This is a genomic window from Alphaproteobacteria bacterium, from assembly GCA_039980135.1.
GTDB lineage: Bacteria > Pseudomonadota > Alphaproteobacteria > UBA6615 > UBA6615 > UBA8079.
Window position 1 is genome coordinate 1 of record JBDXCV010000007.1, and the last position, 188,661, is coordinate 188,661.

Here is a 188,661-nt window from a genome sequence, read left to right on the forward strand (position 1 = left end):
GGACCCGCCCCTAAGGGGGCGTCTCTTTCCGTTGGGGTGCGGTATCAGTCCGATACGCTGGCGGCAACTTCCTTCAGGATTCGCACCACATCGTCGACCGCGGTGATCATGGCGTCATGGCTGGTTTCGAGGATCTCTGCACGCCATGTCGGATGTTCGCCATACGCGGCGACATTCGCGTCGAAGGTGGAGTTGCGATAGCCGGTCGCGCGGACATAGGTGCGGTTGGTGATCGCATCCAGCGCGCCCGTGATTCTGGCCCTGTCATGGAATGTCTTGGCAGACTGGATCGTCATCTTGGCCTTGATCCAGGCGGCATCCTCGGGGTTTTCCACCCCGATCAGCTCCGGTTCGGGCGGCGGCATCCGCCAGGCGTCCGGGTCCGCGGCCACCTCTTTCTCGATCATCTCGCGGCGCCAGTCGGGCAGCATGTCGTTCTGGGAGACCCCGTCGGCGGCGATGAAGGCGTTGATATACACCAGCGCCGCGATCCGTTCGGGCATCCGGTCGGCGACGCTGGTCGTCACCATGCCGGCGTAACTCGCGCCTACCAGAATCACATCCTCAAGGGATTCCCATTTCAGGACGTTGCCGATGTCGGTGACGTTCGTCTCCAGCCCCACATCCGGCGTCAGCAGGTGCGACCGTTCGCCGAACCCGGTCATCGTCGGCGTGAAGACCTCATGTCCGGCCGCGCGCAGATGCGGCGTTACCCGTGACCAGCACCATCCGCCGTGCCAGGCGCCGTGAACCAAAACAAACGTGGCCATTCTCATTCTCCGTAAAAACGTAGGTAGATGATGTTTGTGCTGTGCCGATCAGTCGGCGTCGGCGGATTTCACGTCCTTGAAGTCGGCCGCATAGGGGTTCGCCGCCAATTTCTTCGCCGGTCCCGCACCGACAGGGGGCGTCGGCGTGTAGTGGGACGGGGCCGGGTTGCCGGCAGCCACGCGGGCCCTGGCTTCATCGGGTGTCTCCACCAATGCACCGGCTGCCACGGCCGCCTTGCGATCCACGGGGACGGGAACGGGCGTGTCGGGCGGCGGCATCATGTTGGCATGGTAATAGGCCATGCGTTGTTTCGCCGGATCGACCTTCCGCGAGGGGTCGATCTCGCGCCGGTTGACGCCCTTGGGCGTGACGGTCCGGTCGCCGACGACTTCATGGTCGAACCACCATTTCTTGTTCAGGTTTCGGCGACCGTTGCCGAGCGCATCGTCCAGCCATGTGGCGATGGGGACCATGATCGGCTTGAGGAACAGGGCATTGACGCCCATCCAGCTCGCCAGGCGGGTCAGCAAAGGTCCGTCCGTATCGACCACCTTGTTGATGGGACAGGTTTTCATGCAGCGTCCGCAAGCAGACCCGTGTGGATTGGTGACCCGGTAGCGCGCGCAACGCTCGGCGTCCGGCTTCCAGATTTCATAGCCGTTGAACATCACCTTGTCGCCGAAGGGGATCGCGTCGCAGGGACATTCGCGCGCGCATTTGAGACAGTTGTTGCAGAAGGTCTGGAGGCCGAAATCGATAGGCTTGTCGGTTTCGAGCGGCATGTCGGTGGTCAGGACAACGGATTTGAACCTCGGCCCGACAAACGGGTTCAGCACCAGTTCGCCGATACGGCTCATCTCGCCAAGCCCGGCGAGCAGAACCAGGGGTATTTGCAGGACGTCGCTGTCGGCATTGGTCTGGGCGCGGGCCGGGAAACCTAACTTGCCGAGCATATGGGCCATCACGCCTGCGATTTCCGCGCCGCGCTGATAGCCGCGCATCGACTGGGCACCAGATATCCAGTCGTCGCCGCTGGCCCCCTCCATGGTGTCGAAGCCCTGGTCGATCAGCATCACGACTGCATATTTGTGATACATCTCGATTTCGGTGCCGTCATCCTTGTGGGAGTACCATGCGTAGCGGGGTATCTCGCAGATCCCTGTCAGGTCGGCCCCAAGGAAATAGGATAATGCCTTCAGGGCCTTGGTGTTCTGTGCCGGGTCTGCGTATTTGGTCATATCCGGCGCGGCGGCGGGCTTGCCATCCTGATGCGGCACCATGGCCCGGATCAAGGAGACCATCGAGCGGGCGAGGGGATGCTTGGTGGCGAAACGGGCGCGTTCGCGCTGTGCCTTGTCACCGAGATCGCCCTGGAGTGCGCGTTCAAAGAAGGCCGCCCGCTTCGGGACCCGGGGTACTTCGTCGTCGAGGATCAGTGTGGTGGGCCGATCCACGCGCTTGACGGTTTCCATCGGGTAGCGGCTGGCATGTGACGGACGTTTTGCACGGCGGTTGCGTTCGCGGCCGGACCGAGCGTCGTTGATGCCCCACCAATAGCGCAGGCCCTTTGCGTTCATGGCGTTGACGGCCAGCGGCCGGTCGCATGCGAGTTGATACGAGGTGGAGACGACCGCGATGGTAAAACGCTCGATATAGGGGTTCGCGAGGCTGTCGTCTTGGTTTCGGATGGCGATGCCGGCCAGCACCGCGAGACGCGCCTCATCGAGCATCCGGTTGCCGGGAACGTCGGCGCGTGCGTCATAGCCCATCAACCGGATATGCCCCGCGATATTGACCGCGATTTCCGTAGCGCGCATTTCGGCTGCATCCACGACCGCCGGCCCGGTCCATTCCGCCGAAAGTGGTTCGTCTTCGGGTATCCGGCTGTGCTCGACCATGATGACGATCGCGTGGCTATGATCCGGCGGTGTCGTGCCTGTGCGCCATGCGCTCTCGGGGATCAGACAGATTCCGGCCTGGCTTGCGTCGAGAAAGTACGCCGCCCCCAGGATGTCCACCCGGCAGCGTTCTTCATCATCCGTCTCCGGCGCCGTCTCCGGGGCAACGTCGCCGCTGGCGAACTGCGCGAACATGTCGCGAAACCCGCGCGTGACTTCACCAAGCAATGGCGAGGCCGCGCGGTCACCGGCGGGCGGGGCGGCTGATCGGGATATCTCCATGGCGCCCAGCGCATCGTCGCGGGGCAGCGTTTCCAGCGGAAAGGCGCCCAGGTGAAACGGTCGGTTTCCGTTCTTCAGAAGATGCATCGAAGCTGTATCTCAGTGTCTGGCCTGATCGGCGCTCCGACATCCGAAGCCCGGCTATTTTCGCGGTGTATGGCGAATACCACAACCGGCTTCATGTGGTGGCAAGTTGGCATGGGGTTTGCTCCGTAGGGCATATGAACAATCTATCCCTCATCCGTGGCCGGAATCACGATGTCGCCAATGATATTGGCCACTCTGATGCGGACCGCGAGGCCATGCGTAGCTGGATTGCCATGCTGCGAAAGGAAGCCCTGAACCTTCGTTCGGAGGCGCAACACATGCTGAATGTCGCGGAAGAGGCAGATACGTTGGCCGGCCGGATCGATTTTCAGCTGAAAAGTCAGTAAATGAGGTCAACTGGCACGCCGGTTGCATCGTTAGGGGCAGGACACCTGAGTGTGTTGTGTCCTCCTCCCCCAATAAGGCGGCGTCCTAGTCAGGTCGCCGCCTTTATTGTTCCCGGGTCTGTAGAAGTACAAATTATATATAAATCAATTGGTTAGTATGGTTTTCGAAGCGACGCCAGAACAACGGAATGCCCCAGATGTCGATTATCTGGTCGCAGATTCGCGGTCGCAGTTTGAGACACGAAATCGCATTGTGAAACGTGATGCCACCGCCAAATTGCGAGCCGCCGGGTTATTCCGGGTCGGCCGACGGGTCTGTTTCGTCCCATTTGGCGCGTTTGCGGTACAGGGTCGCGGGGGACACCTCAAGATAGGTTGCCGCCATCCGCACATTGCCTTCGCACAACTCGATCGCCCGTTCGATCGCGTCGCGTTCCATATCCTCCAGGGGCCGGATGTCGTCCGGCGCGTTGGCGGCGGGCGTTGCGCCCGACGTATCGGTGTCGTGCTGCGGCGAGGCCATTTGCAGGGACCCGCCGTCCGAAACCCCGCCGCCCGGCGCCAGGCTCGCGATCTGCGGCGGCAGCATCGAGGCCGGCACTTCGCCGCCGGGGTTCATCACGACCATGTTGCGGATGACGTTCTGCAATTCACGCACATTGCCGGGCCACTCATAGCTGACAATCGCCGCCGCGGCCTCTCGGGAGAAGCCGTCGAATTCCTTCCGCTCTTCCTTGCCATAGACATGCAGGAAATGCTCGGCCAGAACCAACGGGTCGTTCTCGCGGTCACGCAGGGGCGGCACGGAAACCGGGACGACGTGGAGCCGGTAGAAGAGATCCTCGCGCAGACGGCCCTCGCGCACTTCGAGTTGCGGGTCGCGGTTGGTCGCGCAAACGATCCGGGTGCTGACACTGCGGGTCTTGCTTTCGCCGACACGCATGAACTCCTGGGACTGAAGGAAGCGCAGAAGCTTGACCTGGAGGTCGAGCTTCATTTCGCCGATTTCGTCGAGAAACAATGTTCCGCCGTCGGCGGCCTCGACCGCACCGATCCGGTCGCTCGTCGCACCGGTGAACGCGCCGCGTACGTGGCCGAAGAGCTCGCTTTCCATGAGCTCCGCGGGAATCGCTCCGCAATTGATGGGGACAAGCTGACCGCGCGAGCGGCGGCTGTATTGATGGATCGCCTGGGCACAGAGCTCCTTGCCGGTGCCGCTCTCGCCGGTAATGAAGACGGTGGCATCGCTGGGCGCGGCGGATTCGAGAATTCGATAAAGATTAAGCATCGCCAGGGATCGCCCGACGAAATCGCCGAAGGAGTCTCGGTCGATCTCCTCGCGGTATTCGGCTACGATTCCCGCGAGTTGGGCGGCCTCGATGGTGTTGGCCACGGTGACGCGAAGCCGGTCGGCGCTGAACGGCTTGACCAGAAAATCCTTCGCGCCGGCCTGCATCGCCGAGACGGCAATGCCGATCGAGCCATGCGCGGTGATCACGACCACCGGGATCGGAATTTCGTTGTCCGAAAGATGTTTCAGGATATCCATGCCGTTCATGTCGGGCAGTTCGAGATCCAGCAACAGCATGTCGGGGGCACCGTTGGCGATCTGGTCCAGCGCGTCGCCGCCGGTCTCGACATGGGTGATGTCGTAAGGCTGGGCGCGCAGATACTCCTGGTAGGTGTGGGCGAGGGGCAATGTATCCTCGACCAGGAGTATTTTCGGACGTGTGCTCATGATAATGGCTCCATACGGTCCAGCAGCGTCGTTCGGGGACATCGGGCGGCTGCGGTACCTGCAGCCAGACAGAATGAATACCCGATCAATCCGTGCTTAAATAGAGGGGGCGACCAACAACTTGGCAACCCCTTCGGATTGAACGGAATTTGCGGGACGGGTCGGGCGCTTGCGGCGCGTGAATGTCCTGCGGTGGTATAGGTTTTCCGATGAACAGGCGGACAGGCAATGGCTGATTCGAATGGCACGGTAAGCGGCGCGACCGCGGGCGCAGATTCTGGCGCCGGCACGCAGCTGGCGCAAGCCGGCCCGGTGTCACAGGGCGACGGCCGTGAGACAGTGACGGAACTCGCCCAAGGAACCGGATCGGGCGCAAATCCGGGCGTTGGCCAGATTACCAACGCGTCCGGCTCCGTATCGGTTGTTCGCGCTGATGGCACGCGCGAACAGGTCGGTCCGGGCGATTCGATCTTCCAGGGCGATCTGATTGTCACCAGCGCCGGCGCAGATGTCGAAGTCTCTTTTGCCGATGGCACCAACGCGTTCCTGGATCAGGAAGGGCGTCTGCTCGTCGAACGGGTGGAGCCCAATGCGCCGCCGGATCAGAGTTCCGCGTTCTTCGTTGTCCTTGAAGGTTCCTTCGTCTTTACCACGCCGGACAAGATCGACTCTGGCGGCGGCCAGATCGATGTGCGCACGCCGGTGGCGACGATCAATGTCGAACGCGGACGGGTGGCCGGCAGGGCCGCACCGGAGGCCGAACTCAATCTCTTCACGCTCGTTCGCAATTTTGACGGCTCGCTAGGCCGCGCGCTCGTGGCGACCACCGCCGGGACCATGCTGCTGACCGAGGAACTCCAGGCGGCCGAGGTATTCAGCCTGTTTCGCCCGCCATCCGCACAGGAAGCCGCGCCCGCCCAGTTGATCGAACTGATCGGCGACCGGGCATTTCAGTATATCGAGACGAGCGGCCCGCAGCAGACGGTGCAAGTCGACGCGACGAACCCCGGGCAGGCTCGTATCGTCCAGAATAATCTGCAGCAGAATGACGGCAACCCGCAGGCCCCCGGGCAGGATGGCGGGGTGACGACCGTCTCTGCGCAGGGCAACGGATTTGTTCGAGGTCCCAATCAGGGCGGAAACAATCCCCTCGATCAGGGACAGGAGCAGGCGCCGCAGACGCAGGCGCCGGTGACGACGAACCCGGCAATCACCATCAACGGACCGGGTACATTCACGGCCAGTAACGGGGGTGACTCCTTCATCTATCTGAGCGGTTCCGGCGCGGTCACGATCATCGGCGGTACCGGCAAGGATACGGTGGCCTTGACCGGGAACGCGGCCGCGGTGAACAGCTTCAACGTGACGGTCAACAACACGACCAAGGCGGTTACCACGGACCTCGGCGGCGGCAATACGGTCACAATGAGCAATGTGGAATCCCTGACACTCAATGCGGGGAATTCCGGCGACACTGCGACACTCCCCGACCTGAATGGTACTGCCATCACCAACAACACCGTCCGGTTCAACGGTGGCGCGGGCGCGGACATCCTGAACGGTGACGTGGCCGGAAGGCGGATCATTGCCTCGGGCGGCGACGGCGACGACACGCTGACAAGCAGCAGCACGGTTGACGGATCGGGTGGCACGCTGAGCGATACCCTGAACGGGGGGGCGGGCAACGACACCCTCAATGGCGGTGTCGATGGCGACATATTGAACGGTGGAAGCGGCACCGATACCGCGAGCTATGCGGGTGCGGCGGTTGGCGTGACGGCGGACCTGACGACACCGGCGAACAACACAGGTGAAGCCGCAGGCGATACCTATGACAGTATCGAGAATCTGACGGGTTCGTCGAATGCCGACACATTGCGCGGTGATTCCGGGGTGAACACGCTCACCGGCGGTGGGGGTGACGATATTCTCGAGGGACGCGGCGGTGCGGATGTGCTCGTCGGTAATGCGGGGTCAGATATCGCGAGCTATGCGAACGCGGGCGCCGGATTGACCGTGGACTTTGCGGCGACGGCGAACAATACCGGCGCGGCTGCGGGCGACACCTATAACAGCATCGAAAACCTGACGGGCTCCGGATTCGCCGACAATCTGACCGGCGACGTGAACGCCAACACCATCAACGGCGGCGGCGGCAACGACACGATTGACGGCCGGGCCGGCGACGACGCGCTCGACGGTGGCGCCGGCACCGACACTGTGACGTTTGCCAATGCGGGCTCGGGGGTCACGGCAAACCTGACGACGGGCGGCAGCACAGGCGGTGACGGAACGGACACGCTCGCCAATTTCGAGAATATGGTCGGTTCGGCGTTCGCGGACACGCTGACCGGCGACGGAAACGCCAACACGATTTCCGGCGGTGCAGGCGGTGACACACTGAATGGCGCAGCCGGGGTCGATACGCTCAATGGTGACGCTGGCGACGATACCCTGATCGGCGGTGCGGGTGGCGATGCCCTCAACGGTGGGACGGGGACGGACACGGCGAGCTATGCGGGTTCGGCGGGGCTTACGCTCGATCTCGCCGATACGAACAACAGTACCGGTGATGCCGCCGGCGACAGCTATGTCGGTATCGAGACATTCGTCGGAACGTCTTTTGATGACATCTTCGTGGGAAGCACGGGCGACGACAATCTGTCCGGAAGCGGCGGCAACGACACGATCGGCGGCGGCACGGGCAATGACACCCTGAACGGGGATGGCGGCAACGACACGTTGAATGGCGGCGCCGGTAACGACACGCTGAATGGCGGCACCGGCGACGACACGCTGGACGGCGGCGCCGGCAATGACACATTCGATGGCGGCTCGGGAACCGATACGGCCAGCTATGCCAACGCTGGCGGCGCCGTGACGGCCAGCCTGACGGGTTTGTCGGGGACTGGCGCGGGCACCGACACGTTCGTCGTGAACACGGTCGAGAACCTCACCGGGTCAAATTTCGACGACAGCCTGACCGGCGATGCCAACGCGAACGCGCTCGACGGTGGTGCAGGGAATGATACGCTCGAAGGCCGGGCCGGTGCGGACGCGATGACGGGCGGTGCGGGCACGGACACGGCGAGCTATGCGAACGCTGCCGCGGGTGTCACCGCAGACATGACAACGGTTGGCAACAACACCGGGGAGGCGTCGGGTGACACCTACGCCACCATCGAAAACCTGACCGGCTCGGCGTTCGCGGACAGCCTGACCGGGGATGGGAATGCGAATGTCATTTCCGGCGGGGCTGATGCCGACACGCTCAATGGCGCGGCGGGTGCGGACACGCTGAACGGCGAGGCCGGTGACGATGTTCTGATCGGTGGGGCCGGCGCGGACGCGCTTGTCGGCGGCACCGGGACCAACACCGCGAGCTATGCGGGCGCCGCAACCGGCGTGACGGCAGACCTCACCACGCCGGGAAACAATACCGGTGATGCGGCGGGCGACAGCTATACCGATATTGCCAACCTGACGGGCTCCTCGAACGGGGACACGCTGACGGGAGACGGCAATGCCAATCTGCTCTCGGGCGAAGCCGGGGACGACACGCTGAATGGCGGGGCGGGAAACGACACCCTCAACGGTGGCGCGGATGTGGACACGCTGAATGGCGGCACCGGGAACGATACGCTTGACGGTGGTGCCGGTAACGACACGCTGAGTGGCGATGCGGGTGCGGATAGTCTTACCGGCGGCGCGGGAACCGACACGGCGACATACGCAAGCGCCGCGGCGGGCCTGACGGCGGACCTCGATACGTCGGGCAACAACTCCGGCGATGCGTCGGGTGATACCTACAACGGCATCGAGAATCTCACGGGGTCCAATTTCGACGATACACTGACGGGCGATACTGGCGACAATCTGCTATCGGGCGGCCTGGGCAATGACACGCTGAACGGCGGCACGGGCGATGACAGGTTCGATGGCGGTGCAGGAACGGACACCGTGACCTACGCCAGCGCGAGCGCCGCGGTGACGGTCAGCCTGACCGCCTTGACCGGATCGGGGGCCGGAGCGGACACCTTCGTCGTCAATACGGTCGAAAACATTACGGGTTCGAACTTCGACGACAGTCTGACGGGCGACGGCAATGCCAACAACATCATCGGTGGCACCGGAAACGATACGATCGACGGGCGCGCGGGTGATGATGTGCTCGACGGCGAGGGCGGCACCGACACGGTCACCTATGCCAACGCGGGATCGGGTGTGACGGCCAGCCTGGCGGCCGGGACCAGCTCTGGCGGCGACGGTGCGGACACGCTGTCGAATTTCGAGAATCTGACCGGGTCGGCTTTCGTCGATGTTCTGACCGGCGACGGGACTGCGAATACAATCCGTGGTGGTGCATCCGCCGACACGATCGATGGCGGTGCCGGCAATGACACCATCCATGGCGACGCCGGGGATGATGTTATCCAGGGCGGGGCCGGCAACGACACCTTCATCGTGGCGGATGGCGATGGCGGCGACAATATCGACGATTCCGCCGGCACCGATACCGCACAGATATCGGGTAACCTGAGTGCCGCAAACACCTATGCCGTGACATTCGACGGGACCGACGTGGTCGTGACGCGCGGCGCGGTCGTGATTGATCTCGACGGGGTCGAGAATCTGCAGCTGACAACGGGCAGTGGTGTCGACAATTTCACCGTTGCGGACCTGAACGGCTCGGACCTGACGGGAACCTTCACGATCAATGCCGGAGCCAGCGGCGATACCGTCAATGCGTCCGCGGCGACAACCGCCGTCGTCATCAATGGCGAGAACGGGTCGGACAGCCTGACCGGCGGTTCGGCGGCAGACACGATCAACGGCGGCAGCGGCGACGACACGATCGAAGGCCGGGGCGGCGACGATATTCTCGATGGTGAAGGCGGCACCGATACGGTGAGCTATGCGAATGCCGGTTCCGCGGTGACCGCGAGCCTCGCCGCAGGAACGGCCACGGGCGGCGGCGGGTCGGACACATTGTCGAACTTCGAGAACATTACGGGTTCGGATTCGGGAGACATTCTGACCGGTGACGGCGGTGCCAACGTGCTGACCGGCGGTTCGGGCGGCGACACGCTGACCGGCAATGCCGGTGCCGATACGCTCCACGGCAATGCCGGTGTCGACGGACTGTTCGGCGGGGACGACAACGACATCCTTATCGGCGGCGCGGACGGGGACAATCTCAATGGCGGTAACGGGACGGACACGGCGAGTTATGCAGATGCCGGAATTGGGGTGACCGCCGACCTGGACGATAACAACAACAACACCAACGATGCCGCGAGTGACCTATACACGAGCATCGAAAATCTGACCGGTTCGTCCTTCGCCGATGTCCTGACCGGCGACGGCAACGCGAACACGCTGAACGGCAGTGCGGGTGCGGACACACTCAATGGCGGCGCGGACAACGATACCCTGAACGGCGGCAATGACGGCGACACGCTGAACGGTGGCGATAACAACGACACCCTCAACGGCGACGCGGGCGCGGATATCCTGAATGGTGATGCCGGTGACGACCTGATGAACGGTGGCGCCGGGGGCGATACCTTCACGGGCGGGGCCGGGACCGACACGGTGACGTATGCCGGTTCGGCGGGCCTGACCCTGGATCTCGCGAACACGGGAAATAGCACCGGCGATGCCGCGGGTGACAGTTACGCCGACACGATCGAGGCGTTTATCGGCACGTCCTTCGCGGACATCTTTACCGGCAGCAACAACGACGACAATCTGTCGGGTGGTGACGGCGGGGATACGATCGGCGGGGGCACGGGCAACGATACCCTGAATGGCGACGCGGGTAACGACACCCTGAATGGCGGGGCCGGTAACGACACATTGAATGGCGGCGCGGACAACGACACGCTCGACGGTGGTGCCGGCGACGATACCTTTACCGCCGGCGCGGGCACCGACACGCTCACCTACGCCAGCGCCGGGAGCGCGGTGACGGTCGATCTCGAGACACCCGGCAATAATACCGGTGACGCCCAGAACGATACCTACACGGACAAGACAAACATCGAGGGTGTTGTCGGGTCGGGTTTCGACGACCGGATTACCGGCATCGATGAGACCCAGACGATCGACGGCGGTGCGGGCAATGACACAATTCTCTCGGGCAACGGGGTCAACACCGTTGACGGCGGTACGGGCAACGACACGCTCTTCAGTGGCGAGGGGAATGACACTCTGACGGGCGGCGATGGCGCCGATACCTTCCATTTCGCGACCACCTCCGACGGCACGAACGCGATTACCGACTTCCTGAGCGGGACCGACAGGTTCCAGTTCCTCCAGAGCGGTTTCACCGGGATCGGCCTCACCGTGGATGCCACCAACTTCTCGACGGTGACCGGCGCCTACAACAATAACGGCGCCCACAGCGGCGCGTCCTTCATCTTTGCGGATACGGCGGGGGCCGGCGGCTCGTTGTTCTTCGACGCTGATGGCGATGGTGCGGGCGCCGGATACGAAGTCGCGACCATTACCGGCGATACATTGACCGCCGCCGACATAGACGTCACGACGACGGCTGTGTAGTCAGAGGGTTCATGCGCTTCCTGCTCGAAAAACTCGACGCCAAGTATGTCCTTCTGGCCATCGCGATTGCGATTCTCGGTACGACCAGTGCCGTATCGGTCATCAACCTGCGCGCCCAGTACCAGGTGTCTGCCGGCGATTACAAATCGGCGCTCTGGTATGTCTCGCAGATCGAGTTCGAGTTCTCGAAGCTCCTGAACGGGCTGGACCAGTTTGGCTCCGTACGCAGCAATGTCGATCGCGAGGGGGTACTCGCCCGTTACCGCGAGCTCGACCAGCGCCTGCCGAAGCTGCTCGAATCCATCGAGGCGGCGGATGACGCTCCGCAATATTCCTATCCGCGGGGCCAAAATCTGCGCGCGCTGCTGGCATCGCTCGAACCACGAATACTCGCCCTGCAACCCGGTGATATCCGCGGCCCGCTCGGCATGCGGCGGGACATCGAGGTGGAATTGTCATTCCTCCAGCGGTTTATCCGGACGGCCGAACGCGGGGAACGCGAAGCTTTTTCGGCCCGCGACCTCAACCTGCAGCCGGCGTTCGCGGAGATGCTGCTGACGGCGGCCGGCACTGTTCTGGGCATCGGCGCGCTGATTTTCCTGTTGATCCGGGAAATCCGGCGCACCCGCGAGGCCGAGGAAGAAATGCGGATCGCGCGTGACGAGGCGGACCGGGCCAATGAGGCCAAGTCGCGATTCCTGGCCCTGATGAGCCATGAGATCAGGACGCCGATGACGGGGGTGCTCGGGACGCTGGATCTTCTTGTCGATATGCCGCTCGAACGACAGCAACGTGGTATCGCCGAAATCGCGTTACGGTCGAGCAAGGCGTTGCTGAATGTTATCGACGATGTCCTCGACTACTCGAAACTGGAAGCCGGCAGATTGAAATTGTCGCCGGAAGTCTTCGACCCGGTCGAGGTGATGAACGATGTCGTCGATCTGATGGCGCCGAAGGCCCACAGCGAAGCCCTTGAGCTGTTCCCCTGGTTCTCGCTGAACGTGCCACAACGCGCCATCGGTGATCCGGCACGGCTGCGCCAGGTCTTGCTGAATCTCGTGAACAACGCGGTGAAATTCACCGAGCGTGGCGGGGTTTTCGTCCGGGCCGATGTAGAATCGGTTGTCGGCGAGAATATCGTGCTGCGGTTCGAGGTTGCGGATACCGGGATCGGTATCCCGGAAGATCAGCAGGACGAACTGTTCGGCGAATATGCCCAGGCCGACCCCGGAACCTATCGCCGCTATGGCGGGACCGGGTTGGGACTTTCGATTGCCAAGCGCCTCGTCGAAATGATGGGCGGCCAGATCGGTTTCGACAGTCGGCCGGGTGAGGGGAGCCGATTCTGGTTTACGGTCAGCCTGTCTTCGGCCGGGTCCGATATCGCGCCGCGCGCCGCCGTTGATTCGGAGTTCCCGGTCCAGCATGCGGTGATTATCAGCGAGAATATTGTTTCGCGGGAGATGTTCGAGCATGCGGCCCAACTGCGGGGTTGGACCGTTGACGAGGTCGTGTCTGTTCGTGAGTCGGGTTCGGTACTCGCGTCATGCGACATGGCCAGGACCATTGTGATTGTTGACGCCAATCTGCCGCGCGATGGCGCCGAACGGGTCATCCAGCACCTGCGCACGGAATCCGGCATGGAAGAACCACATGCGCTCGTCATTGCATTGTCGGCGACCCGGCGCGGTGAACTGGTGCGATGGCACGGGGTCGGTTATCGCGAGGTTGCGTTCACGCCGTTTGGCCCGAATGGCGAGTTTCTGCCGCTGGAAATCGACCCGTCGCAGGAAGTTGTCGAACGCGACCAGGCGGATCTTGCGGTCTTCAATCCGTCATTCGGCGGCAACGTATCGCGCAACGGACGGCGCGTTCTTCTGGTCGAGGATGTCGAGGTCAATCGCGTGGTTGTCGGTGCGATGCTCCGCAACGCCGGTTTCCGTGTCGACGCTGTCGATACGGGCAAGGCGGCGCTGATGGCCGTCGACAAGACTGCCTATGATGCCATTCTCGTCGATCTGCATCTCCCTGACATGCACGGAACGGATATCATGCGTGGAATCCGCGCCCGGCCAGACGAACGTTCGCAGATGCCGATACTGGCACTGTCTGCGGATGTCGTTTCCGACGATCGGACAATGTGCGAAGAAGCTGGCGCGAACGATCTGTTGTCGAAGCCGTTCGATCAGGCAACATTGGGAGCAACCGTCGAGAGCCTGATCGGAAGCGATAACGTTTCGCAGGAAGAGGTCGTCGGGGTTGCGGCCCCCGCCACGACCGAGGTCGAAGCGCCAATGGATCAGGTCGAGGATGTCGAGCTGATCGATGTATCCGTCATGTCTCAGCTCGAGGCCGATGTCGGGGCGGAAGCCGTCTCGAACCTTGTCGGCAAATTCCTTGATGATGCCCGCTCACGGCTTGGCCGCGTCTCCGCCGAAGCGGACATGCCACGCCATGATATCGAACGCGAGATCCACAGTGTGGGCAGCAGCGCGGCGACTTTCGGCGCACAGCGCCTGGAGCGGCGCGCGCGCGAGCTTGAGCATGATTGCCGTGCGGGACGAAGCTTCGAAGAGATCGATTTTCATCGGCGCCTGGTGGTGCTGAATGGCGTCCTGGCCGAGACCGAGCAGGCGTTCCGGCATTCCTACGCGGCCGCGGGCAGCGAAATCGATGCCGGGTCTGGGTTGAGCCGTCAGGCGGGAGAGTAGGGCCCGGCCCTTTGAACGCTTAAGGCAGAACCCGGACTACATAATGGTTTCGTTGGCCGCGTCAGCGACGAATTTGGCGGAAAACGTGCCGTAAATGCAGGCGGGTTCGTTATCCGCAGCGGGCTTCGTCGGTACGAAGATGCTGCGATAGGCGACTTCGTTTCCGAACTTGTCGGTGTAGATGCCGCTGTTCCGGCTCGGGGATTCGTTGTTCACGGCCCGTCCCGCGGCGGCGAGGAATTCTTCGCGGACATCGTTCGGCAAACGCTGGGCGGCAGGGAAGCGGCTCGATGGCAGTCCGAGAAATGCCTGTGCGCCCGTGCCCGAGATGACGATGGAGGAATGATCGGGACTCACGGTGTCATAGACCATCAGGAAATCATGACTGTCCTCATCCCAATGATCGTTGAGCATTGTATTGACGAATTCGCCGAGGCAGTCGCGCGCGAAACGGTCCCAGCTTTTGAATGTCCGCTCGGTGGCGCGCCGCTCGGACTGGATATTTTCAAACTTCGTATCGCCGGATTCGATCGATGCGTTCATGGGACAACTCGTTAGTTGCATGTGCAGAATGGTCATGCCCAAGGAATTGCAACTCCCGTGCCAACTCTTGTAACAATGCTGAGTGGCCATTAACTTACTGTTTTTGAATGATAAAAGAATTTCCCCATCCCGTTTACCGATAACCCGGACAGCCGGAGACAGGTTCTGGTCGCATTTCGGACTGCGCCCAGGGCGTTGTTACGCACAATTTGCAACGTTCGAACGGATCGCGTGCGGGGCCTGTTGTCCTTTATTGGACGATGGTAACTTGACGCCCCACGAGGCCCTGCTGTGAGAGCTGGGGAATAAAGAGGAGTGGACCCTGGTGCGCGTTGCACGAAGCCTTTTGATTGCGATGACGACCGCTCTTCCGCTTTTCGGCGGAAGTTCTGCCTCTGCACAATCCTTTGAGGATTTGTTGATGCGGATGCTGGCGGAACATCCGCGGATCATTGCGGCGGAAAAAGGCCTTGGGTCGACCCGTGAGGGCATCGGCCAGGCGCGCGCGGCTTTCCTGCCTCAGGTTTCATTGTCGGCAGATCATGGGTACGAGTATATCGACAGCCCGGACAGGCGCGAGGACCCCGGTGACCCGTCCAGCCTGGCGCGCAGCAAGGCGACGCTGACGGCGACCCAGAACCTGTTCTCCGGTTTCGGGAACACATCTGCTTTCGAGATATCCAAGCTCGATGCAGGTCGTGCGCGGCTCGTACTCGAACGCACCCGTCAGTCGCTGACGCTGGATGCCATTCGGGCTCACAACGCGGTGACCCGTGACTCGCTCCTCGTCCAGTTGGCGACATTGAGCGAGCGGACCATCGCCCGGCAACTCAATCTAGAGGATGAACGGGTCGAGCGCGGGTCGGGCATCGCGGTGGACGTCTTGCTCGCCAAGACCCGGCTTCAGTTGGCGAAGGAGCAGCGCGTCGCCTTCGAAGGTGGTTTGATCGAGGCGATCACGCGCTATGAGCAGGTGTTTGGTGGCTCTCCGGCGACAGGCGAGTTGTCCGCCATTGATGTCCCGCCTTCGACCTTGCCGCGGACCTTGCCGGAAACCCGCGATTCCGCGCTGGAGCAGAATATCGACCTCAAGGTTGCCGGAAACCGCGTATCGGCTGCCGCCGAGCGCGAGGATGTGGCGCAATCGAGCTTCTATCCGTCGGTTGATCTCGTTGGGTCCACGAACTTCGAAGACAATGTGAACACCAATCGCGGCATCCGTCGCGACTATTCCGTGTTGTTACGAGTTAACTGGGAGCTGTTCGCAGGGTTCCGCAACGAGTCGGCGGCGGCCGGTGCCGCGTTCGAGAAGGCGGCGGCGATCGCAACCGAGGCGGATATTCGCCGGACGGTTGAAGAAGATATCGGGGTCTCATGGCAGGCGTTGAAGACCGCCGAAGCGCGCTCGGAACTCCTGCGCAACGCTTCCTCGATCGCCCGCGAAGTGTTTGAGGCCCGGCAGAAGCTCAGGGCTGCCGGCAATGATACGGCGATCAACGTGCTGGATGCAGAGACCGAGGTCTTCAATGCGCGGATCAAGCAGATCCGGGCGGAATTCGATGCGCGCCTGGCGCGTGCGCAGTTGTTGTTCTCGATGGGGCAGCTGACCCCGGCCAACCTGTTTGATCTCCAGCCGCAAAGCGGCTCGCTGGTCGACGACACGGGGCAGTTCGATACCAGGGACACCGCGGCCCGCTAGCCGCTGACCCATCGATGCGCGGCTCGCAGACTGACTCCTATTTGCCAGAATTGCTCCGCAGTCTGTGGCCTCAGTATCGCGAACTCGCATTCCTGTCCCTGTTCATCAATATACTGGCGCTCGCGGTGCCCCTGTTCGTCCTGCAGGTGTACGACCGGGTTGTCTTCTTCGCGGGAATATCCACGCTTCAGGCCCTGGTCTTCGGTATCGCGATCGCCATCGGGTTCGATTTCGTTTTGCGACAGGCGCGAAGCCGGGTCCTGCAGCGTGCGTCGGTGCGCGTCGATGCGATGCTTTCGGGGCGGCTCTACGAAAAACTCGCCCAGCTCTCCCTGCGGCAACTGGAGAAGTCTGAAGGCGCGCGCTGGCTGGTTCTCCAGCGCGATGTGGAGCGGGTTCGCAATACCCTTGGCGGAGCCCCGGTGATTCTTGCCGTGGATGTGCCGTTTGCACTCCTGTTCCTGGCCCTGATCGCGGTGATCGCACTGCCTATTCTCTGGGTGGTCCTGCTCGCGGTCCCGGCGTTCGTGTTCATCGCCTTGTACTCCTCACGTGTGGCGGCGACGTCCGGCCAGCATGAGCAGGGCCGTCAGATTTCCCGGGACGCTATCGTGAACGAGTTTGTCGCGGGTCGTACGACCTTGAAATCACTCGATCTCGCGCCCCGGTTGCGCGACCGGCTGGAGCGGGAGCAGGTGGATACGATCTCGGCTTCGCTCGATCGCGGGCGACGCAACGATACGTTCGCCAATCTGGGACTCGCAATGTCGTTGCTGACGACAGTTGCGATTACCGCGGTGGGCGCCGTCGCAATTCTCGAACAGCAGATCACGATCGGCGCCCTCATCGCCACCAACATGTTGGCCAACAGGCTTATTTCGCCACTCAATCAACTCGTTGGAACATGGCGCAACTGGACATCGTTCGTCATGGCGCGGCAGCGCCTCGAGGAATTGTTCGCGCTGCCCGAGGAGCGGATGCAGACGGCGGTGGCGATGGTGCGCCCGGAAGGCGTGTTGTCCGCCGATCATCTCGCGTTTCGCTATGACGCGGATGGAGAACCCGTTATCGGGGATGTCAACTTCACGCTCAAGCCCGGGGGACTGCACGGGATAGTCGGACGCAGCGGAAGCGGCAAGTCGACCCTGATAAAACTGATGCAGGGTCTGTATCAGCCCGATACCGGCAGGGTCCTGATCGATGGCGGAGATATCGGGCAGTATTCGCGTACCGACCTCGCCGCCTGGATCGGCTACGTACCCCAGGAGACGTTTCTGCTGTCGGGCACGATACGCGACAATATCGCACGGCGCGATCATGCCGATCCCGACGCAGAGGTGGTACGGGTCGCGCGTCTCGCGGGCGCGCATGAATTCATTATCGATCTGCCCGATGGCTATGGAACCAATGTCGGCGAGGCCGGCAGCCGCCTGTCAGGCGGTCAGCGCCAGCGCTTGTCGATTGCCCGCGCGCTGTTTGGTGATCCCCCCGTGCTCCTGCTGGATGAACCGACGGCAAATCTCGACCGGCCTTCGGAGGAGCAGCTTCGCACTGCGTTGCACGAACTCGCGACGGACCACAATGTTGTAATCGTGACCCACAGCCCCGTCTTGTTGAGCGCGTGCGAGAATATTTTGGTGCTTGAGCGCGGGCAGATTGCGGCGGCAGGCCCGGGGCCGGATATTCTGCGGCAATTGTTTTCGGGCGAAAATGAACCCATCCCGCTGGAGCAGAAGACCTGATGACGGAGAACGGCAACCCGTTAAAGGATATGGCGGCCCGTCAGATCGGCCTGTCGTGGCGAAGAACCGGTTGGATCGTGGCGCTGCTGCTGTTGGGGGCTTTGGGCTGGGCGTCGATCGCGTCGCTCGACGAAGTTTCGATCGCGGATGGTGAGGTGGTGCCGCAGGGACAAGTGCGCCTGATCCAGCATCTGGAGGGAGGCATCATCAAGGCCTTGTTTGTCGAGGACAGCGCGTTGGTGAAAGCGGGGCAGCCGTTGGTCGAACTGGATCTGGCGAGCGGCGGCGTCAATCGCGAAGAACTCCAGGTACGGATCGACGGACTTGTCCTCAAGCGTGCGCGACTGGTCGCGTTGGCGACTGAAACCGAGCCTTCCTATCCCGCTGATGCCGCCGAACGCCATCCCCAGCTTGTGCTGGCGGAAAACGAAGCGCTGGCATTGACGCGCGCGCAACTGGAAAGCCGATTGGCCTCGGCGCGCGGACGCGTGGAACAGCGGGCCCTTGAGGTGGCAGAGTTCGAGGCGCGTCGCCGCGCCTTTGCCGCCAGCCTGCCGCTGGTGGAAGAACGCTTTCGTTTGTCCCGATCGCTTTTGGAAGAAGAACTGACACCGCGCATGGAACATCTCGAGCGGGAGCGGGAGTTGGAAGAACTGAAAGGTGAGATCGATCGCCTGCGTTCTAATCTGCCGCGTGCGAAGGCGGCGTTGGCCGAGGCCGAAGAGGGTGTTCGCGAGATCACCCTCGAGTTCCGCCGGGCGATCTCGGAGCAGATCACTCTTGTCGAGCTCGAAGTCGCGCGAGAACAGGAACGCCTCGTCAAGGCGACGGAACAGCGTTCCCGCGCCGTGATTTCAAGCCCGATCGAAGGCGTGGTCCAGAATCTTGCCTATCACACGATCGGCGGCGTTGTCGGTCCGGGTGACTCGATCATGCAGATCGTCCCATCGCGAGAGCGCCTGCTGATCGAAGCGCGCCTTGATCCGCGCGATATCGGCCATGTGGAGGTCGGCCAAAAGGCCGTTGTGAAAGTCAGCACCTATGACTTTGTTCGCTATGGTGGACTTGAGGGGCAGGTGGTGAGTATCGCGGCGGATGCCGATACGGACCGTTCCGGTCAACATTACTTCCGCGTCGTCGTCGAGACGGCGAACAGCGCTCTGGGGGCAGATGGCTCCTTGCCAATCATTCCGGGAATGCAGGCGACGATTGATATCCACACGGGTGAGAAACGCGTGCTGGACTACCTGATACAGCCGGTGCTGAAGACCCGGTCCGAGGCTTTCCGGGAACGCTAGGAAAAGACGACCGTCCGGTCGCCGCGCAGCAGGACCCGCTGCTCGATGTGATAGCGCACGGCGCGGGCCAGAACGACGCTTTCCAGATCACGGCCGATCCGTTCCATGTCCTCGGGCGTTTGGGCGTGGCTTACCCGGCTGGTTTCCTGCTCGATGATCGGGCCTTCATCCAGGTCGGGGGTCACATAGTGGGCGGTGGCGCCGATCAGCTTTACCCCGCGCGCATGGGCCTGGTGATAGGGCTTGGCCCCCTTGAATCCCGGCAGGAAGGAATGGTGAATGTTGATGCAGCGGCCGCTGAGGTAGGCGCACATCTCCGGTGTCAGGATTTGCATGTAGCGCGCAAGAACGATCAGGTCGGCGCCGGTCGCTTCGATCAGCGCACGGATCTGCGACTCCTGCTCGTCCTTGGTCTCGGGTGTGACCGGTAGATGGTGATAGTCGAGGTGGTAGAAATCAGCGAGGGGTTGCTGATCGGGGTGGTTGGACACGATCCCCGCGATCTCGAGGCCCAGCGAGCCTGAACTGGTTCGGTACAGGAGGTCATTCAGGCAGTGACCCGGTTTGGAGACCAGTATGAGCGCCTTGGGCTTCACCTGTTGATCGTGGATGGAGCACTCCATGGAAAACCGGGCTGCGATGGGACCGAAAGCCGCTGAGATGTTGTCGATATTCGGGGTCGCGGTACCGGCGCCGAATACCGTGCGCATGAAGAACTGACCGGACAGCTCGTCGTCGAACTGCGCCGATTCCAGGATGTTGCAATCCTGCTCGGCCAGAAAGCTTGCGACCGCGGCCACGATACCGCGCTGGTCGGGACAGGACAGCTTCAGGATGTAGCGCCGGTCGAAATGTTGGGACGCTTCGGATGCGCTGACATCATTCATGGGTAGGGGGCGCCGGCTCGTCGAAATTGGTGCGAGCCGGGTTTTAGAAGGTCACACGGCCAATTTGCAAGCGTTTCGCAGTTTAGCGATTACTCGGTGGCGCAAGATCGATCGATTTGATCCAGTATTGCCGGGATAGCCAGCGCACACCGGACGGTTGCACACGCGCGAGCTGGGTTGTTGGGCCGTCGGTGCCGCGTTGTACGCCAACCTCGTTGTAGACGTTTGAATGGAAACGTTCCGGCGGGAATTTGGCGGTCACCAGGAGATTGACGGTCTCCGGGCGTGCGTCCAGCGCAGTCTCCAACGCATCGGTGATGCGTGTGGGGCCGGTTACGCGGCCATAGCCTTCCCAGCCGATCCAGATCGCCGCCACGAAGGCAATGAACAGGATGTCCCGACGTTTGTACCAGGCCCGGCGCCGGCGAACCGGGCGGACTTCATCCATTTCTTGTGATGTCATATCAAGTAGGCTTCCAGACGAGACCCCACCGCTCGATGGTCCATTTTTCAAGCGGGACGAGAACCCAACGGTCGGTGGCAAGGAAAATGATGGAGATCAGGATCACGCCGAGGAACACTTCCTCGGTTTTGAATTCCTGCGCGGAAACGAAAATCATGAATCCGAGCCCGCTGTCGCCACCGATCATCTCGGCGGCGATCAATGCGCGCCAGCCAAATCCCATGGACATGCGCAGACCGGTGATAATCGAGGTCATCGCACCCGGCAGGTAGACCTGCAGGATGGCGTCGAGCCGCGAACCGCCAAGTGTTTGCACACCCTGAACCAGAACCTTGGGAACGGCGCGAACGCCCATCATCGTGTTGAAGAACAGCAACCAGAAGATTGTGTTCAACATGATGAAGAGGGTGGTTTCCCAGCCGACACCGAACCAGACAATCGCGAGCGGGATCCAGGCGATCCCGGATACGGAGTTCATGAACACGCCGATCGGCTCCAGATAGGCGGAAACGACACGGTTCATGCCGGCCATGATGCCGAATGCGATGCCCAGCGGAACGCCCACGACCATGGCGAGAATCACGCGGGCGATCGACGACGAGATGTGGTTGGTCAACTGACAGCCGTTGTGCCCCTCGATCGCGGCGAAGACGCCCGGGCAGTCGCTCTGCAGCCAGAAGATGGCCCCCCAGACATCCGCGATCGGCGGAATTTCAACCGGCTCGAACCACACGAATATCGTGTTCAGGTGCCAGAGGAAGATCAGAACGACAAAGGGAATGAGACCGAGGATGAACTTGCGCAGGCGCTGACGGCCAAACTTGCGCTGAACGGCGACGGAAAATTCGGTAATGGCGGTCATCGTTGTACGAGCCCCCAGCGTTCGATGGTGTCGGATTCAAGCGGGCGCAACAGGTAGTGATCCAGCATGATCCAGGTCAGTCCGATGAGCATCATGCCGAGAATGATCTGTGCGGTATTGTCGAGTTCCTGACCCGCAAAGATCATGTTGCCGAGGCCCGCCTGGCCCGCGAGCATTTCACCGGCAATCACGGCGCGCCATGCAAAGCCGATGGAAAGGCGCGACCCGATGGCGACCGAGGGCATCGCACCCGGCAGCAGCACGTCCTTGACGATCTGGAACCGCGAAGCGCCGAGGGTACGCGCCGCGCTGATGTAGCGCATCGGCACCGAGCGTACGCCCGACAGGACGTTGAATGCGATGGGAAAGAAACTTGTGTAAAGGATCACGATCAGGACGGTCGTGTTGCTGTTACCGAACCAGATGACGATCACCGGGAAAATGGCGATGCCGGACACGGACTGAAAGAAGTTCATCAGCGGATAGAACATGTCCGCGATGTTGCGATTCAGGCCGAGCAATAGTCCGAACGGTATGCCCAGCGCGATCCCGATGACGCTGCCAATGACAAGCCGGGTAAGGGTGTCGGCATAGAAACTGACCAGGACGCCTTTCTCGAGCAGATCGACCGACGAGACGAGTGTTGTCAGAGGCGAGGGAAGATAGCGATCGGGCCGTTCGATGACCGCCGAGATGATCGTCCAGAGGATCAGGACGCCAACCAGCAGAATGAGCAGCTGGATCGCGCGGCTGTCCGTGACCGTTTTCTTGAACGATTTACGCCGGGTCGGCGCGGTATCAACCGTCGTCATCGCTGGTAACCTCCGAGCGCACGAGGCTCAGGATTTCGTCGCGGGCTGCGAGGAAACGGGGATTGTTCCCCATGTCTTTCCACAGCCGTTCTTCGCGCGGAATGTCGATCTCGATTTCGGATTTGACCATGCCCGGTCGGCGCGAGAAGACGATGCATCGGTCACCCAGGAATGCGGCTTCCTCGACCGAATGGGTGATGAACAGGATAGTCTTCTTGGTCGCCATGACGACGCGGTTGAGCTCATCCTGAAGTGTGATCCGGGTCTGCGCATCGACGGCGGCAAAGGGCTCGTCCATCAACATGATCACGGGGTCGGCGCATAGTGTACGCGCCACGGCAACACGTTGCTTCATGCCACCGGACAATTCGTGGGGGTAGCGGTCCTCGAAGCCGGACAGGCCGACCAGGTCCACATACTCCTGAACGCGGCGCTCGCGCTCTTCCTTCGGCACACGGCGCAGCTCAAGGCCATGGCCAATATTTCGATTCACGGTCCGCCAAGGCAGGATGGCGTGTTCCTGGAACACCACGCCCCGATCCGGGCCCGGTCCGCGGATGTCGACACCATCCACCATGGCACGGCCTTCGCGATACGGAAGCAGGCCGGCAATGATGTTAAGGAAAGTCGTTTTACCGCAGCCACTGGGGCCAACGATCGCGACGAACTCGTTCTCGTAAATCTGCAGGTTGATGTCCTGCAACGCGTGAACGGATTCACCCGTATATTCGTCGGGATAGTGGTGCGCGAGGCCCTGGACAATAAGTTTTGCGTCGGTGGTCATGATATTCCTGAAGGTTCGACGGGCGCGAACGACGAATCCGCGCCCGTCATGTCATCAACTGAAATGAAGATCAAAACTGCGGCAGGCCTAGCTGGCTTTCCCCAGGTCGGCAAACCACTCCGGATGCCGCTTCATCGTCGATTCGATGAACTTGGAATCCAGATACTTGGATGCCGCGAACGGTGCCTTCATCTTCTTCTGCTCGAGGAGAAGCGCGTTGGCATTCTCGAATGCGATGGCCGTGTTCGGACCAATCCGGGGGTCATAGACCCAGAAGTCGAGACCCGCGAGGACCTCTTCCTTGGTCATGTTCACGAAGCGGGTGCCGATCTCGGCGACTTCCTGCTTGTTGGCGGGATTGCGGACATAAGCGGCAGCTTCAGAAATCGCATCGACGAACTTCTGAGTTTTAGCTTCGTCCTTGTAGACCCGGTCCGGGTTTCCGTGCAGATAGGCGCAGAAGCAGACGAGATCGCCGCCACGCTTCACGACCTTCGCACCGGCGACCTTCTGGCTGGCGCGGAACACGAACGGCTCCCATGCCGCGATGGCGTCAACGCCACCCGTGTCGAGAACGGAGACGAGGCCCGGCGGACGCGTGTTCACGCGCTCGACATCGTTGACGCCGAGGCCGGCTTCCTTCATCGCCTGGAGCAACCAGACGTCACCCGTTGAGCCGAACGTCACACCGACTTTCTTGCCCTTCAGGTCGGCGACCGAATTAATTCCCGAGCTGCCCGAAGCAACGAGCGCCACAACTGCATCGGCGGTCGGCTTCTCGAACGCTGCGCCGACATAGCCGACGACACCGCGGACGTCGAGCCCACGCTCGAGCGCGGCACCGACATTGGTGAACGCGGCCGGTGCGAAGTCAAACTCTCCCGCGCGCAGGCCCTTGGAAAGTTCGGAGCCCGTGTTGCGGATCTCGACCTTCACGTCGACGCCGTTCTTGGCGAAGAAGCCCTTTTCCTGCGCGACGAAAACAGCAAGGCCACCGGGATTACCCGCGGCACCGACGACGAGATCCTGTGCGCTCGCCGGATTGCCGAGCGCCACAAACGGCAATACCGCCGCCGCAATGGCAATATATTTCAATGATTTGAACAAGTTACCCTCCCAGGTACGCTTATTTATGTCTAAGACGTTTATTATTTTTTGTTAACTCACTATCCGGAGGTTGATGGCCAATATCAACCTTTTCATGGTCCGGTCAGGGCCGACGGTACCGATTCAGCCCGTCGTACCGTTCACTATGACGTGAGGCGCCAGCGCAAGCTGGACGTGGCTTTGCGGTGCGGGCGAATGATCCGATGCCGGTGGGGCGTCGCGCGAAGCACGTATCATGTGTCGGCCACGCATCAATGCTGTTGATCTGAACGAGCCACCGCGGCGGCGTAGTGCCGTCGCGTCTGTGCGTAATCGGGGAACGGGTTTCAGATGCAATGACGGGCACAGATGCATATCTGTGCCCGTCATGTCTTCAAGTCTCTAAGACTTTTTGCAAGCCTGGATGGCTCAGCGACCTGGCGCCAGGTCGGCGAACCATTCCGGATGCCGCTTCATCGTCGACTGGACGAATTTGGGATCCAGATATCTGTCTGCCGCATAGGGCTTCTTCATCTTCTTCTGTTCGAGCAGAAGCGCGTTGGCATCTTCGAAGGCTTTGGCGGTGTTCTCACCAATCCGCGGGTCGTAGACCCAGAACGGGAGGCCCCCAAGGACCTCTTCCTTCGTCATGTTCACGAAGCGTGTACCGATTTCGGCCACTTCCTCGCGGTTGGCCGGGTCGCGGACGTAGGCCGCAGATTCAGAAATCGCATCGACGAACTTCTGCGTCTTGGCTTCGTCCTTGTAGACCGTGTCCGGCTTCGCATGGAGGTAGGCGCAGAAGCAGACGAGATCGCCACCGCGCTTGACGACTTTGGCGCCAGGTACTTTCTGGAGCGTGCGGAAAATGAACGGTTCCCAAGCCGAAATGGCATCGACGCCACCCGTGTCGATCACCGATACGAGACCCGGCGGACGGGTGTTGACCCGATCGATGTCATTGACGGAAAGGCCGACCTGCTTAAGGGCCTGCTGGAGCCAGACATCGCCGGTCGTGCCGAAGGTGACACCGACTTTCTTGCCTTTGAGGTCCTCGATGGAATTAATTCCGGAATCGGCGGTCGCGACCAGGGCGACAACATCGTCCGCTGTCGTCTTTGCGTAGGCTGCGCCCACATAGCCGACGACGGCGCGGACATCGAGACCGCGCTCGAGGGCGGCACCGACATTGGTGAAAGAGGCCAACGCATAGTCAAACTCACCGGCGCGCAGGGCCTTGGACAGTTCCGAGCCGGTGTTGCGAACTTCGACCTTCACGTCGATGCCGTTCTTGTTGAAGAAGCCCTTCTCCTGTGCGACGAAGACCGTGAGGCCACCAGGGTTGCCGGCGGCGCCGACAACGAGGTCCTGGGCGTTTACCGCCTGGCTGAATGCGGCGACCGGCAGCGCGGCTGCGGCGAAAGCCAAATACTTCAATGATTTGATCAAAGGTGTTCTCCCTTTCGAGGTTTGGTCGTGTTGAATGATTGTTATTGTGGCGCGACTATTGAATGGAGCGGCCCGGATAGCAACTCAAAAACCGGAACAAGTGTGATCCGGTGTTGACCGCTGGATATTGAGCCCGGGGAATCAATTGCGGGGCTCCGTTACGCGGCAGACTTTCGTATCGCCTGCCAGACTTTCTGGGGGGTGACCGGGGTATCGATTTCCCGCACATCATATTCCGCCAGGGCATCGAGGACCGCGTTGACGATCGTCGGTGTGCCGGCAACCGTGCCGCCTTCGCCGACCCCCTTGGCGCCGATCGGGTTCGATTTGCTGAACACCGGACTGAAATCCACGTTGATCTCGGGCATCAAATCCGCGCGGGGGACGCCATAATCCATCAGCGATCCGGCGAGCAACTGGCCGCTTTCCGGGTCATAGGCGACATCCTCCAGGAGCGCCTGTCCGACGCCCTGCACGACACCGCCGTGGATCTGGGCCTGCGCGAGCAGCGGGTTGATGACCGTGCCGATGTCATCGACGACCGTATAGCGGTCGATGCGGACCGCACCCGTGTCCGGATCGATCTCGACTTCGGCGATATGGCAGCCGTTGGGGAAGCTGGGTACTTCGGCCGCGAACGCGCCGACGCCCTGCAGGCCGACCCCCAGTTCACTGGGCACATGCACCGGCATGAACGACATCTGCGCCACCTGCTTGAGGGGCATTTCCTTGTCCGTGCCGGCGATTGTGAACTTGCCGTCGCTAAATTCGATGTCGGCGGCGTCGGATTCCATGAAGTGCGCGGCGAACTTCTTGCCGCGTTCGATCACTTCATCCGCCGCTGCGCGGAGCGCACTGCCGCCGACCATCATGGAGCGTGACGCATAGGTGCCGCGGCCGATCGCCACCTCATCGGTGTCCGCCTGGGCCAGCCTGACATCCTCGATCGGGACGTCGAGCCATTCCGCCAGCATCTGGGAGAATGAGGTCTCATGGCCCTGACCGTGGGACAGTACGCCGGATACGATCGTGACCGTGCCACTGGGGTCGAAGCGGATCTCCATGCGCTCGTTGAAAATGCCGGTGTTGTCCACGTAATAGACGATCCCCCGGCCGCGTTTGAGTCCCTCGGCTTCCGTCGCCGCCTTGCGGGCGTCGTACCCATCCCAGTCGGCGATGCCGCGGGCCTTGTCCAGCGCGGTTGCATAGTCGCCCGTATCGTAGGTCCAGCCCGTGAGTGTGGAATGGGGCATTTCCTCGGGCGTGATGAAGTTGATGCGCCGCAGCTCGGCCCGGTCGATCCCGGTCTCGCGGGCAGCGGCATCGAGGACCCGCTCCATGATGTAGACCGCCTCGGGCCGCCCGGCACCGCGATAGGGCACGGTCGGAGAGGTGTTGGAGAAGACCGCCTTGTTGATCACGTCCACATTGGGGATGTTGTAGACGGTCGGCGCCAGCTTGACGGCGAACAGCACGGGGATGGCACCCGCGCCTTCGATATAGGCCCCGACATTGTGCAGCGCGTGCCAGCGCAGCGCGACGAACTTGCCGTTTTCATCGAGCGCCAGTTCCGCCTCGACGGTCTGGTCGCGCCCGTGATCGTCTCCCATCATCGCTTCGCTGCGTGTCGCGATCCATTTGACCGGGCGCTCGACGCGCTTGCAGGCCCAGGCGACGACGGCCTCTTCGGGATAGACGTGCCCCTTCATGCCGAACCCGCCGCCGACATCCTTCGCGACCACGCGGATCATACTCTCGGGTACGTTCAGGTTCTGGGACGCGAGGCCCTGTCGGATGCCATGCACGTTTTGCGTACTTGTATAAAAGGTGAGGCGCCCCGTGCTGCTGTCGAAATCACCCAGGCAGCCGCGCGGCTCCATCGTCATCGCGTCGAGGCGATTATTGTGGAGCTTGAGGCGGGTCACATGGTGCGCGCCCTTGATGGCCGCGTCGGTTGCGTCGCCGTTGCCGAGGCGCAGGGTAAAGCTGACGTTGTTCTCCGCTTCGTCATGGACGAGAGGGGCGCCGTCCTTGACGGCGTCGGTGGCCGTGATGACGGCCGGCAGTTCGGCGTACTCGATCGTCACGAGATCGGCAGCATCGCGCGCCTGGTCCTCGCTCTCGGCGATGACAACGGCCACGCGCTCACCCACGAACCGCACCCGGTCGCTGGCGAGAGGCATGTGCATCGTCCGGTGCCCGGGAGGGCCACCCATGTCTTCCGGCATGACGCCGCCGGTCGGTCCCATGCCGTCGCCCGCATAGTCGACACCCGTCAGGACGGCGACGACGCCGGGTGCGGATTCGGCAGCGGATGTGTCGATCGAATTGATGTCGGCATGGGCGTGCGGCGAGTAGATGAAGACGGCATAGGTCTGCCGGGCCAGGACCATGTCGGAGACGTAGCGTCCGCGGCCGGTCAGAAATTTTGGATCTTCTTTGCGACGGACCGATTGGCCAATACCGAACTGCATAGTCATGCTCCTCCCAGAAAACGCTTACAGACTAGTGGGTGTTGTTCAAAACGGCGAGTCCGCACCGTCGAGCCAGGCCTGACCGCGCGCATAAAGCGCCTCGATCTCGGGGCCGCGCACGCCGGGCAGGTCGCGCTTCACATCCATGCCGTTGCGGGACTGAAGATAGGCCAAGTGGCGGTAGCCCTCGGGATAGGAGTCGAGGACAGATTTCTCCAGTTCAAGATGGGCGGCGGGATCGACAGGATCCATCCGATCCTTTTCATATATCGGCTGGCGTAACGTCATGCCCCAACGCCCCGCGCGGCGTTCGAAGAAGTCATAGAAACGGCCCGTACAGACCACATCGACCAGCACGTCGTGGACGGCTGCACGTTGCGCGATGGTCATCTTGGTCATGGAGATGGCGCGGTCACCCGCCACGTCGATGGAATTGCCACCCAGGAAATGATGGACGTTCACGCCCTTCTCGAAACCCGTACGGCTCATGGCAATGAACTCGTCCGCCGTGCCCTGGGTCCAGGTCGCGATCATCACCCCGTCATCGTGCCAGACCGTGCGAAACCGGTCCCACAGGCCGGCATCGCGCCACACGACCCAATTTTCAACAAGAGCACGGATGGCAAGCCGGTCTTCGAGTTCGTCGGTCATGATGCGTCTTTCAATTCCTGTGCGAAGCCCCGGGCGGCGCTACGGCTTGGCGCCTGCCGCCTCGAGAATTTCGATGATCTCGGTATATTCGCGTTGCCGGGCGAGGCTGAGCGGGCGCACACCACGCCCGTCGGCGATGTCTACATCCGCACCGGCGTCGACGAGCGCCCTGACGGTTGCGACGTGGCGCTTGCCCCCGTCGCCCAGAACGATCGCCTCGATCAGGGCCGTCCAGTCGAGATTGTTGATATGGTCCAGCGGCGCATCAAACTGGATCAAGGTACGCACCACCTCGTCATGTCCCAGATGCGCCGCGGCGATCAGCGCGGTGCCGTCGTAGATACTGGTCACCAGGCTGGTGTTGGCACCGCCGGCGATGGCGACACGCAACATTTGGGGGTCATCGGCCACGGCGGCGATGGTGACGACATCGTACCGGTCGGCATCGAAAGCATCGACATTCGCGCCGGCCGCGATCAATGCCCGGGCGGCGTCGTACTGGCGCATATGGGCGGCAACCATCAGCGGCGTGCGTTTGCGCCCATCGCGTGCGTTAAGTTTTGCGCCGTTGGCGACGAGGCGTTCGATAGCGTCGATGTCTCCGTCGGCGGCGGCCCGGAACAACCCGTCATAGGCCTCGATCTCGGCCTGCCCGGGCGGGACCTGGGCGCTCGCGGGCGATGGTGCCGCAAACGCAATGGCAAGTCCGAAGACGGCGATAATGAATGGCTTCATGGGGTATTCCTCTGGCGGGTGAGAAACATGGTCCCATTATAGGCGAAGAATCCGCCCAGCCCGGCGATACCGATCAGGATCGCGATGGGTAGTGCGGAGTCATGGGACAGCATGCCTGCCGCCTGGCCGAATGCGGCGCCGATGGACATCTGGAGGAACATGGTGAGGCCGGATGCGGACCCCGCAACCTGAGGATTGACGCTGACCGCGCCGGCCTGGGCGTTCGGCATGGCAAGCCCGTGGAAGATGCCCACGATAATCCCCGGCAGGAAGATCGCCCAGGGTGATTGAATGCCGGAGAAAAACAAGATCGGGATAAGCAACGAGGCGACCATCGCGCCTGTGCTGCCGATACGGACCATGCGGTCGAGGCCGACACGCACGGTTATTCGCGAACTGATGACCGTCCCGACGAGGAAGCTGCCGCTCATCAGCATGAAGAACAGTCCGAACGCGGCCGGGGTGCGATCGAACACGCCCGCCATGAGGAAGGGAACGCCGCCGGCCACCACCATGAACATGCCCATGCCGCATCCGGCATATCCGGCAAAGGCGAGAAAGGACGGATCTCGCAACAAGCCGGGAAACGCGCGAAACGTGTTAGCAAGCGAGCTTGTTTGCGCGCTCACAACCCTGGTTTCGGGAATACTGGGCAGCGCAAACACGAGGGTCACCAAACCCATAATCGTGGTGAGGATGAAAACATACTGCCAACCGGCGAGTTGTACGATGAAGCCGCCGATCACGGGTGAAATGATGGGCGAGATCACCACGATCGACATGACCTGTCCGATCATGCGGGCGGAATCTTCGCGGCTGAACATGTCGCGGATGGTGGCGCGCGCGACCACCATACCGGCGGCACCGCCGACGGCCTGTACGATGCGTCCGAATATCAGCACCTCGATTGTCGGCGACCAGATGCAGATGCCGCTGCCGGCGATAAACAACACCAGGCCCAATATCAGTACCGGTTTGCGTCCGTAGGTGTCCGCCGCAGGTCCGTAGCCGATGGTCGACACCGCCATGGCGAGGACCCCGAGCGTCAGGCTGAGCTGCGTGATGGCGCTGCTGGCGACGAAGACGCGCTGGATTTCCGGCAACACCGGCAGGATGACGTGAATCGTGATCGGCCCGAGCCCCGAGACCAGGGCCAGAATAAGGACCAGTTTGACGTTGCGGGGGCTGGGCATTCAGTCGCGATACCGTTGGATGGCGGGCGTTGTTACCCGTGGAGGGTGTCTGTACGGACCCTCACCATATTTGTATGGCGGCTTGCAGGAAACCACCACACAAGAGATGTCGGCGAACTGGACCCGGCGGGGGTCATCGACGGGTCGTTTCGCGCTATGCTGTACTTCTGATTATTAAGAGGAACATCGCAAATGTCTGACGCGTTCCAAGTCATCCGTGGCGGTCGGTTGCTCGACATCGTCGCCCGCTCGGCTGAGTTTGCCGATATTCTGATTAAGGGCAACGTGATTGCCGAGATTGGTTCCGCGGGTATGGACGCACCGGACGGGGCGATCGAGGTCGACGCCGCCGACAGGTTGCTGATGCCCGGGTTGGTGAACGGCCACACGCATGGGAACTCGAGCCTTGCGAAGGGTATGGGGGACCGCTGGACTCTCGAACTTTTGCTCAATTCTCATCCCTGGACCGGTGCGGGGTTTACCCGGGACGACAAGTATCTCGCCGCAAAGCTGACAGCCTGTGAGCTTGTCCTCGGCGGCTGCACCGCATGCCTCGATATGTTCGCCGAAGGACCGGCGCCGTCACGCGAGGGGCTCGAAGCTGCGGGACAGGCCTATATGGATGTCGGCATGCGCGCCGTCGTCGCGCCGATGATGTCCACGCGCGGCCTCTGGCAGGCCATTCCAGGTCTTTACGATGCGTTGCCTGAAGCACTGCAGAAGGTCGCGGACGGGCTGCAGGCAGGCCCCGGCACGGCGTCGCTGGAGATTTGCCGCGACGCGCTGCATCACTGGCCCCACGATCCCACGCGCGTGAAGCTGGCGCTCGGGCCGACCATCCCCCACCATTGCGACGAGGCGTTCTGGCATGGCTGCCGCGATCTGGCCCGCGAGTATGGCGCCCTGATGCAGACCCATCTGGCGGAATCGAAGGCACAGGCGGTGGCGAGCCAGGAACTGTATGGGAAATCTCTCGCGGCGTTCCTCGACGATCAGGGTGTGCTCGGACCCAATCTCGTCGCGGCCCACGCCATCTGGCTGACCGGCGACGACATGCAGCTGCTGTCAGACCGGGGCGTTTCCGTTTCCCACAATCCGATGAGCAATCTCAGGCTGGGTTCGGGCGTGGCCGCGACTGTCGCCATGCGTGAGGCGGGCATCAACGTTGCCATCGGCACCGACACCTGCACCTGCGCCGACGCGCTCAATATGTTCGAGGCCACACGGCTCGCCTGCACCCTGTCGCGGGTGCAGGGACCGGACTATGAGCAATGGCTCGAAAGCGCCCAGGCGCTGGAAATGGCGACGGTGGCCGGCGCCAAGGCGCTGGGCTGGGAGGGCGAGATCGGGCGCATTGCGGCCGGCTACAAGGCCGACATCGTCATGCTCGATCTGGGCAAGGTGAGCTATGTGCCCCTGAACGAGCCGGTCAACCAGATCGTGTTCGCGGAGAACAGCGGCGGTGTGCGCGAGGTGATGATCGACGGGCGCATGGTGGTCGAAGACGGCCAGGTGACGACGGTGGACATGGACAAGCTGCGCCGAGACGTCGAGGCGGCGATGGCGCGCCAGGAACCGGCCCGCGCGGCGGCACGTGAACGGGTCGAGAGCCTCGCGGTGCATGTGGGGCCGTTCTGCGCGGGGTTTGCGGCGCAGGACTACCCGGTCAATCGTTTCGTGGGGTAACTACCCTAGGACGCAGTTTGTTTCGCCGCCGCCAGCCGTCGCCCGTAGTTGATCGCCGCCAGCATGTTCGTGTGGTCGGCCTTGCCGGTCCAGGCGATGTCGAACGCGGTGCCGTGATCCACGGAACAGCGATCGAACGGCAAACCCACCGTCACGTTGATCGCCGTGTCGAAGGCGATAAGCTTGACCGTCGCGTGGCCCTGATCGTGGTACTGGGCGACCACCAGATCGAACTGACCCTGGTTGGCGCGGGCGAACACCGTGTCGCCGGACAGCGGTCCGGTCGCGTCGATGCCTTCTGATCTCGCCGCCGCGACGGCCGGCGCGACCTCACGGTCGTCCTCCTCGCCGAACAGCCCGTTCTCTCCGCAATGGGGGTTGAGCCCGGCCACGGCGATGCGCGGTTTGGCAACGCCCAGGCGCTTGAAATGGCCGTCACCGGCGCGGATGACATCGAGGACGTTCGCTGTTGTGCAGCGTCGGATGGCATCGGCCATGGAGACATGAGCCGAGACATGGATTGTGGACAGTGTGGGTGACGACAGCAGCATGAACGGCTTGATGCCGCCGGCCAGGTGGCTGAGCAGCCCGGTGTGGCCGTCATAGTGATGCCCGGCCGCGTTCAGGGAGGCCTTGTTGATGGGGGCCGTCACGATGCAACCCGCGTCGCCCGCCATGGCCATTTCGGCGGCGCGGACGATGTAGGTGTAGGCGGCGTCGCCCCCGGCGGCCGAGACTTGCGCGGGCGGCGCTTCCACCACGCCTTCGGTCGGCATGTCGATGAGCCGGATCGCGTTTGTCCCGAAACGCAGACGCGTGTCGCACAGCGCGTCGGCGCGTTCCAGGACAGGCCGGGACCCGATCACCGCGATATCCGCGCGTTCGCCTGCCGGCAGTTCGGCGAGCGCCTTGCAGATGACCTCGGGTCCGACGCCTGCCGGGTCGCCCATGGTGATGAGGATGGAAGACACTGACATGGGGTTACTTCTCGGGCAGGGGAATGAACTCGTCATCGCCCGCGATCTTCCCGAAGCGACCTGCCTTCCAGTCCGCCTTGGCCTGCTCGATACGGGCCTGTGAACTGGAGACAAAGTTCCACCAGATGTGGCGCTCACCATCGATGGGCGCGCCGCCGAGCAGCATCACGCGCGCGCGCGCCTGTGCCTCAACGGTCACGTCGGCATCGGGCGCGAGGACCAGCATCTCGTTTGCGCCATGGGCCTCGCCGTTGACGGCGATGCTTCCCTCGACGATGTAGACCGCGCGCTCTTCATGCTCGTCGGAAACCGTGAAACCGGCCCCGGCATCCATGCGAACGTCGAGATAGAACATCGGTGACGCGGTGACGACAGGGGAAGTTTCGCCGTAGGCGGTGCCGGCGATCAGGCGCATCTCGATCCCTTCGCGGACGATCAGGGGAAGGCTCTCGACAGGATGGTGGAAGAAGGCAGGCTCGCTTTCCTCCTGGTCCTTCGGCAGCGCGACCCAGGACTGGATTCCGAACATCGTCGAACGGGCGTCGCGGACTTCATCGCGCGTGCGTTCCGAATGCACGATCCCGCGCCCGGCGGTCATCCAGTTGACATCGCCCGGTCGGATCGGTTGCTCGTAACCCAAATCGTCGCGATGCATGATTTCGCCGTCGAACAGGTAGGTAACGGTGGCCAGTCCAATGTGAGGATGGGGCCGGACGTCGATCCCTTCGCCCGGTGCGAATTCCGCAGGGCCCATGCGATCGAAGAAAATAAAGGGTCCCACGGTGCGCCGCTTGGCGTAGGGCAACACGCGCGCCACCGAGAAGCCGCCGAGATCACGCGTGCGCGGTTTGATCACATGTTCGATCACGTTGCTGGCGGCGTTCGTCATGTTCACTCTCGCAGGATTTCGGCGGTCGGTTCGTCCATTGAGGTATGACGAACCGGCGCCAAATCAACGCCGCTTTCCGGCTTTCGATTTGGCTTTTGCCGCCGCCGGTTTGCGCTTCTTGCTCTGGGCGACACGCCAGGCAGAAAGCAACGCGAAATCACGCCCCGCCCAGGCCCCGTTGGCCGCTTCCTTGTACGACTTGCGCGTGGCATCGATTACGGGCACGTCGAATCCATTCGCGCGCGCGAGCGCGACCATCTGCGCGGCATCCTTGGCCCCTCCGGTCATCTCGAACGGGGCGACCTTGGGGAACTTCCCGCCGATCGCATCCACGATCCAGGGCAGGCGCGCGGGGGCGACTTTCGCCGCACCGCTGGAATCCGCCAGAATATCGGCGGCCACATCGCGTTTTATGCCGGCGGTTTCGGTCAGGGCAAGCGCCTCTCCGAGCGCTTCCCAGTAGGCGAGAAGCGGCAGATTGATCGCGAGCTTCATCGTGGTGCCGGCGCCGACCGCGCCGACCCGGTCGAGCCGGCGGCAGAGCTGATCCAGGATCGGCTTGGCGCGCTTGAAGGCCGCGGGCGTACCGCCGGCCATGCCGATGAGATTGCCGGTCCGTGCCGGCGTGGTCGAGCCGCCGACCGGGCATTCGACGAATGCGCCGCCCGCTGCCTTGACCCGTTCGGCGAGCCGGCGCGTCGTCTCGGGCATCAGGGTGCTCATCTCGATCACCAGCTTGCCCTTGAGGTTGCCCGACAGCAGACCGCCGCGGCCCTCATAGATCGATTTCACCGCCTTGTCGTCGATGGTGATGCTGATCACCACATCATTGCCTTCGAACAGATTCGCAGGTGTTTCGACGCGAACCGCTCCGGCATCGACGAGAGGTTTGGTCCGGCGTGTGGTCCGGTTCCAGACTGTGAGCTTGTGTTTCTTTTCCATGAGCCGTTCGCCCATGGCGGCACCCATATTTCCGGTGCCGCAAAGACCGATTTTCATTGCAAATTCTCCAAACTAAAGGCGCGAGGCCCACGATGTGGTGAGAGGGTGACGTTACGCGCTCAGGGAATGAGAGGGAAGTCTCGGGCGCGAAAATGCCAATCGGATCCGTGGTAACGTCAGCACTGCTTTGATGGCCGCACGGGCCGACGACCCGCGATAGGAAATATGGAATGGGTAAAGTTCGCGCATCTTTTGTCTTCACACCCTGGGAGGGCCGCCGGATTATCGGCAAGGCCGTCGCCGCAATGCCGGTCGTGCAGCACGCCCACAAGAATGGCGAGATGATCATCGCCCACGGCTCGACCAACGTGTTCGTCGCCGAGGAGATCATGGGGGAAGTCCCCAACAAGCAATTCTACCTTTCCGGTCAGGTGATCAACAACGTGCTGTGCCAGACCCAGCCGGAGGAAAAGCCGCCGATCATTCATCTCGTGAAGGGCGAACTGACACCGCCGGCGCCGCGGATGGACGAAATGCTCAGGAATTTCGACGACACGAGTGTTTTCATCAAGGGCGGCAATGCGGTCGATCCCGATTTCAATGCGGGTGTGTTCTGTGCCCATCCGGGCTGCGGCACGATCGGCTTCGCGATGGGAATCATGATGGCCCGCGGCGGGCATCTGATCATCCCGCTGGGGCTTGAGAAACTGATCCCGTCGGTAACGGATGCCGCCCGCCATATGGGGCAGGACACATTCTATTATCATGCCGGCCAGCGGGTCGGGATGATGCCTGTCACAAACGGAACGGTGATCACGGAAGTCCAGGCATTTCAGATCCTGTTCGGGATCGAGGACATCACCCATGTCGGTGGCGGCGGAGCCATGGGCTCCGAAGGTTCGGTGGTCCTGGTGGCGGAGGCCGAGAAGGACAAGATCGATGCCGCTGTCGAGCTTTATGAATCGATCAAGGGCGAGCCGCCGCTGCGCACCATCAAGGCCTATTGTGCGGGCTGCATTCCCACCACGCCGGCCATGGATGCGTCACCCGACGAGCAGTATGAGGCGCATCCGAAGAAACACTGTCTGTATGAGGGGCTCGAGGAAAGCGAGTTGCCGGACTTTTTCACGCCACGGACCGAGCCGATCACCCAGAACCGATAGCCGCAACCAGGTTTCGCGAAGATCATTCTTCGCGCACGAAGGGGTTGGTCTCGCGTTCCTGGCCCAGGGTGGAGGCGCCACCATGACCCGGTACGAAGGTCACGTCGTCGCCCAAGGGCCAAAGCTGCTCACGAATCGAGTTGAGCAGCGTGTCATGGTCGCCGCCCGGGAGGTCCGTACGGCCGATCGAGCCCTGGAACAGCACATCGCCGACGAAGGCGACGCGTGAGACCGGTTCGAAGAAGATGATATGTCCCGGCGTGTGGCCCGGGCAGAAGCGTACTTCGAATGTGAGATTGCCGACGGTGACGCTGTCACCCTGATCGAGCCAGCGTGACGGCGTGAAGGGCCTTCCGGCCTCGACCCCGAACCGCGCCCCCTGTTCGGCCAACTGCTCGATCCAGAACCTGTCCTCGATATGCGGTCCCTCGATAGGAACCCCGAGCTGTTCCGACAGATCGGCGGCCGCGCCTGCGTGATCGATATGGCCGTGGGTCAGCAATATCTTCTCGACGGCGACCCCCTGTTCCTCGATCGCCGCATTGATTCGCTCGATCTCGCCGCCGGGATCGACGACCGCGGCCTTGTTGGTTTCGGTGCACCAGAGAACCGAGCAGTTCTGCTGGAACGCGGTGACGGGGATGATGACGGCTTTCATGGGGCATCCATGGCGTTCTGAGGGGGGTCGACTACCGGCGCAGATCCGGAATGTTGCGGTGACTTATAGCCGAAAACGCGTGTTGCCGGTCTCATCGGGAATTTTCGGGCCGGCGGCCTCGGCGCGGCAGTTATCAAAGCTTTCGGGATTAATTGACATACGTCAAAGCGACGCGACTTCGCACCTGCAACAAGCGGGATGAAGGCCGTGTCGGTTGGTGGCCTTGACGTTGAATGGATTTGGGGACGACACCATGAACGGACTAGCACTCTTTGGGCTTGGGATCGCGGCGGCACTTGGTTTGGGCGTTGCGGCGGGCGCGGCGGATGAGGGGATGCGCATCCATGCGATGCTCTTCGCCGGGGCGGCCATCATCGCCGTGTTCTTCCTGATTAACAGAATCTATGAATCGAAGGTCAGCCTGGCAACCGGGCCGGACAGTGTCGAATACAATGACGGTATCGTCCGTGCCGGCGCGATCGCGTCCGTTTTCTGGGGGCTGGTCGGATTCCTCGTTGGCCTGACGCTTGCCCTGCAATTGGCGTTTCCGGTCCTCAATTTCGATACCGCATGGCTGAATTTCGGCCGGCTGCGCCCGCTGCATACCTCGGCGGTGATTTTCGCCTTCGGTGGCAATGTCCTGATCATGTCGTCCTTCTATGTGGTTCAGCGAACCTGTCGCACACGACTTGCCGGTGACCTGGCCCCCTGGTTCGTATTCTGGGGGTACCAGTTGTTCATCGTCCTGGCCGCGACGGGCTACCTGCTGGGGGTCACCCAGTCCAAGGAGTATGCGGAGCCCGAATGGTATGTCGATTTGTGGCTGACGATTGTCTGGGTGACCTACTTGCTGGTCTTCCTGGCCACGCTGTGGAAGCGTCGCGAGCCGCATATCTATGTCGCGAACTGGTTCTTCCTCGCCTTCATCGTCACGGTGGCGATGCTGCATCTGGTGAACAATGCGACGGTGCCTGTGAGCCTCATGGGTTCCAAGAGTTATATCGCCTGGTCGGGTGTACAGGATGCGCTGACCCAGTGGTGGTACGCGCATAACGCCGTCGGCTTCTTCCTGACAGCCGGTTTCCTGGGCATCATGTATTATTTCCTGCCCAAGCAGGCGGATCGGCCGATCTTCTCGTACCGGCTTTCGATCATCCATTTCTGGTCGCTCATTTTCCTCTACATCTGGGCCGGCCCCCATCATCTGCACTTCACGGCTTTGCCGGACTGGGCCCAGACCCTCGGGATGGTCTTCTCGGTGATGCTCTGGATGCCCTCATGGGGCGGCATGGTGAACGGTCTGATGACCCTGTCGGGCGCATGGGACAAGATTCGCACCGACCCGCTGATCCGCTTCATGGTCGTATCCCTGGCGTTCTACGGCATGAGCACCTTCGAGGGTCCGCTGATGGCCATTCGAACCGTGAATGCCCTCAGCCATTATACCGACTGGACGATCGGCCACGTGCATTCGGGTGCCCTCGGCTGGGTCGCCTATATCAGCTTTGCCGCGATCTACTTCGTCGTCCCGCCGCTGTGGGGACAGGCGCGGCTGTATTCGCTGCGGCTGGTCAACGTCCATTTCTGGATCTCATCCATCGGTATCGTCCTCTACATCACGGCGATGTGGGTGTCGGGGATCCTGCAGGGCCTGATGTGGCGCGCCTATGACAATCTCGGTTTCCTCGAATTCTCGTTCATCGAAACGGTCGAGGCGATGCATCCCTTCTATGTCATCCGCGCGGTGGGCGGCCTGCTGTTCGTCATCGGGATGCTGGTGATGATCTACAACCTCTGGCGAACGATCCGGGGCGAAGTGCGGGCGGAAGCACCCATGGCCGGTACGGCCGCGGCGCGGGCCTAGGAGACGAACATGATCAAGCATTCCTTTTTCGAGAAAAACTCGATCGTCCTGGTCATCGGTATCCTGGTCGTCGTCGCAATCGGCGGCCTGGTGGAGATCGCACCGCTCTACTGGCTCGACAGCACGGTCGAGAAGGTGCGCGGTGTACGACCCTATTCACCGCTCGAACTCGCGGGGCGGAACATCTACATCCGCGAGGGTTGCTACGCCTGCCACAGTCAGCAGATCCGTTCCCTGCGCGACGAGGTGGAACGCTATGGCCATTACAGCCTGGCGGCGGAATCCATGTATGACCATCCGTTCCAGTGGGGGTCGAAACGCACGGGTCCGGACCTGGCCCGGGTCGGGGGGCGCTATTCGGATGAGTGGCACGCGACGCACATGATCGACCCGCGTTCGATCGTGCCGGAATCGGTCATGCCCGGCTATCCGTTCCTCGCCACCAACCGTCTCGACTATCAGGATATGGATCGGCATCTCGTTGCCAATCGTACGGTCGGCGTTCCCTACACCGACGAGATGATCGCGAACGCGGTTGCCGATGTCGAAGCACAGGCAAATCCGGACGAAGGCGATGTGGATGCGTTGCTGGCGCGTTATCCCGGGGCCCAGGCGCGGGTGTTCGACGGCGAGGCCGACAAGGTGACCGAGTTGGATGCGCTGATCGCCTACATGCAGATGCTCGGTACGCTGGTCGATTTCGACAGCTTCGATGCAACGGCCAACAGCCGGTAGGAGGGCGTGATGAACTACGAAACCATAGCCGGCCTCGCCCAAACCGGCGGACTGATCTACTTCGTCGTCTTGTTCGCGGTGGTGGTTACTTTTGTATTGTGGCCGCGGAACGCCGAGAAGTTCCGCGAGGCCGCAAAAATTCCGTTGAAGGAGGATTGATACCGTGGCCGAGCATGACATTGATGAAGTGACGGGCCAGCGGACAACGGGCCACGAGTGGGACGGCATTAGGGAGCTCAACTCGCCGATCCCGCGTTGGTGGATCTACACCTTCTACGTCACGATCGCGTGGGGCATTGCCTTCATGATCGCGATGCCGTCGATCCCGCTCGTGAATGACTACACGAAGGGTGTGCTGGGCTACTCCCAACGTGAGGCCGTGCGCCAGGAAATCGTCGATGCGCGGGCCGCCCAGAGCGTATTCCGGGACCGGATCGAGCAGGCGAGCCTCGAGGAAATTCGTGACATCCCGGACCTGTTCGACTTCGCGGTTGCGGGGGGTAAGTCCGCATTCTCCGTGAATTGCTCCCAGTGCCACGGCGCGGGTGGCGCCGGCGCGCCCGGGTTTCCCAACCTGAATGACGATGCCTGGATATGGGGCGGAAACCCGCGCGAGATTTTCGACACGATACGGGTCGGAATCCGGTCCGATCATGACGATACCCGGTTCAATCAGATGCCGGCATTCCTGGCGGACGAGTTGCTGACACGCGCAGAGGTGAACGACGTCGTGGAGTATGTACTGCAGATTTCGGATCAGGACCATGAACAGGAAGCGGCGGCGCGTGGCCAAACGGTGTTCCGCGAACAATGTTCGTCCTGTCACCAGGAGAGCGGCAAAGGTATCCGCGAGCTGGGCGGTCCGAACCTGACGGATGCGATCTGGCTCTATGGTGGTTCCAGGGACGAAATCAGAAAGACCGTCGCGAATGCACGGAATGGCGTGATGCCGGCCTGGGAAGGTCGGCTGGACGAGGTCACGCGAAAGCAACTCGCGGTCTATGTGCACGCGCTGGGAGGCGGAGAGTAGAACATGACCGACGCGGCCCTCATGCCTCCAGTCGAAACGGTTGATGTTGAGCCGGTCAACAAGAAGGGCCGCCGCGCGCTTCACAAGAAGCGTTCGAAAATCTATCCGAAGCGTGCGCGCGGGAACTTCCGGAAGTTCAAGTGGATACTCATGATCGTCACCCTGACGATCTACTATGTGACGCCGTGGCTGCGCTGGGACCGGGGCGTGAACGCGCCGGACCAGGCGGTCCTGCTCGATCTGCCGGCGCGCCGCTTCTATTTCTTCTTTATCGAGATCTGGCCGCAGGAGGTGTTCTTCATCACCGGTCTGCTGATTCTCTCTGCGATGGGCCTGTTTCTCACGGCTGCCACCGTCGGGCGGGCATGGTGTGGTTATGCGTGCCCGCAAACGGTCTGGACGGATTTGTTCATCGCGGTGGAACGCTTTTGGGAGGGGGATCGCAACTCGCGCATGCGGCTGGATGGTGCATCCTGGTCTTTCGGGAAAATCGCCCGCAAGGTCAGTAAGCATGTGTCCTGGCTGTTGATTGCCGTGGCGACGGGTGGCGCCTGGGTCTTCTATTTCGCAGATGCGCCGGGCCTGGCCGTTGACCTCGTGAATTTCGAAGCCGCGACGCCGACCTATGTCTGGATCGGATTGCTCGCCGCATTCACCTACACATTCGGAGGACACGCCCGCGAGGCGGTCTGCACATATATGTGCCCCTGGCCGCGCATTCAGGCTGCGCTCGCCGACGAAGACACGCTTATCGTGAATTTTGACGCCACCCGCGGTGAACCGCGAGGCTCCCACAAGGCCAACGAGAGTTGGGAGGGCCGGGGCGATTGCGTGGACTGCAACCAGTGTGTTGCAGTCTGCCCGATGGGCATCGACATTCGTGATGGCCTGCAACTCGAGTGCATTTCCTGCGCGTTGTGCATCGACGCGTGCAACGAAGTGATGGACAAGGTCGGGCGGCCACCCAACCTGATTTCCTATGGCACCCTCAACATGGCCGACCAGGCCGCGCGCGCCGAAACACCCCGATTCAAACTCTTCCGCGGCCGGACATATCTGTATTCCGGCATGATCGTCATTGTCGCCGCGATCATGGTCTATGCGCTGGCGTCACGCCCGATTGTCAGTACGAGCGTCCAGCATGAGCGCAGCCCGCTGTTCACGACCATGTCGGACGGCTCCGTGCGCAACGCCTACACCCTCAAGATTGCCAACAAACGGCATGAAAACCGGGAGTTCGAGCTTTCGGTCGTCGGCCTTGAAGGTGCGGATGTCAGCCGCGTCGGGGGCGAAGATGGTCTGCCGGTCTTCACGGTCGGGCCGGATACGATCGATGCCTTTCATGTGTTCGTGACGGTGCCGCGCGATCGGGTGGTATCCGCGCGTGATCTCGAATTTGTGGTGACCGACACGGGCTCTGGCGACGTGGCGCGCACCGACAGCAGCTTCCAGGGGCCGGTCCGGTGATTGGTCCGGGACGCGAGATTACCGGCCGCACGGTTTTGTTGAGCCTGATCACGTTCTTCGCCGTGGTCTTCCTGGTGAACGGCATCTTTTTTTGGTTTGCACGTGACAGCTGGACCGGCCTTTCGACTGAAGACGCCTACCGCAAGGGCATCGCGTTCAACGACGAACTTGCGCGCGGTGATGCCCAGCGACGGCTCGGCTGGACCGCCGAGGCGGCGTATGCATCGGGCGGGCCGGGCGCCGGACGCCTGACTTTCGCACTTTTGACGGCGGACGGCCGACCGGTGCGGGACCGCGTCGTGTCCGCCACCTTCCGGCGCCCGGTCGCCGAAGGTATCGATTTTTCCACGGCGCTCAATGGCGATGAGAATGGTCGCTATGTGGCGGACATCACACCGCCCGCGCCGGGGCAATGGGACGTCCGGATCGAAGTCAGCCGACCCGGCGCGTTGCCGTATCTGGTCGAGACGCGCATATGGTCGAAGTAGCGCTCAACTCACAAGCCCACGGACCCAACCGCGTCGGACCGGTTTTATCCAGTGATCTCGCGTTGCGGGCCATACCTGTTGGCGTCGACGAGCATGCGCTGAACCTTCTGGTCGAGGGTGTTCATTGTGCCAATTGTATCGCCCGTATCGAACGCACATTGCGTGCCCGCGATGACGTGACCGAGGCGCGGGTGAATTTTTCCACGCGTCGCCTTTATGTGCGCTGGCACGGCGTGGCTGATGTCGCGCGCGGCATCGTCGATAGCGTCGAGGCGTTGGGTTACGGTGCCATTCCGTTCGATCCCGATATCCTCGCGTCACAGGGCTCGGCGGAGAGTACGGCGTTGCTGCGGGCGATGGGCGTAGCCGGTTTCGCCGCCGCCAATGTCATGCTCCTGTCGATTTCCGTTTGGGCCGGCCTCTGGTCGGACATGGACGCCACCACGCGCGACTTCCTCCACTGGCTGTCGGGCCTGATCGCGCTGCCGGCCATCGCCTATTCGGGACGGCCATTCTTTCGTTCGGCGCTGGCGGCGTTGCGCGGTGGCCATACCAACATGGATGTGCCGATCTCCCTGGCGGTGATTCTTGCGGCGACCGTGAGCCTGGTGGAGACCATTGGGGGCGGGGTACATGCCTATTTCGATGCGTCGGTCACGCTCCTGTTTTTCCTTCTCGTGGGCCGCTATCTGGATTTGCGCGCCCGCGCGGAGGCGCGGCGTTCGGCGGAACGGCTATTATTGCTGCGCGCGACCTCCGCGCTGGTCGAGACCGGGGACGGGTCACTTGCATACGTGGCGGTTGACGATCTCGCACCGGGGATGACGGTGCGCGTGGCGCCGGGAGAACGTTTTCCCGTCGATGGCGAGATCCTGCGCGGTACGACCGATATCGATGCGAGCCTCGTCACCGGAGAGTCACAGCCCCAGGGGGCCGGGGGAGGCGATACGGTATTCGCCGGCACGATGAACCTGAATGCGCCCGTGGCCATTTGCGTCGGGCGAACTGGTGAAGACACGTTGCTCGCCGAGATCGTTCGCCTGATAGAGGATGCGGAGCAGGGACGCGCGCGTTTTGTGCGGATCGCCGACCGGGTCGCGCGCTGGTATGCCCCGGCCGTACACATTCTGGCGGCGGCGACGTTTGCGGGCTGGGTCGTGTTCAGCGTTGCGGGCTGGCAGGTTGCCCTCCTGCATGCGGTGGCGGTGCTCATCATCACCTGTCCCTGTGCGCTGGGGCTGGCCGTTCCGGTGGTGCAGGTGGTTGCGAGCGGACGTTTGCTCAAGCGCGGTATTCTGCTGCGATCGGGCGATGCGCTCGAGCGATTGGCCGGGATCGACACGATCGTGTTCGACAAGACCGGTACCCTGACCGCGGGGCGCGCGGTCCTGACCAACGGAGATGAAATCTCGCAGACTCATCGTCGGGTCGCGGCGCGTCTGGCGGCCGCCAGTCAGCATCCGCTGTCGCGTGCCGTTCAGGCGGCGTTCGGAACGGCTCAGCCACCCGAGGACGCGCGTGAAATTTCAGGATGTGGCGTGACGGGGACCATCGATGGGGTGTCCTGGCGCATGGGGCGGCGCGACTGGTGTGGCGCGGCCCAACTGCCCGCGAAGGGAACCGGGTCGGAGCTCTGGCTTTCACGCGACGGTAATCCCTTGGCCGGGATTGCCTTCGACGATGCCGTGCGACCCGATGCTGCACGGACCGTGGACGCGCTTCTGGCGCGTGGCTATCAGGTCGAACTTCTGTCAGGGGATCGCACGGAAGTCGTGAACCGCGTGGGCGAGGCCATCGGAATCAACCAGCGGCGTGGCGGGGTATCGCCGACCGGCAAAGTGGCGCGCCTGCGCGAGCTTGAAGCCGCTGGACGCCATGTGCTGATGGTGGGTGACGGGCTGAACGATGCGCCTGCGCTGGCCGCGGCACATGCCTCCATGTCGCCGGCGTCGGCTGCGGATGTGAGCCAGGTTCAGGCGGATCTCGTCTTTCAGGGTGATCGGCTCGAGCCGGTGGCCGTCGCGTTGGCGGTGGGCCGGCAGGCCAACCGGTTGACGAAGCAGAATGTCGCACTTGCGATTATCTACAACATTATTGCGGTGCCCTTTGCGATGGCCGGATTCGTTACGCCGCTGGTTGCGGCGGTGGCCATGTCCTCGTCGTCGCTGCTGGTGACGGCAAATGCGCTGCGATTGAAGCGCGGATCATCGGACGGGACGACATGAATATCCTCGCGATTCTCATTCCAGTCGCATTGCTGCTTGGCGCGGTCGGGCTCGCGGCATTCATCTGGTCGATACGCACCGGCCAGTATGACGATCTTGACGGGGCGGCACGTCGCATCCTGATCGACGACGACCCGGTCGACCGTTCATCGGACTGACCGGTCCGCAGATCATCCTCCCGGCCGCAACCCCATGATGTAGGCAATCACATCATCCACCTCTTTCTCGCTGAGAATCAGGCTGGGCATGTTGCGATGCGGCGAGTTGAGGAACACCCTCAGCCCAATGGGGGTGACCGATGGCTCGCGCGCGATATTCTCGAACGCCGGCGCAGGATTGCGCGGGTTTGCGGGCCAGTCGCCACCGACAACGTGACAGGCGGCACAAACGCGCTGCGCGAACTTCGCACCGGCGTCGGGGTCACCAACCATCTCCTGGGCCTGTGCGGAACCGAGCCCGAGGATGATGAACATCACCGCGGGCAGGATTTTCCGAGATGCGCCGTCGTTCATTTCATTCTGCGTCCTGAATTCCCAAGGCCAATGCTACTTTGCGATGAATTTCGATATCGCCATTGAGGCAGATCAAGACAGATCGGTTTTGACGCGAGTCGGGCCGGAAAACTAGATTTTGGCATTGCGCCGGAGGGGTGCACGGACAAGGAGAGTTCTCGATGGAAATGGACATTATTTCCTGGCTTGTATTGGGCCTGATTGCCGGTCTGATCGCCAAGTTTCTGATACCCGGAGATGATCCCGGCGGCATCATCGTTACGGTGCTTGTTGGGGCCGCGGGCGGGTTTCTTGGCGGGATCGTCGCACGAACACTCGGTCTTGGAGATGTGGATGGGGTCAATCTTGGCAGCCTTGTCGTCGCGGTCGTCGGCGCCTTCGTTTTACTGATCGCGTTGCGGATCATCATGCGAAAACGCGCCTGAACTTCAGAACATTGTGCGGGCCCCGCCGCCAATCCAACGGCGGGCTTTTCCGTGCGGCGATAGCGCGTCCGGATTGCTATAAATTCTCGGGGGGAGGATTTACGTCATGGCGCAGGATAGTGAGCCGAAGCGGCTTGTCGATGATCCGGTCGGTACCGATACGGCGGGCGCGCGTGAAATCGGATTCTCCGTTCCGGAGCGTTACAACGCGAGCGAAATTCTGTTCCGGAATCTCGATGCCGGCCGTGGCGTTCGGCCCGCCATTCTCACCGCCGAAGTCAAACTGACATATCAGGAATTGTGCGACGTTGCCGCACAGGCGGGGAACGCGCTCCGCGGTTGCGGGCTCCGGCGCGGTGATCGTGTGGCGATGGTGCTGGACGATACGCCGGTCTATCCGGCCGCGTTCTTCGGAGCGGTTCGGGCGGGGTTTGTCCCGGTGTTGATCAACATTCTCTCAACCCCGGATCTGCTCCGTTACTACATCGAAGACAGTGCCGCGCCGGTTGTGATCTGCGAAGCCGGCCTATTGGACACGCTCCGCGAAGCTTTGGAAGAGGGGCCTACGGTAGACCGGGTCATTGTTGCGAATGCGGGCACGAAAGACCGCGCCCACGACGAGACAGTGGCGTCCGTGGCGGCCCATGTGCAGGACTGGGACATGTTCGTCGAGGGTGAGGCGACGGTGCTGGACGCGGCCGACACCCATCGCGACGAGATGGCATTCTGGATGTACAGTTCCGGCAGCACGGGCCGTCCAAAGGGCATCGTGCATCTGCAGCACGATATGCTCTACACGGACCTGAGCTACGGCCGGTCTGTCCTCAGATTGTCGGAAGACGATGTCGTCTATTCGGTGCCCAAGATATTCTTCGCCTACGGGTTCGGAAATTCGATCACGTTTCCCTTTTCGGCGGGTGCCGCGGTGGTCCTCAACGCGGGTCGCCCCGAGCCGGCACCGATCTACGATGCGATCGAGCGGCACAGACCGACCGTGTTCTTCGGGTTGCCGACCCTCTACAACGCGCTGGTTGCGCATGAAGGCGGCGAGGATCGGGACCTGGGGTGCCTGCGCCTGTGCATTTCCGCCGCCGAACCGTTGCCCGAGGAGACCTTCAACGAGTGGCGACGACGCTACGACCTGGACATCGTTGAGGGCCTTGGCTCGACGGAGGTCTTGCACATCTATGTCAGCAATTATCCCGGTGACATCCGTCAGGGTGCGGCCGGGAAGCGCATTCCAGGTTACGAGATCAAACTTGTCGACATGGAGGACGCGCCGGTCGCACCGGGCGAGCCGGGGACCATGTGGGTGCGCGGTGATTCCCAGGCGCCGTTCTACTGGAATCAGCCCGACAAGACGGCCGACACGATGCGTGGCGATTGGATTTATACCGGCGATCGATTTCGGTGCGATGCGGACGGGTTCTACAAATTCGACGGTCGGGCCGATGATCTGATCAAGGTCAGTGGGCAATGGATTTACCCGCTTGAGATCGAGCGTTGCCTCAACGACCATCCCGACGTACAGGAAAGTTGCGTGCTCGGCGTGGCCGCCGACGATGGTCTGATGACCACCAAGGCCTGGGTTGTGATGAAGTCGGATGCCGCGCATGGCGACGGGACGACAAAGAGCTTGCAGGACTTTGTGAAGGCCAAGCTTGTCCCATATAAATATCCGCGCATTGTGGAGTTTCGCAGTGACCTGCCCAAGACGGGGACCGGTAAAATCGATCGGCAAGCCCTGCGCGCGGATGAACCAGGGAATTCTTAGGGGGAACATCAATTGGAACAGAATGTCTCATTCACGTCCGACGGACTGACGCTCGCGGGCGTGGTCCACACGCCCTCGGACCTCGCACCCGGGGAATCGCGCCCGGCATTTCTCGTCCTGCACGGGTTCGGAACCGGCAAGGACGGGTCCACGCCGGAAATCCTGTCGAACATGCTGTGCGAGTGGGGATATGCGGTCATGCGGTTTGATTTCCGCAGCTGCGGAGACAGCGAGGGCGAGACCGGATGGGTGATGTGCGAGGACCAGGTCGAGGATGTGAAGAACGCCGTGACCTGGTTCGCCGAGCAGCCTTATGTAGATGCGGACCGTATCGGCGTGATCGGCCACAGTTTCGGGGCGGCTGTCGCCGTCTATGCGGGCGGTGTGGACAAGCGTATTGCCGCGGTGATTTCGTCCTGTGGCTGGGGCGATGGTGAGAGCAAGTTCCGCCTCCAGCACAAATCCGACGAGGAATGGGCTCGTTTCCAGAATATTCTGACCGAAGGTAAGGCGCACCGTGAGAAGACCGGGGAATCGCTGATGGTCGGGCGATGGGACATCGTCCCGATCCCCGAGCATCTGCGTGGGCATATGGGCAAAAATGTGCTCATGGAGTTCCCGGCCGAGACGGCGCAGAGCATGTATGACTTCCGCGCGAATGATGTAATCGCGGACATCTCTCCGCGCCCGGTGCTTCTGTTTCATGCCGCGGATGATTCCGTCACGCCGACAGACCAGTCGTTGCAGCTCTTCGCGCATTCGAAACAGCCCTGCGACCTGGTCCTCGCGTCGGACGTGGATCATTTCCCGTTTTCGCTGGACAGCACACGCGCACGCGACACGGTCAAAGGCTGGCTGGACACATACTTCCCGGTCTAGTGAGGCTCCGGAATCTCCGCTAGGCTCCCTCTTTCTGAAACGGCAAGAGGGAGCGGAGATATGCCGACCGAGATATTCACGCCGACGGCCGAGGAGATGGACGCGCGCATTGCGCGTTTCGATAAGCTGGAGCCGATGTCGACGACCGATGACCTTGCCTGGGTGCCGCAGGACGCCTGGGAGATATTCTTCGCCCGCAAGATCATGGCGGTGATTCTCGAAGATACGAAGAGCCCGTTCGGCAACCGGGCGCCCATCATCGGTGCGAACGGAACCACCATGTTCATCTCCGTGATGCCGCCGGGGCAGGGACCATGTTTGCACGACCATAATGAAACCTTTGAAACCTTCATGGTGTTGCAGGGTTCGATCGAGTACCGGGTCGGCGATCCCATTGAGCATAAGCGCGTGCTGAACCAGTGGGATGTATTTTCCTGTCCGCCGGGCGTCTACCGGGAATTCAACAATGTGGGTGAGGGGGACGCCGTCCAGCTCACTATTCTCACCGGCCCCATTGAGCGCGATGATGTGACGATGCCCCATTCGGTCAAGGAGCGTGTGACCAAGGAATACGGTGCGAAAGTTGCCGACGCTTTCGGCGAGATCATGCCGTTCGATCCGCCGAAATCCTGATTGTCGCTACAAGCGGACCGATCATCGACGGGGAGGCGTGATGGCCCAGATCGAAGCCAACGGGATAACCCACTATTACGATATCCAGGGCGATGGCCCGCCGTTGTTGCTGGTCGCCGGTATGGGGGGAACCGCGAACTATTGGGCCGAGCAGGTCGCGTTCTTCTCACGCACTCACACCGTCATCTCCTATGATCAGCGCGGTACCGGCCGCACCAGCCATGAACCGGTAGCCAGTATTGAGCAGCTGCGCGACGATCTGCTGGCGCTGCTCGATGCGCTGGGCATTGGATCGCTCGATTATCTGGGTCATTCGACGGGCGGGAACATCGGTCAGATCATCGCGATCGAGAACCCCGAACGTCTTCGCAGGTTGGTGATCTATGCCAGTACCACCCATGGCGATGCCTACCGGTCGAAGGTGTGGCGTGTGCGGCGTTCGATTCTGGAAAACCAGGGCCCGGAGATCTATGGCGATATGACGAGCCTGATGCTCTATCCGCCGGACTGGATTGCAAACAACGCCGCTTTGCTGGAAAAGCAGCAGGCTGCGCAGGTTGCCATGCTGGCGCCGGTTTCGGTCATGACCAGCCGGATCGAGGCGGTCCAGGCGTTCGACCGACGCGATCAGTTGTCGGGTATCGATGTTCCGACCCTCATATTGTGCGCGCGCGACGATCACCAGACCCCAGCCTATTTTTCTACAGCGTTGGCGAAGGCCATCCCGGCGGCCGAATATGTCCTGCTCGAATATGGCGGGCATGCATGTTCCCGGACCGTCCCGGGGGAGTTCAACGAGATTGTCGCGGAATTTTTCGCGCGTTAGTTCATCATTCCAAAAAATGGAGGTCGACATGGCCCATGAAGCGATTATCCCGCTCGGCTCACCGCCACCGCTCGCGCCTTATTCGCCGGGCGTCAGGGTCGGGAACACCATTTATGTTTCGGGCATTCTTGCCATGGATGCTGACGGGAACAGCGTCGGCGTGGGTGACATCAAGGTCCAGACCCGACATGTGATCGAATCCATTCGCAGCGTGGTCGAGGCCGGCGGTGGCACGCTTGCCGATGTCGCATTCAACCAGATTTTTCTTGCGGATCTGGCCGACTATGCCGGGATGAACGAAGTGTATCGCGAATATTTCGGGGACAATCCGCCGGCGCGTTACTGCATCAAGGCGGAGTTGGTGAAACCGGAATTTCTGGTCGAGATTTCATCGACCGCGCACATCGGCTAGCGCGCAGAATTCTTCGGGACGTTCGGTTGGCGCCGTGTACTGGCGCGACCAGCGGCAATAAGGGCACCGACGACGATGAGGACGCCGGCGATCTGGATTATCTCCAGTCGCTGACTCAAGAGAATGTAGGCGGCACCGATGGTGGCGACTGGCTCGATATAGGAAAACAAGGTCGTCTTCACAGGCCCGATCATCTGGATGCCCAGGAAATAGCCGATCAACGCCGCGGCGAAAAACAGGTTGTTGGCGACGAAGCCCCACCAGGCCGTCGATGTGGTCGGCAGCAGAAACTCGCCGCGCACAAGCGTCAGGGCGAGGAACGACAGGGCTGCCGTGGCGGCGACGTAGAGCGTGACCTGGCGCGGGTCGCCGCTTCGGATTACGCGGCTGCTCACCACCGAAACAATGGCCAGTCCCAGGGCCCCGATCGCAGCAAACGTGATGCCGAGCGGATTTAGGGTGTCGCCGCTTACACCGAGTGCGAGTGCGAGACCGGAAAAGGCAACGATAGCGGAGATGATTGTCGTCAGGCGGAGCCGCTCCCAGCCCAGGATCACGATCAGGAACGATGTGATCAGGGGAAACAGGTAGAAAATCAGGATGGCGAGCGGGACCGGGAGGATCTCGATAGCCGCCAGTACCGACCAGGAATATACGACCGTGACGAGGCCCAGAGCGATGGCCGTTACGCCTTCACGCCGGGGCAACATTAGGGGTTTGCCGGTTATGACGAGCACGGCGATGAGGAGCAGGGCGGGCAGAAAATAGCGAACCGTCGAAACCGATAAGGGGTCCGCCCCGCCCGTGTAGGAAAGACCCGCAAGCGTGTTGGACAGCGCAAAGCACACACCAACGCCCAGTACGACGAATATCCCTAGAATTTCACGGCGCAAGTTCAGATCCTTCATTTGGTGCGGCGACACAGCATAGGTGCGCAGCCCATGGAGTCGCAGTACGAATTGTGCTTCCGTGGAAATACAGATTCTGGAGCGAAAGCGAGGAGAGCCTCTGATGAGCGATGACCCACTGATTTATCTCAACGGCGATATTGTCGAGACGGCCGACGCGCGCATTTCGCCGTTCGACAGGGGGTTCCTCTGGGGTGATGGCGTTTACGAGGTAACACCTTGTTTTGGTAACAAGTTATATCGCCTGGATGACCATATCGATCGCCTGTATCGCTCGCTTCGCTATGTGCGGATAGATCCCGGTATGACACCGGCGGAGATGACGGCGGCTACTGAAAAGCTGCTGGCCGCCAATGCGGACCGCCTTGGGGCGAATGCGATGTACCGGGTTGGCCACTGGATAACGCGCGGTGTGGATACGCCGTCGATGCGGGTGCACGCGGCGGGTCCGGGAACGGTCATGATCTTCTTCCGGCCGGTCGATACGGCCGCAATTGCGCGCAATTATGCGAACGGATTGAGGTTCACGGTATCGTCCGTTCGGCGCAACCCGCCAGAGTGTGTGGAGACCCGTGCCAAGGTGACGAGCAAGATGAATCAAATTCTTGCGGAACTGGACGCGGCCACCCGGGACTCCCTGCCGCTGATGCTCGATCTGAACGGGAACATCGCCGAGACGTCCGTGGCGAACTTTTTTCTCGTTCGTGATGGTGTGGTCTGGACCGCGCCGGAAAGGAACATCCTGGAAGGGGTCACACGGAAGGTTCTGTTCGAACTATGTGAGCGGCTGAACATTCCGCTCGTGGAGAAACTTTTCACCATGTACGACGTTGCCCAGGCAGAGGAATGTTTCATTACCTCGAGCGCGATCTGCGCGACGCCGGTTTCGTCTGTGGATGGTTTCACACCCAAGTTCGAAATTCCTGGCCCGATTACGACCCGCCTGATCGATGCATTCGCGGCGGACACCGGATATGATTTCCGGCAGTTCGATGCCGCAGCGGAGTGACGGGGAGATGTCGTCCCTGAAAGCCTTTAACTTCCAGTCATGGATCGAGGAGCATCGCGAGCTTCTGAAGCCGCCGGTCGGGAATGCGGTGGTCTGGCGGGATACCGACTTCATCGTGATGGTGGTCGGGGGGCCGAACCGGCGGACCGACTTTCACGATGATCCCTATGAAGAATTTTTCTATCAGCTCGAAGGCAACATGGTCCTCACGATCATGGAGGACGGACGGCCGCGCGATCTCCCGATCAACGAAGGCGATATATTCTTGCTGCCGCCGCATGTTCGTCACTCGCCGCAACGTCCCGAGCCGGGAAGTGTCGGTCTTGTGGTCGAGCGGCGACGCCCTGACGATCAACTCGATGGGTTCGAATGGTTCTGCGGCGCTTGCGACGAACTGCTGCACCGGGTGGAGTTGCATGTCGGCAACATTGTGAAGGACCTGCCGCCGTTATTTGAGGCGTTCTATAATTCCGAAGAACGGCGCACCTGCAAGGCTTGTGGCACCGTTCATCCGGGGCGCGATAATACCGCATAAGCCACTGTTATTGAACGCTATTATACCATTTTTGGGGGTTTTGCATCGACATTGACCTGAAACCGTAAATTTCTCTTTATCAGGTATGCAATGAGTCTGTAGTTCTATCTATGGGGGTTGTTCGCAAGTTCATCAACACCGTGGAAGGCGAATGCAATGGCTTTGTTGTACGAAAATACTCCACCCGAGGCATCGCGCCGGCGCGCGATTCTCATCGTCGATGACGAGGAACTCCAACGCAATCAACTGGTCGATTGTTTGTCCGACCTCGATGTCGTCATTTTTCAGGCTGGAAACGGCGCCGAGGCCTTGGAGATCATTGATGACCAGATCCCCAGCCTCGTCATCATGGATATCCGAATGCCCGTCATGGATGGCGTGACGACGGTCGACGAACTGTCGCACCGTGGCGGCGAGATGAAAATCATCCTGATGACAGGGGACCCGACGTCGCTCGAGGCGGCCTACAAGCGGCGACCCGATGTGTTCACGATCATAGAGAAGCCGTTGCCGCTTCGCGTCTTGCGGAGATTTGTTATCGAAGCTCTTGGGCTTGGAGAGTAGGTAGACCTTCGGAGGTGTCAACTTCGGCCTCCTGGGTGATTGGCAGTTCCACGGTGAACTCGCAACCGCCTTCGATGTTTTGCGCGACAATTGTGCCGCCCATCGCGTTGACAATTCCGTAGCTCACGGAAAGGCCCAAACCGGTCCCGACTCCCACTTCCTTTGTCGTAAAGAACGGGTCGAAGATGCGTTCGAGGCTCGCGTCGGAGATGCCGCCGCCCGTGTCGCGGACGCGAATGCAAACCACGGCGTCGTCCGTGTTTTCGATCAGACTCACACCGATAGCCCCAATACCGGCGCCGCCATTTTCATTCGGTGCCTGTTCGCGGATGGAATCACGCGCGTTGGTGATCATGTTGATGAGCACCTGTTCCAACTGAGATTCGCTGCCGAGAACGGCATGATTTTCCGAGGGGAACCCGACGTCCAGCTCGATGCCCTCAAGTTCGAGTTGCCCGCGCATCAGTTCCGTTGCATTGCGAACCGCCTGTGCGGGGTCGAATGCAACGAAATCTGACGTGTCCTGGCGGCTAAAGACCCGCATATGCAGGATTATCTTGCCCATCCGACCCGCTTGTTCGCTGATCAGGTTGAGATTTTCCGTCGCATGGTCAAGGTCGGCCGTTCCGGCGTCGGCCCGGATGAGGACGTTGTCGGCGGCCATGCGCATGATGTTCAGTGGCTGGTTCAATTCATGTGCGATCCCGGCTGCCATTTCTCCGACCGTAGCCAGTTTCGACGCCTGCGTGAGCTGTGATTGCAGGGATTTTTGTTCGGTAATGTCGCGGACCAGCGAAATATGCATCGTGCCGGCGGGGCCATCGAACTGCGTCATCGCCACTTCGATAGGAACTTTCGATTGATCCCGGCGGATCCCGATCATCTCTCGTGTCGAGAATTGGGGTCGGGGGCCGACATCCGAACTGCCCGACGGCGATGGATAGGTGATCGGCACCAGATCACGAAGGTTCATGCGGAGCATGGCTTCATGGTCGAAATCGAATATGTCTTCGCTCGCGCGGTTCGCCAAAATGATGTCGCCTTGCGAGTCAGCGACAATGATCCCGTCGGCGGCGTTTTCGAGAACCGTGTCGAGCATCTTCTCGCGTTCGGCGAGTTCCTTTGCGATCAATTCCCGCGAAATCGTGGCGGACAGGATGTTGGCGACGGTTTGCAGAAACGTGACATCATCGTCGGTAAAGTCGCGGTGGGTGCGGTTGTGAATAATCAGAATTCCGCGCGGGGTGTCGTCTTCGCCGGCGATGACCACGCTCGCAGCGGAGACCGTGCCGATATCTTCCATGATCGGGCTCGTCACATCGGGGCCATCCGGATCCCCGCGGTGGAATACGACCGGCATCAGGGCAGGGGCGTCGAACACCGTCTTCAAATGCCGAATGCGGGGTTCCACCGGCCAGCCGATATATTTCCGGCCCGCGTCATTGGCGCCGACGATACTGAACTCCCGGCCTTTGTGCGCGCGTTGGGAAATGAGACAGAAGTCAACGTCCAGAATTGTGCTGATCGTATTGGCGGTATCGTTCAACAGCGTCTTGAAATCCGGCTCGACCAGGGCATGCTGGCCGATATCCATGATCGCCATTTGCTGTTTGATCCGGGCTGCGAGCGCAAGCTCGGCATCCTTCCTGTCGGAAATGTCCTCAATGACCACGATCAGATATGGCTCCTGGGAGCCTGACTGATCGGTCTTCGAGGCGGTGACGGCGACCCAGACGGGTGTGCCGTCCTTTCGGATATATCGTTTTTCCCGGGTGTATGATTCGTCGTTCCCCGCGATCAGTGCCGCGCGCGCCTCGAGGTCGTCCGCCAGGTCCTCGCGGTGTGTGATGTCCCGGAAAGACAGCTGACGCAATTCCGCTTCGGTGTATCCCAATATCTCGCAATACCGTGCATTGATCCGCAGCCAGTGTCCGTCAAACGACAGATGCGCGATGCCGACGGCGGCCTGTTCGAAAGTGGCGCGAAACCGTTCCTCGCGTTCGCGAATTTCTTGAGCGGCGCGGACCTGGTTCGTGATGTCGTACGAGATGCCGCCGACACCGGCCACTTCATTGCTGGAATCGTAAACCGGAAACTTGGTGATACGGATGATAATTTCTTCGCCATTCTTGCCCGGAACGGTGATGTCCGCCGTTTGAGTCGTTTGGGTGCGCAGGACTTCCCGGTCGAAGTCGTCGATCTGGGGGGCCCATGCGGCATCGTGCACTTCCGAAAGCGTTTGCCCGACGACATCCGTAACGGGAATGCCATAGGTCTGTCGGTACGTCGCATTGACGTCCAGCAAATTCCCATTCGGGTCTTTGAGCGTCTGATTGAACGGACTGTTGTCCCAGAATGCGCGCGCGCGTGCCTCGCTTTCTTCGCGCGCCACGTCCGCGCGTTTGAGCTCATCGATGTCTTCAACAATGGCAATGTAGTAGTCCGGATGTCCGTCGGCAGTTCGGGCCAGGGTCGCGGTGACCTTCACCCAAACGATCTGGCCGTCTTTTCGGCTGTATCGTTTCTGTAGCTCGTAGGAATCGATCTCCCCGGCAACGAGTTGCTTATTGAGTTCCTCGTTCCGATCCATATCGTCGTTGAGCGTAAGATCGCGAATACTGCGAACCATCAGTTCTTCGTTCGAGTATCCCGTGATTTCCTGCATTTTTGTGTTCACACGAATCCACCGACCGTCGAGCGTCGAGTGGGTCATGCCGACGGATGCGGTCTCGAACGTGTGCAGGTAGGGCCCAAGCTGGCGCTTGAGACGAATGAACAGGTGCATCGCAACGGCACCCCCGACCAGTATCAGACCGGCCAGTATCAACATGACCAAGTTGGCCGTGCCGCCGTTATTCAGGAACCCGAACAAGTCGAGCGACATTCGCGCTCTCCCGATGGACGAAAGACCGAATCCTAGCCTTCATCCACTCTTGGTATCAACGTCACTATTGTGTGCAACCAAAAGCTGATGTTTTCATTAACCGCAACCCGATTCAGCGCGGTACGGTGCCGGGAGGCTTGTGGGCGGTGACCGGTGGCAACGCACCCTCGAATAGTTCGACGTCCACAAGTGCACTTTGAGCACTCGGGCCCTGACCGAGCTGTGACGTACCGACGTCACGGGTGAGCACATTCGGGTTGCCATGCTTGTCGAGGCTCTGCTCGGCGCCGGGCACCTCCGGATCGTACCAGGCGCCGGTTGCAAGCTGAATTACGCCGGGACGAACTTCCGTCGTAACGTGCACCCCGGCCAGAGTCGCACCGCGGGTATTGAACATCCTTACAATATCGCCGTCGCTGATATTGCGCGCTGCGGCGTCGTCGGGGTGAATCCACACAGGTTCGCGTTGTTGGATCTTGCTGTCCCGGCTGACCCGCCCGTTGTCCAGCTGGCCGTGCAGCCGGGTGCGCGGCTGGTTCGAAATCATGTGCAGCGGAAAAGTCTTCGCCGTATCGGCACCCAACCACTCGGTAGGTTCGCGCCAGACTGCATGGCCCGGGCAATCGTCGTATCCGAACCCGTCGACGACCTCGGAGAAAATCTCGATCTTCCCCGATGGAGAGCTCAGAGCGGCGCCGGCTGGGTCGGCGCGGAATGCTTCGAGCATGACGATCGGTTTTTCGGCCCGCGGGGTCTCGGCATGGCCGGTCTGCCAGAAGTCGTCAAAGGAGGGGAGGGTCAGATCCTGCTCTGCCGCCTGTTGTCGCGCTCGGTCGTAGAGATAGCGCAGCCATTCCGCCTCTTCGCGGCCTTCGGTAAAGATATCCTCGGTACCCGCGCGGCGGGCGAGGCCCCGGAAAATGTCGAAATCGTTGCGCGCGTCACCGACGGGATCGATGGTTTTATCCATTGCCATGATGAAGCGATCTTTCGACGTGGCGCCGATGTCGTTTCGTTCGAGCGTCGTCGTGGACGGCAGCACGATGTCGGAGAATTTGGCGGTGGCCGTCCACCATGGTTCGTTGACGATAATGGTTTCCGGACGCTGCCAGGCCCGCACCAGGCGATTCAGGTCCTGGTGATGGTGGAACGGGTTGCCGCCGCACCAGTAGACCAGCCGGATATCGGGATAGGTGCGTGTCTCCCCGTCAAACTCATACTCACTGCCGGGGTTCAGCAGCATGTCCGAAATGCGCGAGACCGGGATCCATTCCGGACAGGGATTATCACCCGTGGACAGAGACGGTGTGGGGGCCGGGCGCCGGGGGTTGCCCGTATTGCTCATGCTGCCATACCCGAATCCGAAACCGCGCCCGGGCAGACCGATCCCGCCGAGCATCGCGGCGAGTGTCACTGTCATCCAGAAGGGTTGTTCACCATGTTCACCGCGCTGCAGGGACCAATTGGTATTGATGAAGGTCCGTTTCGCGGCCATACGCCGGGCAAGCTCCCGGATCGTATCGGGATCGATCTCGCAGATCGTCGCCGCCCAGTCGGCGTCCTTGGCGACACCGTCGCTCTGCCCGAGAAGATAGGGACGAAATTTCTCGTAACCGTCGCAGTAGCGACCGAGGAACTGATGATCCGCCAGTCCTTCCGTTTCGAGGGTATGCGCCAATGCTAGCATCAGGGCGACGTCGGTATTGGGGCGCAGTGCCAACCAGTCGGCACCAAGATGCGCTGCGACATCGTCGCGGATCGGCGAAACATTGACGATTTCAACGCCGGCATTGACCGCCGCCTTGAGTGAAGGTCCGGATATATGTTCCGCCGGGCCGCCGGACAGCACTTGCATGTTTTTCAGCGGCAACCCGCCGAACGCGACCATGAGTTCGGTGTTCGCGGCGATCGAATCCCAACTCGTATAGTCGGACATCGCGGCACGGGCGGAGCCGAGAATATGCGGCAGGATCGCGTATCCCGCCGCGATCGAATAGGAGTGTTTCTGCGTGGTGAATCCGCCGACCGTATTCAAAAAACGTTGTAGCTGCGTCTTGGCGTGATGGAAGCGCCCAGCGCTCGACCAGCCGTAGGAGCCGCCAAATATGGCGCTGTTGCCGTGTTCGTGCCGGACGCGATCGATCTCCGCGGCGACGATATCGAGCGCTTCGTCCCATGGCACGGCGACGAAAGGCTCGGCACCGCGTTGTTGCCGATTGCCGCCCGGTCCGTTGTCGAGCCAGCCTTTTCGAATCATCGGGCGTGCCACACGGCTTTCGTCATAGACCGCGTCGGGCATGGATTCTATGAGCGGTGAAGGATCGGGGTCTTTGTCGAAGGGCCGTACGCCGACGAACCGGCCTTCGTCTATTTCGGCCGTGAAGGCCCCCCAATGGGAGGAATGTCTGCGCAGGCTACGGGTCATGGATTCATCCTCAAGGTCACGCGAGATTGCCCACGGAAGGGCGGGTCTGTCAAAGCGTGTGAGAGGGCGTACAATCACAAGAAATTTCACTTGGGGAGAGAGTCATGGATGTACGTCTCGACGGGCGCACCGCGTTGATCACCGGCGCGAGCGAAGGTCTCGGTCTGGCGATGGCAAAAAAGTTCGCGGAATCGGGGGCCAATGTGGCGATGGTTTCGCGTTCGGCCGACCGGTTGGAGGCGGGGCGTGAGGAGGTGATGGCCAGCGTCGGCGGGAACAAGGTGAAGGTCGAGGCCGTCCCCTGCGATGTGACCGATACCGATCAGATTGCGGCGATGTGGCAGACGGTCAGCGACAGCCTTGGTGACGTGGATATTCTGATCAACAATGCCGGCCAGCACGCCATCGGACCGTTTCTCGAATGCGATGACGAGCGCTGGCAGGCCGATCTCGATCTCAAGCTGTTCGCGGCTATTCGTCTCGGTCGCCTCGCGATGCCGGGCATGGCGGCACGTAAATGGGGCCGTATCATCAACGTGCTGGCGGTCAGCGCGAAGGCCCCGGGTGCGGGGAGCGCGCCGACCTCCGTATCGCGCGCAGCAGGCATGGCGTTGACCAAGGTCATGGCGGGCGAGGGCGCGCCCGATAATATCCTGGTGAATGCGCTCCTTGTCGGGCTCATCAAATCCGGCCAGCACGAGCGCCGTCATCAGGTACAGGCGCCGGAGAAATCCTACGAGGAGTATATGGCCGGGCGCGGCGCCGGAATTCCGATCGGGCGGGCGGGTGAAGCAGAGGAATTTGCCAACATGGCCTGTTTCCTGGTCTCCGATGCGGGGTCCTATGTGACCGGCTGTGCCATCAACGTGGATGGTGGTCGTTCGCCCGTCGTTTAGGGCACGGTGCCGGATTTCATCCAACATTTCAGCATGGGTGATGACCGACGACGCCTGATCGGTTAGCTTCCGCGCGAATTTCTTATCGAGGGGGCATCTGTGTCCGGTGATGTAACTGTGCGCGCTGCGGAATTAACGGCGCTGATTTCCGAAATGGTCCGCCTTGGCGGAAGTCACGAAGACGAGTGCCGGATCGTGTCCGAGCATCTCGTCGGCGCGAACCTGTCGGGCCATGACAGCCATGGTGTGGGCATATTTCAGGCCTATGTGAACAATCTGCAACGCGGGCTCCTGGTGCCAAATATTTCGGCGCGCCGTTATCTCGATGAGGGCGTGTTCCTCCAGTATGACGGGCAGAAGGGATACGGCCAGAGTGTTGCGGCTGAGGTCACGGAACACGCGATCACGCGTGCGCGGGCCATCGGCATCTGCGTCGCGACGCTCAAGAACTCCCATCATATCGGGCGTGTGGGCACTTACGCGGAGATGATAGCCGCAGCGGGATTCATCTCGATCCACTTCACAAATGTCACCGATCATCACACGATGGTGGCGCCGTTTCGTGGTGCCGAATCCCGGTTCGGAACCAACCCGATCACGATGGCGATGCCGACGACGAACCCGGAGGAGCCCATTATCCTCGATATGGCGACCAGCGTTGTCGCCATGGGCAAGATCCGGGTCGCGAATGATTCCGGCAAAACTGTGCCCGAGGAATGGCTCATCGACAGCGATGGCCAACCGACCAGCGATCCGGCGGTTATGTTCAATGATCCGCTTGGGGCGCTACAGCCGTTTGCGGAACATAAGGGCTACGCGCTTTGCCTCATGGCCGAGTTGATGTCCGGGGCGCTCTCGGGCGGCGGCACTATTCAGCCCGGCAACGAGCGCCTCGACGGGATCATCAACACGATGACCATGATTGTCATGGACCCGCACCGTCTCGGGGATGCGAATCTGATCGCCCGGGAAGTCGATGCGATGGTCGACTACACCAAGAGCGCCCGTCCGGCCGATCCGGAGAAACCTGTGCTGGTCCCCGGGGACCCGGAGCGTGCGGCCCGCAAGGAACGCGGTGCGAATGGCATCTTCATTCCCGAGGGGACATGGGTGTTGCTGCTGGAGGCAGGAGAGAAGCTCGGCCTCGACCGTTCGAAGGCGCTGGAGATCGCCGGCCTCGCCTAGCCGTCACCCAGAATTTCCGCCAGGGGTATCGAACGGCGTTCGTTCGATGATTTTGCGGCGGCTAAAACCACGGCGAGTGGCAGCAGGCCGTCACGGCCATCAATCTCGGGCTTGCGACCTTCGCTGACGGCGTCGGCGAAATCCTCCAGCTCGACGAGGAGATGATCGGCGGGCGTGTACGCGACGGGTGACGGCGCCGTTTCGCCGGTGCGCTGGATACGCAGACCGTCATTGTCGATATCGAAGAAGGCATTGGCCTTGGTGCCGTGGATCGTGAGCGTGAACCGGCGCGGCGAGATGTAATCCGCCGCGACATAGCCCACGGCACCCGATTTGAACTGCATGAGAAGCGCTGTGACATCCTCAATCTCGGGCTCGGTTTCGAGCCGGTTGAAATATGCCGTGACCTCTCCTGCGTCGCCCAGAAGATAGAGCAGGTTGTCGATCTGATGGATGCCGATCTGCATCAGGCAGCCGCCGGGAATCTCGGCGGGGTCCGTTCGCCAGACGCCGGGCTTGAGCTTCAGACCGTTGTCGTTCGAGAATACGCCCTCCGCTAGGCTGACGCGTCCGAGTTCGCCGCTGTCGATGAGGTGCTTGAGGTGCCGCAACGCCCCGTTGCGCCGGTAGGAATGCCCGACAGCGAGAACGACGCCGGCCGCTTCGCAGGCTTCGATCATGGCGCGGCCGTCGGCGATCGAGTTAGAGACCGGTTTCTCGACGAAGACATGCTTGCCGGCCGCCGCTGCCGCCTCGGTCCCAGGGAGATGCGCCGAATTTGGCGTGGTCAGGATGACCCCGTCAAGATCGTCGAGCGCGAGCATCGCTTCATAAGAGGGCATGGCCTCGCAGTCGAATTCGTCGGCGAACCTGGCCGCCTTGTCCTCGCTTCGTGTGTAGCAGGCGCGGAGTTCGAGCTTGTCCGTCTTCGCGATGATCCCGGCCAGTACATCCGACCACCAGCCGATGCCGACGATGCCGACCCGCATCAGATCTTGTCCTCCCACTTCGCGAGGAACGGACCGACGATCCCGGCCCATTGCTCGGGATGGCGGCGGTATGAATAGTGGCCACCTTCCTCTACGAGGACGAGCTCCGACCCTTCGATCGCTTCGTGAAGATCTTCGGAGAAGTAGAACGGCACGGTTGCGTCGTCGCGGGTACCGACGACAAGTGACGGGTTCTTGATCTGGGTGATCTCGCTGAGCCGGTCATGGTTCAGGGTCATATCGATGCGTGCGGCCAGGATCTCCGGCTCCGCGATGGTCTCGAGCGAGCGCTTCTCCAGCTCCATGACCTTGTCGAGGTTGTGACGGAACTGCATGCAGCCGTTGGTGAACAGGGAGCTGACCCGCACATAGGCTTCCTTGCCCTCGGCCAGGGCGATCTCCCGGCGTGCCGTCTGCACCCGCCGGATATATTCGTCGGCCTTGGTCCAGGTGTTCGAGAAGATGCAGCAGCGGAACCGTTCGGGATGGTCGATTGCGAGATTCTGCAGGATGGCGCCGCCGGTCGAGGTGCCCAGCACATGTGCTTTCTCAATTTCCAGCGTGTCCATCAGCGCGATGACGTCATCGGCGATGTGCTGGGTCGAATAGCCGTCGGGTCCGGGAAAATCGCTGTCGCCCGAGCCGCGGTGATCGAAGGAGATGCAGCGATAGCGATCCGAGAAAATCTTTCGCTGATAGTCCCAGGAATTCATCACACCCACGAGGCCGGGGATGAAAATGAATGGCGGGCCGTCACCCATCTGGTCCACGTTGAGTGTGATCCGTCCGACATCAATTCTTTCGGCCATTTTTTGAAATCCCTTCGTCTTTCCGCATGTCGCGGTTGATCCAAATTCGCGCGGAGTTTCCCACATCCGCCCATGGGGTACACCTGTTCAGGGTGAATGGCTCTTGCGACATAAGTTCACGGATCAATCGACGCTGCACGGGGTTGAGAAAAGCCGGTTTAACCGTTGCCTTCGATAATTTGACGGGTGGCCGCCGGGCCTGAAATACTCTCAAAGATTGAAGTGATCCTCGGTATCGACGGCGGATTGTAGAAACATGGAATTCACTGCGGTGCAGTTTGTCGAATTGGGAATTGCGATCGTTTTCCTTGCCTTGGGCTTTCTGCTGGCCGTGGTTGCGGTCAGAGCGCTCAAATTCGACAACAACACGGTGTTGGCGGCGCTCATCGTCGTGCCGGTAATCATTTATCTGCTGATCTCGGGCAGGTTGACCGATTTCAGCGCCTTCGGAATCGAAGCAAAGTTCAAATCCGAGGCGGGACGCGCCATCGGCAAGATTGCGATCGCGAGCGATTTGGCGGTCTCGAATGAAGAAGCGAATGAGGGCAATTTCAGCCGAGATGCATTGTGGCAGGAATGTCGTCCCTACATTCTGGTGACACCGGAGAATGTGCCGGACTCAAACTCACCAGCATTCGCGTCGCGCATGGAGGCTGTGGCGAATGTGTTGCGGAGTTCGATCCTCTGCAACCGTTTGCTTGCTGTCGTTGTTCTGGACGAACGTGACAAGGTGATCGGTTTTTTCGAGCCCGCATTGTTTCTGGAGACCCTTCGAATTCCGCTTGTTCGCTATGGCGCGACTTCTCTTCCCGATGTCGAGACCGAATTGCGCATGTCAGAACTTGGCGTGGTGCTGAGCAACCCGATAAGGCGCGCGGAAAGCCCGGATGCATTGCACCTTTTTCTTTCCGAGAATATGGATGCCGTCTCCGCGTTGAAACGCATGCAGGACGCAAGTCTGAACGTGGCCGTCGTTACGAACTCCGCAGGCGAGTTTCGCGGCGTTATGTCCCGTCAGGTGGCGGCGGAATCAATTCTTGGTGCCGTGACAAAGGCACTCTCGTCGTCGGGCACTTCGCACTAGATCGCTCCGGCGTCCCGCAGGGCGGCGATCTCGTCCTCGGATTTGCCCAGCGCGATCAACACTTCATGTGTATGTTCACCGAGGGTCGGAGGCGCGCGCCGAACAGCGGCCGCTGTGTCGGAAAAGCGGAACGGAATGCCGGGGAGCGTGATTTTACCCTCGGTCGAATGCTCGGCCTCGGTCACGAGTTCACGCGCGATCGTATGATCCGCCGTCAATGCCTGTTCGACCGTATTGATCGGCGCGCAGGAGACCTTGGCGGCCAGCAGTTTCTCGATCCACTTGTCTGTATCGTCCGTTCGGAACAGGTCCGAGATCATGCCGTCGCACGCGCCGCGATTTTCCACCCGGTCCCGGTTGCGGGCGAATTTTTCATCGTCCGCCCATTCGGCCTTGCCGACCGTCTCGCAGAAGGTCCTGAACTGGCCGTCATTGCCGATCGACAGCGCAATCATGCCGTCGCGGGTGGGGTAGGCGTTGTAGGGCACGATGTTGGGATGCCCGTTGCCGTACCGCCCGGCCGGATTTCCCGAGGCCAGGAAGTTCGCCGCCACATTGGCCAGCAGTGAAACACCGGTGTCATACAGCGAGACCTCGACATACTGGCCCTTGCCGGTCCGGTGGCGCGCCTGCAAAGCTGCCAGGATAGACGACAGGGCATACATGCCCGTGCCGATATCGACGATGGCCACGCCGAGTTTCATCGGGTCGCCGTCGGCCTCGCCGGTGATGCTCATGAGGCCGCTTTCGGCCTGAAGCAGGAAGTCATAGCCGGGCAGGCCCGCGCGTGGGCCCGTCGAGCCATAGCCGAGGATCGAGGCGCGCACGATCTGTGGCGCATTCTCCTCGAACCAGGCGTCGTCGAAGCCGAAACGAGCCAGGGTGCCAAGTTTGAAATTGTCGATGACGACATCGGCGTCCGACAGCAGTTCCGCCAGGACCGCGCGCGCGGCGGGTTCCTTCAGGTTGAGCGTGATGCCGCGCTTGTTGCGGTTCACACCCAGATAGTAGGCGGATTCCTCACCCACGAACGGCGGTCCCCAGGCGCGCGTATCGTCGCCGCGCCCGGGCTGTTCCACCTTGATCACATCGGCGCCCATATCGCCCAGCGACATGGCACAGAAGGGCCCCGCAAGAACCCGGGTCAGGTCGATGACCCGGATTCCCTCGAGCGCACCGGGAGCGGTCGGTTCGATCATGGTCTGCCTCAGCCGGACTTGAGCTGGTTGCGGTTGTTGTTCAGATCATCGAGATACTGATCGACGATCTCCTTGTTCTTCATGCGGAACTTCATGAAGTCCGGCTTGCGCTTGTCGAGGAAGGCCTGCATGCCCTCGATCGATTCCTCGCTGCCCCAGACATGGGCCAGCAATTCCATGCCGTGCTGCCACGAGGCGTAGAGCTCGTCGGACTCATGGTTGAGAGACTTCTTCGTCATGCGGATGGTTTGTCCGCTGTGACCCTTGATGGTCTCGCACCATTTTTCGGTCTCGGCGCGCAGATCGTCGTGCGGCACGACCTTGTTGATCAGACCGATGTCGACGGCTTCGGCGGCCGTGAACGTACGTGCCAGGAAGATCATCTCACGGGCCAGACGCTCGCCGATAATGCGCGGGATGTACTGGGTCGCACCGACGGTCGGACAGGCGCCGACTTTTGCGCCGGATTGTCCGAAATGGGCGCGGTCGGATGCGATGACCATGTCGCACCACAACGCGAGTTCATGGCCGCCCCCCATGCACCAGCCATTGACCATCGCGATAACCGGGATCGGCAGGCCGCGGATCGTCATCGCGGTGGCGAGCATGCGGTCGTTCCAGTGATAGGCATTGGTCCAGTTCAGCTTCATCATGGCGCCGAAATCACCGCCGGCCGAGAAGGATTGATCACCGGCGCCGGTGACGACAGCGCAGGCAATCGAGGCGTCGTTGCGGGTCGATTTCAGCGCGTGGACCAGCTCGTCCAGCGTGTGTTCACGAAAGGCATTGCGTGACTTGGGTCGGTTGATGGTGACCCAGGCGACATTGTCTTTGACCTCGAAGAGGATGTCTTCGAAGTCATCCGAAGTGGGCATATTGGACATGGTTGGCTCCCCTAAATATCCGTTCCTGGTTTGCGTAATCGGTATGGGCGTCACGTGCAATGCATGAAGCGCCCACATTCGCGATGCTGGCCGGTTTGTCCGGACATATATACAGTCGCGCAAGTATCGACAATCGCGTCGGGCGCGATGCGCCCCGGCCGGAAATGTCGGTTAGGGACTCTACTGCGAAACGGGAAATGATGAACGACAAGGCACCAATTCAATCGGTATTGATCGTCGGCTACGGCGTGATGGGAAAAGGGGTTTCGGCGACCTTCGCGGCCGCTGGTTTCGACACCATGATCAAGAGCAGCCGCGCCGCGGCGCTTGACGATCTGCCCCCCGGCGTGAACGCGACCGCTGATTTTCCCGCGGCGGCGCCGGATCTGGTGATCGAATTCGTGCCCGAGGATGTGGGTATCAAGCGGCAGGTTTTCGCCGGTATCGAGGCCGCGTGGCCCAACGATGATGTGATCATCGCCACCGGCACGTCCGGCATGTCGCTGGATGTGCTGGCCGAGACGCTCAACAAACCCGAACTGTTCACCGGTATTCACTATTTCATGCCCGCTGATACCACGGCCGTCGCCGAAGTGATGGCCGGGCCGGGCGCCCCCGCGGAGGTCGTGGACGCCGTCGCGGATGCCGTGCGCCGCACGGGTAAAGAGATCGTGACCCTGTACAAGCCGATTGTCGGATTTCTGATCAACCGCCTGCAGCACATCATTCTCCACGAGGCCTATTACCTGGTGGAGGAAGGGGTCGCGACACCTGCGGATATCGATATGGCGGCCCGCAAGATGCTGGCGCCGCGCATGTGCCTGAATGGCCTGATCGAACAGAAAGATACGTCGGGCCTTGAAATTCATGCGCTGGCACAAAGCTCCATCGTGCCGGAACTGCATCCGGTAGACACACCCAACCCGCTGATCCAGGACATGGTCGCGCGCGGCGAAGTCGGACTCTCTGCGGGCAAGGGTTTTTATGATTGGGAAGGCTGCGACGTGGATCTCGTTCGCCGGCAATCGTCAGAACGCTTGCGCAAACTCTCGAAATTCCTTGATGATGAGGTTTCGGAATATGCGCCGGGCACGAAGCCGAAGGCACGCGAGTTGAAACGCGGCCGCTGAACATGCCGACCCTGACCACGAAGCCCGACTGAAAACCGAACGGAGACAGTCAATGAAGATCACAAAAATCGAGCCGATGACCGCCTACCTGCCGTTGTTTCGGCCCTTCAAGATGTCCGGCGTTGAAATCGCGACCTCCGAGAATGTGTTTGCGCGGGTGGAAACCGACGATGGGCTGGTCGGCTGGGGAGAAGCTTCTTCGTCCCCTTCCATGACGGGCGAAACTGTCCAGAGCATGACGGCGGCGATCGAGTTTCTTGCGCCTTTCATGATCGGTCGCGACCCGGCAGCATTTGAGGAAAATCTCGCCGAGATGAACTGGCGCATGTACGGCAATGCGAGCGCCAAGACCGTGCTGGAGATGGCGTTTTACGATGCGGCCGGCAAGGCGCAGCAAAAATCCATGGCCGAACTCCTTGGCGGTGTCCGCCGTACCCAGGTTCCGGTGCTCTATATGCTCGCGACCGGTGATATCGATGTGGATGTCGCCGAGGCAAGTGAACGCGCCGCGGCCGGGGTCTCCCATATGAAAATCAAGGTCGGGGGCAAACCGGTCGAGAAGGATATCGAGCGGACCAACGCCATTCGCAAGGCCGTCAATGGAGGCGTGCAGCTCTCGGCCGACTGCAACCAGGGATGGACCCGCGAAGAGGCCTTGAAATTCGCGGCGGAGGCCAGTGAGTCTCTTGATTTCCTCGAACAGCCGGTCATGGGTCATGATGTCGAATGCATGGCGGAAATATCGGCGGCGGCGGCCTGTCCGGTCGGTGCGGACGAAGGTCTGCACAGTTTCGACGATGTGCGGAAGCACCATGCGCTGGGTGCGGCCCAGGGCGGCAGCGTCAAGATGATCAAGCTCGGCGGCGTGACTCGCGCATTCCAGGCGACCGAGTTGTTCGATGAACTCGGGATGCATGTGAATCTGGCCGGCAAGATTGCGGAAACCAGCGTGTCGAGCGCTGCCGTACTGCAGATTGCGGCAGCCGCACCGTCGATCGAGTGGGGGGTCAGCACCACGGCCCAGTATTTGAAAAAGGATATTGCGAAGAACCCGGTCGAAGTGATCAACGGGCGCGCCGATGTGCCGTCCGGGGCCGGTCTCGGAATCGAGGTTGACGAAGACGCGCTGGCCGAGTTCGTCCGCTAGACGACGGCCTGGCGGGTATTTCACGCCCGTGAAAATTCGAGCGCGCGGACGAACCTGACTTCCGGGTCAACGCTGTCTTCCATTGCATGGATGTTTGAGGTGAAGCGTCGTGTTTTGATGGCGGTTCCCACGCGAACCGGCGCAGACAGATCGCTGCCCGAGAGAAGCGTTCCGGTAAATTAAAATACACGTAAAAATAGAATCAGGAATATAATGTCACTCTAATAGATAGTTACTTGGGGTGCGTTGATGTCGCGAATGTCAAATCCTGAAACTGCGCAATCTGCAACGCGGTTGCTCTATTTCGATGAGCAACCGGCCTCATGCATGCGTGCGATCGAAGCCGCCGATGACATCGATCTTTCCATCCAGACCGCTTCCCATCCCGAAGCCCTGTATGAGGCATGCCGGACGTTCGGCCCCTCGGCGGTGCTGGCGGTGTTGCGCCCGGGAGACATGCAGGCACTGCGGGTCGTCGCCGTGATCTCCACAGCCAGACCGCAGATACCCGTCCTCATTGCGGGTGACAGGGATATCAGCCTCGACGGAACAATGGGCACGAAAGTGAAGTCGCTGGGCCTGGATGTGCGCGGCAGTGTGCGGTTGGGCGCGAGCTTGCGCGACCTGCAACTCGCCCTGCTTTGTGCAATCGCCGGTCTGGGCGGGGATCATATCGCCTAGGACATCCGGCCCGTTCGCTTTACAGCCAAATGCGAATGTCCCTAAGCTTCGCGATCAAACAAGGACAACGCCGAAACAGGCGTGGTGAAGGGGGCGAGATGAGTTTTCCACCAGGTGATAGCTACACTTCAAATATCGACGTCATCGGATATGACGACGTCGATGGCCGCCCGGCGTTCAAGCTGGCGTTGCATAAATCCGGTGATCGCTGGTTCCTGTATGCCGGCCAGTTCTGGTGCTCGGGCTTTTCGATCATCGAGGTCACGGACCCCGCCAACCCGCGCTTCGTTCGTTATATCGAGGGCCCCCCCAACACATGGACTCTGCAGGTCCAGGTTGCCGACAACATGCTCGTCACGTCCCAGGAAAAGATCATGCCTGGCTGGGGCCATGTCGAAGGCCAGCCCTGGGGCGAAGGCTTCCTGCTCTGGGACCTGACCGATCCCGAGAATCCGGAATTATTGAGCCATTGGAAGACCGGCGGCTATGGCACCCATCGCAACTATTACGACGGCGGGCGATACGTGTACGCAACCGGCCTGCCCGAAGGCTACGAAGGCAATATTCTCCAGATCGTCGATATTGACGATCCGCGCAACCCGGTCGAGGTCGGGCGCTGGTGGATGGAAGGCCAGCATGTCGGCGGCGGCGAGGGTGGCGCCAAGCCGGGAACGATGCTGCATGGCGGCGCCTATGTGAAAGGCGATCTGGCCTATCTGCCTTACAGCGCCGGTGGGTTTGTCGTGCTCGATATTTCCGACAAGACAAATCCAACACTGGTTGGCGATTTGCCCTTCTCACCGCCGTTCCAGACCTTTATCGCCGTTCACACGGCTGTTCCGCTGCAGGAGCGCGATCTCGTGATCGTAAATTCCGAGGCGATTGCGGAAAACTGTGAGGAACCGTTGGGATACGCGGGCATCGTCGATGTCAGCGACAACGCGAAGCCGCGCCTGATGTCTCTGTTCCCGTTGCCGGTTCCGCCACCCGAGGCACCCTATGCGACCTTCTGCGCGCGCGGCGGCCGGTTTGGCCCGCACAACCAGCATCAACCGCAATATCAGGACATCCTCTATCAGGGCGAGGATCTGTGCTTCCTGACCTATTTCAATGCCGGTTTGCGCGTGTATGACATCTCGCAAGCCGAACAGCCCCGCGAGGTGGGTTATTTCCTGCCGCCCGATCCGCTGGAGCGGCGCGGGTTGCTGCCGGCATCCAAACTCGTCGCCCAGAGCGAGGACGTGATCGTCGATGCGCGCGGCAACATCTTCGTGTCGGACAAAAACCACGGAATTTATGTGTTGCGTTATGACGGGCTGAACCCGTGATAACCGCGTGGTCTCAGAAAGTGATCGATTAAGCGATCATATGCCCCGCTGGCACCAAAAAGGGGCTCTAATACATCAGGATTCCGTCATTCGAGGTTCCGAAGGATGAGTATGAAATTTGGATTGTTCGGCGGCGCACAAGCCGTACCCGGTGACGTCGTTACCGAAGCCGCGCTCGGTTATCACGAGTATGGCGATTATATCAAAACGGCCGAGAACCTGGGCTATTCGAGCGCCTGGCTCGTGGAGCATCATTTCACTGGCTTCTCGCAGCTTTCCGCGACGCTCAACTATATCTCCTACCTGGCCGGGATCACCTCGAAAATCCGGCTGGGAAACGCGGTCGTGGTGGTGCCGTGGCACAACCCGATTCTGCTTGCGGAGCAGGTGGCGACGATCGATCAGCTGTCGAACGGTCGATATGATTTCGGCGTCGGTCGCGGGTACCGGGCGAACGAGTTCTTCGGCTTCGGGATCGATATGGAACAGGCGGGAGACATCTTTCAGGAATCTATGGAGATCATCAAACGCGCATACACGGAGACCGGGCGATGGGACTACAAGTCGGATCGCTGGACCTTCAACCAGATCATCGTCGAGCCACCGACTGTGCAGAAACCGCATCCTCCCATATGGGTGGGGGCCGGGAGCGAGAATTCGATCCGGGCTGCGGCGCGTGACGGGAACAATCTCCTGCTCGACCAGATGTCGCCATTCGACAGGATCGGTGAACGCATCGAGTTCTACCGGGACGAGCTGGAAAAGGTCGGCAAGCCCTACGACCCATACTCGATCGGTGTGACGCGCGGCCTGATGGTGGCGAACAACGACAACGAGCGAAACGACGCACATGTCTTGCGTGGCAAGTTTATCTCTGAAACCCAGGTGCTCGCGACCGACGAGAGATTTCAGGCGAAGGCCTATAATCCGATCAACGACTACCGCGGTGACCGCAGCGATACAGTTGCCGTGTCGGAAAACGGTGCCATCATCGGGAATACCGATGAGATGGGTGAGCGTGTGCAAAGACTCTACGATATGGGAGTGCGGAATATTCTTGTGCACGATCTCAGTGGCAATCTGGAGGCGCTTCACCAGTTTGCCGAGGAAGTCATGCCGGCGTTCCTGAGCAAGAAAGACACTGTCGCCGCCGCAGAATAGGCGCGCTGGCTTTGATTAGACGATTATACGAGCGCGATCGCGGCCGATACGAAGTGAGGAAGCAATGAAATTCGGTTTGTTTGGCGGCGCCCAGGCGGTGCCCGGGGAAGTCATTACCGAGGCGGCCCTCGGTTATCACGAGTATGGCGAATACATTCAGGCGGCTGAGCGGCTCGGATACAGCAGCGCGTGGCTGGTGGAGCATCATTTCACGGGCTTTTCGCAACTCTCCGCTACACTCAACTACATTTCCTATCTCGCGGGCATCACCTCGAAGATCCGCCTCGGCAGCGCGGTCGTGGTGGTGCCCTGGCACAATCCGGTTCTGCTCGCCGAGCAGGTGGCGACCATCGACCAACTGTCCAAGGGCCGCTACGACTTCGGCGTCGGCCGCGGATACCGGGCGAACGAATATCACGGGTTCGGCCTGGAGATGGCCGATGGTCAGGACATCTTCGAGGAATCGATCAACTTCATGCGCCGCGCGTTCACCGAAACCGAGCGCTGGAGCTACAAGTCGGACCGCTACTCGTTTAACGACATCATCGTCGAGCCGCCGGTTGTCCAGAAGCCTCATCCGCCGATGTGGGTCGGGGCGGCGAGCGAGGGTTCGATCCGGGGCGCGGCGCGAAACGGCTACAATCTGCTGCTCGCGCAGGTGCCGTCCTTCGAGACCATCGCGGAGAGCGTGAATTTTTACCGCGACGAGCTCGACAAGATGGGCGAGCCGTTCGACCCTTACCGGATCGCCGTTACGCGCGGGCTCATGGTTGCCAACAATGACGCCGAACGTGCGGAGGCACATGTCCTACGCGGCAAGTTCCTGACAGAGGTGCAGGTGCTGGCCACCGATCCGCGGTTCCAGTCGAAATCCTTCATTCCCGCGGCGCGCCACAAGAACAGGGGAGACCCGGCCGAGACGTCCGAGGCCGGCGCGATCATCGGGAATTCCGAGGAAATGATCGAGCGGATCGAGCGGCTCTATGAAGCCGGGGTGCGCGACGTGGCGCTGCACGATCTGAGCGGCAATTTTGAAGCCCTCGCACAGTTTGCGGAAGAGGTAATGCCGCACTTCGCGGGTCGCGACGATGACGTGGTGAAGGCCGCGCAGTAAGAACAATCCGCCGTCGGATGCGAATATTTCTGTTACGTGCCCGGTGTGTGCGTGCCTGCTAGGCTGGCGTGCGAGACATTTGTTTAAGGGGAAAACTCCCGTGGAAGATACGATTTTCGGCACCGGCCCGTACGCCGTCAGCCAACCCGTCGCCCGCACCGAGGATCCGCGTCTGCTGCGTGGGGACGGCGTCTATACCGACGACCGCAACCTGGATGGACAGGCCTATGCGGTGTTCCTTCGCGCGCCGGTGGCCCATGGCGAGATCACCGCGCTGGATGTCACTGCGGCGAAGTCCGCACCGGGGGTGCTGGCCGTTTTCACCCACGCGGATATCGAGGCGGCGGGGCTCGGCAGCTTGCCGAACAATCTTCCGGTCAAAAGCCGCAATGGCTCTCCGCTGATCAAGCCCACACGGCCGATCCTGGCGACCGGCCGCGTCCGGCATATCGGTGAGCCCATCGTCGCCGTGATCGCCGAAACCGTGGCGCAGGCGCGCGACGCTGCGGAATTGGTTGAACTCGAGATCAAGGCGCTGCCGGTCGTGACCGGGCTGGACGCGGCCGTGACCGACGGCGCGCCGCTCCTGCATGACGAAGCAGCCGGGAATGTCTGTCTCGATTTCCAGATGGGCGATGCCGAGGCGACGGCGGCGGCGTTTGAAAAGGCGGCGCATGTCACACGTTTGCATCTGGTCAACAATCGCTGTTTCGTCTCGGCGATGGAGCCCCGCGCAGCCGTGGGTGACTATGACGGTGATGCGGATCGTTATCTGCTCTACGTCTGTTCCCAGGGTGTCATGGGCATGCGGAATATCCTCGCGAATGCCATCTTCAACTGCGCACCCGAAAAAATCCGCGTGATCACGGGCGAGGTGGGTGGCTCCTTCGGCATGAAGGCGATGCCCTATCACGAATATCCGGTGATCATGCTGGCCGCGCAGCAGCTCGGTCGCCCGGTCAAATGGACGGCGGATCGCAGCGAGAGTTGCGTGTCAGACCATCAGGGCCGCGCCAGCCAGTTCGATGCCGAACTCGCACTCGATGCCGATGGCAAGTTCCTCGCCGCCCGCGTCACCGGGCTCGCCAATATGGGCGGCTATCTGACGGGCACGGGCCCGCTCGCCCAGTCCGTCAACGTCGGCAAGAACCTGCCTTGCATGTACGCCACGGCGGCAATCGACGTGAACATGAAATGCGTGTTCACGAACACGGTCTATGTGGGTGCATATCGCGGCGCGGGGCGCCCCGAGGGCAATTTCATCATGGAACGCCTTGTGGATACGGCCGCCCGGGAGATGGGCATCGACCGGATTAAATTGCGCCGGCGCAATCTCGTGCCGCCTTCGGCCATGCCTTTCACGGCGGCGAGCGGCCAGGTTTATGACAGCGGTGACTTCGAACCGATGCTCGACAAGGCGTTGGCCGCGTCCGATTGGGCCGGGTTCGCCGCCCGGAAGGCGGAGTCCGAATCGCGTGGTTTGAAACGTGGTCTCGGCGTCTGCTCCTATCTGGAAGTCACGGCACCGCCCGGCAAGGAGAATGGCGGTATTCGGTTTGGCGACGATCGCCGGGTCACGATGGTGTCGGGCACACTGGATTATGGCCAGGGGCATCGCGCCACCTTTGGTCAGATCGTCAGCGCACGGCTGGGCATTCCATTCGAGGCGTTCGACCTGCTACAGGGCGATTCTGACGAATTGCTGGTCGGCGGCGGCACCGGCGGATCACGGTCTGTCATCGCGGCGGGTGGCGCCTTCTATGAAGCCGCTGCGGCGGTCATCGAAAAGGGCAAGACGGTCGCCGGCCATGTGCTCGAAGCGGCGATCGAGGATATTGAGTTTGTGGACGGCGCGTTTCGCATTTCGGGCACGGACCGCACGATCGGTCTTCTGGATCTCGCGGCCCGGACCCGTGAACTGGGGGGCGTGGACGGGCTGCCGGAAAGTCTCGACGTCGATCTGATCCATGACACCGCGCCGTCCTCGTTCCCGAACGGCGTGCATGTTGCGGAGATCGAGGTCGATCCCCAGACCGGCGAAACCGAAGTTGTGAAGTACACGGTCGTCGATGACTTCGGCAACGTCATCAACCCTTTGCTGGCGGCCGGGCAGGTGCATGGCGGCGTGGTGCAGGGGATTGGACAGGCGTTGATGGAAGATGTCGTCTACGACGGCGACGGTCAGCTCATCACTGGCTCGTATATGGACTACGCGTTGCCGCGCGCCGACCAGGTGCCGGACATCGTCTTCGATGAGCACCCGGTCCCGGCGAAAACCAACGTGCTGGGCGCCAAGGGTGCGGGTGAGGCTGGCGTCAGCGGCGCGCTACCGGCGGTGATGAACGCTTTGGCAGATGCCCTGGCCGAGTATGGAGTCGACAATATCGACATGCCGGCAACCCCTGAGAAGGTCTGGCGCGCCATTCATGGATAGATGCGGTCCGGCGGCATGACGCTGGCATCCCTCAACGAACGGATCGTGGCCATACCCGCCACAGTCCGCGGTCTCCTGTTGGTTGTGCTGGCGAGCGCGTTCTTCGCCAGCATGCACAACACGATCCGGTTCATGACCCAGACATCGGATATTCACCCCTTCGAGATGGCCTTCTTTCGGGTCGCCTTCGGGTTGATCGTGTTCATCCCGTTCTTTGTCAGGTCCGGGGTCGGCATTCTGCGGACCGAGAAACTGAGCTGGCATGTCGGGCGCGCGTTCATCAACGCGACCTCGATGCTGTCCTGGTTCATGGCGCTGAAGTTGATGCCGGTTGCCGACGCGACCGCCGTCAGCCTGATCGGCCCTGTTTTCGTGGCTATTCTGGCGATGATTTTCCTGGGTGAGCATGTCGGCCGCATGCGCTGGTTGGGTATTTCCCTGGCGATCATCGGCGGGTTGATCGTCGTTCGGCCCGGTTTCACCGAAATCAGTTCCGGGGTCTGGCTGGTCCTATTCTCCGCCGTCGCGGTTTCCAACTCCAAGCTGATTGCCAAGATCCTGACCCGCCATGATGGCCCGACCACGATCGTCGCCTATATGACGATCCTGATGATCCCGATCACCTTCGTGCCGGCTTTTTTCGTCTGGGAGACGCCAACCGTGGATCAACTCGGTTTCATGGCGCTGATCGGGGTCTTCGGGACCCTCGGGCATCTCTTGTTTGTCCAGGCCTATAAGCTGGCGGATATGAGCCTGGTCGAGCCCGCCATGTTCACCCGCATGATCTGGGCGGCGTTGATCAGCCTAGTCCTGTTTTCTGAGTTTCCCACACCGTGGACCTGGGCCGGTGCGGGGGTGATTGTCGTCGGCACGACATTGCTGGCGCGCAGGGAGGCGCGGCGCGAACCTCGCCGGGCTGATCCGAATGCGTCTACGGTCGATCCCAGTCCCGGCGACTGATGGCTGGATTGACGGTGATTGATTGGGCGTGTGGAAAAATCCCTGTAAGGTGCGCCGGTTCGCGGACGGTTTGAGAAGGTCACGCAATGCGTAAGTTGAACAAAGGCTTGTTGGGTGCAACGCTGTTACTGGGCGCGTGTGTCGCCATGCCCGGCCCACATCAGGCATTGGCCCAGCGCCAATCCCAACCGGGATTCGACGTTCCGATATGTGAGGGCGAAATTTCGACATTCGTGCTCGGCGATGTGCCGACCGGTCCGCAATACTGGGTCGATATCTTCGACAAGACGGACGAAGCCTTGAAGTTCCGCGAAATTTTCCTGGCAACGGTTCGGAGTTCGGGCCGCGGCACCGGCAAGGACGGCCAACTGGTCTTCACGTTTGAATCCCAGTCGAATTTTCTGGGGTTGGTGCCACGATCGAGCGCCAGCCGGTTCACCAGCGACAGCAGAGGGACCAAGGATTCCGGGTCGGAAGTCGGTGTCTCCGATCTCCGCGACACGATACGCAGGGACGAGACGGGCCGCGGGGCCCGCGCCGCTGCCGGACAGGTCATCGACGCCAAGGTGGAACTACGTGACCGGGCGACGGGACGGGTGGCCTGGCTTGCGACGGTCAGTTGCCGGCCACTCACCAGTGATCGGACACTCCTGATGGAGTTTGTGTCGAGGGTGATCGTGGATAATTTGGCGCGCGAGGGTGGCAAAACATCCTTCTGAGCGACCGATAATCAATAATTCAAGAAATTCGGAGAGAAGAAAAATGGCAGATAAAAAGCAACTCGGTCTGGCGATCGTGGGCTGTGGCGTCGTCGGACGCATGCGTGCGGAACTGGCAAGGGATTTTCCGGGCATTGGCTGGATCGGTCTGAGCGACGTCAACGAGAAGGTTATGGACCAGTTGGGGAAGGATATCGACGCGGATTTCACCACCAATGATTTCCGTGAGCTGATCAAGCGTCCCGAGGTCGATGCGGTGATTGTCGCGACCTCGACCTGGGCCCATGTGGAGCCTACCCTCGCGGCGGTTGAGCAGGGCCATATGCTGTTCATCGAGAAGCCGCTGGCGACCGACGCGCGTGAATCCGCGCAGATTCTCGCCGCGATCGAGGCGGCGGGTGTGGATGCGGTCGTCGGCTACACCCAGCGTTTCCGTCGCCGCTTTCTTGCGGTCAAAGAACGGATCGAAAGCGGTCAAATCGGCGAATTCACGGCCGCCGTTGTGCGCGCCTTCATGAACCGGATGGCGCCGACCGGCGAGACTCGCCTGACCCAGGACCGGCGCTTTCTGTCGCCGATGGTCGTGTCGGGCACCCATAGCCTCGATATGGCGTTCTGGCTGATGGGCGATGCCGGCAATCCGGTCTCGGTCTATGCGAAATCGACCGACAAGATATTGCACGACGAACTCGGCATCAAGGATGCGACATTCGGAGTGTTCCAGATGGCGGACGGGTCGATGTTCTCCATGAACATCTGCTGGGCGCTGCCGAAGGTCTGGCCTGGCGCCGTGTACGGCCTCGAGATCGGCATCGTCGGCACCGAGGGCATCCTCGATATTGAGGATACCCATCGCGATGTCGTCTTCGCCTCCGATCATCATGCACAGGGTCCGGCCTATCAACCCGACGGCCTGACCATCGAGGCGCAACGCAGCGTGGAATTCATGACCAGTTTCCCGCCTGGTGATACCCATGGCGGCGAGTTGTGGGGACCCATGCGCGAGGAAACAAACACCTGGTTCCAGCGCATCTACAACAAGAAGAACACGCCCCATGCCACGGCGGCCGAGGGTCATCGCAATCTGATGCTGACCATGGCGATGGATCTGTCAGCCAAGACCGGCAAGGAAATCAAGCTCCCGATTTCGCCGGAAGATTTGATGGAAGGCCTTGAGGCATAGGCCGGCCCTGCGTGGCGGGAGCTTGTAGATGAGTGAAGACCTGCAAGATTGGGTCGGTCGCACTGAGACGCGACAGGACATGATCGGTGTCGAACGCTGCGTGGCGATGCAGGCCATGCTCGACGATGGCGATACAGCGCTCGCGGGTGGCGATGCGCTACCACCACTCTGGCACTGGCTCTACTTCTGGGACATCGCACCGCGTTCGGGGCTGGGCCGTGACGGTCACCCGGCGCTCTCGGGCGATTTCCTGCCGCCGGTCGGCCCCGCCCGGCGCATGTGGGCCGGCAGCCGGGTCTCGTTTCCGGGAGACTTGCGGCTGGGTGAGCCGGCGACCCGGGTCTCGACTATCGACAGCATCACCGAGAAAACCGGGCGCTCGGGCCGACTGGTCTTCGTGACGGTTTGCCACGAGATTTCGGGCGGCGAGGGCCTCGCCATCGTCGATGAACACGACATCGTCTACCGCGAGGACACCGGCGAGCCTGGCGCGACTGCCCGGCCCGGCGAGCCCGCGCCGGACGACGCGGAATGGACCGAACGGGTCGATCCGAATCCGACGTTGCTGTTTCGCTATTCGGGGCTGACCTTCAACGGCCACCGCATTCACTACGACCGGGACTATGCCCGCGACGTCGAGGGTTATGACGGCCTGGTGGTCCACGGCCCGCTGCTGGCGACACTCATGGTCGGCCTGGCGGATCGTTCATGGCCCGAACGGCGGATCACCGGCTTCGAGTTTCGCGGGCACCGACCGGTGTTCGACATCGAGACCTTCACCGTGTGCGGCCGGTCCGCCGAAGGTGTCGAGGACACGATGGATGTCTGGGTCGCCAACGGCGACGGGCATCTGGCGATGAAGGGTCGAACCACGTTCGGTTAGATTCTCAGGCATTTCAAAGCCTTCTTTCGTCATGCCCGCGCAGGCGGGCATCCATAGACACCTGTGTAAGCCGGGATGGTTTCATGGTTATGGGTTCCCGCCTTCGCGGGAACGACGAGTGAGGGTGTTCGGTGACTAAATCGCGACCAACTCGCGGATCAGATCCATGTTCGACGGGTCGGGTGCGATCTCACCGGCGTGAATCCGCCGCGTCACCTCGACAATCGCATGACTGGCGGGTGCGGCTTGTCCCGCTGCTGCAAGCGTCTCCGCGACCAGGCCATTGATGGCGTCCGTCTCGCTCATCCGGCCTTTCGCATGGTCCTGCAACACGGTCGTCGGGGTATCCGGCAGGGTGAAGGTCTCGAGCTTTTCAATCAGCAGTTCGAGAACGTGGTTCGAGTTCTCGATCTCGGACTGATCGAGACCCACAATGGGCACCGGCTTGTGGCCGCGCACGGCACCGGCGGCGAGCGCCTCGGCACCGGCCTTGAGCATTAGGCCGCGCATACCCGGAATCTCGTAGGATTCGTTCAATCCCATGCCCAGCAACCCGGCGGTGGCGAGCGTCATCGCGTTCATCACCAGCTTCATCCATTTTGCCGACTGGATGTCAGGCACGACCTCGACCACACCCACGTGGCGGAGCAATTCCGCGACCTCTTCCTCGCGGCGGTCCGTCGACGGATCGATGCTGCCGAGCGCGAACCATGATCCCGCATCCGGCGGCGAGCGCCGGATCACGACACCCGGGCCTTCGAGTTCGCCCGCCAACTCGATGACGCAGGGCAGGGTGCGTTCAGCGCCGACCACGTCGGCAATGGTCTCGGCGGTCATCCCGTTCTGGACGCCGATCAGCAGGCCGTCGTCGGCCATATGGGGTTTGATTAGTTCGGCCGCCCAGCGGGTGTCGTAGGCCTTGAACAGCATCAGCACCACGTCGAACGGTTCAGTGAAGGTTGCGATGTCGCACAGATGATAGGCGTCGACGTCGGCATGAACGGTCTCGTCGGGCATTTTGACAGTCACGCCGCCCGCGCGCATGGCCTCCACATGGGCCGGCCATTGGTCGATCAGCTTCACGTCGAGCCCGGCGCGGGTCAGGTCCGCGCCGATGGCGCTGCCGTTGGCGCCCGAACCCAGAATGGCGATGCGTTGGGTCATCTGCTTATGCAAGCGACTTCCCGAACCGCCAGCGGTGGATGTTGATTTCACGGAATACGCCGCCCTGGGTCATCGGTTCGTTGGCGACAAGGAGTTCCGCTGTGTTCCGGTCGGCGACCTCGATGAGGAACAGGCTCCCGAGCAGACCCTTGCCGTCATCGTTGCGTAGCGGGCCGTGGGCCATGTAGCGCTCGATGAGCGAACCCTGATAGTCGTGATGGTCGGCCGCGGTCTTGGGACGCAGGGTCGCGGCGTCGGGCCCGTCGAGGCATTCGCACACGAACAGTTGCAAATCTGGGTCGGGCGCGCGGTCGAAATACTTCAGGCGCTTGGAGCTGACGAAACGCGTGATCGTCGGCGGTTCGAGCATCCCAGCTTTCGCGAAGCCGTCGCCGAAAACATACGCCTCGGCCGTGGCTCGGTCGGGAAGCTCGATGATGCACATGGTGCCGAGCGGTGACGATCCGTCGTCGGTCAGGATCGGCCCGGCGAAATGCATGAACTCCCGATATTTGGCCTGATGGGCGAGATGCGGTTCCATCGCCGCCTCGCGTTTTTCGGCCGCGCCGGGGGCATACATGGACCGGATGAACCACTGGGGCGGCTGGGCCAGGTAATAATCCTGCAGCGCCTGACCCGACAGCCCGTAGCGCGGGTCGTCGGGCCGGTAGCCGCCTGGATTGTTGGGGTCGCCTGACATTCTTACTCGGCAGCGACCGTGTTCTCGAAGAAGTCCCGCGCGTAAAGCTCGCGCCGGTGCAGGTTGCCGATGAACTCCGCTTCGAAATTGTCCGGCACGGCGCCGGTTACGCGCGCGTCGGCCATCAGCGTTTCGGCCCAGGCGCGGATCAGCGGGAAGTCCTTGAGCACATCATTCTGCAGGCCTTCGTCGATCAGCAGGTAACGCTGCAGGAAGGGCGCAAAGGCCGCGTCCACCAGCGACAGGTCAGGCCCGTTGAAGAACGGCCCGTCATTGCCCCGTCCGGCGAGGGCTTTCTCCACCTTCGCAAGAACCTCGGGCGCGGCCTCGACCGCCGCCTCCATGTCTTCGCGGGTCTTGGCGTAGTGGATCTTGCTCAACGCGCCGGCGAAGGTCGCGGTGAAGTCGGTCCAGGCGCGGTTCTTGGCCCGGGCGATCGGGTCTTCCGGGTGCAGGCGCGGCGGCACCATCTCGTCGAGAAACTCGGCGATGGCGTTGGACTCGAAAAGGATTTCGTCGCCGACCTTGAGGACCGGGACCTTGCCGTGGGGTGAGATTTCGAGGAACCAGTCGGGCTTCTCACGCAGATTGATATAGGTGACGTCGAACTCGACTTCTTTGGCGCGCAAAAGGATCACGGCGCGCTGGACCCATGGTCAGGTGAACGAGCTGATCAGATGATATTTGGCGGTCATTGTTTTCCCCTTTGTCTGGTCCAAATCATAGGGCCGGGACGGGCGCCGGTCAAAATGCGCGTGCGGGGTTGCTGACGATGTTGTGAGCGGCCCGGCGATTGTCCGCGTCGCGCCGCGCCGGTAGTTTTCAAGCAACAGAAACCCGCGAGAGAAGATCATGAAAAAGAGCCTGAAACCGGCGCTGGTCGGCGCGTTTACTGCCATCGTCACGACTGCAGTGCTGCCCGGGGTGGCGAGCGCGCAGCAGATATCCAGCGTTGCCGACGGCATCCATGTCATTCAGGGGCAAGGCGGCAATATCGGCGTGTCCGTCGGCGGCGACGGGGTTTTCATGATCGACGATCAGTTCGCGCCTGCAACGCCAGCCATCCTCGACCAGATCAAGACCGTCACCGACCAGCCGGTGCGGTTCCTGGTCAACACCCACTTCCATCGCGATCACACGGGCGGCAACGAGAATCTCGGCAAGGCCGGGGTTTTGATCTTCGCTCATGACAATGTTCGTGCGCGCCTGCTCAGCGCCGATGCGCCGAAGGCGGCGCTGCCGGTCGTCACCTTCAACGACGCGACCACATTCCATATGAACGGCCAGACGGTGCGGGTGTTCCACACGGCCAACGCCCACACCGACGGTGACGCGATGATCCATTTCCAGGAGGCCGACGTCATCCACATGGGTGACACGTTCTTCAACGGCTTCTACCCCTTCATCGACGCCCGGTCTGGTGGTTCGGTCGAGGGCGTGTTCGCCGCGATCGATACGGTTCTCGCGCTGGCCGATGACGACACGGTCATTATCCCGGGCCACGGCCCGGTCGGCAATCGCGCCGACCTGATGGCCTATCGCGACATGCTGACCAAGGTGCGCGACAGCATCAGTCCCTTGATTGCGGACGGGAAGTCGGTCGAGGCCATCGTCGCCGCGAAGCCGACGGCCGAGTTCGATGCCGAGTGGGGTGGCGGATTTCTGAATCCCGAGCGCTTTCTGCGGGTGATGCACGCGGCGTTGACCAAGTAGGGCCGCCGCCCGGTCCAGCAAAGTCTAGCCGTCGTCGGAGCCCGGCGGTTCATCCCGCGGGATGCCCGCCATATGCTCCAGCACGGCGAGAATTGATGCCGCATCCTGCTGCTGGCGGCCCTGGGATGCCGCGGCGATATAATAGGGCATGGCCGCGTCGAACATCGGCGTCGGGCAGTCCAGCGCCGCCGCGAATTCGCGGATCACGTCCTTGTCCTTGAGTTGGATCGCCAGCTCCGCAGTCGGGTCGTCATAGTTGCCGGTGATCCATTTTTCGGCGCGGATCTCGAAGATCCTGGAGTAGGCGGCACTCTCCATCACCGCATCCGCCATCGTTTGCAGATCGACCCCGGCCTTTCGGGCCAGCAGGAAGGCCTCGGCGCAGGCCATGTTGTGGATCGAAATGATCAGGTTGAGGATGTATTTGATCTTGGCCGATTCCCCGAACCCGCCGACATGGATTACGCTGCGACAGAAGCTTTCGAGCGCGGGCCTGGCTCGCCTGAACGCGTCTTCGCTGCCGCTGACGAGCATGGCCAGGTCACCGGACTGCGCCTGGGGGCGCGCGCCGCTCACCGGGCAATCGAGCAGGTCGATACCCGCCCGCAGGAGCTCGTCATGGGCGCCTTGCTTCTCGGCGATCGGAAACGTGCAGAGATCGACGACGACCAATCCCCGCCGCCCGCTGGCCGAGATTGCGGCCAGTGTGGCCCGCCAGGCGGCCATGGTGGCGACGGCCAGTACGATCAGGTCGGTCCGCGCCGCGACATCCGCCGCATCCGCCGCCGCTTCAGCGTTTGCCGCGGAAATGCGTTCGGGGTCGGTGTCGTAACCGATGACCCGGTGACCGGCGGCCGCGAGATTCTTCGCCACACCGCCGCCGATATTGCCCAGGCCGATGACGCCGGCTGTGAGCGCCATTATTTTTTCTTGCGCCTGGACCGCGCGCGTTTCGTGCGCGGGATACCGGCCAATTGCTCGTAGATACGTGTGACAACACCGGGGTCTTCCTGGCCGAACCCCTGGGCCAAAGCCGCGTAGGCGCTGAACATGCTCGCCTGAAACACCGGCACCGAGGCGTTGTTGTTCTTGGCGTAGTCCTCGATCAGATTGTTGTCCTTGATCATCACCGTCAGGTCGGCGGTCTTGACCTTCGGGTCGGCATACTCGTCGGCCAGCATGAGCGGTCCGCGATACTCGATGACCCGCGAATTGCCGGCCGACCGTGTGAGCACATCCCCGAACACGTCGAGATCGATCCCCGAGGCGCGTGCCAATGTGATCGCCTCGGCGAACGCGGCGCCGTGTACGCTGATCAGCATGTTGATCAGCATTTTCAGCTTCATCCCGTCGCCGAAGGGACCCACGTGATACTGGATCATGGTGAAGGCGGGCAGGATTTCCCTGACCGTGTTGAAGTCCTTCTTGGTGCCGCTGACCATGATCGTGATTTCGCCGACGGCGGCCTGTTTTCCGGCGCCGCTGACGGGGCTGTCCATCAGGCTCGCACCCTTTTTGGCCAGAGCGGCGCGGGCGCGTTCCTTGTCGTCGATGCCGAGGGTCGATGTCTCCATGACGATCAGACCCTTGCGGGCACCGGCGAGAAGGCCATCCTTGCCCGAGATGACCGCGTCGAGGATGGCCGGCGAGGTGAGGGAGGTGAGTACCACGTCGGATTTGCGGGCCACGTCGGCCGCGCTCTTGCCGGCCTTGCCGCCGGCCTTCACCAGCGCGTTCACCTTGGATTTGACCGGGTCGTAGCCCGTGACCTGATAACCGCCCTTGACCAGGTTGGCGGCGAACGCGCCCCCCATGATCCCCAGGCCGACGACGCCGACGCGCAATGCCATGTTCCTTCTCCCCGAATGTTGTTTTGCCGCGACGCCGGACGCATCGCCATGTTGCACCGACTATAGCCGCTGGTCGGAATGCCGCCTACATCTGTGCCGCGCGACAATGGCGAACGGGTATCTCAAAAACGTCGTTCCGGAGCAGACAAGACCCCGGCCAGCCCGTAATATTACGGCCAAGGCGCGCGAGAGTTCGTTGAATTGGCGTCGATCAGGGGGATTTACATGATCAATGCAGGAATTGTCGGCCTCGGCTGGTGGGGCAAGGTTCTGGTCGGCTCGGTCCAGGGAAAGTCCGACGCCATCCGCTTCTCGCACGGGGCAACGCGTACCCGTGCAAAGGCCGAGGAATATGCCGGAGAGCAAGGCTTCGACCTTGTCGAGACCTATGACGAGCTGCTCACTGTCGAAGAGCTGGACGCCGTCGTGCTGGCCACGCCGCACTCGAGGCATCTCGAACAGATTCAGGCGGCCGCCGCGGCGGGCAAGCATGTTTTCGTCGAGAAGCCGATCACCTTGACCAGGGCCGACGCGGAGGCGGCAATCGGGGCGTGCCGTGACGCTGGCGTCGTCTGTGCGGTCGGGTTCAATCGCCGTTTCCACCCCGCGATCGCCGAGGCGAAGAAACTCATCGACGACGGTACGCTCCAGACCCCGATGCATGTCGAGGGTTCCATGTGCGCGCCCAACGGCATGTTTCTCGCGCCCGACGCGTGGCGCGCCGACAAGAACGAGACCCCGGTCGGCGGGCTCACGCCCATGGGCGTCCATGTCATCGACGTCTACATCAACCTGTTCGGCGAGATCGATGAGGTCTATTGCCAGTCGTTCCGCCGCGCAGTGCCGAACGACACCGACGACACATCGTCGATCCTGTTCATGTTCAAGAACGGCATGTCGGGCTATATGGGCAACATGTTGGCCACGGCGCCGAGCTTCCGGCTTCAGGGCTACGGGCTCGGCGGATCGTTCGAGATCCGAAAACCGGACCTGTCGTCATTCGAGTTCGTGCCCAACGGAGACGGGCCGATCACGGGCGCTACCGGCGAGAACAAGACGGTGACCAAGGACTTTGCCGGTTTCGATATGGTGAACGCGGAGCTGGAGGCCTTCGCGGCCGCCTGCTCGGGGGGTGACGCCTATCCCGTGCCCGACACGGATGTGATTCACGGCATCGCGGTCCTCGAGGCCATTATCAAATCGGCCGAAAGCGGAACGCCGCAGAAAGTCGGCTGAATACCAAACGGAGGAGTTTTTCAAATGCTTGCAGCAGGAATCGTGGGGGTCGGCCGGTGGGGCCAGAATCTGGTCAATGCGTCGGCCGGCGCGGAGAATATCGAATTTATCGCCGGTGCCGTCCGCAACCCGGACAAGGTCAGGGAGTTCGCGGACGAGAAGGGGATGACTCTCCACACCAGCCTTGAAGCAATGCTGGATGAGGCGGACCTGGATGCGGTCGTGTTGGCGACACCCCATACATTGCATGTGGAGCAGATGCTGACGGCGATCGAAGCCGGCAAGCATGTTCTCAGCGAGAAGCCGTTCACCATGACGAAGGCGGATGCCGAGAAGGTCCTCGACGCGGCCGATGCCGCGGGCGTCACCGTGGTGGTGGGACATAACCGGCGTTTCGTACCGTCGATGACGGAGCTCCGAAAGCGGATCGCTGACGGTTCATTCGGGACGCTGCTGCATGTCGAGATGACCGAGACCGGCCCGGCGGCGATTTTCCTGCCCAAGGACAGCTGGCGATTGCAGCGATCCGAGTGGCCCGCCGGCGGCATGACCCCGATGGGTGTGCACATGATCGACAACATGGTCGACCTGTTCGGTACGGTGGAGAGCGTCACCGCCCAGGCCGTGAACCGCGCCATCGAGGCGGATATCGACGACACCACCTCGGTTCTGTTGAAGTTTTCGAGCGGCATGACCGGCTATCTCGGCGTGATGGTGGCGGCGCGGCCGGATTTCCTCGCGTCGATATATGGCCGGGATGCGACTGCCCGCATGATCGGGCGCATGTATGACAGCTTCGAGTTCGCGCCGCGCGAAGGCGACGAACCCGAGCAGTTCAAATATGATTTTGGCCGCGATACCGATGCGCTGACCGCCGAACTGGATGCCTTCGGAGCCGCCGCTATGGGCCAGGAAGCCTATCCGATATCACGGGATGAGATCATCCATGTGGTGGCGGTCCTGGAAGCCATCATCAAATCCGCAGCAAGCGGTGCAGAAGAGAAGGTCGGCTGACCACACTGTGTGGCACAATCCGGAGCGAAGGGGAGAAAGCAGATGAAAGCCGTTGTGATGAGCGCCTTCGGGGACCCGGATGTCCTCGAATATCAGGATGTCGACACGCCGGAACTGGCCCCCGACGATGTGCTTGTCGAGGTCCACGCGGTCTCGATTAACCGGACCTTCGACCTGTTCATGCGTGAGGACAAATACGCCTATACCCCCGACCTGCCACATATCCTCGGCGTCGATCCATCGGGCGTAATCACGGCGGTGGGCGAGAACGTCACCGACCGCAAGGTCGGCGACCGGGTGTTCTGCTCGATCTTCGTGCCGACCAAGCGGCCCGACCCGTATATGGCGATTCCCGGCCTGGGTCCGGTCGATTTTCTGGGCGTCACGGTCTGGGGCGGTTATGCGCAGTATGTGCGCACGATGGCGTCACGCACGGTGCCGATCCCCGACAATCTGACGTTCCACGAGGCGACGGTGATTGGCCGTCACCTCGGCACCGCCGTTAATCAGGTCGAAAACATATTGAAGGCGAAGGAGGGCGATACGGTCCTCGTGATGGGCGCGACGGGCGGCCTTGGCGCGGCCTGCATTCAGGTCGCCAAATGGTCGGGCGCCATGGTTATCGCCGCAGCCGGCGCGGATGCGCGGGTCGCGGCGACCCTCGAACTGGGCGCGGATCATGGCATCAACTACCGGACCCAGGACCTGACGGAAGAAATCCTGAAATTGACCGACGGTCAGGGCGTCACCGGTGTCTGCGACAGCGTGGCCGACCCCGAGACCTTCAATCAGGTCATTCACGGCATGGCGCGGGGCGCCACGCTGGTGACGGCGGGCAACGCGTCGGGCGCGCCCGACGTCCCGTTGAGTGTGCGGCGGCTGTATCTCTACATGCTGCACATCGTGGGCGAGCCGCGCGAAGCTCCTGGCGGGCTTGAGGAGGCCTTCGTGCGCGCCGGGAAGGGCGGGGTAAAGGTTCTTATCGATCAGGTGATGCCGCTGAGCCAGGCGGCGGACGCGCATCGGCGCGTGGAATCCCGCAAGGGTACCGGCAAAGTGGTTCTGGACCCGACCCTCGACTGAGGAACAGGAAATGGCATTCGGAGAAATCGACTGGATCGCGTTGATCGCCGCCGTCGTGGTGAGTTACGTCTTCAGCGCGGTCTACTATATCACGCTGAACAAGCCGTGGATGGCGGCGGTCGGCAAGACCGAAGACGAGATCAAGGCCGGTGCAAGTCCCGTGTCTTACATCATCGCCATCATCGGGCATGTCCTGATCGCGTACATGCTTTCGGTGGTATTGATGACCATCGAGCCCGGATCAATCGCCGGCGGAGTCATGATCGCGCTGTCGATGTGGCTGGCCTTTGTGATCTCGACCATGACCATCAACCATCGTTTCCAGCAATCGTCATGGGCGCACACGATCATCGATGGAGCTCATTGGTTGGGCGTCTTTGCAGTCCAGGCCGTGGTGATCGGGTTGGTGGCCAGATAGACTCTAGTCCGTGAACTCCGCGCGGATGGATGCGCCGTGGGCATCCAACGCGGGTACCGGACCCAATTTCGGGTCTTCGTCGTTGATCCGTGCCGGCGGCGCGATCATCACGAGCGGGCCTTCGGGCGTTTCGATCTCGACCTTCTGCAGTTGCGGGTGCGCGGCGAAGTCCGCGACATTGTTCACCGCGCCATGGGCGATTTTCGCCGCAAGCAGCCGGGCGACGATTTCGTCGCGGGGTAGGGGTCCGAAGACCTTATCGATCTCGGTATCGAGCGCGGGTCTGTTTGAAACCCGTGCCACGTTCTCGTGGAAGTCCGGATGGTCGGCGAGGCCGGGGTTCCGCAACACGTCCTCACAAAGGCGCCGCCACTCGCGCTGGTTCTGGATGGCGATCACCACCTGTTTGTTGTCTCCGGTACCGTAGGCGCCATAAGGCGCAATAGACGGGTGGTGCAGGCCGGCACGTTCGGGTGCCTTGCCACCATAGACATCCTGCAGATAGGGCACCGTCATCCAATCGGCCATGCCGGCGAACAACGAGGCGCTGATGGCGCGGCCTTCGCCGGTACGCACGCGATGATAGAGCGCCTCCAGGATGGCGGCATGGGAGGCCATGCCGCAGGCGATATCGCAGACCGAAACGCCCACGCGGCCGGGCCCGTCGGGTGTGCCCGTGACCTCGCACAGGCCGCTCTCCGCCTGGACCAGAAGATCGTAGGCGCGCATGTCCCGGTAGGGGCCGGTATTGCCGTAGCCGGAGATATCGCAAGTGATGAGCCTCGGAAATTCACGGCGAAGCTCGGTGGAGTCGAACCCGGCGCGCGCGGCGGCTCCGGGAGCGAGGTTCTGGATGAAGACGTCGGCCTTTGCGATCAGGCGGTGCAGCAGCGCACGGTCGTCAGGTGTTTTGAAATCCAGCGCGATGGATTCCTTGCCGCGGTTGAGCCAGACGAAATAGGCGCTCTGGTCTTTTGCAGCCCGGTCGTAGCTGCGCGCGAAATCGCCTTCGGGGCGCTCGATCTTGATGACGCGGGCACCCGCATCGGCCAGACGAGACGCGGCATAGGGGGCCGCGACGGCCTGCTCGATGCTGACGACAAGGATTCCATCGAGGGCGTTGTTCATGATCTTCTCCTGCGGGCCTTCGGCTAGGCCAAGGTCAGACGCGATGTTATGATAACCGTGAACAAAAGACCCTTGGGAACCTCGTCATGTCAGAACAGGCCATTGCGGAGAATAACGCCGTCTCTGCCGTACTCGCCGCGCTGGAGGCCTTGCTCGGCGACCGCGTAACGACGTCGATGGCGGTGCGCGAGCATCACGGGCGCGGCGAGGACTACTTCAAGCCCGTCCCATCCGACGCCGTATGCTTTCCGCACTCGACCGAGGAAGTGGCCGAGATTGTCAAAATCTGCGCCGTCCACAAGGTCCCGGTCATTCCGTTCGGCACGGGCACCTCACTGGAGGGCCATGTCACGGCACCCCATGGCGGCATCACCATCGATCTGATGCAGATGAACAACGTCCTGGAGGTGCATCCGGAAGACATGGATTGCCGGGTGCAGGCCGGGGTGACCCGCAAGCAGGTCAACGAGTATCTCCGTGACACGGGCATGTTCTTTCCCATCGATCCCGGCGCCGACGCCTCCATCGGCGGCATGGCCGCGACCCGCGCCAGCGGCACCAACGCCGTGCGCTACGGGACGATGAAGGAGAATGTGCTCGGGCTCACGGTGGTGACGGCCGATGGCCGGATCATCAAGACAGGCGGCCGGGCCAAGAAGTCGGCGGCTGGATACGATCTGACGCGCATTTTCATCGGGTCGGAAGGCACGCTCGGCATCATCACGGAAGTCCATCTCAAGCTCTACGGTATCCCGGAGAAGATCGCGTCTGCGGTCTGCCAGTATCCGTCCCTCGAGGACGCGGTGAACAGCGTCATCCTGACGATCCAGACCGGGGTCCCGATCGCGCGCATCGAGTTGCTCGACAGCCTGATGATGGAGCGCTCGATCGCCTATTCCGACCTCAAGGGTTACGAGGCGAAACCGACCCTGTTCTACGAGTTCCACGGCACCGAGGCCGGGGTCGAGGAGCAGGCGCAGCTGGTCCGAGAAATCGCCGACGATTTCGGCGGCTCGGCGTTCCAGTGGACGGTCGATACCGAGGAACGAAACCATCTCTGGCAGGCGCGCCACGATGCCTACTATGCGGGGATCGCGGCGGAACCCACCAAACTGGGCATGTCCACGGATGTCTGCGTACCGATCTCGCGGCTGGCGGAGTGTATTCTCGCCACGGAGCAGGACACCAAGGGTTCCGGATTTGATTGCCCGATCGTCGGCCATGTCGGGGACGGAAACTTCCACGTGCTCTTTATGCTCGATCCCGATGACGCAGACGAGGTGCGCCGGGTCAAGGATTGCAACCGGCGCATCGTCGAGCGGGCGATTGCCATGGGAGGGACCTGCACCGGTGAACATGGCGTTGGCGTTGGCAAGATGGATTATCTCGAAGACGAGCATGGCGAGGCGGTCGATTTGATGCGCACCCTGAAGCGGGCATTCGACCCCGAGAACATCATGAACCCCGGCAAGATGGTCCGGATATGAGAATGGTTTGGCGCATGCTTTGAGATGCGCATTTGCAATGCGCGCCTCAGCATGAGGCAGGTTTTCGAACCTCGCTCTAAGGAGCCCGCAATGCGGGTGTCTCGAAGGGTGACTTGGAAAAAGAGCAGGAGAACAGAAAATGAGCTCGAATGTGGTGCAACTGCGGGACGTCCCGTCCGTTCGCGATCAGGTGAGCCCCGAGGAGTGGCAGGTCCGCGTCGATCTCGCCGCCGCCTACCGGCTGGCGGACATCTACAACTGGGCCGACAGCATCTACAATCATATCTCGATCCGGGTGCCCGACGAGCCGGATTTCTTCCTGATCAAGGCCCATGAACTTCTCTATGAGGAGGTGACGGCGTCAAATTTGGTCAAGGTCGATTCCCGTGTCGAAGATGTCGATGAGTCCCAGCATGTGAACAAGCCGGGTTTCACCCTTCATGGGGGCCTAATGCTCGCGCGGCCGGATATCAACGCCGCCTATCACACCCATATTCCCGAATGCATCCTCGTGGCGAACCAGCCCGACGGCTTGCTCCCCCTGGCACAGACGGCGATGCAGTTCTGGGGCAACATCGGCTACCACGATTATCAGGGCATCACCGAGAATCTCGATGAGCGCGCGGCCATCGCAGCCGGTCTCGGCGACAACCACACGCTGATGATGCGCAATCACGGCGTGGTCACGGTGGGCAAGTCCATGCGCGATGCCTTCGTCCTGATGCGCGATCTCGAGACGTCCTGCAAGATGCAGCTGCAGCAGCAGGCGGCGGGCACGCGCTTTGCGATGCCCTCTGAAGCGGTGCTCGAGCAATACGCCGCCCAGCGCAAGACGCATAATGCGGGGCGTGGCTCGGCTGATTGGCCGGCCTGGTTGCGACGTCTCGACCGTATCGATCCGTCTTACGCGCAGTAGCCCCGGGACGGGATTCACCGTCGATGTTCCGCCTGATCCGGTATGTGATCTTCGCCGCACTCGCCTTCATGGTCGCGGTCTGGATCAGCGGTCAATCGCGCGCCGATGCCGGCATCGAACGGATAATTGTCGTCGATCCCGTGTCCGGGGTGCAGGCGCCGACGGTCGTCGTCTATCCGACCGACGCTGAAGCAAATCAGATAACGCTGGGGCCTTATAACATTCAAGCGCTGCGGGGCGCGGTGCCGGCCGAATCCGCGCGCGGATTGATCCTCGTCTCGCATGGGGCCGGTGCCAGCGCACTGGCGCATATATCGGCGGCCGTGGCGCTGGCCGAGGCCGGTTTCGTGGTCGCGGCACCGCAGCATCCGGGTGACAATTTCACCGATTTCACACGTCAGGGAACCTGGCAGGTTTACGCCGGCCGACCGAAGACGCTGTCGGCCGTGATCGATGCATTGTCGGCCGATGATCGTTTCGCCGGTATGCTCGAGGGCAAGCCCGTGGGTGCGTTCGGCCTGTCGATGGGAGGGTACACGGTTCTCGCGCTTGCGGGCGCGCAACCCAGCCTTGCCCGTCTCGGCGAATTTTGTGCGCGGCATGCGACGGATGCGGCCTGCGTCCTGGGCATTTCCCGTCCGTCGCGCCACCAGCGCGACAGGCCGCTGGCCGCCCTCGCCGATCCGCGGGTGGGAGCGGCACTCGTCATGGCCCCGGCGACGGCCATGTTCGCGACCGACGGACTTGCCGGGATCGGTATCCCGGTCCGGTTTTATACGGCCGGCCGGGATGGCATCGTGCATCCCGATCTTCACGCAGAACCCTTTCGGTCGCATTTTCCGGCGGCGTTCGAGTATGTGCGCGTCGAGGATGCGGGGCACCTGTCATTTGCGACCCCGTTGCCACCGGATATTGTGCGACTATTGCCGCCATATCTGCACGATCCCCCGGGTTTTGACAGGGCCGCGTTTCAGGCGCGTCTTGACGCCGAAATCGTGGCATTTTTTACCCGCACCCTGCGTTAAAGGAGAGAGTTCATGATCATCGACCATCGCACCTATTACACCCAGGCCGCGCGCACGGGTGATTTCCTTGCCCTGTGGGAGCGCATGGCGCTGCCTTATCAGATGAAATATCTGGAGAACTTCGTCGGCATGTTCACTTGCGATGTCGGCGACCTCTCCCAGGTTCTGCATATGTGGCAATTCGAGGATCAGGGCGACCGCGAACGCCGCCGGGACGCCATGTATCAGGATCCGGGCTGGCTCGAATATGTCACCGAACTCAAGAATTCCGGCCTGATGGTGCGGATGGAGAACAAGATCCTCCGGCCGGTTCCGTTCTCGCCGATGCAATAGGGGCGGCCGATGGCCGATCTTTTCCCCGGGTTCGAGAGCACCTCCATCGCCGGCGACGGCGCGGACATCTTCTGCCGCGTCGGCGGCGAAGGCCCGCCGCTGTTACTGCTGCACGGGTATCCCCAGTGTCACGCGACCTGGCACCGGGTGGCACCAGCGCTGGCGGGTTCGTTCCGCTGCGTCGTTGCCGACCTGCGCGGATATGGACAGAGTGGCATCGCCGGAACAGTTCCGGGCCATGAGGCCTATTCGAAGCGCGCGATGGCCAATGACTTCGTCGCGGTTATGCGCGAACTCGGCCACGAAAAATTTGCGGTGCTCGGCCATGACCGTGGCGCGCGGGTGACCTACCGGTTGGCGCTCGACCACCCGGACAGGGTGACACGCGTCGGCATCGTCGATGTGGTGACCACCCACGACATGTGGGCCAGCTTCGATGCCGAAATGGCGCTCAAGGCCTATCACTGGCCGATGCTCGCCCAGCCGGACCCGGTCCCCGAGAAGCTGATCTCGGCCGACCCGATCTGGTATCTGGAACACACGCTGGCCTCCTGGACGAAGGGCAAGACGCTTGACGCGTTCCATCCCGACGCGCTGGCCATGTATCGAGACGCCTTCGCCCAGCCCGAGCGGGTCCACGCGATGTGTGAGGACTACCGGGCGGGTGCGACCTTCGACCGAGCGCTCGACGCCGCGGACCGGGAGGCCGGGCGGAAGCTCGCCATGCCGATGTATTTCCTGTGGGGTGCCATGGGCTTTCCCGCCCAGACGGGCGATCCGCTCGGATTCTGGCGCAACTGGGCGGACGACGTGACCGGGACGGTGCTCGACTCCGGGCATTTCGGGCCGGAAGAAAACCCCGGCGCGATCATCGAGGCGGTCACGCCGTTTTTCGCGGCGGCTTAGTCCTGTCAAAAACGGCTGGGTTTGAAACCCACCCCTACAAGTTTGCAATCCAATGTAGGGGCCGGTCTGCGAACCACCCGCCTAACCTGCTGGGACCGTCCGGCCCCGTGTCATCAGATAGACACCGCCCACGACGAGCACGAGGCCGAACAGGTGGAAGGCCTCGAAAGCCTCGCCGAGGAGCAGTACGGCGAGTATCGCCGTGAACACGACCCGCATGTAGTTCGAAATGCTCGCCTTGTTGGGCCCAAGCTGGCGGATGGCGGCGTTGGTCAGCCCGACCGCGACGGCGGTGACGGCGATCCCGACCCAGAGCAGCGCCATGACGGACTCACCGGTGAACGGGACCGGCCGGATGAAGATTGTCTCTGCGATGTAGAGCGGCGTGGCGACGACCAGTCCGAAAAGCTGGACGATGACCAGAAGCTGGGGAATGGTAATCGTGCGCGGCACCTTGCGGACCAGTACGTTATGTAATGCCACACCGCTGATCGAGACGATGATCAGCATGTCTCCGATGTTGAACTGGAGTGCCATGATCGTGGCCGGGTCGCCGCGCGCGATGATTGACAATACGCCGGTGGCAGCGACGAGGATGCCGACGCCCTGTTTCCAGTTGATCAGGTCGCGGAACAGCAGCGCGGAGAGCAACACCGTGACGGCCGGTTGCCCCGCCGACACGACAGCGCCGTTGATCGCGGTGGTGAAACCGTAGGCGGCGTAGATCAGCCCGTTGCCGAGCGGCACGAAAAGAAAGCCCATCAGGGCGAACAGTTTCCAGTGCCTGAGGATGAGACCGCGTTGCGCCAGCAGACCCGTTGCCGCGAACGGCAGCAGGATGCACGCGCCGATCACCATGCGCCAGAACACGAAGCCCATGGGCGGGATCACCCCGCCCAGATGGCGCGCGATGATGTGATTCGACGCGAAGATCAGCGACGCACCGGCGATGATCAGATAGGGCCAGGCGTCGGACAGCCCGGAAGTGCCCGTGTCCGGGCGCGCGGGCGTCATGTGCGGGTCAGTCCAGCCGCTTGCGCAGCAGATCGAGCAAGGTGATGACCGCATAGGCGCGCATCCGGCTGAGGACGCCGGGCAGGGAGACGGTCTTTGTATGATCGCCGCCGGGCAGCGCCACGCCGGCAAATACCGTGCCGGGCGGGTGGGCCTCGGGATCGCGGGGACCGATGACGGCGATGCCGATATCCGTGCCGATGGCCTCGCGCGCCGAATGGGCCGCCGCGATCGCGCCTTCCTCGCCGTCGGCCCTGTCATCTCCGGGTGATATGACCGCGCCCCTGAAGGTTTCCATCTTCGGGTCGAGTGCGGTGATCCGGGTGGACAGAATACCGCCGGTCAGGCTCTCGCCCGCCGCGACGGTCAGGCCGCGTTCACGCAACATGGCGAGCACGACCGATTCCATGGTCTCGTCGTCATAGCCGAAGATGTAGTCGCCGAGGCGCTCGCGGATAAGCGCGACTTCGGCCGCGATGATTTCCTCCGCCGCCGCGTGGCTCGGGGCCTTGGCCGTTACCCGGACCTTGATGCCCTCGATACCGCTCGCCTGAAACGCGATGGTCGCGTGGCCGCTCTCGTCCAGCGCATCGACATGCTCGGCCAGGGTTTCGGCGAGGGCCGACTCGCCATAGCCCCAGGTGCGGATCACCCGCGAATGGATGACCGAGGTCTCGCCCGACCGGCGGCGCAGATCGTCGAGCACCGAGCCTTCCATCATCTCGCGCATCTCGTGGGGTACGCCCGGCACGGCATAGATGACCTTATCGACGCCATCGATTGAAACCGGACAGACCAGTCCCGGCGCGGTGCCCGGCATCTGGGCGATGGTCGTCGCGCCGGCCGGCACATCGGCCTGACGGAGGTTGTTCTCGGGCATGGGGCGTCCGCGGCCTTCGAAGATGTTGCGGATATGGTCGGCGATCGCGTTGTCGCGGACCATCTCTACCCCCATGATCTTGGCGATCACGTCGCGGGTGATGTCGTCCTGGGTGGGGCCCAGCCCGCCGCAACAGATCACCGCGTCGGATCGTTCAAGCGCCTGACGGATGGTCGCCTCCATGCGACCGAAATTGTCCCCGACCTTTACCTGGTAGAGAGAGTCGATCCCGATCAGGGCGAGTTGCTCGCCGATCCAGGAGGAATTGGTGTCCACGATCTGGCCGAGCAGCAACTCGGTGCCGACGGCGACGACTTCACAACGCATGGGGAAACTCCGGGAAGGGGCGGTTCAGGCGACTTTGCGCGGCCAGATGGAATCGAACCGGTGGGAGAGAAATTTCCCCACATGGACCGGCTCGAAGCGTGGCGGGTTGTCGGCGCTCACGAACTCGGGAAAGGGTTCGACGAGCGCGTCATAGTCCGGATTCAGAAAATACGGGATGGAGTAACGCTCGTTGCCCGACCGGTTGACCACCCTGTGCTTGATCGAGATAAACCGACCGTTGGTCCAGTTTTCGAGCATATCGCCGATATTGATGACGAAGGTGCCCTCGATCGGCGTGGCCGCGACCCACTCGCCCGAGCGTGCCTCGACTTCCAGTCCGCCATTCGTGTCCTGCAGCAGGATCGTAAACGCGCCGGTGTCGGAGTGGATACGCGCGCCCATAACGCCGTCGTCGAGATTGGGCGGCGGCGGCGGATAGTGCAATAGGCGCAGCTGGTTGAGCGCGTTCTTGTAGTAGCGCAGGAAATAGTCTTCCGGGAAATCGATCCCGATCGCGAAGGCGCGATGCAGCCGGTCGGCCAGTTCGCCCATCGCGGTGTGGTAGGCGAGCATGACGTCTTTCAGTTCCGCCGGTCGGTCCGGCCACTGGTTGGGTCCGGCCAGGGTCTTGCCCGCCGGGGCCTCGGGGTCCCCCTCGGGTCGTTCCTCGCCCATCTGGAATGCCTCGAGAAAATTGCGTTGGGTCGAGTCGGAGCCTTTGGAATCCAGCGGCAGGTAACCGCGATAGCAGGTCGAGGTCTCGAGGCCGATCTGCAGCTTCTCGTCTGCCGGCAGGGCGAAGAATGACGCGGCGGTGGTGAACACGCCGTCGATGAGTTCCCGGGGCACGCCGTGATTGGCGGCATAGAAGAAGCCGGTGTTTTCGGCCGCGTGGGCGATCTCGGCCGAGACGCGTTTCTTCGCGGCCGCATCACCATCGATCAGCGCGGAGAGATCGATCACGGGAATTTCGCTCGGGTCGGCCTGGCGTACGGGGTCGATGGTCATGGGGTTCTCCGTGGTGCGTGCGGACAGATCGGCAGGTCAAACTGGCATCGGCGGCAGGCCACCTTCGCGCAGGGCGCGTTCATAGACCGGGATGTCAATGATCGGTTGGGCGGCACCGGCCTGGCCGAACATGTCGGAAATCCAGCCCCTGTGATAGGCGCCGTGGATCGCCAGATGGGTCAGGCACATGGCCCGCGAGAGTGAACCCGAATTGCCGCCGATCAGCTCGTAGTCGATGATCTCTTCCAGGTCTTCGGCGCTCAGCCCGTCCACATAATCCTGCAGGGTCTTGTCCATCGCCCGGCGCGCGGTCCACAGCGCGTCGAGAGTCTCGTGCTTTACATCCCGCAGCGTCTTGTAGTCATGGCCCTTGCCGGTCATGTGACCCATCCACATCACGTCGACGTTCCACAAATGGTGCATGCTGACGAAGATCGAAACCAGCGGTGTGGGCCGTTCTTTCGTCACCTCCTCGGGCGGCAACTCGGAGACCTTCTGGTACATCTCCTCATTGGCCCAGGCGTTGAAGTCGATCAGCGTGCGCAGGTAGGTCTTGTCGTGCATTGGTATTGCTCCCTTGGGGCGAGAATACGCTGTGGTGGCCAGTCCCGACAATGCGTCATACGCGGGAAATAAGATGCCCGGGTCGAGCCCGGGCATGACGGACGAGCGGAACGCAGCCGTCTCCACCCCATATCGTCATACCCGGACTTGATCCGGGTATCCATTCATCGGACCGGCGCGGTATTGAGACGTGGATGGCCGGATCAAGTCCGGCCATGACGTCTAAGTCTGTGCGCCCGCCTTCAGCCTCGCTTTGAATACCCGGTCCCGCTTGATCGCGGTCTCCCGGCGCAGTGCGTCGCCGTGGGGCAGGGGGCCTTCGGTGTGGATGACGGCCCAGGGGCCGCGCCCTCGGGTGAATTTCGCGCCGTTGCCGTCATTGTGGGTGGCGAGCCGCGCGGCGACATCCTTGGCGATGCCGGTGTAGGTGGTGCCGGCGTCGTTGCGCAGCACGTAGACGTAGAAATCCGCCTGGGCGCTCCCGTCGGGCATTCTTAGTAATGCGGCGGGGGCGGTTCGTCGGGGCCCTTGCCGGGGACGGTGTCCTCGACATGACCCATCCGATCGGTCAGCCGCCGTAGCTGCTCGCGGAATAGGTCGATGACACGCGCTTGTTCGGCGACCACGCCCGACAATTCGTCGAGGGTGTGTTCCTGATGCGCAAGCCGCGATTCCAGATCGGCGATTATTTCGGCGTCGGACATAGCGTGAAAGTAGCAAATCGACGTGAGTCTGGATCAACCAAACTCGTCATGCCCGGACTTGATCCGGGCATCTATCCGAGACTGCGCGAGAGATACGCGGATCAAGTCCGCGTATGACGGGAATGTTGCGCTACCGCCCCAACACCGTGACCACCGTCGCGGCTTCCTCGATGCCGAAGAAGCCGCCGCCGTTTTCTGCCGCCGCGATGCGCGCGCCCTCGACCTGGCGCTTGCCGGCCTCGCCGCGCAGCTGCGTGACCAACTCGTGAATCTGGATCGCGCCCGTGGCACCGATGGGATGACCCTTCGACAGCAGTCCGCCGGATGTGTTCACCGGAGTCTTGCCGCCGAGTTTCGTTTCGCCGCGCTCGGCGAGGCTGCCGCCTTCGCCGCGCTCACAGAAGCCCATATTCTCGACCTGCACGATCTCGGCATAGGCCGACGCGTCATGCACTTCGGCCACGTCCACATCGCCCGGGCCGACACCGGCCTGCTCGTAGGCGCGCTCGGCCGCCATGCGACCGATATGATGCTCGAAATCAGCCGGGTCGCGGTCCATGCCGCTGACCACGGCCGTGCCGAGGACCTTCACCGCGCGGGCCTTGTCGAACCGGTCGATGGTGTCGCCGGTCGCCAGCACCAGCGCGCCCGCGCCGTCGGATAGCGGCGCGCACATGGAGCGGGTCAGCGGCCAGGAGATCAGCCGGTCGGCCATCACCTCGTCGACGGAGAAATCCTTCTGGTACTGCGCCAGCGGGTTGAGCGTCGAATGGAAGTGGCTCTTGGCCGCTGCGGCTGCGATCTGCCGCTGGGTGGTGCCGAAATGCTTCATGTGCTGGCGTGCGAGTGCGGCGTAGATATCCATGAACACGCTGCGCTCGCCTGAGTCTTCACCGGCCTCGGGTGGCAGGGCGAGCCCTTCGCCGAGTGACAGCAGCCGCGCCTCGGTCTCCGCCTGGGTGTGCACATCCCAGCCGCCGCGAAACGCCTGAAACATCAGTTCGCGCTTTTCGGGATAGAACATCTTCTCCGATCCCGCGACCAGCGCCACCCCGGCCATGCCCGCCTTGAGATAGGCGAACGCCTGGTTAAGCCCGGTGGAGGAGGAGCAGCAGGCGTTCTCGACATTTACGATCGGGATCGACTGGAAACCCATGGAGCGTAGTGCACATTGCCCGCGCACGGTGTTCTGCCCCTCCATCATCCCCTGGCGGGTATTGGAAAACCACGCGGCCTCGATGTCTTCCAGTTTCGCGCCGGCGTCGGTCAGCGCCGTGTTCACCGCGTCGTCGGTGAGCTGCTTGACGCTCCGGTCGGGAAATTTGCCGAGTGGCGTCATGCCGATGCCGACGATGTAGATGTCCGTCATGGTCGCGTTCCTTGTTGGGAGACCGAATAGTGCCCGGTTCCGTTGGGTTGCGCCACATTCGGGGATGATCCGCCCGCCCCGTAAGACAGGTTGGTGGTCCCCGCTCCAAACTGCTCGGCGTCATGGCCGGACTTGATCGGGCCATCCACGTGGAAATGTCACGTGACCCAGTGACGTGGATGCCTGCAACAAGTGCGGGCATGACGAAAAGTATGGAAAGTCGCTGTCTCAGGGTGTCTAAGCGCCTACACTGTTCACGACAAGAAACAGGGGGAGCGTTTTGAAGCCAGCACGTATCGGGGCGGTGTCGCCCATGGACAACGCCATGGAGGCCATCGGCGAGGCGTTCGCTGAACTGTGGCCCGAGGCCGAGCTTTTCCATGTGCTCGATGAGTCTCTCTATCTGGATTTCGCCGGCGGCAGGCCCCAGACCGAAGAGACCGGCGAGCGGGTCTCGAAGCTGTTGCACTACGCCGCCGACTGCCATGCCGACGGGTTGCTGTTTACCGGCTCGGTCTTCGGCCGCTGGGTCGAGGTGGCGCGCGCGGACATGGACATTCCCTGCCTGACGTCTCACGAGGCGATGATCGAGGAGGCGTTCGAACTGGGCTCACGGCTGGGGATTCTCACGACCGCGCCGGGATCGCTGAAATGCCTGGTCGAGGATATCGACCGCTATTCCAAGGAACTGGGTAAGCCTGTCACGATCACCGACCATATCGAGGACGCGGCGCGACCGATCATCCTGGCCGGCGATGTCGAGACGCATGACAAGATGGTCGCGGCCGCCGCCGACAATATGACCGACTGCGACTGCCTGATGCTCGGCCAGTTTTCCATGACCGGCGCGATCAGCCTGTTCACCGACTTGCCCGACCGCCCGGTGCTGACCTCGGCCCACACGGCGGTGCGCAAGCTCAAGCGGCTGCTGGGGTAACAGTCCGTGATGTTAATCACAGGGCGGTTGCCTCAAACTCTCTCGTCATACGCGGGCTTGACCCGCGTATCTCCTGCGCCATGCATAGCCGGGGGGTTGAGATGCCCGGATCAAGTCCGGGCATGACGAACTTGGACAGGATGATGAAGCTTCAGAAAATGGGGCAATCATGACCGCCTTCCGCATCGGCGTGGTCTCACCGACGGAAGTGGCGTTCCCGACCGTGCGCGCCGCGTTTGCCGAACTCTGGCCCGAGGCAGAAATCGCCTGCCAACTCGACCAGTCGCTCTATCTCGACTTCATCAATGCAGACATGACGGTGCCCGACCCCATGCCGGTTGAGGCCTATGACCGGATCGCGGCGGTTCTCCGCTACAGCCTGGATTGCCGGGTGGATGGCATCATCTTCTGCGGTTCGGTGTTCGGCCGTCTGGTCGAGGCGGGGCGCGACGGCATCGACGTGCCGGTGCTGACCTCCTATGAGGGGATGATCGAGGCGGCGTTCGCGAATGGCCCGCGCATGGGCATCCTGGCGACGACCCAAGGGACCGTCGATTGCTTGTCCGGTGATATCGAACGCCATGCCGAGGCGCACGGGCTCGACTACAGCGTCGCGGGGACCGTCGCCGAGGGCGCGTTCCAGACGTTGCTTGACGGAAACCGCGACGGCCATGACGAAATCGTCGTCGCGGCTGCCGAAACCGTGACCGATTGCGACAGTCTTCTGCTCGGCCAGTTCTCCATGGGGTTGGTGCCACAGAAGATCACGCCCGTCGGGGGCCGGCCGGTTCTCACGGCACCGCATACCGCCGTTGCGAAAATGCGCGCACTGCTTTCGGACTGACAGGGCAACCCACCTATGGCCAAGACAAGCAGCCTGCGCATGACCCCGCTCGAGTGGGTTTTGCTCATTATTCTGGGCGGTTTTTGGGGTGCCACCTTCTTCTTTAACGCCATAGCGCTGCCGGAATTGCCGCCGCTTACCGTGATCCTGGTGCGTGTCGCCATCGCATCGGTGATTCTCTGGGTCGTCGTGTTCGCCAGCGGTGTCGCCGTGCCCAGAAGGCGTGATATCTGGCTAGCGTTGTTGTTCATGGGGTTAGCGAATTCGGCGCTGCCGTTTTTCCTGATCGCCTGGGGGCAGGTACATATTCCCAGCGGGCTGGCGTCGATCCTGATCGCCAGTTCGCCGCTCTATGCGGTGATCGCGGCGCACTTCATGACTCAAGATGAGGGGCTGACCCGGGGGAAGGTCGCCGGTGTGCTGACCGGTCTTGCCGGTGTGGTGATATTGATCGGGCCCGGGTTCCTGAGAGATATCGGGACCAACCTTCTGGCCCAGCTATCCGTGATCGGCGCCGCGGTGCTTTACGCCTTGTCCGCGATTTACGGGCGCCTGTTCGCGCGGCGTGGCGTGGCACCACTGGTCGTGGCGACGGGTCAGATTTCCATGTCGGCGCTTCTGCTGCTCCCGTTCGCCATCATCATTGACCGGCCCTGGACGCTGCCGAACCCGAGCCTCGAAGCCTGGGGTGCCGTGCTGGGCCTCGCGGTCTTGTCCACGTCAGTGGCCTACCTGATCTATTTCCGTATCCTGGCCACCGCAGGCGCGATCAACATTCTGCTTGTGAATTTCCTGGTCCCGGTCAGCGCGCTGTTGCTGGGCATTTTCATTCTCGGCGAACAACTGACATTGGAACAAATGATCGGGATGGGCTTTATTGTCGGGGGGCTGCTCCTCATCGATGGACGGCTGCTGAGCCGATTTCAAGTGACGGGATAGGGACGATGTCAAAGACCAGCGGTTTGCGTATGACGCCGGTTGAGTGGGGAATGCTTCTGATCCTGTCCGTGCTCTGGGGGGGCGCCTTTTTCCTGATCGAGATCGCATTACGCGATCTGCCGCCCTTCACCATCATGATCCTGCGTGTTGGCGGCGCATCGTTGTTTCTGTGGACCATCGTACTCATCCGCGGTGCAGCATTTCCCAGAGGGCTTGGCCTCTGGTCGGTACTGACCGTCATGGCAGTGTTCAATTCCGCCTTGCCGTTCTCGCTGATCGCGTGGGGGCAGGTCCAGATCACCAGCGGGCTCTCCTCGATCCTGATCGCGATGACGCCGTTGTTCGCTGTGATAACGGCGCATTTCTTCACCGAAGACGAGGCCTTCACGCGGATGAAGGGGCTCGGGGTGCTGTCTGGCCTGGCGGGCGCGGTTATCCTCATCGGGCCGGAGTTTCTGCGTGACATCGGGGCCAATTTTTTCGCGCAACTGGCCGTACTCGGCGGGGCGGTGTCCTACTCCATCGCGGCCGTGTTCGGCCGGCGTTTCGGCCGCCGCGATATTTCGCAAATCTCGGTTGCGGCAGGGCAGGTGACCATGGCGATCGTGCTGCTGGCGCCCTTCGTCCTGATATTCGATCGGCCATGGACGCTCGACGTGCCCAGCCTGGCAGGCATTGGCGCGGTTGCCGGCCTCGCCCTCGGCTCCACGGGCGTTGCTTACCTGATCTATTATCGGGTGCTGGCCACGGCGGGCGCGACCAACCTGATGCTGGTCAATTTCCTGGCGCCCGTCAGCGCGCTCATCCTCGGCATATTCGTGCTGGGCGAGGTGCTCAGCATCGAACAGTTAATCGGCATGTGTTTTATCGCCCTGGGGCTCGCCCTGATCGACGGCAGGCTGTTTCAGGGGCGCACCTAGGACGGGCGGGTCGCAGACCCGCCCCTACATGGGTAGGCGTTTATCCCGTAGGGGCGGGTTTCAAACCCGCCCACATTGGGCTAGCCCGTGATGCCTGAGTGCCCATCGATCTATCCTTCAGCGATCCCGTTCACCAGGGTGCCGATCTTCTCGATGCGGATTTCGCAGCTGTCGCCGATCTGCATGAAGATCTGCGGTTCACGGGACTGGCCGACGCCGGACGGTGTGCCGGAGGCGATGACGTCGCCCGGTTGCAACTCGGAGATATGCGAGACGTAGGAGATGATCGTCACCACGTCGAAAATCATGTCCTTCGTGTTGGCCGACTGGAGGGTCTCGCCGTTGAGGACCGTCGAGATGTCGAGGACCTGCGGATCGGGGATCTCGTCGGCGGTCACCATCCAGGGACCGAAGCCGCCGGTGCCCTGAAAATTCTTGCCGGGTACGACCTGGGCCGTGTGGTACTGCCAGTCGCGAGCGCTGGCCTCGTTGAAGCAGGAATAGCCCGCGACATGGTCGAGCGCATCTGCCTTGCTGATATACCGACCCGCCTTGCCGATAATCACGGCCAGCTCGCACTCATAGTCGAGCTTGTTGACGACCGGCGATTTGAGCAACGGCTGGTTGTGCCCGACAAGCGTGTCGGCGTAGCGGCCGAAGATCATCGGATGTTCGCTCTTGGATCGGGGCAACCCGGCGTCGATCGCTTCCTGCAGGTGATCCATATAGTTCACGCCGACACACCAGATATGGTCCGGGTCGGGGATGACCGGCAAGTAGGTGACGCCGTCGAGCGCGTGATCAGGGGTTTCACCCGAGAATTCCGCCATGTCCGAAACCCGGTTTTCGGTAATGACTTCGCGCAGGGATGTCACCCCGGCGCGGGTGGTTAGGTCGATTATGCCGTCTTCTGTGGCGAGGCCGACACGGGCGCCGGATCCGGCATCATAGGTGAGTAGTTTCATCGGTTTTCCAATCCTTGTGGTGCGTGATGGCACCGCTTGTCAGCACACGCGTCAGGCGATGCGGTCACCCTTCTTGATGGGGGCGGTACGGTTGTCGACACCGGGCAACATCTTGCCGGCGTCGCGGGTCACGACGATGTCGATGACGTTCGGTTTGTCGCGGTTCTCCAGCGCGGTGCGGAAGGCATCCGCCAGCTGGTCGGGGTGCTCGACGCGGATGCCGCGACAACCCAGATGTTCGGCAATCGCCGCATAGTTTAGATCGGACAAATCGGCCGACTGATACTTGCCGCCGAACATCGCGTGCTGCAGCGCCTTGATGTAGCCCGATGCGGCGTTGTTAACGACGAGGATTGTCACCGGAACACCGAGCCGTGCGGCGGTCTCCAGATCGCCGAGGGTCATGTTCAGCCCGCCGTCTCCGGTGAGCGTGAAAACCGGGCGGTCCGGCGCGGCCAGTTGGGCGCCGATACCGCCGGAGACGCCGTAACCGATCGAGGCCATGCCGCGGTCGACGATGAAGCCACGCCCGGCGCGCTTGGTGTCATACAGAAGCCCGGTCCAGTGCGCGGCAAAACCGCCGTCGGCGACGAGGATCGCGTCTTCCGGCAGGATATTGTTCAGCTCGTGGACCATGCGCGCCATGTTGACGGGTACCTCTTCGGAGGTAAGGCGTTCGTCCACCTCTGCGCGCCACTTGGCCTTGCCGGCGCCAGCCTCGTCGAGATAGGCGGCGCGCGCATCGCGGCGCGCCTCGGCGCCGTCGGCCAGCGCATCGCGAAGATCGGCGAGACCCTCGCGTGCATCGCCGCACAGGGCGATGTCGGTCTGGGCCCAGCGGCCGATTTCCTCGGGCAGGATATCCAGATGGATGATCGGAATGCCGGGCCGCGGGATCGTGTAGCGCTTGGTGGCGATTTCGCCCAGCTTGCAGCCGACCACGAGGATCGCGTCGGCCGTATCGAGCAAGCCATTGGCGGTTCGGTCATAGCGGCCGAACAGGCCGAGCGACAAATCATGGGTGCAGGCGATCGCGCCCTTGCCAGAAAGCGTGTGCGCGACGGGGATGGCCTGTTCCTCGGCGAACGACGTGAGGACATCCTGCGCCCCGGAGATATGGACCCCGCCGCCAGCCAGGATAACCGGACGTTTGGCATCGGCGAGTAACGTGACGGCCCGTTCGATATCCGCGCGTGCCGGCCGCGTACGCCGCGATGGAGCATGGGTGGTCGCCGGATCGGCATAGAGTTCGCTCGCCGCAAACTCGAACATGCTGTGGCTGATATCCTCCGGCACATCGATGAGGACCGGGCCGGGACGGCCCGACGTGGCCACGGCATAGGCGCGGCGCACATGCTCGGGAATACGTTCGCCGACTTCCACGCGGATCACTTCCTTGACCGCCGGGCGCAGCATTTCGACCTGCCGGGTCTCCTGGGTCATGTTCTTCCAGGCGTGGGTCCGGTTCGCGTCGCCGGCGATCGCGATGATCGGAATACCGGCGTTGAGAGACTCCGTGAGCGAGGTGAGCAGATTGGTGGCGCCCGGACCCAATGTCGCATCGCAAACGCCGGGCTGGCCGGTTACGCGGGACCAGGCGTCGGCCATGAAGGCGCCGCTGCGTTCGTCATTGATCAGCGTATGGGCGAGGCCCAACTCGCGAATGGCGGCATAGAAGGGTAGGAGCTGAAAGCCGGCCATGCCGAACATCGGCCCGACCTCGTGGAGCTGAAGCATCTTTGCGATGGCTTCGCCACCGGACATCTCGACAGTGACATTATCGCCCGTGCCGGTGCTGGTTGCCTTACCGCTCATGAATCCCCCGGCGTATCAGACTTGCTTTTTTGGGTGCGCGGGCAGGAACCGCGACCCGGTTCCAGTGCGCATTTGATGCCAATGTTCTTCATGCGTGACGGACAGTCAATGTCGCGACGTTGTCTCAAATAATGAGACCGTAGCGCAAACCCAAACAATGGCACCGCCTCAGTTCGTAAATTCGGTACAACAGTTCGAAATCAGATATTGAGGACAGACCCATGGAACTCGGTTTTTTCACCATGCCGCTTCACCCGGCTGACCGCCCGTTGACCGAGACCCTGAATGAAGACCGGGAAGCGTTCATCCTGGCCGATGAGCTGGGTTACTCGGAAGCCTATATGGGCGAACATGTGACCGACAGCTTCGAGCCGGTCCCGAATTCGATGATGTTCCTTTGCTGGGTGGCACGCGAGATCAAGAATATGACCCTCGCGACCGGGACGGTGAATCTCGGCCACCATCATCCTGCGGCGGTGGCCGCCGAGGCGGCGATGCTGGACCATATGCTCGAGGGCCGGTTCATGCTGGGGGTCAGCCCGGGCAATCTGCCGTCGGATTCCGAAGTGTTCGGCACCCTCGATATCGACCGGAACGAGAAGTTCATCGAGACGCTCAACCAGATCATCGAGATATGGACGACGGACCCGCCCTACGACATCAAGGGAAAGTACAACTCGATTTCGACCGTGAAGCACTATCATGAGCGTCTCGGTCAGGGCGTCATCATGAAACCGTACCAGAAGCCGACCCCGCCGATCTTCGGGACGGTCGTGGCGCCCTTTTCAAAAGGCATCATCGGACTCGGCGAACGCGGCTGGATTCCCGTTTCGGCCAACTTTCTGCAACCGAAATGGGTGGCGACTCATTGGCCGAATTATGCCGAGGGTTGCGCGAATGTGGAACGCGAGGCCGATCCGTCCGTGTGGCGGGTGGCACGCTCGATCTTTGTCGCCGACGACGACAAGGTTGCAGAAGAATACGGCAAGGGTCCGCAATCGCCCTACCGGTTCTACTTCTACCAGCTTGGCAACAAGCTCAGGAACGGCGGCAAGCTTGGCCTCTTTAAAACCGAGCGCGACCAGCCGGACGAGGAAATTACGGACGATTTCATGGTCAATTCTCTCGTCATCGCAGGCACCGTCGACAAGGTCGTGGACGAGATCCTGGCGTTCCGCGAGGAAGTCGGAGACTTCGGAACCCTGGTCTATGCCGGCCATGACTGGGTGGACTCCAAGCTCGGCAAACGCTCGATGGAACTGATGGCGACGGAAGTGATGCCAAGGGTCAACAAGGCCATCGGCGCCTGACGTTGCTTGGCGTCGCCATTTTCGGACAAAGGCAGGACCACGCTTTACCGAACGGGGACGGCGGGTAATACTTCTCAAAACGGGTGCCGGCAAACGCGCACCGTCATAGGGTCGAGGGGGAATGCCTGTGTCCAGCAATCTGGCCAATGAACCGGCGCGCGTCGTCGAGATGTTCCGCAAGATGCTGCTGATCCGCGCCTTCGAAGAGGCGGCCGGAGAGGCATTTCACGCCGGCCATGTGCGCGGCTCGGTGCATCAGTATATCGGCGAGGAATCCATTGCGGTCGGTGTCTGCGCGAACTTGCGCGATGACGACTATCTGACCAGCAATCATCGTGGCCACGGGCACTCCATCGCGAAGGGCGCGGACCCGCGCGCGATGATGCTCGAACTGTTCGGGCGCGTGGGCGGCACCAGCGACGGCAAAGGCGGATCGATGCACATCGCCGATTTCTCGGTAGGCATGCTCGGCGCCAACGGTGTGATCGCCGACGGGTGCACAATCTCGGTCGGCGCGGCCCAGGCCATCCGGCTCCTCAATCAGGACCGTATCGTCGTGAACTTCATCGGCGACGGCGGCATCAATCGCGGACCCTTCATGGAGGCCCTGAACTGGGCCAAGGTCTATGAGCTACCGGTTCTGTTCATGTGCGAGAACAACCAGATCGCCGCGTCGACGACCACACGTCTGGTCACCGCGGGAGAGGGGATCGCCAAGCGGGCCGAGAGCTTTGGCATCCCGGCCACCACCATCGATGGCAACGATCTGTTCGAGGTCGACAGCACCGCCGCCCGCATGGTGGCTGAAATTCGTAATGGCAGCGGGCCGCAGCTGATCCAGGCGATGACCTATCGCCTGCGCGGACATTTTGCCCATGACCCCGCCGGCTACCGGGACCCCGAAGAACTCGAAGCCGCGCTGGGGCGCGAGCCGATGGCCCGTACCGAATCTTGGTTGCTGGAGAACGGCGTCGGCGCCGACGAGATCGCGGCCCTGAAGGCGCAGGTCGATGGCGAGATCGCCGGGTATGTGGACGAGGCAATGAACGCGCCGTGGCCCGACGGGAGTCTTGCCTTCACCGATGTGCAGGATGTTGGCGCGCCGGCGTTTCCGGGAGAAGGCCGATGACCGAAATGACCTACGCGCAGGCCGCCCGGCTCGGTCTTCAGGAAGAAATGGCGCGCGACCCCAAGGTCTGGGCACTTGGCGAGGATCTCGGCTATGAGGGCGGGATGGCAGGGCAGTATAGCGATCTACAGGCCGAGTTCGGCCCGAATCGGATTGTCGATACCCCGATATCGGAGAATACCATCATGGGGGCGGCGGTCGGTGCCGCCCTGGCGGGCACACGGCCGGTCGCCGAGATGCGTTTTTCGGACTTCGCCATGTGTTCGGTCTCCGAGCTGGTCAATCAGGGCGCAAAGGCGCGCTACATGTTCGGCGGTCAGGCGCGCGTACCCATGGTCGCGCGCATGCCGATCGGAATTCGCGGTGGCATTGCGGCCCAGCATTCTCAGTCGCCGGAGGCCTGGTATGCCCATACGCCGGGCCTTGTGGTGGTGACCCCGGCGACACCGGCGGACAATCGCGGACTCCTGAAGGCGTCGATCCGCTGTGATGATCCTGTGGTCTATATGGAACATAAGGGGCTCTGGGGCATGCTCGGTGAGGTCGATGAAAACGACCAGGAGCCGGTTCCCCTCGGTGTCGCGGCGACCGTGCGCGCGGGGAGCGATATCACCATTGTGAGTTGGGCCGCCCAGGTTGGCGTCGCAGCGGAGGCTGCCGATTTGCTGGCAGCGGACGGGATGTCGGCAGAGGTCATCGATCTGCGTACGCTCTACCCCTGGGATCGTGAAACGGTCATGGCTTCGGCCGCCCGGACCGGGAGATTGCTTGTGGTGCACGAGGCCGTGCGGGTCGGCGGATTCGGCGGCGAGGTGGCGGCCGAGGTGGCCGAAACGCTCGGTGTGCCGGTCGCGCGTCTCGGCGGAGAGCGCATTCCGATCCCGTTCTCGATCCCCCTGGAAGAAGCCTACAAAATCAAGGCAGAGCGGATTGCAGGCCGGGTCAAGGAGATGCTCGCCTAGCGCTTTGCGGCGGTCATCAGTTGCACGAAATCCAGGCAGGTCATGCCAGGGACGGCGCCGGATTTCCGTGCGGTGTCGTTTACGTGGGAAATGATGCCGTCCTCGTGGGTCGACCTGGCATCGCCGATCCGTGCGCTTTCGGCAGAGACGGTCGCACCCGCAATCCCTCTCAAGTCCAGATCGGGCAGCCGGGTCGGCAATGCCGATCCGGCGTCATTGAATACGGCCGCCAACACGTCCGGCCGGTTGCCCCAGCTAGGTGCCCCCTTCAGCAGCGCGCCATGGGAGGCTGTGATGACGATATCGCCGGCATCGTCCGGACCGACGAGGGATACGGAATCGCACCCAATAATGCGCGGCAGGCCGTCGGTGTCACGAATGAGGAAACGTGCTTCATCGAGGGGCGGTGGCTTGCCGGTGCATCCGGGTGCAGCGTGCATCGCGCGGGCGCATGCCATGGCCGTCTGGCCGATGGTGCAACCGGCGGCCCGCGCGGTTTCGTTCACATGGCTGATGCGACCGGTTTTGGCCATCGACGCACCGTCGCCTATTCTGGCGCTGTGGTGATCGACGGTCGCGGCGGCGACCCCAAACGCATCAAGATAGGGCAGGGAATTGATACCCGCGCCGTCACGGCCGATTCCGGCATCGTGCAGGATGATGCCTCGCAAGCCCGCACGCGCGCCGAGATATCCGGCATAGATCGCGCCATGGGACGCGGCGATGGCGATTTTTCCGGGCGAATCGGGGCCGAACTTGGTTGCGGAGTCCAAAACGAGAATCTCGGATTCACTCATGGTCTGTTTCCTTCAGGCCCACCGGCGGTTGCTAATCTCGTGTTTACGATGGTTAGCAAAATGTTAATGTTTCGCGTGTGAAACTTTCCCGGCAGGCTGGAAATACCATGCCTGCCGTGGGGTAACGTCAGTTTTGAAAGTCTTCGTTAAATTCGTGTTTAGGTTGTAAATATTAGTTACATAAACACGTTAGTGCCTATCCCTAAAACATTGTAAAATATACCTATGTCTACTGTTTTGGTGATCGACGACCGGGTGACTAACCGCCATGTGCTCAGCCGTTTGGCGAGTCAGGCGGACGAGGACGCCGTTGTGCACACATTCGCCGATCCGCGCGATGCGATCGCGTGGGCGACCGAGAACACCCCTGACCTGGTTGTGACAGACTATAAGATGCCCGGCATGGACGGCGCGGAGTTTACCCGCCAGTTCCGGGCGCAGCCGCTTTGCTATGACGTTCCGGTGATCGTGGTGACGATCTATGAGGATCGTTCGTTCCGATATCGCGCGCTTGATGCCGGTGCAACGGATTTCCTGATCAGCCCGGTCGATCATCAGGAGTTCAAGGCGCGCGTGCGAAACCTGCTGCGCATGCGCAATCAGCAGAAGATCATTCACCGCCGGACCCGTTCGCTGGAGCGGCGATTGGCAAACGACAATTTGGTCCACGAAGAGCAGCTGCGTGAATCACGCGAGCTGCTGCGCCAGGTCATTGACGGGGTGCCGGCGCTCGTATGCGCGACGGATGAAGACGGGAAGGTTCTGTTCGCAAATTCGAGTGCTGCGAACCGGCTCGGCATTTCCTCGGCCGAAGCGGTCGGGATGGATCGCGCGGACGGTCTCATTGCGGCTGATTTCAAGCGGCACATGATGCTGGACAAGCGTCTTTACAGCGGGACGGACGAAGTTCTGACCTTCGAGGAAGAGCTCACCGCACCCAACGGAACGAGCGGCACCTATCTGACGGTAAAGTCTGCGCTGCGCGGCGCGGATGATGACATCCAGGGTGTGGTTACGGTGGCGATCGACATCACCGACCGCAAGGAGGTCGAGCGGGTCGCCCAGCGCCAGCGCAATCATCTGAGCGTCGTCATCGACAATATTCCGGATTGGATCTACGCAACCGACGAGAACCACCAGATCACTCTCGCCAACCTTGCATTTGCGCGGGCTTTCCACACGACACCGGACGAAATGGTGGGCAAGACCCTCTCGGACTTCGTGGAGAATGGCGATCAGGTCGAGGATGACCGCCGCGCGAGCATCGATGTGTTGCGTTCCGGAAAGCCGGAGCATTTGCCGGAGGTGTGTACAGCGGATGTGTTCGGCGAGCGTCAATGGCTGCAGACGGTTAAGCTTCCGTTCGTCAGTTCTACCGGCGAAATCGAGGTCCTGAACGTCACGACGGAAGTCTCTGCGCATCGGAAGGCCGCGGAAGTATTGCGCGAAGCCAAGGACCAGGCGGAAGCGGCGAACCGAAACAAGACCGAGTTTCTGGCGAACTTGAGCCACGAATTACGTACGCCGCTGAATCACATCATGGGATTCGCGCAGGTCATGGCCGAGGAAAGCTACGGCCCGCTGAATGACGAGCGATATCGTGAGTATGCCAACAATATTCATGAGAGCGGCAAGCATCTGCTCGCGATCCTGAATGATATTCTCGATGTTTCCCGGCTTGAGACGGGTGTGTGGCAACTCGTCGAACGTGGTGTCGATCTCAATCGTGTCATCGATTCCGTTGCGCGAATGGTGCGTGACCGTACGACGCAGGCAGGGCTGACTCTGGATGTTGCCTGCGATCCGGGTTTGTCCGAAGTGCTGGCCGATGAACGCATGGTCCGCCAGATGCTCCTAAATCTGCTGTCGAATGCGGCGAAGTTCACGCCCGAGGGCGGCACAATCTCCGTGCAAAGCCTGCGCAATAACGCGGGCGAGATGATCCTCCAGGTGCGCGATACCGGGGTTGGTATCGCGGCGGAAAACTTCGAGAAAATTCTGACCCCTTTCGGTCAGGTCGAAAACGCGATGAGCCGGTCAACCAGCGGGACCGGACTTGGGCTTTCGCTGGTCAAATCGATGATCGAATTGCATGGCGGGGAAATACGGATCGAAAGCACCCCCGACGAAGGCACATGTTTCTCACTGGTGTTCCCGGCCGCGCGCGTTGCGGGATCCAGAGCCGACGGCCAGGCTGCCGAATAGAACGAAACTGATTAGGTTGCGTTTCGAGCCCATGACGGATGATTCCCTAGACGACGGGCAGGTTTCCGCTGATACCGGCCCTCAAACGAACAGCCGCCTCGCGCGCCGATTCCGCCTGTCTGCGTTGCTGGTCGCCATATCGACATTTGTCACGGCCGGTGGTTACGCCGCGTTCACGTTGCCGTCGATCGACACAAGCATCCCGCTATGGTGCGCCTATGCGCTGTTTGGGGCACTGCTTCTGGCGCCGAACTGGCTCGCTGCCCATGCGACGGTATTAGGCCTGGATGCTGCGCGTGCGCGCCTTGCCGGTCGCCCGGACAGCGAGCACGAACAGATCCTGCTCCGGGTCGCGCTGGTCGCGATAATCCTCATCTATCTGCACACGCTGGAGGTTTACGTACCGGAAACGGGGAATATTGCATTGTCGGGCGTCGTGATGTCGGCAGGCATGGTGATTTCCTGGCTGTTTCTGATTGCCATATGGCATCGCCCGGCGCCGTCTGTGCCGCGGCGTATCCTGGCGAATGTCGCCGATGTGAGCATCCTCTCCGCGTTGCTCCATCTGAGCCCCCAAGTGATGGCGCCCTGGTACCTGATCTACCTGTGGGTCACCTTCGGCAACGGCTTTCGTTATGGCGAACGTTATCTTTTCGTCTCGGCCGGGATAAGCGCCATCGGGTTTGCCGCCGTCGTGGCGACGACACCGTTCTGGTCGGACAACCTGCTTCTCTCCATCGGTCTTCTGGTCGCACTGCTCGTTCTGCCTGCCTATGTCTCGACCCTGATTACAAAACTCCGGTTGGCGATCGAGTCAGCCGAGGAAGCCAACCGGGCGAAGACACGCTTTCTTGCGGCCATGAGCCATGAACTTCGTACGCCGCTGAACGCCATTATCGGTACGGGTGATCTCCTGCGTGAGACTCCGCTGGATGCCGAACAATATGATATGGCGCGCACCGTCAGGACGGCGGCCCGGAGCCTGTTGTCGCAGGTCAACGAGATTCTGGATTTCTCGAAAATCGAGGCGGGCCGTGTCGATATCGCAGACCGGACATTCGACCTCTACGGCGCGGTGGCCGGAGTCGAGGCCATCATGCGACCGCAGGCGGTCGCCAAGAACATCCGGCTCGATGTCACCGTCGCACCGGCCATTGCCCCGGATTTGATGGGGGACCCCGAGCATATCCAGGAAGTGCTGGTGAACCTTGTGGCGAATGCCGTGAAGTTCACGGAAACCGGAAGCGTCGGTCTTCGGGTCAGCCCGGTCGAGACAACCGCCGACAGCCACCGCCTGCGTTTCGAGGTGGTCGATACGGGAATCGGCATCGCGCAGGACCAGATCGCATCGATTTTTGACAGCTTTAACCAGGCTGACAACTCGATAACTCGACGGTATGGCGGCACGGGGCTCGGCCTGACGATATCGCGCCAACTGGTCGAGCATATGGGCAGCGAGATCCACGTCGAATCCGAGAACGGACGTGGCAGCCGGTTCTGGTTTGACCTGGAATTGCGGCGCGCGCCGCTCGAGGAGGTCGAAGAAGTCACTTTGTCGTTCGATCCCGACCAGGTTTTTCTCCTGTCGCCGGAAATCGAGAAGTTTTCCGGGCTCGACATGGCCATGATGCGCTGGGGCGTCCAGGTCGCCGCCATCGAATCCGCAGACGAGGCGGTGGCGCGACTGTTGAACGGCCTTTCCCGCGGTGCCCGCCGCCCGGTCATACTTCTGGACGCCGGCTGGTCGGAGGCTGAATCCGCGATCACGAAAATCAGGGCGGAATCCGGAGACCGCGAGCCTGTCCTGATTTATCTGACGAGCGCGGATGTCACCCGATCCCACGCATTGCCCGCACCGCTGGCCCGGCTTCGGACGCCGGTCGATGAATCCATGCTGTTCCGCAGTCTTCGTTTGGCGCAGACGATCGTCGGCTCCGCCGGTCACGCCGCGGCGGAAGAAGAGCGAAGCTTGCTGGAACGCAAGGGTGCTATTCGCGATCTCTCGGTGCTCGTCGTCGAAGACAACATCGTCAACCGGAAGGTGATCAACAAGATCCTCACGCGCGCCGGTCATCGCGCTTTCGTCGTCGACAATGGCGATGCGGCACTGGACGCGCTGGACACCAACATTTTCGATGTCGTCCTGATGGACGTGAACATGCCCGGTATCAGCGGACCCGACGCGACCAAACATTACCGGTTTGCCCATATTGACGAGCAGCATCTTCCGATTATTGCGTTGACCGCGGATGCCACCCTGGAGACACGCGAAGAATGTCTGGAGGCAGGCATGGACGCGGTCATCACGAAACCGGTCGAGGCCCGGACACTGCTCGAAATACTCGACGCAATGGTCGCGAAGTATGGCCGGCGCGCAGAAGTCACCGACGAATATGATGAGGAACTGGACTCGGTGCGCCCGAAAATCGTCGCGCATCCCCATTTGAAGGTTGTCGCGGAGGCACCGGTAGATCAACGGGCGATTTCCAGCCTGCGGGCGTTGGGGGGAGACGACACGTTTTTTGCGGGTGTTATCGCCGACTTCCTTATGGATGGTCAGGCGATCATCCAGTCGCTCGATCACGCCATCGATCTCGGCCATGTGGGCAGCGTGCGAGAACATTCGCATGCGCTTCGCAGCAGCGCGGCCCATGTTGGTGCGACCCGGCTGCACTCGGTGACTCGTGATCTCTATGATTTGGGCCCCGAAGAACTCAAGGGGCGGGGGCGCGATTTGCTCGAACTTCTGCGTACCGAATTCGAGGTGGTGCGAGAGGCGCTCGAAGAGGCTGTTGCCTCTGTTGGCGACGCGGACCGGTCACACTAGAAAACTTGATACCTCAATAGTTTGCGACGTTGTCGCGGCGACGCCTGCCGGAGGCGGTGGCAGACGTCGCCTTTTCACATACCCGCGTTCGGACGGAGTCAGACTCCGCCCATCTTCCGGCATCCTGTTGCTGGCATGCCCGGAACTGCGCTTAGCTCTGTTTCGCCCACCGGCGATCCTGCGCAGCGGCAAGTCGCTCCATTCGGCTCAGGTCGTCCTCGCCGATCGACATTGCCGCATCCACCCACACATCGGTAATCTGCGCCATCTCGTCATAGGTTATCGGGTTCACGATGCCGCGCACCTTGTAGATCGACCGGTGAGACACGAACTGACGGCCGTGCTTGATGATGTGGTCATACAGCGCCTGTTCGCCGGTGCCATCCTCGACGACGGCGTCAATCACCCCGGATTCGAGCAACTCGTCGGCGCTGAAAATCTGACCGCTCAGGAGCATGCGCTCCGCCTTGGCCGGATCGATCCGCCGGGCGAGGAACGTGTAGGCACCCATGCCGGGGAACAGGTTGAACAGCACCTCGGGCAGTCCGAATTTCGCGCTTTTCTCGGCGATGATCAGGTTGGACGACAAGGCGGCTTCGAACCCGCCGCCGAGCGCATCACCCTGAACCACCGAGGCCGTGACCAGTGGCAGATCGAGGCTGTCCGAATTGGCATGGATGACATCAATCGACAGGCGGGAATAGCGCTCCAGCGCGTCGCGATCGCGTTCGCGGATTAGTTGCGCGAACAGGGCCAGGTCGCCACCCAGATTGAAGATGCCGGGCATCCGTGAGCTGAGCGCCATATAACGAATCGGCGGGTCGGTCGGGTTGTTATGGGCATCGAAAATCGTCCGCACGAGAGCCTGCAGGCGCTTGATATCATGCATCAGGCCGACGGTGGCGCTGGGACGTGACACGGGCGACATGAAGTACCAGAGAATTCGCTCGTGGATGTCGAATTCGATCGTCAGTTCTTCGTAGGTCTGGGATTCAAGAATTTCCTTGATTTGTTCCGGGGCGAGTGGACCAACCGGCAGTGCCGGCCCGGTCGGCGCGTCGCTGCGCGAGACCGGTGCGTCGTCCACGCGGGACCGAAAATTCGAAACGTTGGTGAGTGTATTCATAATAGCCTCCTCGGATGGAGCACCCAGGGGGTGCTTAAAATATGGTTAATGAAACAACACTGACCATTTAGTGTTTCACTGACAAGGCAGAAGCCTTTTGGTCTCCGGTACTTAGTCCAAAGTATGGGGGCAATAAGGGGCATACTAGTGCGTGTATGAATAGGTAAATAGAACCGTATAAGTAGAGTATTGATCTAAAATTCTCGGCTAAATCGCTGAAATATTATGGAAAATCAGGGGGTCAGGCGGGGCGGTTCGGGCGCCCGAGGAGGCCGCGCGCAATAATACCAGCCTGAATTTCGGCCGCGCCCTCGAAGATGTTCAAGATTCGGGCATCACATAAAACACGGCTGATGTTGTATTCCTCGGCATAGCCATTGCCGCCGTGGATCTGCAGCGCGTTGTCCGCATTCGACCAGGCGACGCGCGCACCGAGGAGCTTCGCCATGCCGGCTTCGATGTCACAGCGCTGATCGGAATCCTTTTGCCGGGCAGCAAAATAGGTGAGTTGGCGGGCCATCATCGTTTCCGTGGCCATCCAGCCAAGTTTGCCGCCGACGCGCGCAAACTCCACGATCGGCTTGCGAAACTGTTCGCGGTCCTGGGCATAGCCAAAACCCAGTTCGAGGGCATTCTGCGCTACCCCGTTGGCGCGCGCCGCCGTCTGGATGCGCGCCGTCTCGAAGCAGGTCATGAGTTGCTTGAAACCATCGCCTTCTCGGCCGCCGAGCAGTCCGTGGGCGGTGACCTCGAACCCGTCGAAGCCGAGTTCATATTCCTTCATGCCGCGATAGCCGAGCACACGAATCTCAGAACCGGTCATGCCGTCAGCGGGGAAGGGGTTGTCTTCCGTGCCGCGCGGCTTGTCCGCAAGGAACATGCTGAGGCCCCGATAGCCGTCATCGTCCGGAGCGGTCCGCGCCATGAGGGTCATCATGTCCGTCCGTGCGGCGTGCGTGATCCAGATCTTGTTCCCCTTCACCCGGTAGACATCGCCTTCGCGCGTCGCGCGCGTGCGAATACGTGCCAGATCCGACCCATGGTTGGGTTCGGTGAAGACCGCCGTCGGCAGGACGGTGCCCGCGGCGATAGGCGCGAGATAGTGGGCCTTCTGGTCCGGCGTGCCGTTGAGGCGGATGAGTTCGGCCGCGATTTCGGACCGCGTGCCGAGCGACCCGACCCCGATATAGCCGCGCGACAATTCTTCCGTGACGACGCACATTGATACCTTGCCCATGCCCAGCCCGCCATCGGCCTCTGGGATGGTCAGGCCGAAGACACCCAGTTCGGCCATGTCCGAAATCACGTCCATCGGAATGAGTTCATCACGCACATGCCAGCCATGGGCATCGGGAGTGACACGTTCGTCGGCAAACCGATGAAACTGATCGGCGATCATCGTGTTGGTTTCGTCGTGGTCGCGATCGCCGAAATCACCGCTGCGATCACGCAGGCATTCCGCGATCGACTGGCGCACGGAAATGGCGTTGCCGCCGGCCATCAGCCGGCGGGCGGCGGCGCCGTTGAAATATTCGCGCTCGTCGAGGCTGAGATCACCGGGCCGGACAAACTCGTCCTGGCTCATGGCGATGCCGTATTTGAGCTGGTTGAGATATGCGCCGAAGCCGGCCGACAGCATCAGGCGCTCCAGATCGCCCAGCCGCCCGACGCTGTCGAGGCGTTCAGCCCAACCCAGCAATTGTTCGAGTGCGGCCGCATAGGTCGCCATCCAGGCAAAACCGTGGACGGCGTATTGATGCTGTTCGAGCAGGGCAGGCTCCACCGGGCCGCCCGGGGCAGCCAGCGCCGCTGCCGCGCGATGCCCGGCATCGCGAAAGGCGAACACATCATCAAGCGATTCCCGGCACAGGCCGAGCAGTTCTTCTGTGGTTTCCGTCATCGTCCTAAAGTCCGCCATGCGCGGACTTGATCCCCGCACCTTGTTCACGGTTTTCATGCGGGTGAAGAGATACCCGGGTCAAGCCCGGGTATGACGAGGGACTATTGATCATCGGGGCCCGGCGACCACGCCGGCGTCATGCAGTTTTCCGATCTCGTTGTCCGACAGGCCAAGCTCGCCGGCGAGGATCGCGTCGGTATGCTCACCCAGCACGGGTGCCCGTGGCACCTCTCGGCGGACGGCGGTGAAATTGTTGGGCGTACCCGGTGCGAGATAGCGGCCGATCCCGGGTTGCTCGATCTCCCGGAATAACGGGTTCTCTGTCGAGGCGCGGGGGTCCTCGGCCACCATCTGCCGGAAGGTCTGATATGGCCCCCAGCAGACATTATGTGTGTCGAACACAGCGCGGATGTCCTCGAGGCCGTGGGCGGCACACCAGGCACCAATATGGACGTTGATGGCATCGCGCGCGGCGAAGCGATGCTCTTCACGTGTGAAGTCCAGATTCAGTTCCGCCTCCAGAGCGGCCATCTCGTCTCCGGTCCCGGTGGCCTCGACCAGCTTCTTCCACTGGGACACCGTGACGGCGATGATCATCACCCGGCGGCCGTCCGACGTGGGGAAGTCACGCCCGTAGCTGCCATAGACGTCGTTGCCGATATTGGGTCGTGACTCGCCGTTGATCTGCACCTCGCCGATGTAGCCGAGATTACCGACGGTGGCGAAGGCCATGTCGGCCAGCGACAACGAGACATACTGGCCCTCGCCGGTGCGCCGCCGATGGCGCTCGGCGCCCAGCAGGCCCGTCGCGGCGGCATAGCCCGTCGAGACATCCCAGCCGGGGAACACATGGTTGACCGGGTCGGTCTCGCCATCCCCGTTTTCTTGAGGCTGCCCGGTCACGAAGGGAAATCCAACCGCGGCGTTGACCGTGTAGTCGACCGCGACGGAACCGTCCGGGTTGCCGATGATGTTGAGTGCGATCAGGTCGTCGCGTTTCGTTTTCAGGGTTTCGTATGAAAGCCAGCCGCGCATCGGGAAGTTGGTGAGCAGAATGCCACGATCCTCACCCGGTTGAGTGATGAGCGCGGTCAGTATCTCCTGGCCCTCGGGCTTGCGGAAATCCACCGCCAGGGAGCGTTTGCCCTTGTTCAGTCCGGCCCAGTAGATCGAGTTGCCGTCGCGGGTAACCGGCCAGCGCCGATAATCGATTCCACCACCGATCATATCGAAACGAATGACATCCGCCCCCATCTGCGCCAGCGTCATGCCCGCGGTCGGGGCCGCGACGAAGGCCGAGCCTTCGATCACGCGCAAACCATCCAAAACGCCGCTCATCGTAAAGGCCGGGCGGGTTTGAAACCCGCCCCTACGGAGTACTGGACAGACGCAGAAAAGCCGTAAGCCACGTCGCAGCCGGATGCAGGGGCGGGTCTGTGACCCGCCCGCTTGATCGGAATTTGCAATCGGATGGTTTTCACACCGTCTCTCTCTATGATCAGCGCGCATTCGGCGTCTACACTACCCGCCCACCATATCATTTATAGGGATAGTCACGCATGGCCCAGCCTGGGGAACTCACACCGGAATTGCTTGCCGAGGCGGCGAAGATCGCGTCCTCGACCATCCACGAGGCCGCGGGGCGCATCGGCGCCCTGCCGTCCGCGATCAAGGCCGTCGCACCCGGCATGAAAATCTGCGGCCCGGCCTTTCCCGTAAAGGGTCCGCCGCTCGACAATCTCGCACTGCATTTCGGCATCGATGAAGCCGAGCCCGGTGACGTAATCATTGCCGATGTCGGCGGACATTATGAGGGCGGCTACTTCGGCGAGGTGATGTGCACGTCGGCCCGCGCGCGCGGGCTCGGTGGGCTCGTGATCGACGGTTGCGTGCGTGACGGCGCGGAGTTGGCGCAGATGGGCTGGCCGGTGTTTTCCCGAGGGCTCGCCATGCGCGGCACCCTGAAGGATTTGAACGGAGATTTCCGGATCAACGAGCGTATCGCCATCGGCGAGGCCATCATCGAGCCTGGCGATCTTGTCGTCGGCGACACGGACGGGGTGGTGGTTATCCCCAAGGCCATGGCAGCGGCGACCATAGAAGCATCGATCGCGCGCGAAGCGAATGAGGCGGAAGCCATGGAAATTCTAGCCAAGGGCGAGACGACCCTGGTGAAAATGCGGGGCTGGACGCGGGGTGGATAACAATATGCTGGCGTCTGGGTGCTTAAAAAGTGATCATGAATCGATCACGGCGCCTTTGTGTTGCACATTAATTAGGCACTTTTGATCCGGTTCAGCATCAGGATGGTGTCGATGAAAAATGAAGTTACTAAATATAACGTATAAACAAAGGGTTATGAGGAAATTCGGACGCAAGCGGTTCTGGCACATGCATTGCTAATGAGTCCTTAAACTGTGCGCGGCCGGCACTCGTCTCCGGCTATCAAAACGATTGTCCGGTCAAACAGTGATCCGGTCACAGAAAGGGAATGACATGTCCAAATTCAAACTATCGCGGCGCGATTTCGTCAAAACTTCGATTGCGGGGGCGGCCGGGCTCAGCGCATTGGGAATGCCGACAATGGCGTCTGCCGCCGGGCTGACGGTGGGCATCGTTTATGTCGGCCCGCGCGATGATTTTGGCTGGAACCAGGCCCATGCCGCCGCCGCGGCGGTGCTGAAAAAGGTTCCCGACGTGACGGTGGTCGAGGAAGAGAGCGTTCCCGAGACGATCGCGGTGGCCAAATCGATGGAATCGATGATCAATCTCGATGGCGCCAAGATGATTTTCGCTACCTCGTTCGGCTACTACAAACCCTTCGTTCTGGATACCGCGGTGAAGCACAAGGATGTCGAGTTTCGCCATGCCGCACCGCTGTGGACCGACGCCGACCCGAAGAATGCGGGTTCCTATTTCGGCTACCTCGACCAGGCCCACTATGTGGACGGCGTCGCGGCGGGTCTTGTGACCAAAACAAACAAACTGGGTTTTGTTGCCGCCAAGCCCATCGGCACGGTGCTGCGCAACATCAACTCGTTCCTGATTGGCGCCCGCAAGGTCAACCCGGACGTGGTCGTCCAGGTGATTTTCACCGGCGAGTGGTCGCTGCCCGTGCGTGAGGCCGAGGCCACCAACGCGCTCGTCAACGCCAATTGCGACGTCATCACCTGCCATGTGGACAGCCCGAAGGTCGTGATCGAGACGGCGGAAGGGCGCGGGGTCAAGACCTGCGGCCATAACGCGTCCCAGGCGCCGTTGGCGCCCAAGGGCTTTATCACCGGTGCGGAGTATAAATGGTCTACCATTTACACCGGTTTTGCCGCCGATCTGGCCGCCGGCAAGGCGCTGCCGAATTTCGTCGGTGCCGGATTTGATCAGGACTTCGTGCAGAACACGGCCTACGGCGCCGGTGCGACCCCCGCGGCTATCGCGGCAGCGGATGCGGCGCGCGCGGAGGTCAAGGCCGGCAAGCCGATCTTCGCCGGCCCGATCAAGAAGCAGGATGGCACGGCGCTCGTCGGCGCAGGCGCGACGTTGGACAATTACGACCCCATGCTCGATCGCACGGACTTCCTGATCGAAGGTGTCATCGGATCGGTCACCTGATTTGGCTGGGCCGGGTTCGCCCGGCCCACGCCACACCCGTTCGGGGCGAGAGACAATCATGACGGAACTGGCCGGGCCCGCATCCGGGATGCAGGGCGAATTGATTTCGCGTCTGAAGCGTTCGGGCGAGTATGTCCTGATGCCCGCGGCGGCGATTCTGATCTCCGGCATCCTGTTTGCGGTATTTCTGCTCTTTCTCGGCAAATCGCCTGTCCAGTTTTATGAACTGCTTTGGCGTGGCGGTTTCGGCACGTCGTTCTCTTGGCAGAACACGCTTATTCGCGCATCCCCGTTCATGCTCACCGCGCTGTGTGTGGCCATCCCCGCGCGGCTCGGAATGGTCGTCATCGGCGGCGAGGGAGCGCTTATCATGGGCGGGTTCGGGGCGGCGGTCGTTGCCATCCCCCTAATCGGCTGGGCGCCGCCGTTCGTGGTGATTGGCACGATGGTGATTGTCTCCGCCATTGCGGGCGGAATCTGGATGGGGATCGTCGGTGCCGTGCGGCATTATCGCGGGGTCAATGAAACCATTTCGAGCCTGCTGCTTTTCTATATCGCGGTCTCGATACTGAATTTCTTTGTCGAGGGCATGCTGCGCGACCCGTCGGACCCCAACAAGCCGTCCACCATGCCGATCGGCAAGGAAAACATGATCGGCAATATTCCCGGCACGGATGTCCACTGGGGCCTGATCGTCGGCATTGTCCTGTGCGTGGTCCTGTACTTCCTGATGAACCGGACGACGTTCGGGTTCGCCGCCCGGATCACCGGCGGCAATCTGCGCGCCGCGCAGGCGCAGGGACTGCCGGTCGGCAAGCTGATCCTGGTCTCTTGTGTCATCGCGGGTGCGGCGGCCGGTCTGGCCGGCTTCTTCGAAGTGGCGGCCATTCACGGCAAGGCGAATGCATCGCTGATTGCAGGCTATGGCTTCACCGGAATTCTTGTCTCCTTCCTGGCGCGCCACAACCCGCTGGTTATCATCCCGATCGCGATATTCCTGGGTGGAATTGCGGCGTCGGGCGGATTGATCCAGCGGCGTATGGACCTGCCGGATGCCACGGTGCTGGTGTTGCAGGGACTGATCTTCGTGGTCCTCTTGGCCTCGGAAACCCTCTATGGACGTTTCAGGGTATTCCAGCTTGAGGATTCGACATCATGAGTGACGGCGGCTCCTTGGCGACGGTCCTGCTGGCGATGTTCGCCGGCGCCATTCGTGTGTCCACGCCCTTTCTCTTCGTGAGCCTCGGTGAATGCCTGACCGAGAAATCCGGCCGCATCAATCTCGGCCTCGAAGGCACCCTCGTGTTCGGTGCGATGACGGGCTATGCGCTCTCGCTGCACACCGGTTCACCCTGGCTGGGCGTCCTGGCCGCCGGCGTCGTCGGCAGCCTGTTCGGAGCAATTCACGGCTATTTGTGCAAGCTCCCCAAGGTCAACGACATTGCCATCGGCATTGCGTTGATGCTGTTCGGCACCGGGACGGCGTTCTTCTTCGGCAAGGCCTACATCCAGCCCCAGGCGGCCCGGTTGCCGTCAATCGAATTCGGCGGCTGGTCGGAAAATCCCGCCATCCAGCAGGCTCTGGAGATCAACCCGCTGTTCATTCTCGGCTTCCTCTTGGCGGTCGCCATGTGGTGGGCGTTCAAGAACACCCGCTGGGGCCTGATCGTACGCACCACGGGCGACAGCACGCCCGCCGCGGTCGCCCTGGGGATCAACGTGGACCTGGTGCGTTTATACGCGACGACGGTGGGCGGGTTTTTCGCCGGAGTCGGCGGGTCGTTCCTGTCCCTGTCGTATCCGGGCAGTTGGACCGAGGGGCTTTCGTCCGGACAAGGGCTGATGGCAGTCGCACTCGTCATCTTCGCGCGCTGGAACCCGTTGGCCTGTTTCCTCGCGGCCATTCTGTTCGGCGCCGCCGGGGCGCTCGGCCCGGCCCTGCAGTCGGTCGGCATCAGTGAGGGCTATCACTTCTTCAATGCGGCACCGTATATTTTGACGCTCGGTATCCTGATCGTCAGCGTATCGCCGAAGCGCTCCCTGCGCGGCGCACCGGCCGAACTCTCGATCACCAAGTAACGGAGGCGATGATGAACGGATTGGGTGGACTGAACAAATCGGCCGAAGGCGTCGTCCTCGGCATGGTCCAGCTTCAGCTCCCGGTGGTTGCCACGCCGGAAGACCTCGCGGCGCAGACCGACGTCATCGTCGAGATGGTGGGCAAGGCGCGGCGCAACCTGCCGACCATGGATCTGGTCGTGTTTCCGGAATATGCCCTGCACGGGCTGTCGATGGACACCAGTGACGAGATCATGTGCAGCCTCGACGGTCCCGAAGTTGCGGCGTTCAAGGCGGCGTGCGCAGAGCACGACATCTGGGGCTGCTTCTCGATCATGGAACGCAACCCCGGCGGCAATCCCTACAATTCCGGTCTGGTGATCGACAATCATGGCGAGCTGCAACTCTACTATCGCAAGCTCCACCCATGGGTGCCTGTCGAGCCATGGGAGCCGGGCGATATCGGCATCCCGGTGATCGACGGCCCGAAGGGGGTGAAGCTCGCCCTGATCATCTGCCATGACGGGATGTTCCCCGAAATGGCCCGCGAATGCGCCTACAAGGGCGCGGAGATCATGATCCGCACGGCGGGCTATACAGCGCCGATCCGCGACAGCTGGCGGTTTACCAATCAGGCCAACGCGTTTCAGAACCTCATGGTCACCGCCAATGTGTGCATGTGCGGCACCGACGGCAGTTTCGATTCCATGGGCGAGGGGATGATCGTCAACTTCGACGGCACGGTTCTCGCCCACGGCACGAACGGCCGTGCGAACGAAATCATCACCGCCGAGGTGCGGCCCGACCTGGTGCGCGAAGCGCGGCTGGGATGGGGTGTGGAGAACAACATCTATCAGCTCGGCCATCGCGGCTATGTGGCGGTGAAAGACGGTGCGCAGGACTGCCCCTACACCTTCATGCAGGATCTTGTTGCAGGCGAATATGCATTGCCCTGGGAGGGCGAGGTTGCCGTGACCGACGGCACGTCCTGTGGTTTCGATGCCCCGACCCGGGTATATGGCGCCAAGGTCGATGAGGCGGCGGAGTAGCGGTATGAGCGCCAGCAGCCAATCCGACGAACAGGTGGCCTCGAACGAGGGGCCGGTCGCGGCCGACCCCTATCCCTGGCCCTTCGACGGTGATCTGCGCCCGGCGAATACCGCATTGCTGATCATCGACATGCAGACCGATTTTTGCGGCGTCGGCGGTTACGTGGATTCCATGGGTTACGACCTGTCGCTCACGCGCGCGCCGGTCGAGCCCATCTCGCGGGTGCTGTCGGCGATGCGCGGCGCGGGTTTTCATATTCTCCATACCCGCGAGGGCCATCGCCCCGATCTGGCCGACCTGCCGGCCAACAAGCAATGGCGTTCGCGCCGCATCGGTGCCGGGATCGGCGATATCGGCCCGTGCGGGCGTGTGCTTGTGCGCGGTGAGCCGGGCTGGGAAATCATCCCCGAGCTGGCGCCGCTGCCCGAAGAGGCGGTGATCGACAAGCCGGGGAAAGGCTCCTTCTACGCCACCGATCTGGAGCTCATTCTGCACACGCGCGGCATTCGCAATATCGTGCTGACGGGGATCACGACAGACGTCTGTGTGCACACGACGATGCGTGACGCGAATGATCGCGGCTTCGAATGCCTGCTGCTGGAAGATTGTTGCGGCGCGACCGATCGCGGCAATCACGATGCGGCGATCCACATGATCAAGATGCAGGGCGGCGTTTTCGGCGCCGTTTCAAACAGCACAGACTATCTGGCCGCGCTTGACCGCGCCGGTCTGGCATGAGGGCGGTATGACATCCACGGCGGAAATCGAACGGGAACCGCGCGGCATCGGGGTCGAGACCTTCGTGATGACGAAGAAGTTTGGTTCCCTGGTGGCCCTCGACGATGCGTCCATCAAGGTGCGGCCGGGCAGCTTTCATGCGCTTCTCGGAGAGAATGGCGCCGGCAAGTCGACCCTCGTGAAATGCATCATGGGAGTCTACAAGCCGACGTCCGGCCAGATCATGGTCGATGATCATGAAGTTGAAATCGCGAGCCCGCGCGACGCCCATGCACTCGGCCTCGGCATGGTCTATCAGCATTTTACGCTGGTGCCCTCGCTGACGGCGGCAGAGAATCTCGTGATAAGCCGCGCCCATGTCCCGGCCGTCGTGAACTGGAACGCCGAACATGCAGCGCTCGCCGCGTTTCTCGAGACCACGCCCTTTCAGGTGCCGCTCGATGTGCCGGTTTCGGGCCTGTCGGCTGGTGAAAAGCAGAAGCTGGAAATCCTCAAGCAGCTCTATCTCAACCAGCGCTTTCTCATTCTCGACGAGCCGACATCGGTCCTGACCCCCGACGAGGCCGACGAAATTCTCGGTTTGCTCAAGGGCCTCACGGATTCCGGTGAACTCACGATCCTGATGATCACCCACAAATTTCGCGAGGTCACGGCCTATGCCGATGACGTCACGGTTTTGCGCGCCGGCAAGATGGTCGGGTCCCATCGGGTGGCTGATATCACGGTCGAAGATATGAGCCACATGATGATCGGGGATACGGAATTGCGCCAGGCCGCGGCGCGCACGCCCACCCCCGAGGACGCACCCGTGGTGCTGGAACTTGTCGATGTGGCAGCGGAGGACGATGAAGGCCTGTCCGCGCTCCGTGACATCAGCCTTGCGGTGCGAGCCGGCGAGATCGTGGGAATTGCCGGCGTGTCGGGAAACGGGCAATCCGAACTGGTAGAGGTGCTGTCCGGCCAGCGCGAACTCGGGGGCGGCGCGCTTCGGGTACATGACGAAAACTATTCCCCGATGCGCCAGCAGATGGATGCCTTCAAGGTGTTCGGCCTGTCGGAAGAACCTCTGCGCAATGTCGCCGTGCCCAATATGACCGTGGCCGAGAACATCGCGTTTCGCTCGTTCGACAAGAACCCGATCGCGTCGGGCGCTGGCTGGCTCAAACCGAGCCATATGCGCCGGCAGGCACGGGGGTTGATCGCAGACTACCGGGTCAAAACGCCGTCGACGGACGAGCGGATCGAGAATCTGTCAGGCGGCAACGTGCAGCGCGCGGTGCTGGCGCGAGAACTGTCGGGCGACGTGGATATCCTGATCGTCGCGAACCCGTGCTTCGGCCTCGATTTCGCGAGTGTGGCCGAGATACGCGCCCAGATCATCGATCAGCGCAATCGCGGCGCGGCGGTGCTTCTGATTTCCGAGGATCTCGATGAAATCCTCGAACTGGCCGACCATGTGGGCGTCATGCTCGAAGGCGCGATTGAATACACGTCACCCATCGGTGAGACGGATCGCAGGACGATCGGTCACGCGATGGCGGGTGGCGAATGAACGGGAAAAGATCGATGAACGAAAAAGCACGCTGGGCGGGCCGCAACGAGACCAAGGATGAGGTGCGCGGTGCGGTCTGGGATGATCTGGTGGAAACGGGTGTGAATGTCGGCCCGTCCCATAGCCGTATTCCGAATTTCGCGGGGGCCGACCTGGCGGCGCTGAACCTGTCGCAAGTTCCTGCCTGGCAGGCGGCACGCATCGTGAAGTGCAACCCTGATCCCCCGCAAATCCCCGTGCGTTTGCGCGCGCTGTATGAGGGCAAGATTGTCTATGCGCCGATCCCCGAGTTGATCGAGGGTGTGCCGTTTGTGCGCCTGGACCCGGCTGTGCTCGAAGCCAAGGGTGTCAGCTTCGAACTCGCGGCAACGAGCCAGGGGTTCCAGACCCATGGCGAACTCGTCGAGTTTGAAGACATGGAGCCGCTCGATTTCGTGGTTGTCGGTTGCGTGGCTGTTACGCGCGCGGGCGGGCGCACTGGCAAGGGCGGCGGGTTCGCCGATCTCGAGCTGGGCATCTTCCGTGAACTGGGGAAGGTCAGCCCGGACACCGAGATCGCGACGACCGTGCATTCGAGCCAGGTCGTTGATGATTCGCGGGTGTTGATGGTGGCCCATGATTCAGCGCTCCACTGGATCGCGACCGAGGCCGGGCTGATCGAGACACGCACCGAATTTCCCCAGCCGACCGGTGTGGCCTGGGACAAGGTGCAGCCCGATCAGTATCGCGACATTCCGTTCCTTGAAACCTTGCGCGACCGCATCAAGGGCTCTTGATCGCAGCCGGCTTCCGACTCGTATAATGGGCGCGCTTTTTACCCGAATAACGCCACGGCCCGGGTCCAACCGGCCGTGCCGCCACGAATTTTAGTGGGGAAGCAGGCGACGATGAATCCGTTGTCGGGCAGCTCTTCGAGATGCTGCAGCTTCTCTATCTGGCAGTAAGGCTCCTCGATCCCGGCATAGTGGCCCTCCCAGATGATTGAGGCGTCCTTCGTTTCGGCCCAGCGTTCGGCCGTGTGTTTGAAGGGCGCGTCCCATGTCCACGCATCGGTGCCACACACCCGTACACCCCGTGAGGTGAGATACAAGGTGGCCTCGCGGCCCATGCCGCAGCCATGGTCGATATAGTCGTCCCGGCCATAGGCCGCTGCGGCCGAGGTGTTCACCAGCACGATATCCAGCGGCTGCAGGTCGTGGCCGATGCGCGCCAGCTCGGCCTCGATGTCGGCCTCGGTCACCAGGTAGCCGTCGTCGAAATGGCGGAAGTCGAACTTCACGCCGGGCCGCATGAACCAGTCGAGCGGCATCTCGTCGATCGAGGGCATCGGATCGCCGTTCTTGTCGACCGGGTGATAATGCAACGGCGCGTCCACATGGGTGCCGTTATGGGTGGCGAGCGTGATCGTCTCGTAGGCGGACGACAGCCCGCCCGGCAGTTCCGCCGGGTCGAGGCCGGGATAGAGCTTCTGCAGCCGGTCCAGATTGTCGCCATGCTCCATCATGGAAACCTTCGGGCGCATGGCCGGCGGATCGACGATGATCTCGTCATCGAGGGCCATGGAGATATCGACGATTCGGGTGGGGATCTGCATGGCGCTGTCCTTGCGTGTTGTCTGTGGATCGTTCGCCCCGTCTACAGGGACGGAAAGAATGTTAGGCTTTCATGCGCCCGGCGTCAGCCATGGGCGCCAGTGCCACCCGCGATCAAGAGGGCCTCGCCGATGAAAGACCTGATCTTCAGGATCGACGAAATCTACATCCCGACCAAGCGCCGGACGGAGGTCGATCCCGACAGGGTACAGGAGATCGCCGAGAGCATCCTGGAGGAGGGGCAGCAGGTTCCGATCATGGTGCGCGACGACGGCAAGCGAAAAATCCTCGTCGAGGGCCTGCAACGCCTCGAGGCGTGTAAATCGCTCGGCGAAGAGACCATCGTCGGGATTATCGTCCAGGCGCGGCAGCGGTAGGCGTCTCAAGAGACATCACCTCCATCGTCATGCCCGGACTTGATCCGGGCATCTCCTTCCGGGTGGAGACGAGATACGCGGATCAAGTCCGCGTATGACGTCTAGAGAGTTGGGGTAGGCCTAGTCCTCAACCCCGTAGGGGTTGTTCACCAGTTCGGGGAACATGTCCGTACGCGGCGGTGAGAAAAACTCGACGATCTCGCAGTCCTCGCGATACCAGACCTCATGTTCGATCCCACCGGGGATGAGCACGAGAGAGCCCGCCTCGCAGGTGGCTTCCTCGCCGGTGCCGAACTTGTAGTCGAACCGACCCTTCATCAGCCAGGTGATCTGCTCGTTCGGGTGCGAATGGGCCGGGATGTGGCTGCCGCCGTCGATCCTGGCCCAGAAGCCCATGACCTGGTCGCCGCCGAGCACCTTCATCTCGCCGAACGGCATCTTGTGGACGGGGATGTCGTCGAGCTGGTGGATGAGGCTCGCGAAACGGGTTGTCTGCAATTCGTCGGCCATGGCGGTGCTCCTGTGATTCCGGTTTGTTCGCCGCTATGATCGCACCGAAACGCCGCGCGGGCCAAACCGCGCCCGCCTGAAGAACGGGCACCGACACAGGGAAGGAAATTCAGCGATGGTGAAACTCGCCACATCGGACATCAAGACGACAGAGGTCCTGGACTGGAAAGGGCTGCACCTGTTCCATTTCATGGGCTCGTCCTGTTCCCAGAAAACCCGGATTGCGTTTGCGGCGAAGGGCGTGGAATGGGAGTCTCACCATGTGGATATCGCCCATTTCGAGAACTTCACCGAATGGTTTATGGGCATCAATCCGCGCGGCCTGATGCCGACCCTGGTGCATGACGGGGACGTGCATATCGAGAGCAACGACATCATCGAATATGTCGACGCGACGTTCGGCGGCCCGAAGCTGTTCCCGACCGATCCCGATGAGAAGGCCTTCATGGAAGCCTCGATGAAGCGTGAGGATGATCTGCATTTGTGCGTTCGGGCACTCACCTTCCGCTATTTCCTGCCCGTCGAGATGATGAAAAAAGACGATGCGGCGGTGGACGTCTACGAGGCCGAAGGTGCGGAGACGGTCGGTGGCAAGGTCGATGGCCGCAAGGCGATCGAGGTCGAATTCTGGCGCAAGATGAACGAGAACGGTGGCATCACCGACGAACAGGTCGTTAATGCGGCCGGTGAGTTCCTGAAGGCGTTCGGCGAACTGGAAGAGCGCCTGGAGGGGCAGGAGTGGCTGCTGGCCAGCGGGTTCTCGGCGCTGGATATCGCGTGGTGGATCACCGTGTTCCGGATTACCTCCATGGGTTTCCCGACGGATCGGTTCCCGAAACTGCTGGCCTGGTATGAGCGTATTGCCGCGCGCGAGGACTTCAGGCGCGAGATTGCGAACCCGCCGGAGATCGACGAGATTTCCAAAAAGCATCAGGCGGCCTGTGCGGATGCCGGCAAGAGCATGCAGGACGTGATGGCCGCCTCGGGACTCTAATCCCGGGCTTTGGTCATCTTTCTCGTAGTGGCAGGGCTCCTGCCTTCGCGCATTGCGTTTCGGCGGACAAACATCAACCCGGCCATCCACGTGTTCGTGTCACGTGAAATATCGACGTGGATGCCCGCAACAAGTGCGGGCATGATGACTATTCTGCCGGGGTCCTATTTCTTTTTCGGGTCCTGGGCGAACAGGATGCCCCAGACGAAGTCCGTCTGGACCGCGCGCCGGTTGGTCGTGCCGCGATCATAGAAGTCACCGATTTCCGGTGGGCCACTGACCTGGGTGCCGATGCCGAAATTGTTGAGCCGGCCCGTGGCGCCAACACCTGGTGCGCCAAGGCTGCCGTCGGCTTTCACCGACGCCTGAACATGGCAGCTGATGCAGGATGCGGTGTTCACGAAGCCGCCCTCGTTGATTGAAGAACCAAGAAGCGTGGGGTAGCCGTCAAAGTTGGTGAACTGGGTCTGCGTGCCCTTGAGCCGATAGCTCTTCCATGCCGGGTCGGTGACCTTCGGCGCCTCCGGATCAACCGCTGCGTCGCCGGTGCCGATGCCCAGGCCTGTGAACAGGTCCGTCAGCGCTTTTGTCATCTCGCCCGCCGGATAGCGCTGGCCGAGATCGAACAGTGAAAGGTCGTCGTTCAGCTCGTCGTCCTTCGTGTTGGGTGCAATGAAGTTGCTTTCGAAGGTGGTGGTCAGCGTTTCGCCCTTTTCCGGCTGCAGCGGTGCGTCGACTGTCACCTCGTGCAGTGCGCCGAAACTGTCGTTGCAGCCAATGAAGTCACAGCGGCCGAGATTGTTCGCATGCTCGAACGCAAACCAGTGCCAGCCGGGCAGGGCCTTGGACGAGGCGGCGACGCTGGCGAGATAGTAGATCCGTTCGTGGAAGGTCTTGCCGTTGTCGGTCGAGGCCCGGATCTTCTGGGTGATGTAGGGCAGGTCCGGGTTCTGCGGCGGGGTCTTCGCGTCGCTGTCATGGTCGGTGACATAGCCGAGCGCGACCATCGTCTCCTGGTCGATCCAGGCGACCTTGAACATCATCGCCGCGGGCGGGTAGGCGACGCCCTGGCCGGTCGGACGGTGCGGCTTGGCGTGTTCGGCCTCGCCGGCGATCCGAGCGAACAGCTTTACGAGCCCGGGCTTCGAGTAAAGTTCCTGTTCGGCCGTGTAGCGGACGAAGGCGTCGTTCCTGTACACGATCTCGACCTGGCCCTGGCGGGCAACCCGGGCGGGATCGAGCGTGCGCAGGAAGGTCGCGTTGTGGCTGTTGCCGGGTTTGCCGCCGGCGAAGCTGGTCTCTGCGGAACCGCCCCAGTCGCCCGGAATGTAGGGGCAGTGTTTGCCCGGCGCGCCGACGTCGTCGGGTTCGCGCACGTTGCCCGACGCGTCCCGGTGCCCGACCTGTGGCGCCGCACCGATACGCACAAAGCAACAATCGGTCGCGCCGTCCGAGGTGCATAACGGCTTCGGGTCGACCACCCAGATCGTCTCGTCGTTCGCCCATTGATCCCAGAATCTGGCCTGGATCGTCTCCAGGAACGACGCCCAGGCGAAGGTGTCGGCGCAGGTGGCGGCGGGGCTGTTGATCGTATCGGGAAACGAGATAACGCCGTTCGCGGCGGTGGCCGTGCATGTCGGCGCATCGCGGACATGGCTGTGGAAATACATGGCGGTCGATGTCGAATCCGCCTGCGTACCCGAGGTCGCCGCGACAAGCAGCATTCCGGCAAAGAGTGTGTGTTTCATGACCATGTCTCCCATAGGAATACTGGCATTGCGTGGGCGGGCAGGCCAGTGCGTCCTCGTTCCGATGGTCCTCGTTCCGGCGGTCTTTGGCCGCGCGGTTCTAGTTGAGCAGCACCCAGGTCGAGGACGCCGCCAGTGTCGCCAGCGCGATGTTCCGGAAGAGACGCTCGCTCGCCAGCGGGAACAGCTTCATGCCGATCCAGGTGCCGAGGATGAAGGGCGGGATCATCGCCGCCGTTTTCCACAACACCGCCGCATCGATCAGGCCGTTCAGCGCGAAGGTCGCGGTGAGCCCGACGAGAATCAGGGTGAAGTAGCCGATCAGGTTGGCGCGGATACGCGCCGGCGCGTCACCGCTCGCCATCATGTAGAGGATCGCGGGCGGGCCCGCGACGCCCGCCGCGCCCGCCAGGGTGCCACCGAGCATGCCGACGCCGATCTCCGGCCCGAGGCCGCGCGGGCCGCGGTAACGCCAGCCGGTCCAGAGGATGAGCGCGAGCAGCAGGACGATCGCGGCGTTGGCCCGGCGCATGTCGTCGGGGGGGACCGAAATCAGGATCAGCGCGCCGAGCGGCATCAGGAGCACGGCGGGGATCCCCAGCGCCCACACGGTCCGCCGCTGGGATTCGCGGAGTGCGGTCGGTGCGAGAAGCAGGACGGGACCGATCTCGACCAGGGCAGTCACCGGCACGCCGATCTGCGGCCCCCAAATCCAGCTCAGCATGGGGGCGTGAATCAGCGCGGACCCAAACCCCGAGAAACCCCGGATCAGGCCGCCCGCGAACACGGTCGCGGCGGCGATCAGCAGGCCGGTGTCGAACAGGTCAACCGGGATGAAGTTTTCGAACATGGCGACGGATCAATCTTCGTGCGGGGCGATGTGCGACGCAGAGATGTACGAAAGGGAGATGTTCTATTCCCCGAACCGAATGCCGATATCGGCCATCGCATCGCGGGTCTCACGCCCGAACCGGCGCTCGACTTCTTCTCCCGCGGCGGCGGCATGGATCACCGTGTCCTTGGTTTCCTCGGGCGGCGTCTGGATGGCGACGAAGAGGTGTCCCATCTTGGTGCCATTGTTGCGGAACTCCCGATAGACACCGGCCGGCACGGAGACGAAATCCAGCGGTCCAAGAGTGATCGAGTTCTCCCCCTCAGTGCCCCAGACGATCTCGAACTCTCCCTCGATGCAAAAGAAGTTCTCGACCGTGTCCGTGTGCTTGTGCAGGCCCGAGCTGTCGCCGGGCGGGCATTCGGCGATGGTTACGGTCAGACCCGGTGCACCCTTGACCGGCGCGACCTTGCTGCGTCCGGCCCAGCCCTCCGGGCTCATCACCGGGAAGACCTTGTCCGACGACATCAGTTGCATCGCCTCGGGTGCGATCCCGTGGGCGTCGTTCATCGTGTCCTTGTAGGGCACTAGGTCCGCAAAGCGGGCCACGCGTTTCTGCATGTCCTCGGGCGAGAGTTCGGTTTCGTCATGGGCCATCGTTCATGTCCTCTTTTTGGTTACTACGCCCAGCCGATCCAGTCGCACAGGGCGCGTCCCATCACCAGTTCCAGATCGTCGCCCGACAACCAGTCGAGTTCCTCGGTGAAGTGTGTGACGCACTCGCGATAGGTGCAGGGCAGGCGGGTGAGATCGGATCCCCAGAACACGCGTTTCGGCCCGAACGCATCGACGACGCGCTTCAGCGGGTCGCTGGTGTTGGGCCAGGGATAGTCTTGCGAGGAATAGGCGCCGATCGTGCAGGCCTTCACGGAAACATTCTCGTATCGGGCCAGGTCGAGCAGGGTCTGCAGGCCGCCGAAGGCCTCGTCATCGACTTTACGTCCCGGCAGGTCCAGATGGTCCACGGTCAGGCGCAAATTCGGATGGGCCTCGGCGATTTTCGCGGTCTCGGCGGCGCTCCCGGCGAGCATGAACATCACCGGAAGATCGTTCGCCTCCGCGGCGGCCCACAGCCACTCCAGGCCGCCGGACTTCAGCGCTTCCTGTTCCTCGGGTTTGCCGAGGGTGAAACGAAGACCGAGCATCCCGGACTGATCCTTCCAGTCGGGGAGTTTCTCGGCACCCGCCGGGTCGAACAGATCCATACGCCCGAGCACCGCGAGACGATCGGGGTACTTTCCGGCGGCCTCGCAGGCTTGCGAATTGTCATTGCCCATCCACATCGGCGGGACGACAATGGCCCGGTTGACCCCGGCCTCGTCCATTTCCGCGATCAGTTCGTCGGCCGTAAAGGCGGGCACCATGCGGTGCCATGGGTTGCCGTCACCTCGGAAATTCCAGAGATGAACCTGTGCGTCTGCAATTAACATGATGCTTCTTCCCCCGAGATGTTCTGCCGTTTCGCTTTATCGCCGCGCGCTTGGGTTGGCGCGTTACTTTCGCTCGCTCGGATGCACCACATTGTCGGGGCGCTTCAGGGCGATGATGTTTTCCGATTCTATCTTTGCATAGTCCAGATAGCTAAGCCGCGCGATCAGTTCCATCTTGTGAATGTCCACGATGCCATCCGTGATGACGTCGTCATTGATGTGAATGCCAACCACCTCGCCCATGACGACATGGGACTGCGAGTTGCGCCCGGGCGGCAGGTCGATGGTCTGGAGATGCTTGCACTCCAGTGCGATCGGTGACGCCTTGACCCGCGGAGGTCTGACATTATGGCAGGGCGCCGGCTCGAGCCCGGCCTTGGCCATTTCGTCGATGCGCGACGGCGCGTGCTCGGCTGTCGCGATCATCTGGTCGCGCAGGCCCCACACGCACATGTTGAACACGAACTCGCCGGTATCCTGCACGTTCTGGTAGGAATCTTTCTTCTCTCCCGTCCCAGGTTTGACGGCGTTCGGGCAGTACATCACGCAAGGTGGGTCGCCGGAGAGTGCGTTGAAGAAACTAAACGGCGCGAGATTGACCACGCCGTCGGCGCTTAGGCTCGATATCCAGCCGATCGGGCGGGGCACCACCAGGGCGCTGTAGACGGAATGCTTGAACGGTTCCGGCTTCATGCCGGCTTCGCGGGGATCGAAAAACATGACGGGGTAAAATCCTTATCCGGTTTCCATGGGCAGGGTCTCGTCCTTGCCCCATTCCTGCATCGACGCGTCGTAGAGCGCCACGTCTTCGTACCCCAGCGCCTTCTGGGCGAAGAAGGCGAGGGTCGCGGAGATACCGCCGCCGCAATAGTTGACGATCTTCTTGTCGGGCGTGGCACCCGCCGCGTCGAACATCCGCCGGAGGGCATCTGCGTCAGCGAAGACATTGGATTCCATGTCGCACACGTCGGCATAGGGTGCGTTGGTGCTGTTGGCAATTCGCCCCGGGCGGCCGAACACCAGGCCGCCGGTGCCGTGGAACTGTTCCGCCGACAGGGCGTTGACCACCGCAACGTCGGGATTGTCGAGGACGGCGCGGACATCGTCCTTGTCGAAGATCACCTCCCGGCGCGGCCGGGCCGTGAACGATGCAGGGGTGTGCGTTTCTTCGCCCGTGGAGATCGCGCGGCCCTCCGCCGTCCATTTGGCGTAACCGCCATCGAGGACCATGCCGCCGTCGAACCCCATGGCGTAGAGCGCCCACCAGGCGCGGGTCGCCCAAAACGGCTGGGTGCGGCTGTACAGGATCAGGCGGGTGTCGTCGCCGATGCCCAGGGCGCCGATGCGTGCGGCGAAATCTTCGGGCGCGGGCAGCATGAAGCGGAACGCATGTGGGGTGACCGACATATCGTCCTGGCAGTTGATATAACCGGCGCCGGGAATATGGCCGGCTGCCCATCCTTCTCGATCCCCCTCGACCCGATACTCAAGTTCCGGATCCGGCACCAGCACAGTGGTGGTATCGAACACCCGCAGGTCCGGATCGTCGAGATGGGCTTCCAGCCATTCGGTCGTGACCAGGAGGTCGGGGTCGAGTTTGGACTCTTTGTGGTCAGCCATTGCTCGTTTTGCTCCGTCGCTTACTTTTTTATAGCGGCTGCTGATCGGTGCGCGTCAAGCTGTCGCGCACTTGCTCACGATGTAATACAGTCCGGTCAAGGCGTCGTGTCCGTGTTCGGGATGCGACGCTAGCGAATATTCCATGGTGAAGATATGCCGGGTCGGCTGACCGGAAAAGTTGTGGCAATTACCGGGGCGGGGTCCGGTCTCGGGCGCGCAATGGCCCTGCGCGCCGCCAGCGAAGGCGCGCTGGTCGCTGTGAGCGGCATGAAAATGCCGGGGCTGGAGGAAACCGTGGCGTCCATGTCGGATCTCGAGGGGGACGGAATCGCCATTCCGGCCGATGTCACCGATCCCGACCAGGTCTCGGCCTTGATCGACGGCGCGGTTGCGAAGTTCGGCCGGCTTGACGCGGCGATCGCCAACGCGGGCGCCTTCGTGGGCCGCACCGGTTTCCAGGACCTGGACCTCGCTGACTGGAACCGCCTTCTGGACGTCAATATGACGGGTGTGTTCCTTACCCTGCAGGCGGCGGCGAAGGTACTTATCGCGCAGGGTGAGGGCGGATCTCTGCTGGCGACCGGGTCGTCCACGGCGGTGCGGCCGGGCCCCGGTATCCTTCCCTATGCATCGAGCAAGGCGGGCGTACACATGATGATGCGCGCGCTGGCGATCGAACTGGCGCCGCTGAAAATCCGGGTCAACACGATCGTGCCGGGCATGTCGCGCACGCCGCCGGTCGTCAATGTGCCGGGGTTCATGGAGGCGGGCCTGAAGCTTGCTCCCATGGGAGAAGTCGTCGAGCCTGAGGAGATTGCCGCCCTGGTCGCGTTCGCCCTTTCCGACGAAGCGCCGCACATGACCGGCGCAGAGCTGAAAATCGACGCCGGGCGCACCTCTGCCTGAGGTGGCCGGCATTCAACAAAGAAGGAAAATTCTAATGGAAATCAAATCAATCCAGGTCGCCAAGACCGGTGGCCCGTCGGTCATGAAGTGGAAGACGATCGACCTGCCGAAGCCGAAGAAGGGCGAAGTCACCGTCCGGCACACTGCCGTCGGGTTCAACTTCATCGACATCAACCACCGCACGGGTCGCTACCCGCTCGAACTGCCGACCGGGATCGGGTCCGAGGCGGCAGGCGTCATCGAGGCCGTCGGCCGCGGGGTCACCGACCTGAAGGTTGGCCAGCGCGTGGTCTATATCGGCGCCGTCGGCACCTATTCGGAGGCGCAGAATGTTCCGGCCGCGATCTGCGTGCCGATTCCGCGCGACATCACCGACGAAATCGCCGCCGCGACCCATCTCAAGGGCATGACGACCGAGATGCTCGTCGAGCGTGTCGGTGAGGTGCGAAAGGGCGATACGGTTCTGATGCATTCTGCTTCTGGCGGTGTTGGCCTGCTGCTGTGCCAGTGGGCCAAGGCGCGCGGTGCGACTGTTATCGGCACGGCGTCTTCGGCTGCGAAGTGCAAGGAGATCACCCGCGCCGGCGCCAAGCATGCCATCGACACCTCGAAGAAGGACGTCGCCAAGGAGGTCGCCAAGATCACCAAGGGGCAGGGCGTGGACGTCGTGTTCGATCCCGTCGGCAAGGACACCTACGAGACGTCGCTGGCCTGTCTGAAGGATCGCGGTCTGCTCGCCAGCTTCGGCGGCGCGTCGGGCCCGGTGCCCGCCGTCGATCTCAATGAATTCCGCTACATGGCGCGCGCGTGGCGGCTAACCCGGGCGTCGCTCTTCAACTACACCGCCGGCCGCGAGGATCTGTTGCATAGTTCCAAGCGCGTGTTCCAGATGATCCGGTCCGGCAAGGTGAAGGTCAAAATCAAGCAGCGCTATCCGCTCAAGGATGCCGCGAAGCTCCACAAGGATGTGGAATCCCGCAAACTGACGGGCATCAGCATGCTGGTTCCCTAAACGGAACCAAGAATACCGGGTGGGGAGACGCGATGCGCGTGATCGACTTTTTCGACCGTGGGGCTTTGCTCCACCCGGACCGCGCCTTCATGATCGCGGAAGACGGCGCGATCACGACCTATCGTGATGCGCGCTACCTTTCCCACAGGACCGCATTGGCCATGCTTGCGGCGGGCTTCGGCTACCGCAAACACGCGGCGATCTACAGCCCCAACGCGCCCGGCGCGTTCGATGCGCTGATCGGTATCTACCGCGCCGGCGGCGCCTGGGTGCCGATCAACGCCCGCAATGCGGTCGCTGAGAACGCCTATATCCTGAACAACAACGACACCGAATTTCTTTTCTATCACAGTGACTTCGAAGACAATATCAAGGTCATTCGCGAGGCGTGTCCCGGCATCAGGAACTATGTATGCCTGGACCGGGAAGGTGCTGACGCGCCGTCCTTCGCGGCATTTGTTTCGGGGTATGAAGGTGACGCCCCGGACTTTCCCGATGACCCCGATGACATCTGCGGGATCTTCCCGTCCGGGGGTACGACGGGCCGGCCCAAGGGCATCGTGTGGACGAACAATCTGTTCGAGACGATGGTCGCGGCGATGGTCGCGCATATGCCGCCGAAGAAGCCGCCGGTACATCTGTGTGCCGCACCCATGACCCACGCCGCGGGCGTCGTCGCGCTGTCGCTCATGGCTTATGGGGCGACGAACATCATCATGAACGGGGTGCAACTGCCGCAGCTCATGGAGAATATCGAGAAGCACGGCGTCACCAACCTGTTCCTGCCGCCGACTGCGATATACGTAATGCTGGCGCACCCGGACGTGCGCAATTACGACTATTCCTCGCTGGAATATTTCGTCTATGCCGCAGCGCCCATGTCGGTGGACAAGCTGAAAGAGGCGATCGACGTGTTTGGGCCGGTGATGGCGCAGTGTTACGGTCAGGCCGAAGCGCCCATGATCTGCACCTACCTGCCACCCGAGGCGCACACGGAAGCACTCACGACCAACAAGGCACATCGCCTGGCCAGCTGCGGTCAACCCTGTCTGCTGACGCCCGTGGAAATCATGGACGATGACGAGAATATCCTGTCACCGAACGAGCGCGGCGAGATCGTCGTGCGCGGTTCGCTGGTCATGGCCGGCTATTACAAGAACAAGGACGCGACGGACGAAGTCTCGACCTCCAATGGCTGGCACCGCACCGGTGATATCGGCCTGAAGGACGAGGACGGGTACATCTATATCGTCGACCGAAAGAAGGACATGATCATCTCCGGCGGGTTCAACATCTACCCTTCCGAGATCGAGCAGATCGTGTGGGGCCACGCCGCCGTTCAGGATTGTGCGGTGATCGGCGTGCCCGATGACAAATGGGGCGAGGCAGTGAAGGCCATTGTCGAGCTCAAGCCGGGACAGAAGGTGGACGAGGACGAGATCATCGCGCTGTGTAAGGAAGAGTTGGGCAGTGTGAAGGCACCGAAGACGGTCGAGTTCTGGGATGAGCTGCCACGGTCACCCGTCGGCAAGGTGCGCAAGAAGGATATGCGCGAGAAATTCTGGGAGGGGCGGGACCGCGCTGTCTAAGGCGTCGTCCGCACGATATGCGTCAGCGCATCGGCATTCTTGGTCTTGGCGAAATCGGCGGCATGGCGGCCCGCCTGCTGCTGGCCAGGGGATTTGAGGTGTCAGGACTGGACCGGCGCAGTGCCGCCTGGTTGCCGGACGCCGGCGGCGCGTTGTTTCCTGACGCCCGAACCCTCGCGGCACACTCCGACATCGTCATTATGGCGCTGGCCAGCGAGGCCGCGGTCGAAGAGGCGGTATTCGGCGAAACGGGACTTGTGGCGGGTGGCCGGGCAGGGCTGATCGTCGCCGACATGGGTACGTTCGCCGTAGCGCTTAAGGAGCGTGTTCGCGACGCACTGGAAAAGAAGGGGGCTATCGCCCTCGATACCCCGATCAGCGGCACCCCCCAGGCGATGGAAACCGGCCGCGCCGTGATCATGCTGAGTGGGGACCCGGCAGCATGCGAGTCCGTGCAGCCGATGTTTGAGGTGCTGGCCCCCAAATGCCCCTATGTGGGCCCATTCGGCCATGGCATGAAACTCAAATTCGTGCTCAACGCGCTGGTGACCAATCATGTGCTCGTCACGGCGGAGGCGTTGAACATGGGGATCGCGTCGGGGCTCGATCCGCAGCAGATCATCGATGTCGTGAAACCGAGCGTTGCGACCTCGACCCAGTTTGAACTGCGCGGTCCCCTGATGGCTGAACGCAAATGGGATCCGCCGCCGGCGCCGGCGCGTTTGGTGCTTAAGGACACGCACTACATCGTTGAACACGCGGCGGCGCTCGGGGTGCCGGCGCCGGTCTCGACGATCACCCGGGACTATTACGACAAGGTCGCGGAGATGGGGCTGCTGGACAAGGAATTGGCGATCATCTTCGAGGCGCTGGAGTCAGACAACGAACCGCCTGGTTGACCGGCTAGGGGCGGGTGTCGTTCTGGCGGATATACCTCGTCGCCCGCAGGAACGAGAAGACGCTCGTCAGGACGAGGAATCCAATCCCGATATAGGCAACCTTGAACGAGACCGTCGCGACGACCGCACCGAAGACGGCCGGGCCGATCACGATTGCACCGAAAATGATGAAGCCGACCGCCCCGGTGGTTCGGCTGACCTCGCCACCGGGTGCACGGCGTGCGGCTTCGGCCAGATAAACCCCGTTCCAGCCGGCCGCACCGGCACCGAAGATGACGCCCACGGCATAGATAAGCGTGAGCGGCCAGGATGCGGTGATGGACGCTGTCAGGAAGGCCGCCAGTGAGCCGAGCAGTGCGAGAAACAGGAGCGTGGTCGATGGGCTCAGATACCGTGACGCGACGGCGCCGAAGACGATACGTCCTGTGCCACCGCTCGCCTGGGCCACCGCCAGGATCGCGCCGGCGGTCACGACGGACAGGCCGATGTCTTCCTGCAGATACAACACGATGAAAGTCGTGAGCGCGTATTGCGCGATGACCAGGGGAACGCATCCGGCGAGCAGCCAGCGCAGGACGGGACTTGCCAGCACGAGGCGGACCGGGCCAATCAATTCCAGTTTCACCCGGATCGATGTGTCGGCGTATTGCGCATAGCCGCGCGACCAGATCTCCGTGATCACGGCCGTCGCGAGGCACGCGGCCGCGACGACCAGCAAGGCAGATTGCCAGTCCCAGAGGAGAGTGAGGGGTGGACCGACGAAGCCGGCCAGCGCACCGCCGAGCGGCACACCGGTCTGCTTGATTGAAAAAACGAACGGCTGGAGGTGCCGCGGGGTCGCACGTGAGAGAATGTGCGAACTCGCTGGGGTTGCAGGCCCGAGTGCCGCGCCGATGAGTGCGCTGCCAAGCGCGACGAGGAAAAGATTACCGGACGCAATGCTGACGCTGCCAACGGCACAAAGCAGCACCATCACCTGCGATGCGCGCATGGGGTTGAAACGGGCAACCAATCCTGCCGACATCATCCCGCTGAACATCGCGGCGGTGAACAGGATCGTCGGCTGCAATCCGATCCACGCCGGGTCGAGACCCATCTCCGGCAATGCCTGCTTGGCGAGCACGGGCGGTGCGAACACCGCCCAGGAGATCATCGCCTGAATCAGGGTGAGCAGGATCGTCGGGCCGACATAGGCGGCGCGTTCATTCATGAACTGATAGTCCGTCCGGTCTAGTAGTCGGGCATCGAATAGAGGAGGACACCGGCTTGCGCGCCGATGCGTTCGGCTTCGTCGGCGGCAGGACTATTCGGATCCCAGGGCTTGGCGTCATAGCGCATGCCGCTGATGCTGTTGGTTGCCTCTGACATCAGCCAGACAATCGGCGCCCTCATCAGATCGGCTTCGATCAGCACCGGTTTGTCGAGGACCTTGTCGCGTTCCTTCATTTCGTCCGACATACCCGGTGTGGCCGCACCGGCGCCCGGGTTGAGTATGTTCACGGTAACGCCGGTCCCTTCGAGATCCTTGTGCCAGATCTCGGTCGCGCATTCGAGCGCGGCCTTGGAGGGTCCGTAGGGTGAGGAGCCCTGTTTGGTCATGGTCCGATACATCGTGGTGACATTGATGATCCGGCCCCAACCCTGCTCGATCATCAAGGGGGCGACGCGACGGGCGAGCTTGTCGCCGCCAACAAAATTTGCGTCCATCACGTTCTGGATGATCTCGTCGCTGGCCTCGTAGAATTTCGGCATTTCGCCCGTCGCTTTCCACTCTGGGCGCTTGTGTCCGTCGGGCCAGATGTAGGTGAAGGTCAGGCCGGCGTTGTTGACCAACCCGTGGATGGCCCCAAACGCGTCCAGACCTTCCGCGACAATACGGTCGCAATCTTCGGATTTGCGGATATCTGCCGTGACGCAATGCAGTTTGCCGGGGTTGCTGGCACACGCCTCGGTGAGCGTTGGAAAATCATCGTCGATGTGTGCCGCAGCGACGACGTTGGCGCCGGCTTCTGTCAGGGCCTCGGTCATCGCCTTGCCCAGGCCGCGGCCGGCTCCGGTCACGATTACCACGCGTCCGTTCAGATCATATTCGGCCATGCTTTCCCCCGGCTTTTTTCTGTCGCTGATTTGATTGGCGGCCAAGCTATGCGGCAGGACTGCGTCAGGCAAGATTTTCAATTCGGTAGCCGATTGGTGCCGCCGGGTCACATGACCCGCAAACGGTCGTCAAAACACACTTGTGCATCTGTTGATCGTGCTGTTATGAATCATTCGAACTCACGGAAAAGTGAGTCATCGAGAGGAAACGACCCCCGGGCGAATTCGTCAAAATCTGACAATTCAAATCAGGCCGGCAAAAGTGTCTGAATAGAGCGGGTCCGAACCTCGATGTGTTCTTACCAGGATTCACGGTTTCGTGAATCCGTGTGAAACGTGAACACCTAGGGAGGGTGCACATGACCCGAATTCTCGCAAACAGAGTGCGCGTATGGCTGCTTGTCGGCCTGTTCGCGGCGTCCGTTGTTCTGTCGGGGTCGATCTCGACAACCGCGCAGGCGCAAGACAAAGACCCGATCAAGATCGGTTTCAGCATGGCGCTGACCGGTGCACTTGCCGGTGGCGGCCAGCAGTCGCTTTTGGCGATGCAGATCTGGGCCGAAGATATCAACAAGAAGGGTGGCCTTCTGGGCCGACAGGTCGAACTCGTCTTTTATGACGATCAGACCAACCCGAAGAATGTGCCTGGTATCTATTCCAAGCTCATCGATATCGACAAGGTCGACCTGATCGTCAGCGGCTATGGCACCAACCTGATCGCGCCGGCGATGCCGATCGCGATCGAACGCGAAATGGTGTTCATGGGCCTGTTCGGCATGGACAACAATTCCAAGTGGAAGTACGAGAAGTATTTCCAGATCCTGCCCGCAGGTCCCGATCCTGCCGTCGGCTTCTCCCAGTACTGGTTTGAAGCGGTCGCAGGTCTCAAGCCCAAGACGATCGCGGTGATCGCGGCCGACGCGGAATTCGCGCAGAACCTGAAGAAGGGTGCTGTAACGAATGCCGAGAAGATGGGTCTCGAAATCGTCTATGAGCAGAACTACAACCCGAAGACGGCTGACTTCACGCCAATTCTGCGTGCGGCAAATGCCAAGAAGCCGGATGTGATCTACATCGCGTCCTATCCGAACGGTTCGGCCGGGCTTGTGCGCGCACTTGCCGAAGTCGGGACCGATGCGAAAGCCGTCGGTGGCGGCATGGTCGGTCTGCAGTTCTCGGGCCTAATGGCGGGCCTCGGCCCGATGCTCAACGGCATCTCGAACTATGACTTCTTCGTGCCGGAACCCACCATGGATCTGTATCCCGGTGCGGGCGATCTCATCAAGCGCTACCAGGCGAAGGTGAAGGAGGACAACCTGAAGGTTGATGCCCTCGGCTACTATCTGGTGCCCTGGTCCTATGCCTATGTCGATATTCTCGGCCAGGCTGTGAACGCTGTCGGTTCACTCGATCAGGACGCGATCGCCGACTACATCCGTGACACCAAGTTCAGCACGGTTGTGGGCGACGTGAAGTTCGGCAAGAACGGCGAGTGGGATCGTTCACGTACCATTGTCGTGCAGTATCAGGGCATTGAGAACAATGACCTGGAGCAGTTCGCGAAGCCGGGTACGCGCAAGATCATGTTGCCGGCCGATATTTCGACCGGTGAACTTCAGACGTTCGGCGCACTGCGCAAATAACGCCTATTAGGACGGCGGCACTCTCCTTCGGGTGCCGCCGCCTCCTTTTTCTTTCTGACGCCCGGTCCGGGCGTGGAGTTCTGCCATGGCTGTGTTTATTGATCTCCTGCTGAATGCGCTGGTGATCGGCATCCTTCTTGGCGGCTTTTACGCCGCCCTGGCGATCGGGTTGTCCATCACGTTCGGCCTGCTCGACGTGGTGAATATCGCTCATCCGACGATGCTCGTCCTGGGTGCCTTTATTGCCTTTTTGCTCAATTCCACTCTGGGGATCGACCCGATCCTGGCGGGTGTCCTATCAACGCCATTCTTCTTCATTCTCGGCTGGCTGATTTATCAGGTTTACTACAACGTCTTCGAAAAGTCGGGCGCGGAATCACTGCGCGGCCTGGCCTTCTTTTTCGGTCTGTTGTTTATCATTGAAGTCGGCCTCGTCATTCAGTTCGGCGTCGACCACCGCCTCGTCGAGGCGCCCTATATCGGCGAATCGTGGAACATCATTATCGGCCAGGAGATCGATGTCGCGATCCCGTTCCGGTTGCTCGTCGCCTTCGTGGTAGCAGCGATCGCGACCCTGGCAATCCGCGCCTATCTTACCCGAACCTTCTTCGGCCGCGCCGTGCGCGCCGTGGCGCAAGACATGATGGCGCTGCGCCTCATGGGCGTCGATCCGATCCGGGTGAAGCGCATCGCCTTTGCCCTGGGTGTCGCGACGGCTGGTGTCGGTGGCGCATTGATGATCATCGTGCTGCCGATCGAACCGTCGCTCGGGCGGCTTTATCTTGGCAACGTATTCGCCATCGTCGTCCTTGGTGGCCTGGGGTCGATCAGCGGAACGCTGCTGGCGGCCGTGATCATTGGCGTCGCCGAAAGTATCGTTGCCACATTCTTCGGTCCCTCCTGGGGGCCGGCCGTGTCGTTCGGCATTCTGCTTGCGGTTCTGGCCTTCCGCCCCGAAGGGCTGTTCGGCAAGACGGCGGGAGCGCACTAATGAAGTATCGTTTTGAGATTATCTGCCTGCTCTTGATTGTCGGCCTGTTTGTTCTGACCCAGGTGGTCGGCAACCAGTTCTACTTTTTCATCGGCTTCGTGATCCTGCAGTACATGGTCATGGCCACCGCCTGGAATATCCTTGGCGGCTATGGTGGTTACGTGAATTTCGGTTCTGCCGGTTTTCTGGCAACAGGTGCCTATACAGCGGTCGCGCTGATCAACTTCCTCGATGTTGGTCTTGTCGAGCAGATGATTGCGGGCGGGATCTTCGCCGGGCTTCTGGGGTTCGCGACCGGATATCTGACACTTCGCCTGCGCGGCGTGTATTTCGCGATCGCAACTTTGGCGCTGGCGATCATCCTCGAAACAATCGTCGCCCATTGGGATTATGTCGGCGGTGCCGCCGGGACGTCGATCTTGCCGAAGCGCAAACCGGAACTCCTGGGTGAACTGATCGTTGATCGCAAGGCGGGATTGTTCGGGAATTATAAGGAGTTCCTGTTCTTCCTGATGGGGACGGTCGCGATCCTCAGTGTCTGGGTCGCGCGTTACATCGAGAACAGCAAGCTCGGTCGCGGCCTGAACGCGATCAAGGACAGCGAGGAGGCGGCGGAGTGCATGGGCGTTCCCACGTTGCGTCTCAAGTTGATTGCCACGACGATCAGCGGTGCCATGATGGGTGTCGCGGGTGCACCCTTGGCGAGCTACCTCACGTTTATCGACCCGCTTTCGGCCTTCAACCTCGAATATGCGATCAACGCGATCGCCATGCCGATGATCGGTGGCACGGTCAGTTGGGCCGGGCCGGTGATCGGCGCGTTGCTGCTTGGAACGGCACAGCAAGTATCTTCCCTCTGGATTCAGTCTGAACTGAACTTGCTGATTGTCGGCGTTGTCCTCGTGGTCTTCGTGATTATCGCACCGGAAGGCATAATTGGCTGGTTCAGGAAATCACGTCAGGGGTCAAGCCGATGAGCGATGCACTTCTAAAGGTAGACGGTGTCTCGAAGCATTTCGGTGGTTTCACGGCGCTGTCGAACGTCACCACCCATGTGAGCCAGGGCGAGCGTTTCGGCCTCATCGGACCCAACGGTTCGGGAAAGACGACGATGATCAACTGTGTTTCCGGGTTGCTGCGCAACGAGGAAGGCAAGATCATTTTCGACGGCAATGATGTGACCGACCTAAAGCCGCATAAACGCACCGGGGCGGGTATTGCCCGCAGTTTCCAGATTCCGCGGCCCTTCCACACCATGACCGTGATCGAAAACCTGATGATCCCGGCGGAGTTTGTGGGCCACCATCGCGGTGAGAAGACCGATGATCGGGCCGAGGCCATGGAAATCCTCGAGACGATGGGGATGGCAGAGAAGGCCGATGACACGACCCTCGACCTGACCCAGATCGAGTTGCGCAAGCTTGAACTGGCGCGGGCGATGGCCGCAAAGCCGAAACTGTTGATCTCGGACGAGGCGATGGCGGGTCTGACCGGGCAGGAGGTTGATGAAGTCATCGACATCCTGTTCAAGATGAACGAACGCGGAATTACGATCATTATGATCGAACACATCATGCGAGCGGTCATGCGTTTCTCTCAGCGGATCATCTGCCTCGATGCGGGCCAGTTGATCGCCGAGGGTACGCCTGATGAAATCGTAAAGAACAAGGACGTCGAGCGGGCGTATCTGGGAAGCGACGACGATGGTTGAGCTTGTTATCAAGGATCTGGACGCCGGATACGGCGCGGTCACTGTTTTGAACAAAGTGTCGATCGAGGTGCCGAACGGGCAGACCGTCGCGTTGTTGGGTACTAACGGCAACGGCAAGTCGACCCTCATGCGCTGTGTCTCGGGCCTGATCAAGCCCAGCGCGGGCTCGATAGAGCTGCGTGAGGACGACGGTACCGTCATCGATCTGACCGCGGCGTCTCCCCAGGAGATCGTCGAGGCCGGCGTGGCCCAGGTGCCCGAAGGGCGCCGATTGTTCCCGGATCTGACGGTCGAGGAAAACCTTACACTCGGCGCCTATCGTCAGGCGGCCCGTGCGACGCTGGCAACCAATCTCGACTACGCCTTCACGCTGTTCCCACGGCTTGCCGAGCGTAAAACACAGCTCGCCGGTAGCATGAGTGGTGGTGAACAGCAGATGCTGGCCGTGGGTCGTGCGCTGATGAGCGACCCGAGGCTTCTTCTGGTCGATGAGCCTTCGGTCGGTCTGGCACCGATTCTGGTCAGTCAGATGATCACGAAGATCGGTGAGCTTGGTGAAAGCCGAGGGCTCACCATTCTGATGGCCGAGCAGAATTTCAACCAGGCCATCCGTATCGCCGACAAGGGCTACATCATTGTCCATGGCGAGATCGCGTTCGCGAGTAAGGACGCAACCGATCTTCGCGAGAACGACATGGTGAAGAGCTACTATCTCGGGGCTTAATGCCGACGCCGGGAACCGGCGCTAGGAATCTGTTCGAGAAATATTGCCGCTGCGTTCGGGCAATCCCGTCATCTGATGACAGATGTCCGCCAGCCGCGCGACGCCTTCGCGTATATCCTGATGGGACGGATGCCCGAAACACAGGCGCAGCCGATGGCGGCCGCTATCCGGGTCCGCCGACCAATCGGCACCGGGATTGATCGCCACGCCCTGTTCGAGCGCACCCGTCGCCAGTTCGCTGGTGTCGACGGCGTCGGGCAGGTTCACCCAGATGAATATTCCGCCCTTGGGCTGCGCGTAACTGGCGGTCGTGCCGAACTCACTGTCCAGGGCGTCCATGATGGTCTCGCACTTGGCGCTCAAGACTCCCTGCAAGGCACCGACATGGCGTTCAAAATGTTCCGTGCAATATTCGGCTATGAGCATCTGTTCGAGCGCACCGGTGCCACCGTCATATTTGACTGCCAGGGCGTGGGCAATCACGTCGGGTTCCGCAGTGATGAAACCGACACGCAAGGCCGGCGCAATGGTCTTGGAGAACGATCCGCAATAGATCACCATGCCGTTCGTATCGAGTGCCCGGATCGCACGGGGCCGTGTGCCGTCGAACGTCAGGTCGGCGTAGCAATCATCTTCGAAGATTGGGACGCCATGAGCGTGTGCGAGAGATAGCAGCTCCAGGCGGTTTGCCTCGGGCATGACCGAGCCGGAAGGATTCTGCACCGTCGGGATTGTATAGATGTATTTCGGCTTGCGATTCTCTGTATTCAGACTGCTCAGGATGTTGGCGAGCGCGTCCATGCGAATCCCGTTTTCATCGAGTGGGGCGCCGATATACTCGACACCAAGACGGCTCAGGCGTTGCAGCGTCCCTTGGTAGGTAGCCTCTTCGACGATCACCACATCGCCTGGCGACAGAAGTACATCGTTTACCAGATCAAGCGCCTGCAATGACCCGGACACGATAAGAATATCGTCGGCCGATTGCCGCATGCCCGTGCGTTCGTGCAGCGAAGTGGCCAAAAACTCGCGCAGCGGTCGATAACCCTGGGGGCCACTGGAGAGACCATAAGTCGACAGCGTATGACCTTCGCGTTTCAGGACGCTGGCTGCAGACTGTACGAAATCGTCAACTGGGATCGCGTCGGCGTCATTATGTCCGCCGATAAAGTTGTACTTCGGGAACCCGGTCCAGCGGGGCCTCGTTGCCGGCAGCCCGGATCGGTACAGCGACGCGTAGTCAAATCCCATGATTACTCCTGTTTCGGCCGGATGATCGAAAGGCTCGGATGGTCGCCATGTGCGTCGGGGTTTATGCCGCTTTCGGAGATTGCATCAGCTCCCAAATCCGCTCCGGTGTCGCGGGCATGTCGATATGGGACACATCGTATTCCCGCAGAGCGTTCGCAATTGCGGCGATGACAACCGGCGGGGCGACCAACGCACCGGCTTCGCCGGCCCCTTTCACGCCCAGTATGTTTGTCTTGCAGGGCACCTCGTTCGTGTCGAGCTCTATCATCGGCAAATCGTCGGCACGCGGCATGGTGTAGTCCATGAATGAACTGGTGATCATCTGGCCGTTCTGCGGGTCGTAGAAAGTGTTCTCCATGATCGCCTGTCCGACACCCTGTGCGACCCCGCCATGCACCTGGCCGGCGACGAGCATCGGGTTGATCACCTTGCCCACATCGTCGATCGCGCAGTAGCGGACGATATCGATGACACCGGTGTCTTCATCGATCTCCAGTTCGCAGATATGGCAGCCATTCGGATAGCTCCAATTCTCGATCGTGTGGGTGTCGGTGCCGTTCAGCGCGCCCTGCAATTCCTCGGGAAGGGTGGTGGAGGTGCGGGCATGTCTGGCAACGTCGAAAAGGGTCACGGCACGGTCCGTACCTGCAACACGGAACTCGCCATCCGTGAACTCGATATCGACGGCTGCGGTCTCAAGCATCTCCGATGCGATCAGGATGCCCTTGGAGATGACCTCGTCGCTGGAATTCAGCGCCGCGACACTGCCGATATGGCTGGTTCTGGAGCCATGGCTACCGCCGCCGTCGGGCAGGTTGTCGCTGTCGCTGGTGTCGATCCGGACCTGCTCGAAATCGATACCGAGTTTCTCGGAGACGAGCTGCATGAATGATGTGTCATGGCCCTGGCCCATTGGCTGGGTGCCGACCCGAACAATAACCTGATCGTCTCCGACCTCCACTTCGGCGCTTTCCGTCGGGTTGCCGGCTGTCGTCTCCAGATACTGGCTGACCGCGATGCCGCTGAGTTTGCCTCTTTTGCGGGCATCAGCCCGACGTGTTTCGTGGCTGTCCCAGTCGGCCAGCTTTGCGACAAGGTCCATATTCTCCTCGAACGCGCCGCTGTCGTAGGTGGTTCCGACGGCGTTGGTATAGGGGAACCGGTCGTTGGAGATCAGGTTGCGTCGCCGGATTTCCAGCGGATCGATGCGGAGATCATGTGCCGCGACATCCACCAGTCGCTCCATCACATAGATGGCCTCCGGGCGGCCCGCACCGCGATAGGGCCCGACCGGGGCGGTGTTGGTGACGACGCATTTCACTTCCACGTCGGCGAGCGGGACGTCATAGACGCTGGTGAGGATCTTCGGCCCGATCTGGGTGGGGACCGAGACGCCGGCCGAACAGGAATAGGCGCCGATGTTTGCGACGGTTTTCACACGCACGGCCAGGAATTTTCCATCCTTGTCCAGGGCCAGCTCGCAATCCGAAATGTGATCGCGGCCGTGCAGGTCGCTGAGAAACGCTTCGGTACGATCGCTGATCCAGCGGACTTTCCGTCCGAGGCGCTTCGCGGCGACGAGCACCAGTACCTGTTCGGGGTAGGGGTGGGTTTTCATGCCGAACCCGCCGCCAACATCATCGACAAGGACGCGGATTTTCGTCGGCTCGCACTTGAAGAAGGCGCCGGCAAGCCAGCTGCGCAAAAGATGACGATTCTGGTTCGATGTATAGATGGTGTAGCGCTCGTCATCGGCGTCGTAGCTGCCGATCGCGCCGCGCACTTCCATGGAGTTCTGGACGATGCGCTGATTGACGAGGCGGACCGACGAGATGTGATCTGCCGCCTCGAAGGCCTTCTCGGTGGCGTCGGCGTCGCCGATCTGGGCCTGGAACAGGAAATTCTTCGGCACATCGTCCCAGATCTGAACGGCACCGCCGTTCATCGCCGCGTCGGTCTCGACGACGGCGGGAAGGGGGGCATAGTCGACGTCGATTGCTTCCGCCGCGTCGCGCGCCTGCTCGAGTGTCTCTGCCACGACAAACGCCACGGGGTCGCCCACATATCGCACCCGATCAGATGTCAGGGCATGTTGGGGTGGATAAACCAGAGGCGATCCGTCGGGCTTGGTCAGCGCGGCGAAGAATGGCGGGGGACCGGGGAACACGCCGATGCCGTCTTCGATGAGGTCCTGGCCGGTCAACACGCCGAGCACCCCGGGCATCGCCTCGGCTACGGTCTTGTCGATGGAGCGGATATCGGCATGTGCGTGAGGTGAACGGAGGACATAGCTCATGGCCTCGCCGTCACGGGGCAGGTCATCATTGAATTTACCGCGGCCCGTCAGAAGTCTTGGGTCTTCGTTGCGCCGCACCGGTTGTCCAACACCGTATTTCGCCATTTTCTTCCCCCCTGCCTGTATTCTCTTATTCCGGATATTATGAAACGAACGGGCCGGTTGCGCGACATTCAATGTGCGATGAACGGTCGAATTAGTGGCTCTTGGTGGGAGAATTTACCTTGTCGATACCGAACCAGCGGACCGTCTACCTGAATGGTGACTACATTCCCGAGAACGAAGCGCGGATTCCCTTCCGCGATCGCGGAGTGAAATACGGAGACGCGGTGTTCGACACGACGCGCACCTTCGGCCACGAGATATTCAAGCTGCGCGAGCATCTGGAACGCCTGTATCGCTCCCTGCGCTATATTGGGATCGATCCCGGCATGTCGCTGGACGAGATGGCGGCGGTCACCGAAGAAGTGGTGCGCCGGAACCTGCCGACGATCGCCGCGGATGAGGATCTTTGGGTGTCCCAGCGGATCACGCGCGGGATCGTCGACCCGAACGAACGCTCCGCCTGGCCGGATTACGTTGGCCCCACGGTGATCGTGGAATGTCTGCCGTTGCCGCTGTCCACCCGCGCGAAGGTCTATCGCGACGGGATCGACATGATCGTGTCATCGGTCCGTCGGACGGCACCCGACATGCTGAGTCCGCGGGCCAAGACCCACAATTACCTGAATCTCATCATGGCCGACGAGGAAGTCTCGGCCCAAAACCCAGAGGCCTACGCGCTGATGCTGGACCATAACGGCAATGTTGCGGAGGGTCGGGGCAGCAATGTGTTTTTCGTTTCCGAGGGCCGTCTTTTTACCCCCCAGGAGCGCTACGTGCTGCCGGGTATCAGCCGCCAGACCGTGATGGAGCTTGCCGTGAAGATCGGTATCCCATGCGAGGAAAAGGATTTCGATCTATACGACGCCTACAATGCCGACGAGGCATTCATTTCCTCGACGAGTTTCTGCATCTGCCCTTGCCGCAGCGTCAGCGGGCGCGTGTTCGGAGACGGCGCTGTGCCCGGGCCGATCACCAGGCAGTTGATGGACGCCTATGTCGAGCATGTCGGTTTCGACTGGGTCGAACAATACGCGCGCTATCCGGTGCAGGACACGCCGCGCCTCTAGTTCGCCGCGACGTTTGTGTTGTTGGCTGGCCCGTCAGGGGTCGGGACATCCATGGGTTTGCAGAGTCCCTGCGCGCCAGTTTATGCAAACCGGTCCAACACTTTTGTATTGTTGGTTCAGTTCCCCGAAACGACCGGAATGGCCGTGAAACGGGTCCCGGGCGGATTTTAGGCGGTCTTCTGGTGGTTTTTCACGTTCAGATGGTGTCGCTGGAAGGTTCAGGCGCCTAACATTTGTGACGCGCCGGCAGTTGTGAAATGGCGAGTCGCGTTGTTAGTTGGGCCGAACAATGCAGGAGAATTGGCATGGACGATTTGCGGACCGAAAGCGGATCGATCAACGGACTGACTCTGGGTACCAAGGTGCGGGCGCTCCGCAAAGCGCAAGGCAATACCCTGGCCGAAGTCTCGCAAGCCACCGGATTGTCGATCTCCGCCTTGTCCAAAATCGAGAACGATCAGGTCTCGCCGACATTTACGAACCTGATGCGCCTGGCCGAAGGCCTGCGGATATCACTCGGCGATCTGGTGACGCTGAAGCAAGACGAGGGCAATGTTTCTGCGCGCATGACCGTCAGCCGCCAGTTGGATACGGTTTTCCGCTCGACCCCGAAATACGATATGTACGCCCTCTGCTCGGAACTGCGGCGAAAGCGCATGACGCCGCTGATCGAACGGGTCAAGGCCGATGAGCCCAGCCCGCTCGATGGCATGGTGTCTCATTCCGGCGAAGAATTTTTCTATGTACTGAATGGTGCCATCGAAGTGCACACCGAGCATTACAGCCCGGTTCGCCTGGAGAAAGGCGATAGCGCCTATCTCGACAGCACGATGGCCCACACCCTGGTCGCGATGGACGGCAAGGATGCCGACATCCTCATGGTGTGGCTCGGCCCGTCCCCGGTTGGCTCGGAAGACGGGGCGTCGATGGCCGAGGCAATCCTGAACCACGATTGCTGATCGACGACATCACTCCGGGCTTTTGGAGGAATTCCATGGAAGTGCGTCATCTGGACGCGGTGAATGCCGATGTCATTCAGGTCGGTGATGGCCCTGATCTCCTGCTGATCCACTCGCTGCTGGCCGAGCGCACGGCTTTCGACAGGGCGTTGCCGGAACTGGCGGTCGGACACCGGGTCACGATACCGAATTTGCCCGGCTACGGTGCAACGCCGCCGCTGGAACATTCGAATCCTGACGTGCGTGCGTTCGCCGACTACCTCGCTGAAATCATGGATGCGGCCGGTCTTCCGGAAGATACGTCCGTCCTCGGGAACGGGGCAGGGGGGTTCATCAGTGTGGCGCTGGGTATTCATCATGGCGACCGTATCGGCAAACTGATCCTCGCCGACACGGGGCCCGGTTTTCCCGATGCGGCGAAAAAACCACTGCACATACTGGCGGAAATGGTGGAAGCGAACGGTATGGACGCGGTCCTTGATGCGGCGATCCTGCGCATGTTCCCGCAGCCTTTCATCGAAGCCAATCCCGAGGTGATTGCCGAACGCAAGGCCGCGCTCGCGGCGGCAGATCCGATGGCGTTCGCGACGCTGGCAAGTGCGTTGGCACAAGTCGAAATGGCCGAAGAGATCGGCGGCATTGCGAACGAGACGATGGTGATGGTCGGATTGGATGACGCCACGACGCCGCCGGCCATGTCCTATGCGTTGAAACGGGGCATTCCCGGGGCAATATTGGTCGAGATTCCCGATTGCGGACATTGCCCGCAAATTCAGGCCAGGGACATATTCGTGAACGCTGTACTCGAGTTCATCGACGGCTAGATCGGAACATGGGGTGTCAGCCGTTCCTGGCACCCGCCATGCGGACCGCAAGGTCGCTATATTGATCCGCGAGATTTTCGACGGACAACGCCCCCTCGTTGCGAAACCAGTAAACCGCGAAATCGACGATTCCGATGATCGCGAACGCGGTTGTGGTGACGTTGTCGAATACGAAGGTTCCGTCTTTTTCGCCCGCGATCAGGATGCCACGAAGCCGGTCCAGAAAGTCGCGTTGCATCTGGGTCAGCATGCGACGGCGCGCCGCCGGGAGCCCGCCAATAAGCTGGTCGACATTGTAGAGGCCCGCGTTCAGCATTGGCATGATATCCGCGTTGCCGACATCATGCTGGACATGCGCCCGGACAAAGCCGCGCAACTGTTCGAGCGGCGCGGCTCCCGCCGCGGCGACCATATCGGCAGACATCCGGTTCAGCTGGACCAGCGTATTCTCCAGCGTGGCGAACAGAATCTCGTCTTTTGAATCGAAATGATAGTACAGCGCCGGGGCGCTGATCCCGATCGCACCGGCGATCGCCTCGAGGCTGGTTCGCTCATACCCGCGCGTTGCAAACAGTGTGGCCGCCTCGTGAATAATCGACGCTTTGGTCTCACTGGCGTTTCGCGAACGCTTTCGTGCCTGGGCCATGCGGCCACCTCCATCGGGGCAGTATAGTTACTTAATGGCCATTAATTAAACTTGGTTGCGCGGCAAACCGCCTGTTAATCTGGCACTCTAATTCGGGCGTCCCAAGGTGCCGGGCGCTTGCGCAAAACATTGGCGCCGGGGATGAGGAATACGATGCGGTTTGCTGTCGATACGGGCGGTACGTTCACCGACCTGATTGTGGAAGATGATGACAATGGCCTTCATATGTACAAGGCCTCGACCACGCCGGGCGATCCGATCAACGGTGTGCTGGACAGTCTGAAACTTGCCGCCGACGACTTCGGTCTCGGCCTGGACGCGCTCCTGGCAAAAGGCGAGCTGTTCATTCACGGCACGACCCATGCGATCAACGCGATCGTGACCGGGAATACCGCCAAAACCGCGTTCCTGACCACCGAGGGGCATCGCGATATCCTCGTCTTCCGCGAGGGCGGGCGGATGGAGCCGTTCAACTTTACGGTTCCCTATCCGCAGCCCTACCTGCCGCGCGCGCTTTCCTATGAGGTACCGGGTCGGATTCTCTCGGATGCGTCTGAAATGGCACCCCTCGACGAAGGCCGGGTGGTGGAAATCCTCGAAGACCTCAAGGCGAAGGAGGTCGAGGCGGTCGCGGTCTGCCTCCTCTGGTCGATCATCAATTCAAGCCACGAGGACCGGGTGGGTGAACTGATCGAGCAACACCTGCCGGGCGTTCCCTATACGTTGTCTCATATTCTCAACCCGTCCCTGCGCGAATACCGACGTGCGTCATCGGCGGCGATCGACGCCTCGCTGAAGCCGTTGATGAGTGCGTACATGCACAACCTGACGGGGCGCTTGTCCGATGCAGGTTTCGGGGGGCGCGTCCTGATCGTCACGTCCCAGGGCGGCATGATGGACGCGGTGGATGTCGCCGAGCATCCGATACATCTGATCAATTCCGGGCCGTCCATGGCGCCCGTGTCCGGGCGCTACTTCGCCCGTGAGGATGAAGGTTCCGATACCGCGGTGATCGCCGATACGGGCGGCACGACCTATGACGTCAGTCTCGTGCGCCGCGGGCGGATTCCCTGGACGCGCGAAACCTGGATCGGCCAACCCTATCGCGGCCATATGACAGGCTTCCCGTCGGTCGATGTAAAATCAATCGGCGCCGGTGGTGGCTCCATCGCCTGGGTCGATGACGGTGGCATGCTGCATGTCGGGCCGCAGAGCGCTGGCGCGGTGCCGGGGCCGTCCTGCTACGGACAGGGGGGCGACAAACCGACCGTGACCGATGCGTCTCTAGTGCTCGGTTATCTCGACCCGGAATTTTTTCTGGGTGGATCTATGGCCCTCGACCTCGAGGCCGCCAACAGCGCGATCAAGCGCGACGTTGCGGACCCCATGGGAATCGGGCTCGAGGATGCCGCCGCGGCCATCATCGCGATCGCGACCGAGAATATGGTTCAGGCAATCGTCGATATCACCGTCAATCAGGGGATCGATCCCCGTGACGCGATCTTGATCGGCGGCGGCGGCGCGGCCGGATTGAACTCGACGGCAATCGGGCGACGTCTCGGCAGCGAACGTGTGGTGATCCCCGAGGTGGGTGCCGCGCTGAGTGCGGCGGGCGCGATGATGTCCGACCTGCATTCGCAATACACGCGGACATTCTTTGCAACATCGGAGAATTTCGATGCTGCGGGGGTGAATCAGATTCTTGATGGGCTCGAGGCCCGCTGCAACGCGTTCATCGATGGTCCGGGTGCCGGTTCGATCAGCCAGACGATCGAGTTCTTTGCCGAGGCGCGCTACCCCGAACAGGTGTGGGAAATCGAGGTGCCGCTGGCCGCCCGCCGGTTCGAAAGTGACGCCGATATCGACGCGCTCGTCGAGGAGTTCCACAAGGTTCACGAGGATATTTTCGCTATCAACGATCCGGAATCGAGCATCGAAGTCGTGGGCTGGACCGCGTCGGTGAAATGCCTGCTGAATGAAAGCGAGAGCGGTTCCCTGGCGGCGGCAGAAACGACCGCGTCAGTGGATGGGACGCGCAAGGTTTATTTCGCGGAGACAGGCTATGTGGATGCGACGGTCCGCAGGTTCGAGGCGATGAAGACCGGTGAAGTGCTGCCGGGCCCGGCGATCATCGAATCGCCATTCACGACGGTGGTGGTGGACCCCGGGGCAACGGCGGAACGGCGCGGATCGGGAAGCGTCTCGATTGTGCCCGGCTCTGCACCGGCGGCGGCATAGGAGGGCGGACCGATGGCTGAGAAAATTGACGGCGTAAAACTCGCGCTCCTGTCCAACCGGCTCGAAGGTATCTCGCGCAAGATGGGCAACACGTTGATGCGCACAGGCCGGTCCGGCGTGCTCAATATTGCGCGCGACTTCTCCTGCTGCATCCTGACGGCCAACGACCAGCTCGCGGCCGTGGCCGAGAGCCTGCCGATTCACGTTCTGTCCGGTCCGGACATGATGGCCGCCACGATGAAGGAATATCATCCGGTGCTGAAACGCGGCGACGCGTTCCTGCACAACTCGCCCTACCACGGATGTTCCCATCCGGCGGATCATACGATCCTGGTGCCGGTGATCGACGACGATGGTATCCATCGCTACACCATGGCGGCGAAGGCCCATCAGGCCGATATCGGCAACTCGATCCCGACGACCTATCACGGCACCGCGCGCGATGTTTACGAGGAAGGCGCGTTGATCTTTCCGGCGGTGAAGGTGCAGGAAAACTACGAACACAACATGGATATTGTGCGGATGTGCCGTCTGCGGATCCGGGTGCCGGACCAGTGGTGGGGTGACTATCTGGCGATGATGGGCGCGGCGCGCATTGGTGAACGAGAACTGCTCGCATTGGGCCGGGAGGTCGGCTGGGACACGCTCGAGGCGTTCAATGAGCAATGGTTCGACTACTCGGAAGAACGCATGGTTGGGGCCATCCGCCAATTGCCGGCGGGCGCCGCCACGCGCACGTCGACCCATGACGCGATTCCCGGAACACCCGAAGAGGGGATCATGATCACCAGCAAGGTGACGATCGATCCGGACGGCGGCGAGGTGACTGTTGACCTGATGGACAACCCCGATGCCCAGCCATGCGGACTCAATTTGTCCGAGGCCTGCGCGCGGACGGCGGCAATGGTGGGCGTGTTCAATTCGATCGACCACTCGGTGCCGAAGAATGCGGGCTCGTTCCGGCGCATCAAGGTGCTGCTGCGCGAGGATTCCGTTTGTGGCATTCCGAAACACCCGACCTCCTGTTCGGCCGCGACCACCAACATCGCCGACCGGGTCGCCAATCCGACCCAGGCCGCGATAGCGGAGATCGCGGAAGGGTTCGGGCTGGCCGAGTGCGGCGCGATCATCCCGCCCGCGGTCGGCGTGGTATCTGGAATCGATGAGGAGCGGGGGGAACCCTTTGTGAACCAGGTATTCCTCGGGCTGACGGGTGGCGCGGGCGCGCCCGAGGCCGACTGCTGGCAGTCGATCTGCCATGTGGGCAATGGGGGACTTTGTTATCAGGATTCCATCGAACTCGACGAGTTGCGCCAGCCGATTTTCGTCAAGACACGGACCTTCGCGCCCGATACGGAAGGTGCGGGCCAGTACTGCGGGGCCCGTTCCGCCTATACGGAGTTCGGCCCTCGTGTCGGCAATCTCGATGTTGCCTATGTCAGCGATGGCGGGATCAATGGACCCAAAGGGGTCCGCGGGGGGCTCGGCGGGTCGGTGTCGGGTCAATACAAGATCACCCGAAATAACGAGCGTGAAGACCTTCCGAATTGTGCGGTTGTGACCCTCGTCGCCGGGGAGTTGATCAGTTCCCAGTCTTGCGGCGGTGGCGGCTACGGCGCGCCGACGGATCGCGACCCCGAGATGGTCGCACGCGATGTGGTCGAGCAATATGTATCGGCCGAGCGCGCACGCAGTGTGTATGGCGTCGTCGTGGATACCGACGGTACCGTAGATACAGCCGCGACGACGAAACTTCGCGCGGAAATGACCGCCTGATGCCTGAAGCCGAAGAAGATGCGGTAACGGGCGCATTCGACGGCGTTCAGCTCGCCCTCCTGTCGAATCGGCTCGATGGCATCGTCAAGAAGATGGCCAACACGTTGCTGCGCACCGGCCGTTCCGGTGTGCTCAACATGGCGAGGGATTTCTCTTGCTGCATCGTGACGGCGAACCATGAGTTGCTCACGGCGACCGAAAGCCTGCCGATACATGTGCTGTCCGGCCCGGACATCATGGCGCGCTGGATGTGCGAGGTGCACCCCGATCTCAGGCGTGGTGACGCCTTCCTGCACAACTCGCCCTATCATGGCTGTTCGCATCCGGCGGATCACACGATCCTGGTGCCGGTCCTCGACGGCGCCGGGGGGCATCGGTTTACGCTCGTGGCGAAGGCCCATCAGGCAGATATCGGCAATTCGATTCCGACCACCTATCACGCCCGCGCCCGCGATGTTTACGAGGAGGGCGCGCTGATTTTCCCCGCGGTCAAGATTCAGCGTGACTATCAGAATATCGATGACATCGTGCGCATGTGCCAGATGCGCATTCGCGTACCCGGGCAATGGTGGGGTGACTACCTCGCCATGGTCGGTGCGGCACGCATCGGTGAGCGTGAACTGATCGCGCTGGGTGAGGATATCGGGTGGGACAGGCTCGATGCCTTTGCCGAGCAGTTCTTCGACTATTCCGAGGCGCGTATGGTGACGGCACTACGCGAGCTTCCGGCCGGCACCGCATCCCATTCCAGCACCCATGACCCGATACCGGGTACGCCAGAGGAAGGGGTCAGGATCAACGTAACCGTCGCCGTCGATCCCGAGGAGGCCCGCGTGCGGGTCGACCTGCGCGACAATCCCGACGCGATGCCGTGTGGGCTCAACCTGTCCGAGGGTTGCTCGCGGACGGCCGCGATGGTCGGCGTGTTCAATTCGATCGATCATACGGTACCGAAGAATGCCGGCGCGTTCCGGCGCATCGATGTGGATCTGCGCGAGGATTGCATCGTCGGTATCCCCAGACATCCCACAAGCTGTTCGGCGGCGACCACGAACGTTGCCGACCGAGTATCAAATTCGGTCCAGGCATCGATGGCCAAGATTTCGGAAGATATCGGACTTGCCGAATGTGGTGCCTCGAGCCCGCCGGCCGCAGCCGTGGTATCGGGGGTAAACCCCGAAACCGGCAAGCCATATATCAATCAGGTGTTCCTGGGGCGCACGAACGGGGCGGCGAGCGCGCATACGGACGCCTGGTGGACCATTGGCCATGTCGGCAATGCCGGCATGTGCTTCCTCGATTCCGTCGAGCTCGACGAGTTGCGGCTGCCGATTTACGTCCATTCCCGGGGTTTCGTCCCCGATACCGAAGGTGCGGGGCGAAATTGCGGTGCGCCTCAGGGGTTTGCGGTCTATGGCCCGCGGGTCGGGAGCATGTCCCTGGTTTATAATTCCGACGGCACGATCAATGGTCCGAAGGGTGTGCGTGGCGGTCTTGGGGCGGCCACGGCGGCCCAGCACAAGCTGACAGTCAACGGACAGGAAGAGGAGGTGCCGCGCGTTGGCCAGGTTTCCCTAGATGCCGGAGAGCTGATTGTGTCGCGATCTTGCGGCGGGGGCGGGTTCGGACCGCCCGGCGAGCGCGATCCGGAACGTGTGCTTTATCAGCTGGCAGAAGGCTTCATCAGCCGCGATCGCGCGCGCGATGTGTATGGCGTTGTGGTGAGTGAGGACGGCGTCTTGTTGGCCAAGGAAACGGACGATCTGAGGGCGGAGGCAACATCATGAGCGATATACCTGTTGCGGGTCACTGCGATCCGAAATTTGCGGCCGTCGAGGACGCATTCCGGCAGAATATGGATGCGGGTGATCTGGTCTGTGGTGAGGAAATCGGTGCCGGCGTCTCGGTCGTTGTTGATGGCGAAGTGGTGGTCGATCTGTGGGGTGGATATCGCGATGCCGCGCGGACCCGGCCTTGGGAGGCGGACACCATCACCTGCATGATGTCGGTGACCAAGGCCTGTGCGGCGATCACGCTGCTAAGCCTGATTGAACGCGGTGCCGTCAGCATGGACGACAAGGTCAGTGATCACTGGCCCGAATTCTCCGGCGACGGCAAGGAAGACATGACGGTCCGCACGCTGGTCTCCCACCAGTCCGGCGTGATCTATGCCGATGCGGCCCCCGCGGGTTCGCTCTGGGACGGCACCTCGGTCGAGCGCGCGCTCGAGGCGGCGACACCGGAGTGGAAGCCGGGGACGGGTGGCGCCTATCATTCATTTACCTATGGCCCGCTGATGAACGGGCTGATCCGTCATGTCGACGGCCGCGATGTCGGTACGGTCTGGCGCGAGGACATCGCCGGCCCGTTCGGCATCGATTTCCAGATCGGCCTCAACGACGCGGAGGCCGCCCGACGCGCCGAATACGTGGAGACCCCGGGCACGCCGTCACGCGACGGCATCAAGGGTGTGACGGAGTCTCCACTCCTGCGGGCCTGGCGGCCGATGCCGCGAGACGAGGATTTCAATTCCGACGACTGGGTGCACAACCAGTTTGCGTCGGCGAACGGTCATGGCAACGCCCGCGCCATCGCGCGTCTGTATGGCGGGATGGCCAATGGCGGTCGGATCGACGGCCGGCAGCTCCTGTCGGAAGAGTTGATCGCCGACGCGATCCGCGAGCATTGGGACGATCTCGACCGGATGACCAACCGGCCGTTCCGGTTTTCTTGCGGTTTCATGCTGTCCTGCCCGCCGTTTCCGTTCGGCGGTTACCGGGACAATTTCGGACACACAGGCATCGGTGGTGCTGTCGGGTTCGGGGATCCGAATCGTCACTTGGGGTTCAGCTATTGCTGCAATCGGATGGCACCGATTGCCGATTTGGGGCCGTTCGCGCCGCCGATGATCGACGCCATGTATGCGGCGCTTTGAAGTTGAGGAGATGAGTATGCGTTTTGAAGGCAAAGTGGCTCTGGTCACGGGTGGTTCGTCGGGGATCGGCGCCGAAACCTGCGTGCGTTTCGCTGAAGAGGGCGCGCATGTTGCCGTGGTGGCGAGTTCGTCGCTCGAACGGGCACAGGCGACGGTCGACCGCTGCGGCGGCAATGCCAAGCCGTTTGCGTGTGACGTCGGCGAGGTTGCGCAGGTCGACAAGCTCGTTGGTGATGTCATCGCGGAGTTCGGCCGGATCGACATTTTCGTCAACGCAGCGGGTGTGTTCTTTCCGACCCGGGTCGGAGAGACCGATGAGGCCATGTTCGACCAGATGATCGATGCCAACCTCAAGGGCTGCTTCTTCATGTGTGACCGGGTCGGACAGCACATGATAGAGCGCGGCGAAGGTGGCAAGATCGTCAATCTGGGCTCCTCGGCCGGGACAGCCGGGCGCGGCAACTACATCGTCTATTCCGCGGTCAAGGCGGGCGTCATCAATATGACCCGCTCGCTTGCCGTCGCACTCGCGCCTCACGGAATCAACGTGAATTGCCTGGCACCGGGAAATACCGCGACGCCGATGAACGAAAATGTACGCTCGGAACCCGAATACGCGGAAATCTACGCGACCATCCAGGAAAAAACCCCCAGCCAGCGCGCGTTCGCCGAGCCGCGTGAGATGGCGGGTACGATCCTGTTTCTGTGCTCCGACGATGCTCAGGCTGCGCATGGTGCGATGCTGCTCATGGATGAAGGCGTGTCGGCCGGATATTGAATTCAGATACGAACAAGGAGGGAAAGACCATGGAACTGAGAAACAAGGTGGCACTGATTAGCGGCGGTTCGTCAGGTATCGGCGAGGCGATTGCACGGAAGTTTGCATCGGAAGGCGCGACCTGCGCCGTGATCGCCAGCTCGAATATCCGCAAGGCCAACAAGGTCGCCAAGGATCTCAAGCGCAAGTCGAAGGGCTATGTCTGTGACGTGACCAAGCCCAAGGAGGCCGAAGCCACGGTCGCGAAGGTCCTGAAAGATCACGGCAAGATCGACATCCTGGTGAACGCGGCGGGTGTCTTCTACCCCACACCGGCCGGCGATACGAAGCCCGTCGACATGAATCGCATGGTCGACATCAACCTCAAGGGCCAGTGGAACATGATCAACGCGGTGTCGCCGCACATGGTGTCGCGCAAGCGCGGCAACATCATCAACATGGCGTCGGTCGCGGGCCTGGTGGCGCTACCGTCCTACGGCCTGTACTGCGCGACAAAGGCCGGGATCATCATGCTGACCAAGTGCATGGCCGTCGAGCTGTCACGCTCGGGCATCCATGTGAACTCGATCTCGCCCGGCAACACCGCGAGCCCCATGAACGAGGACATCCGTACCGACCCGGAACTCAAGCCGGTGCTCGACTTCATGGAGATGCTGACCCCGTCGGGCCGGACATATTCCTCGACCGAAGAGATGGCCAACGCGGCGCTCTTCCTCGCGTCGCCCAAGACCGGGAACCCGATCTACGGTGCGAACTTCACCCTGGATGAAGGGTTTGCGGCGGGCCTGTTTATCGCGAACTGACCTGGCGGGCTATTCGCCCATCGGCGGCATTTTGGAGAACCGCGGAACGGCATCGTCGAACCGGTCCCAGGGCTGGGCGCTGGATTCGAAGATATCCGCCTGCGGGCTGAACACGCTCGGGTCGTCGAGCGTGATCACGTGCAGAAAGACGAGTTCTTCGCCCTCGATCTGGCCCATGATCGGGGTGCCGCAAGTGGGGCAGAAGGCGCGCATCGACGTGCCGCCACGATCATTCGTGATTGTGAAACGGGTCAGCTCACCGGTGAGTAAAAAGGCGGCTGCGGGCAGCCCAATCCCGGGGATATGTGTACTGCCACTTGTCATCTGGCAGTGACGGCAATGACAATTCACCGCGAATAGCGGTTCGGCGTCGCTTTCGTAACGAACGGCACCACACAGGCAGCCGCCTTCAATCTTCTTTGACATGGGAATCCCTCAGCTCTCTTCCATCGGCGGCAGTTTATCGAATTTCGGTAGTTCGGGGTTCATATGCGTCCACGGTTGTGCGCTGGAGGCATAGACTTCCATCTGCGGTTCGACCCAGCTGGCATCGTCCAGAGTCACGGCGTTGACGGCGAGCGCGCCGAAACCGTCGCTGATGCCATAGACATACGCACCGCATTTGGCGCAGGAGAAACGGTGGACAGGCGTCCCGCGATCCGACGTCTGGGTATGCTCGATGACCTCGCCCGACACCGTGACATCCCCCCGGTTGACCGCGACGGCGGTGGTGAAGGGCGCGCCGCTCGCCTGCTGGCAATGGGTGCAGTGGCAGTTGAACATCACCATGGGTTCGGCGTCCGTCGTGTAACGGACCGCGCCGCACTGGCAGCCGCCTTCGATCTTGTGGGTCATCATCGATCTCCTTTCGCGGGATCAGTCGTAGCTGTTCTGGGGGAACCAGCCGTCGCGCCCCTCGGGAGTCATATCGAGCAGGTTCCAGACCGGCCAAATCATATCGGCGTGACGAGGGTGCTGGCCCTCGGCGGGCGGGGCGTAGAACAGCTCCGAGCCCCAGCTGTGGAAGATGCCGTCTGCGGTGCGCCGGAACACGTTGATGATCGGTATCTGGCTCTCGCCGTCGCGCTCGGTCACATAATCCGTGTTGTAGCTGGTGCCGTTTGTCGACAGGAGGCGGACGTTGCGCCAGCCGCGTTCGCGCGCCCAGGCCCTGAAAATGGGCGCGGGCGTCTTGGCGAAGACGACGAAATTCACCCGCGCGGTGATATGTGCGGCCTGGCCGTCGAGACCGTCGATCAGCGACGTGCAGGCGGGGCAGGGATTGCCGCCTTCCGGATACATGAACGAGTAGACAATCAGCGTGTCCTTGCCCGGTGCGAAGAGTTCCGAGAAGCGCGTCTGGCTCTCGGTGTCAGCGGCAGACAGGTCTGCGGGTCCTTCGGTCAGCAGATAGTCTTCTTTCAGGGCGCCGCCGAGGGGAAGTGTGCGTCGCAGCGCGGCGACTTCCTCCACTTTGGCGCGGAGTTCCATTTCGGCTGTCAGCAACGCATCTCGCGCAGAACGATATTCGCTGGTTTCGTTGGGAAACCTGTCGTCGTGCAGGTGTGTCATGGGATGTCCTCTATATTAAACCATTTGGTTAAATATAGTATCTCCACGGACAAACGCAATTACGAAGTGCAGGCTTAGCCGAGGTTGGTCGCCACGATGTAGATTCCGAGCAGGAAAAGCGCAGCCAGCAGGAGCTTGCGAAACTGCGCTTCCGGAATTCGGCTGCGTATCTTTGCGCCGAAATAGTATCCGGCGAGTGTCGGCAGCGACCCGAGCGCCGAGGCGACACCGATTTCGGCCGTCAGGAGCCCGCGATAGGTAAAGGCGAGCGCAATCATCGAGGAACCGAGCAGAAACAGGATGCCCATCGCCTGGATCAGCATGTCCCGGCTCAGGCCGAGGGCCTGCATGTAGGGCACGCCAGGAATGACGTCAGACCCGGTCATGCCGCCGAAAATTCCCGTCAGGCCCCCGATGACCGGCGACATCCATGGCTCGTGGCGCCCGGGGGACGGTATGCGCGGGGTGAACAGGGCGTAGGCGGCATAGACCACAAGCAGGACACCCAATGCGGCCGCCAGATGCGCCGGGTTCGAAGCCGCGAGAATCTCGGTGCCGAACCAGATGCCGACGCAGAACATCACGAAAAGGCTCCAGGTCCGCCGCAGGGTCTCGCGCAAGGGCGGACCGCCGAACATCTGCCAGATGTTGGTGGTCACGGCCGGAACGATGATGATCGCGATCGCGATGGGCAGTTCGACGATGGTCGCCAGCAAGCCGAGTGCCACGACCTTCATGCCCAGGCCGACCGTGCCCTTCACCACGCCGGCCAGGAACAGGGCGACGAAGGCAAAGACGAGTTGGAAAGGCGTCAGGTCGAGCAGGGGCATAACGGTCAACGGTCGGGGAAGCGCCCTAGATTTCCCACTCGACGTTGCCGTCCATGCCGATCTCCTGGCCGGTGATGTGGCGGCCGGCGTCGGATGCGAGGAAAACCGCGAGATCGCCCACTTCCGTCGGGTCGATCCAGCATTTAAGTGAAATGAACTCGAGGAACTCCGCCTCGCGCGCCTCGACCGAGATGCCGCGCTCTTCGGCCTGGCTGGCGACGATCCCGCGGCCACGCGCATTGTCGATCAGGCCGGGCAAAATCGAGTTGCAGCGGATGCCGAACGGGCCGTATTCACGCGCGACGGTGTGGGTCAGGCCCAGCACACCCACCTTGGATGCCACATAGGGGGAACGCTGGGGCAGCGCCACCTTGGCCGAAGCGGTCGAGATGTTGACGATGCAGCCCGAATTCTGGGCCTTCATGTGGGGGGCGACGTTCTTGATGCAGTAGAACATGCCGTTGAGATTGACCCCGATCGTGCGGTCCCAGTCTTCGTAGGAGATATCTTCGAGCGCCGCCTTGGGGCCGCCGATCCCGGCGTTGTTGACCAGTACGTCGACTCCGCCCATCGCCACGACAGCCGCTTCGACCAGTTTTTCGACGTCCTGGGGTACGCCGACATCGGCGAGTGTGCCGGTAACGCGTGGATCGCTCGCAATCACCTCGTCGAGGAATTGCTGTTGCACGTCACAGGTGTGGACCTGCGCGCCGCCGGCAACGAAACGGTCGACGATCGCGCGGCCGATGCCCGAACCCCCGGCCGTTACCAACACCCGCTTGCCGTCGATTCCATTCGACATTAAACAATCCCTTTAATCCGTTGAAATAAAAACTATTTAGTTCCTGACAATTCTTTCCAGCGACCCATAATTGCGGCGAGTTCCTCACCTAACAGGGCGACAAAACGTTCCGCCGCACTGGTCAACGGACGCCGGGTCTGGCGGACCAGATAATACTCCACGGGGACCTTGGGACGCACGATCGGATTGATGACCAGGGTGCCGGTATCCGTCGCGTCGATGACAGAGGCCACGGAGGTGAGTGTCGACCATCCGGAATGGCGGACATATTCGATCGTGGTGTTGAGGCCGTCGGACTCGATCATCGCCTCGACCTGCAATTCCGCACGGGCGATCTGGCTGTCGATCATGCGTCGGATCGCGTGACGTTCGGTCGGCAGGACCAGGCGCAGGGGCGGTAAATCCCGTAACCGGATGCGCTCGAAAGGCTGCAAACCCGAACCGGGGCCCGAGACCAGCGTCAGTTCGTGCTCCGCGAGCAACGTCGCCTCTATGCCTTCATGTTTTACGGCGCTCGTCACCACGGCGAAATCCAGCTCGCCGGAAACAACCCGCTCGGTCAGGGTGCCGCCATAGGCCTCGTCGAGGGTCAGTTCCACATCGGGATAGGCCTCGACAAACCGTGACAGCGCCGCCGGGAGCGCGCTGCGCGAGACCGAGGGAACGGTTCCCGCCGTAATCGCACCCGTCACGTTGCCCGCCAGCTCCCGCACCGCCATCTCGGTGTCGGCGACGGAATTGAGAATCGAAAGCCCGCGGGCATACAGGCGTTTGCCCGCAACGGTGGGCTCCACGCCGCGTCGGTTGCGGGTAAACAATGACACGCCGAGTTCGTTCTCGAGGTTCCGGATCTGCACGGAAAGTCCCGGTTGGGTGCAGTTTGCTCGGCGCGCGGCACGCGAGAAGCTGCCTTCCTCATACACGGCGACGAACTGTTCCAGCTGGCGGAAATCCATGTGCCAACCATAAGTCAGAGCTATGCCAACGGCCAGCGGGTATGCGTTTGAATACTGGCGCTATGCGGCGACGCCGGCGCGGATTGCCCCCCAGGCGGCGGCGGAATGCTTCAGCGCGCGCTCGAGCCGTCCAACGAGGTCTCGGGCCGCCAGCGAGAGCGGTTTCTGCGTCTGGTGGACGAGGAAGAATTCAAAACTGGATTGGACGTCGATGATCGGGCTCACAGAGAACGCGCGGCTGTCCAGATCGGAAACCACGGTGGTGACCGGAAGGATCGCGGAAAAATCGGTTTTCTGGATGAACTCAAGTGCGCCGTAGAGGCCGTCTATCTCAACGATGCGGCCCGGTGTGATGTTCCCCAGTTTGATATAGCGCTCGATCAGGGTGCGCAGGCTGTGCTGGGCCGACGGCATGACGAGGTTTACGGATGGAAGTTGTTTGAGTGACACCGGCTGCAGATGAACCAGGCCGGCCTTGTGTCCAGAGACCATGACCAGTGGTTCCGTGGACATCACACGCAATTCCAGACCGTCATGGCGCGGCGGTTCGGTGCAGATCGCGAAATCGAGCTCGCCTGACATGACCCAGTCCGTCAGGGTGCCGCTGAACGCCTCGACAACACGAAGCTCGACATTCGGCAGGGCCTCGATGAATTCCGGCAGGGCCTGGGCCAACACGCCCTTGGTGACCGTGGGAATGAGGCCGACATCCAGCGAGCCCGATACGCCTGACGAGAATTCCCGCATTGTCTGTGCAGCACTCTCCACGTCCCCCAGGATTTTTCGGCAGTCATCGTAGAAGCGCTCGCCGGCCGGCGTCGGTCGGACCCCGCGGGCATGACGCTCGAAGAGCTGCACCCCGACGGATTCCTCGAGGGTCTTGATTTGCTGGCTGAGGCTGGGCTGCGCGATGTTTATTGTCTCGGCCGCGCGATTGATGCTGCCGTCCCCGTAAACGGCCACGAAAGAGCGGATTTGCCTGAGGTCCATCGGTTTCCGTCCGAACAGAAGGGGAGCTTGCAATATAGTACAAACCTATATCTTGCATTGAAAGTTAGTATTTGTGGGTATGCCCCGACTTTCCTAGTTTCCCGATAACAGGAATCGCAGTGCAACAAGAGGACCCGCAATGGCCAAGCCCAAGGTAATTCTGCAGCTCTATCCGATGTTCCCCTCCGATGGCGAAGAAGACCGCAAGGCGAAGCGTCCGCTCGGCAACGACAACGAGATGTATCACCGCATCGTCCATGAGTGGACCGACATCGTCAAAGAAGCCGACAAGATGGGTGTCTGGGGGATCGGCACGATCGAGCATCACTTCCATTCGGAAGGCTACGAAGTCGGGCCGAATCCGGGAATCCTGAACGCCTATTGGGCCAGCCTCGTGGAGAACGCCCATGTGGGCGCGCTCGGCTATGTGATGGCGACCCATGACCCGCTGCGTGTCGCGGAAGAAACGGCGATCCTGGATCACCTGACCAAAGGCAAATACTTCGTCGGATTTGCGCGCGGCTACCAGTCGCGCTGGGCCAACATCATGGGCCAGTACACAGAATCTCCCGCGACCGTGTCGGACGGCAGCGATGCCGACGACCGCAACCGGCAGATCTTCGAGGAACGGGTCAACCAGGTAATCGACGCCTGGACCCAAGAGACGGTCCGGACGCAGGGCGAGTTCTACGAGGCGCCGTACCCGTTCGAGACCGGTGTCGAAGGCTATCCCGCCTGGGAAATCGCCCGTGACGCGGGCGCGGAAGGGGAGATCGGTCCCGACGGCAGCGTGCAGCGGGTCTGCGTGGTGCCGAAGCCGTACCAGAAACCGCATCCGCCGGTGTTCGTCGCCGCCTCCAAGAGCCAGGCATCGATCGATTTTTGCGCCCGCAACAACTTCATCCCGACCTATTTCATGCCGACCAAGGGCGTGGTGGAGCTTTCGCACTACTACACGAAGGTCGCGAATGAGAGCGGTTTCAATGTGCAGCTGGGTCAGAACCAGAACATCGTGCGCTGGCCGCATATCACCAAGACGACCGCGGATTTCGACCGCAAACTGCGCGACTATGATCTCGACATCTACAAGAACTTCTACGGCCCGTTCTTCCCGCAGTTCCCGCGCGGCAACGACAGCGAACTGATCCAGGGTATGAAGGATTCCGATATCTTCATCGGCGGCACGGTCGATGAGTCCATTGCGGCCTGGCAGAAGATTTACGATCAGGTGCCGTGCGAGTACATCACGTTGATCTGGCATTGGGCGCAGCAGCCGAAAGACGACATGATGGAAGAGCTGCAGCTGTTCATGGACAAGGTCCTGCCGGAGCTCGAAACGCCGGACTTCCCGCAATGGGAAGCTGCCGCCGCGGAATAAGTCCGTTTGGGTGCAACAAATGATCGGGCCGCCCCCGGCAGGGGCGGCCTTTTCGTTTGCGGGCGTTGACCGGCTGCGTCGGGCGATGCCAACGTGGCGTACGGGTTTTGGCGGAGAAAACAGGCATGGAATGTGATGCCCTCGGCGTGGCGGTTATCGGGTGCGGACGTATCGGCGCGTTGCGCGCAAATCTCTCATCCACCCATCCCGGCGTCGGATTCCTGGCGCTTTCCGACAAAAACCGGAAACAGGCGGATGTCCTGGCCCAGCGAACGGGGGCGGACCTCGTGACCACCGACAATCAGGCGGCCATCCGCGATGAACGGGTCGGCGCGGTGTTCATTTCCACCCCCGAGCATGATCATCGCGAGGCGGTGATCCAGGCCCTGGAGGCGGGGAAGGCGGTCTTCGTGGAAAAGCCGATCGCGCTGACGCTGGAGGATGCGGACGCCATCATCGACGCCGCTGAACGTACCGGATCCGAGCTTCGTATCGGTTATTCCCGTCGCCATGACCGACGCTGGATGCTCGCGAAGGAGCAGATTCTGCAGGGTCGCTTGGGCGAGGTGCTGGGCATTCAGTCCCGGGTCTACAATACGCGCGCGCAGTTGCTGCAAATCCTCGAGCGTGCGCCCGACGCCACGCCGGTGAACGACGTGCTGACCTATTACGTAGATATGGCCTGCTGGTTCCTCGAGGGTATCCGCCCCGTCGAGGTGGTGGCACGCAGCCAGTTCAAAGTGTTCAAGGCGATGGGGCACAAGGCGTCTGATGTTACGTGGGCGATCATCACTTTCGAGAATGGCGCGGTGGTCAATCTGGGGGTCAGCTACGTCCTGCCGGCGACATACCCAACCGTTGGCCAGAGTTCCCGTTTCGAAATCATCGGTGATGAAGGCGTGATACTGCTGGATGCCGACAACAAGGACAGCCTGCTGTTCACCGATCGTGGTGCGCCGCACAGCTATGTACCCGACCACAACATCAACATGATGTTCATGCAGACCACCTCGGCAGCAGATTTTGCCGTCGGGGACTATTGGGGCGCGGTCGCCAGCGAGACACGCTCCTGGCTCGATCACCTGATGACCGGGCGGCCGAGTCCGCACACGACCCCATGTGAGGCGCGGCGCACTTTGGCAGTTACCCTGGCGATCGAAGAGGCGGCACACACGCGCGAATCCGTCGCGCTGCCGAATTGAGCGCGACGAAACAGTCATGATCGCGGGGGACTTACGATGAATGCCATCAACGTCGGCGTAATCGGCGCCGGGTGGGTCGGTGGTATCCGGGCCAACGCGTGTGCTGCGCATCCGCTTGTCGAAGAACTGCACGTGGCCGAAATCAACCCGACACGCGCGTCCGAAATTGCGGCCGAGACGGGCGCGGTCCGGGTGACGGATGACTGGAAAGAGTTGATCGCAAGCCCCCTGATCGACGCTGTCATCATCGCCTCGACCCCGGAATCTCAGCGCTTTCCGATCGTCCGCGCCACGCTTGAGGCGGGCAAGCATGTTCTGATCGAAAAGCCCCTGGCGCCGACTCCTGAAGAGGCGGACGAGGCCATCGCGTTGTGTGATGCCGGCAACCTCAAGCTCGCAATCGGTTATACGCGCCGGTTCGATCCGAAATACGCTTACATCAACAAGGCCATCAAGGCGGGGGCGATCGGTGAGCCCGTGACCTGTCTGGTCAGCCGTAACATCACGCGTGAGATCGGCGCCAAGATCAAGGGGCGCTCTCGTATGTCACCGGCGGCCATGGGCGGCACGCACTCGATAGATTTTCTTCTATGGTGCCTCCAGCCGCGGCGACCGGTGAGGGTCTATTCGCAGCAGTCCGGCAAGCTGTACAGCAAGGTCAGCGATACGCCGGACCATCAATGGATCATGGTGACGATGGACGACGGCACCACGATCGCGGCCGGGTCCGGTTGGGTTTTGCCGCTGGGTTATCCGCAGTATTCACAAAGCTGGATCGAGGTCGTCGGTACGGAAGGTGCCCTGACGGTGGACGATACCCACCGTGAAATTAGTATCAACACGACCGAACACGGCATCCGCTATCCGCTGTCTTCGATGCCGGGTGAGCCGGTCGATCATGTTTTCGCCGGCGCCATGGTGAGCGAGACCAACCATTTCATTGATGCGGTCGCCCTCGACCGGCCGGTCTTGGCGAATGCGCGCGAAGCGCGTCTGGTGATGGACGTCACGATGGCCGCCGATCTGTCGGCAGAGTCCGGGGAGCCGGTGGAACTTCAGGAACGTCGGTAAACGGAGATTTGTTTCTCTGCCGATCACTGGAAATTCAGATCAGTTTGTCTCATATTTCGAGACGGACACGAACCTGACCTTCGACAAGTGCTGTTGGCATGTTTGTCAGAGCCGGGAGCGAGAACGAATCCATGGCCACCTATAAGAACCAGTCGCTTGAGCGCGGGTTTCAGATACTCGAGTATCTTGGCGACAGCACAAAGGGTCGTGCCGTGTCCGAAGTGGCGCGGGCGACCGGGCTGCACCGGGCGACGGCACATCGGCTGCTCGAGGTGCTCTGCGGCATGGGCTATGCCTACAAGGGCGATGATCGCCGCTATTGGATTGGCTACAACTCGCATCTGTTCGGGAACCGGTCGAACATGGTCGCCCGGATCACCCATCACGCGCATCCGTACCTTGTGACCCTGGCGCATGATGTGGACGAGACGATCGCGCTCGGTTTCCTCGAAGGCATTCAGGTGTTCATTGCCGACCGAGTCTCGACAGAGCGCGCCCATCGCTCCGACGTCCAGATCGGTACTTACTTCGATGCTCATGCGACCAGTCTGGGCAAGGCGCTCTTGTCGGTGCGGCCGATAAGCGAAGTCCGCGCGAGCTACAAGAACACGCGTCTGAACGCCTACACCGGCAAAACCATCACCGACATGGATGCGTTGGCGCGCGAGTTGGGCAACATCAAGAAGCGCGGCTATTCGATCAATGACGAGGAGGGTTCGCCAGGTATTCGATCCGTTTCGGCGCCCGTTCTCAATCCGCATGGCCGCGCTGCCTGCGCGCTCGCGGTGAGCGGCCCGCGCGCGCGCCTCGACGATCAGAAGATTGAGCGCATCGGTAGTATGTTGCAGAACGTCGCGAGCGACATCGTTAATCAGTTGGCCAGGCAGGGCGGGGATAATTAGCCCCACACTGGTGTACGTGACTATTTTCGAGCGGTGATGTCGACGGCAATGACGGGGCCGAAAGGGCGTTCGCCGCTGAACGCGATCTCGCCGAAGCCCGCGCTGTCGAGGGCCGCCCGAAGCTCGGACTCCTCCACCACCCCGCCCAGCGATGCCGCCATCGCCATCGGGTCCGTCAGAAGTTCGGGCGGGAGCGGAGCACGACGGATAAGGTCTGCGACAAGCAGGCGTCCGTCGGGCCTTAGAATGCGCGCGACTTCCGACAAGGCAACCACCTTGTCGGTGGTGAGATTGAGGGATGCGTTGGCGATCACGACATCGGCAACGTTAGCCGCGAGCGGGAGCCGCTCCATATCCGCTGCGACCGTATGCACACGCGCGCCGTCGATGCCAGAGATGGTGTCACGTGTACGCGACAGCAACTCGGGCGTGAGATCCAGGGCAATCACATCGCTGCCGCGGGGCAATCGTTCGGCGACAAAGCGCGTGTCGAGGCCGCCGCCGCAGCCCAGATCGACCACGGTGCCGTGGTTCCAATCCGTCAAGCCGCCGGCCGGCCAGCCACACCCTGAGAATACGCCCGCGATACGTTGCGGCAGGGCGTCAAACCAGTCCATCGGGACTCCGGCGGCGCGTGCCTTGCTTCGCGCGTCTTCATGAAACGAGTCCGCCGCCGCTAGCTGAGCATAGCGACGGCGGATCAAAGCCTTGGCCTGGGCCTCCCAAGGGGTCGGAACAGGCGCGCGTGTCATTGTGACACTCCTGACGCGGCAGCGGCCTAGTGCGGCATGTGGTCCGGGTTCCAGAAGTAGCCCGTCCGGATCATCTTGGCGATGCGGTCGCCGTGTGGAATCCAGCAATTCTCGTTGAGCTTCGCCTGCGGCTCGAAATCGCCATCGACGCGGTGTGTCTGGCAGTCCCATTTGCCGTCGCCGAGATATTCGACCGTGGCATAGGACGGACGCGGATCGCCATCCCAGCTCATGCCGACCGCGGCGGCGCAGACGAGGGTCTTGTCGCGCACCTGGCGCACATAGCCGCCATGGATATGGCCGAAGGACATCACGTCGGCATCGACGTCGCCGATCTTTTCCCACATCTCGTCGTCGGTAAGGCGCGGCGGGAGGGCGTCTTCGTCGCCGATCTCGTCCGGTGTCGCGTGGAACACATGGAAATTATGGCCATGCTCCGGAGTATAGGTCATCGCGAACGGCAGCTTGTTGAGCCAGTCGAGCTGTTCCTGGGTCATCCGCTCGCGGGTGAGGCGGGCCATGTCGAGCATCCATTCGTGATAGATGTTCTTCGGCGTCTTGGTCTCCCAGAACTTGTCGACCACCCACATGTCCAGGTTACCGATCAGGATGTCTACGTTCTGACGGACATTCATGAAATGATCGACCACTTCGGCAGGTTGCGGGCCGAGCATGATCAGGTCACCGATCAGGATTTCCTTGTCGGCGTTTTCCTTGTCGACAGCTTCAAGTACGGCTTCCATCTGCGGCACTTGCGCATGGATATCCGCATAAAGAACGAATTTCATTGGTGTCTCCCATTTTTCCCTGACCGCACGTTGCGGGCGGCGTTGGATAAATCATAACACGGCATCGGCGCACGTCGTGAGACGCGGGTCAGCCGGTGAACTGTTCCTCAATGTGTACAATTTTCGAATATCGGTGTCATCCGGGCAAAATTTCGAAAATGGGCAATTTCACTCTGCGATTGTCCCCGTCAGGTAAATCTCATTGTCGCGTTCCACGAATGCGAGCCGGGTCAAGTTCGCCCCCTGGCAAGGACCGTCGATGCATTCACCGCTTTCGATCCGGAAGATCGCGCCGTGCATGCCGCAACGCAGATGGCTTCCATCAGGTGTGAAGAACTGGCCCTGGATATGATCGAGCAGTGCGCCGGCATGGGGACATTTGTTCAGATACAAGTGCAGTGCCCCGTCCCGGCGGACGGCGAAGATGTTCCGCTGCATGCCGTCGATACGGCCGACAAAGCCGCGCGCTTCCATCTCGGGGATATCGTCGGCTGCGCAGATGTGTTCCTGCGCCATCGCTATCAGCCGATCGCACCGGCGTCGCGCAGGTTGGCGATCCGGTCGTCGTCATAGCCGAGAACCTCACGCAGGACCTCATCGGTGTGCTGGCCGAGAAGGGGCGGGTGGTGGCGGTAGGCAACCGGTGTCTCGGACAGTTTTAGGGGGCTGGCAATCAGCGTGGCCCCGTCCGGCCCGGCGAGGGGGTGGGGTACGTTCACGACCATCTCGCGGGCCTTGACGTGCGGGTCTTCGAAGACCTGATCGAGGGTGTTGATCGGCCCGCAGCCGATCTTGTTGGCTTCGAGTTCGGCGAGCCAGTGGGCGGAGGGTTTCTTCTTCATGATCGCCTGAAGATGACCAACCACCTCGTCGCGATTGCGCACGCGTGAATCGTTGGTGGCGAATAACGGCTGATCGGCCAGCTCGGGTTCGCTGAGAATGCCTGCGAAGGTACGGAACTGATTGTCGTTGCCGACCGCCACCACGATGTGGCCGTCCGCGGTTTCGAAAACTTGGTAGGGGACGATGTTGGGGTGTGCATTGCCCAGGCGTTCGGCCTGTCCGGAATGCAGGAAGTTCATGCCCTGGTTCACCAGCCATGCCACCTGGGTGTCGAGCATGCCGATGTCGATATACTGTCCCTGGCCGGTGACGGCGGCATGACGCAGCGCGCCGTTAACGGCGACGGCCGCGAACATGCCTGACATGATGTCGGCGATCGGAACACCGACCTTTTGGGGCTCGCCATCGGCCTCACCGGTGATGGACATGATTCCGCCCATGCCCTGGATCAGGAAATCATAACCGGGACGTGCGGCATAGGGACCCGTCTGCCCGAACCCGGTGATCGAGCAATAGACCAGCCTTGGGTTCGCATCCTTGAGGTCGTCATAGGCCAGGCCGTATTTGGCCAGGTTCCCGGTCTTGAAGTTCTCGACGATCACGTCCGCCTTCAAAGCCAGTTCGCGCACGAGCGCCTGGCCGGTCTCGCTGGTGAGATCGACTTCGACGGAGCGCTTGTTGCGGTTGGCGCTCATGAAGTAGGCACTCTCGGAAGATTCCTCACCGTCGGGCCCCGCCATAAATGGGGGCGCAAAGCGTCGGGTGTCGTCACCGGCGCCGGGACGCTCGATCTTGATGACGTCGGCGCCCAGATCACCGAGCATCTGGGTGCAATAGGGGCCGGCCAGAACGCGCGTGAGATCGAGGACGGTTATGCCGGAAAGGGCGCCAACGGGATCAGACATGGGATTCACTCCGTGTGGGCCGCAACCTCTGGGAGGGCCGGGATAGAGACGTTTTGTAGCCTCAATAATGCATTCGGACCGCAGGCTCAACGCCGGGACGCCCGTTCAGTCAGCGAACCCGGGTTTGAAGCGAATTGACATTCATGGGCGCGCCTCACATGTAGACCCCAGCCAAAGACATGGTTCGGGAGTGCGTCCGCGCACACGACGACACACAGGGGAAAAATAATGTCAGCAGAAGAAGCTCTCGCCGCAGCACGCGCACAGATCGAAGCCTATCGGGAGCGGATCCGGTCCCTCGATGACGATTCACGCGATCTGATATTCCGCGAAGCGCGCAACCACAACGCGTGGCAGGATCGCGAGGTTACCGACGCTCAGCTGCAGGAAGCCTTCAACCTGGCGCGGATGGGGCCGACAAGCGCCAACACCCAACCCATGCGGATTGCCTTCGTGCGTTCCAAGGAAGCCAAGGAGCGCCTGAACCCTCATGTGAACGGGCCGAACCAGGCCAAGACGATGGCCGCACCTGTCACGGCGATTATCGGCTACGACAACACCTTCTTTACGGATTTTCCCAAGTTCCTGCCGATCCGCCCGGAGATGGGTGATCGGTTCATCGATAATCCCGAGTTGGCTGAAAAATTCAGCTACATCCAGGCGATCCTGCAGGGTGGCTATTTCATCATGGCCTTGCGCGCGGTGGGTCTGGATGCCGGCGCGATGGGCGGGTTCAACAACGCGGCCGTGAATGAAGAATTCTTCAAGGACACGCCGGTGAAATCGATTTTCCTGTGTAACATCGGCTATGGCGATGTCTCTGGAATTATGGGGCCGCGTCTGTATCGCTATGAATTCGATGAGGTCTGCGACGTCCTGTAGCGGGAAGTCCGCAAGGATAGAAACGGCGACGCCCAAGCGTCGCCGTTTTTCGTTTAGCGCGGCAACTGCGCGGTGATCTTCCTGGATGCGTCGTGCAGTGCCGGCAGAAAACGCGACGTCATGTCGTCGAGGCGCGTGCGCGCGGCGTGGGTGCCGACATTCAGTGCCGCCAGGATACCGCCGTTACGGTCGAGGATCGGGACGGCGAGAGAACGCAGGCCGGTTTCGAGTTCCTGATCGACCAGCGCATAGCCCTTCAGGCGCACCGTATCGAGTGCCTGGCGAAGAGCGACGCGATCCGTTTTCGTGCGCTCGGTAAACTGGTGCGGGTTCAAATCCGTCAGATACCGGTCGAGATACTCCGGTGTCTGGTGCGCCAGCAACACCCGGCCAAGCGACGTTACATAGGCGGGCAGACGGGTACCGATACCGAGATTGATCGACATGATCCGGGTGGCGGAAACGCGTGCGACGTAGATCACCTCCTGTCCGTCTAGAACTGCTGCGGAACAGGATTCCTGCAGCTCGTGAACCACGGTTTCCATGTGCGGTTGTGCGATCTGCCACCATTCAAGGGAAGACAGGTAGGCGTAACCCAGGCCGAGCACGTGCGGTGTCAGGGAAAACCGTCGCCCATTGGACCGGATATGGCCGAGTGACTCGAGTGTCAGCAAGAACCGGCGCGCGGTGGCACGCGTGGTTCCGGTCGCTTCCGCGACTTCGCTGATCGTCATGTCCGGTCGTTCGGCGCCGAAGGCCTGGATGACTGCCAGGCCCCGTTGCAGGGATTGCACGAATTCCGAACCTTCACGTGGCGGAGCCATTATCGCGAACCTATATGAATCAAATTGTTCAACAAGCGAACTTATGTTCGTTATATGAACATTCGCTGTTGGAGTCCAGCCGCTTTTGGGGCTTAGTTGCAGAAGATCATCACCTGTTGCCGGACCTTTGAATTCGGCGCATTCTTTCGAACAAGCAAACCCCTGAGCGCTGGACTGTCGGTCCCAAACGCGTTTGCTGGAGGAGTATTCCGATGCGAGATCTGAACGAATCAAATGTGACCCAGGCGGTCCTGGACAAGATCGGTCCGGACACCAATCCGCGCGTACGGGAAATTCTGGAGGCGCTGGTCCGTCACGCACATGATTTCGCCCGCGAGGTAAACCTGACGCCGGACGAGCTTCTGTATACCGCACGTTTTATTCAGGCTGTCGGGCAGATATCGGACGACAAGCGAGAAGAAGGCGTCCTGCTTGGCGACATTCTCGGGCTGTCTGCACTGACGGAGATACTCGCCGACAAAGTGCGGGTTGGCGCGACTGAATCAAGTCTTCTCGGGCCGTTCTACCGTGACGGGGCGCCCGCGCGTGAAATGGGATTCGATATCTCGCTGGGAGATACCGAGGGGGAGGCCGCAATTGTGCGCGGCACCGTGATGGATGCGGCCGGTGCGCCGTTGGCAAATGTGACGCTGGATCTCTGGCAGGTGGCGCCGAATGCCTTTTACGAAGCGCAGGTCGGCCAGCCGGGAGACTATGAAGATTATGCTTATCGCGGAAAGTTTACGACCGGTGCCGACGGCACCTACCTGGTCAAAACCCGTAAACCGGTGGACTACCCGATCCCCGTCGATGGACCGGTGGGGATCATCATGGAGGCTACGGGACGGCACAATATGCGCCCCGCCCATCTCCACTATCTGATCTACAAGGATGGTTATCAGACCATTCAGACGGAACTGTTCAATGAGGACAGTGAATTCCTCGATTCCGACGCGGTGTTCGGCGTCAAGGAAACGCTTATTATTCCCTACACGCTGATTGATGACCCGGCGCGGGCTGCCGAATACGAGATCGAGGGACCATTCTACGAGGGCGTCTTCGACTTCACGATGAAAGACGATGCCAGCGCAAAGGATGCCGCGTCAGCCTACAGCGAACGCGCCAGCATGAGCGCATGAGGGGCATTCGATAAACAATACACCGGCGCCGCCTGCCAGGGCGGCGCCGGTTTGCATTCAGGAGAGGAGCGACGATCATGAGCCTTGATGGGACGAAAATCGGCTGGATCGGTGCCGGGAAGATGGGCGGGCCCATGAGCCGTCGCGTGGTCGGTGCCGGTGCGACGCTCCGTGCCTTTGACCCGGATGCAGCCAATCTGCAGGCCGTTGCGGCGGCGGGTGGCCATGCGGCCGCGTCCAACCAGGACGCTATCGTCGATGCGGAAATCGTGGTCTCGATGATTCCGAACGACGCGGTTCTCAAGGCAATCACAATTGGTGACGGCGGTATTTTTGCCAGTCTTGCGCCGGGTACGGTCTATGTCGATATGAGTACGGTCTCGCCGCAGGCCTCCGCCGAGGTCGCGGTGGCGGCCAAGACCGCCGGTATCGAGTATCTGCGGGCGCCGGTGTCCGGCAGCACGGCGTTGGCGGAAAGCGGAAACCTGACGATCATGGTGTCCGGCCCCGGCGTGGCGGCGGATAAATGCGCGAATTTGTTCGCCGCGATGAGCGGACAACATTTCTATCTCGGCGCGGACGAACAGGCCCGTTACCTGAAGCTGGTGATTAATCTCTTGGTCGGTACGACGGGTGCCGTGCTGGCCGAAGCGCTGACACTTGGGCGCAAGGGCGGCCTCGACTGGGAGCAGATGATCGATGTGATCGGCGTGAGCGCGGCCGCATCGCCATACATCCAATACAACGTCGCACCCTTGAAGGCGCGTGACTTCTCGGCGTTGTTCACCACCGAACAGATGGTCAAGGATTCGAAACTGATTTGCGATGCGGGCGCCAGCACCGGGGTGCCGATGGCGATCGGCAATGCGATGCTGAAGATATTCGAAGACACAATCGACGCTGGCTATGGCCAGGAGAATTTGACCGCTGCCATCAAATTAGTCGAGGGCAAGTCAGGTCTGGAAAGCACCTGATTCTTTAACCCCGGCGACGAGGTTCAGGACGTCGCCGCGTACCCGTAGGACAGACGAAACATTTCGTCCATATGCTCGGACGTGGTGCAGGCGGGAAATTTGGGCGGCTGCTGATCATTCACGCATGTCGGGATCGGTCTGATGACGGCATCGGAGCGTGGTGAATGGAAAAACGGTATCGAATATCGGTCGCGTTCGCGGTCGGAATTTAGCACGCGGTGCATGTTCGACCGGTATACCCCGTTGGTCCAGCGCGCCATCAGGTCGCCGAGATTGACGACGAAGGAACCTTCGATGGGAGGCGCGGAGACCCATTCATCCGCGGCATTCTGAACCTCCAACCCGCCGATATCGTCCTGGGCAAGCAACGTGATTCCGCCCCAGTCCGTATGGGCGCCGGCACCGATCTGGTTATATTCAGTTGTGTCCGGTTGTGGCGGATAGCGTATCAGACGCAACACAGAGCTTGGCCAGTCGAAAAATTCCGCAAACCAGTCCGCATCGAGCTCAAGCGACAGCGCCACAAGCGAGAGCAGATGATTGCTCAATTCTCGCAAGGCCCCATGATAGGCGACCATCTGCTCGCGGAACTCGGGAAAGTTTTCCGGCCATTGATTATGGCCGATGCCGCGAAGCCGGCGTTTTGCAAAAGGGTGCTGGTCCGGCACTTCCATGCCGCAATAGTAGCTTTCCTTCAGATCGGGCGGTGCCGGTTCGCTGCTTGTATCCTGACTGTCCAACCTTTGTTCCGCGACCGGCTCATAGCCTGCCGTGGTCGGCGAGTTACGCATATGGAGTGATCGTTTTTCTTCCATGGGCAACGCAAAGAACCGCGCGGCCAGGTCAAACTGGTCTCGTACCAGTTGATCGGCCACGCCGTGGTTCACGATGTAGAAGAAGCCGATATTCTGGCAGGCGTGCCGAATTTCCGCGGCGATCCCGTCCTGTCCGGCGGTGTTTGCCCCGAAACCTCCGTTGAGATCGATGACCGGTACGGCTGAGAACGTGGCGGGTGGGGAATAAATGAGCACGGCGGCGCCTCTTTAAGCTGCAAATCCGGCGTGGAGACCCGGCAAGGCACGGATTCGTGACCCCCTTGGATTTCCACGCCTTTCTCGATGCAGCTTGCGTGCCAGTACGCGCATTCCAAACTAGAGCGCGTCGGATCCGGTCTCGCCGGTACGCACACGCACGGCAGATTGAAGCTCGAGGACAAAAATCTTGCCGTCGCCGATCTTTTCCGTGTTTGCGGCGTTGCGGATCGCGTCCACGACGTTGTCGACAACGCTGTCGTCGACCGCGACCTCGATCTTGACCTTGGGAACGAAGTTCACCTGGTATTCGGCACCCCGGTAAATTTCGGTTTGCCCTTTCTGGCGCCCGTAGCCTTTGACTTCGCTGGCTGTCATGCCCTCGATGCCCACTCCGGCCAATGCCTCGCGCACGTCATCGAGTTTGTGTGGTTTGATGATCGCAACAATGAATTTCATGGTTGATCCTGTGTCTTTGGGGGCGGTATCGGCGATTGCACAGATCCCGCCCCGAAGTTACGTCGAGATGACTTGTCCGGCTACGTATTGTGGTAACCGCGCTCCCCGTGTAGTGCCAGATCCAATCCCTGGACCTCTGTTTCCTCGTCCACTCGGAACGGCAGGAACATCTTCAGCACCATCACGATAACGGCGGTAAGAACGGCGGACCAGACGGCGACGATGGCGATGCCAATCACCTGTACGCCGAACTGACTGCCGATCGTCATGCCTTCGGCGAGGCCGTTGCCGCCGAGGGCGACCGAGACGAATACCGCCGTCAGCATCGTGCCGAGCATACCGCCGACGCCGTGAACGGCGAACACGTCGAGAGAATCGTCGATCTTGAACCGCTGCTTCACGGCCTGAGTGACCATGTAACAGACGACACCGCCGGAAAGGCCCAGAACGAGGCCGCCGATCGGACCCACGGAACCCGATGCCGGGGTGATCGTGGCAAGACCCGCGACCATGCCCGTCACCGCGCCAACCAGGCTCGCCTTGCGATAGCGGATCAATTCCATCACCGACCAGGCGATGGCACCGGCCGCAGCGGAAATATGCGTCACCGTCATGGCCATGCCCGCGGCGGCATCCGCCGCGAGGGCCGAGCCGGCGTTGAAGCCGAACCAGCCGACCCACAGCATCGCGGCACCGATCATGGTGAGACCGGGACTGTGCGGCGGCTGAACCTCGCCGGGGAATCCGCGTCGCGGGCCGAGCATCATCGCCAGAACCAGCGCGGAGACACCGGCGGTCACATGGACGACGACGCCGCCGGCAAAGTCGAGCAGGCCCATTTCGGCGAGAAAACCGCCACCCCAGACCCAATGGACGACCGGGGCATATACAATCAGGACCCAGACAAGAGAGAAGCCGATCACGAATGAAAAGTGAATGCGTTCAGGATACGCGCCGACGATCAACGCGGGCGTGATGATCGCGAACGTCATCTGGAACATGAAGAACAGCGTTTCGGGAATCGTTCCCGACACGCTGTCGATGTTCACGCCGGACAGGAATGACTTACCCAGTCCGCCCCACCAGGCGTTGCCGTCGCCGAAGGCGATCGAGTAGCCGACGGCGAACCAGAGAATGGAAACTGTCGCCGCGATCGCGAAGCAGTTCATGAGTACTGACAGCACGTTTTGGGATCGAACGAGGCCCGCATAGAAAAGTGCGAGACCGGGTAGGGTCATAAACAAAACCAGCGCCGTCGAGGTCAGAATCCAAGCCGTGTCGGCTCCTTGCATGATTCCGCTCCTTCATATGTTGGTTGTTACGTTTTCTTATTATTTGACGGGGCACCAAAGGCACCGACACCATCTGACCACGGGTCATGCCCGCAGCCGCGAAGCGGCGCTGGTTCCTTCGAATTCCCCAATACGGCGTGTGTGCGGTTATGTTTCTTATTTGGCCGCCGGTAGGCTTCGCGCAGGATAATATCGGGCTGACACGCGATCGCAAGGGGCACATGTGAGCAAACTCGGCACAACTGAAACATGTCGCGACTCTCCGCGAGAATTCCTGCTGCGCCTGTTCGTGACGGCGGTCGCGTCGGCGGACCCGATGGTGTGCGTCCCCCCATCGATTACGATGCCCAATTCGTCCGGCAGGATTGTCGTTGCCGGTGCCGGCAAGGCGTCCGCAGCCATGGCTCTGGCTGTCGAAGGCGAAGCCCGAAAGCAGGGTTGGTTCGAACGCCTGGAAGGGCTTGTGGTGACGCGCTATGGACACGGCGCCGCGTGTGAACGGATCGAGATCATCGAGGCGGCGCATCCGGTGCCGGACACGGCCGGAGCCGATGCGGCGCAGCGCATCGAGGCACTGGTTTCCGGTCTTGGATCGGAGGATCTGCTGCTTTGCCTGATCTCCGGCGGCGGTTCGGCGCTGCTCACCGCACCAGCACCCGGCATCAGCGCGGAGGAGAAGGCCGCCGTCACCCGCGCGTTGTTGCGCAGTGGTGCACCGATCGGCGAGATGAACTGTGTGCGTAAGCACATCTCGGCCATCAAGGGGGGGCGTCTGGCCCAGCTCGCGGCGCCGGCACGGGTGCGCAGCCTTATGATCTCGGATGTGCCCGGCGACGACCCATCGGTTATCGCGTCAGGTCCCACCGTTCCCGATCCGACGACGCGCCACGAGGCGCTCGAAATTCTAACGCGATACACGATCGATGCACCGGCCTCGGTCGTTGCGTTGCTCGACAGTCCCGACGGCGAGACGCCGAAACCCGACGACCCGCTGTTCGCGAAGGTCGAGAATGTAATCGTCGCGCGACCGTCCGAGATGCTGACCGCCGCGGAAAGAGCGGCGCGCGAAGTGGGTTGCGACATCGTTTCACTGGGGGCGGATCTCGAGGGCGAGGCGCGTGACCTGGGCGGGCAACATGCGAAACTGGCGCTGCAACTTCAGAAGGATCGCGCGAGCGGGCCGCCACTCATCATCCTGTCGGGCGGCGAGACGACCGTGACCGTAACGGGCGATGGCCGGGGCGGGCGCAATGCCGAATATGCGCTGGGGCTTGCGCACGCGCTTGCGGGCGCCACGGGAATTTATGCGATCGCGTGCGATACGGACGGTATCGACGGGGTCGAGGACAATGCCGGGGTGCTGGTGGCCCCCGATACGCTGGCGCGGGCACAGGCGGCGGGTCTCGAAGCAGAAGACACGCTGACGCGAAACGACGCCTACAGCCTGTTCGCGGTGATCGACGATCTCGTGGTCACGGGACCGACCCGTACCAATGTGAACGACTTTCGGGCGATCCTGATCACATGAATCGAAAAGGCCGGGTTTCGATCCCGGCCCTTCCTGAATGTCGTGTTGTGCCTTCGTGGTGCTAGGCGGCTTGCTTGCGTGCCTTGCGCTTCGCCCACCATGTCTGAATATCGAGCTTGAAATGCTCGTAGTAGACTTTCGGGAAAATGATCAGGATGTCGTAAAGCGCCACCCAGCCGCCCTTCAGGGTCACGGGAATGGTGATCCAGGGGGCCGCGCCAATGATCGCGATATGCTCATTCGTGTTGATCGTATCGCGGTTCTGGAGCGCGCGGTCCACATGGTGGGCGAAGGACCAGTCGGCGCGATAGATGACCTTGCCCTCGGGGTTGATCACGTAGACGGTGTTGGGCAGCAGGCCCCATTCGTGGTGCCACTTGCCCTCGACGTTATCGACGATGATCTTGCGCTCTTCCTTGTAGTCATCGCGGTTGCGCTTGGCATATTCGATCTTCTCCTCGATCGATTCCGCCTGTTTTGCTTTCTCGCCCGGATGGGCTTCGCGCACATAGACGACCAGCCATTCGACGTCCGGATATTTCTCCCGGAGCTTGGCGTACGGCTTCACGTTCTTGACGTACATCGGGCAGGTCAGGCTGCCGGACTCGATCACGAGCCACTTGCCCTTGTAGTCGGCAAGCTTGACCTCGTTGCCGTCCAGGTCCGTCAATGTGTAGTCGTAATTGACGTCTTCGCCCGCCTTCGGCCCGGGAAAATAGCCGAGCTCGTAGTTGCTCATCTTGAAGCGCGGGTAATTATAGGTGTCGTCGCGTGCGGGTGCGCCCATCGGTTTGCCCTCCTTGGGACTCAACGAGAAGTCCAATGCATTGGTGACACGAATATTACAGCAAATGGCGCCGGACGGTAACAACAGATGCGTGAATACCGGTGCCTGATGGCCGTATTGCCCCTGAAAACCGGGCTTTAGACCACGGTCCAGCCACCGTCGATGGTCAGGCTCGCGCCGGTGATCAGTTCCGAGGCGGGCGAGGCGAGGAAGACCACGGAACCGGTCACGTCTGATATCTTGCCGAGGCGGCCCATGAGAATGCGGTCCATCACGAATTCCTTGAACTCCGGGTTCTCGAACATCGGTTTGGTCATCGGCGTCTCAATGAATGTCGGGCCGATGCAATTGCTGCGTATATTCTGGGGGGCAAGCTCGGCCGCAATTGCCTTGCTCATGCCTTCGACGGCATGCTTGGTCGCGCAGTAGTTGGTACGGTTGGGCGAGCCGACATGGCCCATCTGGGACGACATGTGAATGATCGAACCGCCGCGATTGTTCGCGAGCATGCGCCGTGCGGCGGCCTGCGCGACCAGGAACATCGACTTCACATTGATGTTGAGGAGGAAATCGAGATGTTCCTCGCTCACGTCGACAAACGGTTCGGGAATATTGGCGCCCGCGTTGTTCATCAGAATATCGATCCGGTCCAGACCTTCGATTTTCTCGGTTACCTGCGACGCATCGGTCACGTCGCATACCAACGTACGCGCTCGGCCGCCTGCATCCGAGATGCGTGCGGCAACCTCATCGAGGTCACTCTGAGTGCGGCTGACGAGCACGATCTCGGCCCCGGCGTCGGCGAGGGCCAAGGCGATACCGCGGCCCAGGCCGCGACCAGCCCCGGTGACCACGGCAACCAGGCCGTCGAGCCGCATCGATGGTGATTTGTTGTCTTCTGTATCCTCGGCGCTCATCTCGTTCCATCCCTGTCACATTGTGGCAAATCCGGCAGATTGCGGACTTGCAATCCGATTTTTGTGCGACCATAACCGAGCCCGATGCCGCACGTAAGGTCGGCAAAGCAGATCAATTTTAAGAACAGACACAGGCGAGGCAACGACATGGCCAAGAAAGCAACCGCACGCAAGCCAGCCGCGAAAAAGCGCGCGACCCGCAAGGGCAAGAAGCTGCTCACCAAAGCGGACGTGATGCGCAAGTGCAAGGAGCTGAGCAACTGGGGCAAATGGGGCAAGGACGACGAGCTCGGTGTCCTCAACTACATCACCCCGGAAGACATCGCCAATGCGGCGAAGCTGATTCAGAAGGGCAAAGTGTTTCGCCTCGGCCTGAACCTCGACGAGAACGGCCCGCAGAACGGATTGTTCGGCGGCCGCTGGAACCCGATGCATCAGATGCTTGCCACGGGCACGGACGCGGTTCAGGGCATTCAGGAGCCGCTTGCCGGCATGCGTTACGCCGACGATGCCATCAATCTGCCGACCCAGGCAGCGACCCAGTGGGACGCGCTTTCTCATGTGTTCACCGACGATAAAATGTGGAACGGCTATGACGCCACGCTTGTCGACGTTCGCGGCGCCCACAAGAACGGCATCGAGAAATTTGCCGACAAGATGGTCGGTCGCGGGGTGTTGCTCGACGTCGCGCGCTACAAGGGCAAGAAGCGCCTCGCGGATGGCTACGAGATCACGATCAAGGACCTTGAAGCCACCGCCAAGAAGCAGGGCGTGGAAGTGCGTCGCGGCGACTTTGTGATCTTTAACACCGGACAGATGGCCGATTGTCTGGATAAGGGTGATTGGGGCGGCTACGGGGGCGGCGACGCGCCGGGGCTCGGCTTCGAGACCGTCGATTGGATTCACGAGAAGCAGATCTCGGGTATTTGCTCTGACACCTGGGGCATCGAAGTGCGCCCGAACAAGAGCGTCCCGGGGCTGAACCAGCCCTGGCACTGGGTGACAATCCCGCATATCGGCATCGTTCACGGCGAGATCTGGTACCTGCGCGAACTGGTCGAGGATTGCGCCGAGGATGGCGTCTATGAGTTCTTCCTCTGCGCCCCGCCGCTGGTCATCACGCGCGGCACGGGGTCGCCGATCAACCCGCAAGCCATCAAGTAACTGAGGCGGCAGCCATGCGTTTCGGGGGTCACGTTCCATTGGAGCGTGGCCCCTTTGCTTTGCTATAGTCCGAGTACAAGAAAACCCGCCCGCGCCAGATGGGCCAATCGAGATTTACGGGGGAGAACCAAAATGCATCGTTACGACGATCCGAAATACCAGCTCGACATGGACGTCATTAAGGAGAAGTCCGAACGCAACAAGAATTGGGGCAAGTGGGGCCCGGATGACGAGTGGGGCACGATCAATTATGTGGGCGACGAAGAGCGCAAGGAAGCGGCCGCGCTGGTCAAGAAAGGCCAAGTGTTTGCGCTCGGTCTGAACTTCGATGGCGATGGCCCGCAGAACGGGCTTTTCGGCGGCCGATGGAACCCGATCCACACCATGCTCGCCACCGGAACAGACGCCGTTGCCGGCAAGCAGACGGTACCGGGTAAGAAATATGCCAGCCAATATGCGGACGACGCGGTGTCGTTGCCGTTGCAGTGTGGCACCCAGTGGGATGCGTTGGCCCATGTGTTCAACAGCGACAAGATGTGGAACGGCTATGACGCGACCATGGTCGGTGCCAACGGCGCGGAGAAGAACGCGATCCACAAGATGCGCAACAAGATGGTCGGGCGTGGCGTACTGCTCGACATCGCCCGCTGGGCCGGGGTCGATTCATTGGATGACGGTACGGCGATCGATGCCGATGATCTGGATGCCTGTGCCAAGGCGCAGGGCGTCGAAATCAGGCGTGGCGATTTCGTGATTTACCGCACCGGCCACATGGAGCGCTGCCTGGCGGCAGGCGAGTGGGGCGGGTACGCCGGTGGCGATGCACCGGGCGTGTCCTTCCACACCTGCGACTGGATGCACGACATGGAGATCGCCGCGATCTGCGCCGACACCTGGGGCTGCGAAGTCATCCCGAACGAGACGGATGACGTGTTCCAGCCCTGGCACTGGATCGTGATCCCGCAG

172 protein-coding genes are annotated in these 188,661 nt (G+C 61.6%); 96 read left to right on the plus strand and 76 right to left on the minus strand.

Annotation, left to right across the window (positions count from 1 at the left end; all coding sequences use genetic code 11):
• Nucleotides 1-44 precede the first annotated feature (44 nt).
• Together ABJ363_09515 and ABJ363_09520 are read right to left on the minus strand one after the other, a co-directional pair.
• The gene (locus tag ABJ363_09515) at nt 45-770 is read right to left on the minus strand and encodes an alpha/beta fold hydrolase (protein MEP4379224.1); all 726 of its coding nucleotides are present in this window, start codon (nt 768-770) and stop codon (nt 45-47) included.
• Between the two features lie 48 nt (nt 771-818).
• Entirely contained in the window at nt 819-3,038 is a 2,220-nt protein-coding gene (locus ABJ363_09520) for a reductive dehalogenase domain-containing protein (GenBank protein ID MEP4379225.1), read from the minus strand.
• Between the two features lie 215 nt (nt 3,039-3,253).
• Here ABJ363_09520 and ABJ363_09525 point away from each other — a divergent pair, with 215 nt between their 5' ends.
• The gene (locus ABJ363_09525) at nt 3,254-3,385 is read left to right on the plus strand and encodes a hypothetical protein (GenBank protein ID MEP4379226.1); all 132 of its coding nucleotides are present in this window, start codon (nt 3,254-3,256) and stop codon (nt 3,383-3,385) included.
• Between the two features lie 292 nt (nt 3,386-3,677).
• Here the strand turns inward: ABJ363_09525 and ABJ363_09530 are convergent, their stop codons facing one another.
• A complete protein-coding gene (locus ABJ363_09530; protein ID MEP4379227.1) occupies nt 3,678-5,126 on the minus strand; it encodes a sigma-54 dependent transcriptional regulator in 1,449 nt (482 codons plus the stop codon).
• A gap of 225 nt (nt 5,127-5,351) precedes the next feature.
• On the opposite strand from ABJ363_09530, the gene ABJ363_09535 reads away from it, so the two are divergent.
• Together ABJ363_09535 and ABJ363_09540 are read left to right on the plus strand one after the other, a co-directional pair.
• Nucleotides 5,352-11,687 (plus strand): hypothetical protein, encoded by a 6,336-nt coding sequence (locus ABJ363_09535; protein ID MEP4379228.1) that lies wholly within the window; start codon nt 5,352-5,354, stop codon nt 11,685-11,687.
• Between the two features lie 11 nt (nt 11,688-11,698).
• Nucleotides 11,699-14,398: an ATP-binding protein gene (locus ABJ363_09540; GenBank protein ID MEP4379229.1), complete on the plus strand. Its 2,700-nt coding sequence runs from the start codon at nt 11,699-11,701 to the stop codon at nt 14,396-14,398.
• Nucleotides 14,399-14,434: 36 nt separating this feature from the next.
• Here the strand turns inward: ABJ363_09540 and ABJ363_09545 are convergent, their stop codons facing one another.
• Nucleotides 14,435-14,941, minus strand: a complete 507-nt coding sequence (locus ABJ363_09545; protein ID MEP4379230.1) for a hypothetical protein — start codon at nt 14,939-14,941, stop codon at nt 14,435-14,437.
• 421 nt (nt 14,942-15,362) lie between these two features.
• On the opposite strand from ABJ363_09545, the gene ABJ363_09550 reads away from it, so the two are divergent.
• From ABJ363_09550 to ABJ363_09560, 3 genes are read left to right on the plus strand one after another with little or no spacing between them, the layout of a single operon-like run.
• Nucleotides 15,363-16,640, plus strand: coding sequence for a TolC family protein (locus ABJ363_09550; GenBank protein MEP4379231.1), 1,278 nt, complete (start codon nt 15,363-15,365; stop codon nt 16,638-16,640).
• A gap of 50 nt (nt 16,641-16,690) precedes the next feature.
• A complete protein-coding gene (locus ABJ363_09555) occupies nt 16,691-18,382 on the plus strand; it encodes an ATP-binding cassette domain-containing protein (GenBank protein MEP4379232.1) in 1,692 nt (563 codons plus the stop codon).
• Nucleotides 18,382-19,680, plus strand: coding sequence for an HlyD family type I secretion periplasmic adaptor subunit (locus ABJ363_09560; protein MEP4379233.1), 1,299 nt, complete (start codon nt 18,382-18,384; stop codon nt 19,678-19,680). The genes ABJ363_09555 and ABJ363_09560 overlap by 1 nt, the downstream gene beginning before the upstream one ends.
• Here ABJ363_09560 and purU read toward each other — a convergent pair.
• The 11 genes from purU to ABJ363_09615 form a co-directional block, all read right to left on the minus strand.
• The gene (gene purU, locus ABJ363_09565; GenBank protein MEP4379234.1) at nt 19,677-20,567 is read right to left on the minus strand and encodes a formyltetrahydrofolate deformylase; all 891 of its coding nucleotides are present in this window, start codon (nt 20,565-20,567) and stop codon (nt 19,677-19,679) included. The two genes, ABJ363_09560 and purU, sit on opposite strands and share 4 nt — an antisense overlap.
• A gap of 82 nt (nt 20,568-20,649) precedes the next feature.
• Nucleotides 20,650-21,030: a hypothetical protein gene (locus ABJ363_09570; protein MEP4379235.1), complete on the minus strand. Its 381-nt coding sequence runs from the start codon at nt 21,028-21,030 to the stop codon at nt 20,650-20,652.
• 1 nt (nt 21,031) lies between these two features.
• The gene (locus ABJ363_09575) at nt 21,032-21,892 is read right to left on the minus strand and encodes an ABC transporter permease (protein MEP4379236.1); all 861 of its coding nucleotides are present in this window, start codon (nt 21,890-21,892) and stop codon (nt 21,032-21,034) included.
• Nucleotides 21,889-22,704, minus strand: a complete 816-nt coding sequence (locus ABJ363_09580) for an ABC transporter permease (GenBank protein MEP4379237.1) — start codon at nt 22,702-22,704, stop codon at nt 21,889-21,891. The genes ABJ363_09575 and ABJ363_09580 overlap by 4 nt, the downstream gene beginning before the upstream one ends.
• A complete protein-coding gene (locus ABJ363_09585; protein MEP4379238.1) occupies nt 22,691-23,488 on the minus strand; it encodes an ABC transporter ATP-binding protein in 798 nt (265 codons plus the stop codon). Before ABJ363_09585 ends, ABJ363_09580 begins: the two co-directional genes overlap by 14 nt.
• 87 nt (nt 23,489-23,575) lie before the next feature.
• Nucleotides 23,576-24,595, minus strand: a complete 1,020-nt coding sequence (locus tag ABJ363_09590; GenBank protein MEP4379239.1) for an ABC transporter substrate-binding protein — start codon at nt 24,593-24,595, stop codon at nt 23,576-23,578.
• Between the two features lie 408 nt (nt 24,596-25,003).
• Nucleotides 25,004-26,023, minus strand: a complete 1,020-nt coding sequence (locus tag ABJ363_09595; protein MEP4379240.1) for an ABC transporter substrate-binding protein — start codon at nt 26,021-26,023, stop codon at nt 25,004-25,006.
• A gap of 158 nt (nt 26,024-26,181) precedes the next feature.
• Nucleotides 26,182-28,497 carry a xanthine dehydrogenase family protein molybdopterin-binding subunit gene (locus tag ABJ363_09600; protein ID MEP4379241.1) on the minus strand — a complete coding sequence of 772 codons (2,316 nt, stop codon included), beginning with the start codon at nt 28,495-28,497 and terminating at the stop codon, nt 26,182-26,184.
• A 45-nt stretch (nt 28,498-28,542) separates the two neighbouring features.
• Entirely contained in the window at nt 28,543-29,148 is a 606-nt protein-coding gene (locus tag ABJ363_09605) for a nuclear transport factor 2 family protein (GenBank protein ID MEP4379242.1), read from the minus strand.
• A 39-nt stretch (nt 29,149-29,187) separates the two neighbouring features.
• Nucleotides 29,188-29,883 (minus strand): ankyrin repeat domain-containing protein, encoded by a 696-nt coding sequence (locus ABJ363_09610; protein ID MEP4379243.1) that lies wholly within the window; start codon nt 29,881-29,883, stop codon nt 29,188-29,190.
• Nucleotides 29,880-31,076 (minus strand): multidrug effflux MFS transporter, encoded by a 1,197-nt coding sequence (locus ABJ363_09615; protein MEP4379244.1) that lies wholly within the window; start codon nt 31,074-31,076, stop codon nt 29,880-29,882. The genes ABJ363_09610 and ABJ363_09615 overlap by 4 nt, the downstream gene beginning before the upstream one ends.
• 192 nt (nt 31,077-31,268) lie before the next feature.
• Here ABJ363_09615 and ABJ363_09620 point away from each other — a divergent pair, with 192 nt between their 5' ends.
• Nucleotides 31,269-32,762, plus strand: coding sequence for an amidohydrolase (locus ABJ363_09620; protein ID MEP4379245.1), 1,494 nt, complete (start codon nt 31,269-31,271; stop codon nt 32,760-32,762).
• A 5-nt stretch (nt 32,763-32,767) separates the two neighbouring features.
• Here ABJ363_09620 and pdxA read toward each other — a convergent pair whose 3' ends face one another.
• From pdxA to ABJ363_09635, 3 genes are all read right to left on the minus strand, one after another.
• Nucleotides 32,768-33,739 carry a 4-hydroxythreonine-4-phosphate dehydrogenase PdxA gene (gene pdxA, locus ABJ363_09625; protein ID MEP4379246.1) on the minus strand — a complete coding sequence of 324 codons (972 nt, stop codon included), beginning with the start codon at nt 33,737-33,739 and terminating at the stop codon, nt 32,768-32,770.
• A gap of 4 nt (nt 33,740-33,743) precedes the next feature.
• Nucleotides 33,744-34,628, minus strand: a complete 885-nt coding sequence (locus ABJ363_09630) for a pirin family protein (protein ID MEP4379247.1) — start codon at nt 34,626-34,628, stop codon at nt 33,744-33,746.
• A 63-nt stretch (nt 34,629-34,691) separates the two neighbouring features.
• Entirely contained in the window at nt 34,692-35,627 is a 936-nt protein-coding gene (locus ABJ363_09635) for an NAD(P)-dependent oxidoreductase (GenBank protein ID MEP4379248.1), read from the minus strand.
• A gap of 173 nt (nt 35,628-35,800) precedes the next feature.
• Between ABJ363_09635 and ABJ363_09640 the strand changes: the two genes are divergently transcribed.
• Nucleotides 35,801-36,733: a hypothetical protein gene (locus tag ABJ363_09640; protein MEP4379249.1), complete on the plus strand. Its 933-nt coding sequence runs from the start codon at nt 35,801-35,803 to the stop codon at nt 36,731-36,733.
• Between the two features lie 22 nt (nt 36,734-36,755).
• Here the strand turns inward: ABJ363_09640 and ABJ363_09645 are convergent, their stop codons facing one another.
• Nucleotides 36,756-37,391 carry an MBL fold metallo-hydrolase gene (locus ABJ363_09645; protein MEP4379250.1) on the minus strand — a complete coding sequence of 212 codons (636 nt, stop codon included), beginning with the start codon at nt 37,389-37,391 and terminating at the stop codon, nt 36,756-36,758.
• A gap of 253 nt (nt 37,392-37,644) precedes the next feature.
• On the opposite strand from ABJ363_09645, the gene ccoN reads away from it, so the two are divergent.
• From ccoN to ccoS, 8 genes are read left to right on the plus strand one after another with little or no spacing between them, the layout of a single operon-like run.
• Nucleotides 37,645-39,255: a cytochrome-c oxidase, cbb3-type subunit I gene (gene ccoN / locus ABJ363_09650; GenBank protein MEP4379251.1), complete on the plus strand. Its 1,611-nt coding sequence runs from the start codon at nt 37,645-37,647 to the stop codon at nt 39,253-39,255.
• A 9-nt stretch (nt 39,256-39,264) separates the two neighbouring features.
• Nucleotides 39,265-39,990: a cytochrome-c oxidase, cbb3-type subunit II gene (gene ccoO, locus ABJ363_09655; GenBank protein ID MEP4379252.1), complete on the plus strand. Its 726-nt coding sequence runs from the start codon at nt 39,265-39,267 to the stop codon at nt 39,988-39,990.
• Nucleotides 39,991-39,999: 9 nt separating this feature from the next.
• Entirely contained in the window at nt 40,000-40,149 is a 150-nt protein-coding gene (locus ABJ363_09660) for a cbb3-type cytochrome c oxidase subunit 3 (protein MEP4379253.1), read from the plus strand.
• A gap of 4 nt (nt 40,150-40,153) precedes the next feature.
• On the plus strand, nt 40,154-41,020 hold the full coding sequence (gene ccoP, locus ABJ363_09665; protein MEP4379254.1) for a cytochrome-c oxidase, cbb3-type subunit III: 867 nt from the start codon (nt 40,154-40,156) through the stop codon (nt 41,018-41,020).
• Nucleotides 41,021-41,023: 3 nt separating this feature from the next.
• Nucleotides 41,024-42,487: a cytochrome c oxidase accessory protein CcoG gene (gene ccoG / locus ABJ363_09670; protein ID MEP4379255.1), complete on the plus strand. Its 1,464-nt coding sequence runs from the start codon at nt 41,024-41,026 to the stop codon at nt 42,485-42,487.
• Nucleotides 42,484-42,975: a FixH family protein gene (locus tag ABJ363_09675; GenBank protein MEP4379256.1), complete on the plus strand. Its 492-nt coding sequence runs from the start codon at nt 42,484-42,486 to the stop codon at nt 42,973-42,975. The genes ccoG and ABJ363_09675 overlap by 4 nt, the downstream gene beginning before the upstream one ends.
• The gene (locus ABJ363_09680; protein MEP4379257.1) at nt 42,963-45,200 is read left to right on the plus strand and encodes a heavy metal translocating P-type ATPase; all 2,238 of its coding nucleotides are present in this window, start codon (nt 42,963-42,965) and stop codon (nt 45,198-45,200) included. Before ABJ363_09675 ends, ABJ363_09680 begins: the two co-directional genes overlap by 13 nt.
• Nucleotides 45,197-45,358 (plus strand): cbb3-type cytochrome oxidase assembly protein CcoS, encoded by a 162-nt coding sequence (ccoS, locus tag ABJ363_09685; GenBank protein ID MEP4379258.1) that lies wholly within the window; start codon nt 45,197-45,199, stop codon nt 45,356-45,358. Before ABJ363_09680 ends, ccoS begins: the two co-directional genes overlap by 4 nt.
• 12 nt (nt 45,359-45,370) lie before the next feature.
• Here ccoS and ABJ363_09690 read toward each other — a convergent pair whose 3' ends face one another.
• On the minus strand, nt 45,371-45,712 hold the full coding sequence (locus ABJ363_09690; GenBank protein MEP4379259.1) for a cytochrome c: 342 nt from the start codon (nt 45,710-45,712) through the stop codon (nt 45,371-45,373).
• Nucleotides 45,713-45,879: 167 nt separating this feature from the next.
• Here ABJ363_09690 and ABJ363_09695 point away from each other — a divergent pair, with 167 nt between their 5' ends.
• The 6 genes from ABJ363_09695 (at nt 45,880) to ABJ363_09720 (ending at nt 50,661) form a co-directional block, all read left to right on the plus strand.
• Nucleotides 45,880-46,137 carry a GlsB/YeaQ/YmgE family stress response membrane protein gene (locus tag ABJ363_09695; protein ID MEP4379260.1) on the plus strand — a complete coding sequence of 86 codons (258 nt, stop codon included), beginning with the start codon at nt 45,880-45,882 and terminating at the stop codon, nt 46,135-46,137.
• A gap of 106 nt (nt 46,138-46,243) precedes the next feature.
• Nucleotides 46,244-47,911: a benzoate-CoA ligase family protein gene (locus ABJ363_09700; protein ID MEP4379261.1), complete on the plus strand. Its 1,668-nt coding sequence runs from the start codon at nt 46,244-46,246 to the stop codon at nt 47,909-47,911.
• 12 nt (nt 47,912-47,923) lie between these two features.
• The gene (locus ABJ363_09705) at nt 47,924-48,790 is read left to right on the plus strand and encodes an alpha/beta fold hydrolase (protein ID MEP4379262.1); all 867 of its coding nucleotides are present in this window, start codon (nt 47,924-47,926) and stop codon (nt 48,788-48,790) included.
• 60 nt (nt 48,791-48,850) lie between these two features.
• On the plus strand, nt 48,851-49,423 hold the full coding sequence (locus tag ABJ363_09710; GenBank protein ID MEP4379263.1) for a cupin domain-containing protein: 573 nt from the start codon (nt 48,851-48,853) through the stop codon (nt 49,421-49,423).
• Nucleotides 49,424-49,463: 40 nt separating this feature from the next.
• Entirely contained in the window at nt 49,464-50,249 is a 786-nt protein-coding gene (locus ABJ363_09715) for an alpha/beta fold hydrolase (protein ID MEP4379264.1), read from the plus strand.
• Nucleotides 50,250-50,277: 28 nt separating this feature from the next.
• A complete protein-coding gene (locus ABJ363_09720; GenBank protein ID MEP4379265.1) occupies nt 50,278-50,661 on the plus strand; it encodes a Rid family hydrolase in 384 nt (127 codons plus the stop codon).
• Here the strand turns inward: ABJ363_09720 and ABJ363_09725 are convergent.
• The gene (locus tag ABJ363_09725; protein ID MEP4379266.1) at nt 50,658-51,569 is read right to left on the minus strand and encodes a DMT family transporter; all 912 of its coding nucleotides are present in this window, start codon (nt 51,567-51,569) and stop codon (nt 50,658-50,660) included. The genes ABJ363_09720 and ABJ363_09725 overlap by 4 nt on opposite strands.
• A gap of 103 nt (nt 51,570-51,672) precedes the next feature.
• Between ABJ363_09725 and ABJ363_09730 the strand changes: the two genes are divergently transcribed.
• The 3 genes from ABJ363_09730 (at nt 51,673) to ABJ363_09740 (ending at nt 53,677) form a co-directional block, all read left to right on the plus strand.
• Nucleotides 51,673-52,578: an aminotransferase class IV gene (locus ABJ363_09730; GenBank protein MEP4379267.1), complete on the plus strand. Its 906-nt coding sequence runs from the start codon at nt 51,673-51,675 to the stop codon at nt 52,576-52,578.
• A gap of 7 nt (nt 52,579-52,585) precedes the next feature.
• Nucleotides 52,586-53,113 (plus strand): 3-hydroxyanthranilate 3,4-dioxygenase, encoded by a 528-nt coding sequence (locus ABJ363_09735; protein ID MEP4379268.1) that lies wholly within the window; start codon nt 52,586-52,588, stop codon nt 53,111-53,113.
• Between the two features lie 156 nt (nt 53,114-53,269).
• Complete coding sequence (locus ABJ363_09740; GenBank protein ID MEP4379269.1) at nt 53,270-53,677, plus strand: response regulator; 408 nt, start codon at nt 53,270-53,272, stop codon at nt 53,675-53,677.
• Here the strand turns inward: ABJ363_09740 and ABJ363_09745 are convergent.
• Together ABJ363_09745 and ABJ363_09750 are read right to left on the minus strand one after the other, a co-directional pair.
• Entirely contained in the window at nt 53,649-56,561 is a 2,913-nt protein-coding gene (locus ABJ363_09745) for a PAS domain S-box protein (GenBank protein MEP4379270.1), read from the minus strand. The genes ABJ363_09740 and ABJ363_09745 overlap by 29 nt on opposite strands.
• Before the next feature lie 112 nt (nt 56,562-56,673).
• Nucleotides 56,674-58,986 (minus strand): molybdopterin guanine dinucleotide-containing S/N-oxide reductase, encoded by a 2,313-nt coding sequence (locus ABJ363_09750; GenBank protein ID MEP4379271.1) that lies wholly within the window; start codon nt 58,984-58,986, stop codon nt 56,674-56,676.
• 104 nt (nt 58,987-59,090) lie between these two features.
• Between ABJ363_09750 and ABJ363_09755 the strand changes: the two genes are divergently transcribed.
• Nucleotides 59,091-59,882 (plus strand): SDR family oxidoreductase, encoded by a 792-nt coding sequence (locus ABJ363_09755; protein ID MEP4379272.1) that lies wholly within the window; start codon nt 59,091-59,093, stop codon nt 59,880-59,882.
• Nucleotides 59,883-59,981: 99 nt separating this feature from the next.
• Nucleotides 59,982-61,067 (plus strand): malate/lactate/ureidoglycolate dehydrogenase, encoded by a 1,086-nt coding sequence (locus tag ABJ363_09760; GenBank protein ID MEP4379273.1) that lies wholly within the window; start codon nt 59,982-59,984, stop codon nt 61,065-61,067.
• On the opposite strand, the gene ABJ363_09765 is transcribed toward ABJ363_09760, so the two are convergent.
• On the minus strand, nt 61,064-62,056 hold the full coding sequence (locus ABJ363_09765; GenBank protein MEP4379274.1) for a Gfo/Idh/MocA family oxidoreductase: 993 nt from the start codon (nt 62,054-62,056) through the stop codon (nt 61,064-61,066). The two genes, ABJ363_09760 and ABJ363_09765, sit on opposite strands and share 4 nt — an antisense overlap.
• Nucleotides 62,056-62,865, minus strand: coding sequence for an alpha/beta hydrolase (locus tag ABJ363_09770; protein ID MEP4379275.1), 810 nt, complete (start codon nt 62,863-62,865; stop codon nt 62,056-62,058). Before ABJ363_09770 ends, ABJ363_09765 begins: the two co-directional genes overlap by 1 nt.
• Before the next feature lie 256 nt (nt 62,866-63,121).
• On the opposite strand from ABJ363_09770, the gene ABJ363_09775 reads away from it, so the two are divergent.
• Nucleotides 63,122-63,949, plus strand: coding sequence for a hypothetical protein (locus tag ABJ363_09775; GenBank protein MEP4379276.1), 828 nt, complete (start codon nt 63,122-63,124; stop codon nt 63,947-63,949).
• On the opposite strand, the gene ABJ363_09780 is transcribed toward ABJ363_09775, so the two are convergent.
• Nucleotides 63,946-65,148, minus strand: a complete 1,203-nt coding sequence (locus ABJ363_09780; GenBank protein ID MEP4379277.1) for a CoA transferase — start codon at nt 65,146-65,148, stop codon at nt 63,946-63,948. The genes ABJ363_09775 and ABJ363_09780 overlap by 4 nt on opposite strands.
• A gap of 8 nt (nt 65,149-65,156) precedes the next feature.
• Nucleotides 65,157-66,032, minus strand: a complete 876-nt coding sequence (locus tag ABJ363_09785) for an enoyl-CoA hydratase-related protein (protein ID MEP4379278.1) — start codon at nt 66,030-66,032, stop codon at nt 65,157-65,159.
• A 200-nt stretch (nt 66,033-66,232) separates the two neighbouring features.
• On the opposite strand from ABJ363_09785, the gene ABJ363_09790 reads away from it, so the two are divergent.
• From ABJ363_09790 to ABJ363_09840, 11 genes are all read left to right on the plus strand, one after another.
• Complete coding sequence (locus ABJ363_09790; GenBank protein MEP4379279.1) at nt 66,233-67,162, plus strand: 3-hydroxyacyl-CoA dehydrogenase NAD-binding domain-containing protein; 930 nt, start codon at nt 66,233-66,235, stop codon at nt 67,160-67,162.
• Nucleotides 67,163-67,214: 52 nt separating this feature from the next.
• Nucleotides 67,215-68,309: an enolase C-terminal domain-like protein gene (locus ABJ363_09795; protein ID MEP4379280.1), complete on the plus strand. Its 1,095-nt coding sequence runs from the start codon at nt 67,215-67,217 to the stop codon at nt 68,307-68,309.
• 327 nt (nt 68,310-68,636) lie between these two features.
• Entirely contained in the window at nt 68,637-68,990 is a 354-nt protein-coding gene (locus ABJ363_09800) for a hypothetical protein (GenBank protein ID MEP4379281.1), read from the plus strand.
• 98 nt (nt 68,991-69,088) lie between these two features.
• The gene (locus ABJ363_09805) at nt 69,089-70,318 is read left to right on the plus strand and encodes a hypothetical protein (protein ID MEP4379282.1); all 1,230 of its coding nucleotides are present in this window, start codon (nt 69,089-69,091) and stop codon (nt 70,316-70,318) included.
• Between the two features lie 105 nt (nt 70,319-70,423).
• Nucleotides 70,424-71,479, plus strand: coding sequence for an LLM class flavin-dependent oxidoreductase (locus ABJ363_09810; GenBank protein ID MEP4379283.1), 1,056 nt, complete (start codon nt 70,424-70,426; stop codon nt 71,477-71,479).
• 64 nt (nt 71,480-71,543) lie between these two features.
• Complete coding sequence (locus tag ABJ363_09815; protein ID MEP4379284.1) at nt 71,544-72,593, plus strand: LLM class flavin-dependent oxidoreductase; 1,050 nt, start codon at nt 71,544-71,546, stop codon at nt 72,591-72,593.
• Nucleotides 72,594-72,693: 100 nt separating this feature from the next.
• Complete coding sequence (locus ABJ363_09820) at nt 72,694-75,027, plus strand: xanthine dehydrogenase family protein molybdopterin-binding subunit (protein MEP4379285.1); 2,334 nt, start codon at nt 72,694-72,696, stop codon at nt 75,025-75,027.
• 15 nt (nt 75,028-75,042) lie between these two features.
• Nucleotides 75,043-75,987, plus strand: coding sequence for a DMT family transporter (locus ABJ363_09825; protein MEP4379286.1), 945 nt, complete (start codon nt 75,043-75,045; stop codon nt 75,985-75,987).
• An 86-nt stretch (nt 75,988-76,073) separates the two neighbouring features.
• Nucleotides 76,074-76,706, plus strand: a complete 633-nt coding sequence (locus ABJ363_09830) for a hypothetical protein (protein MEP4379287.1) — start codon at nt 76,074-76,076, stop codon at nt 76,704-76,706.
• 43 nt (nt 76,707-76,749) lie between these two features.
• Nucleotides 76,750-77,889: a Gfo/Idh/MocA family oxidoreductase gene (locus ABJ363_09835; protein ID MEP4379288.1), complete on the plus strand. Its 1,140-nt coding sequence runs from the start codon at nt 76,750-76,752 to the stop codon at nt 77,887-77,889.
• 28 nt (nt 77,890-77,917) lie between these two features.
• The gene (locus ABJ363_09840) at nt 77,918-78,772 is read left to right on the plus strand and encodes a MaoC family dehydratase N-terminal domain-containing protein (protein MEP4379289.1); all 855 of its coding nucleotides are present in this window, start codon (nt 77,918-77,920) and stop codon (nt 78,770-78,772) included.
• A 135-nt stretch (nt 78,773-78,907) separates the two neighbouring features.
• On the opposite strand, the gene ABJ363_09845 is transcribed toward ABJ363_09840, so the two are convergent.
• From ABJ363_09845 to ABJ363_09855, 3 genes are read right to left on the minus strand one after another with little or no spacing between them, the layout of a single operon-like run.
• Nucleotides 78,908-79,936, minus strand: a complete 1,029-nt coding sequence (locus tag ABJ363_09845) for a 2-dehydropantoate 2-reductase (protein ID MEP4379290.1) — start codon at nt 79,934-79,936, stop codon at nt 78,908-78,910.
• Between the two features lie 4 nt (nt 79,937-79,940).
• On the minus strand, nt 79,941-80,636 hold the full coding sequence (locus ABJ363_09850; GenBank protein MEP4379291.1) for a YciI family protein: 696 nt from the start codon (nt 80,634-80,636) through the stop codon (nt 79,941-79,943).
• Nucleotides 80,637-80,638: 2 nt separating this feature from the next.
• A complete protein-coding gene (locus ABJ363_09855; protein MEP4379292.1) occupies nt 80,639-81,331 on the minus strand; it encodes a glutathione S-transferase family protein in 693 nt (230 codons plus the stop codon).
• 157 nt (nt 81,332-81,488) lie between these two features.
• On the opposite strand from ABJ363_09855, the gene ABJ363_09860 reads away from it, so the two are divergent.
• Nucleotides 81,489-82,349 carry an MBL fold metallo-hydrolase gene (locus tag ABJ363_09860; GenBank protein MEP4379293.1) on the plus strand — a complete coding sequence of 287 codons (861 nt, stop codon included), beginning with the start codon at nt 81,489-81,491 and terminating at the stop codon, nt 82,347-82,349.
• 24 nt (nt 82,350-82,373) lie between these two features.
• Here ABJ363_09860 and ABJ363_09865 read toward each other — a convergent pair whose 3' ends face one another.
• Complete coding sequence (locus ABJ363_09865) at nt 82,374-83,270, minus strand: NAD(P)-dependent oxidoreductase (protein MEP4379294.1); 897 nt, start codon at nt 83,268-83,270, stop codon at nt 82,374-82,376.
• Entirely contained in the window at nt 83,270-84,256 is a 987-nt protein-coding gene (locus ABJ363_09870; protein ID MEP4379295.1) for an NAD(P)-dependent oxidoreductase, read from the minus strand. Before ABJ363_09870 ends, ABJ363_09865 begins: the two co-directional genes overlap by 1 nt.
• A gap of 168 nt (nt 84,257-84,424) precedes the next feature.
• Between ABJ363_09870 and ABJ363_09875 the strand changes: the two genes are divergently transcribed.
• From ABJ363_09875 to ABJ363_09890, 4 genes are read left to right on the plus strand one after another with little or no spacing between them, the layout of a single operon-like run.
• Entirely contained in the window at nt 84,425-85,435 is a 1,011-nt protein-coding gene (locus ABJ363_09875) for a Gfo/Idh/MocA family oxidoreductase (GenBank protein MEP4379296.1), read from the plus strand.
• Between the two features lie 24 nt (nt 85,436-85,459).
• Entirely contained in the window at nt 85,460-86,449 is a 990-nt protein-coding gene (locus ABJ363_09880; protein ID MEP4379297.1) for a Gfo/Idh/MocA family oxidoreductase, read from the plus strand.
• Nucleotides 86,450-86,491: 42 nt separating this feature from the next.
• On the plus strand, nt 86,492-87,532 hold the full coding sequence (locus ABJ363_09885) for a zinc-binding dehydrogenase (protein MEP4379298.1): 1,041 nt from the start codon (nt 86,492-86,494) through the stop codon (nt 87,530-87,532).
• A gap of 10 nt (nt 87,533-87,542) precedes the next feature.
• Complete coding sequence (locus ABJ363_09890) at nt 87,543-87,950, plus strand: DUF1761 domain-containing protein (protein ID MEP4379299.1); 408 nt, start codon at nt 87,543-87,545, stop codon at nt 87,948-87,950.
• Nucleotides 87,951-87,953: 3 nt separating this feature from the next.
• Here ABJ363_09890 and ABJ363_09895 read toward each other — a convergent pair whose 3' ends face one another.
• Entirely contained in the window at nt 87,954-89,078 is a 1,125-nt protein-coding gene (locus ABJ363_09895) for a CaiB/BaiF CoA-transferase family protein (protein ID MEP4379300.1), read from the minus strand.
• Between the two features lie 86 nt (nt 89,079-89,164).
• On the opposite strand from ABJ363_09895, the gene ABJ363_09900 reads away from it, so the two are divergent.
• The 5 genes from ABJ363_09900 to ABJ363_09920 all read left to right on the plus strand — a co-directional run bounded on the left by ABJ363_09900 (nt 89,165) and on the right by ABJ363_09920 (nt 93,745).
• Nucleotides 89,165-90,565: an FAD-linked oxidase C-terminal domain-containing protein gene (locus ABJ363_09900; GenBank protein MEP4379301.1), complete on the plus strand. Its 1,401-nt coding sequence runs from the start codon at nt 89,165-89,167 to the stop codon at nt 90,563-90,565.
• A 139-nt stretch (nt 90,566-90,704) separates the two neighbouring features.
• A complete protein-coding gene (locus ABJ363_09905; GenBank protein ID MEP4379302.1) occupies nt 90,705-91,481 on the plus strand; it encodes a class II aldolase/adducin family protein in 777 nt (258 codons plus the stop codon).
• Between the two features lie 23 nt (nt 91,482-91,504).
• Nucleotides 91,505-92,506, plus strand: coding sequence for a dienelactone hydrolase (locus tag ABJ363_09910; protein MEP4379303.1), 1,002 nt, complete (start codon nt 91,505-91,507; stop codon nt 92,504-92,506).
• A gap of 12 nt (nt 92,507-92,518) precedes the next feature.
• Nucleotides 92,519-92,839 (plus strand): NIPSNAP family protein, encoded by a 321-nt coding sequence (locus tag ABJ363_09915; protein ID MEP4379304.1) that lies wholly within the window; start codon nt 92,519-92,521, stop codon nt 92,837-92,839.
• Nucleotides 92,840-92,848: 9 nt separating this feature from the next.
• Nucleotides 92,849-93,745 (plus strand): alpha/beta hydrolase, encoded by an 897-nt coding sequence (locus ABJ363_09920; GenBank protein ID MEP4379305.1) that lies wholly within the window; start codon nt 92,849-92,851, stop codon nt 93,743-93,745.
• Nucleotides 93,746-93,826: 81 nt separating this feature from the next.
• On the opposite strand, the gene ABJ363_09925 is transcribed toward ABJ363_09920, so the two are convergent.
• From ABJ363_09925 to ABJ363_09955, 7 genes are all read right to left on the minus strand, one after another.
• Nucleotides 93,827-94,759: a DMT family transporter gene (locus ABJ363_09925; protein ID MEP4379306.1), complete on the minus strand. Its 933-nt coding sequence runs from the start codon at nt 94,757-94,759 to the stop codon at nt 93,827-93,829.
• 7 nt (nt 94,760-94,766) lie between these two features.
• Nucleotides 94,767-95,966, minus strand: coding sequence for a CinA family nicotinamide mononucleotide deamidase-related protein (locus ABJ363_09930; GenBank protein ID MEP4379307.1), 1,200 nt, complete (start codon nt 95,964-95,966; stop codon nt 94,767-94,769).
• A 24-nt stretch (nt 95,967-95,990) separates the two neighbouring features.
• Entirely contained in the window at nt 95,991-96,974 is a 984-nt protein-coding gene (locus tag ABJ363_09935) for a 2-oxoglutarate and iron-dependent oxygenase domain-containing protein (GenBank protein ID MEP4379308.1), read from the minus strand.
• Nucleotides 96,975-97,010: 36 nt separating this feature from the next.
• On the minus strand, nt 97,011-97,538 hold the full coding sequence (locus ABJ363_09940; GenBank protein MEP4379309.1) for a DinB family protein: 528 nt from the start codon (nt 97,536-97,538) through the stop codon (nt 97,011-97,013).
• A gap of 222 nt (nt 97,539-97,760) precedes the next feature.
• Complete coding sequence (locus ABJ363_09945; protein MEP4379310.1) at nt 97,761-98,030, minus strand: GIY-YIG nuclease family protein; 270 nt, start codon at nt 98,028-98,030, stop codon at nt 97,761-97,763.
• A gap of 2 nt (nt 98,031-98,032) precedes the next feature.
• Nucleotides 98,033-98,242 carry a SlyX family protein gene (locus ABJ363_09950; protein ID MEP4379311.1) on the minus strand — a complete coding sequence of 70 codons (210 nt, stop codon included), beginning with the start codon at nt 98,240-98,242 and terminating at the stop codon, nt 98,033-98,035.
• A gap of 130 nt (nt 98,243-98,372) precedes the next feature.
• Entirely contained in the window at nt 98,373-99,611 is a 1,239-nt protein-coding gene (locus ABJ363_09955) for a thiolase family protein (protein MEP4379312.1), read from the minus strand.
• A 280-nt stretch (nt 99,612-99,891) separates the two neighbouring features.
• On the opposite strand from ABJ363_09955, the gene ABJ363_09960 reads away from it, so the two are divergent.
• The 4 genes from ABJ363_09960 to ABJ363_09975 all read left to right on the plus strand — a co-directional run bounded on the left by ABJ363_09960 (nt 99,892) and on the right by ABJ363_09975 (nt 103,251).
• Nucleotides 99,892-100,548 carry an aspartate/glutamate racemase family protein gene (locus tag ABJ363_09960; GenBank protein ID MEP4379313.1) on the plus strand — a complete coding sequence of 219 codons (657 nt, stop codon included), beginning with the start codon at nt 99,892-99,894 and terminating at the stop codon, nt 100,546-100,548.
• Between the two features lie 169 nt (nt 100,549-100,717).
• The gene (locus tag ABJ363_09965) at nt 100,718-101,392 is read left to right on the plus strand and encodes an aspartate/glutamate racemase family protein (protein MEP4379314.1); all 675 of its coding nucleotides are present in this window, start codon (nt 100,718-100,720) and stop codon (nt 101,390-101,392) included.
• Nucleotides 101,393-101,407: 15 nt separating this feature from the next.
• On the plus strand, nt 101,408-102,331 hold the full coding sequence (locus ABJ363_09970; GenBank protein MEP4379315.1) for a DMT family transporter: 924 nt from the start codon (nt 101,408-101,410) through the stop codon (nt 102,329-102,331).
• A gap of 5 nt (nt 102,332-102,336) precedes the next feature.
• Nucleotides 102,337-103,251 (plus strand): DMT family transporter, encoded by a 915-nt coding sequence (locus ABJ363_09975; protein ID MEP4379316.1) that lies wholly within the window; start codon nt 102,337-102,339, stop codon nt 103,249-103,251.
• 110 nt (nt 103,252-103,361) lie between these two features.
• Here ABJ363_09975 and ABJ363_09980 read toward each other — a convergent pair whose 3' ends face one another.
• A complete protein-coding gene (locus ABJ363_09980) occupies nt 103,362-104,216 on the minus strand; it encodes a fumarylacetoacetate hydrolase family protein (GenBank protein MEP4379317.1) in 855 nt (284 codons plus the stop codon).
• A gap of 51 nt (nt 104,217-104,267) precedes the next feature.
• Nucleotides 104,268-106,031 carry a thiamine pyrophosphate-binding protein gene (locus ABJ363_09985; GenBank protein ID MEP4379318.1) on the minus strand — a complete coding sequence of 588 codons (1,764 nt, stop codon included), beginning with the start codon at nt 106,029-106,031 and terminating at the stop codon, nt 104,268-104,270.
• A gap of 221 nt (nt 106,032-106,252) precedes the next feature.
• Between ABJ363_09985 and ABJ363_09990 the strand changes: the two genes are divergently transcribed.
• From ABJ363_09990 to ABJ363_10000, 3 genes are all read left to right on the plus strand, one after another.
• Entirely contained in the window at nt 106,253-107,341 is a 1,089-nt protein-coding gene (locus ABJ363_09990; GenBank protein ID MEP4379319.1) for an LLM class flavin-dependent oxidoreductase, read from the plus strand.
• A gap of 121 nt (nt 107,342-107,462) precedes the next feature.
• Nucleotides 107,463-108,470 (plus strand): thiamine pyrophosphate-dependent dehydrogenase E1 component subunit alpha, encoded by a 1,008-nt coding sequence (locus ABJ363_09995; protein ID MEP4379320.1) that lies wholly within the window; start codon nt 107,463-107,465, stop codon nt 108,468-108,470.
• Nucleotides 108,467-109,432 (plus strand): transketolase C-terminal domain-containing protein, encoded by a 966-nt coding sequence (locus ABJ363_10000; GenBank protein MEP4379321.1) that lies wholly within the window; start codon nt 108,467-108,469, stop codon nt 109,430-109,432. The genes ABJ363_09995 and ABJ363_10000 overlap by 4 nt, the downstream gene beginning before the upstream one ends.
• Here the strand turns inward: ABJ363_10000 and ABJ363_10005 are convergent.
• Nucleotides 109,429-110,229, minus strand: a complete 801-nt coding sequence (locus ABJ363_10005; protein MEP4379322.1) for a hypothetical protein — start codon at nt 110,227-110,229, stop codon at nt 109,429-109,431. The genes ABJ363_10000 and ABJ363_10005 overlap by 4 nt on opposite strands.
• A gap of 225 nt (nt 110,230-110,454) precedes the next feature.
• Here ABJ363_10005 and ABJ363_10010 point away from each other — a divergent pair, with 225 nt between their 5' ends.
• A complete protein-coding gene (locus tag ABJ363_10010; GenBank protein ID MEP4379323.1) occupies nt 110,455-112,434 on the plus strand; it encodes an ATP-binding protein in 1,980 nt (659 codons plus the stop codon).
• 31 nt (nt 112,435-112,465) lie between these two features.
• Nucleotides 112,466-115,261 (plus strand): ATP-binding protein, encoded by a 2,796-nt coding sequence (locus tag ABJ363_10015; GenBank protein MEP4379324.1) that lies wholly within the window; start codon nt 112,466-112,468, stop codon nt 115,259-115,261.
• A gap of 151 nt (nt 115,262-115,412) precedes the next feature.
• Here the strand turns inward: ABJ363_10015 and ABJ363_10020 are convergent, their stop codons facing one another.
• The 3 genes from ABJ363_10020 to ABJ363_10030 all read right to left on the minus strand — a co-directional run bounded on the left by ABJ363_10020 (nt 115,413) and on the right by ABJ363_10030 (nt 119,625).
• Nucleotides 115,413-116,387: a crotonase/enoyl-CoA hydratase family protein gene (locus ABJ363_10020; protein MEP4379325.1), complete on the minus strand. Its 975-nt coding sequence runs from the start codon at nt 116,385-116,387 to the stop codon at nt 115,413-115,415.
• Between the two features lie 241 nt (nt 116,388-116,628).
• A complete protein-coding gene (locus tag ABJ363_10025; GenBank protein ID MEP4379326.1) occupies nt 116,629-118,287 on the minus strand; it encodes an acyl-CoA dehydrogenase family protein in 1,659 nt (552 codons plus the stop codon).
• 108 nt (nt 118,288-118,395) lie between these two features.
• Entirely contained in the window at nt 118,396-119,625 is a 1,230-nt protein-coding gene (locus ABJ363_10030) for a CoA transferase (GenBank protein ID MEP4379327.1), read from the minus strand.
• A 221-nt stretch (nt 119,626-119,846) separates the two neighbouring features.
• Between ABJ363_10030 and ABJ363_10035 the strand changes: the two genes are divergently transcribed.
• The 8 genes from ABJ363_10035 to ABJ363_10070 all read left to right on the plus strand — a co-directional run bounded on the left by ABJ363_10035 (nt 119,847) and on the right by ABJ363_10070 (nt 128,070).
• Nucleotides 119,847-120,491 carry a 4-hydroxy-4-methyl-2-oxoglutarate aldolase gene (locus ABJ363_10035; protein ID MEP4379328.1) on the plus strand — a complete coding sequence of 215 codons (645 nt, stop codon included), beginning with the start codon at nt 119,847-119,849 and terminating at the stop codon, nt 120,489-120,491.
• Between the two features lie 292 nt (nt 120,492-120,783).
• Entirely contained in the window at nt 120,784-121,896 is a 1,113-nt protein-coding gene (locus tag ABJ363_10040; GenBank protein MEP4379329.1) for a BMP family ABC transporter substrate-binding protein, read from the plus strand.
• An 88-nt stretch (nt 121,897-121,984) separates the two neighbouring features.
• Nucleotides 121,985-123,055 carry an ABC transporter permease gene (locus ABJ363_10045; protein ID MEP4379330.1) on the plus strand — a complete coding sequence of 357 codons (1,071 nt, stop codon included), beginning with the start codon at nt 121,985-121,987 and terminating at the stop codon, nt 123,053-123,055.
• Nucleotides 123,052-123,975 carry an ABC transporter permease gene (locus ABJ363_10050; GenBank protein ID MEP4379331.1) on the plus strand — a complete coding sequence of 308 codons (924 nt, stop codon included), beginning with the start codon at nt 123,052-123,054 and terminating at the stop codon, nt 123,973-123,975. The genes ABJ363_10045 and ABJ363_10050 overlap by 4 nt, the downstream gene beginning before the upstream one ends.
• 11 nt (nt 123,976-123,986) lie before the next feature.
• Nucleotides 123,987-125,003: a formamidase gene (locus ABJ363_10055; GenBank protein ID MEP4379332.1), complete on the plus strand. Its 1,017-nt coding sequence runs from the start codon at nt 123,987-123,989 to the stop codon at nt 125,001-125,003.
• Nucleotides 125,004-125,007: 4 nt separating this feature from the next.
• Nucleotides 125,008-125,742 (plus strand): isochorismatase family cysteine hydrolase, encoded by a 735-nt coding sequence (locus ABJ363_10060; protein ID MEP4379333.1) that lies wholly within the window; start codon nt 125,008-125,010, stop codon nt 125,740-125,742.
• A gap of 7 nt (nt 125,743-125,749) precedes the next feature.
• Nucleotides 125,750-127,294, plus strand: a complete 1,545-nt coding sequence (locus tag ABJ363_10065; protein MEP4379334.1) for an ABC transporter ATP-binding protein — start codon at nt 125,750-125,752, stop codon at nt 127,292-127,294.
• Between the two features lie 14 nt (nt 127,295-127,308).
• The gene (locus ABJ363_10070) at nt 127,309-128,070 is read left to right on the plus strand and encodes a 5-formyltetrahydrofolate cyclo-ligase (GenBank protein MEP4379335.1); all 762 of its coding nucleotides are present in this window, start codon (nt 127,309-127,311) and stop codon (nt 128,068-128,070) included.
• 38 nt (nt 128,071-128,108) lie between these two features.
• Here the strand turns inward: ABJ363_10070 and ABJ363_10075 are convergent, their stop codons facing one another.
• On the minus strand, nt 128,109-128,888 hold the full coding sequence (locus ABJ363_10075) for a cyclase family protein (GenBank protein MEP4379336.1): 780 nt from the start codon (nt 128,886-128,888) through the stop codon (nt 128,109-128,111).
• Nucleotides 128,889-129,017: 129 nt separating this feature from the next.
• Here ABJ363_10075 and ABJ363_10080 point away from each other — a divergent pair, with 129 nt between their 5' ends.
• Nucleotides 129,018-129,263 carry a ParB N-terminal domain-containing protein gene (locus ABJ363_10080; protein ID MEP4379337.1) on the plus strand — a complete coding sequence of 82 codons (246 nt, stop codon included), beginning with the start codon at nt 129,018-129,020 and terminating at the stop codon, nt 129,261-129,263.
• 120 nt (nt 129,264-129,383) lie between these two features.
• Here the strand turns inward: ABJ363_10080 and ABJ363_10085 are convergent, their stop codons facing one another.
• Nucleotides 129,384-129,773 (minus strand): cupin domain-containing protein, encoded by a 390-nt coding sequence (locus tag ABJ363_10085; protein MEP4379338.1) that lies wholly within the window; start codon nt 129,771-129,773, stop codon nt 129,384-129,386.
• Nucleotides 129,774-129,888: 115 nt separating this feature from the next.
• Between ABJ363_10085 and ABJ363_10090 the strand changes: the two genes are divergently transcribed.
• On the plus strand, nt 129,889-130,767 hold the full coding sequence (locus ABJ363_10090) for a glutathione S-transferase family protein (protein MEP4379339.1): 879 nt from the start codon (nt 129,889-129,891) through the stop codon (nt 130,765-130,767).
• A gap of 164 nt (nt 130,768-130,931) precedes the next feature.
• Here the strand turns inward: ABJ363_10090 and ABJ363_10095 are convergent, their stop codons facing one another.
• The 6 genes from ABJ363_10095 to ABJ363_10120 form a co-directional block, all read right to left on the minus strand.
• A complete protein-coding gene (locus tag ABJ363_10095) occupies nt 130,932-132,515 on the minus strand; it encodes a hypothetical protein (protein MEP4379340.1) in 1,584 nt (527 codons plus the stop codon).
• A gap of 100 nt (nt 132,516-132,615) precedes the next feature.
• A complete protein-coding gene (locus tag ABJ363_10100; GenBank protein MEP4379341.1) occupies nt 132,616-133,365 on the minus strand; it encodes a sulfite exporter TauE/SafE family protein in 750 nt (249 codons plus the stop codon).
• A gap of 63 nt (nt 133,366-133,428) precedes the next feature.
• Nucleotides 133,429-134,004: a cupin domain-containing protein gene (locus ABJ363_10105; GenBank protein MEP4379342.1), complete on the minus strand. Its 576-nt coding sequence runs from the start codon at nt 134,002-134,004 to the stop codon at nt 133,429-133,431.
• 23 nt (nt 134,005-134,027) lie between these two features.
• Complete coding sequence (locus ABJ363_10110) at nt 134,028-134,837, minus strand: amidohydrolase family protein (protein MEP4379343.1); 810 nt, start codon at nt 134,835-134,837, stop codon at nt 134,028-134,030.
• Between the two features lie 63 nt (nt 134,838-134,900).
• Complete coding sequence (locus ABJ363_10115) at nt 134,901-135,557, minus strand: flavin reductase family protein (protein ID MEP4379344.1); 657 nt, start codon at nt 135,555-135,557, stop codon at nt 134,901-134,903.
• A 15-nt stretch (nt 135,558-135,572) separates the two neighbouring features.
• Entirely contained in the window at nt 135,573-136,457 is an 885-nt protein-coding gene (locus ABJ363_10120) for a sulfurtransferase (protein ID MEP4379345.1), read from the minus strand.
• Between the two features lie 153 nt (nt 136,458-136,610).
• Here ABJ363_10120 and ABJ363_10125 point away from each other — a divergent pair, with 153 nt between their 5' ends.
• From ABJ363_10125 to ABJ363_10140, 4 genes are read left to right on the plus strand one after another with little or no spacing between them, the layout of a single operon-like run.
• A complete protein-coding gene (locus ABJ363_10125; GenBank protein ID MEP4379346.1) occupies nt 136,611-137,363 on the plus strand; it encodes an SDR family NAD(P)-dependent oxidoreductase in 753 nt (250 codons plus the stop codon).
• A gap of 34 nt (nt 137,364-137,397) precedes the next feature.
• The gene (locus ABJ363_10130) at nt 137,398-138,375 is read left to right on the plus strand and encodes a quinone oxidoreductase (protein ID MEP4379347.1); all 978 of its coding nucleotides are present in this window, start codon (nt 137,398-137,400) and stop codon (nt 138,373-138,375) included.
• Between the two features lie 32 nt (nt 138,376-138,407).
• A complete protein-coding gene (locus ABJ363_10135; protein MEP4379348.1) occupies nt 138,408-139,964 on the plus strand; it encodes an AMP-binding protein in 1,557 nt (518 codons plus the stop codon).
• A gap of 17 nt (nt 139,965-139,981) precedes the next feature.
• Nucleotides 139,982-140,863, plus strand: a complete 882-nt coding sequence (locus ABJ363_10140) for an NAD(P)-dependent oxidoreductase (protein MEP4379349.1) — start codon at nt 139,982-139,984, stop codon at nt 140,861-140,863.
• Between the two features lie 4 nt (nt 140,864-140,867).
• Here the strand turns inward: ABJ363_10140 and ABJ363_10145 are convergent, their stop codons facing one another.
• The gene (locus tag ABJ363_10145; protein MEP4379350.1) at nt 140,868-142,073 is read right to left on the minus strand and encodes an MFS transporter; all 1,206 of its coding nucleotides are present in this window, start codon (nt 142,071-142,073) and stop codon (nt 140,868-140,870) included.
• Nucleotides 142,074-142,093: 20 nt separating this feature from the next.
• The gene (locus ABJ363_10150; GenBank protein MEP4379351.1) at nt 142,094-142,960 is read right to left on the minus strand and encodes an SDR family oxidoreductase; all 867 of its coding nucleotides are present in this window, start codon (nt 142,958-142,960) and stop codon (nt 142,094-142,096) included.
• A gap of 359 nt (nt 142,961-143,319) precedes the next feature.
• Here ABJ363_10150 and ABJ363_10155 point away from each other — a divergent pair, with 359 nt between their 5' ends.
• The 5 genes from ABJ363_10155 to ABJ363_10175 all read left to right on the plus strand — a co-directional run bounded on the left by ABJ363_10155 (nt 143,320) and on the right by ABJ363_10175 (nt 148,029).
• The gene (locus tag ABJ363_10155; GenBank protein MEP4379352.1) at nt 143,320-144,603 is read left to right on the plus strand and encodes an amino acid ABC transporter substrate-binding protein; all 1,284 of its coding nucleotides are present in this window, start codon (nt 143,320-143,322) and stop codon (nt 144,601-144,603) included.
• Between the two features lie 85 nt (nt 144,604-144,688).
• Nucleotides 144,689-145,594, plus strand: coding sequence for a branched-chain amino acid ABC transporter permease (locus tag ABJ363_10160; GenBank protein MEP4379353.1), 906 nt, complete (start codon nt 144,689-144,691; stop codon nt 145,592-145,594).
• On the plus strand, nt 145,594-146,571 hold the full coding sequence (locus tag ABJ363_10165) for a branched-chain amino acid ABC transporter permease (protein MEP4379354.1): 978 nt from the start codon (nt 145,594-145,596) through the stop codon (nt 146,569-146,571). Before ABJ363_10160 ends, ABJ363_10165 begins: the two co-directional genes overlap by 1 nt.
• Entirely contained in the window at nt 146,568-147,305 is a 738-nt protein-coding gene (locus ABJ363_10170) for an ABC transporter ATP-binding protein (GenBank protein MEP4379355.1), read from the plus strand. Before ABJ363_10165 ends, ABJ363_10170 begins: the two co-directional genes overlap by 4 nt.
• Complete coding sequence (locus ABJ363_10175) at nt 147,298-148,029, plus strand: ABC transporter ATP-binding protein (GenBank protein ID MEP4379356.1); 732 nt, start codon at nt 147,298-147,300, stop codon at nt 148,027-148,029. Before ABJ363_10170 ends, ABJ363_10175 begins: the two co-directional genes overlap by 8 nt.
• 21 nt (nt 148,030-148,050) lie before the next feature.
• On the opposite strand, the gene ABJ363_10180 is transcribed toward ABJ363_10175, so the two are convergent.
• The gene (locus ABJ363_10180) at nt 148,051-149,283 is read right to left on the minus strand and encodes a PLP-dependent aminotransferase family protein (GenBank protein MEP4379357.1); all 1,233 of its coding nucleotides are present in this window, start codon (nt 149,281-149,283) and stop codon (nt 148,051-148,053) included.
• Between the two features lie 58 nt (nt 149,284-149,341).
• Nucleotides 149,342-151,681: a xanthine dehydrogenase family protein molybdopterin-binding subunit gene (locus tag ABJ363_10185; GenBank protein ID MEP4379358.1), complete on the minus strand. Its 2,340-nt coding sequence runs from the start codon at nt 151,679-151,681 to the stop codon at nt 149,342-149,344.
• A 119-nt stretch (nt 151,682-151,800) separates the two neighbouring features.
• Between ABJ363_10185 and ABJ363_10190 the strand changes: the two genes are divergently transcribed.
• The 3 genes from ABJ363_10190 to ABJ363_10200 all read left to right on the plus strand — a co-directional run bounded on the left by ABJ363_10190 (nt 151,801) and on the right by ABJ363_10200 (nt 154,531).
• Entirely contained in the window at nt 151,801-152,748 is a 948-nt protein-coding gene (locus ABJ363_10190; protein ID MEP4379359.1) for an aminotransferase class IV, read from the plus strand.
• A 305-nt stretch (nt 152,749-153,053) separates the two neighbouring features.
• Nucleotides 153,054-153,707 carry an XRE family transcriptional regulator gene (locus ABJ363_10195; GenBank protein MEP4379360.1) on the plus strand — a complete coding sequence of 218 codons (654 nt, stop codon included), beginning with the start codon at nt 153,054-153,056 and terminating at the stop codon, nt 153,705-153,707.
• Nucleotides 153,708-153,742: 35 nt separating this feature from the next.
• Nucleotides 153,743-154,531 carry an alpha/beta fold hydrolase gene (locus ABJ363_10200; GenBank protein MEP4379361.1) on the plus strand — a complete coding sequence of 263 codons (789 nt, stop codon included), beginning with the start codon at nt 153,743-153,745 and terminating at the stop codon, nt 154,529-154,531.
• Between the two features lie 16 nt (nt 154,532-154,547).
• Here the strand turns inward: ABJ363_10200 and ABJ363_10205 are convergent, their stop codons facing one another.
• Nucleotides 154,548-155,177, minus strand: coding sequence for a TetR/AcrR family transcriptional regulator (locus tag ABJ363_10205; protein MEP4379362.1), 630 nt, complete (start codon nt 155,175-155,177; stop codon nt 154,548-154,550).
• Nucleotides 155,178-155,330: 153 nt separating this feature from the next.
• On the opposite strand from ABJ363_10205, the gene ABJ363_10210 reads away from it, so the two are divergent.
• The 6 genes from ABJ363_10210 to ABJ363_10235 are packed head-to-tail and all read left to right on the plus strand — an operon-like array spanning nt 155,331 to nt 163,707.
• Nucleotides 155,331-157,415 (plus strand): hydantoinase/oxoprolinase family protein, encoded by a 2,085-nt coding sequence (locus ABJ363_10210; protein MEP4379363.1) that lies wholly within the window; start codon nt 155,331-155,333, stop codon nt 157,413-157,415.
• A 12-nt stretch (nt 157,416-157,427) separates the two neighbouring features.
• Entirely contained in the window at nt 157,428-159,191 is a 1,764-nt protein-coding gene (locus ABJ363_10215) for a hydantoinase B/oxoprolinase family protein (protein MEP4379364.1), read from the plus strand.
• On the plus strand, nt 159,191-160,978 hold the full coding sequence (locus ABJ363_10220) for a hydantoinase B/oxoprolinase family protein (protein ID MEP4379365.1): 1,788 nt from the start codon (nt 159,191-159,193) through the stop codon (nt 160,976-160,978). The genes ABJ363_10215 and ABJ363_10220 overlap by 1 nt, the downstream gene beginning before the upstream one ends.
• The gene (locus ABJ363_10225) at nt 160,975-162,126 is read left to right on the plus strand and encodes a serine hydrolase domain-containing protein (protein ID MEP4379366.1); all 1,152 of its coding nucleotides are present in this window, start codon (nt 160,975-160,977) and stop codon (nt 162,124-162,126) included. Before ABJ363_10220 ends, ABJ363_10225 begins: the two co-directional genes overlap by 4 nt.
• Before the next feature lie 16 nt (nt 162,127-162,142).
• The gene (locus ABJ363_10230) at nt 162,143-162,904 is read left to right on the plus strand and encodes an SDR family oxidoreductase (GenBank protein ID MEP4379367.1); all 762 of its coding nucleotides are present in this window, start codon (nt 162,143-162,145) and stop codon (nt 162,902-162,904) included.
• Nucleotides 162,905-162,933: 29 nt separating this feature from the next.
• Nucleotides 162,934-163,707 carry an SDR family oxidoreductase gene (locus ABJ363_10235; GenBank protein MEP4379368.1) on the plus strand — a complete coding sequence of 258 codons (774 nt, stop codon included), beginning with the start codon at nt 162,934-162,936 and terminating at the stop codon, nt 163,705-163,707.
• Nucleotides 163,708-163,716: 9 nt separating this feature from the next.
• On the opposite strand, the gene ABJ363_10240 is transcribed toward ABJ363_10235, so the two are convergent.
• The 7 genes from ABJ363_10240 to ABJ363_10270 all read right to left on the minus strand — a co-directional run bounded on the left by ABJ363_10240 (nt 163,717) and on the right by ABJ363_10270 (nt 168,857).
• Nucleotides 163,717-164,133: a GFA family protein gene (locus tag ABJ363_10240; GenBank protein ID MEP4379369.1), complete on the minus strand. Its 417-nt coding sequence runs from the start codon at nt 164,131-164,133 to the stop codon at nt 163,717-163,719.
• Nucleotides 164,134-164,142: 9 nt separating this feature from the next.
• Nucleotides 164,143-164,562, minus strand: a complete 420-nt coding sequence (locus tag ABJ363_10245; protein MEP4379370.1) for a GFA family protein — start codon at nt 164,560-164,562, stop codon at nt 164,143-164,145.
• A gap of 21 nt (nt 164,563-164,583) precedes the next feature.
• Nucleotides 164,584-165,279, minus strand: a complete 696-nt coding sequence (locus tag ABJ363_10250) for a DUF899 family protein (GenBank protein MEP4379371.1) — start codon at nt 165,277-165,279, stop codon at nt 164,584-164,586.
• Nucleotides 165,280-165,353: 74 nt separating this feature from the next.
• Nucleotides 165,354-166,109 (minus strand): sulfite exporter TauE/SafE family protein, encoded by a 756-nt coding sequence (locus ABJ363_10255; GenBank protein MEP4379372.1) that lies wholly within the window; start codon nt 166,107-166,109, stop codon nt 165,354-165,356.
• A 25-nt stretch (nt 166,110-166,134) separates the two neighbouring features.
• Complete coding sequence (locus tag ABJ363_10260; protein MEP4379373.1) at nt 166,135-166,911, minus strand: SDR family oxidoreductase; 777 nt, start codon at nt 166,909-166,911, stop codon at nt 166,135-166,137.
• A gap of 32 nt (nt 166,912-166,943) precedes the next feature.
• Complete coding sequence (locus tag ABJ363_10265; GenBank protein ID MEP4379374.1) at nt 166,944-167,867, minus strand: LysR family transcriptional regulator; 924 nt, start codon at nt 167,865-167,867, stop codon at nt 166,944-166,946.
• 60 nt (nt 167,868-167,927) lie between these two features.
• The gene (locus ABJ363_10270) at nt 167,928-168,857 is read right to left on the minus strand and encodes a LysR family transcriptional regulator (GenBank protein ID MEP4379375.1); all 930 of its coding nucleotides are present in this window, start codon (nt 168,855-168,857) and stop codon (nt 167,928-167,930) included.
• A gap of 139 nt (nt 168,858-168,996) precedes the next feature.
• Here ABJ363_10270 and ABJ363_10275 point away from each other — a divergent pair, with 139 nt between their 5' ends.
• From ABJ363_10275 to ABJ363_10290, 4 genes are all read left to right on the plus strand, one after another.
• On the plus strand, nt 168,997-170,235 hold the full coding sequence (locus ABJ363_10275) for an LLM class flavin-dependent oxidoreductase (protein MEP4379376.1): 1,239 nt from the start codon (nt 168,997-168,999) through the stop codon (nt 170,233-170,235).
• 125 nt (nt 170,236-170,360) lie between these two features.
• Nucleotides 170,361-171,437: a Gfo/Idh/MocA family oxidoreductase gene (locus ABJ363_10280; GenBank protein ID MEP4379377.1), complete on the plus strand. Its 1,077-nt coding sequence runs from the start codon at nt 170,361-170,363 to the stop codon at nt 171,435-171,437.
• A 36-nt stretch (nt 171,438-171,473) separates the two neighbouring features.
• Nucleotides 171,474-172,508, plus strand: a complete 1,035-nt coding sequence (locus ABJ363_10285) for a Gfo/Idh/MocA family oxidoreductase (GenBank protein MEP4379378.1) — start codon at nt 171,474-171,476, stop codon at nt 172,506-172,508.
• A gap of 131 nt (nt 172,509-172,639) precedes the next feature.
• Nucleotides 172,640-173,410: an IclR family transcriptional regulator gene (locus ABJ363_10290; protein MEP4379379.1), complete on the plus strand. Its 771-nt coding sequence runs from the start codon at nt 172,640-172,642 to the stop codon at nt 173,408-173,410.
• Nucleotides 173,411-173,430: 20 nt separating this feature from the next.
• On the opposite strand, the gene ABJ363_10295 is transcribed toward ABJ363_10290, so the two are convergent.
• The 4 genes from ABJ363_10295 to ABJ363_10310 all read right to left on the minus strand — a co-directional run bounded on the left by ABJ363_10295 (nt 173,431) and on the right by ABJ363_10310 (nt 176,698).
• Complete coding sequence (locus ABJ363_10295; protein ID MEP4379380.1) at nt 173,431-174,162, minus strand: methyltransferase domain-containing protein; 732 nt, start codon at nt 174,160-174,162, stop codon at nt 173,431-173,433.
• Nucleotides 174,163-174,188: 26 nt separating this feature from the next.
• Nucleotides 174,189-174,950 carry a metallophosphoesterase family protein gene (locus ABJ363_10300; protein MEP4379381.1) on the minus strand — a complete coding sequence of 254 codons (762 nt, stop codon included), beginning with the start codon at nt 174,948-174,950 and terminating at the stop codon, nt 174,189-174,191.
• Nucleotides 174,951-175,118: 168 nt separating this feature from the next.
• Complete coding sequence (locus ABJ363_10305; protein ID MEP4379382.1) at nt 175,119-175,466, minus strand: Rieske (2Fe-2S) protein; 348 nt, start codon at nt 175,464-175,466, stop codon at nt 175,119-175,121.
• A gap of 5 nt (nt 175,467-175,471) precedes the next feature.
• A complete protein-coding gene (locus ABJ363_10310) occupies nt 175,472-176,698 on the minus strand; it encodes a CaiB/BaiF CoA-transferase family protein (protein ID MEP4379383.1) in 1,227 nt (408 codons plus the stop codon).
• Between the two features lie 228 nt (nt 176,699-176,926).
• Between ABJ363_10310 and ABJ363_10315 the strand changes: the two genes are divergently transcribed.
• Nucleotides 176,927-177,580, plus strand: a complete 654-nt coding sequence (locus tag ABJ363_10315; protein ID MEP4379384.1) for a malonic semialdehyde reductase — start codon at nt 176,927-176,929, stop codon at nt 177,578-177,580.
• A 53-nt stretch (nt 177,581-177,633) separates the two neighbouring features.
• Here the strand turns inward: ABJ363_10315 and ABJ363_10320 are convergent, their stop codons facing one another.
• Complete coding sequence (locus tag ABJ363_10320; GenBank protein ID MEP4379385.1) at nt 177,634-178,404, minus strand: IclR family transcriptional regulator C-terminal domain-containing protein; 771 nt, start codon at nt 178,402-178,404, stop codon at nt 177,634-177,636.
• Nucleotides 178,405-178,616: 212 nt separating this feature from the next.
• Between ABJ363_10320 and ABJ363_10325 the strand changes: the two genes are divergently transcribed.
• Together ABJ363_10325 and ABJ363_10330 are read left to right on the plus strand one after the other, a co-directional pair.
• Nucleotides 178,617-179,543: a dioxygenase gene (locus tag ABJ363_10325; protein MEP4379386.1), complete on the plus strand. Its 927-nt coding sequence runs from the start codon at nt 178,617-178,619 to the stop codon at nt 179,541-179,543.
• A 77-nt stretch (nt 179,544-179,620) separates the two neighbouring features.
• Nucleotides 179,621-180,517, plus strand: a complete 897-nt coding sequence (locus ABJ363_10330; protein MEP4379387.1) for an NAD(P)-dependent oxidoreductase — start codon at nt 179,621-179,623, stop codon at nt 180,515-180,517.
• 23 nt (nt 180,518-180,540) lie between these two features.
• Here the strand turns inward: ABJ363_10330 and ABJ363_10335 are convergent, their stop codons facing one another.
• The 3 genes from ABJ363_10335 to ABJ363_10345 form a co-directional block, all read right to left on the minus strand.
• Nucleotides 180,541-181,548 carry a 2-oxoglutarate and iron-dependent oxygenase domain-containing protein gene (locus ABJ363_10335; GenBank protein MEP4379388.1) on the minus strand — a complete coding sequence of 336 codons (1,008 nt, stop codon included), beginning with the start codon at nt 181,546-181,548 and terminating at the stop codon, nt 180,541-180,543.
• Between the two features lie 120 nt (nt 181,549-181,668).
• The gene (locus ABJ363_10340; GenBank protein ID MEP4379389.1) at nt 181,669-182,007 is read right to left on the minus strand and encodes a P-II family nitrogen regulator; all 339 of its coding nucleotides are present in this window, start codon (nt 182,005-182,007) and stop codon (nt 181,669-181,671) included.
• An 80-nt stretch (nt 182,008-182,087) separates the two neighbouring features.
• Nucleotides 182,088-183,299: an ammonium transporter gene (locus ABJ363_10345; GenBank protein ID MEP4379390.1), complete on the minus strand. Its 1,212-nt coding sequence runs from the start codon at nt 183,297-183,299 to the stop codon at nt 182,088-182,090.
• A 223-nt stretch (nt 183,300-183,522) separates the two neighbouring features.
• Here ABJ363_10345 and ABJ363_10350 point away from each other — a divergent pair, with 223 nt between their 5' ends.
• Nucleotides 183,523-184,827, plus strand: coding sequence for a glycerate kinase (locus tag ABJ363_10350; protein MEP4379391.1), 1,305 nt, complete (start codon nt 183,523-183,525; stop codon nt 184,825-184,827).
• 61 nt (nt 184,828-184,888) lie between these two features.
• Here ABJ363_10350 and ABJ363_10355 read toward each other — a convergent pair whose 3' ends face one another.
• Together ABJ363_10355 and ABJ363_10360 are read right to left on the minus strand one after the other, a co-directional pair.
• On the minus strand, nt 184,889-185,614 hold the full coding sequence (locus tag ABJ363_10355; GenBank protein MEP4379392.1) for a deiodinase-like protein: 726 nt from the start codon (nt 185,612-185,614) through the stop codon (nt 184,889-184,891).
• Nucleotides 185,615-185,751: 137 nt separating this feature from the next.
• On the minus strand, nt 185,752-186,531 hold the full coding sequence (locus ABJ363_10360) for an SDR family NAD(P)-dependent oxidoreductase (GenBank protein MEP4379393.1): 780 nt from the start codon (nt 186,529-186,531) through the stop codon (nt 185,752-185,754).
• 234 nt (nt 186,532-186,765) lie between these two features.
• On the opposite strand from ABJ363_10360, the gene ABJ363_10365 reads away from it, so the two are divergent.
• Both ABJ363_10365 and ABJ363_10370 read left to right on the plus strand, forming a co-directional pair.
• Complete coding sequence (locus ABJ363_10365; GenBank protein MEP4379394.1) at nt 186,766-187,695, plus strand: cyclase family protein; 930 nt, start codon at nt 186,766-186,768, stop codon at nt 187,693-187,695.
• A 132-nt stretch (nt 187,696-187,827) separates the two neighbouring features.
• On the plus strand, nt 187,828-188,661 hold an 834-nt coding region (locus ABJ363_10370), incomplete at its 3' end, for a cyclase family protein (GenBank protein MEP4379395.1).

What these genes read in the sequence shown, in the direction of transcription:
- ABJ363_09965 (MEP4379314.1), top strand. Translation starts at nt 100,718, where the DNA reads ATGACCGCCTTCCGCATCGGCGTGGTCTCACCGACGGAAGTGGCGTTC.
- ABJ363_09765 (MEP4379274.1), bottom strand. Translation starts at nt 62,056, where the DNA reads ATGCGGGTCGGCATCGTCGGCATCGGCTGGTGGTCGGATGTACTGGCC.
- ABJ363_10175 (MEP4379356.1), top strand. Translation starts at nt 147,298, where the DNA reads ATGGTTGAGCTTGTTATCAAGGATCTGGACGCCGGATACGGCGCGGTC.
- ABJ363_09810 (MEP4379283.1), top strand. Translation starts at nt 70,424, where the DNA reads ATGAGTATGAAATTTGGATTGTTCGGCGGCGCACAAGCCGTACCCGGT.
- ABJ363_09725 (MEP4379266.1), bottom strand. Translation starts at nt 51,569, where the DNA reads ATGAAGGATCTGAACTTGCGCCGTGAAATTCTAGGGATATTCGTCGTA.
- ABJ363_10200 (MEP4379361.1), top strand. Translation starts at nt 153,743, where the DNA reads ATGGAAGTGCGTCATCTGGACGCGGTGAATGCCGATGTCATTCAGGTC.
- ABJ363_10150 (MEP4379351.1), bottom strand. Translation starts at nt 142,960, where the DNA reads ATGGCCGAATATGATCTGAACGGACGCGTGGTAATCGTGACCGGAGCC.
- ABJ363_10075 (MEP4379336.1), bottom strand. Translation starts at nt 128,888, where the DNA reads ATGCAGATCCCCACCCGAATCGTCGATATCTCCATGGCCCTCGATGAC.
- ABJ363_09580 (MEP4379237.1), bottom strand. Translation starts at nt 22,704, where the DNA reads ATGACGACGGTTGATACCGCGCCGACCCGGCGTAAATCGTTCAAGAAA.
- ABJ363_09560 (MEP4379233.1), top strand. Translation starts at nt 18,382, where the DNA reads ATGACGGAGAACGGCAACCCGTTAAAGGATATGGCGGCCCGTCAGATC.
- ABJ363_10195 (MEP4379360.1), top strand. Translation starts at nt 153,054, where the DNA reads ATGGACGATTTGCGGACCGAAAGCGGATCGATCAACGGACTGACTCTG.
- ABJ363_09885 (MEP4379298.1), top strand. Translation starts at nt 86,492, where the DNA reads ATGAAAGCCGTTGTGATGAGCGCCTTCGGGGACCCGGATGTCCTCGAA.
- ABJ363_09610 (MEP4379243.1), bottom strand. Translation starts at nt 29,883, where the DNA reads ATGAAGCCATTCATTATCGCCGTCTTCGGACTTGCCATTGCGTTTGCG.
- ABJ363_09815 (MEP4379284.1), top strand. Translation starts at nt 71,544, where the DNA reads ATGAAATTCGGTTTGTTTGGCGGCGCCCAGGCGGTGCCCGGGGAAGTC.
- ABJ363_09545 (MEP4379230.1), bottom strand. Translation starts at nt 14,941, where the DNA reads ATGAACGCATCGATCGAATCCGGCGATACGAAGTTTGAAAATATCCAG.
- ABJ363_10270 (MEP4379375.1), bottom strand. Translation starts at nt 168,857, where the DNA reads ATGGACCTCAGGCAAATCCGCTCTTTCGTGGCCGTTTACGGGGACGGC.
- ABJ363_09860 (MEP4379293.1), top strand. Translation starts at nt 81,489, where the DNA reads ATGAAAAAGAGCCTGAAACCGGCGCTGGTCGGCGCGTTTACTGCCATC.
- ABJ363_09700 (MEP4379261.1), top strand. Translation starts at nt 46,244, where the DNA reads ATGGCGCAGGATAGTGAGCCGAAGCGGCTTGTCGATGATCCGGTCGGT.
- ABJ363_09525 (MEP4379226.1), top strand. Translation starts at nt 3,254, where the DNA reads ATGCGTAGCTGGATTGCCATGCTGCGAAAGGAAGCCCTGAACCTTCGT.
- ABJ363_10330 (MEP4379387.1), top strand. Translation starts at nt 179,621, where the DNA reads ATGAGCCTTGATGGGACGAAAATCGGCTGGATCGGTGCCGGGAAGATG.
- ABJ363_10085 (MEP4379338.1), bottom strand. Translation starts at nt 129,773, where the DNA reads ATGGCCGACGAATTGCAGACAACCCGTTTCGCGAGCCTCATCCACCAG.
- ABJ363_09845 (MEP4379290.1), bottom strand. Translation starts at nt 79,936, where the DNA reads ATGACCCAACGCATCGCCATTCTGGGTTCGGGCGCCAACGGCAGCGCC.
- ABJ363_09835 (MEP4379288.1), top strand. Translation starts at nt 76,750, where the DNA reads ATGGCAGATAAAAAGCAACTCGGTCTGGCGATCGTGGGCTGTGGCGTC.
- ABJ363_09615 (MEP4379244.1), bottom strand. Translation starts at nt 31,076, where the DNA reads ATGCCCAGCCCCCGCAACGTCAAACTGGTCCTTATTCTGGCCCTGGTC.
- ABJ363_09850 (MEP4379291.1), bottom strand. Translation starts at nt 80,636, where the DNA reads ATGTCAGGCGACCCCAACAATCCAGGCGGCTACCGGCCCGACGACCCG.
- ABJ363_10235 (MEP4379368.1), top strand. Translation starts at nt 162,934, where the DNA reads ATGGAACTGAGAAACAAGGTGGCACTGATTAGCGGCGGTTCGTCAGGT.
- ABJ363_09570 (MEP4379235.1), bottom strand. Translation starts at nt 21,030, where the DNA reads ATGACATCACAAGAAATGGATGAAGTCCGCCCGGTTCGCCGGCGCCGG.
- ABJ363_09990 (MEP4379319.1), top strand. Translation starts at nt 106,253, where the DNA reads ATGGAACTCGGTTTTTTCACCATGCCGCTTCACCCGGCTGACCGCCCG.
- ABJ363_10155 (MEP4379352.1), top strand. Translation starts at nt 143,320, where the DNA reads ATGACCCGAATTCTCGCAAACAGAGTGCGCGTATGGCTGCTTGTCGGC.
- ABJ363_10280 (MEP4379377.1), top strand. Translation starts at nt 170,361, where the DNA reads ATGGAATGTGATGCCCTCGGCGTGGCGGTTATCGGGTGCGGACGTATC.
- ccoN (MEP4379251.1), top strand. Translation starts at nt 37,645, where the DNA reads ATGAACGGACTAGCACTCTTTGGGCTTGGGATCGCGGCGGCACTTGGT.
- ABJ363_10250 (MEP4379371.1), bottom strand. Translation starts at nt 165,279, where the DNA reads ATGACACACCTGCACGACGACAGGTTTCCCAACGAAACCAGCGAATAT.
- ABJ363_10320 (MEP4379385.1), bottom strand. Translation starts at nt 178,404, where the DNA reads ATGGCTCCGCCACGTGAAGGTTCGGAATTCGTGCAATCCCTGCAACGG.
- ABJ363_10125 (MEP4379346.1), top strand. Translation starts at nt 136,611, where the DNA reads ATGCCGGGTCGGCTGACCGGAAAAGTTGTGGCAATTACCGGGGCGGGG.
- ABJ363_09780 (MEP4379277.1), bottom strand. Translation starts at nt 65,148, where the DNA reads ATGATCGAACCGACCGCTCCCGGTGCGCTCGAGGGAATCCGGGTCATC.
- ABJ363_09785 (MEP4379278.1), bottom strand. Translation starts at nt 66,032, where the DNA reads ATGTCCAATATGCCCACTTCGGATGACTTCGAAGACATCCTCTTCGAG.
- ABJ363_10300 (MEP4379381.1), bottom strand. Translation starts at nt 174,950, where the DNA reads ATGAAATTCGTTCTTTATGCGGATATCCATGCGCAAGTGCCGCAGATG.
- ABJ363_10315 (MEP4379384.1), top strand. Translation starts at nt 176,927, where the DNA reads ATGTCAGCAGAAGAAGCTCTCGCCGCAGCACGCGCACAGATCGAAGCC.
- ABJ363_09550 (MEP4379231.1), top strand. Translation starts at nt 15,363, where the DNA reads ATGCGGATGCTGGCGGAACATCCGCGGATCATTGCGGCGGAAAAAGGC.
- ABJ363_10020 (MEP4379325.1), bottom strand. Translation starts at nt 116,387, where the DNA reads ATGAATACACTCACCAACGTTTCGAATTTTCGGTCCCGCGTGGACGAC.
- ABJ363_10345 (MEP4379390.1), bottom strand. Translation starts at nt 183,299, where the DNA reads ATGCAAGGAGCCGACACGGCTTGGATTCTGACCTCGACGGCGCTGGTT.
- ABJ363_09920 (MEP4379305.1), top strand. Translation starts at nt 92,849, where the DNA reads ATGGCCGATCTTTTCCCCGGGTTCGAGAGCACCTCCATCGCCGGCGAC.
- ABJ363_09680 (MEP4379257.1), top strand. Translation starts at nt 42,963, where the DNA reads ATGGTCGAAGTAGCGCTCAACTCACAAGCCCACGGACCCAACCGCGTC.
- ABJ363_09875 (MEP4379296.1), top strand. Translation starts at nt 84,425, where the DNA reads ATGATCAATGCAGGAATTGTCGGCCTCGGCTGGTGGGGCAAGGTTCTG.
- ABJ363_09940 (MEP4379309.1), bottom strand. Translation starts at nt 97,538, where the DNA reads ATGCACGACAAGACCTACCTGCGCACGCTGATCGACTTCAACGCCTGG.
- ABJ363_10365 (MEP4379394.1), top strand. Translation starts at nt 186,766, where the DNA reads ATGCGCAAGTGCAAGGAGCTGAGCAACTGGGGCAAATGGGGCAAGGAC.
- ABJ363_09640 (MEP4379249.1), top strand. Translation starts at nt 35,801, where the DNA reads ATGGGTAAAGTTCGCGCATCTTTTGTCTTCACACCCTGGGAGGGCCGC.
- ABJ363_10015 (MEP4379324.1), top strand. Translation starts at nt 112,466, where the DNA reads ATGACGGATGATTCCCTAGACGACGGGCAGGTTTCCGCTGATACCGGC.
- ABJ363_09905 (MEP4379302.1), top strand. Translation starts at nt 90,705, where the DNA reads ATGAGCTCGAATGTGGTGCAACTGCGGGACGTCCCGTCCGTTCGCGAT.
- ABJ363_09755 (MEP4379272.1), top strand. Translation starts at nt 59,091, where the DNA reads ATGGATGTACGTCTCGACGGGCGCACCGCGTTGATCACCGGCGCGAGC.
- ABJ363_09645 (MEP4379250.1), bottom strand. Translation starts at nt 37,391, where the DNA reads ATGAAAGCCGTCATCATCCCCGTCACCGCGTTCCAGCAGAACTGCTCG.
- ABJ363_09620 (MEP4379245.1), top strand. Translation starts at nt 31,269, where the DNA reads ATGTCTGACGCGTTCCAAGTCATCCGTGGCGGTCGGTTGCTCGACATC.
- ABJ363_09830 (MEP4379287.1), top strand. Translation starts at nt 76,074, where the DNA reads ATGCGTAAGTTGAACAAAGGCTTGTTGGGTGCAACGCTGTTACTGGGC.
- ABJ363_10145 (MEP4379350.1), bottom strand. Translation starts at nt 142,073, where the DNA reads ATGAATGAACGCGCCGCCTATGTCGGCCCGACGATCCTGCTCACCCTG.
- ABJ363_09730 (MEP4379267.1), top strand. Translation starts at nt 51,673, where the DNA reads ATGAGCGATGACCCACTGATTTATCTCAACGGCGATATTGTCGAGACG.
- ABJ363_09800 (MEP4379281.1), top strand. Translation starts at nt 68,637, where the DNA reads ATGCGTGCGATCGAAGCCGCCGATGACATCGATCTTTCCATCCAGACC.
- ABJ363_10005 (MEP4379322.1), bottom strand. Translation starts at nt 110,229, where the DNA reads ATGAGTGAATCCGAGATTCTCGTTTTGGACTCCGCAACCAAGTTCGGC.
- ABJ363_10210 (MEP4379363.1), top strand. Translation starts at nt 155,331, where the DNA reads ATGCGGTTTGCTGTCGATACGGGCGGTACGTTCACCGACCTGATTGTG.
- ABJ363_09945 (MEP4379310.1), bottom strand. Translation starts at nt 98,030, where the DNA reads ATGCCCGACGGGAGCGCCCAGGCGGATTTCTACGTCTACGTGCTGCGC.
- ABJ363_09770 (MEP4379275.1), bottom strand. Translation starts at nt 62,865, where the DNA reads ATGGCCGAAAGAATTGATGTCGGACGGATCACACTCAACGTGGACCAG.
- ABJ363_09575 (MEP4379236.1), bottom strand. Translation starts at nt 21,892, where the DNA reads ATGACCGCCATTACCGAATTTTCCGTCGCCGTTCAGCGCAAGTTTGGC.
- pdxA (MEP4379246.1), bottom strand. Translation starts at nt 33,739, where the DNA reads ATGTCAGTGTCTTCCATCCTCATCACCATGGGCGACCCGGCAGGCGTC.
- ABJ363_09880 (MEP4379297.1), top strand. Translation starts at nt 85,460, where the DNA reads ATGCTTGCAGCAGGAATCGTGGGGGTCGGCCGGTGGGGCCAGAATCTG.
- ABJ363_10310 (MEP4379383.1), bottom strand. Translation starts at nt 176,698, where the DNA reads ATGTCTGATCCCGTTGGCGCCCTTTCCGGCATAACCGTCCTCGATCTC.
- ABJ363_10100 (MEP4379341.1), bottom strand. Translation starts at nt 133,365, where the DNA reads ATGTTCGAAAACTTCATCCCGGTTGACCTGTTCGACACCGGCCTGCTG.
- ABJ363_09520 (MEP4379225.1), bottom strand. Translation starts at nt 3,038, where the DNA reads ATGCATCTTCTGAAGAACGGAAACCGACCGTTTCACCTGGGCGCCTTT.
- ABJ363_09975 (MEP4379316.1), top strand. Translation starts at nt 102,337, where the DNA reads ATGTCAAAGACCAGCGGTTTGCGTATGACGCCGGTTGAGTGGGGAATG.
- ABJ363_09995 (MEP4379320.1), top strand. Translation starts at nt 107,463, where the DNA reads ATGCCTGTGTCCAGCAATCTGGCCAATGAACCGGCGCGCGTCGTCGAG.
- ABJ363_10135 (MEP4379348.1), top strand. Translation starts at nt 138,408, where the DNA reads ATGCGCGTGATCGACTTTTTCGACCGTGGGGCTTTGCTCCACCCGGAC.
- ABJ363_09710 (MEP4379263.1), top strand. Translation starts at nt 48,851, where the DNA reads ATGCCGACCGAGATATTCACGCCGACGGCCGAGGAGATGGACGCGCGC.
- ccoO (MEP4379252.1), top strand. Translation starts at nt 39,265, where the DNA reads ATGATCAAGCATTCCTTTTTCGAGAAAAACTCGATCGTCCTGGTCATC.
- ABJ363_09930 (MEP4379307.1), bottom strand. Translation starts at nt 95,966, where the DNA reads ATGCGTTGTGAAGTCGTCGCCGTCGGCACCGAGTTGCTGCTCGGCCAG.
- ABJ363_10045 (MEP4379330.1), top strand. Translation starts at nt 121,985, where the DNA reads ATGCAGGGCGAATTGATTTCGCGTCTGAAGCGTTCGGGCGAGTATGTC.
- ABJ363_09805 (MEP4379282.1), top strand. Translation starts at nt 69,089, where the DNA reads ATGAGTTTTCCACCAGGTGATAGCTACACTTCAAATATCGACGTCATC.
- ABJ363_09690 (MEP4379259.1), bottom strand. Translation starts at nt 45,712, where the DNA reads ATGAACGACGGCGCATCTCGGAAAATCCTGCCCGCGGTGATGTTCATC.
- ABJ363_10115 (MEP4379344.1), bottom strand. Translation starts at nt 135,557, where the DNA reads ATGTTTTTCGATCCCCGCGAAGCCGGCATGAAGCCGGAACCGTTCAAG.
- ABJ363_10275 (MEP4379376.1), top strand. Translation starts at nt 168,997, where the DNA reads ATGGCCAAGCCCAAGGTAATTCTGCAGCTCTATCCGATGTTCCCCTCC.
- ABJ363_10035 (MEP4379328.1), top strand. Translation starts at nt 119,847, where the DNA reads ATGGCCCAGCCTGGGGAACTCACACCGGAATTGCTTGCCGAGGCGGCG.
- ABJ363_09840 (MEP4379289.1), top strand. Translation starts at nt 77,918, where the DNA reads ATGAGTGAAGACCTGCAAGATTGGGTCGGTCGCACTGAGACGCGACAG.
- ABJ363_09735 (MEP4379268.1), top strand. Translation starts at nt 52,586, where the DNA reads ATGTCGTCCCTGAAAGCCTTTAACTTCCAGTCATGGATCGAGGAGCAT.
- ABJ363_10265 (MEP4379374.1), bottom strand. Translation starts at nt 167,867, where the DNA reads ATGGATTTCCGCCAGCTGGAACAGTTCGTCGCCGTGTATGAGGAAGGC.
- ABJ363_10185 (MEP4379358.1), bottom strand. Translation starts at nt 151,681, where the DNA reads ATGGCGAAATACGGTGTTGGACAACCGGTGCGGCGCAACGAAGACCCA.
- ABJ363_09900 (MEP4379301.1), top strand. Translation starts at nt 89,165, where the DNA reads ATGTCAGAACAGGCCATTGCGGAGAATAACGCCGTCTCTGCCGTACTC.
- ABJ363_10160 (MEP4379353.1), top strand. Translation starts at nt 144,689, where the DNA reads ATGGCTGTGTTTATTGATCTCCTGCTGAATGCGCTGGTGATCGGCATC.
- ABJ363_09515 (MEP4379224.1), bottom strand. Translation starts at nt 770, where the DNA reads ATGGCCACGTTTGTTTTGGTTCACGGCGCCTGGCACGGCGGATGGTGC.
- ABJ363_10225 (MEP4379366.1), top strand. Translation starts at nt 160,975, where the DNA reads ATGAGCGATATACCTGTTGCGGGTCACTGCGATCCGAAATTTGCGGCC.
- ABJ363_10340 (MEP4379389.1), bottom strand. Translation starts at nt 182,007, where the DNA reads ATGAAATTCATTGTTGCGATCATCAAACCACACAAACTCGATGACGTG.
- ABJ363_09540 (MEP4379229.1), top strand. Translation starts at nt 11,699, where the DNA reads ATGCGCTTCCTGCTCGAAAAACTCGACGCCAAGTATGTCCTTCTGGCC.
- ABJ363_10290 (MEP4379379.1), top strand. Translation starts at nt 172,640, where the DNA reads ATGGCCACCTATAAGAACCAGTCGCTTGAGCGCGGGTTTCAGATACTC.
- ABJ363_09605 (MEP4379242.1), bottom strand. Translation starts at nt 29,148, where the DNA reads ATGACCGACGAACTCGAAGACCGGCTTGCCATCCGTGCTCTTGTTGAA.
- ABJ363_10220 (MEP4379365.1), top strand. Translation starts at nt 159,191, where the DNA reads ATGCCTGAAGCCGAAGAAGATGCGGTAACGGGCGCATTCGACGGCGTT.
- ABJ363_10245 (MEP4379370.1), bottom strand. Translation starts at nt 164,562, where the DNA reads ATGACCCACAAGATCGAAGGCGGCTGCCAGTGCGGCGCGGTCCGTTAC.
- ABJ363_10070 (MEP4379335.1), top strand. Translation starts at nt 127,309, where the DNA reads ATGAACGAAAAAGCACGCTGGGCGGGCCGCAACGAGACCAAGGATGAG.
- ABJ363_10000 (MEP4379321.1), top strand. Translation starts at nt 108,467, where the DNA reads ATGACCGAAATGACCTACGCGCAGGCCGCCCGGCTCGGTCTTCAGGAA.
- ABJ363_09970 (MEP4379315.1), top strand. Translation starts at nt 101,408, where the DNA reads ATGGCCAAGACAAGCAGCCTGCGCATGACCCCGCTCGAGTGGGTTTTG.
- ABJ363_10255 (MEP4379372.1), bottom strand. Translation starts at nt 166,109, where the DNA reads ATGCCCCTGCTCGACCTGACGCCTTTCCAACTCGTCTTTGCCTTCGTC.
- ABJ363_09585 (MEP4379238.1), bottom strand. Translation starts at nt 23,488, where the DNA reads ATGACCACCGACGCAAAACTTATTGTCCAGGGCCTCGCGCACCACTAT.
- ABJ363_10170 (MEP4379355.1), top strand. Translation starts at nt 146,568, where the DNA reads ATGAGCGATGCACTTCTAAAGGTAGACGGTGTCTCGAAGCATTTCGGT.
- ABJ363_09720 (MEP4379265.1), top strand. Translation starts at nt 50,278, where the DNA reads ATGGCCCATGAAGCGATTATCCCGCTCGGCTCACCGCCACCGCTCGCG.
- ABJ363_09915 (MEP4379304.1), top strand. Translation starts at nt 92,519, where the DNA reads ATGATCATCGACCATCGCACCTATTACACCCAGGCCGCGCGCACGGGT.
- ABJ363_10030 (MEP4379327.1), bottom strand. Translation starts at nt 119,625, where the DNA reads ATGAGCGGCGTTTTGGATGGTTTGCGCGTGATCGAAGGCTCGGCCTTC.
- ABJ363_09695 (MEP4379260.1), top strand. Translation starts at nt 45,880, where the DNA reads ATGGACATTATTTCCTGGCTTGTATTGGGCCTGATTGCCGGTCTGATC.
- ABJ363_10095 (MEP4379340.1), bottom strand. Translation starts at nt 132,515, where the DNA reads ATGAAACACACACTCTTTGCCGGAATGCTGCTTGTCGCGGCGACCTCG.
- ABJ363_10285 (MEP4379378.1), top strand. Translation starts at nt 171,474, where the DNA reads ATGAATGCCATCAACGTCGGCGTAATCGGCGCCGGGTGGGTCGGTGGT.
- ABJ363_09750 (MEP4379271.1), bottom strand. Translation starts at nt 58,986, where the DNA reads ATGACCCGTAGCCTGCGCAGACATTCCTCCCATTGGGGGGCCTTCACG.
- ABJ363_09910 (MEP4379303.1), top strand. Translation starts at nt 91,505, where the DNA reads ATGTTCCGCCTGATCCGGTATGTGATCTTCGCCGCACTCGCCTTCATG.
- ABJ363_09935 (MEP4379308.1), bottom strand. Translation starts at nt 96,974, where the DNA reads ATGACCATCGACCCCGTACGCCAGGCCGACCCGAGCGAAATTCCCGTG.
- ABJ363_09955 (MEP4379312.1), bottom strand. Translation starts at nt 99,611, where the DNA reads ATGACGGACATCTACATCGTCGGCATCGGCATGACGCCACTCGGCAAA.
- ABJ363_10230 (MEP4379367.1), top strand. Translation starts at nt 162,143, where the DNA reads ATGCGTTTTGAAGGCAAAGTGGCTCTGGTCACGGGTGGTTCGTCGGGG.
- ABJ363_09635 (MEP4379248.1), bottom strand. Translation starts at nt 35,627, where the DNA reads ATGAAAATCGGTCTTTGCGGCACCGGAAATATGGGTGCCGCCATGGGC.
- ABJ363_10105 (MEP4379342.1), bottom strand. Translation starts at nt 134,004, where the DNA reads ATGGCCCATGACGAAACCGAACTCTCGCCCGAGGACATGCAGAAACGC.
- ABJ363_10120 (MEP4379345.1), bottom strand. Translation starts at nt 136,457, where the DNA reads ATGGCTGACCACAAAGAGTCCAAACTCGACCCCGACCTCCTGGTCACG.
- ABJ363_09950 (MEP4379311.1), bottom strand. Translation starts at nt 98,242, where the DNA reads ATGTCCGACGCCGAAATAATCGCCGATCTGGAATCGCGGCTTGCGCAT.
- ABJ363_10010 (MEP4379323.1), top strand. Translation starts at nt 110,455, where the DNA reads ATGTCTACTGTTTTGGTGATCGACGACCGGGTGACTAACCGCCATGTG.
- ABJ363_10240 (MEP4379369.1), bottom strand. Translation starts at nt 164,133, where the DNA reads ATGTCAAAGAAGATTGAAGGCGGCTGCCTGTGTGGTGCCGTTCGTTAC.
- ABJ363_10060 (MEP4379333.1), top strand. Translation starts at nt 125,008, where the DNA reads ATGAGCGCCAGCAGCCAATCCGACGAACAGGTGGCCTCGAACGAGGGG.
- ABJ363_09925 (MEP4379306.1), bottom strand. Translation starts at nt 94,759, where the DNA reads ATGACGCCCGCGCGCCCGGACACGGGCACTTCCGGGCTGTCCGACGCC.
- ABJ363_10295 (MEP4379380.1), bottom strand. Translation starts at nt 174,162, where the DNA reads ATGACACGCGCGCCTGTTCCGACCCCTTGGGAGGCCCAGGCCAAGGCT.
- ABJ363_10205 (MEP4379362.1), bottom strand. Translation starts at nt 155,177, where the DNA reads ATGGCCCAGGCACGAAAGCGTTCGCGAAACGCCAGTGAGACCAAAGCG.
- ABJ363_10130 (MEP4379347.1), top strand. Translation starts at nt 137,398, where the DNA reads ATGGAAATCAAATCAATCCAGGTCGCCAAGACCGGTGGCCCGTCGGTC.
- ABJ363_10325 (MEP4379386.1), top strand. Translation starts at nt 178,617, where the DNA reads ATGCGAGATCTGAACGAATCAAATGTGACCCAGGCGGTCCTGGACAAG.
- ABJ363_09715 (MEP4379264.1), top strand. Translation starts at nt 49,464, where the DNA reads ATGGCCCAGATCGAAGCCAACGGGATAACCCACTATTACGATATCCAG.
- ABJ363_09775 (MEP4379276.1), top strand. Translation starts at nt 63,122, where the DNA reads ATGGAATTCACTGCGGTGCAGTTTGTCGAATTGGGAATTGCGATCGTT.
- ABJ363_10025 (MEP4379326.1), bottom strand. Translation starts at nt 118,287, where the DNA reads ATGACGGAAACCACAGAAGAACTGCTCGGCCTGTGCCGGGAATCGCTT.
- ABJ363_10040 (MEP4379329.1), top strand. Translation starts at nt 120,784, where the DNA reads ATGTCCAAATTCAAACTATCGCGGCGCGATTTCGTCAAAACTTCGATT.
- ABJ363_10065 (MEP4379334.1), top strand. Translation starts at nt 125,750, where the DNA reads ATGACATCCACGGCGGAAATCGAACGGGAACCGCGCGGCATCGGGGTC.
- ABJ363_09745 (MEP4379270.1), bottom strand. Translation starts at nt 56,561, where the DNA reads ATGTCGCTCGACTTGTTCGGGTTCCTGAATAACGGCGGCACGGCCAAC.
- ABJ363_10360 (MEP4379393.1), bottom strand. Translation starts at nt 186,531, where the DNA reads ATGAGCGCCGAGGATACAGAAGACAACAAATCACCATCGATGCGGCTC.
- ABJ363_10355 (MEP4379392.1), bottom strand. Translation starts at nt 185,614, where the DNA reads ATGGGCGCACCCGCACGCGACGACACCTATAATTACCCGCGCTTCAAG.
- ABJ363_10215 (MEP4379364.1), top strand. Translation starts at nt 157,428, where the DNA reads ATGGCTGAGAAAATTGACGGCGTAAAACTCGCGCTCCTGTCCAACCGG.
- ABJ363_09985 (MEP4379318.1), bottom strand. Translation starts at nt 106,031, where the DNA reads ATGAGCGGTAAGGCAACCAGCACCGGCACGGGCGATAATGTCACTGTC.
- ABJ363_10140 (MEP4379349.1), top strand. Translation starts at nt 139,982, where the DNA reads ATGCGTCAGCGCATCGGCATTCTTGGTCTTGGCGAAATCGGCGGCATG.
- ABJ363_10050 (MEP4379331.1), top strand. Translation starts at nt 123,052, where the DNA reads ATGAGTGACGGCGGCTCCTTGGCGACGGTCCTGCTGGCGATGTTCGCC.
- ccoG (MEP4379255.1), top strand. Translation starts at nt 41,024, where the DNA reads ATGACCGACGCGGCCCTCATGCCTCCAGTCGAAACGGTTGATGTTGAG.
- ABJ363_09795 (MEP4379280.1), top strand. Translation starts at nt 67,215, where the DNA reads ATGAAGATCACAAAAATCGAGCCGATGACCGCCTACCTGCCGTTGTTT.
- ABJ363_09895 (MEP4379300.1), bottom strand. Translation starts at nt 89,078, where the DNA reads ATGAACAACGCCCTCGATGGAATCCTTGTCGTCAGCATCGAGCAGGCC.
- ABJ363_09660 (MEP4379253.1), top strand. Translation starts at nt 40,000, where the DNA reads ATGAACTACGAAACCATAGCCGGCCTCGCCCAAACCGGCGGACTGATC.
- ABJ363_09630 (MEP4379247.1), bottom strand. Translation starts at nt 34,628, where the DNA reads ATGACGAACGCCGCCAGCAACGTGATCGAACATGTGATCAAACCGCGC.
- ABJ363_10260 (MEP4379373.1), bottom strand. Translation starts at nt 166,911, where the DNA reads ATGTCGAATGGAATCGACGGCAAGCGGGTGTTGGTAACGGCCGGGGGT.
- ABJ363_10090 (MEP4379339.1), top strand. Translation starts at nt 129,889, where the DNA reads ATGGTGAAACTCGCCACATCGGACATCAAGACGACAGAGGTCCTGGAC.
- ABJ363_10110 (MEP4379343.1), bottom strand. Translation starts at nt 134,837, where the DNA reads ATGTTAATTGCAGACGCACAGGTTCATCTCTGGAATTTCCGAGGTGAC.
- ccoS (MEP4379258.1), top strand. Translation starts at nt 45,197, where the DNA reads ATGAATATCCTCGCGATTCTCATTCCAGTCGCATTGCTGCTTGGCGCG.
- ABJ363_09980 (MEP4379317.1), bottom strand. Translation starts at nt 104,216, where the DNA reads ATGAAACTACTCACCTATGATGCCGGATCCGGCGCCCGTGTCGGCCTC.
- ABJ363_09600 (MEP4379241.1), bottom strand. Translation starts at nt 28,497, where the DNA reads ATGCAGTTCGGTATTGGCCAATCGGTCCGTCGCAAAGAAGATCCAAAA.
- ABJ363_10305 (MEP4379382.1), bottom strand. Translation starts at nt 175,466, where the DNA reads ATGGCGCAGGAACACATCTGCGCAGCCGACGATATCCCCGAGATGGAA.
- ABJ363_10165 (MEP4379354.1), top strand. Translation starts at nt 145,594, where the DNA reads ATGAAGTATCGTTTTGAGATTATCTGCCTGCTCTTGATTGTCGGCCTG.
- ABJ363_09535 (MEP4379228.1), top strand. Translation starts at nt 5,352, where the DNA reads ATGGCTGATTCGAATGGCACGGTAAGCGGCGCGACCGCGGGCGCAGAT.
- ABJ363_09825 (MEP4379286.1), top strand. Translation starts at nt 75,043, where the DNA reads ATGACGCTGGCATCCCTCAACGAACGGATCGTGGCCATACCCGCCACA.
- ABJ363_10055 (MEP4379332.1), top strand. Translation starts at nt 123,987, where the DNA reads ATGAACGGATTGGGTGGACTGAACAAATCGGCCGAAGGCGTCGTCCTC.
- ABJ363_09790 (MEP4379279.1), top strand. Translation starts at nt 66,233, where the DNA reads ATGAACGACAAGGCACCAATTCAATCGGTATTGATCGTCGGCTACGGC.
- ABJ363_10080 (MEP4379337.1), top strand. Translation starts at nt 129,018, where the DNA reads ATGAAAGACCTGATCTTCAGGATCGACGAAATCTACATCCCGACCAAG.
- purU (MEP4379234.1), bottom strand. Translation starts at nt 20,567, where the DNA reads ATGAATGATGTCAGCGCATCCGAAGCGTCCCAACATTTCGACCGGCGC.
- ABJ363_09865 (MEP4379294.1), bottom strand. Translation starts at nt 83,270, where the DNA reads ATGGCGCTCACAGCCGGCGTCATCGGCCTGGGCAATATCGGCGGCGGT.
- ABJ363_09890 (MEP4379299.1), top strand. Translation starts at nt 87,543, where the DNA reads ATGGCATTCGGAGAAATCGACTGGATCGCGTTGATCGCCGCCGTCGTG.
- ABJ363_09740 (MEP4379269.1), top strand. Translation starts at nt 53,270, where the DNA reads ATGGCTTTGTTGTACGAAAATACTCCACCCGAGGCATCGCGCCGGCGC.